Source organism: Vibrio sp. 1562 (assembly GCF_033340155.1).
Taxonomy (GTDB): Bacteria; Pseudomonadota; Gammaproteobacteria; order Enterobacterales; family Vibrionaceae; genus Vibrio; species Vibrio alginolyticus.
In genome coordinates this window covers 1-217,551 of the sequence record NZ_JAWOVY010000009.1, presented here as the reverse complement: position 1 = coordinate 217,551, position 217,551 = coordinate 1, and the positions used below count along the sequence as shown (strand labels likewise).

Genomic DNA, 217,551 nt, shown 5'->3' with positions numbered 1-217,551 from the left:
ATGCGTAGCCATTCTTCTTTGGCTTTCGCTTTTTTTTCTTTGCGTATTTGTACATCCCAGAAGTCTTCAAACTGTATCTGGTCAACAGTTTTAACTGTTGGTTTATTGCTTCTCTCAGAGTCATCCGACCGTTGAGAGTCCCTTACCGGGTTGCCATCAGGCATAAACAATGATGAAAATTCTTCTGGAAGCCGAGCTTGAAAAGCGGCAAGAGATTTCAAAAGCGATGCCATACCAACGAAGTCGGCAGGTACATCTTTAAGCAACCGAAAGGCTGCCTTACCTTGGTTTGGGTTTTCGATTGGGTTGTGCTTCAGAAAGCTTCGAATCAAAGTCCAACCAGATCCCTCGCAACGAATCAGGAACTGATCTTGTTCTAACTCACTTAACGCCTTGGCAACCTGTTGCTCATCCCAGTTCAAGTCAGAAGCAACGTAACCAATCGGCAGTCGAAAGCAGCCAAGCAAATTACAATGTGGGCATGTAAGCAAATACAGTCCTAGCAACTTCGCAGAGTCACTCCAGGACAAAACGTTTTGCTTTAGCCAAAAGCGGGTATAGACCTTGCCATAATCACGCATGGAGGTACTCGCTTCTGTGTTTACGTAAAATGCTGACCATTACTTGCCCTTAATCCTACTGGTTACTGGCTTTCAGCTCGCTTGGGCATTCGGGATAGATGTCCGGTCTTAACTGAGATCGGGTTACCTGTCCTTGCGTAGCTTGTTCGATGGGTAAAACGAATTCAGCGGGAACACGCCCTGATTTATTCAACCAAAACCAGACGTTTTGCTGTTTTGAGTTGATGGCTCTTGCTAATGCTGATTGCCCGCCGACCAAGTCAATGGCACGGCGGAGATGTTTTTGTGTCGTTTTGAACACTTCCATACCGTCTCCTATTACAATAATAACTGTTACAAGATTGAATGTTACAGTTTAAACTGTAGATAAGTCAACAGTTAAAATTGTTGAAAGACTACAGTTTTATTTGTAGAATGCGGGCTTATGAAAACTTTATCCGAACGACTAAACCATGCCTTGCAGCTTACTGGGGTAACTCAGTCTGAGTTGGCTCGTCGCATTGGTATCAAACAGCAGTCGATCAGCCAGATTTGCTCTGGTAAATCGGCTAGGTCTCGTTACACCATGCAGATCGCGGAGGCGCTTCGCGTGAATGCTCATTGGCTCGCCACAGGTGATGGCGAGATTGGTTTGGGGGTCGGTAATGTAGAAGTCGGGCCTGATATTAAGGGAAGAATTCCTCTCATTAACTGGGTTCAGGCCGGTGATTGGACTGAAATAGCGGAGGGATTTGCCCATGAAGATGCTGAGGAGTGGCGTGAAGTCACTGGGAAAGCACATGAGGGTTGTTTCGCACTTCGCGTAAAAGGCGACAGTATGGAAAATCCAAGCGGAAAAAAATCCATACCTGAGGGGGCAGTGATCGTTGTTGATCCTGAGTTACCTTACTCTTCAGGTTCATTGGTTGTTGCGCGTTTGGATGATTCGAAAGAAGCAACCTTTAAGCAGTTGGTTATTGATGGTGAACAGAAGTATCTAAAACCTTTGAACCCGCAATACCCTGCAATACCGATCAACGGCAACTGCACCATCATCGGTGTAGTACGACAAGCTATCATCGATTTCTGGTAGCGAAGGAATTTGTGGTTTAGCCACAGTTGTTCATGAGCTGAAGAAGCAACGATTGCAAACAGCTACAACTGAGCATTGGCGCGCGCTGAGAATAAATGGTAACCGATTAGATAACCATTGATTGTTTATAAAGTCAAGATCAGCGAAAATAGCGGCCAATTACGATTAACACGACGGATTTGACAAGCGAAGAACTGAAAAGAGAGTACTTCCAAAAGTGTGTACAAATCCGTGTACAAACTAAAAGAATTTATACATGGCAAACCAAGATTTTCTCAATGAAATCAATAAGCGAAGGACCTTTGCTATCATCTCTCACCCGGATGCGGGTAAAACCACCATTACTGAAAAAGTCCTTTTATTCGGAAACGCGATCCAAAAAGCAGGTACGGTTAAAGGTCGTGGTAACGCACAGCACGCAAAATCAGACTGGATGGAAATGGAAAAAGAACGTGGTATCTCGGTAACCACTTCTGTAATGCAGTTCCCTTACAATGACTGTCTGGTAAACCTACTTGATACGCCTGGACACGAAGACTTCTCGGAAGATACATACCGTACGTTAACGGCAGTAGACTCGTGTTTGATGGTTATCGATGCGGCGAAAGGTGTCGAGGATCGTACACGTAAGCTGATGGAAGTAACGCGTCTGCGTGACACGCCAATCGTAACCTTCATGAACAAACTTGACCGTGACGTTCGTGATCCAATGGAAGTATTGGACGAGGTAGAAAACGAGTTGGGCATGATGTGTGCGCCAATTACATGGCCAATCGGCTGTGGTAAAGAATTTAAAGGTGTGTACCACATTCACCGTGATGAAACGATTTTATACGAATCAGGTCACGGTCATGAGATTCAAGAAGTTCGAATCATCAAAGGTCTCGATAACCCAGAGCTTGATGAAAAAGTTGGTGCAGGCCTTGCGGAAAGTGTTCGAGAAGAGCTTGAGCTTGTCATGGGTGCTTGCCCTGAGTTTGATTTGGAAATGTTCCTAACAGGTGAGCTTACGCCAGTTTACTTCGGTACTGCATTAGGTAACTTTGGTGTGGATCATATGCTAGACGGTCTAACTGAATGGGCTCCAGCGCCGAAAACTCGTCAAGCGGTTGAACGTGAAGTTGAAGCGACTGAAGAGAAGTTCTCTGGTTTCGTATTTAAGATCCAAGCGAACATGGACCCAAAACACCGCGACCGTATCGCATTCATGCGTATTGTATCGGGCACTTACACGCAAGGTATGAAGATGAACCACGTTCGTCTTGGCAAGCAAGTGAGTATCTCTGATGCAGTAACCTTTATGGCTGGTGACCGTGCACGTGCAGAACACGCTTACGCCGGTGACATCATTGGTCTACACAACCACGGTACTATTCAGATTGGTGATACCTTTACGCAAGGTGAATCATTGAAGTTCTCTGGTATTCCGAACTTCGCTCCGGAACTATTCCGTCGTATTCGCCTGAAAGATCCACTAAAGCAGAAGCAGCTTCTCAAAGGTTTGGTTCAGCTATCAGAAGAAGGTGCGGTACAGGTATTCCGTCCTCTACAGAACAACGATCTGATCGTTGGTGCCGTTGGTGTACTTCAGTTTGATGTTGTTGTGGCTCGTTTGAAGTCTGAGTATAACGTTGAAGCGATTTATGAAGGCATTAACGTTGCAACTGCGCGTTGGGTTGAGTGTGGTGATGCGAAGAAACTGGATGAGTTCCAACGCAAGAATCAAGCGAACTTAGCATTGGATGGTGGTGATAACCTAACGTATATCGCTCCAACAATCGTTAACTTAAACTTAGCGAAAGAGCGTTTCCCGGACGTTGATTTCCGTGCGACGCGTGAGCACTAATTTGCGCGGTTAGGGTAAGCCTTAACGCAAACTAGATTTTAAAACGCCCTTGGCTATAAACTTAGCCAAGGGCGTTTTTATATAAGGATAAGATATGAACTGGTTTAAACGTGGGCTAAAGCGTTACGACAATTGGTGTAAAGAAATGGGGTTAACCCCCGATCAGAAACGCAGTTGCGTCCCATATCGAAAAGACCCTGCCCACCAAGCTGAAGAGAAGAGTGAAGCCCAACGATCTTCTGATTTCCCGCCCGAAGATACAGATAAAAAACGTCAAGATGAAGCTCTTTGATACGCACTGCCACTTTGATTTTGATGTGTTTCAAGATGACTTTGCGCATCAACTTGAGCTTGCTCAAACGCAAGGCGTCGCAAGAATTTTGATTCCTTCCGTCGGTCCGCAAAACTGGGCTCGTATTCAAACTTTGGCAGAGCAACATGCCAATTTGTATTATGCGCTCGGCTTTCATCCGTATTTTCTTGAAGATAACGTTGAGCAGCACCTTACAGAGCTAGAAGGCTATCTAAATCAAAAAGGGCAGCAGTGCGTGGCAATAGGAGAGTGTGGTTTAGATTTTGCCATTGATGTTGATCCACAGTTGCAAGAAAAGATACTTGAAGTTCAATTTGAGCTGGCTAGACGCTTCGAGCTCCCAGTTATTTTACATAGCCGAAAAGCGCACAATCGCCTCATTCAAATGGTGAAAGCGGCGAATCTCCCTAGAGGTGGTGTACTACACGCTTTTTCTGGGAGTTATCAGCAAGCCATGGAGTGGGTCAAATTAGGTTTTTTTATCGGTGTAGGAGGAACGATTACCTACCCAAGAGCCAAGAAAACACGCGACGCAATTCAAAAATTACCACTCGAAAACCTAGTAATCGAAACAGACGCACCAGATATGCCTATACTTGGATATCAAGGGGAGTCAAATCACCCAGCCAAACTCATTCACGTCTTTAATGAGCTCGTAGAGTTGCATAACGGCCGAAAGCAATCGATTGCCTCTCAACTGTGGAAAAATAGCAATTTTGCTTTCTCGATATGTGAATAAAATCTAAAGATGTGGTTTGAAATCGAAAACGTTTTCCTGCTTATTGTGAATTAACTCACAAAGCTGGTTGAATCAATCATGAATCTTATAGGAAAGTGTGAGGCTGGCATTACTTTAATTGATTCTGCATGAGTATAATTGCCCCCGCTTTATAGCTCCATTTTGTAACACGCCAATAAATAACTTATAAGGAAGTCATAAACTATGAGCCTGTTTATGAGCCTAATCGGTATGGTAGTGCTTCTTGCGATTGCAGTGGCATTTTCTAACAACCGAAAAGCTATCAACTTTAGAACTGTGGGTGGCGCATTCGCTATCCAATTCGCATTAGGTGCATTTGTTCTGTATGTACCTTGGGGCCGTGATCTACTAAACGGTTTCTCTTCAGGTGTTTCTAACGTTATCAACTACGGTAACGATGGTTCATCATTCCTGTTCGGTGGTCTTGTTTCTGACAAGATGTTCGAAGTATTCGGCGGCGGCGGTTTCATCTTCGCATTCCGTGTTCTTCCTACACTGATCTTCTTCTCTGCACTGATTTCAGTTCTTTACTACATTGGCGTTATGCAATGGGTTATCAAGATTCTTGGTGGCGCACTACAAAAAGCGCTAGGCACTTCTCGTGCGGAATCAATGTCAGCGGCAGCTAACATTTTCGTAGGTCAAACTGAGGCACCTCTAGTTGTTCGCCCATTCGTTCCAAAAATGACTCAATCAGAGCTATTCGCGGTAATGTGTGGTGGTCTAGCTTCTGTTGCTGGTGGTGTACTAGCTGGTTACGCATCTATGGGTGTTCCACTAGAGTACCTAGTTGCGGCATCATTCATGGCAGCACCAGGTGGTCTACTGTTCGCTAAAATCCTTCACCCAGAGACTGACCAGCCTCACGAAAGTATCGAAGAAGCGATGGACGGCGGTGACGACAAACCAGTTAACGTAATCGACGCAGCTGCGGGCGGTGCGGCTTCTGGTCTACAACTTGCGCTTAACGTAGGTGCAATGCTAATCGCATTCGTTGGTCTAATCGCGCTAATCAACGGTATGCTAGGTGGCATCGGTGGTTGGTTCGGCATGCCAGAACTAACACTAGAGCTAATCCTAGGTTACGCGTTCTCTCCACTAGCATTCCTAATCGGTGTTCCATGGGCAGAAGCTGTAACAGCTGGTTCATTCATCGGTCAGAAAATCGTAGTGAACGAATTCGTTGCTTACTTGAACTTCACACCATATCTAGGTGAAAACGCTCAAGTAATCGCGGCAACTGGTGAAGTAATGTCTGAGAAGACAACAGCTATCATCTCATTCGCACTATGTGGTTTCGCGAACCTTTCTTCTATCGCGATTCTACTTGGTGGTCTAGGTAGCCTTGCACCAAACCGTCGTAGTGACATCGCTCGCATGGGTGTTAAAGCAGTTCTTGCAGGTACGTTGTCTAACCTTATGGCAGCGACAATTGCAGGCTTCTGCTTAAGCCTTGCAGCACTATAATTAGAATCGGTTCTTAATATATAGACGCCGTTTTACATCATGCCCTGTAGCAAGAGATTGCTGCGGGGCATTTTTCGTTTTTCGGGCTCCAAAATTTCATCGGGTGTTTGCCTTAGTCGAGGTATTACGCAGTCAATGGAATAGGGGCTAGGAAATTTTGAGATACAAACCGTTTGCGCTCTATTTGGTGCTACAGTTTTGCGGTGAAACTCTATAATGTATTAATCACAGGATAGTGGTTAAGCTTGATTCTTAATCACGTAATGAATATTACATAATCGATGGGCAAATGAATTGCCCTGCAATATCAGATCTAATAGGCGTTTTGCTTTGTGATGTGATATTAAAGACACCGCAATCATAGATTGTTGTGCCATAGGCCAAACTGGTACTGTGCGGTGACAAGGATAGCAATTGGCATATGATAAATTTTCGCTGTATATGCCGAGTCTTCAGGGAACCAAGTCCGTTCATTAATAGACTGTTTAGCCATTTACTCACATTGTCTCGACTTGTTGATTATAGTTAAAGACGTGATGTAAGGCTGAGTAGTGAATTTTTTGAATATTGATCGGAGATAGAAATGAGCGATTTAAAAGCAGCAGCGCTACGTGCACTTAAACTTATGGACCTAACTACGTTGAATGACGATGACACTGATGCAAAAGTGATCTCACTATGTCATGACGCGAAAACAGCAGTAGGCAACACAGCTGCAATTTGTATTTACCCTCGCTTTATTCCTATTGCTAAGAAGACACTTCGTGAGCAAGGTACGCCAGAGGTTCGTATTGCAACAGTAACGAACTTCCCACATGGTAACGACGACATTGAAATCGCAGTTGCTGAAACAAAAGCGGCGGTTGCTTACGGTGCAGACGAAGTTGACGTAGTTTTTCCTTACCGAGCGCTAATGGCGGGTGATGAGAAAGTAGGCTTCGAACTAGTTAAGCAATGTAAAGAAGCTTGTGGTGACATTCTTCTTAAAGTGATCATCGAAACAGGTGAACTAAAAGAAGAAGCACTAATCAAGAAAGCATCTCAAATCTGTATTGAAGCAGGTGCTGACTTCATTAAAACTTCAACTGGTAAAGTGCCAGTAAACGCAACACCAGAATACGCTCGCATGATGCTTGAAGTTATTCGCGACATGGGGGTTGCAGAAACTGTTGGTTTCAAACCAGCAGGTGGTGTGCGCACTGCTGAAGACGCAGCAGCATACCTAGCAATGGCTGACGAAATCCTAGGTGACAACTGGGTTGATGCTCGTCACTACCGTTTTGGTGCGTCTAGCCTGCTAACCAACCTACTAAATACATTAGAAGTATCGGACGACGTCGCTGATCCAACAGCGTACTAATTTCAATAATACGTCTGAACGGTAGCACCTAAACGGGTGCTACCACACCTCTTCTATCCTACTACAACCATGGCTCAAAAGAGCTTGGGAGGCACTAATGTATTTACCACAAGAAATCATTCGTAAAAAACGTGACGGCGAAGTCCTAACCGCCGACGAAATCAACTTCTTTATTCAAGGCGTAGCGAACAACACGGTATCTGAAGGTCAGATTGCGGCGTTTGCTATGACGATTTTCTTTAATGAAATGACCATGGATGAGCGCATCGCCTTAACGTGTGCGATGCGTGATTCGGGCATGGTTATCGACTGGAGCCACATGAACTTCGGTGGTCCAATTGTCGACAAACACTCAACCGGTGGTGTGGGTGACGTAACTTCTTTAATGCTTGGCCCAATGGTGGCAGCGTGTGGCGGTTTCGTACCTATGATCTCTGGCCGCGGTCTTGGTCATACAGGCGGTACGCTGGATAAACTTGAATCTATCCCTGGTTACAACATTACGCCGAGCAACGATGTTTTTGGTCAAGTAACCAAAGACGCTGGTGTGGCGATCATCGGTCAAACTGGTGACCTTGCTCCTGCGGATAAGCGTGTTTACGCGACTCGTGATATTACCGCAACGGTAGACAATATCTCCCTGATTACGGCGTCGATCCTTTCTAAGAAACTGGCGGCGGGTCTGGAATCGCTAGTGATGGACGTAAAAGTGGGTTCAGGTGCATTTATGCCAACTTACGAAGCGTCTGAAGAGCTAGCAAAATCAATCGTTGCGGTAGCAAACGGTGCTGGCACTAAGACTACGGCAATTCTTACGGACATGAACCAAGTATTGGCGTCTTCAGCGGGTAACGCAGTAGAAGTTCGTGAAGCGGTTCGTTTCTTAAAGGGTGAATACCGTAATCCTCGTCTACTTGAAGTGACCATGGCTTCATGTGCTGAAATGTTAGTACTTGGCAAGCTTGCTGAGAACACAGAAGACGCACGCGTAAAACTGATGGAAGTGCTGGATAACGGCAAAGCGGCTGAGTGCTTCGGCAAGATGGTTGCCGGTTTAGGCGGCCCTGCGGACTTCGTAGAAAACTACGACAACTACTTAGAAAAAGCAGCAATCATTAAGCCAGTTTACGCAACAGAAACGGGCATTGTCTCTGCAATGGATACACGTGCTATCGGCATGGCTGTGGTTGCTATGGGTGGTGGTCGTCGTGTTGCTACTGATGAAATCGACTACGCAGTTGGTTTCGACGAGTTCATCCGCCTAGGTGAGGTCGCAGACAGTGATAAACCTCTTGCGGTCATCCACGCTCGCACTGAAGAGCAATGGGAAGAAGCGGCAAAAGCACTGCGCAGTGCAATCAAAGTAGGTGGTGAATACACACCAACTCCAGAGGTTTACCGCCAAATTCGTGCAGAAGATATCTAATAGAACAAGTAATTACACAAGGCCTACTCAACCATAATAAAAAGCCGAGTGGGCCTAAGGAACGAGCAATGAAAAGAGCATTTATTTTAGTACTAGACTCATTCGGTATCGGTGCAACTGCCGATGCTAAAGAATTTGGTGATGTAGGTTCAGACACACTAGGTCACATCGCTGACCAATGTGACAAAGGCTTAGCAGATAACGACAATCGCCAAGGTGCACTTCGCCTTCCAAATCTATCGAAACTTGGTTTGGCAATGGCGCATAAAGAATCGACAGGTCGCTTCGCACCTGGACTAGACGCAGACGCTGAAATCATTGGTGCATACGGTCATGCAGCAGAGCTTTCTTCAGGTAAAGACACGCCGTCTGGTCACTGGGAAATCGCAGGTGTGCCTGTTCTGTTTGACTGGGGTTACTTCACTGACAAAGCAAACAGCTTCCCGAAAGAATTGACTGACCGCATTCTTGAGCGTGCAGGTCTTGACGGTTTCCTAGGTAACTGTCACGCGTCTGGTACTCAAGTTCTTGACGATCTTGGTGAAGAGCACATGAAGACTGGCAAACCAATCTTCTACACGTCTGCTGACTCTGTATTCCAAATCGCATGTCACGAAGAGACTTTCGGTCTAGACCGTCTACTAGAGCTTTGCCAAATCGCACGTGAAGAGCTAGAAGATTACAACATTGGTCGTGTTATCGCGCGCCCATTCGTTGGTGCTGGTAAAGGTCAATTTGAGCGTACAGGTAACCGTCGTGATCTTTCTGTAGAGCCACCATCAGCAACGGTTCTTCAGAAGCTCGTTGATGAGAAGCAAGGCAACGTGGTTTCTATTGGTAAGATTGCTGATATCTACGCAAACTGCGGCATCACTAAGAAAGTGAAAGCGACAGGTATCCCTGCATTGTTCGAAGCAACGCTAGAGCAAATCAAAGAAGCGGGCGACAACACGATCGTATTCACTAACTTTGTAGACTTCGACTCAGCTTACGGTCACCGTCGTGACGTAGCGGGTTACGCAGCGGCACTTGAGTACTTCGATGATCGTATCAACGAAGTGCTAGAGATTATGGAAGAAGACGATGTGCTTATCCTAACGGCAGACCACGGCTGTGACCCAACATGGCCAGGTACTGACCATACTCGTGAGCACATCCCAGTATTGGTTTATGGTCAAAAAGTACCAGCTGGTTCTCTTGGCCGCCGCGAAACATTCGCAGATATCGGTCAAACATTGGCAAGTTACTTCGGTACTTCTCCAATGGATCACGGTAAGAACTTCCTATAATTAGTTAGGTTTTTGAAAACTAGGAGCTTGATAGCTCCTAGTTTTATGTTTGCAGTATGTAAATGCTGCTTGTCGGAAATGAGAATACTCTGGCATATATCGCCTTAAGCGCGGAGCGCTAGAGAAAGGTTAAGGAAAAGAAAATGGCAACTCCACATATCAATGCTGAAATGGGTGCATTTGCAGACGTCGTACTGATGCCTGGTGATCCACTACGTGCAAAATACATCGCAGAGACTTTCCTTGAAGATGTCGTTCAAGTGTGTGACGTTCGTAATATGTTTGGTTACACAGGTACATACAAAGGCCGTAAGATATCGGTAATGGGCCACGGTATGGGTATCCCATCATGCTCGATTTACGCGACTGAACTAATCAAAGACTTCGGCGTGAAGAAAATCATCCGTGTTGGCAGCTGTGGCGCAGTGAATGAAGACATCAAAGTGCGTGATGTTGTGATCGGCATGGGTGCATGTACTGACTCTAAAGTGAACCGTATCCGCTTTAAAGGTCATGACTTCGCGGCAATCGCAGACTACAACATGGTTCGTGCGGCAGAAGACGCTGCAAAAGCTCGCGGTATTGACGTTAAAGTTGGTAACCTATTCTCAGCAGAGCTTTTCTACACGCCAGATCCAGAAATGTTCGATGTAATGGACAAGTACGGCATTGTTGGTGTTGAAATGGAAGCGGCTGGTATTTACGGTGTTGCGGCAGAATACGGTGCAAAAGCTCTGACAATCTGTACGGTTTCTGATCATATCAAGACTGGCGAACAGACTACATCTGACGAGCGTCAAACGACATTCAACGACATGATGCTAATCGCACTAGATTCAGTATTGCTTGGTGACGAAGAGTAAGCGACGAAGAGTCATTCTATTTTTCGCTCTCAAGAGCTAAAAAAACAGCCCACACATTGCGGGCTGTTTTTATATGAGTTGTTAGCGCTACCTAGTTACTTGGTTAGCAGCAGGTTTGGCGCTTTTTTACGACGTATCGGTTGTCGACGTAAAATCAAGATGAACAACATACCACAGACAAAGCTCATTAAGACCATCATGTACATATAACGATCGCTCTTGCGATAGTGGTGGTCAGAAATAGCCGTCACCCGGCCCGTCTCAAAGGTCACGCGAACAAAACCGATAAGCGCACCATCTGCAAAAACTGGTTCAACCAACTGCTGGCGACCAATGGAAGCTGTTGCCAAAGGCGTATCCAGGCCAAGAACTTCGCGTACCGATAATGCCTCTTCACTAGACGCTAAACGTACACCCTGTGCATCGTAGATTGTTGCATCAAACACTAAACGGTCTTGTGCTAGCTGGTTTGTTAGCTGAAGTAATCGTTCTTGATCTTTAGTTAAAATCATCTCACTGGCAGAAAGAGACGCCTGTGAAATCAAAACTTTGGTGAGCGTTTCAAGCTGTTGTGCTTGAATTTTCTCATTACCCTTACTGATCACAACACTGTTTTTTATTGTGATAAACAACATCACACACAGTAGGATTAGTGCCAGAATTCTTAGGGCATTCCTTACTGAGAACAAAGATTCACTCATGCTCTTTACTCATCCATTTAAAATAAAACAAAGACTTGCCTTTTTAGTTTGTTGAGGTAACGTTTTAGCAAAGTCATAAGGGATTATATACATGGACGCGTCAAAAAGCTTGCCTATCAGAAAACATACGACACTTTTAAAACGATTACCCGAGACTCGATTTGCCTCCCAATTAGATAAAGCAAAAGCAAACTGGATCGTATTTGCTGAGTACCTTTCGCCAAGTCACTTCGAAGACATTGATTTCTTCACCGGCTTTTACAACCCAATACTAGAAACGTGGAAAGTTGGCCAATATGAAGTAGCCCTGATGGCCGGAGAGTTGACTCCTCAACATGAAACGATCTTACAAAGTCTCAACCTAGATTACGCCTCGCTTAATGAAGTGCCCGATCTATCAACCCAAGGGTTGATTGTATTTGATATGGATTCAACGGCGATCCAGATAGAGTGTATTGATGAAATCGCGAAACTGGCAGGAGTAGGGGATGAGGTCGCTGAAGTCACTGAACGTGCCATGCAAGGTGAGCTGGATTTTGAGCAAAGTTTACGTCAGCGAGTTGGTAAGCTCAAAGGTGCCGATGAATCAATTCTTGAACAAGTTCGTTCCCAGTTACCATTCATGCCGGACTTTGAAGCGCTAATTGCGACGTTGAAAGCCTTGGGCTGGAAAACAGCGATTGCCTCCGGTGGTTTTACTTACTTCTCTGATTACATCAAAGATAAAGTCGACTTAGACTTTGCTCGCTCCAATCAATTAGAAATTATTGACGGCAAACTCACGGGTAAAGTACTTGGCGATGTGGTAACGGCGCAGATGAAGTCTGACATTCTAGTGGAACTGGCGGATGAATATGAAATTGAGCAGCACAACACGGTTGCTGTCGGTGATGGCGCTAATGATCTTGTGATGATGTCGGTGGCAGGATTAGGGATTGCGTATCACGCAAAACCAAAAGTGGAAGCTCAAGCGCAATCAGCGATTCGCTTTGCAGGGTTGGGCGGTGTGCTCTGTATTTTATCTGGCGCATTGGTGAAGCAGCAAAAGGTCAGCTGGAAAGCTAAACCTTAACCATCCATTCAAAAACACCGCCAGAAAGGCGGTGTTTTTTTTCAATTTGGTATGACTTTGAATTTACTCGGTTAACTCCAATCTAATTACAACCTCTTCAGTAATGTCTTCAAATTCACTGTAACCAACGAGCGCTGTTAACTCTTTTTCTAACTTGCTCGCTTGATGTACGCCAAATTGGGTTAAGTCACTTAAATCTTGTTGCAGTAATGATGTCATCGGATCGAAAATTGGCGCAGTAGAAAGGCGAATCACGTAAAAGTCACCCATCATTCGCGCTTTCTTTATAAATTGAATCCGCTCTTTTACGCTGTTGAACTCTTGATGAAGCTTTGACTCAATGCTTGTAATTTTATTGCCTACTTTTGCGGCGCTTATGTAGATATCCTGATGTCTGGCTTGAGCACCTTCTACACGTTTTATTGGCTCTGCGATTAATGTGCTTGTCCGGCCTTTAAAGATAGGTTCAAGTGACAACAGTTGGTCATGCCCAAGACGGGCAAAAAGCTCAATGTGTTTAGGTAGCGGCAAGTTCACCCCGATAACGGGGGTTTTGATTGAAGGTGACGTACTCTTACTGATAAAAATGGGCGTGCTCAGCGTACGCGAGAGCAACATGCAGTGCAGCCTTTCAAGTAGAGCATTACTTGGTAGCGTCTCTTTTTGCGGGATTAGCTTGTCTTGATTGTGCTCGATAATGCTGTTGAAAAAAGCGATTACCTTCATGGTTTGGCTGCTTTCATCAATAACTAGCTGCACGCTACAACCGTCTGGGCTTACACGAATTACTCGGTATGGCACCGACATTAACGGCAATTTTTTATCGTAGAGTTGTAATTCTCGAAAGTTGATTCTTACCTCTTGCCCAGAACGTAACATCGTAGGCTCACTTAGCCTAATTCCGAGTCCTCGTTTGGAAAGGTCAACAGTACAGCCGCCTGTTTTAGTTTGTCCTGAGTACAACTCTAAAGGTGTTTTAAAACGATAACGAGGCTCTTTTCGACGAGACTTTGCATCAAAATAAATGCCCTTTGGATTGCCGATAACTCTTCTCGGATGACGAAACGCGTTTAACGTATTAGCGGGTAAGCGCGGCTTTTCAGTTAGCAGGTAATCCTGCCCTGATTTTTCGTCAGCAATTTCTTGCAAAATACCAATATGAGTCAGTGATTGAGACGTTTCTGCTAACTCTGGAGAGAAAGCTGCTAGGTCTTCCTGTTCTTGCTCAGATAGTTCAAAGATTGAAATTCTAAAGGCGCGCCAACTCTCTCGTTTGCCACCTAAATGCCAAAATAGCTGGCGCTGTTCGCGAGTTGCTTCAGGGCGAAACATCGAATAGAAATAGGTTCGATTCTCGTGCTCGTGAGTAAATGAATAAAGGACATTGGTTGTTCCTTTCACACCAGGCTTAATGAGTGACGCGATGCGTTGCTCGTTGAATAAGGAACCAAACATTTGCTGGTTTCTCTCATCGTGCCAGTATTGCCAAAGCTTTTGATTGTTTGGCGTTAACATTGCTAATTTTAGGTCACTACCATCAAAGAATAGAGGCAAGCTGCTGGTGTGCTTTAGTGCGATGTGCTCATAACCGCGAGTTCGAGCTCGAATAATCTTGTCTTGATTGTCGTGACGAGCCCTTTTAGCAGCACTGTTGAGCGCTTCATCTATCACTCTGGTGACGACATTGGTGTCAGTTAAGCGTATGGTTCTGAGGTATCGAACTGAGTCATTTTCGTAACAGTCATCAACCGCGAGTATGCGGTATGCAAGCGGTTTCTCTATACCTGCAACGTTAGATTTGCTGGCAAATTCAGTAAACGTGACCTGAATAATTTCCCCAAGGTTATATTTAAATGCACTAGGGACTTTGAACTTTGCGCCAGAGCTAGATAAATCAATGCTTAATCCATGAAGAAGCTGTCCTTTAGAACGGCAAATTTCAACTTGAGATTGGACTTTCAAGCGTTTTTCTTGGCGCTTTAAATCGTAGCCTAGGTGAACGGGTTCTGCTAAGAACGGGCTTTTAGGATCCGTTAACGATTGCGTTTTTTGCTGAGTAAGGCGCTTGCTCATTACGCGAAAGTTATTTCGCGTGTTGACCAATGCTTCCCACATTCCTTCCGTGTAGCAGCCAAACTTTTTGATGTTTTTATGGTAAGCGTTGAAAGCAACATCATCCAACCAATGTGGAATGCCATCCAAAATATACTCGCGACATTCGCCTTGAACGCGACCTCGCAAATCAATGCTTTTTTTGCATGGAGCCATTAAGCGGTTAAGTTCCATTTTAACCAAAATTTTGGCCGAAGGCGGCTCTTCCTCGGTCAGTTGGCCAAGGACAAAGTCAAAGTCATTCGTACCGTAAACGGGAATGAGTCGTTCTGCGAGCGAGAGAATTTCAGATTGCTGCATTATTTCTGTTAGAGTATGTCGTTACTTTAAATTGTATCGGCTAAGCGAAGTAATACTTAAGTATATCAATAGTTCATTTCAGTTCAGGTCTGACTTGGCTGTGCTTAGTCACATTTGTAGAAAAATTGAGGCATCATGGCGAAAGCAAAACGAGCGTATGTTTGTAATGATTGTGGCGCGGACTTTCCCCGTTGGCAGGGGCAGTGTAACGCATGTGGTGCATGGAATACGATAACAGAAGTACGTATCGCTGCATCGCCAACCGTTGCTCGCAATGAACGCTTAAGCGGCTACGCTGGTTCCGCAACAGAAGCAACGGTTCAAACGCTATCCGAAATTGATCTGCAAGAAGTACCTCGCTTCACCAGTGGGTTTAAAGAGCTTGACCGCGTCTTGGGTGGTGGTGTTGTGCCAGGTGCCGCAATTTTGATTGGTGGTAACCCTGGTGCAGGTAAATCAACCCTTCTGTTGCAAACCATGTGTAGTTTATCTGCGCAAATGCCAACGCTTTACGTAACCGGTGAAGAGTCGTTACAGCAGGTGGCAATGCGTGCTTCCCGATTGGGCTTGCCGAAAGATCATTTAAAAATGCTATCGGAAACGAACGTCGACAAAATTTGCCAAATCGCCGAAAAAGAGCAGCCTCGTATAATGGTAATAGACTCGATTCAGGTGATGCACGTTTCTGATGTTCAATCGTCGCCTGGCAGTGTTGCTCAGGTACGTGAATCTGCGACGGCTCTGACACGATACGCAAAACAGAATAATGTTGCGGTATTTATTGTTGGTCACGTAACAAAAGATGGTACCCTTGCGGGCCCCAAAGTTCTTGAACACATTATCGACTGTTCGGTACTACTCGATGGTGGAACGGATAGCCGATTCCGCACTTTGCGTAGTCATAAAAACCGTTTTGGCGCTGTGAATGAGCTTGGTGTCTTTGCAATGACAGGCCAAGGATTGAAAGAAGTGAGTAACCCATCAGCGATCTTCCTTTCTCGTGGTGAAGAAGAAACATCAGGCTCTTCCGTCATGGTGGTTTGGGAAGGCACGCGCCCTCTGCTAGTAGAGATTCAAGCGCTGGTGGATTACTCGCAGTTAGCCAACCCTCGTCGTGTTGCGGTCGGCTTGGAGCAGAACCGCCTATCACTTTTGCTCGCGGTGTTGCATAAGCATGGTGGCTTACAAATGGCAGACCAAGATGTCTTTGTTAATGTGGTTGGCGGTGTTAAGGTGACGGAGACGAGCGCTGATCTTGCTTTAGTTATGGCGCTTTTATCGAGTTTTCGTGACCGTCCACTCCCTAAAGATGTGGTGATTTTTGGTGAGGTAGGGCTTGCGGGCGAAATCCGTCCAGTGCCAAGTGGGCAAGAGCGTTTGAATGAAGCGTTCAAACATGGTTTCAAGAAAGCCATCGTGCCAGCAGCCAACATGCCGAAAGGTGGCATCCCTGGCATGCAAATTCACGGCGTTAAGAAATTGTCGGAAGCTATAGAGGCTTTTGACGAGCTGTAATGCTCATAAGAATGGTATTTGTGCAATCACAAACTGTTCTATCCGTCCTCAATAAAATGCGAATAAAGTACATAAATTGCTGTGTTTGACTATGCTTTGGGGACGGAAATTTCACGTTAAAATTTTTTTTCTTCCATCCGCACGCAAGGGTATCAGTATTGACAGAATGTGATATACTCTGCGCGCACTTTATACCTTATTAACAGAGTAAGACAATGACTGATTTATCAAAATACAGAAACATTGGTATTTTTGCTCACGTAGACGCGGGTAAAACTACCTCTACAGAGCGTATCCTAAAGCTAACTGGTAAGATCCATAAGATCGGTGACACTCACGACGGTTCAACTACTACTGACTTCATGGAGCAGGAAGCTGAGCGTGGTATCACAATCCAGTCTGCAGCAACAACTTGTTTCTGGAACGATCACCGTCTAAACATCATCGATACTCCTGGACACGTTGACTTCACTATCGAAGTTTACCGTTCTCTAAAAGTACTTGACGGTGGTATCGGTGTATTCTGTGGTTCTGGTGGTGTTGAGCCTCAGTCAGAAACTAACTGGCGTTACGCTGACGAATCACACGTATCACGTCTGATCTTCGTTAACAAACTAGACCGTATGGGCGCAGATTTCTACAAAGTTGTAGATCAAGTACAGAACGTACTAGGTGCTACACCTCTAGTTATGACTCTACCTATCGGTATCGAAGAAGATTTCGTAGGTGTTGTAGACGTACTAAGCCAACAAGCTTACGTATGGGATGAGTCTGGCCAACCAGAGAACTACGAAGTTCAAGATATTCCAGCAGACATGGTAGAAAAAGCTGCTGAATACCGTGAAATGCTAATCGAAACTGCTCTAGAGCAAGACGAAGATCTAATGATGGCTTACCTAGAAGAAGGCGAAGAGCCATCTCTAGAAGACATCAAACGTTGTATCCGTAAAGGTACTCGTGATCTAGCATTCTTCCCAACTTACTGTGGTTCAGCGTACAAGAACAAAGGTATCCAACTTATTCTTGACGCGGTAATTGATTACCTACCATCTCCAACAGAAGTTGATCCACAGCCTCTAACTGATTCAGAGACTGGTGAGCCAACTGGTGAAGTTGCGACTGTATCTGCAGACGAGCCACTACGTGCTCTTGCATTTAAGATCATGGATGACCGCTTCGGTGCTCTAACCTTTATCCGCATCTACTCTGGTAAGATGAAGAAAGGTGACACAATCCTTAACTCTGCAACTGGTAAAACAGAGCGTATCGGCCGTATGGTTGAGATGCACGCGGACGAGCGTAACGAGATCGATTCAGCACAAGCTGGTGACATCATCGCTGTAGTTGGTATGAAGAACGTTCAAACTGGTCACACTCTATGTGATCCTAAGCACGAATGTACTCTTGAGCCAATGATCTTCCCAGATCCAGTAATCTCTATCGCAGTTAAGCCTAAAGATAAAGGCGGTTCTGAGAAGATGGGTATTGCGATCGGTAAAATGGTTGCAGAAGATCCATCATTCCAAGTTGAGACTGATGAAGATTCAGGCGAAACTATCCTGAAAGGTATGGGTGAACTTCACCTAGACATCAAGGTAGATATCCTTAAGCGTACTTACGGCGTTGAGCTAGAAGTTGGTGCTCCACAGGTTGCTTACCGTGAAACTATCACTCAAGCAATCGAAGATAGCTACACGCACAAGAAACAGTCTGGTGGTTCTGGTCAGTTCGGTAAGATCGATTACCGCATCAAACCAGGTGAGCCAAACTCTGGCTTCACGTTCAAATCAACAGTTGTTGGTGGTAACGTACCTAAAGAATTCTGGCCTGCAGTTGAGAAAGGCTTTGCGTCAATGATGGAGCACGGTGTTCTAGCTGGCTTCCCTACTCTAGACGTTGAAGTTGAACTATTCGACGGTGGTTTCCACGCAGTTGACTCTTCAGCTATCGCTTACGAAATCGCAGCGAAAGGTGCATTCCGTCAGTCTATGCCTAAAGCTGGCGCGCAACTTCTTGAGCCAATCATGAAAGTTGACGTGTTCACTCCAGAAGATCACGTTGGTGACGTAATCGGTGACCTTAACCGTCGTCGTGGTATGATCAAAGACCAACAAGCAGCGTCTACTGGCGTACGTATCAAGGGTGATGTACCTCTATCAGAAATGTTTGGTTACATCGGTACTCTACGTACTATGACTTCTGGTCGTGGTCAGTTCTCTATGGAGTTCTCACACTACGCACCATGTCCAACAAACGTTGCAGAGCAAGTAATTGCTGACGTTAAAGAGCGTAACGCTAAGAAGTAATTCTTAAGTTAACTCTATAACTTGAAAGCCCCGCTTAGTGCGGGGCTTTTTGTATCTAGCAGTCTTATACGCAGAGCGTTTTTGTTTTATTCCTATTTAGCGTTTGTTTTGACGATTGTTATGATGTCGTTCTAGTGCTGTTGCCTTTTAGGTCAATGGTCTTAAAGTCTGGTACCACTGACTTTTCAAATATTTCTATTTCTTCCTTCAACCATTGCGCAAACAATTGAGCTTTAGGTCTTTTTAAGTAGCCTTTTGGCGCACACAAGTAATACGCAAAGTTGGGCTTGATAGCGATATCTCCAATTCGGACCAATTTGCCAGAACGAAAATATTGATGAGCTAAACTGTGTTTTACTAATGCCACGCCTTGAAGTGATAGTGCAGCCTCAAGCACGAGATGTGATCCACTGTATTTTAAGGTAGGCTTTGCTGCGCAGTGACCCAAGGTTGCTAACCACATATTCCAATCAAGATCAGGCCAAACATCTTCAATCAGCTCAGCTTTGCTTAAATCCTCGATGTTATAGATCCCGTGCTCTTTCTGGTACACCGGATGACAAGCTGGATAAAAAGCTTCGTCCATTAGCCATTGTGATTCTAAATTGGGGTACTTTCCTAAACCGTAACGAACACATAAATCTATCTGGCTATCTTGAAAAGACACCAAATCATTGGTTGGTTCTAATAGCAAGGCGATATCAGGGTGACGCTGACGAAAAGCCGTAATTTTCGGGACTAACCAATGATGAGCGAAAGAGGGGAGTGTTGATATCGAAAGGTGGTTCGGGTTTGGATCTTGATTGACTAATCTAACCCCTTGCTGCAAATGAGCAAACCCTCTTTCTGCCTGACTAAACAGTAGCTCTCCCTCAGGTGTGAGCACGATTTTTCTGTGCTGACGAACAAATAGGTCCGTGCCTAAGAACTCTTCTAAATGACGAATTTGCTGACTAATGGCCGCTGGCGTAACAAACAGTTCTTTTGCTGCCGTTTTAAAGCTTCCTTCCTTTGCTGCAACGAAAAAGTAATACAAGCCCTGTAAGGGAGGCATTCGATCTTTCACATTAGTTTTCCTTAACTCTATGGCAGATTCTATCGTTTGAGGATATCAGCGTAGTCGCTGATTATTAAGTGGTCAACATTGTATAGGGATCTTTGAAATGGAAAACATGACACACACTTGTGAGCGTACTATACCTACTGCCCATCAGAGCGGGTTACAGTTAATTTATTCTAAACTGGCGGCTTGGAGAAGGAACTATAAGACACGTCGTCACTTGAGAGAGTTACCAAAGCACCTTTGGGACGATATTGGGTTAGGTGAAAGGGAGATTAGTTGTGAAGTGAGTAAGCCATTCTGGAGAGAGTAGTTTATGAGTTTGATTCAAGCTCAAAGTTAAGTTGCACTCCCCAATGGTGTTGAGGAGTGCAAGCAAAATTACAAGTCTTCTTCCCACACGACCAATTCATCTTTTGGCCAATTGTGGCCTATCTCATGATACTTTTGTTCGAGCACATGACGTTTAATTTTAAGCGTTGGCGTCAGTACGCCATTTTCTATACTCCAAGGTTCTTTAATCATTAACACACCTTTGATTTGCTCATGAGAGGCGAGTTCTTGATTCATCCTGGCAATAACTTTACGTGTGGTACGTGCGTATCGCTCTCGATCAAAGTTAGGGAAGTCATGTGGCACAACCAAAAGAATCGGAGCGGGTAGCCCTAAACCGATGAGACACATCATCTCTACGCGACTGTACTCGAAAAGCTTTTTCTCGATAGGTACCGGAGAGACAAATTTACCTTTGGCGGTTTTGAAGTTATCTTTTTTACGGCCTTGAATCGTTAGATAACCATCTGAATCGATAGCGCCGATATCGCCTGTGTGTAGCCAGCCCTCTGAATCAAAAGACTCTTGGGTGGCAATATCATTTTTGTAGTAGCCAGAAAATAGCCCTTTGCCACGCACCATGATTTCATCATCGGCTGCGATTTTTAACTCAATGCCTGGCCCTGCATTACCGACACTACCAATTTTGTCAGCTCTAAATGGGTAGTTGAGCGTGCTGTAGGCAAATGATTCCGTCATCCCCCAAGCCTCTGTGATATCAAGGCCCACTGAGTGGTACCATTCCAACAGCGCTGGCGAGACAGGTGCAGAGCCACAGCCTAATACTCGAGCCTGATCTAAACCTAGACCATCTGCTAGCTTTTTCTTGATCAAAGAATTGACGAATGGGATTTTCAACAGAATATTGAGCTTCTTCTGTGGAAGTTTGTCTTGAATACGTTGCTGGAATAGCGTCCATAATCGTGGGACGGAGATAAACAGAGTTGGTCGGTGCATCTTCACATCTTCGATAAAAGTGTCCAGTGACTCTGGAAATGCTGTTGGCACGCCACCCATAATCGATGAACCGAAGATATAAACACGCTCTGTAATATGAGCGAGCGGTAAATAAGAGAACAATCGGTCGTTTTCTTGGATACCAATATGATTGATCAGTTGCTGAACAGACCAACTGAATGCGCCGTAAGTTAGCATCGCGCCTTTCGGTAACCCTGATGTGCCTGAGGTATACACCAACGACATTAGCTTGTCATCGTAATGCTGCGGACGCTCTTCACTTGGCACTGCATCAGCAATGAGCGCTTGGTATTCGTGCTTACACTTAGGTGCCGTGTCATAAGGTAGAGCGATGCTAATGAGTTCAGGCATAGCATCAATGACTTGCTGAGTTGCTTTGGGATCATCGAGTTTTCCGCCAATGATCGCTTTACTTTCACTATGAGTCACACAGTATTCGATGGTGTCTGCACCGGCGGTAGGAAAGATTGGCACACTGACATAGTCACCAAGCATCATAGCAAGATCGCAAATAAACCATTCTGCACAGTTTTTAGATACTAACGCAACTTTGTCGCCAGGCTTTACACCAAGCGAGCGTAGTGCGCTGACAAGTTTTAAGGCTTGATCTGCAACATCAGAGAATGTGTACTCAACAAACTGTCGGTTAATAATTTGTTTTAGGTAGACCTCATTTGGACGCTCTTGAGCCCATTTGAGGATCATTTCATTTGGTGGTGGGAGAGCGCAACCAGCAGCGCTATTTAGATTCGGCTGATTCATTTTAAGTGACTCCATGTCTTCTCATTGTATTTATAATTGTTAACGCATTGTTAACTTTAGCATGTTAAATCGCGACACGGGAATGCATTTTGATGAAATATGTGGGGAAGATAGCGTTAGTTATGGTTGAAGTCGGAGCGACTCGATCTAAAAAGCAATGTGATTGATGCTACGCAAAAGAGAACAGGCTTTTCAGCTGTTATGTCATACCGACTTCATACTAAGAGCACAGGTAAGCAATTTATTTTATTAATAATATTGCGAAAACATAGAATCTATCCTAATTATTTATTAACTAGTGGCTTAGTGTTGAAGATAAGTATAAATGTCTCCTAATTTCTTCAAAGCGCCAAACTTAAAGGTATGTCGTGGTTTTGAAGTAGCTATACTAATCTTACTTTGGAAAGTTAGGAGCTTCACCTCAAGCTATTGCCTGAGATTACTTGGGTACGATCATCAGCAAAAGGAAAGATGTGATGTTACGGAAGACTTTACTGGGTACCTATCTTTGTAGTTTATTCATTGCGGGGAATGCATATGGTGCTGAAGGAGATGATATTCCTCAGCGTGCCCAAACGGTTGGTGATGTTATTGAGCGCCCAGGCGTTCTCACACCTAAAGGTAAATGGTCATTTGATTCGTCTTTAAGCTATACACAAAACTCTTCAAACAAAGTATCTGTTGTTGGGTATACAGTCTTACCAACTCTGATTGTTGGGCGAATTGAAGTGAGTGATTCGGATAGGACTACAGTAACCGTTGGATTAACTGCTCGGTACGGTTTAACAAACGCCACAGAGTTAGAAGTTAGAGTGCCGTATGTGTATCGTAATGACCAAGTTTCTACGCGCCCCATTCAAGATGGTTCAAACAGTGAAGTAGTAAACACAACGGTGGATGGCGGAGGGCTTGGTGATGTAGAGTTCGCATTGAGGCACCAGTTTAACTTTGAGTCTGCGCCATACTGGGTAGGTGGCCTTAGAGTAAAGTCGGATACAGGACGATCGCCTTATGATGTTTCTATTGAAGATGGAAGCAACTCATTTAGTGATGTCCCTACAGGTTCGGGTTTTTGGAGTTTTGAGCCTAATTTATCTCTTATTCACCCTGTTGATCCTGCGGTCTTGTTCGCTAGTCTAAGTTATATTTATAACTTAGAGGATACTGTTACAGTTGGCGACACAAAAGCTGATGTTGAACTTGGAGACACTATTTCTCTTTCAGGAGGAATGGGGTTTGCGGTGAATCCTGATCTTTCATTCTCTTTAGGACTTAGCCATAAAACTATTTTAAAAAGCAAAGTAAATGGCAGATCGGCAGATGATGCTAAGTTGCTTCAATTAGATGCATTAACTTTTGGTATAAACTATGCCTTTAGTGAACGCTCATCTATCAATGTTAGTGCTCAAGCTGGTCTTACAGAAGATACTCCCGACTTTCAATTAACAGTACGAGTACCTTTTAATTTGTAAAATGGATATTAGGCCCTTGAGTCTTGGGCCTAATTTATCGTTAGCGCCTAGTGTTCGCATTATAAATTGATTGGATTATATTGGATAAAGTAGGTATATATTCTTAAAATGATGGTGGCCTATTGATATATCTACCTTTCTTTTGGTATGTAATCATAGATATCAGTCGTTTCTAATATCAAAGAAGCTTAACGTGACAATTTTTCAGATAAAAATGGAAATGCTCATTGAAGGTGGTTCAATAAGGCGTCTTCTAATTGTTGGTTTGCTTTGATTTCCCGTATTACCCCATTTACTTGAGCATCAATGTCTACGAGCGTGCTAAGTCCAATAATACTGTTATCTTTCGTGTTTTGAATAATATTGATAATACTTGAATTTATAAAGTCTGAACTTATTATATTAGGATTTTGAGACGAAGGCATTTTGGGTGAATCTATAGAATCATCTCCAATAATATTTCCTTCACCAAATTGTATGATGTTAACAATACCCTGGTTGAAAATATCTCCACTTTGATTTTCACTATTTGCGCTAATGTTTTTTAAATTACCATTTTCAATTACTAAGTTGGCAATGTTTGTGTTCAAAATATCATCGCCATTTATAGTCGTAGTAATGCTTAATCCAATATTAATAATATACTCGTCCGTAATTTGGAAGCCACCTCGATATTCTTCTAAAGATAAATTTGAAAGAGGAGTAAGTTCTTGCAGGCCAACATCTTTAGCATTCACATTAAAATGAGGTATTAGCATACAAAGCACTAACAAAAATTTATTGTAGTTCATAATGTAGGCCTTTCAGGTTGTTAAGTTCTTAAAGTTATTTAAAACAATGTTATATTAATTTTCACCGGAAACTGGGAGAGTAATGCTAAATACCCCTAAGGAATCTCTAGACACTCCTGTTTTTAATGGTGATCTTTGATATACGGTGAAATTATCATTGGTTATAAAGCTAGACCGTCCCATTTCCGCTTCGTTACGGACCAGTAACACAATTCCTTGGTAATATTTTTCAAACTCATCCAGTTTCATTATCATGGTTCCTCTAGAAGGGTCTCCTAGAATAACTGAGTGATTGTTTATACCTCTGATGACAACAAAATGCATATACCCGTCGAAATTAACGAGAGTAATCCCAGGGACGCCGACTTCTTTAATTTTCTCCAGTCCTACTTGAAAGCCGTCAGAACGTAACCCTATGGAATCCAAGTAAAACTTCATATCCAACAAAGAAAAACCTTTCTCTTTGATTTTTTCTTTATCACCTTTTTCAAACATGCTTTTGAAGATATCTTGTTCAGATGACTCTGTTGCATAATGAAAAGTGAGAAGAGAAGCCAGGGCGGCAGAGCCACAGCTGAAGTCATACTGTTGGCGAAAAACATCACCGAACACTATTTCTTTGTAGCTTTTAACAGGAACAGAGTAATGTGCTCGGTAAGGTAGCAGTTCTAATGAAATGGCTGATGCTGAATAAACGAGCATCAGCCAAATTAAGTTATTTAATACTTTCATATTGTTTACTTGAGTGTCAGGTTAACGACGGTAGAGTTCTGGATTAAAACGTTGTTTCCGCTGTTCTGAATTACGTTGGATATACCCGAACTGTCTGCGAACGCTCCACTTGATAGTATATTGTTACCACTCACGGTGTTTGACGCGACATTATCTGACGAAATACCATTGATATCTGATTCTGCATAAACCAAGTCGAGTTCAACATTTTGTCCACCTCTTGATTCATTCATGATATCCAAGCTAACTTCTCCGCCAGATAATGCAATGTCATCAGCGAGTGCAGTGCAGGCAACTATCATACTCAAAGTACAGATTGCCAAACGCATCGCTTTCTCCTACTAGTCGGTTACTCACCCCCAGTAAACACACTTGCATTAGTTGTAACAGATTGTTGTACAAGTGAATTTGAACCAGCATTCTGACCAACGGTAGTAATACCAGCTGCACCACCAAGACCACCAAGGGTGTTCATGTTTTCAACTCGAACTCGAGTATCATCCGCGTTAGTTGCATAAATAACTGATGCACCTGTAACACCACCCATTAGGCTTGAGCTCGCAACAACCATATCTGTATCCATATGGACTTGATTGAAGCTATCAACATTTGTTGAGCTCGAGTCACTTTGATAGTTACTATTGTCGTTAAAGCTGTTCGAGTTTGTTGTGCTTGAATCAGCGTAGCTACGGTTATCACTCTGGTTACGGTTGTCGCTTTGATTACGATTATCGCTGTTATCGTTAAAGCTACTGTTGATACTAGAGTCACTGTTGTCGTTGTTGCTACGTCTTACAGTAGAACTAGAGTCACTGTTGTCGTTGTGGCTTCTATTTGTGTTAGTACTTGAATCACTACTATCACTATTTAGGCTCACATCAAGATCAGCACTGGTACTGTTGTCGTTAGCGTTAGACGTACTATTGTCGTTGTGGCTTTGAGCTGTGTTAGTGCTCGAGTTTGAGTTGTCGCTGTTGTTATTAAAGCTGTCATCAACACCAAGAGTTGCACTGTTGTCAGTGTCGCTGTTGTCGTTGAAGCTATGACCAATACCTAGTGACGCACTATTATCGCTGTTGTCGTTGAAGCTATCACCAACACCGAGAGATGCGCTATTGTCACTGTTATCATTGAAGCTGCCAGATAAACCGATATCGGTATTAGCGCTGTCAGTCCATTGCATGTTGTCGTCTCCATCATCGATCTCATTCGCGATTAGAGAGCCACTAAATAAAATTGCTGACATTGCTAAAGCAAGCCCTGTTTTGTTTAGAGTCATAACGATTACTCCATTTCCTGTTATTCCTGATTAAAAATGACTGCACTTAACTTCTTGCTGCTTCCTTCAAATGTTGTGGGAAGCGATGAAATTATAAGAAAGGATCAGTGAAAGCTGTTCTCATTATTGAGAATAATTCAGGCTGGAAGGGAGTATTTAGGTGCGTCTCTTTAAGGTGTTAAAGAAAAAAATAACATAATCATAATGTTATTTTTTGTATTTACTTTAAGTACTCATCAAGTATGAAATGAAGCCAATATAAAGAAGTAATTCGTTCTATTGCACTGAGCGGAGCAGTCATCCATTTTTTATAAATGGTATTTTATCCAATTATTATCTTTATTATTTAATATTATAAATCATATCCTTATGCTAACACAGGTTGAAAAGTATGGATAAAAATATAACAGGTTCATACTTTTTAAGTCTTTTTCGGTGCTGAAAAGCAATGCGATATCATTCTGAAGTGCTATATTTTCTACTTAAAATGAAGATAAATTCTCTTTGCTATCCCCAATTAATTTTCTAACGGGGGTTGGTGAAACAGGTAAGTTAATGTGGTGGGACTATGGAAAAGAAGCACTTGATACTGCTAGCTGAGAGTAATTTACAAAGTAACTTAATAAAAAAACAGCTGTCTTCCATTCATGATGTCGATGTAAAGATAATGCAACCAGATGAAGTGGTGTTCAGAAGTCACTCACTCAGTATCGATTTGATGTTTATTGATTACGATTTTATGCGTCAGCTTGAAGTACAAGGAAAGTTACCAGATTTTGATCTATTTGGGTGGTCCTTTATGCTTCACAACGTCCCTTGTGAAAAAGTACAAACGGACTTACTGCATTGGAAGTTGTTGAAAGGAATTTTGCTCCGAAGTGCATCAGTGACACATATATGTGATGGCGCGGAATACGTACTGAAAGGTGGGTTGTGGCTACCAAGAATGTACCTAGAGAAGTTAGTCCTCAATTATCGGCATGCAAATTTGTCCGAAGAACAGCAGCATGATGAGTTAACATGCAGAGAAAAACAGATTCTAGAGCTACTTGTGTACGGCATTTCAAATCAACAAATTGCTTCAAGACTTTTTTTATCTGAAAGTACAGTGAAAAGCCATATATACAAGTTGTACAAAAAACTCGATGTCCATTCTCGTCATGATGCAGTTAAGTTGGTAAGAATGAACAATGGCTTAACCGAGAGAAGTTAAGTCATAATTTGTGATGCTCTTTTTATCGGGGTCTGTTCCGTTTTCACTATCTAATCTAAGCAAGGGCACTCGTATTTGAGTGCCCGTGGTTTATCTAGATTCAATAGTTGGCGTATCAGCAGGCTACATCATGCCCGTGACAAGGCCTGCTGCCACAAAAAACACGATCATCCATAGTACCGAAAGGTTGAGCTTTTTGTGTAGATAGAAACCCGCAATCACTAACGCCATGTCGATGGGAGCAACAACTGCGCTGCTAAATACTGGCTGGTAAAGTGCCGCGAGTAGTAACCCTACTACCGAGGCATTTACACCGTTGATGGCGCCGGAGACCAGCGGTTTGCCTGCCAGTGCTTGCCAGTTTTTAAGAACGCCAAGCAGTAGAAGAAACCCTGGGAGGAATACGCCAAGCGTTGCGATCAGCGCGCCTAAAATTGGCGTATCCGAAAGCTCATAACCGATAAAAGTCGCAAAGGTGAACATTGGCCCCGGTACAGCTTGTGCAGCGGCGTAGCCTGTTAAAAATGCATCTTGGCTGAGCTGGTCGCCAACAATGTTTTGCAGAAGCGGCAGAACCACATGACCGCCACCAAACACTAAGCTACCAGCTTGGAAAAAATCACTAAACAGCCCAAGCAAAGGTAAAGTATGAGCCACTAACGGTAAGCCGAGTAAAAGCACCGCAAATAGAGCCAATGGCGCGATAGACGGTTTAAACGGCTCGGCTGATGGCGCGGAGTCTTTCTTCAGATATCGCATTCCGACAAAACTTGCTGCTATCAACACGAACATTTGCGTCATGATGCTTGGTGCTACCAGCAACGCAATCGCAGTCGCGACGCACAAACCCGCGGTCAGTTTACTTTGGCAGAAATTTTTGTACATGCCCCAGGTTGCATCCGCCACGACGACGACTGCGAGCAGTTTTAGGCCGTGAACGATGTTTTGGAACACTGCGGTGTCGGTGATTTGGCTGCTCACCATCGCTAGCGCCAACATGATGATCACTGAAGGAAGAGTGAATCCGACAAATGCTGCGCATGCGCCACCTAAACCGCCGCGTTTATAGCCTAAAGCAAAGCCGACTTGGCTTGAGCCCGGTCCCGGCAAAAACTGACTGAGTGCGACGATTTGCGCGTACTCGCTGTCATCAAGCCATTTCAGTTTCTCAACAAAGGTTTGGCGAAAATAACCAATATGAGCCGCAGGGCCGCCGAAGCTGAACCAACCCAGCCAGAAAAAAGTTTTGAAGATGGTGAACATGTCGAGCCTGTTTATCTAAAAAGCATTGTTGCTAATTTATCGAATGCTATAAAATGACTCAAATTGATAATTTTAATTTCATCTATGAATGAAATGGGATAAGGATATTGGAGTGAAAGAGGACATTCAGTGGCGCAACATTGACTTGAACTTATTGGTGACGTTTTCCTACTTGTATCGCTATCGAAGCGTTAGCGTCGCGGCAGAGAAAAGTTACGTTAGCCAGTCGGCGATGAGTCATAGTTTGTCTCGTTTAAGGTTGTTGTTTGACGACCCGCTTTTTGAGCGAAAAGGGCACAAGATGGAGCCCACCGAGCACGCTCACCACATCGCGCCAACTGTGCATCACTTGTTGGATTCTATCGCCAAAGACTTGCTCACTAAGTCTGCCTTCCAACCTGAAAATTACGCGGGTGTATGTCGCATCGGGTTAACGGATTATGCCGAGTTTATTTTTGCTCCTCGGCTTTATGACGAAATACGCCAGCGCGCCCCAGAGGCGCAGATCAGTTTTATTAACGTCAATCGTAGCAACTACGTGGCACTAACTGAGCATGAAAAGCTCGATGTCATTATTGGCAGCATGCCGGTGTTGGATGACAACTTTGAGAGCTTGTACTTGTACACCGAAAAACACGTGTGCATGTGTGATAAACAGGTATTGCAAGGGGAAACACAGCTGTCTCTGGAAGCGTTCGCGAACATCGAGCAAGCTCTGGTAAGTCCCGATGGGAGCTTAAAGACACAAGTAGACCAAAAGCTCGCAGAACATGGCTTGAGCCGCAAAGTCACCGTGGCGTCGCGCAACTTTCTCACTATTCGGCATCTATTGAAAAAGCGCGATCTCATTGCCATCGTGCCAGAAAAAATGGCGTTGGCGGAGGGCTTTTCGGACGATCTCATTACTGTTAAGCCGCCGATCGCCGTTGCGGATTTTGACATTGCCATGCTGTGGCATTCCAGCCGAAACAATGAAGACAAAGGCATTTGGCTACGCGAGTTGGTTTCTTCGACCATCACCTCTAAATGATAAACATTTGGGGCACTCATGGTGCTTAGAGTGATTTGTTGTTGAACTTCTTACTACCCGCTGAGTTATCGGCGTTACACCGAAACAGTACTGATTGTGCAAAATGAATGTCTTGGGTTAGGGGGGGGATGTTCCAGGTTTAATTCATAAAAGAGATTAATGGAAAAGGTATCATTGAGTTGTACCACGTAGTTTAAGCTCTGTTTGCACGTATACATGAAGAGGGAATAAGCGTCCATCTCGGTATTTTTCCACCAGTAAGTTCACTCCCTGAGTTCCCATCAACTCAGAGTGAATACGAATTGTAGACAACGGCGGAAAGGTAAAGCGAGCAGTAGGAATATCATTCATACTAATCAACGTAATATCCTCTGGTATCTTTAAGCCAAATTCATGGATTGCACGTACTATGCCAATCGCGATGGAGTCTGAATCAATGAATACTGCTTTCGGGAAGTCACCTTTGGCTAGCATCTCTTTCGCTAAGTTATAACCGGACAAACTAGAGCAGGCACAATAGTGTATATCATGTTCTGCGACCACGCCTTTTAGATAGCCATAGTCCAAAAACACATTTTCACGAGTGTCAGCTGCGTCGTGCTTGTCTTGACCGCCAATATAACCGATGCGGCGGTGGCCTCGTTGTACAAAGAAATCAACTACTTGCCTACTGATTCGAATAAGGTCGACATCAACGCAATCATAAGGGCAGGTTGGATCTGAAAAGTTTATGTAGCAAATGCTATCGGCTAGACGTTTAGGTAATTTATCTACTACCTTTTGGTCGACATTTCCGACTAAAAGGACACCTGTTATCTTTTTCGTTTCAACATCAATTTCACTGTTATAGCAATTGGTTAGCGTAATACCTAATTTGTCGCATTGCGTTTCAATCCCATGACGAATTGATAAGTAGTAAGGGTCATTCACCTCTGTTTCTTGTTTGTAGTTATATAAGGCTAAAAAGTGATGTTTTTGCTTAGCTTCTTTGATGCCTTTCTTCGAGCTACTGGTGCGGTACTCCAGTTTTTCTGCAATTTCCAAAATGCGGTATTTGGTTTCTTCTTTAACGCTCAACGTTGGGTCGTTGTTCAAAACCCGCGATACTGTTGCAAGTGAGACGCCTGCTTCAATGGCGATATCTTTTAGCTTTGCCATGTAAATTTCCCGTTGGCACTGCCCAAGTGTGAGCTCAATAATCTGACTATTTTAAACAGCTACTTAGATATGCACAAACCTTTAGTAAGACAGTCCTAAACACTTTAAATCATCATATCAAGCCAAATTGTTTTCATGAAATAGACTCTATTGAGTAATAAATAAAGCCGTAAACGTAAGGATTATATTGCTGTAAAAATACTGAAAAACGCGACTGGTTTGGAAACTTGCTACTTGTGGTAACTCTAGTACTTAATAGGACTCGAGCTGTTTAGAGTTTAATCAAGCAAACGTTTTATTGTTCATGTTTATGTTTTGTGTCTCATTTTATAAACAAATCAATAGGAAAGTATTCAACTCTATTTATAATCTCCGCGCTTTTAAAAGCTGTCTAACAGTATGAAAAATTAGGAAATTATAATGAAAAAAGTATTGCCATTATTGGCTTTAGGTGCAGTGGTTGCTTCAGCATCAGTTCAAGCAAAAGGTAACTGGTATGTTGGTGCTGATTTGGTAAATTCAGATCTTAAAGTTAAAAGCTTGTCAAAAGATCTTTCTGCGACAGGTCTTAGCCTTGCTGTAGGTAAAGAGCTTCAATATTCAGAAAACTTCAAACTAGCTTTTGAAGGTGAGTACATATACTTTGGCGACTTTGAAGAAACATTTTCTTACATGGGGTGGCCGGTTAAATTTAGTGTTGATGCTTCTGCGTTCAATTTCAATGCGAAGCCTAAATACCAATTTGCAGGTACAGGCTTCTATGTTGGTGCGATAGCTGGCCTTGGTGTAATGAGTGTTTCTTATGAAGTGAAATCATCTAGCACTGTTACCGATGATGGTCGTGATGTAGGCTTTAACTACGGTGTTGAGGCTGGTTATGAGTTCGCTTCAGGTTTGGTTGTATCTGGTGGCTACCGTGCTTCTTCGGTAAGTATTGATGCCGAAAACGGTGGCAGCGAAGATTTTGATTTTGACAGCCTGTACGTTGGTGTTGATTACAAGTTTTAAGCTCGCGTAAGCAAACATAGATACTAAAAAGGAGCCGTTAGGCTCCTTTTTTTATTAGATTATCAATCAACTCATAATGGTGATCTTGTACGCCTGCAAGGTTGCCATATTTGGGTTGGTGGCGGTCATTTTCTTTCGCGTGTTGCCAGCCAATGGTGTGACGCACAAAATGCTCTGCAAACGCGTGGGAAACTTCCAAGCAACCTGCCAGTACGGTATCAACATAACTTTGCATGATTGGGCTCTTTTCGCATGGTGGTAGTGGCTCGTCTTTTACGTAAACCCAAATGTCATGTTCTTGGTTAAAACTCGCATCTGTTTCGATTTGATCTGGCTGAAGTTGAATACGATGATAACCTCGCTCACGGCGGTCGAATTCTGCGAGCGCTTCTTCATTTACTTCGAGTAAAACGCCATTAACCTGTCCATCGCCTTGGTTCACCACTAATGGAGAGAGGCTGTAGCTGTCGTCAATCTTCCCCCAGTAGCGAACCAACCCATGTGCTATGACGGGAATGGCTTCTCCCGTTTGTCCGGTTAACTTACGCGACGCAGAATTAATCAAACTGCCATAGCCAAATATGTACATTGTCGTTGCATCCCTTAACTGATAGTTGTGCCTCTCATGTTTATACCTAACCCGCATCTGAAGCACAACTTTACCTCTTAAGTATAATCTTAATTATAAACATGTATTTTTTATACATGTTTATGGTAGCATCAATATGTAGTTGAGTTAACCAGCATCGAGAGACGCTTGAGGGCAAGATAATGCTGAATATCACCGATAAAAAAGTAGAAGAAAAAATCCCCGCATGGCTGCGATTAGGCTTTCGGCCGTTTTTTCTGTTTGGGTCGATTTACGCCATTGTTGCGATTGCGTTGTGGGTGTGGATGTTCCAAGGCGGACAGCCAAACGCATTAGCCGTGCCTGCATTGTGGTGGCACGTACATGAAATGTTGTTCGGTTTTTCGATGGCCATTGTAGTTGGCTTTGTACTGACCGCGGTACAAAACTGGACTGGCATTAATGGTACCAAGCATTACATGCTTCTGGCTTTATTTGGCTTGTGGTTAGTGCCCCGCATATTGCTTTGGACACCAGCACCGTTATGGTTAACCAGCAGTATCGAAGCGGTATTTTTACTGTTTGTCGCCTATGAGGTGGGCATTCGTGTGTATCGAGCCAAAGGTTGGCGTAATTTGTTTTTCGTTCCACTGTTTCTTTTAGCCATCTTTGCGAACTTTGCAAGCTACGCAACGATAAAAGGTATGCCGCCCTTTAGCTCTTCAGCGGTGTGGCAAGCAATGCTGTGGTGGTTTACCTTGCTGTTGTCAGTGATGGGCGGACGTGTGATTCCATTTTTTACTGCGCGTCGATTTAATTTCGAAAAAGCGCAACCATTGGCTTGGTTAGAGTGGTTCGCGAACTTGCCATTGGTAATGCTATTTGTGCTGAGCTTTTTCCCTGTGACGTTTGCAGAACTAGGTAGTCCTTTGATGCTATTTGCAGGTGTTGCTCAGTTGGTGCGTTTTGTTCGCTGGAAACCTTGGTTAACCCTGAGCGAGCCTTTAGTGTGGTCGCTGCATGCTGCGTATTTGTGTTTACCACTAAGCTTAATTTTGCGAGGCGTCTGGGGAGATGCATTTGCCAGCCATAACCTCATTCACCTGTTTGCGATAGGTGCGTTAGGCGGTTTGATTTTAGCGATGATTACACGGGTGACGATGGGACATACTGGTCGCATGATCTACAAAGGGCCAAACATGAGCCTTGCGTTTGCAGCAATTACCGCGGCAGCTTTGGTTCGCAGTTTCGCCGTGATCTTTGATCCAGCGAACATGATACTGTGGATTGATATCAGCGGCGGATTATGGATTGTTGCGTTTGGGCTATTTGTGTGGCGCTTTGGTGTGATGCTTGTGACCCCTCGTGTGGATGGTCACCCCGGATAAGATTCTAATGTGAGTAGAGAAAAGAGGAGCCGCGTGCTCCTCTTTTGGTTTTTGTTCTTTATAGGTTTAGTGTTTATTCGTCTTCGTCGTCCGCTTTATTCGTGAGCCCCAAGCGTTTAAATAGCCACCACTCTAGACCAAAAATGACAATTAAGGCGATGCAGAACCAGGTGAATGCCATGGTGGATTCCACGCCTGGCATTCCACCAACATTGATACCGAGTAAACCTGTTAAGAAGCTGGTTGGTAGAAAAATCGTTGCTACCAAAGTAAACAGGTAACTGTTTTTATTGGTTTTCTCATCACGATGATGTTTGAGCTCTTCTTGGAAAAGCGCCACTTCTCCAAGATAAAACTCAAGTGTTTCATTTATGCGCGTAATATTATTGTGTGCGAAGCGATATTGATGAGGTCTCAAAGCAATCAATTCTGATTCTGACTCCACAAGATCACGGATAGCGTACTGCTGAGGGCGAATAAAACGCTTGATAGAAATCAGTGCTTTTTGAGTCGCCATATGTTTGTACGTCGACTCATCATTCACGTCGAACTGGTTTAGTGTTTCTTCAATCGTATCAAGGTAAATGTCTATTTTACTGTTTAATCCTTCAATGATCTGATGAAGTAAACTGGCAAGACTTTTTGGGCCTTTGTGTTCCGCTAATGCTTGGCGAATCTCCATGATCGCGCGTGATGGAATTTTACGAGTTGAAATGAGTGCGCCTTGAAAGTAGAGAATTCGAATACTAAGCATATCTTCTGGTGATGCATTGCCGTTCATATTGACGCCTCGTAAAATCAACATGAAGTTCTCGTCATCCAAAGGATGGAAAGATGGTCGACTTTCGTCGGCTAATAGATGATCAACCGTAGCTCGAGGTACTTGGTTTTGCTCCAGCCAACCACGAATATCAGGATGCAGCCGTTCGCAATGGTACCAATGCTTAGCTTGAATTTGCTCTGCCGTGGTGGATTGTTGAGTTGCTTCTGGGGTTGAGAAGTCCCAATGTTCAATCATAAAACCCATTTTCTTTTCCTTGTTTGAGCCGATACCAAAATAACCTCAAGATACTTCTTTCGCGAGAATTGCATTGCCATACAGAGGCAATGCTCTGAGTACGGTACTCTGAAGTCATTGATGCATTATTTTTCAAATGAGTATGATTGTATTTAATGCCAAATGTCTATGAATAGTTGTTCTTATTTGCAATCGAGTGGAGCGCACCAAGGTGTTGTGCTTAAACAACAAAACAAAAAGCCTGCAACTAAGCAGGCTTTATTGTGGGGGGAGGGAGGGGAGCTGTTAGCCAACTTGAGAAAGATTAACCACTTTCTGTTGTAGCTTTTTCTTTAAATAGTCCGTTAAGGCCTGTTTTTCTTCCTCGTTCATGTAAAGACCAAGCTTAGTACGGCGCCATAAAATGTCTTCATCGGTCATTGCCATTTCATGGTTCATTAAGTAATCGATCTCACGTTGGTAAACACCACCGGCTTGTGTCGAGAACGTTTGTCCTAAGTCAGCTTCACTTGTTGTACCTTCCATTAAGTTCCACGTTTGGGTACCAAACTGAGTGACATAACGAAGAATCAATGCTTCTGGCGCCCAAGTGTATTTAGCGTGAATTTGTTTAGCTAATTGTTCACGACTACAGCTGAAGTTACCACCAGGAAGGGTTTGGTTGGCCGTCCAGTCGCTTCCCATCTCTGGTAGGAAAGGAGCCAGCTTTTTCATTGCCGCTTCACCCAGCTTACGGTAGGTCGTCAGCTTACCACCAAAGACAGAAAGCAGAGGTGCATGGTCGTATTCCGCATCGAGCTCTAGCGTGTAGTCTCGTGTGATTGCTTGCGGAGAGTCAGATTCATCGTCACATAAAGGACGAACACCGCTGTATGTCCAAACTACATCTTCGCGAGTCAACTGGTGGACAAAGTGTTGGTTTACGATATCAATGAGGTAATCGACTTCGTCATCTGAGATCGACACTTCACGTGGGTCACCTTTGTATTCCACATCTGTTGTACCAATGATTGAGAACTTATCTAAGTAAGGAATCATAAATACGATGCGATTGTCTTTGTTTTGAAGAATGTAGGCTTGCGGTTCGTTGTGGATACGAGGAACAACGATGTGCGAGCCTTTGATTAAGCGAATGTTACGAGGAGAGGCTTGCTCTAATCCATCATCAAAGAACTGTTTTACCCAAGGCCCCGCAGCATTGACTAACGCTTTCGCTTTACGTTCGAAACGTTGGTCTGTCATCACATCGTGAATAGTAACATGCCAGATACCACCTTCACGGTGTGCTTTTTCCACGCGGCAGTAGTTACGCACTTCAGCATGGTTTTCGCGAGCCGCAAGAACGTTCAGTAATACTAAACGTGCATCATCAACCCAACAGTCAGAGTATTCGAAACCCGTTTTCATCTCTGGTTTTAGCAAGCCAGATTTCGCAAGGTTGACGGTTTTACTGCCTTGCAGCGTCGTACGTTTACCCAAGTTATCGTAAAGGAAAAGGCCACAACGAATCATCCAAGCTGGGCGTAGGAATGGGCGATGCGGTAAACGGAAACGCATTGGTAATGCGACGTGTGGTGCTTTACGAAGAATAACCTCACGCTCTGCGAGCGCTTCCGAAACTAAACGAAACTCGTAGTGTTCAAGGTAGCGTAAACCGCCGTGTATCAGTTTAGAACTTGCTGAAGAAGTCGCAGATGCGAAGTCATGTGCTTCATATAAGCCAACACTCAAACCTCGGCCAGCTGCGTCTGCTGCAATACCAGCTCCATTAATGCCGCCACCGATTACGATCAAGTCTAAGGTAGTGGATGAGCTAGTAGTGGAAGCATTATTTTGTATACTCATAAATTTGACCTCTTGGTGAGCGAACGAGCATTTTAGAACATAATGTAATCCTAGCTCAGGTTTCGTTTGTGATCATCTATTATTTTCGTTTGTGAGCGTTTTGTGTGATTTAGACACAAAAAAAACCTCTGTCTAATTAAGACAGAGGTCATTTGAGGGGGAGTTATACGATTGACGTTACTCGTTTTCGGAGTTTGATTCGTTAGCTTCAACCACTTCAAGTGGGATAGAAGCTTCCTTCAAAATTGACAGGATTTCTTCTGGTGGCTGCTTATTGGTAAAGATCATGTTGAGCTGTGCAATATTGCCTAGTTTCACCATAGCATTGCGCCCGAACTTGGTGTGGTCTACGGCAAGAAATACACTACGGCTATTGTCAATGATCGCTTGTTTGACCCGGACTTCGTGGTAATCAAAGTCTAATAGCGAGCCATCGAAGTCGATACCGCTAATGCCGAGAATACCAAAGTCGAGACGGAACTGTTTAACGAAATCGAGGGTAGCCTCGCCAACAATACCGCCGTCTCTGCTGCGGACTTCTCCACCCGCTAAGATGACTTTGATTTCAGGGTTAGGGAAAAGAATGGTCGCAACATTGATGTTGTTGGTGACAACACGCAACTGTTTATGGTTTTTATTGAGCGCTCGCGCAACTGCTTCTGGTGTGGTGCCGATATCGATGAATAGTGTGGCACCATCTGGAATGTGTTTGACTACCACGTCTGCAATGACATCTTTTTCATTGAAGTTGAGCGCTTTACGCGTGTTGTAAGATGTGTTTTCAGAACTGAGAGGAATAGTGGCTCCACCGTGATAACGACGAATTTTGTTGTCATCGGCGAGTTCATTGAGATCGCGTCGGATGGTTTGTGGGCTGACATTGAATCTTTCTACTAACTCATCCGTGCTGACATAGCCTTGTTTTTTCACCAGCTCAACAATCTGCTGGTGTCGAGGTATTTGCTTCACTTACCACTCCCTTGTGCATTGGTAACGGCCAATGCTTCAAATTCGAAGCTCTATTGTGCTCGAATTTGCTCGTTGTGAGAAGTAAGCGAGTTCAGGAATCGGGGATAAAGCGCAAAAAGAGCGCACAAATGGCGCTCTTTTTTTCTTATGGAGATGAGATTAATCTTCTTCGTCGTGAAGTTCAGACCAGGTTTGTGCACATTTCACTGCACGTTTCCAGCCCTTGTAACGACGATTGCGTTTTTCTTCATCATCGTGTGGCTCAAAGGTGCGATCAAGTACCGCTTTATTCTGCAACTCATCAATGCTATCCCAGTAACCAACTGCAAGGCCGGCAAGGTAGGCTGCACCAAGAGCGGTAACCTCAGTTACTTGAGGGCGGTGTACTTCTGTGTTCAATACATCGGATTGGAATTGCATTAGGAAGTTGTTCGCTACTGCACCACCATCGACGCGAAGGTTCGCAAGCTTAATGCCTGAGTCAGCTTGCATCGCATCCAGTACGTCACGAGTTTGATAAGCGATGCCTTCCAATGTTGCACGGATGATATGGTTTGAATTCACACCGCGAGTAAGGCCGACAATCGTGCCACGTGCGTAGGCATCCCAGTATGGAGCGCCTAAACCAGTAAATGCAGGCACGACATAAACGCCGTTTGATGTATCCACTTTTGTCGCGAAGTATTCAGAGTCTTCTGCACCGTTTAGGATTTTCAATTCATCGCGTAGCCATTGGATAGAAGCTCCACCCATGAATACGGCGCCTTCAAGTGCATAAGCTGGTTCGCCTGCAGGACCACAAGCCAAAGTAGTTAGAAGGCCATGTGTCGAAGTGACTTTTTCTTGGCCCGTATTCATTAGCAAGAAACAACCCGTACCGTAAGTGTTTTTCGCTTGACCCGCTTCAACACACATTTGGCCGTAAAGCGCCGCTTGTTGGTCACCTGCGATTCCAGAAATAGGAATACGAGTACCGCCTTTACCACCGATGTTGGTTTTACCGTAAATTTCCGATGAGCGCTTCACTTCTGGCATCATAGATGCTGGAATGCCAAGCTCATCTAACATTTTTTGATCCCAACATAGATCGTTGATGTTAAACAGCATGGTACGCGATGCATTAGTGTAGTCGGTTACGTGAACGCGACCTTGAGTCATCTTCCAAACTAACCAAGTATCGACAGTACCAAACAACAGCTTGCCTGCTTCTGCGTCTTCTCGTGCGCCTTCAACATTGTCCAGAATCCATTTAACTTTGGTACCTGAGAAGTAAGGGTCAAGCACCAAACCAGTGTTGTCACGTACATAGTTTTCGAGACCGCGTGCTTTTAAATCTTCACAGATATCAGCAGTACGGCGACATTGCCATACGATCGCATTGTAAACGGGTTTACCTGTTTCTTTGTTCCAGACGATGGTCGTTTCACGCTGGTTAGTAATACCGATAGCCGCTAATTGGTCGCTACGGATGCCAGACTTAGCTAGAGCTTCTACTAAAGTAGAGCTTTGTGTTGCCCAGATCTCCATTGGATCATGTTCAACCCAACCAGCTTCTGGATAAATCTGAGTAAATTCGCGTTGCGCGACGCTTACGATGTTCGCATCGTGATCAAGAATCACTGCGCGAGAGCTTGTTGTACCTTGGTCCAGGGCAACAATGTATTTTTGCTCAGTCATGGTAAGAATCCTTTTGTTTCGTTATTTATATTTTAGTAAATGTTCGAGTTACGTCAGTTTTAAGCTCTAGCTTCTTCTGTTTCTTCTTCCGTCTCACATTGGTTTGGAATCGTACAACCGTGGCCTTGTTGTGGAAGGTAAGCGGCAATCGCTTTTGGATACAACCAACCACCAAAACACGCACCTGCAATCGGAGCAAGTAAAGGCACGATAAAGTAAGGAATGTCTTTAGCACCTGTCAGAGCGTAATCCCAACCTGCGAAGTAAGCGAACAGCTTCGGTCCAAAGTCACGAGCAGGGTTCATCGCAAAGCCTGTTAGTGGGCCAAGTGAACCACCGATGACGGCAATCAAAATACCGATCAATAGAGGGTTCATTGCGCCACGTGCTGCGCCGTTATTTTCATCGCCCAGAGCCAGAATCGCAAACATCAGCACAGCAGTGATAACGAATTCCACAGCAAAAGCACCAAAGAAAGAGAGGGAGGCATGCGGATAGGTTGAGAAGATACCAGCAGTTGCTAGTGCATCTTGGCTGCTGCGAACGAAGTTATGAGCGATTTCGTAGTCGGTGAAAAGGTTGCTGTATAAGCTGTATACCAATGCAGCAGAACAGAATGCCCCAAGCATTTGAGCGATAATGTATGGCACCACTTTCGCCTTATCAAAACCATGGAACATAGCAAGTGCGATGGTAACGGCAGGGTTGATGTGTGCACCAGAGACGCCAGCCGTACAGTAAATAGCGATGGCGACACCGAAGCCCCATACAATACTGATTTCCCATTGTCCAAATGATGCGCCTGTTAGAACTAAGGCTGCAACACAGCCTACGCCGAAGAAAATAAGTAGTCCTGTACCGATAAACTCGGCCAAACATTCTCCGAGCAGAGAGGGGTGTTTGTTCGTTGTCATGTTAAAAGTCCTTTGATCATTTTTGCCTGTCTAGCACGATACTATTGTGCATACATAAACGTTTGCGAAAACAAACGAGCGTTAAAAATGAGCGTTTGAGCATAAATTTGTTAATCAAAGTCTTCGTTTTTGTTAAATGGCGCATCTTTTAACCGGAAAAGAACACAACGAAAATAATTTATTTGTCACGAGGCCAGTGTTGAGAGCGCTCAAATTACCGATGTGAAAAAGAATGCACAACTGGTAAGAGGAGTTTTGTGAAGCTGCTACGTGCTTGGAGATTTATTACACAGAACTTGTGTAGCAGTTAACCCTAAAGGAGTAGGAGGATGTCAAATGTATCAAGGGCTAGCAGTGATATAAAAATACGCAGTCATGTTTGGACTTTTAGAAAAAATCGTCATCCCATTGATACCAATAGGATGAGTTGAGAAGAGAATAAACGCTGTTAATGTCTTGTGTTTGTGAATCATTGCTTCGGCTTGTATTCAAATAAAAAATTGTTTTTTTTATTTCGTTTGATGCTAAACGTGATCGTTTTTCAGATTTTTAGTTATTAGTTGGTTCGGAGCGAGTAGGGCAGGCGTAAATCGCCCTTTTTACGGTTAGTTTATGTTCTAATTCGAGCCTTTGTTTCAAAGGTTTCGAATTGGAATGCTAAAGTGAGGGGTTTGAACATCAGTTTAATATTAACGAATCTTGAGTAAAGTTGAACGATGATCTAATTAATGCTCATATAATTTACTGTATTTACTTATATTTAATTCATGTGCAACATTTGTCACAGAAATAAAATCCTAACTCCATACAATTCATGAACTTTCGAACGAAGATTTATTTTGTTTCGTTCGCTCCTTTTGTGTTTTTACCATCGCATACAAAATAATGAGGTTCCTATGTTTGGAATATTCAAACCTAAGGCGCACATTGATCGTCTGTCCCCTGGCAGCATCGATAGCACCTACTCTCGCCTCCGTTGGCAACTCTTTATCGGTATCTTTGTTGGCTACGCCGGTTACTATCTAGTTCGTAAAAACTTCAGTTTGGCGATGCCTTATCTTATCGAGCAAGGCTTTAGCCGCGGAGACTTAGGTGTCGCCTTGGCAGCTGTTTCCATTGCATATGGTCTCTCTAAGTTTCTAATGGGCAGCGTTTCAGACCGCTCCAACCCTCGCTATTTCCTTAGTGGCGGCCTATTGATGTCTGCATTAGTGATGTTTTGCTTTGGCTTTATGCCATGGGCGACTGGTAGCGTCACTGCGATGTTCATTTTGCTTTTCTTGAACGGTTGGTTCCAAGGGATGGGGTGGCCTGCTTGTGGCCGAACCATGGTGCACTGGTGGTCACGTAAAGAGCGTGGTGAGATCGTTTCGGTTTGGAACGTGGCGCACAACGTGGGTGGCGGCTTGATTGGTCCACTATTTATTCTTGGCCTGTGGGCATTTAACGATGATTGGCGCACTGCATTTTATGTTCCTGCATTTTTCGCCACGTTGGTTGCTGTGTTTGTTTGGATGACGGTTCGCGATACCCCTCAGTCTTGTGGTCTGCCTCCTATTGAAGAATACAAAGACGATTACCCAGATGACTATGACAAGTCCCATGAACAAGAAATGACAGCGAAGGAAATCTTCTTCAAATACGTCTTCAATAACAAACTTCTTTGGTCGATTGCAATTGCAAACGCATTTGTTTACCTAATTCGTTACGGCGTACTGGACTGGGCACCTGTTTACCTAAAAGAAGCGAAGGATTTCTCGGTAGATAAATCGTCATGGGCTTATTTCTTATACGAATGGGCTGGCATTCCAGGAACACTATTGTGTGGTTGGATCTCTGACAAATTGTTCAAAGGTCGTCGTGCACCTGCTGGTATCTTATTTATGGTGTTAGTGACAGTTGCAGTGATGGTTTATTGGTTTAACCCTGCGGGCAACCCAACAGTAGATATGATGGCGCTTATTGCAATTGGCTTCCTAATCTATGGTCCGGTTATGCTGATCGGTTTGTACGCACTTGAACTCGCTCCGAAGAAAGCGGCAGGTACTGCCGCTGGTCTTACTGGTTTGTTTGGATACCTAGGTGGGGCAGTTGCCGCAAACGCGATTTTGGGCTACACCGTAGACCACTTTGGCTGGGATGGTGGCTTTATCATCTTAGTGGGTTCTTGTATTACTTCTATCGTGTGTTTGATGTACGCCTTCTTAGGTGAACGTGCGCACCACGAGCAAAAAGAGCGCGAGAAGGAAGCGCTAGCGTAATATTTATTTAAAGAGGCAGTGGAATACTGCCTCTTCGCTTTATCAAGGAAATAACAATGAAAACAAAGTCAGTATGTCTTACTTTTTTAGCACTTAGCCTCTCTGCTGGTGCGATTGCGAAGCCGCTTGTCATTGCGCATCGTGGTGCATCGGGCTACTTGCCTGAGCACACGCTAGAAGCCAAAGCACTTGCTTACGCAATGAAACCTGACTACATAGAGCAAGATGTGGTAATGACGAAAGATGACCAGTTGGTCGTGTTGCATGACCATTATCTCGATCGCGTAACGGATGTTGCGGAGCGTTTTCCTGATCGTGCACGTAAAGATGGTCGTTATTACGCGATTGATTTCACTCTGGCGGAAATCAAATCCTTGCGAGTAACTGAAGGCTTTAATATCGATGAGAAAGGCAACAAAGTAGCGGGCTATCCAACCCGATTCCCTATGTGGAAATCTGATTTCACCGTGCCGACATTTGCTGAAGAGATTGAGCTGATCCAAGGCTTAAACAAAACGCTGGGTTATGACATAGGTATTTACCCAGAAATTAAAGCGCCTTGGTTCCATCGTCATGAAGGTAAGGACATTTCTAAAGCAGTACTTAAAGTCTTGAAGCAGTACGGTTATGGCTCTCAAGACGACAAAGTCTACCTTCAGTGTTTTGATGCGAATGAACTTCAACGCATCAACAGTGAACTCATGCCTGCAATGGACATGGACTTAAAGCTCGTTCAGCTTATGGCTTACACGGACTGGAACGAAACTATGGTGTACAAAGGCGACAAGGCAACACCATACAGTTATGACTGGATGTTCGAAGCCGACGGAATGAAGAAAGTAGCGAGTTACGCGGAAGGAATTGGACCTTGGAAGCCGATGCTGGTGGATGATAAGTCAACCAAAGATAATATCATCATCAAGCCGTTGATGAAGGCTGCAAAAGACGCTGGCTTGCAAGTGCATCCATACACGTTCCGCGCCGATCCAGGACGCATTCCAGCGTACACTGACAGCTTTGAAGGCATGATGGATGTGTACTACAACCAAGTAAAAGTGGATGGTTTGTTTACTGATTTCCCAGATAAAGCGGTCAGCTTTTTAAATCAGTAATCACGCATTTTGCTGTAAGCTAAAAAATCCCCCAACAGTTTCCTGCTGGGGGATTTTTCGTAGGGCTAATTCACGAATGAATTAGTTGTTTTTATGCAGTTCGCTGTTCAGTTCAACCGCGCTCTTGTTAGCAAGACACTCGATTTGACCTGTTACAGAGTTACGACGGAACAGTAGGTCAGAAACACCTGCAAGATCGCGTGCTTTCACTACTTCTACTTCTTGGCCTGCAGAATCTAGCATGCGCACTTTAGAGCCAGCGGTTACGTATAGACCTGATTCGATAGTACAACGGTCACCCATTGGGAAACCAAGACCTGCGTTTGCGCCTAGTAGCGAGTTTTCACCGATAGAAACTACAACTTTACCGCCGCCAGATAGTGTGCCCATGATAGATGCGCCGCCGCCGATGTCAGAGCCGTTACCAACCACTACGCCAGCAGAGATACGACCTTCAACCATGCTCACGCCTGTTGTACCCGCGTTGAAGTTGATGAAGCCTTCGTGCATTACTGTTGTGCCTTCGCCAACGTGTGCGCCAAGACGTACGCGAGAAGTATCAGCGATACGAACGCCAGTTGGTACCACGTAGTCCACCATTTTAGGGAACTTGTCTACGCAATCTACGCTTAGTGCACGACCCGCTAGGCGAGCTTCGATTTGACGCTCTGCTAGTTCAGGTAGATCGATTGGACCTTCGTTAGTCCATGCGATGTTGTGCAGTAGACCGAAGATCCCGTCTAGTACTGTGCCGTGTGGCTTAACTAGACGGTTAGAGATAAGTTGAAGTTTTAGGAAGCCTTCAGCAACACTTTGTGGCTGCTCGTCAGTGGCAAGGATAACCAGTACAAGTGGTTGTGCTGATTCTGCTGCTTTTGCTGCGAAAGATGCGTTTGCTGCATCGCCGTTTGCTTCAAATGCTGCTGCTAGTTCTGCGCTTTGTGCTGCAGAGATCTCGATAGCTTGGTTGCCTTGCTCGTAACCTGCTACTGCTGCTAGTGCGTTAACAAGCGCTTCGCTTGGGTTAAGAACTGGGTTTGGGAAAAACGCTTCGATGATTTTGCCGTCGCGGTTTTTAGTTGCCGTACCAAAGGCTAGAGAGAAGAAAGCCATAGTTGATCTCCATGTGTTGAGTCTTGTGTCTCGTCTGTTCACTGACAAGAAATAATTAAGTTGTCAGTCATCATAATGAGAGTGCTAGGGAGTTTAAAGAGGGGAAATAGATAAAGTCTGTAGATGGATACCTTTTGTCTTTTTAGAGATATGTTTGTCTGATGAGAAATGTGTCGCAAATCATTGATTAACTATCAAGGCAACAAAAATAAGGGGAGGACCGAAGTCACTCCCCCTACACTGGGTTTGTTGGATTTACTGGCTTTAGATAGTAAAGCGATAAATCGATTTAGAGACTTAGCTCACCGACCTCTACTGCAAGTGCAACCGTTGCACCTACCATTGGGTTATTACCCATGCCGATGAAGCCCATCATCGCTACGTGTGCAGGTACTGAAGAGCTACCCGCGAATTGTGCATCGGCGTGCATGCGACCCATGGTATCGGTCATACCGTAAGAGGCAGGACCTGCCGCCACGTTATCTGGGTGTAGAGTACGACCAGTACCACCACCTGATGCCACAGAGAAGTAAGGCATGCCTTCACGGTTACGTTCCGCTTTGTAGATACCTGCTACAGGGTGTTGGAAGCGAGTCGGGTTGGTTGAGTTACCTGTGATGCTCACATCCACTTGTTCTTTATGCATGATAGCCACGCCTTCACGCACATCGTCTGCACCGTAACAAAGGATCTCACCACGTGGACCTTGCGAGAATCGACGACGTTCTACTTCCACTAACTCACCAGTTTGGTAGTTGTATTGAGTGCGTACGTAAGTGAAACCATTGATGCGTGAGATGAGGTAAGCGGTGTCTTTACCCAAACCATTTAGGATAACTTTCAACGGATTTTTACGTGATTTGTTCACGTTAAGTGCGATTTTGATTGCGCCTTCTGCCGCTGCGAATGACTCATGACCGGCAAGGAAAGCAAAACAGCCACTTTCTTCATTCAATAGACGAGCCGCCAATGCACCGTGACCGATACCCACTTGGCGCTGCTGCGCTACGCTGCCCGGTTTTGTGCAGGCTTGAAGACCTTCACCGATGATGTTTGCCGCTTCTTCTGCTGTTTTTGCACCGCGGAAAATCGCCAAAGCAGTGCCCAGTGTGTAGGCATCGGCAGCGCTTTCAAACGCGATAGGTTGAGTGTCCATCACCAATGCTTTTGGGTCGATACCACGATCCATACAGTATTGGTAAGCCTCTTCCAGAGAAGATAGTTGCATTTCGTCTAATGTGCGACGTACAGATTCAGTAATCGGAGTGTTCATAATCTCTTCCCTCTTGGTGGCAATTATTGTTGGCGTGGGTTGATGGTCGTTACGGCTTCGTCAAAACGACCGTAAGTCCCCGTTGCTTTGTCTGCGGCTTCTGCAGCAGATACGCCTTCGTTGATGGCTTTCATCATCTTGCCGAGGTTGAGATATTGGTAACCAATCACTTCTTTGTTTTCGTCTAGCGCGAGTTTTGTTACGTAGCCTTCAGCTAACTCCATGTAACGCACGCCTTTTGCTTTAGTTGAGTAGCTAGTACCCACTTGGCTGCGTTGAGTTTGACCAAGGTCTTCCAGTGCCGCACCAATTTCCAAGCCGCCTTCAGAGAAAGCAGATTGAGTACGACCGTAAACAAATTGAAGGAAGATTTCGCGCATCGCGACGTTGATAGCATCACATACCAAGTCGGTATTCAGTGCTTCCAGAATAGTTTTGCCTGTTAGGATTTCTGCGGCCATCGCGGCTGATTGAGTCATGCCTGAACAGCCGATCGTTTCGATCAAAGCTTCTTCGATGATGCCGTTTTTGACGTTAAGAGTCAGTTTTGCTGCACCTTGTTGAGGAGCACAAGCACCAACGCCGTGGCTAAGACCAGAAATCGCGATAACGTCTTTTGGATTGATCATTGCGCCTTCGACAGGGATCGGTGCAGATGCATGAAGATCGCCGCGTTGAATCGGGCACATTGATTGGATTTCGTGTGAGTATTGCATAGTGTTTTCCCAGTGTACGATATCCAGCCTATTTGTCAGACTCAACGGCGTTGACTGCTCTTATTCGCTCCATCAAATAGAAAACTATGTTCAGGAGGTTCATGCGTTTGTTGCCTTGTTGAGTTAACAACTATTTTGGATATCTTTTTAATTTTTGAGAAAACAGGAGCGGGGTTGGAGAAGAGTTGAATTGCTCACTACAGAACTCTCGCTTTCACAACATAAGCGAAAGCACTTCCAACAGGGCTGACCTGTTTTCGTTTCTGTAGGAGTCATTAGCTTTAACAGCGGTTCGAATCTTTCGATTCCGGTGGTACCCCATCACCGAACCCATTTAGACTAGATCTAAGTCACACTAATCTGCAACATGAAATTTAGAGCAATTTGGGATATTAAATCGGTTCTTTATATTCTCAGAGATATATGGAGATAAACGGAAGGAATAAAAAAACGCCGCATAATGCGACGTTTTTTCTAAACAAATGAGAGGCTTATGCAGCGTCTTCTTGCTCGCTATCTTCTTCAACAGCTTCAAGCTTCTTTGCTTTTTTTGGTGCAGGTTTACGTTTTGCACCAAGAGCGTAAAGCACTTCTTCTTTGTTTTGCGCAAGGAACATTGCAAGATCTTCTTGCTTACCTTCGTCTTCTAGAAGTTCACTTTTACCCAGCAGTGAGAATAACTCGTCTGCCATATCCAGCATTTTGTCGTATGCGTCAGCTTCCGCTTTAGAGGTAAAAGTCATTTTCTCTTCTCCATTGCGTTCTACCACGTACTTGACGATTACAGCCATGGTTGGTCCCCTAATTTGGTGTATTGATACTGGCTTTTTATACAGTTTTTGACCAATCAAGTCTAGCGACAAGCCTCAGAATGAGAGACACGTACAACTAACTGACTAGCATTTAAACTATCTTGGTTTCACTTTGCGGATTTGTCCGCCAAAGGAAGGTTTGTTGGTCGCTCCCAATCTTGGCAAAATTCGATAAACGTTCTGAGCAATGGGCTTTGATATTTCTCTTTATGAACCAGTAACCAGAAGCGACGTTTCATATCTAAAGGCATGTCGAGCAGTTTTACGCGGCCGTCACGAATAGCAGGTTCTGCAGACAAACGTGACAAGCAACCTAAGCCTAACCCTGCCGATACTGAGTTGATCAACGCTTCGGTGGTATTGAGCTGAAAAGCTTCATGCCAATGTTCCAAGCGCGGTGCGACAACGCGCATAAAAAATTCGCGTGAACCAGATCCTGCCTCTCGCAATATCCATTCACTGTTTTCTAGCTCGGTTAAGTTTACTGGCCCTTCGTGCGCGGCTGGGTAATCGGGCGCGCAAATCACGCACATTTCATCTTCGCTAAACTGGGTAGACTGCAATTCAGGGTGAAGTGTTTTGCCCTCAATGAGGGCTATGTCTAACTCGTAATCGGTCAGCATGTCGCAGATTTGTGCGGAGTTAGAAATGAACAGGCTTTGAGAACGATGGTTCGTTTGCTGACGAAATTCGCTAAGCAAATAGGGCGCGACTTGGTTGCCAATGGTGTCGCTGGCACCAATGCGAAGTTGGCCCGATAGCGCTTGGTCACCATCGAAAATGCTCTCGATGTCTTTGGCTCGGTTGAGTAACTCATCCGCCAGTGGTAGCAGTTTTTGACCTTCTTGGTTCAAAATCAGTCGGTTATTAACACGATCAAACAAGTGATGGCCGATCTGTTTTTCTAATTCTGAGAGTGCCATGCTCACTGCGGCTTTCGATAAAAAGAGACTATCAGAAGCCGCTGTGAGCGTTTTGTGCTGCGTGATCGTCGTAAACACTTTCAGTTGTTTAAGAGAAATGTGACTTGCCATACCCCACCGTTAAGTAATTCTGAACGTTTGTTTTAAATAATTAGATATATCGGAACGAAGTGCAAGCGTATTATACGTCCCATCAAGAGTGAGTCTGGTTGAGGTCATCATGATTCAAAGAACAAAAGCAAAAGTAATGGGAGCGCCAACTCCAATGGCGGGTTTGGCTCTTGGTATTGCAAGCTTGGGCTGGAGTTGGGAAAACTTCGCCGAATTACATGGCTACGGACAGTGGATTAGTGCGGGTATCGCAAGCATATTGTTGGCTATATTGGCAACCAAGTTTTTGCTACATAATCATCTGTTGAGACAAGATCTTGCTCATCCGGTTGTGGGCAGCGTGGTTCCGACATTTGCGATGGGCACTATGGTGGTATCGAACTCTCTCGGCCATTTTTACCCATTAGCTGGCGATGCGCTTTGGCTGATTGCGGTGGTTTTGCACATCGTGTTCTTGGTGAGCTTTGTTTACCATCGCGCCAAAGATTTTGAATTGCACCACATGGTTCCTAGTTGGTTTGTACCGCCAGTGGGTATCATCGTTGCGGATGTGTCTTTCTCTGGCAACCCTATGTTAGCACCAGTGGCACAAGGTGCATTGATGTTTGGTATGGTGGCGTACGCGATCATGTTGCCGATGATGATTTACCGTTTCATGTTTACCCATGAAATTCCGGATGCAGCAAAACCAACCATGGCAATTATGGCGGCGCCAGCAAGTCTATCATTGGCAGGGTACTTAACGGTCACTGCGACACCATCACCAGTGATCATCGCTATGCTATTTGGTATCGCGGTATTGATGACAGCCATCATTTACCTCGCATTCTTTAAATTGCTTAGACTGCCATTTAGCCCAGGCTATGCGGCGTTCACTTTCCCGATGGTGATCGGTGCGACGGCGCTGTTTAAAATGGCGAATTGGATGGAGTTGCAAGGATTGGCTGCGCACTATGTTCAACAAGTGCGAGGCTTAGCTAGTCTTGAGTTGATTGTGGCAACATTTGTTGTCTCTTATGTGGCCTTACAATACATCAACAACTTGTTGATTCAGCCACGCTTGATGCACGCTCATCACGCTTAAATAGCAGATAGGAAAAAGCCTCTTGGTCTTACAACCAAGAGGCTTTTTTATTTCAATCGGCGTCGATGTTGGACGCTAGCCTTTTTTGTAAAATCGCGACATCTCATCCAGAGAATGACGAATGATATCGACAGGAACTTTCTGTTCTTTCTCGACTTTTAACTGGCGATTCAGTTGCTGAGAGTGCCCGCCAGGGTTGACCACAAGCATCAGCTCTTTGCCGACCAATGCATAGTTGTAGTAGCTGCCTGCAATATACCAATCGCGAGAGGCTGAGCTATCAAACAAGTTATGACCAACGCTGTATGAACTCGTTGTGCCTTGAACGTCAAACAGCGTATTCATCATGGTTGGCACGACGTCAAAATGGGTCGTGCGGTAATCAACTTGCTCTGGCTGACGATTTGGCATGTACACGTAAAGAGGCACATGTACTTGAACGTCACTGTAGTTACCCGTGTGGCCCCAATAGTTCATCTTATGGTCATTAAACTCTTCACCATGATCTGATGAAATCACCACAATGGTATTGTCTAAGTCGACGTTTTTCAGCACATCACCAATCAAGCTATCGATGTAGTACAACGAGTTCTTGTATCGATTATGGTAAAGCGAAGCGTCAAAATCGTTGTTGAGCAAAATGTGGTCAACGCGTTCCCAGTATGGTTTGAATTTCGCAAATTCAGGTTCGGGAAATACTGTGCCATGGGCGGCATCGTAGAACAGAAAACCAAAGTACGGCTTGTCGCTATCCTGCTTTTGGAACTCGATGAACTTGTCTGTTATCTGCTGATCGCGCTCGACAGCTGTTTCCCCAGTTTGTTTCAGGGTCAAGTCCGACACTTTTTTGAATACCGTGCGAGAAAGTGGCGGGCTGGTGAGCGGTGCCGAGCCAAAAATGCCCATGCGGTAGCCTTCTGCTTGCAGCGTATCCATAAAAACAGGAGAGCGTTGACTTGCGTAAAAGCTTTCCCAGTAGGTCGCTGGCAAGCTGTAAAACAGGCTGAAAATACCCGCTTGAGTTGAGTTGCCGCCGCTCATATGTTGTGTGAAATTCACTGTTTTTTCGGCGAACTTGCTGACATTTGGCATGACTTCCGGCGTCGCATCACTGTAGCGCCACGCATCAACCAAGATAAACAAGACATTGGGCTGTTTCTCTTTGCTTTGCACTTGAATCGGCGCAAGCGGATAGTTGAGTGAGCTACGTTCAATGTTGGTTAACTCTACGCGGTTCTTCGATGCAATGTTCTCATCCACTAGGTCGTGTTTGTAAATAAATTTACGAGCCGTCAGCGGGTAGTAAAGTGGCCAGTTATTCGAAAACTGACTGACTTCATCGTCGTAAAGTGCGTTTTTGTACGCATGAATCATCTGCGTGCTAAGCAATACAGCAAACCAGACGCTGATCAAAACGAACTTAGCTCGGCTTTGTGCCAGTTGATTACTTACCCAAACGGTACAAGCGAGCCCGATCACCAGAACGGAAATTTCACTGATGAAGATTAGCCAACTCATCCACGAAATATCGAAGACATCACCGCCACCTTCGAAAAACATACGGATTAATAGGGCGTTGATGTGAAGTTTGTATTGCTGAAAAACGAGGATATCGACTTTAAACATGATCAATAGACAGATCGCGATAGCGATCACGATACCTTTGAATGCTCGAGTCGGTAGAAAAGAGAGCAATAAACTCAACAACATAAATGGAAGAGCGATCAAGCCCAGCCAGCCATATTGAGTCGAAACCAAATAGTAACCTTGCAACAAGGTTAGCGGTTCATTCTGATTGTTAGACAACACAAAAGGATAACAAGCGATCGACAGGTACACTGCAAAGCAAGCAAAAAAAGCAATCAGCCAAGCGCTGTTGGAAGACAGTTTGCGAAACATACTTTTTGTTTGTTTATAAATTATGGGTAGAGGGAGTATAAAACAGTGTTTTTTATTATGGAATAGTTGCGACGAATGTCACATTTTGTATGGAAGTGTCAGACTTGATTGACATGTGAAAATTCAGAAGATTCATACTCTATTTGAGTGATATATAACCTTTTGTTTTTTCCGAACGCGAGATCACTGCGGGTTTAAATGGGGCTGTGCTAAGCTAGCTAACAGTTTCAATCGGCGCTCGGTATTCCCAATTTGTTTACTGTTTATCACTCCAACCAAGTTGACGTTCTTAAATCACTCCTTGTCGAACTGATTCGAATCAGTCCGCTGGAAAACCCGTTCGAAAAAGAACAAATTCTGGTTCAAAGTCCGGGCATGTCCCAGTGGCTAAAAATGGAATTGGCCAAAGAGTTTGGTGTTGCCGCGAACATTGATTTTCCGCTCCCTGCTACTTTCATTTGGGAAATGTTTACGCAGGTGTTGCCAGACGTGCCAAAACGCAGTGCGTTTAACAAAGAAGCGATGACGTGGAAGTTGATGCATCTGCTGCCGGGGCTTCTCAACCAAGAGGTGTTTTCGCCGTTAGCGCAGTACCTCAAAGATGACATTGACCACTCTAAGCTGTATCAGCTGGCTGAGAAAATTGCCGATATTTTCGATGGTTACTTGGTGTATCGTCCGGAATGGATCGCAAGTTGGGAAGCTGGGCAGAGTGTGCCAGAGCTGGAAGATGAGCATCCGTGGCAGCCGATCTTATGGCAAGCGTTGTATGATCACACTGTGTCATTAGGGCAGTCTCCTTATCACCGTGCCAACCTTTATGAGCACTTTATCGACACGTTAGAGAGTTTTAACTGCAATTTTGACCATTTACCCAAGCGTTTGTTTGTTTTTGGCATTTCTTCGTTGCCGCCTCGCTATATGGATGCGCTAAAAGCAATTGGTGAACACATCGACGTGCATCTGATGTTCACTAACCCTTGTCGTTATTATTGGGGTGAAGTTCGAGATCGCAAATATCTGGCTCGTTTGGCGGCGAAACATCGTCAGCACGTTGTGTGGCAGGACGATCACTCGGAAGTGCAAGGTGAAACTGAGCAACTGAAAGGTTCATTGGAAGATAATGTGATCGATGAGCTGCACACCGATGTGGTCGGAAACAGTCTGTTGGCGTCCATGGGTAAACTCGGGCGCGACAATATGTATCTGTTGTCTCAGCTGGAATCTCATGAAATCGAAGCCTTTGTTGATGTTGAGCGCGACAGTCTGCTCCATCAATTGCAAGCGGATATTCTCAATCTTGAAGAACATCAAGATGACCAACAGATTGAAAACAGTCATCACAAACAAGTGGTTAGCTTGGGTGATAAATCACTGAGCCTACACGCTTGTCACAGCCCGATGCGCGAAGTGGAAGTGCTGCATGATCAACTATTGGCGATGTTCGATGCTGACCCAACGTTAAAACCGCGCGATATTATCGTGATGGTCGCGGACATCAACGCTTACAGCCCTGCGATTCAGGCGGTCTTTGGTAACGCGCCGGGTGAGCGTTTTATTCCATATTCGATTTCTGACCGAACCGCCGATCAAGAGAGCCCAATTCTGGCCGCATTTATGCAGTTGGTGAACTTACCCAATACGCGCTGTTTGGCATCAGAACTACTCGAACTTCTGGAAACTCCGGCGATATTAAAGCGTTTTGAACTCAGCGAAGGTGATTTCTTACAAGCTAAACAATGGGTTGAGGAATCGGGAATTCGCTGGGGGTTGGACGCCAATACCGGACGCGAATTTGAACTGCCGGAAACCCGTCAAAACACATGGCAATTTGGTATTCAACGCATGTTGCTTGGCTACGCGATGCCAGAATCCGCAGGCTTGTTTGAAACCGAGCAAGGCAGTTTGTCTCCGTACAACGAAGTGCAAGGCATGGGCGCAGAGCTGGCGGGCAAGTTGGCACACTTTATCCAACAAATTAGCACTTATCGAAGCAAACTTTCTCATGTTCAAACTATCGATGGTTGGCGAGAGACTTTGGTTTCACTGCTGGATGACTTCTTCTCGGTTGAGTTAGAAGGCGAAATGGCACTCAAATCCATTCGCGATACGCTCAGCCAACTCAAAGAGCAATTAGCTGATGCCGCATTTGATGATGCGTTATCGCCGTCGATCATCAGCCAATACCTTCAAAACAAATTATCTGGCACACGAGTCAGCCAGCGCTTCCTTGCTGGTCAAGTGAACTTTTGTACCCTGATGCCTATGCGATCTATTCCGTTTAGAACCGTATGTCTACTGGGGATGAATGACGGCGTGTACCCGCGTTCCATGCCGCCAGAAGGCTTTGACTTGATGACGGGAAGAACCAAACCGGGCGACCGTTCGCGCCGAGATGATGACCGTTACCTATTCCTCGAAGCAATGCTATCGGCACAGCAAACGCTCTACATCAGTTATGTTGGCCGTTCAATCCAAGACAATACCGAGCGAGTGCCTTCGGTTCTGGTTTCTGAGCTGATGGAATACTGCCACCAAAACTATTGTTTAAGTGGTGATGAAGCGTTGCCCGTTGATGAGTCTGGCGACAACTTATTAAATGCGTTGGTGAATACCCACGCCATGGTGCCGTTTAGCCCAAGTGCGTTCCAAGGCATGCACGCCAGCTACGCGAAAGAGTGGATTCCAGCGGCATTGACTCAAAGCAGTCAATCGCAAGGCTATGTTCGTCCTGATTTTAATCGGGCATTAGACGACTATCTGTTAGGAGCGACGTTCCCACTTGAGCTCTACTTAGTCGAGTTGCAACGTTTCTGGCGCTTACCTGTGCAGTATTTTTTCAATCGTCGTTTAAAAGTAATCTTTGAACCGCCACTGCCGGTGATGGAAGACGACGAACCCTTTGTTTTAGGTGGTTTGGAAAGCTATCAAATGCGTGATGAGCTGTTAGAAACCTTGCTTGAAACGACATTGATGCAGCCAGAGAAAAAAACAGAGGTGCTTAAACACTTTATGAGTCAACAGCGCGCGCAAGGCAAACTGCCGGTGGGGGCGTTTGGTGATATCGAGTTTGAAACCAACCGAGTTCAGGCGGAAGAGCTGGTGGACAAACTGGCGTTTTTATCTGGTGCGCCTCAAGACGATTTGGAAATCGACCTGACGTTTGACTCTTTGTTTGAGCGAAATGAAGGCGAAGAGAAAAACGTTCGCCTGACTGGTTGGCTGACTCAATGCTACCAATCCGGTTTGATTCGCTACCGAAGCGGTAAGATTCGAGCGCAAGATTACCTTGCAGCGTGGATCGATCACCTTGCCATGTCGGCGTCGGGTTATGCCAAGAAAACTCATCTGATTGGCTACGATCGTAAAGAAGGCGCGCTGCATTTGATCTACCCAGAAATTGCCGATGCTCAGTATGCCAAACAGCTACTGACTGAATTAGTTCGCTTATTCTTCGAAGGCATGACTAAGCCTTTGCCTTATTTCCCGAAAACGGCGTTGGCTTGTGTTGAAGCGGGCTTTAGCCGCGGTCAGTGGGTAGATGACGAAGAGAAATCTTTGAAGAAAATGGCTGACGCATTCAATGATGGCTTCATGAGCCCGGGCGAAGGCAGTAATGCGTACATCTCTCGAATTTGGCCTGCTTGGAATGATGAGTTGGCCTCAGAAGTTCGTTTGCTGACAGCATTAGTTTTGCAAGGTGCGCGCTTAGCGGTTCAAGACACTGATGACGTAAAAGCGTAAAAAAGACAGTTGGATAAAGAGAAGGAAGAGTAGGGTGGCCGCCAGAAAATCATTATTTTTTGTAGGGCGTTCGCTGTACGGCCACAAGGTCAGAGGGACCATGATACTTTTGTTTAATTCATTTGAGTTGTGCCGCCAAAAGGTTTGGCTTATCTCGTGGGGCGCATACTAACGGTACGTCTTATGGATAACCGTGAGAAAGATCTCACAAAGCTCTAAATTATCCAACTTGTTAAACATATTAATAGAATTTTTAACTATAGATCACATTTATTAGGTGATACGTCCTAGTAAATAATCCGGAGAGATTCAGCGTTATGGATCAAATGTCAGGTGCAGAGTGTCCTCTACATACGTTAGACCGCACAGAGCAACCTCAACCAACGCCACTAGAACCGATGACGTTTCCTCTGCATGGTGCGAGGTTAATCGAGGCATCAGCAGGTACAGGTAAAACCTTCACTATTGCAGGTTTATATCTGCGCCTTTTGCTTGGTCACGGCAGCGCGGAAACTCGGCATCGCGTACCGCTTACGGTCGACCAAATTCTGGTCGTAACCTTTACCGAAGCGGCAACTGCGGAATTACGCGATCGTATCAGGGCAAGAATCCATGATGCGCGAATCGCGTTTGCGCGTGGACAGAGTTCCGATCCGGTGATCCAACCTTTGCTTAATGAGTTTGACGATCACAAGCAAGCCGCAGAAATTTTATTGCAGGCAGAGCGTCAGATGGACGAGGCGGCGGTCTACACCATTCACGGTTTTTGCCAACGTATGCTAACGCAAAATGCGTTTGAATCTGGCAGCCGATTTAATAACGAGTTTGTGACCGATGAAAGTCACCTAAAAGCGCAAGTTGTAGCCGATTACTGGCGCCGCAATTTCTACCCATTGCCATTTACTTTGGCGGGAGAAATCCGCCAGCTATGGGGCTCTCCATCTGCGTTGTTGTCTGACATCAGCAATTACTTAACCGGTGCGCCGTTAAGCCTTTCTGTTCCAGCAATGAAAGGCAGTTTGGCTGATCTTCATACTGAAAATCTGAAAAAAATTGATGGATTAAAAGCACAGTGGCGAGAAAGCCAAGATGACTTCTTAACGCTAATCTCAGATTCAGATATTAACAAACGTAGCTATACCAAAAAGTCTCTGCCGACGTGGTTGGAGGCGGTAAACGCTTGGGCGGCAACGGAAACTACAGGTTACGATTATCCAGACAAGCTGGAGAAATTCGCGCAAAACGTCTTGTTGGAAAAAACACCGAAAGGCAGTGCGCCGCAGCATGCAGTATTTGAAGTCATTGAAACATTTCTTGCCAACCCAATCAGCTTAAAAGCGCCACTGCTTGCTCATGCAATTGAACATTGTCGAGTGATGCTGGCTAACGCGAAAAATCAAAAACAGTGGCTCTCTTTCGATGATTTGCTAACGCAACTTTCTGCTTCTATCGATACGGACGAAAGCGAGCTTTTAGCGGCGCGTATTCGTACTTTGTATCCTGTCGCAATGATTGACGAGTTCCAAGATACCGACCCGCTTCAATACAGTATTTTCAGCCGTATTTATCTGAACAACCCGGAATGTGGTTTGTTTATGATCGGGGACCCCAAGCAGGCGATTTATGGCTTTCGTGGCGCAGACATTTTCACTTATATCAAAGCGCGTAACCAAGTAAGTGCCCACTACACGTTAGGAACCAACTGGCGTTCTAGCGCAGATATGGTGCAGGCGGTAAACCAAGTATTTGCTTTACCAGACAGTCCATTTATCTATGATTCGGATATTCCGTTCTTACCCGTTAAGTACAGTCCCAATGCCGAAAAACGCATTTGGACTATGGGTGGCCAAAAGCAACCCGCGCTGACCTATTGGTTGCAAGAAGCGGACGATAAACCGCTACCAAAAGGCGAGTATTTGACTCGAATGGCAGAGGCGACTGCAAGCCAAATCCAAACTATTTTGACGCAGGCTCAACAGGGGCAAGCGTGTCTGGTGAATGGCGAAAAACAGAAAGCGGTTCAAGCGGGCGATATCGCAGTGTTGGTTCGAACAGGTAGCGAAGGTCGGATGATCAAACAAGCGCTAGCAGACCAAGGTATTGCCAGCGTGTACCTGTCTAACCGAGACAGTGTGTTTACCAGTTCAGTGGCGCAGGATTTACAGCGTTTGCTGCAAGCGGTGCTGACTCCAGAAAATGACCGTGCGCTGCGTGCAAGTCTTGCCTCTGAGCTGTTTGCCCTCGACGCAGCAAGTTTGGATGCACTTAATAACGATGAAGTGGTGTGGGAAAACGCCGTAAACGAATTCAAAGAATATCGCAAACTTTGGGTTCAGCGTGGTGTGCTGCCGATGTTGCGCGCGGTGATCAGCAAACGCCATATTGCCGAGCGATTACTAGAAGAAGGTGCGAGTTCACAGGGTGAAAATGGTGAGCGAGTACTTACCGATTTAATGCACATTGGTGAACTGCTTCAACACGCCAGTAATGAACTGGATAGCGATCACGGTCTGCTGCGTTGGCTCGCTCAGTCTATCAGTGATGCGGAAAACGGTTTGGGTGGCAGTGATGACCAAATCCAACGTTTAGAATCGGAACGTAACTTAGTGCAGATCGTAACTATTCACAAATCAAAAGGCTTGGAGTATGACCTCGTATTTCTGCCGTTTGTGTTCAGCTATCGAGAAGCCAGTGAAGCCAAATATTACGATGCAGCTAATGACCGCACGGTACTGGATATCACTGGCAACGATGCGTCCATGAAGCAAGCGGACAAAGAGCGTTTGGCGGAAGACTTACGCTTGATATACGTGGCACTAACGCGTGCTGTTTATGCGTGTTTTATTGGAGCCTCGCCTTTGCGCAATGGTCGTTCGACCAAAGAGCCAACTGGCGTACACCGCAGTGCGATTGGCTATTTGATTCAAAATGGTCAAGAAGGTGGCATTAACGATTTGTACCAAGGTTTAACAAAGCAACAAAACGAGCTTGATTGTGTCGTTGTGGCCGATCTGCCGCAGCAACTCGAAGACAAGTACGTAGCGCCACAAGAAGAAATATACGATCTTAGCGCGAAAGAGCTGCAAAACCCTATCGACAGAAACTGGCGCATCACCAGTTATTCTGGCTTGGTCAAGCAAGGCTCTCATCACGCCGAGCATGATGCCACGATTGAGATTACGGGTTTTGATATCGACTCATCTGAAGAACAAGACGAAACGGATTTGGTGGAGCCAGAGCGTTCTATTTTTACCTTCCCTCGTGGTGCGCGTCCGGGTACGTTCCTGCATAGCCTGTTTGAGGAAATTGAATTTACTCAGCCAGCCACGACGGAAGAGAATACACAAATCATCCTTGGTTTGATGGAAAGCGAACAGCTCGATGAAGAGTGGTTGCCCATTTTACAGCAATTGATTGCTACCGTACTCGCAACGCCGTTGGATGGTAAGTCTTTGCTGCTGAATCAAAAAGCACCGTCGCAACGTTTGGTGGAGATGGAATTTTTGCTGCCGATTGAAGTTTTGTCTGCGCCGGCGTTAAATCGAGTCATTCAACGTCACGATCCGTTGTCGGCGAAAGCGGGGGATTTAGGTTTCCAAACCGTGCAAGGCATGCTCAAAGGTTTTATCGACTTGGTGTTTGAACATCAAGGTAAATACTACGTGCTTGACTGGAAATCGAATCATCTTGGCGACGATGTGACGCACTACCATGGTGAGGCTCTGAAATCGGCGATGGCAGATCACCGCTACGATTTGCAGTATCAGATTTATGCGTTAGCACTGCATCGTTTCCTACGTAGCCGATTGGCCAATTATGATTATGAACAGCACTTCGGTGGCGTGTATTACTTGTTCTTGCGCGGCATGGACGGGCAGAGTGACCACGGCATTTTTGCCGCGAAACCAACCTTAGACTTCTTACAAGAGATGGATCGTTTGATTGATGGTCAAGCACTTGAAACGCGCTCAACTCAAGCCGGGCAGATGGAGCTACTTTAATGACGACAAATTACAATCTTCATTCTGACCAAGATAGTCTTTTGGTAGTGCTGGAACGCTTGGCGCACAAAGGTGCTATTCGTCAGCTCGACTACCAATTCGCCTGCTTTATTGATTCTCAAACGCATGATGAACAGTCGGACAGTCAAGCATTGGCGTTTATCGCGGGTGTTGTCAGTAGTGAGCTTGGTAAAGGACATATCTGTCTGTCTCTGTTCGATGCACAAGGGCAATCTACGGATTTAGCCAGTAAGTTAGGGCTGTTTGGTGAGTCAGCATTGGCGCTCAACACACAGTTGCAAGGCATAGACTGGATTCAAGTATTACAAAATTCCAGCGTGGTCGGCGCGCAAGGAGAAGCCTTGCCTTTGATGTTCGATGGTGAGCGTCTGTATCTGCATCGCTATTGGCATTATGAAGTGACACTGGCGGAAAAGCTCAATCAGCTGGGCGCCGCAGTTAACTTGCAACCACAAGAGTTTGCGCGATTATCCGAGTTGCTCAACCATTTATTTGCACGCCAATACCATTTTCTGTTTAACGCGTTAGGCAAAGCAGTAGAAGCGGGAAGCAGCAACCAAGTGTTGCGTCAACAATTGGTGTGTGACCACCTTGATGTGGTCGCAAGCGAATCGTTGGATTGGCACGCCATTGATTCCGTGCTTAGCAATGCGCGCAAGGTTCAAGATTTGCAAATACTGGATGAACTCGTACCACTCTCGGCTTGCGTGAACTGGCAAAAAGTCGCGGCGGCAGTTGCGTTAACCCGTCGATTTGCTGTGATTTCTGGTGGTCCAGGCACTGGTAAATCGACGACAGTAACCAAATTGCTTGCCGCTTTGATTGAACAGGCGACGCACGAGAAAAATCTAACCATCAAGCTGGTGGCCCCGACGGGGAAAGCGGCGGCGCGATTAACCGAGTCCATTGGTAAAGCGGTACAAGAGCTGCCAGTTTCTCCGGAGCTAAAAGCCAAAATTCCGACTGAATCAAGCACCTTACATCGGTTGCTGGGTGCGATTCCTAATAGTGCAGAATTTCGTCACAACAAGCAAAATCCACTGCATTTGGATATTTTAGTTATCGACGAAGCGTCGATGGTCGATTTACCAATGATGTACAAAGTGGTCGATGCCTTACCGAAACATGCGCGGCTGATTTTGCTAGGTGATAAAGATCAACTTGCCTCAGTTGAAGCAGGGGCAGTGTTGGGTGATATCTGTTCGTTCCATGCGTTGGGTTATGGCAAAGAGCAGGCGTCAGCCATCGCAAAACTGACGGGCTTCGATACTTTAGCCCATACGGGTAACAGTGCATCTAGCATTGCTGATAGTTTATGTATGCTGCAAAAGAGCTACCGATTTGATGCTCGCTCAGGCATTGGTCAGTTGGCAAAAGCGGTTAACTCCGGTTCTGCTGCGAGCGTAGATAACGTCTGGGCGCGTGACTTTTCTGACATCGAACATTTCGCGCTAAGTAGTCAACATTACAACCAAATGATGCAGACGTTGGTGCAGGAATACGGTCGTTACCTCAAACGCATTGGACAACAGGAAACAGATCCTAAAACCGGAGAGCTAGAGTCGCTAACGCACAAAGCCAAAGCGGTGTTAGATACCTTCAACCAATGCCGACTGCTGTGCGCGATCCGTGAAGGTGATTTTGGTGTGGCTGGGCTAAACCAACGCATCGAGAAATCGCTCGCGGCGCGCAAGTTCATTCAAGTTCAGGATGAAATTTGGTATCACGGCAGACCCGTCATGGTTACGCGTAATGATCACGGTTTAGGTTTGTATAACGGTGATATTGGTATTTGCATGCGAGATGACACTGAAGAAGAACCGCGTTTGAAAGTCTTTTTTGAGTTACCTGACGGCAGTGTGAAATCGGTCTTACCGAGCCGAGTACCTGAACATGAAACGGCTTACGCCATGACCATCCATAAATCGCAAGGCAGTGAATTTGATTACACCCTGATGATTTTGCCACCAGACTTTAGCCCGATATTAACCCGTGAGTTGATTTACACAGGCATTACCCGCGCGAAAAAGCGTTTAGCTCTTTACGCCGAACTCAATGTTCTGAAGCGAGGCATTAAGGTGAAAACCACTCGCGCGAGTGGGTTAGTAAAGCGGCTTACCAACTAAAACAAGAAGACCGAGCTTATGGCTCGGTCTTCTTTTATGCATGTTTTGCAAACGCATTGGTAAAAGACACGCTGCGTATTTTGTATTGCTGTTGATAAGCAAGAATAAAATCTCGGATAGCGTCATTTACGGGGAAAACACAGTGGACGTCTAGGCCTTCTAAAAACTGATTGTCAGCCATATCCCAGAAGCTTTGAAGCGAATTACAAATGATTGTTCTCATAACAGTGCTCGTCTCGGCTTATTTAAAGTCAGATTAACAACTGTCCTTGGTGTGCAATACGGAGCTAACTAGTTTTTCAATTGCCCAGTATTTTAGGGTGAAGGCTACATTACATCACCTAGATCCATTCGTATTGGTTAAAAACCAATCACTAGCGAGCAGAGTATAGCCAACCAAATGTATATTTAAAAGATAAAATTGGAACGAAAATCAAGCAATGGTTTGCGTATTTCTAAGTTGGTGTTTATATGATGACTCGCTAGTCCGGAGTAGGGTTTATGTGTGGCCTTACTCCTAAACAAACTCGTTCCTAAACAAGCTCGATGTGCAGGATTGAGCGTTAATGAGCTGAATCCCGCACCTTGAGGTTTTGGTATAGCGGAGCGTTAAATTTTGCTTCGTGATTTAAGGTTAAGCTACAAATCTAGCGCTAAGATTTTTGACTTACGCTGGAAGTTATATAGCCCTTGTTTGGCTCCGGGCAAATAGTCGACACTGACTTCGTAAAAACCTTGCTCTCTGAACCAATGCAGACTGTGTGTCGTGAGGACAAAAATCTGATCAATGGTTTCGGATTTAGAACGATGTTTCATGTAGTTGAGCAGTAACAAACCTCGGTTCCCATCACGATAGTCAGGGTGAATCGCTACGCAAGCCATCTCAGCTTTGCGCTCTTCTGGGTATGGATAAAGGGCAGCACAGCCAATAATCAAGCCGTCTTTTTCGATGATGGTAAATTTTCCAATCTCTTGCTCTAGCTGTTCTCGAGAGCGCCTAACCAGTACACCTTGTTCTTCTAACGGGCGAATGAGGTCTAAGATACCGCCAATATCGTCAATATTAGCTTGCCTCACTTGTTCAGCGCTCGCCATAACGACTTGGGTTCCGATACCGTCGAAAGAGAACAACTCCTGAATTAGGGCTCCATCCACTTTATAGCTGATCAAGTGGCTACGAGGCACTCCGGCACGACAAGCGGCAATAGATCCTTTAAGAAAGCGCAGTGTTCCAGTGTTGTAATCTAGGTCAGGAGACGTATTTTCAGAGAGCGTTTTGATGACATGCTCCGCTTCAATTGGCAGTAACTCGGCGACAGCATTGCCGTTGTCATCAATGACACCTTGTTCGGAGCAAAAACCAATCAGCTTATCCGCACCCAGCTTTATCGCTAGTTGGGTGGCGACTTCTTCCGATAATAAATTGAAGCACTCGCCAGTCACAGAGCTCGCAATGGGGCCAAGTAGCACAATAGAGCCTTGGTCGAGCGTGCGATTAATCGCGTCGGTGTCAATGCGGCGAATACGTCCACTATGGCAATAGTCCACACCATCATCAACGCCGAGTGGTTGGGCAATGATGTAGTTTCCGCTAACGACATTGAGCTGGGTACCTGCCATCGGAGTATTGTTGAGGCTCATTGATAGGCGCGCAGTAATCGCAAGCTGAAGTTGTCCGGCAGCTTGCATAACAACAGATAAAGCCGATTCATCCGTAATGCGGATATTTTTGTGGTAAGGCGTAGTGAGGTCTTGTTTTTCTAGCAGCTGATTAATTTGAGGACGTGCACCATACACCACCACGACTTTGATTCCGAGGCTGTGCATGAGGGCGATATCATTAATAATGTTGCCAAAATTTTTGTGTGCGACGGCTTCTCCGCCCAGCATGATCACCATGGTTTTTCCGCGGTGAGCATTGACATAAGGTGTTGATTGACGGAATCCTTTTACGAGAGCAGTACTACGAATTTTCACTACAGCCATTCCTTTGTTTAATTATGCTAAAATGATGCCTTTTTATTCATTGAGTGGCAAGGTGAAATTTTGGAATAAAGCACAAACATATTGAGGTAGGTTCTTGGTCCCGTTAAAAGGGAAGGTTACAATGGTGGCGTCTTTCCTCAATACGTGAACCTCATGTCTTCTGCTGTTAATAAGAATGCTGCGATCACTGCTTCAAATCTGTCAAAAACGTCATCTAAATCAATGCTTCGTAAGTGGCTAGAGCGTTCTCTCATGCTTATAGCGATAGTTGGAACCGTTGTCGTGTGCATGCTGTATAGTGATTTGATTACTCGAACCATTAATCCGCCCATTCCCAAATCGACAATTTATGGTCGCTGGGTTGAGCAAGATGTTGCGCCTTATGCTCGTGAAGAATTTGTGTTGAGTGAGCGCGGTGTTACCGTAAATGGTTCTACAGTGGCGACCAGTTTTGAATTCGATGGGGATTCGTTTTCGTATCGAGTGGGTTCAAATGAGCGGCACTTCAATTTTGTGGGTAAGCAGCATGCAGAAATGAAGCTGGATGCTAATGCACATTATCTACCTGTATTCCGTTTAGAGGGACGTGCAAGGATAGCGGTAAGATAGTCGTTTTTATTATTGTCTTTTAAGCAGAGCTCTCTTGCGTCTGTGAGCCATATGGATGATCACAATTTCATCTCTCAATCAGTAAATTTTACTTCCAAACATAATCCGGACAATTCCGTAATTCTTCCGCTGTTATCATGTTGCATTAACTGAATGAATTTACAACGAGTAAACGGATTGGCTTAGCGTTGAAACATTTTGTCGTTGCTTTTCAATTGCACCGTAAGCATTTGTTTGCCATCCTTTTGCTATTCTCTTTTACGGAAAAGACACGTGTTAAAAAAACTCCTTCCTATTATCTCTTTGAGCCTACTCTTTGGCTGTGCTCAACAAAATGATCGTGCTCAGCAATATCTTGATGGTGAGTTTCCTCAGATCCTCAATCAAGTGGATGTGGTTGAGTCTAACAAACCACGCGATTTTACTGAATTTAACAAGCAAGCTGAGCAAGTGGTGATAAAGTCACCATCCATGGCGAAGATGTACCAACCGCTATATCAACGATTAAGTGAGTGGGCGCAACAGAGCGGAGATACCAGTGCGTTGAGTGCGTTTGGCATTCAAGCCGCGCAATTGGGTGGTGGTGATCAAAAAGGTAATGTGCTGTTTACCGGATACTTTTCTCCCGTGATGGAACTGCGTCATACACCAAACGACATTTTTAAGTACCCAGTTTATGGCAAGCCAAACTGCTCATCAGATTGTCCGACTCGCGCGGAGATCTACAATGGAGCACTAGATGGACAAGGTTTGGTGCTAGGTTACGCGCCTAATCGTATCGACCCGTTTATGATGGAAGTGCAGGGCAGTGGCTATGTGCATTTTGAAGATGATGATACGTTGGAGTACTTCGCGTACGCAGGGAAAAATAATAAAGCTTACGTTAGTATTGGCCGCATTTTGATTGAACGTGGTGAAGTGCCGCGTGAAAAAATGTCCCTCAAAGCAATCAAAGAGTGGGTGATGGACAACGACGATGCGACAGTGCGCGAGTTGTTGGAGCAAAACCCTTCTTACGTCTTCTTTGCGCCAAAAGCGGAAGCGCCAGTAACGGGGTCGGCTGGTATTCCTTTGTTGCCAATGGCGGCGGTCGCGGGTGACCGTTCTATCTTACCAATGGGTACGCCAATCTTGGCGGAAGTGCCACTGTTGAATGCTGATGGTACGTGGAGTGGTGCGCATCAACTGCGAATGCTGATCGTTTTAGACACTGGTGGTGCGGTAAAACAGAACCATTTGGATCTGTATCATGGCATTGGTGCGAGAGCAGGAACGGAAGCAGGTCACTACAAGCATTTTGGTCGAGTGTGGAAACTTGGGCTGGAAAACTCACCAACTCAAGCGCCTTGGGCTTTGCCGCCAGAAAAGCTACAATAGCGACCCAAGAAAGAGGAACCGCCTCTTATCTAGACATTTCATCAAAGAGTGCGTATAAATCGCACTCTTTGTTTTTCTATCGATCATCTGGACTTCAATATGCGTGAACTCGATACCCCAGCATCTGACAGCTACAATCAACGCTTTGGCGGCACTCGTCGTCTTTATGGCAACAGTGAAGTGGACATTCTTCGCGCTGCACACGTTTGTGTTATTGGTATTGGTGGCGTGGGTTCATGGGCGGTCGAAGCGCTGGCCCGTACTGGGATCGGTGAGTTGACTCTGATTGATATGGACGATGTTTGTGTCACGAATATTAATCGCCAAATTCATGCGATGACGGGCACCGTTGGCCAAAGCAAAATTGAAGTGATGGCCGAGCGTGTCAAATTGATCAACCCAGAGTGTAAAGTCAATCTGATTGATGATTTCATCACGCCAGACAATCAACATGAGTACTTAAGCAAAGAGTTTGATTACGTGCTAGATGCGATTGACAGCGTAAAAGCGAAGGCGTCTTTGTTGGCGTATTGCCGCAGCAATAAGATCAAAGTGATCACTACGGGGGGCGCTGGTGGTCAGGTTGACCCAACGCAGATCATGGTCGCTGATTTAACGAAAACGATCCAAGATCCTCTAGCGAAGAAAATCAAAGACACCTTGCGTCGTCATCATAACTTCCCTAAGAATCCGGCTCGTAAGTTTGGTATTGATTGCGTGTTTTCAACCGAGCAGCTGAAGTACCCTCAAGCAGACGGTTCAGTGTGTGGTGTGAAGTCGACAGCGGAAGGCCCAAAACGTATGGATTGTGCTAGCGGTTTTGGTGCGGCGACTGTTGTAACTGCAACGTTTGGCTTTGTCGCGGTATCGCGAATCGTTGAGAAGTTGATTTCAAAATATAAGAAGTAAACTAGAAGAAGAGCGCATCATGACAGATTTTCCCGTTTCTCCATTTGGTACAGATATCACCAGCGAAGACATTGTAGCGACTATGCAGCAATTTAAAGGCTGGGAAGATCGTTACCGTCAGGTTATTCAGTGGGGTAAAAAGCTGCCACAAATGCCAGAAGAGCTGAAATCAGAACAAGTTACCGTTTCGGGTTGTGAAAGCTTGGTGTGGTTAGTGAGCCAAGAGCAAGATGGCGTTTGGCATTTTTGTGCGGACTCCGATGCGCGTATCGTCCGTGGATTGATTGCCTTGGTGATGGCGGCTTATGACGGAAAAACGGCCGATCAAATTCAAGCATTTGATATTGATGCTTATTTTGAACAACTGGGGCTTGTCTCCCATTTAAGCCCGTCACGTGGTAATGGCTTGAAAGCTATTGTAGAGCAGATTAAGCAAACCGCCGTGTAACGAGTCATTTTCCCAATTCTTAAAAAACGCCGAATAGCCTAGCTGTTTGGCGTTTTTTGTATCTGAGTTGAGATATTTTTTGCAAATGGATAAAAAATATGCAAATGGTCGACTATTTTAGCGTTAATTAACCATTCTATTGATCCTGGTTCATTATATTGCCCACTTGGTTTTTATAAACTCAATTGTATTTAAAATTTGTCTATATTAGATAATAGACATATGCCCCACTCGCTCCTATTCCCCAATGTGGAAACACACTTGGAAGCGATTGGGTTACTTAGATACAAATGCTAGGAACCTCCCTATATGCAATTCACCTTGGAACATGCGCAAGACGTGTTATCCGGAATGCCAGACCCCACTTTTATTCTGAGTGAAGATGGTATCTATATTGATGTTTTTGGAGGAACAGATAAAAAAGCCTATCACGATGGAAGCAATTTGATAGGTAAGACACTTCACGGCGTACTTGAAAAAGATAAAGCCGACTGGTTTATCGAACAGATAAATCGGTCACTGAAACAAGACAGTATTGTGACGATCGAGTACAAGATGTGCGCCGACAGCATTCAGGGAATAGATGCTAACAGTGGGCCAAGAGGCGACCTATACTACGAAGGCAAGATCTGCCCACTCGCTATAAAATACCGAGGTCGTCGCGTTGTCCTTATTCTCACACGCAACATCTCCAATCGCCACCGAGTTGAAACCCTTCTTCGCCATCAAAGCCAAATTGATGCTCTTACCAACATCTACAATCGACGTGTCTTTTTCGAAAAGCTCACAGAAGAGGTCATTAAAGCTCAAGAGCCGAACTATCACTCCGCGTTGTTATTGTTTGATTTGGACTTTTTTAAAGTCATCAATGATAAACGTGGTCATGATGCGGGGGATTATGTCTTAGAGACCTTAGCTGATTTGGTTTCTCACTTACTCGTCAAAGACGAAATTTTTGCAAGAGTCGGAGGGGAGGAGTTTGCGATTATTTTGCCAGAAACTTCTCTGTCGGCGGCGAAAGAGGTAGGAGAGGAAGTACGTTCCCACATTCAAAATTGTCAGTTCGAATTTGAAAAGATTGAAATTCCGGTCACGGTGAGTGTAGGCGTGGTGGAAATAGGCAGAAATGAAACCACCAAACGTTTGTATGCGCATGCAGATAAAGCGCTTTATGCTGCGAAAAGAAATGGCAGAAATTGCGTGGCGACTCTGGATAGGCAGATGGAGTAACCTTGTTGGTTACTCCAAATCAAACCGTTGGCGTTATAGCATGTCGACGGCTTTTTCTACGGCGGCGATGAGTCTATCCACATCTTCAGCCGTGTTATAAATACCAAAAGAAACGCGTACCGTGCCTTTCACATTTAGTGCATCCATCAATGGGTGAGCGCAGTGGTGTCCTGCTCGTACCGCAATGCCTTGTTGATCGAGCAGCGTCGCAATATCTTGGTGATGAACGCCGTCCATGACGAACGTCAGTACAGAGGCATTCGGTTGATAGCCTAGAATATGAATGTCATCCAAAGCGCTTAGTGCTTGGTAGGCCTTATCCTGAAGCGCATGGAGATGAGTCTCTACTTCGTGATGGTCAAAACCTTGGTACCACTCAATGGCTTTCGCTAGAGCAATCGCGCCCGCAACGTTTGGTGTGCCCGCTTCAAACTTTCCAGGAAGTGCAGAAAACGTCGTTTTTTCGAAAGAAACGCGTTCAACCATTTTACCGCCGCCGTGCCATGGTGGCATGGCTTCCAAAAGTTCAAGCTTGCCGTATAAAACCCCAATGCCTGCTGGTGCATAAAGTTTGTGACCTGAGAAAACGTAGAAATCGATATCTGATGTCGATAAATCAAGTTGCTCATGTACGATGCCTTGCGCGCCATCAACTACAACAACCGCGCCAACGTTGTGCGCCAGTTCAGTGATTTTTTCGATAGGTTGGCGTGTGCCTGTTACGTTGGTTATTTGTGCGCAAGCAACAATTTTACAGCGGTCAGACAGAAGCGCCTCAAATGCACTGATGTCGAACTGACAATCTGATGTCATCGGAACTTTAATGACTTTAGCACCCGTTTGCTCTGCCACGATTTGCCAGGGCACGATGTTGGCGTGGTGCTCCATCTCGCTAATTAATATCTCATCACCTGGTTGTAACGTGCTACGGGCGTAGGTTTGAGAAATTAAGTTCAGTGCTTCGGTTGCGCCCCGTGTCCAAATGATTTCCTTAGAGCTGTTTGCACCAATAAAGCTTGCCACTCGTTCTCGTGCCGCTTCAAATTGGCTGGTGGCATTAGCCGTTAAACTATGGCTGCCACGGTGAACATTGGCATTTTGCGCACTGTAGTAATGACTGATGACATCAATCACACATTGCGGTTTTTGCGTTGTCGCTGCGCTATCTAAATACACTAAGGGCGTATCGTTGACGGATTGGTTTAGAGCAGGAAATTGCTCGCGTACAGCATTTACGTCAAACATTATTCTTCACCAAGCTTGTGGTAGTGCAGAGTAGGCAGAGGGATCATTGGTTCAGCAACTGACCATGCGTGTTTTTTACCTGAGAGTTGAATGATTACTTCCATCGCGAACTCTAAAGCTGTACCCGGACCTTGACTAGTGATCAGGTTGTGGTTGATATCAAAGGTCACGCGTTTGCTGCGCCACTTCTCTTCCGGGATATGTGACTGAAAGCTCGGGTGACAGGTCATCAGTGATTGTGGGAAAAGATCATGGTGTTGCAATACCAACGCCGGTGCTGCGCAGATAGCTGCGACCAATTTTCCCTCATAGATGTGCTGCTTAAGGATTTCTATCATCACCGTACTATCACGAAAAATTTCTGCACCACCAACACCACCAGAAAGCGCTATGGCGTCAAACTCATCATCAGCGATATCGACCAGTTTACAATCGGCTGTTAGTGTGACTCCGCGAGAAGCTTTCATCGTCAATGAGCCATCAAAAGCAGCACTCGCTACCGTAACGTCATAACCCGCGCGAACCATCATGTCGATAACGGTGACGGCTTCCATTTCTTCGGTGCCTGGAGCGATTGGCACTAAGATTTTCTTACTCATTGTTCTGTCCAGCTTTGTTCTATTTGTTTGATGCGTTGGTAAAGTTTTAAATTCTCAGGCGTATTGATGCGATGTTTCTCGGCAGCCTTTAACAAGTATCCGGTTATAAAATCAATTTCCGTTCGACGCTGATGGAATACGTCTTGTCTCATTGAAGAATAGTTCTCAGCTGTGGCGTTCACCACTTGCATTACCGTATCGAAAAGAGAGCGAAACTCGATAGCAATACCTTCTTTACTCATTACTTCAACCAGTTCTTGAGTGATGCTTTCGAGTTGTATCTTAAACTCGGGCTGCGCAAGCTCACCATTCTTACACTGCTGAATCGCAGTCAGCGGGTTAATCGCGCAGTTAATTGCTAACTTAGTCCATAACGCAGATTGGATGTGTGGATTCCAAATGGCCTCTGGAAGAGCATGATGCATAACATCTTGCAGAAAAGCGCACTGCATTCCTTTGTCATTATAACCACCCACTTGCGTTGTTCCGTGACCGGTATGCAGTACGTGTTGGTTATCTGGTTTGTATGCGCCGTGCGTCGTTGTGGCGAGCACGATAGGATTGTTTGGCAGAGCCTTCTCCACGCCAGAGGCGGTACCCATACCATTGTGCATCAGCATGATAATCGTGTCTGCGTTGATATGAGGCAGTAAAGGCTGAATGGCGTCTTCCATTTGCCAAGCTTTTACCGTGATCAAAATGAGATCTGCTTTATTTACGGAGGAAATATCTTGATTACTGAATACGATTGCGGGTGTGTCATCCAACTGAAGTGATTGTTGGCTTTCAGAACTTCTTCCCCACAATGAAACATTGTGCCCGGCAAGCTTAAATTTTGTTGCCCAGAGTGAGCCCACCGCACCTGGACCGAGGATAAGGATATTCACCAAACGCTCTCATTAAAAAGGTTTGCTGCAAGGATAATGAGGGAAAAAAGGAAAGCAAATAAAAATGGCGCCGAAAGGCGCCATTTTTGAGCAAACTTAGTGGTTCAATTAGAACTTGTAAGTTACAGCTAGGTAGTGGCTTACACCAGTCGATTCTAGCTCAACACCTGGAGCGACTTGTAGACCGTCTTTTACGCCATATACTTCTTTGTATGCTTTCAGGCCGTAACCAACCGCGAAGCGATCTGAGTGCCAGTAAATGCCGTTGAACATTGCACCACCGTTTGACGCGGTAGTACCAAATTTGTTACCAGCATCATCATCCATACCGAATTGGTAATCAATGTAACCTTGGTAAGAAATGAATGAACCATTGTCGAAGAAGTAGAATGGTTTGAACCAGTTAGTCGAGATTTGGAAACCGTTCCAACCTTTGTTGTTGCCATCGTAAGTGCTGTACAGGTTTAGGCCGATTTTACCTAACCAAGGAACCATTACATCAGAACCTAAACCGATTTTCTGGTTGTTTACACCACCGTTGTTACCGCCCCATTCCATTAGAGATGCAATGTATAGCTCTTGAACTGGACCGAAAGATAGGTCTTTACCAGTTACGGCATCTAGAGACATACGTGGTGCAAATTTCATGAACATCTTGTCAGGAGCGCCATTCTCAATTGACTTATCTTGGTTATCTTTAGTCGCTAGGTTAAATACGTCTACGTAACCGTATAGGTCGAAAATACCAGAGCGACCGCCAAATTCCATTTCTAGGTAATCGTGAGCGTTGTCGTCAGCGCCTTTAACTCGTGGCATTTCATCAATTGAGTACATGTAGTTGAACTGCATCCACTTGTAATCGTTTTTGTGGATATCGCCGTCAGAGTAATCTGCCGCCATAACTGGAGCTGAAGTAGCCGCTAGAAGGCTAAGAGCTAAAAGTGATTTACGCATAAGGGGACTCTCTATGTTTGTAATGATTCAGAACACGCAATCTATGCTGCGCTTTCCAATTGGCGGGAATAATAGCGATAAAAATCCCAAATGAAAGTGATAAAGGGTGCAAAATTGAACGTTTTTGGTGAGTTGTGTCACGAAATTATCTTTATTTACGGAACTTTTTGTTTGTTGCATTTGATTGCAATAAATATGTGATTTGGATCGTTTGCGTAAGCGATTTTATGACTTTTTAAGCCAGTCGATTAACCAACATAAATCGTTAGTGATCGGAGTGATAAGGGATTCGTATGTATCCGTGAATCAAAGAGGACGTTTGAATGAAAGAAGTCATGTTATTCCCACTCACTTCAGTTGTACTCCCTGAAGGTAAAATGAATCTGCGCATTTTTGAGCCACGATATAAGCGAATGGTAAAGGAATGCAGCCTACAAAATGTGGGCTTTGGAGTTTGCCTAGTAGGAAGTGAAGGTGACCCTAAAGACGTGGGTAACGTTTCATCTATCGGAACTTTGGTCAGGATCGTTGATTTTGAAACACTCAGTGATGGCCTTCTTGGTATTACAGTTGCTGGTGAGCAACGCTTTGTTGTCAAACGCGTCCGTGCAGATGCGGATGGCTTACGTCATGCAGAGGTTGAATGGTTAGACAATTGGCAACATCTAGACAACTCACCAGATTTCTTCTTTTTAAGCCAGCAGTTATCCCATGTTTATGAAGAGTTTCCTCAACTTGGAAGCCTCTACCAGCATCGTTTTTACGATGACTCTGCTTGGGTTACTCAGCGTTGGCTTGAGTTACTACCCCTAGACTGCAATCTGTTCGAACAGCTAGTCGGCGCAGAGGACTGTATTCCTGCGTTGCAATTTCTGACAGAAGCCATAGAAGCCCCGACTAACAAAGAGGCAAGGATATGAAAGGATTTAATAAAGCTGCGCTAACTATTGTTGCGACATTAGGACTGGCGGCGTGTGGCTCCGACAGTGACACTATCGAGTATTCCAATTTACAAGCAGTGCACGCTTCTTCTGATGCGCCGCTTGCAAATGTGTGGATCAACGATAAACCATCATTAACGAATGTTGATTATGGTGTGGGATCTGGCTACGTTAAATTGCGAGAGGGGATGAATTCGATTCAGGTCGATGTACAGCTCCCAGGTAATGAAACCGCGACCGTAGTACCTAAAACAGAACTAGATCTTGATTCCGACCTCAATTATAACGTGTTCGTTGTTGGCGATGCCGATGGTTCGCCAAACCCAGTTGAGCCTTTAGTTGTGACTCGCAGCGCCGATTCAATGGCTGATGCCAATAGTCTAGATGTTCAAGTTGTTCATGCAGCTTCAGGCGTTCCTGCTGTTGATCTTTATGTCACTGAGCCAGGTGTTGCTCTTGCTAGCGCGACTCCAATAACTAACCTTGCTTACAAAGCTTCTACCGACGTATTGAACATCCCAGCTGGTGAGTATCAAGTTCGACTTGCCGTAGGAGACAGCGTTGCTTTTGACTCGGGCAAAGTATCTCTTGCGGCTAACTCCAACTTGACGATTGCCGCTATCGGCACAGGAGATTCGAATAGCACGTCACCTGTCAAACTCTTGGTGTTGGACGGTTCGGGCTCTTCTATAATTGAAGATATGGGCAGCCAAGCTGAAGTAAGAGTCGGACACCTTGTCGATGGAGCGCCAGTCGTCGATGTCAACGTTAACGGGGCGGCCTTCGCTCCTCTTGCCGACTTAGCGTTCAAAGAGATTCGTGGTTATTTGGATCTTGCTGCTGGCGATTACGATATTGACGTTTACGTGGATGGCACAACAACCAATCCGATAATAGATGTTGACGGGTTAATGGTTGCAGGTGGAATGGATTACAGTGTTTATGCAGTCGGTGTTGTCAGCCCAGCGATTGATATCGAAGCTCTGGTTGTTGAAGATATGAGACGCGCTGTGGCGACTAGCGCGACATTGAATGTGACACACGCGGCGGCTAATCCTATAGCGGAAATGGTGGATATCTACCTCACTACGAGTGCAGGAATAGATGGAAGTGATCCAACTATTGCTAATTTTGCGTATAAAAATAGCGTACAAGGATTATATGTCGCTGAAGGTACATATTATGTAACGGTAACAGTGGCTGGTAACCCAAGTATTGTTGCGGTTGACTCAGCACCAGTCAATGTAATGAACGGTGTTGTGTACCAAGTCGTTGCCATTGATGATGGGAACAACGGTGGTTTCAACTTGTTGGTCGATGACGTGACCGATTAGGACGAATGGGAGGAGGAGACTCCTCCCACAAATTAAGGCCGATTATGATGAGTGATAGCCCGAAAAAACTGGGGCGCAGTGATTGGAACGATTACATGGATAAAGTGAAGGATCGAGACAAAGATGCGTTCGCTTTTGTATTCCGTTTTTACGCACCCAAGCTGAAGCAATTCGCTTACAAACATGTTGGTAATGAGCAAGTTGCTATGGAGATGGTGCAAGAGACCATGGCGACAGTTTGGCAGAAAGCGCACCTCTATGATGGTGAAAAGAGCGCGTTATCGACTTGGATATATACCATAATCCGAAACCTTTGTTTTGATCTGCTGAGAAAACAGAAAGGTAAGGAATTACACATTCATTCTGATGACATTTGGCCGTCAGAGTATTATCCACCTGATCTTGTTGATCACTATTCACCAGAACAAGATATGTTGAAAGAACAGGTGGTTAAGTTTTTAGATATATTACCGAAAAACCAGAGAGATGTTTTACAAGCGGTATATCTTGAAGAGTTACCTCATCAACAGGTCGCGGAATTATTTGATATACCCCTCGGTACCGTAAAATCCAGGCTGAGGCTTGCAGTAGAAAAGCTAAGGCATTCAATGCATACGGAGCAACTATGAACAAACACCCAGATAACAGCTTGTTAGAAGCATACGCTTCGGGAAGCATTGATGCAGTTTCTGGTCTTGTGGTCGCAACCCATTTAGAAACATGCACCAAGTGCCGAGCTTATGTGAACCAAGTCGAAGCAAGTCAAGCGAACATCGTAAGTGACATACCTTCTGAGTATGTTTCTGAATTTGACGACATGTTTAATGACATCATCAATGCGGAGCCAGCGACTGATAACATCGTGATCCGTGACTCTGCTGCTGTTAATGTGGCAGGAAAAAGTTTCGCTCTTCCTAAAACTCTAGCGCGTTTCTCTGACCTTGTAGGGTCATGGAGAAGTTACGGAGGCAAGGTTTTCAGTGCTCAGATTGACCTAGGGGAAGACGCTCGTGTCAGCTTAATGTACATCGGGGAAGATGTGCAAATTCCTCAACATACGCACAAAGGCCTGGAGTCTACATTGATCCTACATGGTGGATTTAGTGACGAGGATGGCCAATATGAAGAAGGCGATTTGATGATTAGAGACGCATCAGTGAAGCACAGCCCTTACACTAAGACCGGAGAAGACTGCTTGTGTTTAACCGTATTGACTGAGCCGATGATCTTTACTCAAGGCGTGGCACGTATATTTAATATGTTTGGTAAAGGGTTATACCCATAGACCTCTTATCTTATATCTCGCAAAACAAAAACCACCGAATTCGGTGGTTTTTTATATGTTTCGTTAATGTTTGTGACGTGCTTTTTCCAATAGAGCATCAAAGTAATGTCGTAGCGAGTACAACATAATCAAGCTTGGCACGACCATGACAGCGGTAAGCACGAAGAATGTGCTCCAATCATTAAGATAATCCACTAGCTCGCCACTGAAAGAAGCAAGAGTCGTCCGTCCGAAGTTTCCTAGAGAGGCAAGCAACGCATACTGAGTTGCCGAAAATGCTTGCCCGGTTAGAATCGTCAAAAATGAAACAAAAGCGACAGTTGAGAAAGCAGTCGTAAAGTTATCGACAATAATCGTGGCTAAGTACAAGTGCTCGTTTGGGCCTACCGAAGCAATCCAAGCAAACATCAAGTTACTGGCAGACATAGCAATACCGCCGATCATTAATCCACGTACAATACCAAACCTAACGTTGAACATGCTTCCGACAAAAGTAAAGAAGATGGTGGCTCCCCAACCGATTAGTTTGGAGTAATAGCCAATCTGTTCATTGCTAAAACCAATATCTTTATAGAACGCGATCGACATCCTGCCCAAAAACGCTTCGCCAATTTTAAATAGGAAAACGAACAGCAACAGAGTAATCGCGACACGGACGCCATTGCGATTAAAGAAATCAAGGAAAGGTTCTACAACAGTCACGGTAAACCAAGCTACGACTTTTGAACCAACCACTTCTTTGTGGCGTTGTTCAGCGGCAGACTGAAGTTGTTCGCGTTGAGTCTTCGGTTCTCCGACTAAAATCGTAAAGACCATTAGAATGCCGACTATCACCGCCATCCCGTAATACACGCCATTCCAACCGACGCTATCAGCATTAACAAACGCTAAATAACCCGGTAGTGAATAACCTGTCCACCAGCCAATGACCGCCATTGCAGAAGCTTGTGGCAGCTTAGATTCTTCTGATTTTGGGAAAGTATCAATACGAAAAGCATCAATTGCGATGTCTTGTGTCGCTGAAGCCGTTGCAATACACAAGGCGAGTAGTGACGCAAACACCAAGTTTTCCGCTGGATTTACGCCGGCAATAAATAGGGTAGCGACGAGTACGATACTTTGACAAAAGAAAATCCAGCTACGTCTTTGCCCCAGTAGTCTAAAGAGGACTGGCAGCTTCACGCGGTCAACCAGAGGTGCCCACAGAAAGTTGATCGCATAGACCGCAAAAACGCTACCAAAATAGCCAATTGCGGAGAGGGTCAAGCCGGCATCTTTTAGCCAACCTGACATGTTTGAGCCGATAAGAACCCACGGAAAGCCGCTAGAGCAGCCCAGCATGAAAACCCACATGAGTCGTTTATCGAGGTAACTTTTTACCGTTTCCAACCAAGTGATGGAAGGTAATGAAGACATAAATCAATCCAATAAAATGAAGCCGTTGAAAGAGAAAGCCCTTCGATTATTCAAAGGGCTTATCGTTTTGGCTATTTAAGTAGTGTAGCTTTGGTGATGACGATTTGCGTCTCTGGTACATCACGCATTCGGCCTACCGTCGTGGTCGGCTGCTGAGCCATTTTCTGGATAACGTCGAACCCCTCAGTAACCTCACCAAATACAGCATAACCTGGTGGTCGAGCGCCATAGTTGAGAAAGTCATTGTCGACTAAGTTGACGAAAAACTGACGAGTTGCAGAGTTTGGTGCATTGGTTCGTGCCATGGCGATGGTAGCACGGTTATTGTTTAGACCATTATTTCCTTCGTTTTTGATTGGCGCGTATGTTTTCACCATCTGCATATCTTGGTTAAAGCCGCCACCTTGTGCCATGAAGCCTGGGATAATACGATGAAAAATAGTACCTTCGTAGCTCCCATCTTCTACATATTTCAGAAAATTAGCGACAGTGATAGGTGCTTTCTCTTCGTTTAACTCAACCGTAAATGAGCCAAGTGTCGTTTCAAACGCTACTTTTGGTCCAGCCCAAACGCTGCAGCTGAGTAATGCTAAAGACAGAATCGCTTTGCGTAACATTAGAAACGCTCCTGCATGTATTGACGAAGCTCAGGGTCATTGGCAATCTCTTTAAGCGTCAATGTCACCACATCATTCAATGTCTCTTCAATATCGGCATCAGAAGCACTCAATGTGCCAGATCGCTTTGCTGTACCTGTATAAGTTTTGACTAGCTTGCCCTCAGGTGTCTCTGCTGTGATTTCCAGCACAACTTTAGCATCCATCTCATTTTCCATCACCGAATGCTTCACGTTGACCAACGCTTCTTGAACGCTCAATTCAATCGCGTTGTTGCTGTTTAGATCCGCATGGAAACCTTGAGATGAGAATTGCTTCTCTAATGCTTCTTCTAACGCAATACGTAAATTCTGTTTAGCATGAAGAGGAAGAATGTTCGAACGGCCGTTATCCACCAACGCCACGTACTGCGCTGCACGTACATCTTTGCTGGTCAAACTGTAAGTCTTGCCTTGAACAATTGGATTGGTGCTCAATGTGCTTTCTGGCATCAGGTTCAGCTGAGGTTGTTGAGGGGCTGAACACGCAGCAAGCAACGCAACCGAAGCCGCAAGTACCAATTTTCTCATTTTATTATTCCTTTTAACTATTTTGCTAAAGCTTATTTTGCGCTTAATTTAGCAGGATTTTTTGTAGCCTGTAAAATCACAAACTTATTGTTGGAAGCGATAAGTTTCACATTTTTATCGCCAAACAGACGTTTGAGTTTTGCGTCGTACCCGAGGTGACGATTTCCGATAACCAGTAAACGGCCATTTTCACTTAATACTTGTTTAGCATCGCAGAACATTTGCCAAGCAATATGATCGGTGATTGCCTGTTGTTGATGAAACGGTGGATTACACATAACCATAGAGCTGCTGCTGTGTTTAAAACCGTCCAAGCAATTGTTCGCTATGCACTGTATGTCTCTATTTTCACCAAGGTTGTCGCGTAGGTTCTGTTTTGCTGATTCAAGCGCCATAAAACTTTCATCAACACATGTTAGCCGAGCATTTGGATTCAACTGACCAAATTTAACAGACAGAACACCATTGCCGCAGCCAAGATCGATGACATTGTCTATCGAAGGGTCTTGAGGCAGGTGCTGCAGCATAAAGCGTGCACCTAAATCTAAACTTTCTCCTGAATAGACATTTGGCATGTTCTTGAGTTCGATATCTTCGCCATCAACGCGCCAAGTCGTGAAAGGCATTACTTCAATCGGAGGCTCAACTGTTGCTTGAGAAAACACCAATCTGTGCTTTTTCCAGGCCAAAGATGTTTTTGTTTCGCCTAAGTATTTTTCAAACAGTTTTAGCGTCGAAGTATGAATGTCTTTCGCTTTATTGACTGCAATGACGGGGCAGGAAGCCGGTAGCGCCTTTCTTAATTGGCTTAGTATCCACACTAGATGGCGGTTACTTTTGGGCAGTTGCAGCAAGACGAGATCAATATTGGCAGGAACGAGGTCCATCGTGGTGGCAAACGCTACTTTATTGCACTGGTTTTGCTCGAGATTTTGCTGTGCACCTTTATGTGAGATGAATGAATCACTCATTAGCGTTACATGGTGCTTTTCCGAAAACCAGCAGGAGAGGGCACCAAAGCTGTCATTAATCACGAGGATGTTTTGATTGTCTGGCAAAGCAAGCTCTTCAACATGATTAATAAGATACTCATCACCGGCATCCCACGCTTGTAGCGTTTCGTTACTACGTTTTGGGAAACGATGAAGTGTTAAGCTTCGCTCGTGAAGGTTCAGTTCGGTTTTCATAGCTAAATGTAAGTTGATTTAGAAATTAAGTGTTATTGTCGCAAATGATGACGTGTCGAGATACAAAAAGCTGTCAAATTTTACGAGTTCAGTGATGGCTGCTCTCTAGGCATGTTCATGGAGTCGAGCGCCTTGAGACAATATGTCTACAAAGTGCGTCAATAATGAGAGTGACGTTTGAGTGATGCATGTCTGCTTTACTTAGGTATATACTTATGGAATTCGCATCAATGAGGAACGAATATGATCCAAGAAATCATAGAGAAGAAACTACACAGTGAGCTGCAACCCAGCTATCTCAAAGTCATTAATGAGAGCTACATGCATAATGTGCCACCAGGCTCAGAGAGTCATTTCAAAGTGATTGTTGTGAGTGATTCGTTCGCGGGACAGCGTTTGATTGGGCGCCATCGTCAAGTTCATCAAATTTTGGCAGATGAACTGGATAACCACATTCATGCATTAGCTATTCATACATACACTGATGAAGAGTGGAAGCGTGAACAAGATGGCGCCCCTGATAGCCCGATGTGTATGGGTGGCGGTCACTAAAAACGCAAGATATAAAGGTGCAGAGAAAGGTGGCTTAAGGCCATCTTTTTTCGTTTTACATTCTTTAGGGACGTTAACGTGGCACAAATTCTGGTTAAAAAATGTGTTAACAGTGTTTCAACAAATGAATGGAAATTGCAGAATATTTCAGGCGATGAATATCACTTTTCCATAAGATATGTATGGAATATGGCATTTGTGCGATGGGTCAAAGTTATGACTATTCTTTGACCTTTTAGACCTGATTCTACCGAAATAACCCCTCTATTCTAATGATTGATCATGGCATCAAGTTCCTAAAAAATGCTAGACTACGGCACCTGATAAATCTCGCGTATTCCTTGTGACGAGATTTTTAATAGGATGTTGCGATTTTGATGTTTAAAACAACATCAAAACCGGACACTGATGTCGTGTCTAAAAGTTACGCAATCAAAAGAATCTTTTTCCCGATAAAAGTAGTGCAAGTGCGTATGATTACAATAAAGAAGGGCTTGGATCTTCCTATCGCAGGAACTCCATCCCAGGTGATTAATGATGGTAAGACCATCAAAAAAGTCGCCTTGCTTGGCGAAGAGTACGTTGGCATGCGACCTACCATGCATGTCCGCGTTGGTGATGAAGTGAAAAAAGCGCAAGTTCTTTTTGAAGATAAAAAGAACCCAGGCGTGAAATTTACTGCACCAGCAGCCGGTAAAGTGATCGAAGTTAACCGTGGCGCTAAACGTGTCCTTCAATCTGTAGTGATTGAAGTGGCAGGTGAAGAGCAGGTGACATTTGATAAGTTCGAAGCCGCTCAACTTTCAGGTCTAGATCGTGAAGTGATCAAGACTCAGTTGGTTGACTCTGGCTTATGGACCGCTTTACGTACTCGTCCGTTTAGCAAGGTTCCTGCAATCGAGTCTTCTACTAAGGCTATTTTCGTAACTGCAATGGATACTAATCCACTAGCAGCTAAGCCTGAGTTGATCATTAATGAGCAACAAGAAGCATTCATTGCTGGTCTAGACATTCTTTCAGCCCTGACAGAAGGCAAGGTTTACGTATGTAAATCTGGCACTAGCTTGCCACGCTCTTCACAGTCTAACGTAGAAGAACACGTCTTCGATGGCCCTCACCCAGCAGGTCTTGCTGGCACCCACATGCATTTCCTATACCCAGTAAATGCAGAGAATGTGGCATGGAGCATCAACTACCAAGACGTTATCGCGTTCGGTCAGCTGTTCCTAACTGGTGAGCTATGCACAGATCGTGTTGTGTCTCTAGCTGGCCCAGTTGTGAATAACCCTCGTCTAGTTCGTACCGTAATGGGTGCAAGCTTAGATGACCTAACAGATAACGAGCTGATGCCTGGCGAAGTTCGTGTGATCTCTGGTTCAGTACTAACAGGTACACATGCAACTGGTCCACACGCATACCTTGGCCGTTACCATCAACAGGTTTCTGTATTACGTGAAGGCCGTGAAAAAGAACTATTTGGCTGGGCAATGCCTGGTAAGAATAAGTTCTCGGTAACTCGCTCTTTCCTTGGTCACGTATTCAAAGGTCAGTTGTTCAATATGACAACGACGACCAATGGTAGTGATCGTTCAATGGTTCCAATTGGCAACTACGAACGCGTAATGCCTCTAGATATGGAGCCTACTTTGCTGCTTCGTGATCTATGTGCCGGCGACACAGACAGTGCTCAAGCACTGGGTGCGCTTGAACTGGATGAAGAAGATCTAGCATTGTGTACCTTTGTATGTCCAGGTAAGTACGAGTACGGTACGTTACTTCGTGAATGCCTAGATACTATCGAGAAGGAAGGGTAATTTTCATGGCTCTTAAAAAGTTTCTTGAAGACATCGAGCATCATTTTGAGCCTGGTGGCAAACACGAAAAATGGTTTGCCCTGTACGAAGCTGTAGCAACAGTTTTTTACACCCCAGGTATCGTAACAAATAAAAGCTCGCACGTTCGTGATAGCGTTGACCTAAAACGTATCATGATCATGGTTTGGTTTGCGGTATTCCCAGCAATGTTCTGGGGTATGTACAACGCAGGTGGCCAAGCTATTGCAGCACTTAACCACATGTACGCTGGTGACCAACTAGCGACAGTTATCGCAGGTAACTGGCACTACTGGCTAACAGAAATGCTTGGCGGCACTATCGGTGCGGAAGCGGGTGTTGGCAGTAAGATGCTACTAGGTGCGACTTACTTCCTGCCAATCTACGCAACAGTATTTATTGTTGGTGGCTTCTGGGAAGTGTTGTTCTGTATGGTGCGTAAACACGAAGTTAACGAAGGTTTCTTTGTAACTTCTATCTTATTCGCACTTATCGTTCCACCAACGCTACCTCTATGGCAAGCGGCACTAGGTATCACATTTGGTGTTGTTGTAGCAAAAGAGATCTTCGGTGGTACAGGTCGTAACTTCCTTAACCCTGCACTTGCAGGTCGTGCATTTCTATTCTTCGCTTACCCAGCACAAATTTCGGGTGACGTAGTATGGACTGCAGCTGACGGCTTCTCTGGTGCAACTGCTCTTAGCCAATGGGCTCAAGGTGGTAACGGTGCTCTAGTTAACACAGTAACTGGCGCTCCTATCACTTGGATGGACGCGTTCATCGGTAACATCCCTGGCTCTATTGGTGAAGTATCGACTCTAGCTCTAATGATCGGTGCAGCGATGATCGTTTACATGCGAATCGCTTCATGGCGCATCATTGCGGGTGTGATGATCGGTATGATCGCAGTATCGACTCTGTTTAACGTGATCGGTTCTGACACTAATCCAATGTTTAATATGCCATGGCACTGGCACCTAGTTCTAGGTGGTTTTGCATTCGGTATGTTCTTCATGGCAACGGACCCAGTATCAGCGTCATTTACTAGCAAAGGTAAATGGTGGTACGGCATCCTGATTGGTGCAATGTGTGTGATGATCCGTGTAGTTAACCCAGCGTACCCAGAAGGTATGATGCTGGCGATTCTATTCGCGAACCTATTCGCACCTCTGTTCGACCATGTAGTGATTGAGAAGAACATCAAGCGGAGACTAGCACGCTATGGCAAGTAATAACGACAGCATTAAAAAGACGCTGGGTGTTGTTATCGGGTTGAGCCTTGTTTGTTCAATCATCGTATCAACAGCAGCAGTAGGTCTGCGTGATAAGCAAAAAGCTAACGCTGTCCTAGATAAGCAATCAAAGATCGTTGAAGTTGCAGGCATTGACGCAAACGGTAAGAAAGTACCAGAGCTATTTGCTGAGTACATCGAACCTCGTCTAGTAGACCTTGAAACAGGTAACTTTACTGAGGGTAATGCATCTACGTACGATCAACGTGAAGCATCAAAAGATGCAGAACGTTCAATCGCATTGACACCAGAAGAAGACGTAGCTGATATCCGTCGTCGCGCGAATACAGCAGTGGTGTACCTTGTAAAAGATCAAGATGAAGTCCAAAAAGTTATCCTGCCTATGCACGGTAAAGGACTATGGTCGATGATGTATGCCTTTGTAGCCGTTGAAACTGATGGTAACACTGTGTCTGCTATTACTTACTACGAGCAAGGTGAAACTCCTGGACTTGGTGGTGAAGTAGAGAACCCTTCATGGCGCGATCAATTCATTGGCAAGAAATTGTACAATGAAGATCACCAGCCAGCGATTAAGGTCGTGAAAGGCGGCGCACCGCAAGGTTCTGAGCACGGTGTTGATGGCCTATCAGGAGCGACGCTCACTAGTAATGGTGTTCAACACACATTTGACTTCTGGTTAGGTGATATGGGCTTTGGTCCTTTCCTAGCAAAAGTTCGTGACGGAGAACTTAACTAATGTCTAGTGCACAAAACGTTAAAAAGAGCATCCTAGCGCCAGTGTTGGATAACAACCCAATCGCGCTACAAGTTCTTGGTGTATGTTCTGCTCTTGCAGTAACAACTAAACTAGAAACAGCTTTTGTAATGACACTAGCGGTAACATTTGTAACTGCGTTGTCTAACTTCTCTGTTTCATTGATCCGTAACCACATTCCTAACAGTGTGCGTATCATCGTTCAGATGGCAATCATCGCATCGTTAGTAATCGTGGTAGACCAAGTGCTAAAAGCTTACCTATACGATATCTCTAAACAGCTATCTGTATTCGTTGGTCTGATTATCACTAACTGTATCGTAATGGGTCGTGCTGAAGCATTCGCAATGAAGTCTGCGCCAGTACCATCTCTTATTGACGGTATTGGTAACGGTCTAGGTTACGGCTTCGTTCTTATCACTGTAGGTTTCTTCCGTGAGCTATTTGGCTCAGGCAAACTATTTGGTCTAGAAGTTCTACCTCTAGTGAGCAACGGTGGTTGGTACCAGCCTAACGGCCTAATGCTACTAGCACCATCAGCATTCTTCCTAATCGGCTTCCTTATCTGGGTAATCCGTATTCTGAAACCAGAACAAGTAGAAGCGAAGGAGTAAGGACGTCATGGAACATTACATTAGTCTGTTAGTTAAATCGATTTTCATCGAAAACATGGCTCTGTCTTTCTTCCTAGGTATGTGTACTTTCCTTGCCGTATCTAAGAAGGTTAAGACCTCTTTCGGCCTAGGTGTTGCAGTTGTGGTAGTTCTGACTATCGCTGTTCCTGTGAACAACCTGGTATACAACCTAGTTCTGAGAGAGAACGCGTTAGTTGAGGGCGTGGACCTTAGCTTCCTAAACTTCATCACCTTTATCGGTGTAATTGCAGCACTTGTACAGATTCTAGAGATGGTCCTAGACCGTTTCTTCCCACCTTTGTACAACGCGCTAGGCATCTTCCTACCGCTGATCACAGTAAACTGTGCAATCTTCGGGGGTGTATCTTTCATGGTACAACGTGACTACAACTTTGCTGAATCGATCGTTTACGGTTTCGGCTCTGGTGTGGGCTGGATGCTAGCAATCGTTGCTCTTGCAGGTATCCGTGAGAAGATGAAGTACTCTGACGTACCTCCAGGTCTACGTGGTCTTGGTATCACATTTATCACTGTAGGTCTTATGGCGTTAGGCTTTATGTCTTTCTCTGGTGTTCAACTGTAAGTCGGGTAAACCGCAACAATTAAGGAATAGTCAATGGACATTATTCTTGGTGTAGTGATGTTTACTCTGATCGTACTAGCACTAGTACTAGTGATTCTTTTCGCTAAGTCTAAGCTTGTACCAACAGGTGACATTACAATTTCTGTGAACGATGACCCTTCTCTGGCGATCGTTACACAACCAGGTGGTAAGCTACTGAGTGCTCTAGCAGGTGCTGGCGTATTCGTATCTTCTGCTTGTGGTGGCGGTGGCTCATGTGGTCAGTGTCGCGTAAAAGTTAAATCAGGTGGTGGCGACATCCTACCAACCGAGCTTGACCATATTACTAAAGGTGAAGCGCGTGAAGGTGAGCGTCTAGCGTGTCAGGTTGCAATGAAAACTGACATGGATATCGAGCTTCCTGAAGAAATCTTCGGCGTTAAGAAGTGGGAATGTACTGTTATCTCTAACGATAACAAAGCGACATTCATCAAAGAGCTTAAGCTACAAATTCCAGATGGCGAATCAGTACCTTTCCGTGCTGGTGGTTACATCCAGATTGAAGCTCCTGCTCACCACGTGAAATACGCAGACTACGATATTCCTGAGGAATACCGTGAAGACTGGGAGAAGTTCAACCTTTTCCGTTACGAGTCTAAAGTTAATGAAGAGACCATTCGTGCATACTCTATGGCTAACTACCCAGAAGAGCACGGTATCATCATGCTTAACGTTCGTATCGCAACTCCGCCGCCCAACAACCCAGACGTACCACCAGGCATCATGTCTTCGTACATCTGGTCTCTAAAAGAAGGCGACAAGTGTACTATTTCTGGTCCATTTGGTGAGTTCTTTGCGAAAGATACAGATGCAGAAATGGTATTCGTTGGTGGTGGTGCTGGTATGGCTCCAATGCGCTCACACATCTTCGACCAACTTAAGCGTCTGCACTCTAAGCGTAAGATGTCTTTCTGGTACGGCGCACGTTCTAAGCGTGAAATGTTCTACGTAGAAGACTTCGATATGCTACAAGCTGAGAATGACAACTTCGTATGGCACTGTGCACTGTCTGATCCACTTCCAGAAGATAACTGGGATGGTTACACTGGCTTTATTCACAACGTTCTTTACGAGAACTACCTACGTGATCACGAAGCGCCAGAAGACTGTGAATACTACATGTGTGGTCCACCTATGATGAACGCTGCTGTAATCGGCATGCTAAAAGATCTAGGTGTAGAGGATGAAAACATCCTACTAGATGACTTCGGTGGTTAATTCCTCCAAGTGATTGAATCTATGGCTAGCTCTCCAAGAGAGCTAGCCATTATTTTTTATAGACATAAAACTGATACTCAACAGTTGATATAGGTAATCGGATTGAAAGGATTGATCCTATTTCCCATATCAATTCAACAACATTGGGAGTTAACAAGTGAAAAAGTGGCTTGTTGCATTTGCTTCTCTATTGATTTTGGCTGGCTGTGAGCAGCCTGCCGATCAAATTCATTTAAGTGGCCCTACCATGGGGACTTCTTACAACATCAAGTATATCGAGCAAGATGGTATTCCAACGCCAAAAGCGATGCAGACAGAAATTGATCGCTTATTGGAAGAGGTTAATGACCAAATGTCGACCTATCGTGACGACTCAGAGTTAAGTCGTTTTAATCAGCATCAAACGAGCGAGCCATTTACAGTTTCGACACAAACTGCAACGGTAGTGAAAGAAGCAATTCGCCTTAACGGTCTTACTTTAGGTGCATTGGATGTGACGGTCGGCCCTCTAGTTAACCTGTGGGGGTTTGGTCCAGAAGCTCGTCCAGATGTAGTTCCAACCGATGAAGAACTCGCTGCTCGCAAAGCAAATACCGGTATTCACCACCTATCTGTTGATGGTAATACACTGTCCAAAGACCTTCCTAACTTGTACGTCGACCTATCGACGATTGCGAAAGGTTGGGGGGTTGACGTGGTTGCTGACTACCTTCAATCTGAAGGGGTACAGAACTTTATGGTCGAAGTTGGCGGTGAAATGCGTCTCAAAGGTGTCAATCGTGAAGGTGTGCCTTGGCGTATCGCAATTGAAAAACCGACCGTTGATGAACGTTCAATTCAAGAAATTATTGAACCAGGCGACATGGCAATTGCAACAAGTGGTGACTATCGTAATTACTTTGAGAGTAATGGTGTGAGATACTCTCATATTATTAATCCACGAACAGGCAAACCAATTCATCATAAAGTGGTGTCTGTAACGGTATTAGATAAATCGTCGATGACTGCTGATGGTCTTGCAACTGGTCTTATGGTGCTAGGTGAAGACAAAGGCATGGCAATTGCGAACGAAAATAATATTCCTGTTTTCATGATTGTGAAAACGGAAGATGGTTTTAAAGAGTTGGCTTCGGAAGCATACAAGCCATTCATGAAGAAATAACAACAGAAGTGAGCATGTTTTTATGAATACATTTCTAATTACCTTTGCTGTGTTTGTCGTGGTAATCACTGCAATGGCTGTCGGATACATTTTCCAAAAGAAAGTCGTGAAAGGTAGCTGTGGTGGCTTAGGGGCAGTTGGCATCGAAAAAGTGTGTAATTGTCCAGAACCCTGCGATGCGCGTAAAAAACGTGAAGCGCGCGAGGCTGCGCGTGCTGAGAAATTGGCGGCGTGGGAAAAAAATAGAATTGCTTAGTATTGGTTAATCGTACTAAGAAAGTGATAAAGCTCAGCGTTCTGCTGAGCTTTATTTTTAGGCAGCTAACCAAAGCTCAGATGTCCGAGAAAGAGCCCAATACCGTGTTTTGTTGTTTCTTTCTCTCATGTTACAGAGCAAGACCACACTGATAGTCATTAGGACGAAGAAATGATTTGGTTACGTCCGTTCTCTTTGGCCATGTAAAGTCGCTCATCCGCCACTTTTATTTGTTGTTCCAGCTCCCCCTCGATGTTGCTTACACCAATACTCGCGGTCACAAGAATGTTTTTGTCCAAATAAGTTATTGGCGTTTTTTCTATGCGCTGTCTCATTTGTTCTAAGCGTGTTAGAAAGCCGTCATAGTCGCCACTGGCTTGAATACAAAACTCCTCGCCACCAAGCCTAGCGACAATATCATTTGGAAAATAGATTTTTAGAATATTCGCTATCATGACTAACACTGCATCGCCGCCCTCATGTCCGTGTGTATCATTTACTTGCTTAAAGAAATCGATATCAAGCATCGCGATGTTTCTTTGAGCGTTTTCTACATGGGGTTGCTCAAACAGAAAGCGGCGGTTCCATAAGCCCGTTAGCGCATCTTGATTTGCCATTTTAAACAGTTCAGATGTTGCGTCTTTGATATCTAACAGTTGGTGAATACGGCAAAAAAATTCTTCTTGATTAAATGGCTTGTATAAAAAGTCATTGGCCCCTGCTTTTAGAAACCTAGCCGTCATGGTCTTAGAGTTACTACCCGACAAGCCGAGAATGGCTAATTGATTTTTATCCCACTTCCGACGTAATTCACGCACCATAGTAATGCCATCTTTAACGGGCATATCATGGTCGGTTAAAACGAGAGTGATATCTGGATTTTGCTCGACAAGCTCTAGGGCTTTTTGCCCATTGTCAGCTTCCAACGTCTGAATATATTGATGCTCCAAAAGTTGGGCAATGTGTCTTCTTACGGTGTGTGAATCATCAACGACTAAACATTTGTGTTGTTGATTGTTGGTTAGTCGCTTGAGGAGTGGTAATAGATAGGAAACGGACGCCATGCTGTCTTTCAAAATATAGTCGAGGACACCTTTTGCGAGCATCTTTTCGCGAGTGTCTTCTTGAAATCGAGCCGTTAAAACAATGACACGATGACCATGTTCCAAAACGAGGTCAATAATCTCGCCATCTTGAGCATCCGGTAAACAATAGTCTAAAACCGCACAGAAGAGGTCCTGTGCTGAAGATAACAAGTTCTTTGCCTCCGCGTAGCTTTCTGCTGCGATGACCTCATAACCAGCTTGGCTTATTGTTTGGCAAAGAAAGTTTTTAAACGCACGACTATCTTCAACAACCAGAATCTTATTACTCAAGCGCAGTCCCCAAAATTAATTGTTTAAAATCAATGATAACTAAAATTAAACTTATCGCCATAAAAAAACACATGTCAACCAAAAGTAGAACAACTACTCAAATGTTTGACACGCATCCGTTAACATCACATCATTATTCCTGTCTTAGTTATATAATTATCTTTAGCTAACGTAGGGAGAAAGTAGTATGGAAATGCATCAACATGGTATGGCTGAGCTATTTCAACAACTGGGCCTCGGTAGCTCTCCTCAAGAAATGAAAGATTTTATTAATCAACATCGACACAAAAGAGATTCTGCGCCTTTACATGAAGCTAGCTTTTGGACGATGTCACAGGCGAACTTTCTAAAACAAGCCATCGAAGAAGATGCAGATTGGGCCGAATTGGTCGATCAATTGGACGTAATGCTTCGAGATTGACGTTCGCTTAAACACGCCCATTCCTCTTCAGGTAGATTTGATTTATACTGTTTTTTTGAACAGTACTTTGATGGCTATGTCAGATCGAATTAGAAAAATTATTCATGTCGATATGGATTGTTTTTATGCTGCCGTAGAGATGAGAGATAACCCCAGTTACCGTGGCATTGCACTCGCTGTTGGCGGACATGAAAAGCAGCGTGGAGTGATTAGCACCTGTAATTATGATGCGCGTAAATATGGTGTTCGCAGTGCAATGTCAACGGCGCGCGCGCTGCAACTCTGCCCTCATTTGTTGGTTGTGCCCGGTAGAATGCATGTATACAAGCAAGTCTCTCAGCAAATTCGTGCTATTTTTGAGCGTTATACGCCTATCATTGAACCTCTCTCATTGGATGAAGCATACCTCGATGTAACTGACTCGACAGCTTGCCGTGGCTCCGCAACGTTGATCGCAGAGTCAATTCGCCGTGATATCTGGAGTGAACTTGGGTTGACGGCATCGGCGGGCATTGCTCCGATTAAGTTTCTTGCTAAGGTCGCGTCAGACATGAACAAGCCCAACGGTCAGTTTGTGATTCCGCCAGAGAAAGTCCAAGAGGTTATCGATAGTCTTCCGTTAGAGAATATTCCTGGCGTGGGAAAAGTGAGTCTTGAGAAGCTCCACCAAGCCGGTTTTTATCGATGTGAGGACATTAAAAACAGTGACTATCGAGAGTTGTTGAGGCAGTTTGGTCGTCAGGGTGCCTCCTTATGGCAGCGAAGCCATGGAATTGATAATCGAGAAGTCGTTGTTGAGCGCGAGAGAAAGTCCGTCGGTGTGGAAAGGACATTCAGCCAGAACATCGCAACCTATGGTGAATGTTGGCAAGTGATTGAGGAGAAACTTTATCCTGAACTCGAGAAACGTTTAGAGCGTGCAAGCCCAGATAAGTCGATTATTAAACAAGGTATTAAAGTCAAATTTGCCGATTTTCAACTGACAACAATTGAGCACATCCATCCGCAATTAGAGCTTGAGGACTTCAAGATCTTGCTAAGAGATATTCTTAAACGCCAAAATGGACGGGAAATTCGCCTTTTAGGCTTGAACGTGATGCTCAAGCCCGAAGACCAAGCGCGTCAATTGAGCTTTTTTTAGGCCCTTACCGTTTCTACCTGCGTTAATACCTGCTCAAAACTTACGTTTGCCATTGCACCATAACCTGCTAGCTTTGAGGCTTTTAGCTGGCTAATCAAAGGAGTGCTGATTCCGCACAAGAAGCGAGCAACGGCATCATTACTGATGGCCGATGGGGAAAGCTGAATAAACTCCTGCGCCCATATCGATACTTGAGATTGTTCAATATCTTCAGGTTCTGGTGCTGTGAATGTGGCGACGTGACCACGACACACGGAGCAGTGACCACATTGCTTTGGTGCATCGTGATCCGCAAAGTAGTTCGCCAATTGTGAGCTCAAACAGTGCTCGGACTGGAACAAGTGCAGCATGGTGTGGATTCTTTCGATATCTTTGCTTTCTTTGGATTGGAACAGTTCAGACAGTTGTTGGATTAAAACATCCGAGCTCTGTTTGGTTGGCATAACTGAGTACACGTCCGTCAGTTGTTTGCTCTCTAGTTCTATCCAGCCGTTCTGGTGAAAATAGTCGAGCGCTGCGACAACTCGGCTGCGTTCCGATTGATAGTTCATCCATAGCGCTTCTAGATCAACTTGGCACCACACTTTGGCTTTTTGTGAGCAGGAAAAAATAGCCTCCACAAATTGACGTCGCTCGCCTTGAAATTGATTCACAATAAATTGCTGATCGTGCAAAAACTTAAACCGATATTCCGCAAAGTAACTGTACTTTGCTTCAATGACGTTATGTAGCTCCAAATAAACCAACAAGGTTTTGAGTGGCAATTGGCGGATATTACTTTCACGCGACAAACGCAGTGGCACTACCTCCCATTGTGGAGCATGTTCTTTCGCTTGCTCGACCACATAGTTAATTGACGTAAATTCTGGTGTGTCACCATAGACAAAATTCTCCAACACCGTTAAGCCGGACGTATTGCCTAGCAGAATGCACTCAGAGCGTTGCCCGTCCCTGCCTGCACGTCCAATCTCTTGTGCGTAGTTCTCGATTGATTTGGGTAAGTCGAAGTGAATGACGCGTCGAATATCAGATTTATCGACCCCCATACCAAATGCAATCGTTGCAACAATACAGTCAATTTGGCCATCCATGAACTGCTGTTGGATTTGTTCACGAACGTCGCTTTTCATGCCAGCGTGGTATGCGTGAGCGTTAATGCCAATATGGATTAATGACTTTGCTACTCGTTCTGCTGTTTGCTGCTGCGTCACGTATACGATGGTCGGAAGCTTAGGTGAAGAGGCGATGATCTCACTGAGCTGTTCTTGTTTCTTTGTTTCCTCACACGGGATCACCGAGATATCCAGATTAGAGCGGTAGAAGCCTGTAACGGTAATATGTTCACTGGCAATATCGAACTTTTTTTGCATGTCTTCAATAACTGCAGGCGTTGCCGTTGCGGTGAGAAGTAAAGACTGTGGGATGTTCAGTTCACGTTGATATTGCGGTAGTTTGAGATAATCTGGACGAAAGTTATGCCCCCATTCGGAAATACAGTGCGCTTCATCAATGACCATCAAAGAAATCGGTACTTGGCGAATGAATTCACGAAAACGCTCATTTTTTAGTCGCTCAACAGAAATCATCAAGATTTTGATTTGTCCATTCTTCACGCCAGCCATGACCTGTTGTGCTTCTTCTCTACTTTGACTGCTATCGATAGAAGCGGCCGCGATTCCTTTACTTTGTAAAAAGCTCAGTTGATCCTTCATTAACGCCAACAACGGAGAGATCACCAACGTAAGGTTGGGTAATATGGTTGCAGGTAGTTGATAACAGAGTGACTTCCCCGAGCCTGTAGGAAAGATTGCCGCAGCAGAGTAACCATTCATAACGGCTTCAATAACGGGTTGCTGACCTTGGCGTAATGAGTCAAAACCAAATACAGATTGAAGTGTTTGATGCAGCGAGTCACTTTGCATAATAGGGAAACCTTTCTTTGATGGTAAACTTGGCTACATTAACACACCCCGAATACTAAACGCGCGTCCTAAAAGTATGAACAAAGCTGACTTAGTCCAAATTATCATCCAACATCTGGAAGAAAAACTTCAAGTTGCCCATTCATCGGCTCAGCGAGCTATCGATGCCGCCACAGATGAAGAAACTGTTCCCGAGCACAAGTACGATACATTGGCACTTGAAGCCGCGTATCTTGCTCATGGACAAGCTATGCGAATTCAAGATAGTGAAGAGGAGTTGCGTCAATATCGTTCTTTAGTGACTCGTAACTTTAAGAATGCGCCTGTTGGTGTTGGTGCTTACGTTGTTCTCGCAGATGAGAATTTGATCGAAAAGCACTTCTTTGTAGGCCCTTGCTCTGGTGGTTTGACTGTTCAATATCAGACTCTGGAAGTCTTTGTCTTAACAGCCAAATCTCCTCTGGGTCGAGCGTTGTTCGGGAAAGAAGAGGGTGATGAGGTTGACGTGAAAATAGGAGATAAAACAACTTGTTACGAAGTCGTGACGATTTGCTGACATCTCATGTATCACTCAGTGTTATGTTTAACACGAGTAATGTTAAATAAAAGAGAATGACATGAAAAAGCTTTTTACACTCTCATTGCTGATGGTCAGTGCTACTGGTTATGCAGCGCAGTGTCGTGTGGACATCAATAATGAAGTCCGTATGGATGGGCAAAGCTTGGAAATTCGCCAAACGACAGGTGATAAAGCTGTCGTGGATGAGGATAACAACCTCTTCATCAAAGGTGAGCTAATTGAACTCAATGCCGACCAAAAAGCGGCAATTGAAGACTATCGCGAAAAAATGAACGCGTATATTCCACAAGCAAAGCAATTGGCGAGTGATGGTTTAGCGCTTGCGAATGATATTATTGATGATGTTGCGGAAAGCCTCGATGCACCTGGTGCGTTTGATAATGTAAAAGTCGCAGTAAAGGACTTTTTCGCTGATGTTGAATCACGTTACTACAAAGATGGTGATTTCATCCTGCCTGCGGAGAGTTTTGAGTCTATGACACAAGGGTGGACTGAAGACTTTGCAAAAGCACAAGAGATCTTCAATAAAGAGTTTTTAGCCAGTTCGTTGGATGCTTTATCGAAAAAAATGAAGGAAGAGGGAGGGATAAACCTCACTGCATTATCAGAGAGTATGGCTGAACTCAGCGCGAAAGTAGAAGAGCGTTTAGCCGAGCATTCGAAAGAGGTAGAACAACAAGCAGAAGACTTGTGCGATTCGCTGGATGACATGGCAGGGCAAGAAAACGATCTGTTGAAGAAAATCCCTGAGCTAAAAGATTACCGAGTATTTACGATTTAATTACTCATTAAAAAGCAAAAACTCGATGAGATAAAGAAAGAGAGCACTATTGTGCTCTCTTTGCGTTTTACTCGCTTATTCTTTGATAGCTTATTGCGCATTCATCTCGGTGAGTTTATCGCCGACAGGTTTTGAGAAGTTAAAGCCATCATGCTGATCCCAGTTGATAGACCATGTCATTACTCCTGCATAATTCGGGTAATGGTACGCTGGTTTAACGGTGCCACATGAAGTGCCTTTGGTTAAACAATCTAGTGCGTTGATAATATTCTGTGTTGGAGCCTGCCCTGAATTTGCCGAGCTAGGACCTGAAGGTAAACCGATTGCGACTTGATCATCGCGCAATGGTGCAAATTGAGTGCCGTCGGCCAACTCAAAACCTTCGATAAGCATTTTAGATTGCGCTACCATCATATCCACAGAGCCTTCTGGTGCACTGCCTGGCAGGTATGGGTTTGGCAAACCGCCGTTGTTATATAACTGGACGTGAAGCAAGTCGAGCGTGCTGCGTGTCTCGTTTATCACAGGAATGTAAGCTCCCCAAATACCGCTGTAAGCTACATAGCCGCCTTGAACATAAGGGTGCTCAGGCGCCATGGTTAGGTACATATCGCCACCCATGTTTTGCTCTATTTGAAGCAAAGCACGACCAAGGCGAGCTTGAATTTGCGAGCCATGAACTAAGTTAGAACCACTCTCTAAATCCACATCTAGACCATCAAAGCCCCAATCAGCGATAAGACCTGTTAGGCTAGAGACAAAGTTTGCTTCATCTTGGTCGGTATTCAGCGTAATCGTGCCTTCTGCGCCGCCAAGAGAGAGAACAAACTTCTTACCTTTAGCTTGAAGCGCTGCCATGTCCTGCTTGAATTGTGTTGGATCGAGTGCTGGACAATCGCTGTAAATATCGCCTGAATATAGATTAAAGTGCACAGTGCCATCACTGTTGCGATCATTTTCAGCAAAGGCAATATCAATCACATCCCAAGCATCTGCCATATCTGCTAGACGAATTGGACAGCCCGCACCATTTACAAAATTGTGCCAGTAACCGATGAGTTTATGGCGTTTCTCTACTTGCTCAACCACCGTTATTGCTGCGGCGTCAGACAATGCATTGCTTCCTGACAAATCCACAGCTTGGGCGCTAACTGTAAAGTTACCAAGTGCAGTTGGTGTCCAGTTGGCTGTGTAAGGTGCCGTGGTATCGGTTGCAACAATAGAGCCGTTGATCATGAAATCAACGTGTTTAATGCCTGAAGTTAAAGACGTTGCATCGGCGCTTAATGCGAGGCTTTTGCCTAATCCGGTGGTCTGACCGCTGCTTGGTGAAGTCAGAGAGACGACCAAATCTTTATCGCTGACTTCCACACCAACCAGGGACTCTGACGTGTTGTTATCATTATCGGTTGCGACGGCTTTAAGCTGGTTAGCGCCAATAAGTGTGGCGTTCCAAGTAACGGAATATGGCGCTTGAGTGGTGACCCCTAAGCTGGTGTTGTTCGCAAAAAACTCAACTTGCGTGACTGTGCCATCAGCATCGCTTGCGTTTGCCGTGATTTCGTTATTGCTGCCAGCGAGCACGACTTGTCCATCCGTTGGTGCCGCAATGGTAACTTGCGGTGGTGTCGAACAAGCACCTAGGCCACTCCAAGCATCTTGCCAGTATAGCCCTTCACCAGGCTCGTAAGCCCATGTCGCATCCGAGGAGCACCAACCAGCAACATCACAACGATATTTTTGGTTGAAGTGAGAAACCAGGTCGCCAGCTTGATAACTTGTGCCTGCCACATAAGGTACTGCATCTGGACATCCGCCCGTTCCGGTTTCTGAATTACTAATAACCAGCGCTACTTCTTGGCTCATCGTTGCGAGGTTTGTATCATCAGTCGCTTGTGCTTTGAACGAGTATGTACCTGGACTAGCGGTCCATTGATATTCGTAAGGTGCGCTAGTATCAATGGCGACAGATTGATTGTTTACGAAGAACTCAACTTGTGTGACCACACCATCAATATCGTCAGCTTGAGCGGCTACGGTTAGGTTATCGCCTACATTAAGCACTTCTGTGCCTACTGGGCTTGTCAATGAAATGCTTGGTGGCGGTAATTCGACTTGTGGTTGAACTTGGATAGAAATCGTCGTGGTGCTAACAGCTCCCTCATTATCTGTCGCAATTGCGGTCAATTGCGAGATCCCTTCAATAGCTGTCCAAGAAGCTTCGAATGGTGCTTGAGTTACCACAGCAACGGTTTGGTTGCCTGCAACAAACTCAATTTGTGTGATTTGGCCATCTTCGTCAGCTGCGTTGGCTAACAAAGTGATCGCACTGCCTTCGGGAATTTGTGCGTTGTTTATTGGAGAGGAGAACGACACCGTTGGTGATAAATTGTTGCTTCCACCATCACATTGCCCTAACGCTTTCCATGCTTCCCAAGATCCTGAGTTGGTCACGGGATCATTGCCTTGCGTCCAATATGCAGCCTCATAAGCGGCTCCTTGCGTTTTTACTAAAGCGCCCGATGTATAAGTCGCAGTGCTGTCCCAGTCGGGTAGACTTTGACAGTTATAGGCTTGAGCTTGGTAGCTGGCGCTGAGTGCTACAACCATCGCTCCGTGAAGTAGGGTGACCTTCATTTTCCTCTCCTTGAATCATGGGTATAAATGAGAACAGAGTAATAACTAGCTGATAAATAGACATTAGGGGGAAAAAGCGAAGCACAATATTCTGCTTTTCGACACAGTATCACGAGGAACAGTTCGTCCCTTACACCAGAGCTCATTATTTTTCGGCTCACTTCACGGCAGAAGGATTGGTAAAATTCAGCCACGTAAAACGAACAACAGTCGCGAGGCTTTTGAGCGATGAATATGAGATGTACGTTAAAATTTACAAGCTGAATGACTACAAATTGTTTCAACTGTCGAGGATTTAACCGAGGTGCTCTTGTTGAATAGTGAATATTGCTATAGTGTACTAGTTAGCTAGTTCAATGATATTTTTGTGTGAGTAGTATGACACAGCAAACCTCTTCTCAGCCTCGCGAGCATTTTGGCTCTCGTCTCGGGTTCATCTTAGCTGCCGCAGGTGCCGCAGTTGGCCTTGGCAATATTTGGGGCTTCCCAACTCAAGCAGCCAGTAATGGTGGCGGTGCTTTCCTATTAGTTTATTTGGTGATGATTCTTATCGTCGCATTTCCGATGCTGGTGGTTGAAATGGCGATTGGTCGCCATGGTCAAGCCAACCCTGTAGACAGTATGCGTGCAATCACAGATAACCCTACCAGTAAAAAGCTCGGCGGCATTGTGGGTTGGATTGGTTTAAGCGTACCAAGCGCTGTCTTAGCGTTTTATTCAATTGTTGGTGGTTGGTTGATCTGCTTTTTACTGGGTGCAATCACAGATCTAATGGGGTTAGAAGCTGCAACTCATTGGCTAAAGGGCTTTAGTGTTGAACGTAACTTGTTCGGAACCATTACTTTTTATGTACTGACGATTCTCATCGTACAAGGTGGCGTAAAACAAGGTATTGAGAAGTGGTCCACACGTTTGATGCCAGCATTGTTTGTTCTGTTTGCTCTGCTATTTGCTTACATCATGACGCAAAACGGTGCGATGGAAGGTCTGAAACATTACCTAGTGCCGGATTTTGAAAAGGTATGGGACCGCAAGTTGATTCTTGCTGCAATGGGACAGGGCTTCTTCTCGCTTACGATCGGTGGCTGTTCAATGCTGATTTACGGATCTTACTTGAGTAAGAAAGAAAACCTACCAAAGATGGCGATGAACGTGACCATGGTAGATACTGCCGTTGCTTTCATTGCAGGGTTAGTGGTGATGCCAGCGATGTTTGTAGCAATGCAAAAGGGCGTTCAAATCTATGCAGAAGATGGCTCTCTCTTAAGCTCAGATACGTTAGTGTTTACGGTATTGCCACTAATGTTTGATAGTTTAGGTTTGCTTGGTCAATTATTCTCTATTGTGTTCTTCTTATTGTTGACGATTGCGGCGCTAACGTCTTCCATTTCAATGTTAGAGTGTCCAGTGGCTTTAGTGAGTGAGCGCTTCAATACTAAGCGCAGCGCAACGAGCTGGGTTTTAGGTGGTCTCATTGCTTTGTTCAGTGTGGTGATTGTTTATAATTTTGGTGCTCTATTTGGTATGGTCGCGACGGTTGCTACTCAGTATCTACAACCAACCGCTGCGCTCTTATTCTGCTTATTTGGTGGTTGGGTATGGAATCGCAACTCAAAAATCAAAGAGCTTGAGCAAGGTTGCCCGGAGTTTACGCAAGGTTGGTTTGGTAAGTTATGGCCTGCGTATGTGAAGTTTGTATGTCCAATTCTTGTGGCGACAGTCATCTGGGCTTCATTTGGCTAACCGAGACGTCTATCGAATAAAAGAAAAGGGCTTGATGGTAACTCATCAAGCCCTTTTTCATATTGGTTATTCTCGTTTCGGTTATCCGCCAAGCATGGTGTGGATTAACGGAATTGTCCTGCTTCTGGAAGAAAGTCAAAACCAGCAGAAGCCAGTTTTGTCTCCAGTGCTGTGCGCTCGATATCGAAGAAAGCCACCAGTTTGTCCAGATCACCTCCGAAGTCATCGCGTAGCTTCATATTCACAATGCTCATCAGCATGACAGGGTCCATGGATTCAAAGTTCGCTAGATTCATTACTTATCCTCAAAATCTGAAATCAGTAGGTTTGCCGCAGCAAATGCCGCTTTTTCACGCACTTCTTTAGGCAGGGACTCATCCGCTGCAACATCGTTCAGTGCTTTAACTGCACATGAAATTGCTTGGGGAATATAAGCTTGATCGCCACTACCAATCTGAGCATAAAGCTCACGAACCAGTTCACAACAGCCGTATACTTGCATGTTTTCTTTCCACTAAATGATAACTTATCTCAATATACACACAGCGGATTTGAAACTCAAAGTACAGAGTTGTTTTGGCTCAAGTTGAAGGTTTGCTTGAGCGAGATTTAATCACTGCATTTGTGCTTCTAACTGCTGAGTGACTTCTGGTGAAAGTTGAAGTTGTTTTGCTAGTTCTTGCAGATACGCTTTTTCCATAAAGTTTTGTTCATCAGCGACGATCAAAGACGCCAGGTAAATTTCTGACGCTTGTTGAGGAGAGGTCGCCTGATTAGCAATTTCAGCAGGATCAAGCGGTTTGTTTAACTCTTGCTGAACGAGGTGACGAACGTGCTCATCTGCGCCCATATCCGCGAGAGCTTGTTCAATGCGAGCCATTTCCTCTTCATCAACGTGACCATCAGCTTTTGCAGCTCCAATCATTGCTTTTAAAATTAAGACACTGTGTTTACTGTCATCGGGGTCAAAGGTTTCTTGAACACCTTGACCGGATTGCTTGGCTTGCCAGTCGTTATACACTTTGTAGGCCAAGGCTCCAAGCGCAGCTGCGCCACCGACTTTTAATGCGCTTGACCCTATTTTTTTAGTCATTTTTTTACTTTTCTTTGAGCCCATCAGCATACCGATGAGGCCTCCGCCTACAGCACCTGCTCCTAGCGTTTTTAGGCTACTTGAATTTGATGAGGATTTGATGTTGTTGGTTTGTTTGCCCAATGCATCTGCACCTTGCTTAAGTAAGTCTGATTTGAGTGCTTGGTTTAGAAGACTTTTTAAATCCATAACTGACCTCCTTTAGATGATGAAATCAGTTTAATAGCAAGAAGCTGAACCAAAGATTAACAAAGTGAATAGTTCGAAAAAGGTGGAGGGAGGATGTTGAACTGTAATAAAAAGGGCTGACCGAAGCCAACCCTTTTTAACTATTTGAAACTACTTCAAATGCGAACTCGTCTAGTGCTTACTTTAGTTGAGCTTTTACGTGCTCAACAATGTCAGTCATTGCGACTGCTGTTTTCTCACCAGTAGCACGGTTCTTGTATTCGAAGTTGCCTTCTTTCATTGAGCGGTCACCGATAATAATGGTATGCGGTACACCAATAAGCTCCATGTCAGAGAACATTACGCCTGGGCGTTCTTTACGGTCGTCAAATAGCACTTCGATGCCCATTGCTGTTAGCTCAGCGTACAATTTCTCAGCGGCTTCTTTCACTTCTTCTGACTTGTGCATGTTCATTGGAACGATCGCTACCTGGAATGGTGCGATTGCATCTGGCCAGATGATGCCGTATTTGTCGTGGTTTTGTTCAATAGCAGCCGCTACTACGCGAGTGATACCGATACCGTAACAACCCATTTCTAGGATGACGTTCTTACCATCAGGACCCAGTACACCACAGTTCATCGCTGCGGAGTAAGCGCTACCTAGTTGGAAGATATGGCCAACTTCGATACCACGCTTAAGCTGGATAATGCCCTTGCCACATGGGCTTGGGTCACCTTCCACAACGTTACGTAGGTCTTCAACTTGACCAAGCTCTACATCACGACCCCAGTTAATACCGAAGTAGTGTTTGCCATCGATGTTCGCGCCCGCACCGAAGTCGCTCATTACCGCAACGCTGCGGTCAACAATGAACGGCAGTTTAAGGCCAACAGGGCCTAGTGAACCAGGGCCTGCACCGATAAGCGCACGAATTTCTTCTTCAGATGCCATTTCCAGCGGAGCTGCAACCTGAGGAAGGTTTTCTGCTTTCACTTCGTTCAGTTCATGATCACCACGAATAATAAGCGCGATGATTGGCGCATCAACTTCGTCAGATGCTTTCACAAACAGTGTTTTCACTGTTTTTTCAATTGGTAGTTCGAACTGCTCAACCAATTCAGCGATTGTTTTCGCGTTTGGCGTATCAACCAACGTCATTTCTTGTGTTGGTGCCGCAGCCTCAGAGGCTGGAGCTAGTGCTTCTGCTTTTTCAATGTTTGCCGCGTAATCTGACTCGCTAGAAAATGCGATGATATCTTCGCCGCTTTCAGCCAGTACGTGGAACTCTTGAGAGCCGCTACCACCGATAGCACCGCTATCTGCAAGTACAGGACGGTAATCCAGACCCATGCGATCGAATGCTTTACAGTAAGCATCATGCATTGCGTCGTATGACTTTTGTAGTCCGTCTTTATCAATGTCAAAGCTGTACGCATCCATCATTGAGAATTCACGTGAACGCATTACGCCAAAACGTGGGCGTCGTTCGTCACGGAATTTAGTTTGGATTTGGTACAGGTTTAGCGGAAGCTGTTTGTAAGAGCTCACTTCATTGCGAACAAGGCTAGTGATCACTTCTTCAGCGGTTGGGCTAAGTACAAACGGACGAACATGACGGTCAGTAAAGCGAAGTAGCTCAGGACCCATCTTTTCGCTGCGGCCTGTCTCTTCCCATAGTTCAAACGGCTGAACAACGGGCATCAAAGTTTCGACTGCGCCTGCATTGTCGATTTCTTGACGAACGATGTTTTCGACTTTACGCAGTACACGTAGACCAGTAGGTAGCCAGGTGTATAAACCTGAAGCCAGCTTACGGATCATACCTGCACGTAGCATGAGCTGGTGGCTCACTACTTCTGCGTCGTTTGGAGTCTCCTTCAGAGTAGAAAGAAGATAATTACTGGTACGCATTAAATTTATCCGTTTATTTAAGTTAGATACTCAAGCTTGAATAAGCAGGAGTATGGGAGTTCCCTAAAGGGAAATTTGTTAGCCGTCTATAATATCAGCCAATTGCGTTTGTCAAAAGCTTTCAATAGCGGTAACCGTTATTAAGTTGCTTGTTGCTGTGAACTTTACGTTCAAGTCGAACAAATTTACCGCATATTCTTTGTCGTCCGGCTTGTTTTTCTTATATGCAGGGCGAGGATCTTGTGCCAGAACTTGTTCAATGACTGATCTTACATAGTCAGTATCGGATCGATTTTCTATCGTTGCTAATGCTTGAGCAGAAAAGGTGACTTGTGACTTTTCTGGTTCTTGGTCTGCGTATCCGCCTTGTGCTTCCGAAATAGAATCCGAATAGGGAATATAAGGCTTAATATCCACAATCGGTGTCCCATCCACGAGATCTACACTGCCTAAATCAAGATAGATTTGATCGCCTTGCTTAGTGACTCCTTTCACTTCAACGGCTGACATTCCGATTCCGTTTGGACGGAAAGTCGAGCGCGAGGCAAAGACACCAATTCGTTCATTGCCGCCTAATCGTGGCGGACGTACAGTTGGTTTCCAACCAGCTTCCAGATTCTGATCAAATAGAAACAACAACCAAACGTGAGAGAACTGTTCTAGCCCACGCACTGCTTCAGGGCTATTTGCTGCACCTAACAGTTTTACGCGTGCTTTAGCCTCTGGTACTAAGCGTGGTTGGCGCGGAACTGCAAACTTTTCTTTGTACGGTGTCTCAATGACGCCGATGGGTTCGATGGAATACATGATGGACATCTTTAAGAATTCATTGAGATGAAAAGTATCACAAATTTCTCTTGCTTTTCTTGTTGATAATGATCATTAATTAAAATGTTATAACATAACAATTTAATTGAAAGGAAAAGTATTATGAAACCAGGAATCCACCCTGAATATCGTCCTGTGGTGTTCCACGACACCAGTGTAGATAAGTACTTTGTCGTTGGTTCTACGTTGAAAACGGAGAGAACCATCGAATGGAAAGATGGCAAAACTTACCCTTACTTTACGTTAGATGTGTCGTCAGCTTCTCACCCGTACTACACCGGTAAACAGCGCGTTGTACAAACCGAAGGTCGCATTGCGAACTTCAACCGTCGTTTTGGTCAATTTAAGAGCGAAAAGGAATAAATCATGAAGGTAGTAAAATCATTAAAAAGTGCAAAAAGTCGTCATCCGGATTGTCAGATTGTAAAACGGAGAGGGCGTCTTTATGTCATTTGTAAAACGAACCCGAGATTCAAAGCTGTGCAAAAGTAATCAACCTGCATATATCTAACTTATGGTTTTGTTTGATTGATAATGTTGAGTTAATTATTTTACATGGATGAAATATCTACATTTTTATTCAATGTTGGTTATAAATGCCTCTGTTCGTCACAGTTTGTAACATTTAGGGCTTTTATTTGACCTTCTACTCAAGTACCCTTCGCACGCTTTTTGACATTTTTGTCACATTTGCATAGGAATAAAAACAAGGAGGGAACAGATGAGTTCATCTGATTCAATTAAACAAAACTCGCCTAAGAAGCCGCTGTTTACGCGCTTTTTGGATACTGTCGAATATTTGGGGAACTTATTACCCCACCCGATCACACTATTTGCCATTTTCTGTTTAGCCATTCTGGTGATGTCGGGTATTGCAGGATACTTCGAAGTTTCCGTAGTTGATCCTCGTCCTGAGGGTGCAAAAGGTCGTGCCGCGGATGGCATGATTCATGTCGTTAGCTTGCTTAACGCTGATGGCCTTGAACTAATCGTTACCAATCTAGTGAAAAACTTTGTCGGCTTTGCACCTTTGGGTACGGTATTGGTTGCGATGTTGGGTGTTGCTATTGCTGAATACTCAGGCTTGCTATCTGCAGCAATGCGTGGCTTAGTAATGGGTGCATCTCAACGCATGGTAACAGTGACGGTCGTTTTCGCGGGTATCATTTCAAATACGGCATCAGAGCTTGGCTATGTGGTACTTATTCCACTGGCTGCAATGCTGTTCCATTCTTTAGGTCGTCATCCACTTGCCGGTCTTGCTGCGGCGTTCGCTGGTGTATCTGGTGGTTACTCAGCAAACCTACTTATTGGTACGGTTGACCCGCTGTTGTCAGGCATTACTGAAACGGCGGCGCAAATGATTGACCCAACTTACACTGTTGGTCCAGAAGTTAACTGGTACTTCATGTTTGTGTCGACATTCTTCATTGCAATCACAGGTGCGTTTGTTACTGAAAAAATTGTTGAGCCAAAGCTTGGCAAATACAGTGAAGAAGAAGCCTCAGAAGATTTGTCGAACGACAAAATGGGTGGCTTAACAGACATTGAGAAGAAAGGCCTAAAACTAGCAGGTGTTGCTGTACTGGTTGTTTCAGCGCTGCTTGCTTGGACGGTTGTTCCAGAAGACGGCATTCTACGTTCTGATGCAGGTACAATTGCAGGTTCACCATTCCTGAAAAGTATCGTGGCATTCATCTTTGTGTTCTTTGCTATTCCAGGCTTTGTGTTTGGTAAAGTTGTTGGCACGATGAAGACGGATCGCGATGTAATTGATGCAATGGCGAAATCTATGTCTTCTATGGGCATGTACATTGTATTAGTTTTCTTTGCGGCTCAGTTCGTTGCTTTCTTTAAATGGACTAACTTCGGTCAGGTATTCGCGGTTGCTGGCGCTAGCTTCCTGCAAGAAATTGGCTTAACTGGTCCAATGTTGTTCTTTGCCTTCATCCTGATGTGTGGCTTTATCAACCTAATGATTGGTTCGGCATCGGCACAGTGGGCAGTAACGGCTCCGATTTTTGTTCCTATGTTGATGCTTGTTGGTTATGCACCGGAAACGATTCAGGCTGCTTACCGAATTGGTGACTCGACGACAAACATCATTACTCCAATGATGAGCTACTTTGGTTTGATTCTTGCCGTAGCGACTCGTTACATGAAGAACTTAGGTATCGGTACGCTGATCGCGACCATGCTACCTTACTCAATCTGCTTCATTGTAGGTTGGAGTGTGCTGTTCTACCTATGGGTATTCGTATTTGGTTTACCAGTAGGCCCTGGCGCAGCAACATACTACACACCGTAGAAAACGGTTACCTCACACAGCTCCATTATAAAAAGCCTGCGAACGTCGCAGGCTTTTTTATCGATTGAGACTGTGTACGCAGGCTTACCTGATTATAGATGTCGGTTTATAGCTGAAAACGCATCAACAAAGGGCGATAAAAGTGCTGAGTGAGCCAGCACAAGCTTTTCCAAATTATGCGTTTGTACCAAGGTAAGTGCGCAATATAAACATAGCTAAATTCAATTTCTGGCCGGGCTTTTCTGTTGCGTTTAAAAGCCGGAGCGCCTGAGCTCATATTAAAGCGACGCTGGTATATCATTGCATGGCGGATGGTATAGGCCGATATTCGACGATACAATGCGAGGCGTTGTGGCTTATTGGTATCGTAGCCAAAAATTGGGCAAGTCATATCATTATCAATTTCTACAATGCCTAACGTAGCCAGCATCTCTTCTTGATAAAACAGTCCCACTAAATGTACTAATTTGTTCTGGCTCGCCTGTTTTAAATATTGGCTTGAAAACTGGATGTTATTGAGACTGTATTTATCAAGGTAAAGCATGTCATATAACTCTTTGGCACGCTGAAACTCTTCATCAGTGGTCAGTGGCCTAAACTGCCAATCTTTATCATTAAGCAGTTTGAAGTCTTTCGTTAAATCTCGGTTGAAGCTGAACGCTTGCCAATCATCAAGTAAATACACTTGTCGTGTTACCAAGCTTTGCCATTTTGGCTGCTTCAATCGCTGAATTAAGTGTGAATGCTGACGCTGGTTGAGGGATCGAAGCACCAAGGGAAAGGTGGGGTATTGATCGAGTGCGACGCGACGCAGTTCATCGAGATTTAAGGCTGCCCATTGTTCGCTATACATATTGGTGGACAAGCACTGATTGTTGAGCGTTTGGACTTGATCCAATCCAGCCAATGATAAGATTGGTTTAGTCATATTAATAAGTAACTTACATACCCATCGAACAGCCACATTTTTGACTTTGTGAAGCTCTTCTTCGGCGTAGCCACTAAGTAGTGTCATAGGGGAGACTGCATAACAGTTGTTTGGTATTTTTGGTGTTACGGAGTAGGGAATGGCAACATCATCGATATAGTAGCAACCAAAGCTTGCTGTGCATTCATCAATGGGATTCGACTGCATAAGAGTGATAAAGGTTTGATGCCATTCTTGAGAGGAAAGTGTCATGAGTTCAATGCCTCTCCATTCCACTCAATATCAACGGTAGAAGCGTCGCTCCACTTCGTCTTGTTCTGCCTAGCTAACCGGAGTAATTCAAACATACTCCGGATTTGGCTCCCGACCGGTAAGTTATGCTGTTGCATCACATTCACTCCAGACCACCAATCTTGCCAAGTTCGAGCCTTGAACAGGGATAACCCACCTTCAGCGATGAGTGTTATTGGCCCTAAATGATGCAGTCGCAGTTTGGAAGGGGCAGTAAATGCCATATTAGGGAGCAGTTGACTGCATCTAGACGAGAGTAGGTGCAAACCACTGGTGGCTCTTGGGTTACATTCAATCACGTAGAGTTCATCTTGTGATTTGATGAAGTCAAACGACACTTGCCCATGATAAGTATGACGTTTACCAAAAGCGGCGATAAATGTATCTAGTCGTTCGCACGAGATCGGCTGAAAAGCACTGGCGGCCGAGCCGTTTACACAGTATTTCGGCACATAAGCTTGGTGTGCTTTAAGGTCACCATGTTCAAAAATGGCATAGTTACACACCGGAGTCCCATGGATTTTTTGTTGCTGAACCCAAGGGTAAAGGGGCGATATCGTGGCGGCAGAAATAGACTGAGTTGTCACATCTCTTATTACTTGCCCGCCAAACCGAGAGTAAACGGGCTTTAGAACGGTTCTCTTATTAATTTCAATCTCACTTTTATCAGCGACCAAACGAGTTTTTGGAAGTGTGATTTCTGGCAAACTTTGAAGCTGTTCAAAGACGGTCAACTTGTTGTGCAGGGCATTGAGTAGTCCCACATTGGGCAGAAAAAAATCTACTTCTGGGCATTGTTTGGCAACATGAGCCAAGTAATACACTTCTTCACAAGTGGGTATCACCATATCAATACGCATCTGAGAAATGATTTTTAGGATCTGCTGTTGATAGGTGGGAAACGCAAATCGAGGCGAAGCGGTGGGGATATAAGACTCGATGCCTCGCAAAAACGATCCTAGAGGTTTTTTTAGCGAATCGGTGAGAGTTACGTCATGTCCATGATGCATACACATGGTTGCCCACTCTAGTGCAACTGGTGATCGGGCTCCGGTGATTAAGACCCGCATATGTTCACCACACGTCGTTGTTTATTCATTGGCGTCCAAATAGGCGCAGGGCGGTAACTAAATCTGACAGGATCAAGCCGCAATTGGTCAAACAACTTTATCAAGGCTTGATGTATAACCCGATGGTGGTGAACATCCGCTTCAATTTGAATGGCTTGTGACCCTGTTTGGGTGATTCGGTAATCCACGCGACCTTTGGCAAATAGTGTTATAGCGCGGTAGATGAGATCTGGTAACACCGTCACTGGGACGTGGTTTGCGTTTAGCGTGAGGCGATCACCACATCGTCCGGCAATCGCGCCAAGAGGTTCAAATACGCCATTATCCTGTTTATTCTCAATAATATCGTCGAGCTGATAACGAATAATGGGCTGAGTTTTACGACGAAAATCGGTGATAATTGGGCTGTAATGAGTACGTTCGGTATTCAGCCAATGTTTTTCGATGTAAACAACATCTTGATTCCAGCGCATTTGTCCATGCTGATCAGTACATGCAAGAAAACCTTCGGTACATTGATAGACTTCATGGAGTTCGCTGTCGAACCGTTGAGAAATAAAGTGACGGTCACTCTCAGTTAGGACTTCTGCACCAGAAATGATCCGCTGTGGTTGAATTGCGGGTTGACCAAATTGACCGCTGAACTGGGCGCAGAGCTGAAGAGCTTGCGCACTACCAACCAAAAGCGTGGGTTGGAACTCATCCAACTCTTTTATCCATTCTTGGTAAGGTTTAGTTAAATCCGCATAAAAGAATGTGACAGGGCCTTTCGCGACGGATTTATACAGTGGGCTGTTGGCGCGCAAGGCTAGCGCAATTCGGTGCTTTTGCCATAGGTTGGGCAACAGGCGAGCCAATATATTGCCAGCCCATAGTTGCGTTTCCTGTTTGTCAGCAAGAAACAACCCGCGCATGCCTGATGTGCCCGAAGAAAGCCCAACAGTAACATCGCCAACTTTCGAAGCGGCGAAGTTGCGTGACTGTTCTGCTTCGACTGCTTGTTGCATTAGCTGTTCAGCATCTAAGCCTTTCGTATTCAACTCCGAGAGGTTCTCCATCATGGTTTGCTTATTCATGATAGGGAAATCACTAAGTGCTGCACCTTGAAGTGAGCGGTAATACGGTGAATGACAGCATACCCAATCTAGGTGTTGCGTTAAATGTTGTTGCTGCCACGCTTCGACTTGTTCCCTTGAACCGAAAGGGCGGTAGCGGGTTCGCCAGAATTCTGAGATAAGCGTTATCACTTCATCCACCTTTCTTTGATTAGCTGCTGGATAGTTTCCTGACAATGTGAAGGCACGAAGCGAACAAAGTGGTGGGTTTGTTGGTAGCAACTTCTCAACTCGGAGAGGGTGTTTTTATAGGCCTTTGTGTCATCGCAAAGCATGTTAGCCAGCCAATGCTGATCGATATTTTCACTCAAGCTCTCAATTAACCAACATGCATCGGCGAGTAAGAACATCCAATCTCGTTCTCTTTTAACTAATAGGCCCACTTGACCCGCAGCATGGCCTGGCAAGCTAACCATATAAATGAATCCGTCGTCGAACATGTCTTTACAGAGCAAATTAACACCTTGGCACTGAGGAAGAATTTGGCTGATTGGTACAGAAAAGTCATCATGAATGAATAAGTTAGATTCAAGTTGTGGAGGAAGTAGAGCTTTTAGGTATCCTTTTCTTACGCCTCCAATTCGACCACTTTTAGTAATTGCATTCACCCCTTTTTGTTGGCAATGCAATTGAGAGTGGGGAAACTCAGACACGGCAGCAATGTGATCAGCATGGAAGTGGGAGAGCACCAAGTGTTCAATATCATGAGGTTTGAGACTTTCTTTTGCTAACTGCGCAACAATTCCGTGTTCTTTTTTATAGCGACAAGGTGTTGTCCAAGCATAAAAACGTTCAGGGAAGGGACGAGTCGCGCTAAAAAAGTGCTCGTGATATCCCGTGTCAAACAGGATGTTGCCTTGTGTTGGGTGCTGAATTAACGCAACGGCTGCCGGAAATGCTCTAGGCTTGATACCAGAACCTGGTTTGACAACAAAGCCTGGGTGTACGCAGTGTCCAGCCTCAAAGATTTTTATTTTTAGACCAGTTTGCATACTGCTGTATTCCTTCTTGAATTGAAAAAAGCGGTTGGTAATTCAGTGCTTGTTTCGCCTTGTTGATATCCAGAGTTTGATGGTAGTTAAACAATCCTGCGCTGTATGAGGTGAGCCTTGGTTCTGGCTGATGTGGTAAGTGCCTTCGTATTTGCTCACTGAGCTTTAATAATGGTGATACAACGCCGTATGGTAATGATTGTAACGTTACTTTTAGGTTTAACCCCTCACATAAAGCTTGCAGAACAGTCTCAATTGGCATTGGTTCGTTGTTGGAAATGTTGAACACATCACCATGCTGAAGTCGGTCTGCCTGAGTGCAAGCGAGCATCGCTGCATGGGCAACGTTGTCGACATAGGTCAGATCAACCACAGGATTTCTACCCGATGGCAGAAGCAGAGTGTTGTTTTTTATCGCCTTAAGCACTCTTGGGATAATCGCGCGATCATTGGGTCCAAAAATGCCACGCGGTCTTAAAATGATCGCTTTGCTTTGGCCTTTTACGGCTTCAATTTCCGATAGGTATTTTGTGTGTGCGTAATCATTACACCAGTATGAAGCTATGGCGTCGGTTTCTCGAATATTCCAACGGTCTTGATGGTCAAAGTAGACGCTGGTGGAGGAAATATGGATAAAACGCGAGATTTGATAGGTATTAGCCGCATTGACGAGGTTTTTGGTGGCATCTACATTGGCTTGATAAAACGCCTGCCACTTTCCCCATGGGCTTGAGAGAGCGGCACAATGGATGATTGCATCCATACCTTGGCATACCGCATGAACTGCTGAGTGGTCTCTTAAATCGACTATATGTGGGATAACATCGAATTGCTCGGCGAGTTGTTTAGCGATGACTGTGTTTCGTGCTGTAAAGTGCAGTTCATGCTGCTGGTGAAACATTCTCAGAATTGCGCTACCCAACATCCCGCTGCCACCAGTGACCAATATCTTCATAGTTTTAGCACTCCCATCCCTAGTGACAACCCTGCGGCGGTGCCAGCTAATAACACATGTTTTCCTGCGGCTTCTGGCTGATTACGCAGCCAGTGTAAGTTAATTGGGAGTGAGGCGGCAACTTGGTTTCCCAAAGTCGAAAAGTGATTAACGGTTTTCTCTGTTGGTAGCCCGGTGAGTGAAGGCAGTTTTTTTAATCCATGCGCGCTGGCTTGATGAGGAAGAAAATAATCAATATCGCTGAATGTTACCGGAGAGGCGTCAAACCCTTTTTTTAGAAACGCTGGTAAGGCTTTACGCACATGTTTAAAGAGTGCTTTGCCCTCCATCTCAAACTGGCAACTTTTTAAATAGGCTTGATGCTCAGAGGTATGCGGATTGATATGACTACCTCCGCCCTTAATTTGACAAAATGAATACCCGGTATGATGCGTTTCAAAGTGACTGGTGAGCAATCCATCATCGTTGCGTTCTTCGAGCAAAAATGCGGCGGCACCGTCTGCGAATAGCGTTGCAACTTCTGGTTTGAGCGTAAAATTTCGATTCAGTGTGATGCCAGTGGCGAGTTCGCTGGTGACAATAAGAATCCGACGGTATCGTTTTGCTAAGAATAGACTCTGGGCAAGATCAAGCGCAGAGAGAAAGGATAAACAGGTGCTGTTCAAATCAAAGCTTTCTAGCCATGTTGGAGCGTCTAACGCGGCGAGAACTGCTGAGGCGTCGTAGGGTAGAGACTGGTGGTGTGTGCCGCTAGCGTAGATAAGAAGATCAACGGAGCTTAAGGTATGTGTGTTTCCTAAACACTGCTCTATTGCCTGCACCGCCATGTAAATAGCGGTCTCTTTTGTATTGGCTACATGACGATATTCAACGTCGAATTTATTTCGGCAGGTCCCTGGCGCTAATTTTAGGAAGCGATCCATCTCTCGATCAGACCATTGATTCGTTGGCAGGTAGCTTCCACTGGAAACGATGTTAAAGCCCATTATTCTCTATACACTTATTAAAAACGTCGTTCAAAATAAACCACGTTGCATATTGAAGCTATGGCGAGCGAGATGAAAAATAAACAGAACAAAACAAATGTGAGTAAGAGCACGCTTTGGGTGCAATGCTGAGAATGAATTTTCAGGAATGAGCCAGGCTTTGATTTGCTGGCTCAATATGAATAGAGTGAGGGTTACTTCTTGAATTTCGCCAAAATACGATCCAAATGGTTTGCAAATTCGCGTCGATCGGTTTGAGAAAGCGCGGCGGGCCCACCTGTCTGAATTCCGCTTGAACGCATGGTTTCCATAAAGTCGCGGATATTTAGGCGAGCTTTGATGGTGTCTTTTGTATAGAGCTCGCCACGAGAACTGAGGGCTTGAGCGCCTTTAGAGATGACCTCATCTGCAAGCGGAATATCTGACGTGATCACCAAATCGTTGGCTTCTACACGCTTGACGATTTCGTTGTCTGCGATGTCAAATCCCGCAGGGACTTGCAGCGAGTGGATGTTGTCTCTTTTCGGCACAGGGACAACGTGGTTAGCGACAAACGTACATTCAATCCCCGTACGCTCGGCGGCACGCACAATGGTTTCGCGAATAACTTTCGGACACGCGTCTGCATCTACCCATAACTTCATGATGATTTCTCACTGAGTTTCGCTTCTAACTCTTCAATACGAATGGCTAGCATTTTTACGGTGCGCTCTAGGGCTTCAAGACGATCATTATCGGTGTGGTGTTGTGCTGCGATTTCAACCTTGGGTACGCGTTGAGCACTCTTCCAACTTTTTATTGCGGTGATTAATGCTGGCATTGGAACTGGCGTTTTCAAGCGTGCTTTCACTAACGCTACGGTTGGCTCTTTTCCTTGTTGTTGCAACTGTTCCATTGCCGCTTCTAATTCTTTAGTAACGTCTTGAGTTAACATTTTTAATCCTTAACAACGATATATCTATCATCATACGTTGAGTGCGCTAATTTGGCGAATGGCATTTTGGAGAGTGTAGTGTGAGAGATCTCTTACATAGGTTGTGAGAGAAAACGATTTCGTAAGCGGAAAAAGAGAAGATAAAGAGCTTAAGTTTATGATAAATAACAATTTAACAACTTGTTAACCAATGTGAGAGCCAAATATTTATCTTAGATAGATTGTCTATTTTTGGAAAAGGCGTAAATTGAGAGTTGTCAGCAGGAAGCAGACATGGAACAGGAAAGCACCAAGGATTTGGTTATCGTCAGGAAGACGATTTGGTTGGTCAGGATGATTAATCAAGCATGGAGCGTAGGACATTGTAAGGATACGATCATCAATAGGATGTTGATGACTAAGGATAGACAATGGACCCCTCTAGGATTGAGGCTATGGACAGCATCAGGAAGATGCAAGGGACACCGCTCAAGGAACAAGTGACGTGTGCTAACGAGGAATGTTAGCAGTCAGGATGATAAGGACACCGCTAGGACGGCGACGTAAGGAATAAGCTGACGGAATCAGCCACTATTATGGATGATGCATGGAGCACTTTTAGTAGCCGGACTGCTGCGAGTAAGACCATGACCCCGATACTTATGTGTCGGGGTCTTTCTTATATAAAAACGATATCCAGTGTTCTCATTGAATTAAGCATCTCGATGTTACTTGGGGATATCAATATCACAAAATATATAAATTCCTAATAACACTTAATAAAAAACAACTCAGATCAATATCCTTTCCAACCAGTTGGTTTAACTTTCGGCTTCTCTACAAGGTGTTATGCCCGCAATCATTGAGCATGTTCAGCTCATCGAGTTTGTGATATGCGGATAGATTAAGTTTGTTGTAATCAAGGAACAGATGTGGCCATAGTAACCAGAAGAATGCTTCTTCTACCCTACAATGAGTCGTTGCAACTAGAATTCGTCATGCTGAATTGCTGTGCGAAAAACCGTGCTGAATTGAATGGTCCGTATACAGTTGCGTCTGCCAAACAGATGTTTGAGAAAATACTGGATGATGAGAACATTTATAGTATGGCAGTGCTAGAGAGCACCAGTCGTGACTATATGGGGCACGTGTTTATTGCTAATCTCGATTCCGAACCTGAATTAGGGTTTATTTTTGATAAATCATATTGGGGTAAAGGGTTAGCAACAGAAGCACTAAAAGCATTTTTCCCCAAAGCGTGCCGTGAGTTGGGCTTGAATAAGGTGAAAGCTAACGTGAATAGCAATCATCAGGCTTCTATGGCGGTACTGAAAAAGCTGGGATTTGTTAAAACAAAAGAAAGTAAGGATGTATATGGTCCTTACTTTGAAATGGAATTTACAAGCGATGCGGTGGTAGGTGAAAGTTCTGCGGCCTGAAACCGACCATGGTTAACTCTCCTTGGTAGCAATCGTCACCAAGAGATGAAAACTCAAATTGATACACCGTATGCCAACGCCAGACTCCGTCTGGCGTTTTTAGTTTATGGGCACCAAAGGCGATGCTGATTAATTGGAGATCCAATTGCTCACATTTACGCGTGATGGCCGCTTTTGCGAGTTCGGCTTGGCGACGCTGTTGCCAAAACAGGTAACAGAAAAAGCAGAGCCCTAAAATTGCTAAAAGATCACCAATCATTCCTGAACCTTTCTTAGCTTTTTGTTGCTTGTTGTAAGCTTACTAGCGCATTTGCTAGTTCCTCTGATGGGTTTGAATGCAGCAAAGGCAATAACACCATTCTTAACTCTGGCAGCATCACTAAATCGGCAAATAACTGATTAAATAGGGCTTGATTACCGGTTTGAGCTAAACGCAGCAAAAACTGTTCTGCTACCTTTTCATTGGCGAGTAAGTGCCAAGCGCGACCCGCCACACCAATCAATACCTCCTGATGGCTTAAACGAGGGCTATGCAATATCGCATCTAATACTGGAGAGGCGACTTCTGTTGGTGCACCAGCAAGGGCTCGGATAAGTGCTGAAAGTAGGAAGAGATCAGGTTCGCTACTTGCGATTTCTTGCTGTGCCTTTTCCGCGATACGTTCTGCTAAACGCTCTTGAAGCTCTACATGCTCAAGCGCACCTAATAGGGCATAAAGTGGCTCATTTGGTAGGTGGTTCAACGCTTTGCGTATCATTACCCCGTTTTGCTCTTTGTCCAAACGAGCGGCCATGTCGGTGATCCCTTGCAGACCTACGGTTTGCCAATTATCCCAGCCTAAACCACCTGAAAAGTAATGCTGAGTGTGCTCATAATATTGGCTGGTAGGAAGATCGAGGTTCGCGCGGACCTGGCTATGAAACACGGCCATTTTGTCTTCGGAAGGTTTGAACGTATATGGGTTATTAGACAGCTTTTGCTGTTGCTCTTCAGAGATATCACCATTGAGGCGTGTTCCCATGGCTTCCACTACGTATTTAATGAAATTGCCGATATCTGATTGCTTTAACAAACCGCGCTCGTCCAATTCAAACTTTAGAAACCAAATCCAAGGTTGCTTTTGTTCATTCCAATAAGCGATGGCAAGGTGTGCTTTACGCTGCATTGGGAATGGGTACGGTGCTTGACCTTTTTCTACATCGGCAAACTCTTTCTTAGCGATGGTTTTGATACGACGACCAAGATCGAAGATTTGATAATCACAGCGGCTGTTGTTCAACAGTTGAGTGAGGGTTTGAATGTTTTCCATTAAATACGACGTCCTAACGTTCTTTTCACAAGAAATGGTATCATTCTCGGCTAATTCAAGGTTCGAGATAGAATTAATGGTAACAAATACTCAATTGGTCGACTTACTTCACCAACTTGAAACGCAGCTTAAAGAACATAAGTTGTGGCAACACACTAGGCCTTCAGAGCAAGCCTTACAAAGCGTGGAGCCATTTGCGATTGATACATTGCATCCTCATGAGTGGTTGCAGTGGATCTTTATAGACAGAATGCACGTGCTAGTGGAAAACAACCAACCATTGCCAAGAGGGTTTTCTCTCGAGCCCTATTTTTCAGAAGCGTGGAAGCAGGAACCGCAGTTCGTAGAGCTGCTTGTTACAATCCGAACCATTGACGAACTGTGTAAGTAAACGAATGCTAGAACAAGAAATAGCGCGATCTTCAGAACCAGTTGAGCTGGAGATCGTTTATCAGGATGAATATTTTGTAGCGGTCAACAAGCCTGCAGGCATGTTAGTGCATCGCAGTTGGTTAGATAAACACGAAACTCAGTTTGTCATGCAAACTTTGCGCGACCAAATTGGTCAGCATGTGTTCCCATTGCATCGTCTGGATCGTCCAACATCTGGTGTGCTCGTGTTTGCGTTGTCGAGTGAAGTCGCATCACAAGTCATGCCGATGTTTGCTGAACATAAAATGGAAAAGACATACCACGCAGTAGTACGCGGTTGGATTGAGGAAGAGGGCATCTTGGATTACGCACTCAAAGTGGAGTTAGACAAGATTGCGGATAAGTTCGCTTCACAAGAAAAAGAAGCGCAAGAAGCGGTGACGGAATATAAGCCGTTGGCTAAAGTGGAGGTTCCCTATTCGACGGGTAAATTTCCTACAACGCGTTATTGCTTAGTTGAGATGAAACCTAAAACGGGGCGTAAGCACCAACTTCGTCGTCATATGGCACATCTACGCCATCCGATCGTGGGTGATACAACGCACGGGGATGGAAAGCACAACAAGCTGTATCGCACAGAGTTTGATTCTCATCGTTTGCTACTGCATGCTTCAGAGTTACGGTTTGTCCATCCATTTACCGATCAAGAGATTGTCATGACGGCCAATCTTGATGAAACTTGGCAGCAATTGTTTACTCGATTTGAGTGGGATGAATCGATGATTAACCGATAATCGGTGCAGTTAGATCTCGATAATGATTGGGTATGACCCGTCCTGATATGGGTTGACACTTTTTAACTAAAACGCTCGATGTACTTCATCGGGCGTTTTGTATTTTAAAGCCGTATGAGGCCTCATTTGATTATAGATATCTACGGACTCTGCTACCATCGTCCTTGCTTCTTTCAGATCTTTCGGTTTCTTCAGCAAGAGCTCCATTTTGAGTATCCCATTTACACGCTCAGCTAAAGCATTCTGATAACAGTCATACCCGTCAGTCATTGAGCAAGTCACTCTATGTTTCTTATGGATATCTTGATATTCCTTCGAACAGTATTGTGAGCCTCTATCTGAGTGGTGTATTAGCTTTTCTTCACTCTGCGGTTGCCTGAGAGCTGAGATAAATGCCCGCTTAACTGATTGAGTTTTCATGTTGTCATCCACATAAAAACCAACAATCTTCCTTGAATAAGCGTCTGTAACCAAGCTGAGATAACTCTCTCCATTTTGAGTTGGCAAGTAAGTAATATCAGCAACCCACAGTTGTTCTGGCTTCGTTGGTGTCAGCCCATCTTTCACTTTGTTTGGGTGACAGAAAAATCGATGACGGCTGTCAGTCGTTCGGTGATAGGCTCGTCTTGCTCTCACTAACAGCCGATGCTTTCTGAGAAGTTCAAAGAGCTTATCGCGACCTATTTGAATGCCCTTTGTTGCTGCTAGGAACTTCAGTTTACGCGTGCCAATGCGTGGCTGCTTCAGCCTGACTTCACGGACAAAGCCAATGACAGCATGCTCATGATGTTCACAACGAGATTGAGTTTGGCATTGCTTATAATAAGCTTGGCGAGAGATTTGTACTCACTGACAAAACTTCGTAACGCTCAAACCTACTATGGTTTTCTCTTGGACAACGCTTCTTTGTGCTTTTTTGTCACTCTAACACCATAGTCACGTTCCATAACGTTCACGACAGCTTCAAAGAAGTCGGCTTTGAGTTGAGCATCTTCGAGCTGCTTCTCAAGCTCTTTAATACGTTGCTCTGGTGTAGGAGGTGAATTGAACTCGGTCATAGAGTCTCCTTTGGACATAAAGTTAGGTGTCCCTTTAGACCAATCTAGTCGACCATGCTTACGAAGCCAAACCAAAACCGTAGAGCAACCTTGGATGCCATACTTCTCTTGGGCTTGTTTGTAAGTGAGGCTTCCTTTTTCAACCTCATCAACTACAGTGAGTTTAAAAGCGAGGGAGTAATCGCGCTGAGTTCTTTTAGTTGTTGATTTCATAACACTCTCCAATTTTGGGGGTGGAAAGTGTCAACCTTATTTAGGACGGCACAGTACAAATAAAAAGGGTTAGCATCAATGCTAACCCTTTTTTAATATTTAAGACTTAACGTTTTACTTTAGTTTTTCGAGATCCGCTTCGATCTCTGCGATCTTGCTCGAAACGACTTTTTCTAAATGACGAAGGTCTGAAAGAATTTTCTCTTTTACATCAACCTCAGGTTGTTTCGTTGGCTTAGTAATTTTATTCAGTTCATCAATGACTAATGTGAGGTTACGGTTGATTTCCGTTACTTCTTTATATTTGTGACTGCCACTATCAACAAGAACATTTTTGATTTGGCGTGGGTATTTGAATTTAACGCTTTTAGCGAATAGTTCGCCTTTTTGCTTGTGGAAATAGATCTTGAGTACGTCTTTGTGTGCTTCTTGGCGTAGGGAATAACGTTCAATCTGCTTAGGGTCGTGAATACCCAAACCAGTGAGGTGGGGATACATAGGCTACCTCTATTACATCGAATTGATATTGATATAACTGTAGCAGCCTATGTATGAGCTAGATAGCTGATATTTAGCCAAAATGCTTAACTTGTGGGCAAGATCGCTCTCGCCCTGAACCGAAAAGATTGGCAGGTTTTATCTAAGCTGCGACCTCATCAGATAACTTTTCGATCAATCTCTCTCTTAGCTCATCTTGCTGTTCTTCACTTAATCTTCCTCCTGCATCACTGGTTAAAATAAACAAGTCTTCTGCTCGCTCACCAATGGTGGTGATTTTGGCACCGTGAAGGTTGATATTTAAATCAGCAAACGTACGGCCTACTTTGGCCAACAGCCCTGGTGTGTCTAGCGCGACAAACTCCATTAAAGTGTGTTTTTTACCTTTGGTTGGTAAGAAGTCGACTTTGGTTTTCACATTAAAGTGCTGAAGTTTGTTCGGAGTACGGCGCGTTTTAATCTTGGTTGGTCGGCCCGCCTCCAGTACATGGGTGAGGTGTTTAATCACCGCCGCGTGACGAGACTCATCGATCGCTTCGCCATGTTGATCGAGTACCATAAAGGTATCAATCACGTGCCCATCTTTGCTGGTCATGATTTGCGCGTCGTGTACATTAAAATTACGCCTATCTAACTCTGCCACGACCGTCGCAAATAAAGCAGGCTGGTCTTTCGTATATACAAACACCTCAGTGCCGCCACGAGTGGCTTTTTTACTGATCAATACCAAAGGCTTAGTCGGATCTTCCATGCGAAGTAAGTGTTCGCAGTGCCACGCGATTTGCGTATGGGTATGACGAAGGAAGTAGTCAGCTTTGAAGCGTTGCCACAATACTTCAATTTCGCGCGCGGCAAACCCCTCTTTGCGCAGCATTGCGGAGGCCATTTGTTGATTGTGGCGAATTCGCTCACGCACATCGACAGGGTTCTCTAGGCCTCTACGTAAAGCACGTTGTGTGGAGTAATACAGCTCCGCAAGTAAAGTTCGTTTCCAAGCATTCCAAAGTTCTGGGTTGGTTGCACAAATATCTGCAACTGTCAGGCATACAAGATAATCGAGAGATTCTTCGTCTCTGACTTTTTTGGCAAATTCGGTAATGACATCAGGATCATAAATGTCTCGGCGCTGTGCGGTGACAGACATTAATAGATGATGTCTTACCAACCAAGCGACAAGTTTGGCTTCGGGCTTCGATAAGCCATGCTCAATGCAGAAGTCGTATGCTTCTCCTTCACCGATAATTGAGTGATCGCCGCCACGACCTTTCCCGATATCGTGGAAAATAGCGGCAATAATCAGCAGCTCTTTCTTTTGCATTCGAGGGTAGACGTCACAGCAAATTGGGTGCTTCGCATGATTTTCTGGGTCACTAAAAGTGTTGATGTGTTTAAGTAAGCGAATACTGTGTTCATCAACTGTGTAGGCATGGAATAAGTCAAACTGCATTTGACCAACAATCTGACTCCATTGCGGTAAATAGGCCGCCATAACCCCTAATCGGTGCATGAGACTGAATGCTTTGTGCAGAGCATTAGGGTGACGACATAACGCCATGAACTTTTCACGCGCAGCAGGAATGGTGTGCAAAAACTTGTTGAGCCGACGGCGAGCGGTGCGCAGTTGACGCAGCGTTGGTGGGCTCACCCCTTCAATAGTTGAGTCGTTAGCAATATGTAAGAACATATCCAGAATAGTTTCTGGGCGAGCTTGGAACAATGCGGGTTTCCGCGCTTCAATTAAAGAACCGCGACGTTGAAAGTCCGTATCGAGAATCTCGGCACTTTCTGTCGCCCCACCATTAATGATCGCTTGGTCAAAGAGTTTGAGTAGCATTTTATTGAGCTCTGCCACACGACGAAGCGTGCGGTAGAACTCTTTCATCATCATTTCTACGCCTCGATTGCCTTCTCCGACGTAGCCTAGATTTTCCGCAACTTGTGCTTGATGGGCAAAGGTCAAGCGGTTGTCATAGCGGCGAAGCTCCATGTGCAGAGCGAAACGTACTCGCCAAAGGAAGTCCTGACATTCAACCAATTCTCGGTATTCTGCGTCAGTTAAAAATCCGTATCGGCTCATTTCTAACAATGAAGTCGCACCAAAGTGACGTCGAGCGACCCAGCTTAATGTATGAATATCGCGCAGCCCGCCAGGGGTTGATTTAATGTCCGGTTCTAAGTTGTAGGTCGTGTCGTGGTAACGTGCATGGCGTTCGCGCTGCTCTTGAATTTTAGCGCGGTAAAACGTCTCACTTGGCCAGAAGGAGTCTGATAACACGACTTTCTTCAGTGCCTGAAAGGTGTCCTCGCTTCCACACAGCAATCGCGCTTCTTGCAGGTTTGTCGCGACCGTTAGATCGGCTTTACCAATTTCAGCACATTCAGTAACGGTGCGAACAGCGTGTCCGACCTCGAGTTTTAAATCCCACAACAGCGTAATGAATTCGCTGATTTTTGCTTCTAACGCGGTTGGCAGTTTATTGTTCGACAGAATCAAAATATCGATATCGGAGAGCGGATGCAGCTCGCCTCGTCCGTAGCCACCAACGGCAACTAGGGAAATGTTGTAAATATCCTTGAAACCAAAATGTTGCCACAAACGATTGAGAAGCAGATCCATATATTCAGCTCTGGCTAAAACCAAGCTTGTTACCGGATGATGATTGAGAAACTCTTGGTTTTGATTAGAGCTAAACTTCTCTAATTCTTGTTTGAGTTCACCGATATTGATTTGTTCATCGGAAAAGGTAAGAGGGGACTGAAGTGTCATATTTGCCATCCGTGCAAGCTAATCTAATAACAATCTAACAAATTTGCGGCAGATAAAAAATATCCCCGCCGAAGCAGGGATATAGTAAACAACGAGTGGTTGTCAGCTTTACGCGTTTTTCATTAGGCGAGGAATCGTATCGTCGCTACGAAGCGTCAGTACTTCACAACCTTCTTTTGTTACTACAATGGTATGTTCCCATTGCGCAGAGTTCTTGCCGTCGCCCGTGTAAACAGTCCAGTCATCTTGTGCATCAACAGAGCAACCAAATTTACCTGCGTTAATCATCGGCTCAATAGTAAAGCACATGCCTTCTTTTAATACGCGGCGGTCTTTGTTCTTGTAATGAACCACTTGTGGTTCTTCATGGAACTCATCGCCGATACCGTGACCACAGAAGTCTTTCACAATAGAAAACTTGTTGCGAGGATTGTTCTTGTTGTTCTCTTTGATGTACTTCTCGATAGCTGTACCGATGTCGCCAACTGTTGAACCTGGCTTAACGGTACGCATACCAACGTACAGTGCTTCTTGAGCTACCATGCACAGACGTTTGTTTGCAGGCGAAACATCACCGACTAGGAACATCTTAGAAGTGTCACCATGGTAACCCTGAGGACGCACGCTCAGATCGGCATTCTCATCATTTGGAACGATTACGGTAATATCAACGTTTAAGATGTCACCATCTTTTAGTACCGCCGGCTTCATTTGGCCGTTGCTACCGATTTCGTCTTTTTCCGCTGGAATACCGTGGCATACGATATGGTTGATTGAAGTACAGATCGACTTAGGGAAACCATGGTAATCAAGCGGAGCAGAGTATGCACCTTTTTCTAGAGCGTACTCATGACAGATTTTGTTTAACTCTTCTGTCGTCACACCAACTTTGATGTGTGGTTCGATCATTTCTAGAATCTCTGCGGCTAGCTTGCCCGCAATGCGCATGCGTTCTATTTCTTCAGCAGTTTTAATCTTGATTGACATTGGCTTTCTCTACTTATTCCTAAGCACGTAAACGTGCGAATGGCCGCATTCTATCAGACATCGGGGCGTTAACCCAAGTTAGATAGGAATATGCATCATTCTTAATTCGATCATATGTTTAAAGTTTTGCTTATAAATAGGAGAAAGTGGCTCGGTGAAGAAATAATTTTTACTAGCCACAGTGAGCTAAAATATGGTATAAAGCGCGCCGGAATAGAGGACTGTTCTCTTCGTTTAGCAAAGTTAAGCGGCGAAGCAAGCTTCATCCGAATAACCTTTTATCTTTAAATCACACACATTCCGTCACATATTCCGGGGTGCTGAGCAGAAGCTTGGTCGGAGTTATGGGGAATGTGGAGGCCTAACCCCATAGAGGATTTTAAAATGGCAACTGTATCAATGCGCGATATGCTAAAAGCTGGTGTTCACTTCGGTCACCAGACTCGTTACTGGAACCCAAAAATGAAGCCATTCATCTTTGGCGCTCGTAACAAAGTTCATATCATCAACCTAGAAAAAACTGTACCAATGTTCAACGACGCTCTAGCTGAACTAGCTAAAGTTGGCGAGAAGAAAGGTAAGGTTCTATTCGTAGGTACTAAGCGCGCTGCATCTGAAGCTGTTAAAGAAGCTGCAATCGCAAGCAACCAGTTTTACGTAAACAACCGCTGGTTAGGCGGTATGCTTACAAACTACAAAACAGTTCGTCAGTCTATCAAGCGTCTAAAAGAACTAGAGACTCAATCTCAAGACGGTACTTTTGACAAACTAACTAAGAAAGAAGCTCTAATGCGTACTCGCGAAATGGAGAAGCTAGAGAAATCTCTTGGTGGTATCAAAGACATGGGCGGCCTACCAGACGCTCTATTCGTAATCGACGCTGATCACGAACACATTGCAATTAAAGAAGCTAACAACCTAGGTATTCCAGTATACGCTGTGGTAGATACTAACTCTAACCCAGACGGCGTTGACTACGTAATCCCAGGTAACGACGACGCGATCCGCGCTGTACAGCTATACCTGAACGCTGCTGCTTCAGCAGTATCTGAAGGTCGTAACAAAGACGTAGCTGCAGTTGCTGAAAAAGACGGTTTCGTAGAAGCTGAATAATAGCGGCTCTGTGTCACACTTGGTCTATGTGAAACCTTTGTGTAGCATAAACTAAGTTATAGTTAGCAATGGGGGCCGACAATGTTAGGCCCCTGTTTTTTACCTTATTTCGAATCAAACGAGGAAGACAGAATGGCAACTGTAACTGCTGCTCTAGTTAAAGAACTTCGCGAGCGTACTGGCGCTGGCATGATGGAATGTAAGAAAGCGCTTGTAGAAGCAAACGCTGACATCGAACTAGCAATTGAAAACATGCGTAAATCTGGCGCAGCGAAAGCAGCTAAGAAAGCTGGTAACGTTGCAGCTGAAGGCGCAATCATCATCAAAGAAGAAAACGGCGTTGCTGTTCTTCTTGAAGTTAACTGCCAAACTGACTTCGTTGCTAAAGACGGTAACTTCACTGCATTCGCAGAAGAAGTTGCAGCTGCAGCTCTAGCTTCAAAAGCTTCTGTTGAAGAACTACAAGCACAATTCGAAGACGCACGTGTAGCTCTAGTAGCTAAAATCGGTGAAAACATCACTATCCGTCGCGTAGAATACGTTCAAGGCACTGCAATCGCTTCTTACCGTCACGGTGAGAAAATCGGTGTTGTTGTTGCTGGTGAAGGCGACGCAGAAACTCTTAAGCACGTTGCAATGCACGTTGCTGCTTCTAAGCCAGAGTTCGTTAACCCAGAAGACGTACCAGCTGACGTAGTAGAAAAAGAGAAAGCGGTTCAAGTTGAAATCGCAATGAACGAAGGCAAGCCTGCTGAAATCGCTGAGAAGATGGTTGTTGGCCGCATGAAGAAATTCACTGGCGAGATCTCTCTAACAGGTCAAGCTTTCATCATGGAGCCTAAGAAAACTGTAGGCGAAATGCTGAAAGAAAAAGGCGCTTCAGTTTCTACGTTCGTTCGCCTAGAAGTAGGTGAAGGTATCGAGAAGAAAGAAGAAATGAGCTTCGCTGAAGAAGTTGCAGCAGCTCAAAAAGGTTAATCCTTAGAGACTGTATAAAGATTAGACCGTAGCCAAGGCTGCGGTCTTTTTATGAGCAGTGAACGATTAGCCGTGATGAATAGCCATAACTGAAGTTGTGTCTATTCATGACTGTTAATCAACAACTCTCTTTGGAAGGTAAACTCCATGACTACGAACCCTAAACCAGCGTATCAACGTATTCTATTAAAACTGAGTGGTGAAGCTCTTCAAGGTGAAGACGGTTTTGGTATTGATCCTGCGGTCCTTGATCGTATGGCACAAGAAGTTAAAGAACTGGTTGAACTGGGTGTTCAGGTTGGTGTAGTTATCGGTGGCGGTAACTTGTTCCGTGGTGCAGGCCTAGCTGAAGCTGGTATGAACCGCGTAGTTGGTGACCACATGGGTATGCTTGCTACAGTAATGAATGGCCTAGCGATGCGTGATGCTCTTCACCGTGCATACGTAAATGCGCGCGTTATGTCTGCAATCCCTCTAAAAGGCGTATGTGACGACTATAATTGGGCTGATGCGATCCGTGAGCTTCGCCAAGGCCGAGTTGTCATCTTCTCTGCTGGTACTGGTAACCCGTTCTTTACAACGGATTCTGCTGCTTGTTTACGTGGTATCGAAATTGAAGCGGATGTCGTACTAAAAGCGACGAAAGTTGATGGTGTATTTACTGCTGACCCTGTAGCAAACCCAGACGCAGAGCTGTATGATAAGCTATCTTATGCAGAAGTTCTGGATAAAGAGCTGAAAGTTATGGACTTGGCGGCGTTTACGCTAGCTCGTGACCACAAAATGCCAATCCGCGTATTTAATATGAACAAGCCAGGCGCACTACGTCGCGTGGTAATGGGCGAAGCAGAAGGCACGCTCATCAACGAATAAGCTTGGCTTAAGGTGCCACTCCAACGCGTTAGGGTGGTGCTTGCTTTGCTCAACCGTTTTAGGCTTTCTTCAGGAAAGATGACATTTTTAAGGTGAAACTGTGATTAACGAAATCAAAAAAGACGCGCAAGAGCGCATGGATAAAAGCGTTGAAGCGCTTAAGAACAACCTTTCTAAAATTCGTACAGGTCGTGCACACCCAAGCCTACTATCTGGTATTTCTGTAGAATACTACGGTGCAGCAACACCTCTAAACCAAGTAGCAAACGTTATTGCTGAAGATGCACGTACACTTGCAATCACGGTTTTTGATAAAGAGCTGACGCCGAAAGTAGAAAAAGCGATCATGACGTCTGACCTTGGTCTAAACCCTATGTCAGCTGGCACTATCATCCGCGTTCCACTTCCACCGCTAACGGAAGAGCGTCGTAAAGACCTAGTTAAGATCGTTCGTGGTGAAGCTGAAGGTGGTCGTGTTGCTGTTCGTAACATCCGTCGTGACGCAAACAACGATCTTAAAGCGCTTCTAAAAGATAAAGAAATCTCTGAAGATGAAGACCGTAAAGCACAAGACGAAATTCAAAAGCTAACTGACGTTGCAGTTAAGAAGATCGATGAAGTTCTTGCTGCAAAAGAAAAAGAGTTGATGGAAGTTTAATACTCCCACACACATCACTGTTGGAAAACGCTGTGCTCACAGCTCAGCGTTTTTTTATGTTAGTCTATCCAACTGATGGAACTCAATTAACTCCCTATGCAAAATTCTCAAGCCTTCTCTGATTCCCTTCCTAAGCATATTGCCATCATTATGGACGGTAATGGCCGTTGGGCTAAGTCCAAAGGAAAACCTCGCGTATTTGGTCATAAAAAAGGCGTTAGTGCCGTTCGTAAGACCGTGGCTGCTGCTTCAAAACTAGGCATTAGAGCCATGACGCTGTTTGCTTTTAGTAGTGAAAACTGGCGTCGTCCGGAGGAAGAAGTGGGTCTTTTGATGGAACTGTTTATCACGGTCCTGTCTAGTGAAGTAAAAAAACTACACAAAAATAATTTACGGTTGCGCGTGATCGGTGATACCAGTCGATTTAGTGAGCGTCTACAAAAGAAAATTGTAGAAGCAGAAAACCTAACGGCAGATAACACGGGTATGGTGATCAACATTGCAGCCAACTATGGCGGTAAATGGGACATCACAGAAGCTGCTAAAACGTTAGCGCTAAAAGCACGTAACGGTGAAATTCGTGTAGAGGATATCAATGAGCAGCTAATCACTGAGCATTTGACCATGGCAGACCTACCGGAAGTGGATCTTTTAATTCGCACCAGTGGAGAGTGCCGCATCAGCAACTTTATGTTGTGGCAAATGGCTTATGCAGAAATGTACTTTACACCAGAGTACTGGCCAGAATTCGATGAAGACAGTTTGGTAGAAGCTGTGACTTGGTTTATCAACCGAGAACGTCGTTTTGGCTGTACAGGTGAACAAATAAAGGCATTGATGGCAGCTCAATAAGGACTAGTTAGTTTGAAACAGAGAATAATAACAGCACTAATTTTAGCTCCCCTGGTTATTTTAGGCATTTTTAAATTACCGCTAATGGGCTTTATTGCCGCTTTAACTGCAATAACGCTATTAGGTTTTTGGGAGTGGACTCAGTTTACAGGAAGCAACTCTCGCATTGCTGCCCTTGTGCCGGCAATCATTATTACCGGACTTAGTTTTCTATACATCTCGCCTGATGCATATAGCCTCAATCACTTAACGACACCTCATTATGTCGTCTTGGGTATTGGTTTTGTTTGGTGGATTATTGCTAGCTTAATGGCGATTACTTACCCCAAAACGACGAAATCTTGGCAAAGTAATTTTGTTTTACGTCATGTATTTGGTTTTCTGACATTAATCCCATTCCTTTGGAGTGTGATTATTCTCAGAGCGTATGACATCACTGTAGATCCATACCACGGCGCAAAGCTTGTGTTGTACGTTTGTTTCTTGGTATGGGCTGCAGATAGCGGCGCCTACTTTGCAGGCAAAAGCTTAGGCAAACGTAAGATGGCTCCTCATGTAAGCCCCAATAAAACCATTGAAGGGCTAATTGGTGGCATTATCACGGCATTAATCGTAGCGTGGGCATTTGCTGATTGGTTCGATATCCAGTTCACTAGCCCTGTCCATATGGTGCTGATTACGCTGGTTACTGTCGTTATTTCAGTGCTTGGTGATCTGGTTGAAAGTATGTTCAAACGTGTCTCAGGCATTAAAGACAGCAGTAACATTATCCCAGGGCACGGTGGTGTGCTAGATCGTATCGACAGCCTAACCGCAGCATTCCCAGTTTTTGCTCTTCTTTACTACGTATTCTAATTTATCAGGAGCGGCGTCGTCGCTCCTGAGCTTTCTAACGGTCTTACAACATGCAAAAGTTAACGATTCTTGGTGCTACTGGATCAATTGGTGCAAGCACGCTTAAAGTGGTCGAACAAAACCCAGATCTGTTTTCTGTCGTTGCCTTAGCGGCAAGCACTAACGTTGAAAAGATGATCGGTCTATGTCGTCAGTGGCAACCTAAATATGCGGTCATGGCAGATAAAGCTGCGGCGTCTCAACTTCAAGCTGAGCTACACTCGGTTTCGCCAGGTACCGAAGTGCTAGGTGGTGTTGATGCGCTATGCCATATTGCTTCGCTGGACGAGGTCGACAGTGTAATGGCTGCTATTGTAGGAGCAGCCGGCTTATTGCCTACCATGGCTGCCGTGAAAGCAGGTAAGCGAGTCTTGTTGGCAAATAAAGAAGCACTTGTAATGTCAGGCCAGCTATTTATTGATGCCGTTGAAGAATTTGGCGCAGAGCTACTTCCCGTCGACAGTGAACACAACGCCATTTTCCAATGTTTACCACAGCAAGTACAAACCAATCTAGGTCGTTGCAATTTACAAGAACATGGCATTTCTCATATTTTGTTGACTGGATCTGGTGGTCCTTTCCGTTACACTGACATCGCAGAACTGGAGCAGGTGACACCCGCGCAGGCGATTGCTCATCCAAACTGGTCGATGGGGCCAAAAATTTCTGTTGATTCTGCCACGATGATGAACAAAGGCCTTGAGTATATCGAAGCTAAGTGGCTATTTAATGCTGCTCGCGAACAACTGAAGGTGGTTATTCATCCTCAATCGGTAATTCATTCTATGGTTCAGTATCGTGATGGTTCGGTCTTGGCACAAATGGGAGAAGCGGATATGGCGACGCCAATTGCGCTCACCATGTCATACCCGTCAAGAGTGGAAGCTGGGGTTAAGCCGCTAGACTTCACGAAAGTTGGTGAGCTGACGTTTTTGCAGCCTGATTTTGCTCGTTACCCATGTTTAAAACTCGCAATTGATGCCTGTTATGAAGGTCAACACGCAACAACAGCATTGAATGCAGCTAATGAAGTCGCTGTTGATGCATTTTTAAATAACAGACTAGGTTTTACCGATATTGCTCGCATCAATGAGTCTGTGTTGAATAAAATCAACGCAAGCTGCAAAGCTGAGAATGCGAATAGCTTGGAAAGCTTGCTCGAGCTAGATAGAATGGCACGAACTATTGCCCTAGAAACCATACGCGAGCGTAGCTGATGACTGGTATATTGTGGAATCTCATTTCTTTTATCGTCGCACTGGGCATTCTTGTTGCCGTGCACGAATTTGGGCATTTTTGGGTTGCTCGCCGTTGCGGCGTTAAAGTTGAAAAGTTTTCAATCGGTTTCGGCAAGTCTATTTGGAGTAAAGTAGGCAAAGACGGAACGGAGTACAGCATCTCAATGATCCCTCTCGGCGGCTATGTGAAAATGGTTGATAGCCGTGTCGATGAGGTGCCAGAACATGAGAAGCACCTAGCGTTTGATAAGAAGCCGTTATGGAAGCGAACCTCTATTGTTGCGGCTGGCCCCATCTTTAATTTTCTTTTCGCAATTTTTGCCTATTGGCTGGTATTTCTAATTGGTATCCCGGCTGTTAAGCCTGTAATTGGTGAAGTTACGCCCAATTCGATTGTTGCGGAAGCTGGAATTGAATCTGGAATGGAACTTAAATCGATATCTGGTATCAAAACTCCGGATTGGGAATCAGTAAATATGGGATTGATTTCTCATATTGGCGATGATTTGATGACGGTAACACTAACGTCAGCGAATGAAGTTGGTTCAGAAGTAACGAAAACGCTCGATTTACGTGAGTGGAAGTTCGACCCAGAAACTCAGGCAGCGATGCAGTCGTTAGGTTTTACTCCGTATACACCGGAGGTGTATCGAGTTATTGAGCAGGTCTCGCAAGGTGGAGCGGCGGAAAAAGCTGGTGTGCTTCCAGGTGATGAGGTTGTCGCAATTGGTCAACAACGCGTAACCGAATGGAAGCAAGTGGTTGAAGCGGTTCGTTCTAATCCTGATACACCGCTTGAATTGACGGTGTTACGTCAGGGTTATGAGCAAACATTGACGCTGACGCCCGGTAGCCGTGAGCTAGCTAACAAAGAAGTCGTTGGTTTTGCAGGTATTGCACCTAAAGTCGCAGAATGGCCAGAAAGTTATCGCTTCGATCTTCAGTTTGGTGTATTCGAGTCAATAGGTAAAGCAGTAGACAAAACTGGCCAAGTCATTGGTTTGACAATCAGCATGCTTAAGAAGCTTATTGTTGGAGACGTTGGTCTGAATAATCTGAGTGGACCAATATCAATAGCCAAAGGCGCAGGCGCGACAGCAGATTATGGTTTGGTCTACTTTTTAGGTTTTCTCGCTCTAATTAGTGTTAATCTAGGTATTATTAATCTCGTTCCTTTACCAATGTTGGATGGCGGTCATTTGTTGTTTTTTGCAATTGAAGCAGTCATTCGACGTCCTGTTCCTGAGAAAGTGCAGGAAATGGGCTTTAGAATTGGTGGTGCGATCATCTTCTCGCTCATGGCGTTAGCGCTATTTAATGATTTTACTCGTCTGTGATAGTTCAGAGACAAAAGCAGTAGCAAGGAATAATTAGAACAAGTATGGCGATTAAGCGAATTCTATTTGCAAGTTTACTGGCGACCAGTGTATCTGCAAATGGAGCAGAGAACTTCGTAGTTCAAGATATTGAAATCGATGGATTGCAGCGTGTAGCACTGGGTGCTGCATTGTTGAAAATGCCTGTACGTGTCGGTGATACCATTGGCCAAGGCGATGTTGCAGAAATTATCCGCGCCCTGTATGCATCTGGTAACTTTGAAGATGTGAAAGTGTTGCGTGACGGTGGTGTTCTGATGGTTCAAGTCAAAGAACGTCCTACCATTGCAAGCATCTCTTTTTCAGGTAACAAAGCAATCAAGGACGAGCAGCTACAAGAAAACCTGAACGCGTCTGGCGTTCGTGAAGGTGAAGCGCTTGACCGCACCACGCTAAGCAACATTGAAAAAGGCTTAGAAGACTTTTACTACAGCGTAGGTAAATACAACGCAACAGTAAAAGCGGTGGTGACTCCACTACCACGTAATCGTTCTGATCTTAAGTTTGTCTTTACTGAAGGTGTGTCGGCAAAAATTCAGCAAATCAACTTTATCGGTAATGAAGTGTTCAGTGATGAAGAACTGCTTTCGCGCTTTAACTTAAATGTTGATGTGCCGTGGTGGAATTTCCTTTCTGATGAAAAGTATCAAAAGCAAGTTCTTGCAGGTGATATTGAAGCACTCAAATCATTCTACCTGGATCGTGGTTACTTAAAATTTAACGTTGATTCGACACAAGTTGCAATCTCTCCTGACAAGAAAGGGGTATACATTACTCTTGGTCTAGAAGAGGGCGAGGTTTACACCGTTAAGGACGTGAAGTTCCGTGGTGATTTGATTGGTGAGGAAGCGACGTTCGAAAGACTTGTGCCATTTGAAGACAATGAGACATACAACGGCTCGTTGGTGACTTCAATGGAAGAAGGGATTAAGCGTGTGCTTGGTGAGTCCGGTTATGCTTATCCTCAAGTGAATACCATTCCAGAGTTTGACGACGAGAATCAAGAAGTTTCTTTGGTCGTTAACGTAGACCCGGGTAACCGAATTTATGTTCGTGATATTCGCTTCACGGGTAATAACTCAACCAAAGATGAAGTCCTTCGTCGTGAAATGCGTCAGATGGAAGGCAGTTGGTTGAACTCGAAATCGATTGAAACGGGTAAAACTCGTCTAAATCGTTTGGGCTACTTTGAAAATGTTGAAGTACAGACGGTTCGAGTTCCTGGTAGTGATGATCAAGTTGACCTAGTTTACTCTGTCAAAGAAGCAAACTCTGGTAGTGTTAACTTCGGTGTTGGCTACGGTACAGAATCGGGTGTGAGCTTCCAGGTTGGCCTGCAACAAGATAACTTTATTGGTAGCGGTAACCGTGTTGGTATCAACGCGATGATGAATGACTACCAGAAAAACATCAGTCTAGATTACCGTGATCCGTACTGGAACTTAGACGGTGTAAGCTTAGGTGGTAAGGTTTTCTATAACGAATTTGAAGCTAAAGAAGCCAATATCGTTGACTATACCAACGAAAGCTATGGCGCGAGCTTAACGTGGGGCTTCCCATTCGATGAGTTGAACCGTTTTGAATTCGGTGTCGGTTATACGCACAACAAGATCGGTAACTTATCGCCTTACTTGCAGGTAGAGCAGTTCTTACGAGCACAAGCAGACAACATTGATTCTAGTGGAGCGTTGAACACAAACGACTTCGACTTCAATATCTCTTGGACACGTAATAACTTAAACCGTGGCTATTTCCCAACAGCAGGTAACCATCAACGTGCATTCTATAAAATGACCGTACCTGGCTCTGACGTTCAATATTTCAAAATGCAGTACGATGTTCGTCAGTATGTGCCATTGACTAAAAAGCACGAGTTTACCCTCTTGTTCCGTGGCCGCTTAGGTTACGGTAATGGTTACGGTCAAACGGATGGTAACGATAACTTGTTCCCATTCTACGAAAACTACTACGCAGGTGGCTTTACATCGCTTCGTGGCTTTGGCTCAAACTCTGTTGGTCCTAAAGCGGTTTACCGTGATACATCTGGTTCAAACAATGGCGCAGATACAGCAACAGATGACTCTGTTGGTGGTAACGCCGTAGCGCTAGCAAGTGTTGAGTTGATTGTCCCAACACCATTTGCATCAGAAGAAGTACAAAACCAAATTCGTACCAGTATCTTCTTTGATATGGCAAGTGTTTGGGATACGGAGTTTGACTACCGCGATTCAGGTGCGGAATATGGTGACCGTTACTACTACGATTACTCAGATCCAACCAACTACCGCTCTTCTTACGGTGCGGCGTTGCAGTGGATGTCTCCAATGGGGCCACTAGTATTCTCACTAGCGAAACCAATTAAGAAATTTGATGGCGATGATGAAGAGTTCTTCACATTCACTATCGGTAGAACTTTCTAAAGAGGAAAATATTTTGAATAAAATGATCAAAGCGGCTGGGATTGGCCTTCTTGCACTGAGCTCTTCAATGTTTGCAAATGCGGCAGAAGCTGCACAGAAAATTGCTTACGTAAATACAGCTCAAGTTTTTCAAGCTCTTCCTCAACGTGAAGTTGTACTACAAAAAATGCAGAAAGACTTCAAAAGCAAAGCTGATGAACTGAAGTCAATCCAAGCACAAGCTAAAACAAAGATTGAGAAGCTACAACGTGACGGCGAGCTTTTGGGTCAAGACGAAGTTGAAAAGCTACGTATCGATATCGCGAAGCTCGACAGCGAGTACAAAGTGAAAGCACAAGCACTTGAAAAAGCAAGTGCGCGTCGTGAAGCTGAAGAAAAAGCGAAGCTTTTCAAAACGATTCAAGATGCAGTTAAGAAAGTCGCAGACAAAAATGGTTACGATCTTGTGATTGATATCTCTGCTTTGCAGTACGGCAAGCCAGAATACAATATCTCTGAAGACGTAATTAAAGCTCTAAAATAAGAAGTTATGAAGACATTAACATTAGCCGAATTGGCGACAATTACCGGGGGTGAGCTGTTTGGTGACGAGTCTCTCGTTGTAAGCCGTGTTGCTCCAATGGATAAAGCACAAGAAGGTGACGTAACCTTCTTGTCTAACCCAAAATACGCAAAACACCTTTCTGAGTGCCAAGCTACCGTTGTTATGGTAAAGGCTGAGCATAAAGATCAATGCGTTGGAAATGCGCTAGTGGTTTCAGACCCTTATGTCGCATTTGCTCGTGTGGTCCAAGCGATGGATACCACACCAAAACCGGCAGACGATATTGCACCAAGTGCTGTGATTGCCGCTGACGTTAAGATGGGTGAGAACGTTACAATCGGCGCTAACGCTGTGATTGAAACGGGCGTGGAACTCGGCGACAACGTAAGTGTTGGTGCTGGTTGTTTTATCGGTAAGAACGCCAAGCTAGGGAATAACACCAAGCTTTGGGCTAATGTCACTATCTACCATGAAGTGTCATTGGGTGATGACTGTCTCGTTCAATCGGGTACCGTCATTGGCTCTGATGGCTTCGGTTACGCGAATGACAAAGGCGAGTGGATTAAAATTCCTCAGCTTGGTTCAGTGCGTATCGGTAACCGCGTTGAGATTGGTGCTTGTACTACGATTGACCGCGGTGCACTCGAAGATACTATCATTGAAGACAATGTCATTCTGGATAACCAACTTCAAATCGCGCACAACGTGCAGATCGGATATGGTACCGTGATGCCTGGTGGTACTATTGTCGCGGGCAGTACAAAAATTGGTAAGTACTGCCAGATTGGCGGCGCGTCTGTTCTGAATGGCCATATCACTATCGCAGATGGTGTGGCGATTACAGGTATGGGCATGGTAATGCGCAGTATCGAAGAAAAAGGCCTTTACTCATCAGGTATCCCACTACAAACGAACAGAGAGTGGCGTAAGACCGCAACTCGAGTTCACCGTATTGATGAGATGAATAAGCGCCTAAAAGCGGTTGAAAAACAGCTGGAACAGAAAGAAGAAATTTAGAACAAGTTATCTTTCGCTCTGTATTTAACACGAAGGCTAACAAGTTCTAGTTCCATATTCTGTAAGAAGACTCGCGAAATGCGGGTCTTTTTCTTCTATAATGACGCGCTCTAAGTAGATTTAACTCCAAGATGGTGCGTATTTTGCTAGTATATTGCAAAGCGATTCGGCTTTACGACCTGTTGCCACGTTTGCCATCTTGGCGGCAAAAAATTGATATAGGAAGACGACTTTGACTACTGAAAAGAAAACGATGAACATCTCTGAAATTCAAGAGCTACTACCTCATCGCTACCCATTCTTATTGATCGACCGAGTGATAGACTTCCAAGAAGAGAAGTACCTTCACGCGATTAAAAACGTGTCGGTTAACGAACCTCAGTTCACAGGTCACTTTCCTCAACTACCAGTATTCCCAGGTGTTTTGATTTTAGAAGCAATGGCTCAGGCAACAGGCTTACTTGCATTTAAATCATTTGGTGCACCAACAGAAAATGAACTGTACTACTTTGCAAGCGTAGACGGCGCGAAATTCCGTAAACCAGTGGTTCCGGGCGACCAATTGGTTATTGAGGTAGAATTTCTGAAAGAACGTCGCGGCATTGCTGCATTTAGCGGTGTAGCAAAAGTTGACGGCGAAGTGGTATGTTCTGCAGAACTGAAGTGTGCTCGTCGAGAGTTTTAATATGATTCATGAAACCGCTAAAATCCACCCGGCAGCGGTGGTAGAAGAGGGCGCCAAAATTGGTGCTAACGTAACAGTAGGTCCTTTTACGTACATCACCTCTACGGTTGAAATTGGTGAAGGCACAGAAGTGATGTCTCACGTTGTGATCAAAGGTCACACAACTATTGGCAAAGATAACCGTATTTTCCCACATGCTGTCATTGGTGAAGAAAACCAAGACAAAAAATACGGTGGTGAAGACACAACTGTGGTTATCGGTGACCGTAACGTCATTCGTGAAGCGGTCCAAGTTCACCGCGGCACAGTGCAAGACAAAGCAACCACGATCATTGGTGATGACAACTTATTGTGTGTTAATGCACACGTTGCGCATGATGTTGTTATTGGTAACCACACTCATATCGGTAATAACTCGATTCTTGGTGGTCACGTTACTGTTGATGACTATGCCGGTGTGATGGCACTGTCTGCGATTCATCCGTTTTGTACAGTAGGCGCTTACGCATACATTGGCGGCTGTTCAGCTGTGGTGCAAGATGTCCCAGCTTATGTACTCGCGCAAGGTAACCACGCTACTCCATTCGGCTTGAACCTTGTTGGCTTGAAGCGTAATGGCTTTGAGAAACCAGAGATTCGTGCGCTACAAAAAGCGTATAAAGAAATCTACCGTTCAGGTAAGACGCTAGAAGAAGTGAAGCCTATTCTGGCTGAAATGGCTCAAGAGTGGCCGGCTGTGAAGCGTTTCTCAGATATTCTGGAAACGACGGAACGTGGCATTATTCGTTAATTGGCGAATGAACCAATAAATAAAAAGATCGTGACCAAATTTGAGGTTACGATCTTTTTGTGTTTTATGGATAAGGCAAACCGTTATCCATAGCGCACAGGAAAAATAGCGAAGTAGATATGGAAAGACCATTACGTATTGGCATCATTGCCGGAGAATTGTCTGGCGATACGCTAGGTGAAGGCTTTATCAAAGCAGTAAAGCAACAATATCCAGACGCAGAGTTCGTAGGCATTGGTGGTCCGAAAATGATAGCCCAAGGTTGCGAGTCTCTGTTTGATATGGAAGAGCTTGCGGTGATGGGATTAGTCGAGGTTTTAGGCCGCTTACCGAGACTTCTTAAAGTGAAAGCTGAGCTCGTTCAGTATTTTACTCAGAATCCGCCTGATGTTTTCGTCGGGATCGATGCTCCTGACTTCAACTTACGCCTGGAGCTTGACCTCAAGCAAGCGGGCATTAAAACCGTTCATTACGTGAGTCCGTCTGTTTGGGCTTGGCGTCAGAAGCGCATCTTTAAAATAGAAGCGGCAACGAACTTGGTGCTAGCATTTCTTCCGTTTGAGAAAGCGTTCTACGACAAATTTAATGTACCTTGCGAGTTCATTGGTCATACCTTGGCTGATGCCATCCCACTAGAATCAGAACAAGCGCCTGCACGTGAGTTGCTTGGTTTAGAACAAGATAAAAAGTGGCTTGCTGTCCTGCCAGGCAGTCGTGGTAGCGAGTTAAAAATGCTCTCAGAGCCATTTATTGAAACCTGCAAGTTACTCCATAAAAAATTTCCAGAACTGGGGTTTGTTGTCGCGCTTGTTAATCAAAAACGCCGTGAGCAGTTTGAACAAGCATGGAAAGAGCTAGCGCCAGAGTTGGACTTCAAGTTAGTTGATGACACCGCACGCAACGTCATCACCGCATCCGATGCCGTGATGTTGGCCTCCGGTACCGTAGCGTTGGAGTGTATGCTTCTCAAGCGTCCAATGGTGGTGGGTTATCGTGTGAATGCATTTACTGCTTTCTTAGCTAAACGTCTATTGAAAACGAAGTATGTGTCATTGCCGAATATCTTGGCGGATGATGAGCTCGTCAAAGAATATCTACAAGATGAGTGCACACCAGACAATTTGTTTACTGAGGTTTCTCGCTTATTGGAAAGCGACAATAAACCGATGTTAGATAAGTTTACGGAAATGCATCATTGGATCCGTAAAGATGCGGATCAACAAGCCGCAAACGCGGTTCTAAAACTGATTGAAAAATAGAGATTTATCATGGCTGTTAAACCAAAAGCGACCAAAACCAAAGTTGAACTCCCTCCGTTTGAATATCCGCAAGGTTACCAGCTTGTGGCCGGAGTCGACGAGGTAGGACGTGGCCCTTTGGTGGGAGACGTCGTCACCGCTGCGGTTATCCTTGATCCTCACAATCCTATTGAAGGGTTGAACGATTCGAAAAAATTGACCGAAAAGAAACGCATGGCGTTGCTTCCTGAAATCAAAGAAAAAGCATTGGCGTGGGCGGTCGGGCGTTGTTCTCCTGAAGAAATCGATCAACTGAATATTTTGCAGGCGACTATGGTTGCGATGCAGCGTGCAGTGGCGGGGTTACAGGTTCAACCTGATTTGGTGTTGATTGATGGTAACCGTTGTCCGGAGCTGCCAATGGATGCTCAAGCTGTAGTAAAAGGCGATCTACGTGTTGCCGAAATCAGTGCGGCGTCAATTATTGCCAAAGTCGTGCGTGACCAAGAGATGGAAGAGTTGGATAAACTTCATCCACAATTTGGCTTCGCGAAGCACAAAGGTTACCCAACTAAAGCGCACTTTGAAGCGATTGAGCAACACGGAGTGATCAGTGAACACCGCAAGAGTTTCAAGCCAGTAAAAAAAGCGTTAGGCATAGAATAATCAAACGATCTAATTGGTGTTATAAACCCAACCTCTTTAGGTTAGAATCCCCAACAAAATAGAGTTACACGGTACCTGTTAATGTCAGATCCCAAATTCATCCACCTGCGTGTTCATAGTGACTTCTCGATGGTGGATGGCCTCAACAAAGTTCCGCCAATCGTAAAGAAAGTTGCTGAGCTCGGTATGCCCGCAATGGCGTTGACCGACTTTACCAACCTATGTGGTTTGGTGAAGTTTTACGGTACGGCGCATGGCAGTGGTGTTAAACCGATCATTGGTGCTGACTTTAAAATGCAGTCGGACGAGTTTGGTGAAGAGCTGACACAAGTGACTTTGCTTGCGGCGGATAATGTAGGTTATAAGAACCTGACGTTATTGATATCAAAAGCGTACTTACGTGGACATGTTCAACACCACCCTGTGATTGATAAAGCCTGGTTGGCTGAAATGTCTGAAGGCTTGATTGTATTATCCGGCGGTAAAAGCGGGGAAATTGGTCGCGGCCTTTTGAAAGGCAACCGTCAAATAGTGCAGGGGTGTGTTGATTTTTATAAACAGCATTTTCCAGATCGCTTTTATCTTGAGCTACTTCGTACCGGTCGTCCAGATGAAGAAACTTATCTTCACTTTGCGGTTGAATTGGCAGAGCAGCAAGACTTGCCAGTAGTGGCGACCAATGAAGTTGTATTCCTGAGTCCAGACCTATTTGATGCTCATGAAATACGCGTAGCGATTCACGATGGTTACACATTAGAAGATCCGCGTAGGCCAAAAAACTACAGTCCGCAGCAATATCTTCGTACAGAAGAAGAAATGTGTGAGCTGTTTGCTGATATTCCTGAAGCGTTAGAAAACAGTGTCGAGATAGCGAAGCGTTGTAACGTGACTGTGCGCTTAGGTGAGTACTTCCTACCAGCTTTCCCAACCGAAGGGATGAAAGAGACTGAGTTCCTAGTCATGAAATCCCGAGAGGGGTTGGAAGAGCGTTTAGAGTTCCTATTTCCAGATGAGGAAGAGAGAAAACGTCGCCGCCCTGAATATGATGAACGTCTTCAGATAGAGCTAGATGTTATCAACCAAATGGGATTTCCTGGTTACTTCTTGATCGTAATGGAGTTCATCCAGTGGTCAAAAGATAATGGAATTCCTGTCGGTCCTGGACGTGGTTCCGGTGCTGGTTCTTTGGTGGCTTACGCACTAAAAATCACCGATCTGGATCCACTAGAATACGACTTGCTGTTCGAACGTTTCTTGAACCCAGAACGTGTTTCGATGCCCGATTTCGACGTCGATTTCTGTATGGATAAACGTGACCAGGTTATTGACCACGTTGCGGAAATGTACGGTCGTGACGCGGTGTCTCAGATCATCACGTTTGGTACCATGGCGGCAAAAGCGGTAATCCGTGACGTTGGCCGCGTATTGGGCCACCCATTTGGTTTTGTTGATCGTATTTCAAAGCTGATCCCGCCCGATCCAGGTATGACGCTAGATAAAGCGTTTAAAGCTGAACCTGCACTACCTGAATTGTATGAGGCCGATGAGGAAGTTAAAGAACTCATCGACATGTGTCATATTTTGGAAGGCTGTACGCGAAACGCCGGTAAACACGCTGGTGGTGTTGTAATTTCACCTACAACAATTACCGATTTTGCGCCAATTTATGCAGACGCTGAAGGTCACTTTCCGGTTACTCAATTTGATAAAAACGATGTTGAGACCGCTGGCCTAGTTAAGTTTGACTTCTTAGGTTTACGTACCTTAACCATTATTGACTGGGCGTTAGGGCTGATTAACCCACGCCTAGAGCGAGAAGGTAAAGAACCGGTTCAAATTGAATCCATACCGTTAGAAGACCCCGCCTCTTTCCGTTTGTTGCAAAACTCTGAAACGACAGCAGTATTCCAGCTTGAATCTCGAGGCATGAAAGAGCTGATCAAACGACTTCAGCCAGACTGTTTCGAAGACATCATCGCATTGGTAGCACTCTTCCGTCCGGGTCCTTTGCAATCGGGCATGGTAGATAACTTTATCGACCGTAAACATGGTCGAGAAGCGATCTCTTATCCAGATGAAAAGTGGCAACACGAGTCGCTAAAAGAGACGCTAGATCCAACCTACGGCATCATCCTGTACCAAGAGCAGGTAATGCAGATTGCGCAGATCTTAGCAGGTTACACGCTAGGTGGTGCGGACATGCTTCGTCGTGCAATGGGTAAGAAAAAGCCAGAAGAGATGGCAAAACAACGTGCTATCTTTGAAGAAGGTGCGATAAAGAACGGTATCGATGGCGAGTTGGCGATGAAAATCTTCGACTTGGTAGAGAAGTTCGCCGGTTATGGTTTTAACAAATCGCACTCTGCTGCTTATGCATTGGTTTCTTATCAGACTCTTTGGCTGAAAACACATTACCCTGCCGAATTTATGGCTGCGGTAATGACAGCCGATATGGATAACACGGAAAAAGTCGTTGGCTTGGTCGATGAGTGTTTCCGTATGAAGCTCACCGTGCTGCCACCAGACATCAACTCTGGCTTATATCGCTTTAATGTTGATGAAAATGGCGCAATTGTTTACGGTATTGGTGCGATAAAAGGGGTAGGTGAGGGTCCTATCGATGCGATTCTTGAGGCGAGAAATAAAGGTGGTCACTTTAAAGACCTATTTGATTTCTGTGCTCGAGTTGATCTAAAACGCGTCAATAAACGAGTGATAGAGAAGCTGATTTACGCGGGCGCGTTGGATCGACTAGGCCCACACCGCGCGGCGATGATGGCGTCACTCAATGATGCGGTAAAAGCAGCAAGTCAACATCACCAAGCTGAAGCGTTTGGTCAAACGGATATGTTTGGTGTGCTAACGGATGCACCTGAAGAAGTAGAGCATAAGTATACGCAGGTTCCGCCTTGGCCAGAAAAAGTGTGGTTAGAGGGCGAGCGTGATACCCTAGGTCTATATTTGACAGGGCACCCAATTAACGCCTACGTAAAGGAACTAAACAAATACACCAGTTGTCGACTAAAAGACGCAACGCCCACTCGCCGCGACCAATCTGTCACGGTGGCAGGTCTGGTTATTGCCGCTCGTGTAATGACGACTAAGCGTGGTACACGAATTGGCATTATGACACTGGATGACCGAAGTGGTCGCATGGAAGTGATGTTGTTCTCAGATGCACTGGATCGATACGCTGAACTTCTCGAAAAAGACAGAATTTTGGTCGTTTCTGGACAGGTCAGCTTTGATGACTTCAACGGTGGCCTTAAAATGTCGGCGCGTGAAGTTATGGATCTCGGCAGTGCGCGCGAGAAATACGCTCGTGGTTTGTCGGTATCGATAGATGCAAATCAGATCAACGATCAGTTTTTTGAGCAGTTCAGCCGTATTTTAGAACCGCACAAAGCCGGAACCGTACCCGTCAATGTATACTACCAGCGTGCCGACGCCAGAGCGCGGTTAACATTGGGCACCGAGTGGCGAGTTACGCCAAGTGATACATTACTCGACGATTTAAAACAGTTGCTTGGCAAAAGCCAGGTAGAACTCGAATTTAACTAAAAATTCAGCGCAATATGTTAGACGCTGAGTAAACAAGGATTCATAGATGAGCCTAAACTTTCTTGAATTTGAAAAGCCAATTGCAGAACTAGAAGCGAAAATTGAAGCATTACGTGATGTCTCTCGTCACGGTGGTGATTCTGCGATTGACCTGGATAAAGAAATCGAACAGCTTGAGAAGAAAAGCTTAGAGCTGAAGAAAAAAACCTTCAGTGACCTAGGTGCATGGGAAACAGCTCAACTGGCTCGTCACCCACTACGTCCTTACACGCTGGATTACATCCAACACGCTTTTGAGGAGTTTGATGAATTAGCGGGTGACCGCGCGTTTGCAGACGACAAAGCGATTGTGGGTGGCATGGCTCGCCTTGAAGGCCGCCCTGTGATGATCATTGGTCACCAAAAAGGTCGTGAGACCAAAGAAAAGGTGAAACGTAACTTTGGTATGCCGAAACCAGAAGGCTACCGTAAGGCTCTACGCTTGATGGAAATGGCAGAGCGTTTCAACATGCCGATCATCACATTTATTGACACGGCTGGCGCATACCCAGGTGTGGGCGCAGAAGAACGTGGTCAATCTGAAGCTATCGCGAAAAACCTAAAAGTGATGTCTGGTCTTAAAGTACCAGTAATCTGTAACGTTGTCGGTGAAGGCGGTTCTGGTGGTGCATTAGCAATCGGTGTAGGCGACTACGTGAACATGCTTCAGTACTCTACGTACTCAGTAATTTCTCCTGAGGGTTGTGCTTCAATCTTATGGCGTGATTCAGACAAAGCGCCACAAGCGGCAGAGGCAATGGGCCTAACTGCTCCGCGTCTTAAAGAGCTTGAACTGATCGACGAAATCATTGAAGAGCCACTAGGCGGCGCTCATCGCGATCATGTTCAAATGGCAGCGAATATGAAAGCGACACTACTTCGTCAGCTAGAAGATCTAGAACAATTGGATGAAGAGACGCTACGTGAGCGTCGTTACCAGCGTCTAATGAGCTACGGTTACTGTTAATTTCGGTGATTGCTATTAAGCGTTAGCTGATATCTCAAGTGATAACAGTTAAAATAGAAAGGGTTGGATGAGAGTCCAGCCCTTTTTTTGTACCTATCGGATCGCTTATGGAATCGCTTTACCCGCATTTTGCTCAAGTTCTCGGCCGCTACTATCAATTAGGCACTAAGGTTGTCTTGGCGTTTAGCGGAGGAGTGGATTCACGTCTTTTACTCGAATTACTCAGTCGCTACCAACAAGCGCACTCTGTAGAGTGTCACGCTGTGTATGTGCACCATGGTTTAAGCTCGAATGCCGATAATTGGGCCGATAAATGCTTACTTTGGGCACAACAAGTGGGGATATCGTGCTCGATCGAGCGAGTGAGCTTAGACATCAGCAATGGTGAAAGTATTGAACTTCTTGCTCGTGAAGCTCGCTACCAAGCCTTAACTAAGTACATTCAAGAAGGTGATATACTGTTGACTGGTCAACATGCCGACGATCAAATAGAGACTTTTCTCCTTGCGCTTAAGCGCGGCAGCGGGCCTAAAGGGTTATCTTCGATGGCGGAGAGTATGCCGTTTTCTTGCGGATCTCTAGTTCGACCATTGCTTACTATCAAGCGGAAGACCATCGAAGAAGCCGCTACTAAATTAGGCTTGGAGTGGGTGGAAGACGAAAGCAATCAAGATACCCGTTATGATCGTAACTTTCTTCGTCATTGTGTTATTCCTGAATTGTCTGGTCGCTGGCCGAGTATCCATCAAGCGGTTCAGCGCAGTGCAAGTTTATGTGCTCAACAAGAAGCGCTATTGGATGAACTATTGAGCGCGGTGTTTGAACGCGCTTTACAAACGGATCTAAGTTTGAGTATTGAAGAACTGGCTAAGCACAGTGGATTAGCGCGTGCGCGCTTGATTCGTATGTGGCTGTCTAAGCTTAATACTAGTATGCCGACTCAGGTACAACTCAATCTCATCTGGAATGAAGTCGCATTAGCTCAGCAAGATGCCAACCCCAAACTACAACTTAAACAAGGTGAAGTGCGCCGTTTTCGAAATTGTCTCTATTGGGTAACGGAAACGGCTGACGTCACTGAGTGGCAAAGTACGATTCAAGTTGATGCGACTTTGTCGCTGCCAGAGCGGCTAGGGGAGCTGACCTTAACGACGAGTTCTAGCAACGCAACGATTGCGCTTCCGAGTCAGCCAGAATTGCTTCGCGTGACCTTTAATCCGGAAGGCTTATCAGCGCATCCAACCACGCGTAATCACAGTCGAAAACTGAAGAAGTTGTTCCAAGAATACAATGTGCCAAGCTGGCTGCGTCGTCAAATTCCGATTTTGATGTATCAAGACCGAGTCGTTGCTGTGGCAGATCTGTTCGTTGATCAGGCATTTAATGGTCAAGATTGTGAACTTATTTGGCGCAGGTAATGAAAATTCATGCCACAATGTCGATTATAAAATATAAAAATCCTTAAATAATAATTGATTAGGTGAAGCAATGAAGAAAACAATCATGGGTGCAATGGTGGCGTTAACCATGTTCAGTGGGCAAGCTCTAGCTGCGGGAGATGTCGCAGCAGGTCAAGCAAAGTCGGGAGTATGCGCGGCGTGTCATGGCGCTGATGGTATTGCTGTCATTCCGGGTTACCCAAATCTGAAAGGGCAAAATGAGCAATATATTATCAGTTCAATTAAAGCTTATAAAAATAAAGAGCGAACAGGTGGGCTTGCTGCTGTGATGCAAGCTCAAGCTTCATTGTTGTCTGATGAAGACATCGCTAACCTAGCGGCTTACTACGCAAGTTTGAAGTAAACGCGAGTCTGAAGTAAAGCTTGGACGATTGGGCATTGAGCAGTCCTCATTGGGTTTTATCAACTCACGATATTCGCTATGTTAATTTGCTCAGCCTGGATTTTCGCTGGTGGATCAGAGACAAACATTGAATGTTGCGAAACGCTAAACGATAATAAGCGCAATCGATTGAAGCTTAAGGGATGAACATGAAAAAAATTGAAGCGATTATCAAGCCATTTAAACTGGATGATGTTCGAGAAGCGCTAGCTGAAGTTGGCATTACAGGGATGACCGTCTCTGAAGTGAAAGGCTTTGGTCGCCAAAAAGGTCACACCGAGCTTTACCGTGGTGCAGAGTACATGGTGGACTTTCTACCTAAAGTGAAGCTCGAAATCGTTGTAACGGAAGATGTGGCTGATAAATGCGTAGAGACAATCATTGAAACCGCGCAAACTGGTAAGATTGGTGATGGTAAAATATTCGTCACTGATATTGAGCGTGTGGTTCGTATTCGTACTGGTGAAGAAGACGAAGACGCGATCTAAGGTTTCTTGTCACCTGTTTCGTATTTATTATGCTAAAAGGGAGCCAAGTGGCTCCTTTTTTGTTGTTTGCTTATTAGTGAAATCATTTAACCCGAGATTGGTTGTTCTAGATTTCGGGTGCCTACATTCAGGTTTGTCGTATGTTTAAGCGTTTTTTTCTGGCGTTAGCTTTTCTCGTAATAGCGGTATTGGTTGGCTTCCAGGTTATTTTCACCGTACCAGATCAGCCGCAAATTATTACTCAAACAGGTACCGAGCTGACACAAGATATCAGGTGCATCGAATTTAGCGATTCAAAAGCTCTCGATCATGACGGCAAAATCAATGTGCTTGTCTGGAATATCTACAAACAGAACCGGGCTAACTGGCAACGTGCACTCGATGAGTTTTCTGCTGATAAGCAGTTACTGTTATTGCAAGAAGCCAGCATGACACCATCATTTAAACAGTGGTTGGTGGATGGTCGCTGGGTTAGTAATCAAGTGAGTGCTTTTAAGGCGCTGGGTAGCGGTGCCGGTGTAATTAGTATTGCTCAAGGGCAACCAGAAAAAGCCTGCGCTTACACCTCTAAAGAGCCGTGGCTTCGCTTACCTAAGTCTGCATTATATAGCCAGTATCACTTGAGTAATGGCGAGAAACTCGCAGTGGTGAATGTACATGCGATTAACTTCACCGTAGGTACAAAAGAGTATGTATCGCAGTTAACGGCGCTTGAAATGCTTTTAAAGCATCATGTGGGGCCAATTCTATTTGCTGGAGACTTCAATAGCTGGAGTGAATCTCGCGTTAATGCGATGAGGCAGGCCTTAAAGGCTGCGGACTTACAAGAGGTGACGTTCTTGCCGGATCATCGAGTCCAATTTATAACAGGGTTACCACTGGACCATGTGTTTTACCGAGGTCTGACGCTTAAGTACGCAAAAGCGCCGCAGAGCGACGCTTCCGATCATAACCCATTGTTATTGTCATTTACGTTAAATAACTAGCTTAGGTTACCACAATATAAAGTGCCCAAATAACGTAGAAGAATACCCATGGCAGGCTTGCTATCACCAAAGCTTGGCCACGTTCAAACTCCGTCCACGTCAGTACAACGCCGTAGCCGAGCACAATGTACCAAGGCAGAAGCAAAGGTAACGAGCTAGCGAAATGAGACCATTCGTTAGTAAGAGGCAGCTTTAATAGACCATTGAGGCTATTTAAATCGGCAGCGTAAGTCATTACCTGACCATGCTTGAGTAGCAAGCTCGCGTAGCTTGCTACATCGCCCAATACTGCTGGGAATAAGATAGCACACGATGCGGCAAACCATTTCCAGTAACCGTATTGTTGTTTGCTTGCCTTTGTTGCAAGAAAGAACCAAAGCGCGAGCAATAGTAAGGTGGCAAAGCGGTTGAATACATCATTGATGATCGCGCTTGCCATTAGCGTGTTTGGTTCTAATAGCTCAATCTGCTTCGGGTCGATTTGCTGAAATTGCGCAGCAAGTTGGTCACTGAGCCACGTGAAATCGACATTCGAAAAGTAAGCACCCCAGAATAAAAACGGACTAAGCATCAGGAAGATGAACGGTTGCCATCCCCATCCACCGCGTTGATAAAGCGCAAGAAAACAAGATGTTGGAGAACGAAAAATGTCCAACAGCATCACAAGTGGATTGCTTGATGGGTTCATACACTTACCTTCGTTACGTCAACGTACAACTTAAGCTTTTGACCTGGTTGTAAGTATTTTTTCTTGTGTAGCGAGTTCCATTTCACGATGTCGTTCGTTTTTACTTTGAACTTGCTTGCAATGCCGCTAATGGTGTCGCCAGAGCGAACGTTGTAGAAAACGGTACGGATCACAGAACCTTTGTCTGAGTCTTTCCAAATCACTAGCTTTTGACCCACACGCAATGGATCTTTAGGGCCCATACCATTCCATTTAGCTAACGATTTATACGACACTTTATTGTTACGTGCGATTGACCACAAACTTTCTCCAGACTGAACGACATGGGTGAGCTTGAGTTGACCACGAGCACGAGATTGAGTCTTGTTTAATCGGTTTTGTGCCGTTAATGCATATTTTGCATCGTCTTTTGTTGATGTCGGAATCAACAGGTATTGACCAATACGAATATTGTTATTCGATAGGCCGTTGGCACGTCGAATGACTTTCGTGGTTGTGCCGTATTTATTAGCTAGCACGCTTAAAGAGTCACCAGATTTCACCTTGTAGCGAGCGACCTTCATCCCTTTACCGCGATTTTTCTCCACCTTGGTGAGAAAAGTCTCTTTTTTCTCTACGGGAATCAAAAGTTGGTGCGGCCCCTCAGGCGCTGTCGACCACTGGTTGTATGCTGGGTTGTAACTCTGCAACTCTTTTACGCTAATGCCGGCATAATCTGCGGCAATAGCCAGATCTAACTGCTCTTCTGGATCAACAAGCGTTAGAACAGGCTTGTTTGGAATTGCAGGAATATTAAGTCCGTACTTGTCTTGGTTTGCGATAACGTCAGCCAAGGCCAATAGCTTAGGAACGTAACTGCTGGTCTCTTTTGGTAAGTCTAATGAGAAGAAATCGATAGGTTTACCGAGCTTTTTATTCTTACGAATTGCGCTAGAAACTCGGCCTCCACCGCTGTTATAAGCGGCGATTGCATGTTCCCAGTTACCATCAAAACGCTCGTTTAGTTGTACTAGGTAGTCCAGCGCTGCATCCGTTGCTGCTGCCACATCTCTGCGACCGTCATACCAGTAGTTTTGCTCTAATCCCATCATTTTTCCGGTGCCTGGGACAAATTGCCACAACCCAGCCGCGCTACCATGTGAGTAGGCAAAGGCATCGAATGAACTTTCCACTACAGGAAGTAATGCAAGCTCCATTGGGAGTCCGCGCTCTTCGATACGTTTTGTGATCATGTATAGAAAAGGAGTCGCACGCTTAGATACCGTGTAAAGGTGATTTGGGTGCTTTAAATACCACGTACGGTAGTAGTCCACTTTCTTGTGGTTTGGGATATCCATGTCCAGCTGCATGGCGATACGTTGCCACACATCTTCTTGTTCTTGGGGGGAGAGAACTTTAGGCGCGTCGTTAGCGGATTTTTTTGCTAGTGACGATTTATTGCCCGGTTGAGCTTTTACTGCATTTTGCTTTGCAGTCTGCTCAGATTTATTGGTTTCTGGTGTAGAAGACGTTGAATCTGACTGAGTCAATTGACAGCCAGATAATAACAACGCCAACGCCCAAGTATACTTCAAACGCATGGATTCAGCCTATTTAGGGCCTGTTTATCTTCACCTGCCTGTCGCGCAACGTAATGTGCGTGGCAGTCGCAAGATAATAGACATCTTTTAAACACTAACTAATTTATAGAGGCAAAGAGCTTCTAATTATGCAATGGGGAGAAATTCAAATAGATTTATATCAACCCCAAACGTAAGAGAAGCGCCAGTGGCGCTTCTCGAAAAATCAGTCCCTGATAATACTGGGGTCTTGCAAACTTACAAGCAGAAAATGGTTAAAATTCGTTCTTCCACTCGCGTAAAGCAGTAAAAACCGAGCATGGATCGCTATTTTTAATGCGACTAGCAACAGATTGAACCACGTCAGGGTTAGAGGTTCGCAAGAACGGATTAATCCACTTTTCTTTGCGTATTGTTGTTGGAAGTGTCGGAATGTTGAGTGCTCGCAGTCGGTTTACATCGTCGCGATATTGGCGAAGTTGCTCATTGTCAGGTTCAACCGCTAGAGCAAACGCCACGTTACTCGCCGTGTATTCATGTGCGCAGAAGACTTGAGTTTCTTCTGGTAGAGACGTTAGTTTGCTCAGTGATTCAAACATTTGCTCAGGCGTACCTTCAAAAATACGACCGCAGCCAGCAGAAAAGAGCACATCACCGCAAAACAGTTTTCCGTCCCCAACGTAACCGATATGGCCCAAAGTATGGCCGGGTAACCCAAGTACTAAGAAAATCTCACCAAACAACTCCAGCTTGTCGCCTTCTTCCATTGGTGTCGTTAGGGTTGGAATTGGCTCTGATTTTGGGCCCACAACGGCGACGTCAGGAAATGCACGCACTAAGTCTGGAACGCCACCAATGTGATCGTTGTGGTGGTGCGTAATTAAAATCGCTTCTAAAGTTAATTCGTTAGCCTGCAGAAATTCTAATACTGGCTTCGCATCGCCCGGATCAACGACTGCGCAGCGCTTATCGCTATTTTGTATCAGCCAGATGTAATTATCATTAAATGCGGGTATGCTTTTGATCTCTAACACGATTCGTTCTCCGTCACCCATTTTAGTCAGGTGGTTAATGAAACCAGCACTCAGCAACAAAACTATACCACACCCGTCGACTTGGTCAGCAATGAACAACGGTCCGTGGGTGCTTGAGTCAATCCAGACCCGACTTGATGAATGGTGTCCGAAACTCTTCGGCTACCATATGCTCAAACTGGGCGGGTTGAGCTGTGAGCTAACCAGCTGTAATTGTAACATTCAACACCAAGTCAACGTAGATATCCAGAACCCGTTGCATAATGTGATTGCAGATGGTTACGAATTACCCTTTTTGGAAAAAAGCTTTGATGTTGTGATACTCGCTCATCAGCTCGACTATGCAAGCGATCCACACCGTTTGTTGCGTGAAGTCGATAGAGTGATGATGGATGATGGCTATGTAATTATTACTGGATTCAACCCATTAAGCTTGACTGGATTAGCGAGTTTACTTCCATGGCGTAAACATAATTTGCCTTGGAGTGGACGAATGTTTACGTCGAACCGCATCAAAGATTGGTTAGGGTTACTTAATTATCAAGTGATTCATTGTGATCGTTATGCGCTGTTTCCGATGAAACGTTACCGTACGATGTGGACATGGTTGGAAAATAGTCTTGGTGATTGGGCATCACCCGCTGGGAGTTTGTATTACATAGTCGCGCGGAAACGGACATACCCTCTCAAGCCTATCAAACCGCATTGGCGCTTGAAGAAAAAGCTCACACCACTTGGGGTGATGAATCGAGAGGGTAACACTATGAGGAAAGAATCTCGCTAAGAGGGTTGGTAACCTGTATCTTCCTCAGTTGGGTTTTCTGCAGCAGTCCGGGCTAGCTCATCACACATTTCGTTCTCACGATGGCCTGCGTGGCCTTTTACCCAATGCCATTCAACTTGATGGCGTGCGGTTTCTTTGTCTAGAGCTTGCCATAAATCGGCATTCTTCACGGGTTTTTTATCCGCTGTTTTCCAACCACGCTTCTTCCAGTTATGGATCCACTGAGTAATACCTTGGCGCACATATTGGCTGTCAGTCGTTAAAGTGACTTTACAAGGTTGTTTTAACGTCTGTAGCGCGACGACAGCCGCCAACATTTCCATGCGGTTGTTGGTAGTTAACGTATAGCCTTTGGAAAGTGTCTTTTCTACGTCTTTGTAACGCAATACTATGCCGTAACCACCTGGTCCTGGGTTACCTAAACAAGAACCGTCAGTGAAAATCTCAACGTGTTTGGTCATATTTTTTGGTACTATTAGCCGAAACATTTAATAAAGCATAGTCTGACATACATAACCTTATGAATACCAGCAGCAATTCTGAATATAACCGCATTGTCGTTCTCGATACCGAAACCACAGGTATGAACCGCGAGGGTGGTCCTCACTACATGGGACACCGCATTATTGAAATCGGTGCCGTGGAGATCATCAACCGTAAGCTGACTGGTCGTCACTTCCACGTTTATTTAAAACCCGATCGTGAAATCCAACCAGAAGCGGTTGAAGTTCACGGTATTACGGATGAATTCTTGGTTGATAAACCGGAATACGCGAGCGTGCACCAAGAGTTTCTTGAGTTTATTAAAGGCGCAGAACTTGTTGCCCACAACGCGCCCTTCGATACCGGCTTTATGGATTACGAGTTTGGCATGCTCGATCCTAACATCGGCAAAACTGACGACTACTGCAAGGTGACCGACACCCTTGCAATGGCGAAGAAAATCTTCCCTGGTAAGCGAAACAACCTTGATATCTTATGTGAACGTTACGGTATTGATAACTCGCACCGTACACTCCACGGAGCTTTGCTCGATGCGGAGATTCTAGCCGACGTTTACCTCTTTATGACGGGTGGTCAAACGAGTCTAGAATTTAACGCGAATAAACAAGAGGGTGGAGTAGAAACCATTCGTCGTATTGAAGGAAGAAAAGCGCTAAAGGTTTTGCGCGCAAGTGCCGATGAACTAGAAGCTCACCAAAAAAGATTAGAGTTGGTGAACGACTGTATTTGGCATCAATAGGAGAAGCTATGTTGAGGGCTTTGTTGGTCGCGTTTTTAGCGATATGGAGTAGTCTCTCGAGTGCTGCGAGTGAATCTACAATGTCTTTGTTAGACAATCGCTTTCGAGTTGATCCAACCATCGAGCAGATCACGTTTTTGGTTTATCGTGAGCAAAGTTCTCAGCCAGTCGTTTTAGTCCGTCCTGACGGTAAAAAATACTATGCTTGGGGCTCTTACGACAATGTACGTTGGTATCAAGAAGCCTCTCTCGATATTATTTCCGTTGATAACCCTATGCCAGGTCCATGGCAGGCTGTGGGGAAAGTTACACCTAAAAATAACATCCGCTTAATTTCTCACCTAAAGCTCAGTACGGATCGGTTCCCAAACCGATTATATAATGGGGAAGCGCTTAAGTTTACAGCTCGCCTGACCTCCGACGGCAAACCTCTTGTATTGCGCGACTTCCTTGATCGCGTGAATCTGCGCGTGACATTTACCAAGTTTGTCGAAAATGAAGATGAGCTGATCAAAGAAGCTCGTCCAGTGCCGATGGTTGTGGGTGAGTTTTCTGATGACGGCCGCGGCTTGGATGAAAAAGCAGGGGATGGTGTGTTTACGGTTCAGCTCCCGATAGACGTTGAGCCTGGTAAGTACCGCGCGCGCATCACGTCTGGCAATGGCGTATTCTTACGAGCGCAAGAACAAGTCATCTTGGTTTATCCGAACCCAATCTCTCGTACTTTTATTCAGGCTCGTAATTCCGATAAGCCACACCAATTAGTGGTGAGTGGCGAGCAAGGTATGATTGCACCAGGCTCTATAGCAGTCACAGTGAAAAAGGACGCTCCCGATGGTTTCATTAGTTACAGCCAAGGACAGGTCTCTAAAGATGGAATGAGAGTTACGTTGAACCTCAATAACGATGCTGAGCTTGGTAAGTACGCATGGCGCGGCGAGATCTTTGCCACTGATTTTGCAACCCAGCGTCCGTTGGTGTTTCCTATTCCAGAGCAAACCTTCAGTGTTGTTGATGAAGTTGATCTAGAAGCTGCTCGAATTGCAAAAGAAGCTGAATTAGCCGAGCAACGCCGTATTGAAATGGAAAAGCAAATTATCGCTGAGCGGGAGGCTGAGCGTAAGCGCAGCATGATTATTATCGCGGTAGGTAACTTGATAATGCTGCTGATTGTGATCATTGCATGGATAGTCTGGCGCAAAATTAAAGCGAAGCGCGATGCCATGCCAGAGATGCAATTAGAAGTACCAAAGAAATAGTAGTAACACACACATAAAGCGAGAAACGGAGCCAATCGGCTCCGTTTTTTTTTCAAGTTACCAAATTGGAAGAAGAAAAATGGATAAATTATGAATATTTAAGTTTACTGTACTCAAATATATGTTTGGGATTTTATATAAATAATATATCATTTTTACTTTCTAAATTGGTTGCATTTTTAATGTGACTAACTTTCAAAACAATCAATTAAAGATAAAAGAAATAATGAATAAAATTTTAGCTTTTTTTTGTGCAGTGATAATTGTAGGTTGTTCTTCTATTGATAATGGTGTTAATAATCCAGATTCGGGAAGTAATAATTTAAAATCACTTGATACCTTCACTTTCGATCCCTTAAGTAAAATCCAAAAAGTAGAAATACCAACTTATTATGATGGCTTGTTTGATACAGCAAGACCCTATTTAGATGAAAAGTACCCTTACACCTATGTCAGTAAACCTCAAGCATACATAATTGATGACGAGATTATTTCTTTTGCTCCTTGGTTTCCTGTCGAAGGAAGGTTTACGGTTTTTCCAACCGCTCACTATATAGTTATAACTCAAGAAACCGAGAGTGGCTTAGTCTCCGCACGATTTAATCATGAACAAGTAATTAAGCTGTTAAGTGAAGAGTATAAAATTACTGAGCATACAAGTCCGTTTTTTCATTATGTTCTAGAGGTTTCTCCAAGTGAACAAGCCAATTTTGTAGAAGATATCCATAAAAAATTGAGTAGACTTCCTTCAGAATAAGGATTGTTGGTTAAATTTTGGTCAATAAAGTCAGGGGTTCTGGCTTTATTGATTGCATGGAGTTCTATTTATATTGATTTGGGCTTTGTAATAGGTAGTACGCCATAATAACAAAAGCCGATCTTGTAGGGTTTCTGGATAAATATTCAGCTGTGCGTGATAAATAAGAATAAGTAAACGCGAGGTCTCTGATGAAATACAAAAAGCGTCAGAAGTATAAATACACTCTCCATTCTGAAGAAAAGATTGAGACTCACATTTCAGTGAGTAACGCGTATGACAGCCCTTTTCTTAGTTTGTCCAAACAAGGCGTGTTAACGATTAAAAAGGGCTATGCATGGGATGGAGCGAGTGGGCCAGCGTTAGACACAAAAAACATTATGAAAGCTTCTTTAGTGCATGATGCTCTTTACCAACTCATGAGGGAAGAGGTGTTGCCACAAAGTGCTCGAAAGCATGCGGATACGTTGTTGAGAGAAACATGTTTAGAAAAAGGAATGTCTAGCTTCAGAGCAACTTATATCTATTATGGCGTCAGAGTTGTCGGTGGCTTCTTTTCTAGACCTGATACTTTGTGTGCTTAATGGGAACATCTTTCCAACGTTTAACTGTTTATTTATACAGTTTAGTTATGTAAGCTCCAAGGTGATACAAAGGAGTAGTACATAATGACAATAAGATATGAAGAGCATGTGCCAAGCCCGAAAGAATACTGTGATATGCGTGTCAAAGCCGGGCTATCACCCAAATCGTTGAAAGCTGCTGAAATTGGTCTACCCAATTCGTTATATGGCGTATCTGTTCGGGATGAAGGAAAGCTCATTGCAATGGGTCGGGTTGTTGGTGACGGGGCGTGTAACTTCGAAATTGTCGACGTTGCCGTTGATTCTGATTATCAAGGCAACGGTTTAGGTAGAAAAGTCATGGAATACATCGACGGTTATCTTTCATCTGTTGCACTTGAAGGCTCTTACGTTTCTATGATTGCTGATGAACCGGTCTTTTACGAAAAGCTTGGTTATAGGCTGGTGGCTCCTAAAAGCCAAGGGATGACAAAAAAGTTTAAGCCAAAGGCGTAACACGTATTCAGCTGTGAAGATAAGCACTAGAAAACAGGAGTTTAATTTCCTGTTTTCTATATTAAATTTGTATTTAAGCCACTTCTGGAATTGGTTTGGGTGGCTGCTCTAAATCAGGCTCTTTTTGAACAGTAGGAATTTGTCCCTCACCCACAGCACTGATGTAACAGCCACTAAGTTTAATGGCAAGGTACATATCAGCTCGCAGTAAGATGCCTCCTTCACTGGTGCTGATACCAGTAAGCTCACACCATTGACGAAGACGTCGTTTCCTTCCAGCGAGGATTAAGCGTACGCCTCTCTTTTTCAAAGTATTGTGAATATCTGCCAGTGTTGCCATCACACTGAGATCCAAGTGAGTAAAGCTCGATACGGCGTCGATGACAACGCAACTTGCGTCTTTGTGATGCTCTGCCTGCTCTAACACTCTACGTTTAAAGTAAGGAGCATTGAAGTAAGTTAGCGGTGAGTTAAAGCGGTAAATCACCATTCCAGGAATAGGCGAAGCTTTTCCTGAGTCGTCGATGGTCCGAATGGTACCTTTTTCATCCAAGCCAAGTAGCTGATCACTCGGTCGCATGACAATCCGTAAAAATTGAAACAGCCCTAGCAATACCGCCAAAGTGATCCCCGGTATTACACCCACGATCAACACAGAAATAAAAGTAATGATGGCCAGATAAAATGCATCTTTGTCACGAGATTTTAATTTCCAAATTGCTTTAAGATCGAGCAGCGATAGGGACGCAATGATCAATACAACACCAAGTGAAGCGATAGGGATGAACTGCAAAGGCTCGTAAATAAATACCGCAATAATGGCAATGGTGATTGCGGCGACAATCGAAACTAATTGAGATTTACCGCCATTTGCATCATTGACGGCTGTGCGTGAGTCAGCGCCGCTTATCGCGAAACCTTGCGAAAACGCTGAGGCAATGTTGGCAAAACCCAACGCCTGAAACTCTTTATTAGCATCAATATCATAACCGTTTTTAGCAGCGAAACTGCGGGCGGTGAGCATCATGCTAACAAAACTGACAATCGCAAGGTTGAGCGCCGGGACCACTAGTTCACGGACTTCACCTAGCTCAAACTCCGGTGTTTGAAACTGAGGGAAGCCACCTTGAGTGAGTCCGACAACCGATACGCCCATCTCTTGTAAATGGAAAAACCAAACTGACGCAGTAGTTACGAGGATCGCCAGCATGGCAGCAGGCCAAGTTGGTCGGTAGCGTTTGGTGAGCAAATAAACGACAACTGTCACGATACTCAGAGTTACAGTAGGCCAATGAAGATCGGTTAATCGTTGTGGAGCTTCCCATAAACGTTCCAGTAAATAACGTTGCTCGTATTTCAAACCGACTACTTTCGCAAACTGACCAACGATAATTGTGAGAGCAACACCGTTGAGTAGACCCAAAAGAATCGGACGAGAAAGGAAATCTGCAAACACCCCTAGCTTGAAACGACTTGCCAGTACACACCAAATCCCCGTCATCGCTGTCATGGTCATAACCAACTGCCAATGTTTTGTGGGGTCACCTGCGGCAAGTGGTGTCACAACAGCAGCAATCACTGCACAGGTTGCTGCATCGGGTCCGACAATGAGTTGTCGAGATGTGCCCATCATGGCGTAAACCAACATTGGCAGTACACACGAATACAGACCGACAATTGCGGATACACCAGTTAACTGTGCATAAGCTATGGCAACTGGCAGTGCAACCGCGACAACAGACAAGGCGGCTCTGAAGTCGTTAACAAACCATTCTTTTTGATAATGCTTAAGCTGAACAAGCCCTGGGAACCACTGTGCGAGTAATATTTTAGCCAACGGATTTACCATATATGTGAGTGAGTTACTTAAAGTATACACCGCTTAGTTGGAACGTCTGTGAGTTAGTTATCACTGGAAATCGGGGGAAAGATTGGAGTGCGTGGCTTTTATTGAGATTGCGCAGGGGCTTCGTGGTGTGAGGTGTTATGAATGCGATTCTGGAAGCAATAAAAAACGGGAGCTGATACTCCCGTTTGTGGTCTCAGATTCTAGAGTTACGCGACACTATCCATCTGAGGGTATAGCGGCTTTGCGGCAAGCAGTTCCGGCTCAAAATCGTCAACGTTGATTGTATCTAGACGATGCTGTTCCGCTTCTCTGAGTAGATCGGCTTCTTCTTGCGTGATAAAGCCTTGCTCTAGCCCTTCCTGAGCAATCATATCCAAACGTAAGAATGGGCGACGCTTACCCTGCGCTTTACATACTTTGTCAAACACAGGCTCAGCTTGAAGAATGACTGATAGTGCAAGTTCAATCTTACCTGCTGCGTTGTGCTCGGTTGGTTCAAGGTATTGACCGCGACCAATGCGTGATCGCGTTGCACTTGGCGTTTGTAGAATGCGCGCCACTTTACTGTCTAGTTTATCGCTTGGTGCTTTGCGTACGCGACCAAATGGCATGATTAATACGCGTAGCGCACGGCCAATTACTTTGTTCGGGAAGTTTGCTAAGAATTCATCTACTGCCACTTCCGCTTGTTTCAAACTGTCTTGTAGACCCCAGTGTACTAATGGTAAATCTTCGACTGGACGGCCATCTTGCTCAAAACGTTTCAACGTCGCAGAGCTCAAATATAGCTGGCTTAGAATGTCACCAAGACGTGCTGATAGACGCTCTTTACGCTTCAAAGAGCCACCTAGCACTGCCATTGAGATATCCGATAGCAGAGCAAGGTTTGCACTGTAACGGTTCAATTGTTGGTAGTAACGCTTGGTTGCATCTTTGGTTGGTGATGAAGAGCCCAGACCGTCGCTCAAACCAAACCAGATACTGCGCACTAGGTTACTCATTGTAAAGCTCACGTGACCAGCAAGCGCTTTATCAAATTTCTCGACAGCATTACTTGCTTCAGAATACGCCGCGTTCATTTCTTCAAGAACGTACGGATGGCAACGGATTGCGCCTTGGCCAAAGATGATCATTGAGCGTGTTAGAATGTTAGCACCCTCAACCGTTACCGCGATTGGCGCACCTTGGTAACCACGAGCTAGGAAGTTAGAAGGTCCCATACAGATACCTTTACCGCCTACGATGTCCATTGCATCGATGATGCTTTGCTGGCCGCGGTGCGTACAGTGATACTTCACGATAGCTGAGATAACTGAAGGTTTTTCACCTAAGTCGATACCCGCAACGGTTAAGTTGCTTGCTGCATCCATCACGTAAGCATTACCACCCAAGCGTGCTAATGGTTCTTCAACTCCTTCCATATGGCCGATCGGCTGTTTGAATTGACGGCGAATACGTGAGTAAGCACCGGTTGCCATTGCCGCAGTTTTGATGCCACCTGTTGAGTTTGAAGGTAGCGTGATACCACGTCCAACCGACAGACACTCAACCAGCATACGCCAACCTTGGCCCGCCATTTTTTCGCCACCGATAATGAAATCGATAGGAACAAAGATGTCTTTACCGCGCGTTGGACCATTTTGGAATGGCACATTGAGTGGGAAGTGTCGGTTACCAATCTCAACACCTTTGACATCAGTTGGGATAAGCGCACAAGTGATGCCAAGATCTTCTTTGTCGCCTAGCAAACCTTCAGGATCGCGAAGTTTGAATGCTAAGCCTAGTACCGTTGCGACTGGCGCTAGGGTGATGTAGCGCTTGTTCCAAGTCAGGCGCATACCCAGTACTTCTTTTCCTTCCCATTCGCCTTTACAGACCACACCGTAATCTGGAATAGATCCAGCGTCAGAACCCGCTTCTGGACTTGTTAGGGCGAAACAAGGGATTTCCTTACCTTCAGCTAGACGCGGTAAGTAATGATTTTTCTGATCTTCAGTACCGTAGTGTTGCAGTAGCTCACCTGGGCCCAAAGAGTTAGGAACACCAACGGTAGACGATAGAACGCCAGAAACACCCGTTAATTTTTGTAGTACCAAAGATTGCGCGTATGCTGAGAATTCCAGACCACCGTACTTTTTCTTAATGATCATGGCGAAGAACTTATGATCTTTCAGGTATTGCCAAACTTCTGGCGGTAAGTCCGCGAGTTCATGGGTCACTTGGAAATCACTCACCATGGCGCACACTTCATTCACAGGGCCGTCTAAAAAGGCTTGTTCTTCCGCACTTAACTTAGGTGCTTGAATTGCGTGTAGCTTTTGCCACTCTGGTTTGCCTTTAAATAGTTCGGCTTCCCACCAGACGGTACCTGCGTCTAACGCTTCTTTTTCGGTTTGAGACATAGCTGGCAGCACTTTCTTGAAAAGCACTAACGCTTTGCGGCTAATTAAAGACTGACGTACGCCAGGAACCGCTAGCACAGCTGCGGCGAGAACGTAAATCGCCCAACCAATAACGCCGACAGTACCAGCTACTGTAAGAGCCAGCATGGCTGCGGTGAGTAAGCTAATAGATTTCACGAGAGACATGCGGTGGTAGAGCGTAATGCCTAGCACGATCGCCATCGTGATGATTGAGAGCAAGATGTCCATATGTATTTTCCTTTTCAGACTTTATAAGTTTTGTACGTCTGTATGTTAGGTAAGAGGTCTAACCAGTTGGTTTAAGTGTAATCAAAATATTAAGGAAATGTAAAACATAAGATTGGATAAAAAGTGATCTAAGTAGAGTTAAAATTCTAAAGTTGAGATTTGAGTGATGGTTTCATGAGCAAGTTGACAAGTTTATTACCATCACTAATCTAAATCTGTTGGTTCACTATCGACACTAATTCTCGTTTGTGGGTAAACTCAGAGTAATCAAACCCGAGTTCAGGTTTATGAAATGTCCGATACCAAATTGGTATCAGAACAATTTGCTCAGTGAGTCAAGAGCTGACTGAAGCCGAAATAATAAAGAGAACGTCTTATGTACCATGATCTGATTAGAAGTGAATTAAACGAAGCTGCTGAAGTGCTCAACAAATTTTTAAGCGATGACCATAACATTGCGCAAATCGAAGCAGCGGCGAAAATGATTGCTGACTCATTCAAGCAAGATGGTAAAGTATTGTCGTGTGGTAACGGTGGTTCTCACTGTGATTCAATGCACTTTGCCGAAGAGCTAACAGGCCGTTACCGAGAAAATCGTCCTGGCTATGCTGGTATTGCTATTTCAGATCCAAGCCACCTTTCTTGTGTGAGTAATGACTTTGGTTATGACTTCGTGTTTTCACGTTATGTAGAAGCGGTTGGTCGAAAAGGTGACGTACTGTTTGGTCTGTCGACGTCAGGTAACTCAGGTAACATCCTGAAAGCGATTGAAGCAGCACAAGCGAAAGGCATGAAGACGATTGCGCTAACAGGCAAAGATGGCGGCAAAATGGCAGGCCTTGCAGATATTGAAATTCGCGTGCCACACTTTGGTTATGCAGACCGCATTCAGGAAATTCATATTAAGATTATTCATATCATCATCCAGTTGATTGAAAAAGAGATGGAATAATCGTTTTACGGCCACCGTTTCGAGCTGTGTTGTTAGGGAGTTTTTTAAACCATGTGTGAATTGCTCGGTATGAGCGCCAATGTTCCAACAGATATTTGTTTCAGTTTTACTGGGCTCATGCAGCGTGGAGGTCGAACTGGCCCACACCGTGACGGATGGGGGATCACCTTCTACGAAGGGAAGGGCTTTCGAACCTTCAAAGATCCCAAGCCAAGTTGTGAGTCTAAAATAGCAGAGTTGGTACAAAATTATCCCATCAAAAGTCGTGCGGTCGTTAGTCATATCCGACAGGCGAATCGTGGTGGTGTTAATTTAGAAAATACTCATCCCTTTACACGTGAGCTGTGGGGTAGGTATTGGACGTTTGCGCATAACGGTCAGCTCTCTGGCTACCAAGACTTGCATACAGGTCGACATCGACCTGTCGGTGAGACAGATAGTGAACTGGCATTTTGCTGGTTGTTGAAGCAAATGGAAGATCGATATCCTGAGCCACCAAAGGATATGGAGTCGGTGTTCTTATATGTTGCTAAATGTTGTGATGAGCTAAGAGAGAAGGGTGTATTTAACATGCTTCTGAGTGATGGTGAGTATGTAATGACGTATTGCACCAATCATTTGTATTGGATCACAAGACGCGCACCGTTTGGAAAAGCTGCTTTGCTTGATGAAGATGTGGAAATTAACTTCCAAGAAGAAACCACGCCACATGACATCGTTTCTGTGATCGCAACTCAACCTTTGACGGGCAACGAAGCTTGGCAGCGTATGAAACCTGGCGAATACGGCTTGTTTCACCTAGGTGAACTAGTCAAAAATAATGCCTCTGAACTGGTAAATGTGCCGTTTGCGGCGGCTAAGCCGGGCAATCAAGCGCCAACCGAACCGTTAGAGTGATGGTCTCTTACTCTGAATATAAAAATAAAGCTCGCTTAATCGCGAGCTTTATTTTTATGCGTTTTAAACCGAGGGTGGATACGGATGAGCATTCTTACTTTCTAGAGTGCTGGTAGTAGAGTCCTAGTCTCGCTAAGGCTTGCTGTAAAGACGTAATTGATAGAGATTTCTCATAAAAGACGACGTTATTCTGAACGGTGAAGAACGAACCAGATTCAGAATCTACTTTCCGAGTGTTATGCTACTCGAGTGGTTATGGGATTTTTAGAATGTTGGGTTTTAGGTTTCTAGTCTCACCATGGTTTTCTTGAATCAAGTTTATAAGTATTGAAAACACAAAAGAGCAGCCCTCAGGCTGCTCTTTTGTGCTTGGAGTTTATTATTCAGGGCTACTCATCTGAGGCGTACCCATGTACGCCAAGCTCTGCGCCATCTAAATAGGCTTTACCATCCTTCATGATCAACCGCTCGTCTACCAGCCACTTAGCCACCATAGGGTAGATTCGGTGCTCCTGCGCCTGAACACGTGCCGCAAGTACACTAGCATCATCGTCTTCGAACACAGGAACTTTTGCTTGCAGTATGACAGGGCCACCATCAAGCTCTTCCGTTACAAAGTGCACACTCGTACCATGTTCTTTATCGCCAGCATCAATTGCTCTCTGGTGTGTGTGTAGCCCAGGATATTTTGGTAGAAGAGAAGGGTGGATATTGATCATCTTACCCATGTAATGAGAAACAAATGCGCTGCTCAGAATGCGCATGTAACCAGCAAGAATAATCACGTCTGGTTGGTATTCATCTATTTGACTCATTAGCTCTGCATCAAAGCTTTCACGCGAGCTGAATGCTTTAGGGTCGACAAAGTGACCGTCCACATCAAACTTTTTTGCACGTTCTAAACCAAAAGCATCTGCTTTGTTAGAGAACACGGCTGCCACTCGTGCGTTTGGCATGCTGTCTTCGCAAGATTCCAAGATAGCTTGCAGGTTACTTCCGTTACCCGAGATGAGGACCACAATGTTTTTTAGGGTATGGTTTTTCATGATGTCGAGAGCGCCTTGGTATTGTAGGTTGGAGTTATGTAGCTTCTAAACTACCTACTAATAGAATGGTTTTTAGTGTTCTAGATAGCAAAATGAGGACCTAGTCATCTAGTGTCCTCATTCTTCTTATCTTTTGAGCTCGATTTGCAAATTATTGGATTTCAACTTGCTCTTCGTTCGCGTCTGCTTGTGCGATTTGACCAATCACCCACGCGTTTTCGCCTTCTTCTTTAAGAAGAGCAACTGCTGCATCTGCCTGGTCTTTCGGTAGTGCAACGATTAGACCTACACCACAGTTGAATGTGCGGTACATTTCGTGTGTGTCGACGTTGCCTTTCTCTTGTAGCCACTTGAAGATAACTGGCCATTCCCAACTGTTACCATCGATAACTGCTTTCGTGCCTTCAGGCAGTACGCGTGGGATGTTTTCCCAGAAACCACCACCAGTGATATGAGAAATCGCATGGATGTCGTGTTTCTCAATCATCTTAAGTGCTGACTTGATGTAAATTTTTGTTGGTTCTAGTAGGTGCTCACCAATAGTGCGGCCTGCTAGCTCTTCGCTCTTATCTGCACCAGATACTTCTAGGATCTTACGGATAAGGGAGTAACCGTTTGAGTGTGGGCCGCTTGAACCAACAGCGATAAGTGCATCACCAGCAGCGACTTTCGTGCCGTCAATCACGTCTTCTTTTTCTACTACGCCAACACAGAAACCAGCTACGTCGTAGTCTTCGCCTTCATACATGCCAGGCATCTCCGCAGTTTCGCCACCAATTAGGGCACAACCTGCTTGAACACACCCTTCTGCGATACCTGAAACAACATCCGCTGCGGTATCAACGTCTAGTTTGCCTGTTGCGTAGTAATCTAGGAAAAACAGTGGCTCTGCGCCTTGCACGATAAGATCATTTACACACATTGCCACTAGGTCGATGCCAATCGTGTCGTGCTTGTTCATATCCAGTGCTAGGCGAAGTTTTGTGCCAACGCCATCAGTACCAGAAACCAGTACAGGTTGTTTGTATTTAGTTGGCAATTCGCATAGCGCGCCAAAACCACCGATACCACCCATAACTTCAGGGCGACGAGTACGTTTTACCGCACCCTTAATACGATCCACAAGCGCGTTGCCTGCATCAATATCTACACCAGCGTCTTTATAGCTAAGAGAAGAGTTGTTACCACTCACAGGGAAGTCCTCGGTATTAAGTTGGATATGAAAACGGCGCTATTCTAACAGTGCTTAAACATAGATAGCAAACGTTTGCGTCTGTTTTTTTCTTTAGTGATTTATCCTGATATCCCTGTGAAAATCATGTATAATCTGAAGGTTTGTTTAAATATTGCCAACTATAGCCGGAGATGGACATGAAAGTTGTTGAAGTAAAGCACCCTCTAGTAAAACATAAAATTGGTCTAATGAGAGAAGGTGACATCAGCACAAAACGTTTTCGTGAGTTAGCGACTGAGGTCGGTAGCCTACTTACTTACGAAGCAACGTCAGACTTTGAAACAGAAAAAGTGACCATTGATGGTTGGAACGGTCCGGTAGAAGTAGACCAGATTAAAGGTAAAAAAGTAACCGTAGTGCCAATCCTACGTGCAGGTCTAGGCATGATGGATGGAGTTCTTGAGCACATGCCAAGCGCACGTATCAGTGTTGTGGGTATTTACCGTGATGAAGAAACGCTTGAGCCAGTTCCTTACTTCAACAAGCTTGCTTCAAACATCGAGGAGCGTATTGCGCTTGTTGTTGACCCAATGCTTGCAACAGGTGGTTCTATGATTGCTACGATCGATCTCCTAAAAGAGAAAGGTTGTAACCAAATCAAAGTGCTGGTACTTGTTGCTGCACCAGAAGGTATTGAAGCGCTAGAAAAAGCACACCCAGATGTTGAGCTATACACTGCGGCAATCGATGAGAAGCTTAATGACAAAGGCTACATCGTTCCGGGTCTAGGCGATGCAGGTGATAAGATCTTCGGTACTAAGTAATTCTTTGATGTATTACTATGACTGAACAGAAAAAGGCTTGGTGAAAACCAAGCCTTTTTTGTATCTACAAGAGGAGAAGAGTAAGACACGCCAACTAATAAAGCGGCGCAAACGAACTATTTCGCGCTTTCTTCTTCCATTTGTGCGTTATCCACAACGTGGTTTTCACCTAAATCGTTTGGTAGCACAAGGTTAAGAATAATTGCCACGATACCGCATAGGCTCACACCTTGTAGACTGAACTCACCAATACCGAAAGCCATACCACCAATGCCAAACACAAGTGTTACGGCAACAATCACTAGGTTACGAGACTTATGTAAATCAACGTTATTCTTGATCAGTGTGTTGAGGCCTACCGTTGCGATGGAGCCGAACAGCAGAATCATGATGCCGCCCATAACAGGAACTGGAATCGTTTGAAGAACCGCACCTAGCTTACCTACCAATGCAAGTACGATTGCGGTGATTGCTGCCCAAGTCATGATCACAGGGTTAAATGCTTTGGTTAGCATTACCGCTCCTGTTACTTCACTGTAAGTGGTGTTTGGTGGAGCACCCACCATCGAAGCTGCGATAGTTGCCACCCCGTCACCTGCGATTGTGCGGTGAAGGCCTGGTTTTTTCAGGTAGTTTTTTCCTGTAACGTTTGAGATAGCAAGCATGTCACCTACGTGCTCAACCGCAGGTGCGATAGCGACAGGAATCATGAACAAAATTGCGTTGATATTGAACTCTGGCGCGGTGAAGTTTGGCATGGCTAGCCAAGCCGCTTGCTCTACGGGAGTGAAATCAACCACACCGTAGAATAGAGAAACAGAGTAACCAGCAAGAATACCACCAACAATAGGAACGAGCTTCAAAAAGCCTTTTGCAAAAACGCTGAGTACAATGGTTGTGAGCAGTGAGACCGCCGAGATAATGATCGCAGCATCACCATTAACTAGCTGTGCAGCTCCATCACCAGTTTTACCTACCGCCATGTTCACTGCCGTTGGGGCAAGGCCAAGGCCGATAACCATGATCACAGGGCCAACGACAACGGGCGGGAGAATTTTATGGATAAATCCAACACCACGCACTTTGATCATCGCCCCTAGAGCCACATAAACTAAGCCCGCTGCCATCAAGCCGCCCATCGTTGCACCGATACCCCAAGTTTGGATACCGAACATAATAGGAGCAATAAACGCAAAAGAAGAGGCAAGGAAGATGGGAACAGAACGTTTAGTCATTAACTGGAAGAGGAGAGTACCGACACCGGCACCAAAGAGGGCTACGTTTGGATCAAGGCCAGTTAGGAGCGGCACAAGCACCAAAGCACCAAAAGCGACAAAGAGCATTTGAGCGCCTTGTAACGCGTTTTTCATAATAATTCCCTATTTTCAAGATACGCAGACAAATCCGGCGAATACTATCATCCTGCAATCGTTTGCAATGTTGCATAGATCAAACTTTCGATTGAATTTTTCCCATAAATAGCACTTTTGAGAGTTGCTTGCTTGCAAATTGTCCTCTTTTACGTATCTTGCGTGAAGATGAAAAATGGACAGCCTAACTTGTTGAGATAGCTTAATAAGCAATGAGTTTATTATAAAAAATAGCACTGAAGCGCTGGTTGAGGCCCGAGTTAACAAAGCTGGTCATAATACAGACAATTTACTCAGTACTTACCTTGCTCAAGATTTGATAGTTGCTTATTATTCGGGTTCTTGTTCAGAGGATTATAAAAACTATGCGCTATTTAGCTCTCTTACTGATAGGTTGGTTGTCCCTACCAGTATATGCATTAACTCAGGTGGATATCTATCGTGCCGAAGTGGTTATCGACAGTGAGCAGAACGACGGTGAGTCTTTGGCTCGTCAACAAGGTATGCAGGATGTGATTGTTCGAGCGACCGGTTCTCAATCCTCTTTAAGCAATCCAGTGATTAAAAAGGCACTTAGCTCAAGTGCGCGTTACATTTCTCAACTGAGCTATGGGCAGGTTGATGGAAAAGCGAGCTTAAAAATGTTGTTTAACAACGACCAAATCAGCTCTCTTTTAACACAAGCACAATTGCCATCTTGGTCGCCAAATCGTGCCAATATTTTAGTTTGGATGGTTGAAGAACAGGGTTACGATCGTAACATTGCGTGGGAGCATTCTGAATCTTCAAATGTTGCAGCACTTCGTAGCGCAGCGAAACTAAGAGGCCTACCAATCACTATCCCGGTTGGGGATTTTGATGATGTAACCGGTGTTAATGTCTCTGATCTTTGGGGCGGCTTTATTGAGCCAATTGGTCAAGCTAGCCAGCGCTACCCAGCTGACGCCGTTTTGGTTGTACGAGCTCAAGGTGAACAAATTCGTTGGACACTCTACGACCAGTCGCCAACGAGAATTGTAGAGGCGCAACGTTCTCCGCGTAGCGGGTCTGCATCAGGTGCTAATGCTATTGCAGAAATGGTGGATGGCATCGCAGACTACTATGCAAGTAAGAGTGCAGTTGTGGTTTCAGGAAAGTCTTCAAAAGCGCTAGCAGTGAAAGTCCTTAATGTAACCTCTGCCACGGACTTCTTCCGTTTAGAGAATGCGCTAAAACAACTTAATTCGGTTGCGGGTACAGAGATTAAGCGTGTTCAAGGGGACGAGTTAACGCTCAACATCCACCTTTTGGCATCACAACAAGCTTTTGAGAAAGAAGCTTCTTCTATTTCTCAATTAATGGTTTTTGAAGATCCTTTAGGTGAAGTTGATGCCCCAGCTTCAACTCAAGAAGAAGAGCCATTGGTTCAGAGTAATGAAGCAAAAGACGCCGCGACGCCAAAAGAAGCGCAGCCTGAAGTACCAGTAAATGTTGTGGCAGAAGCAAGTGACGAAACACAACCAACTCAGCCGATGATTGTGGAGCCTGTCCGAGAACAGTATGACTTGATCTACGAGTGGCGCTCGGCATCGTAATCTCCTTGGTAGCGTTCCAGGCGTGAAACGCAAGGATCAAACACCAATGTGGTAAGCATAAAAAAGAGTCGCAATAGCGACTCTTTTTGTTTTCTAAATTCGTATTCGAACCAATGATCAGTGATTGACTGCGATTGGCGTTATTTATTGAATTTCGCTTTTTCTTCTTTTTCTACTTGAGAGAGGCGTTTCAACTTAAGGCCTAGCTCTTTGCCTCTCGCTCTAGCAAACAAAATATTGCCAGCGAAACCGAGTGAAGTCAGTATCAGTTCCACTGCCGCAAGCCAGCGTTCACCCCCATCCACATAGAGGATGGTCAGCGCATGCAAGAAATACAGCATAAGAACAAAGTTAGCCCAAGCATGAGTGTAAGGCTTACCAGCTAAAATACCAGGTAACGGAAGTAGTAGCGGAATACACCAAGCAATAGCAAGTGTTGTGCTGCTGAGGTGAGGGTGAGGGGATAACGCAAGCTGCCAAATAGCGACCCAGGCTAATAAGGCTAAGTTGCCAAATAAAGCCAGGTAACGATAGGTTTTAGCCTGTGTACCGAGTGGTGTTTGGTCTAAAGAGTCAGACATCGATTAACTATCCTTGATTTTACTAACAGACTTTTAGTTTTAACGCTGCAGTTGCCAGCCTTTTGCCTAATTGTTGTGCCAGGCGAATCTCTTCACTGCTTAGGGTTGCCTCATGGCCTACACTGCTGGCGCCATACGGAGTGCCTCCGGACTGCGTAGTGTGTAACTCTGGCTCGGAATAAGGAATGCCCAAAACCATCATCCCGTGATGCAATAAAGGGGTCATCATGCTTTGTAACGTTGTTTCTTGACCACCATGCATCGAGGACGAAGAGGTAAAGACACAAGCAGGCTTATCGATTAAGTCACCACTGACCCATAAAGATGTAGTCTGATCCCAGAAGTGCTTTAAAGGCGCAGCCATGTTGCCAAACCAGACGGGACTGCCAAACGCTAGACCGTCGCACGTTTTTAGTTCCTCTAGAGTAACAATTGGATCAGAAGGGGAGTGTGAGTGAGGTGACAATTCTTCAACTGTACGCAAAATTGCTTGGCATTGAGGAGTCGATTCGACTCCTCTTGCTATTTGTCTTGCCAGTTGTTTTGTCGAGCCATGACGGCTGAAATACAAAATAAGGATCTGGCAATCCATTTATAAAATATCCAACACTTGCTCTGGTGGGCGACCAATTTTTGCTTTGCCGTTAGCAACGACAACCGGACGCTCAAACAACTTTGGATTTTTCGCCATTGCTTCGAATAATTGCTCATCGCTGACGGAGTCTTCGCCTAAGCCAAGCTCTTTATATTCACTTTCTTTAGTGCGCATCATTTCACGTACAGATGAAAAGCCAAGCTGGGCGTACAGCGCTTTTAGTTCATCCACGTTAAGTGGTGTGTCTAGGTATTTGACGACTTCCGGTGTAACACCATTTTGCTCAAGCAGTTCAAGTGTTTGACGGCTCTTTGAGCAACGAGGGTTGTGATAAATCACGACTGACATGGTTTTCTCCATTTCGTTATTGTAATGCCATGAATCGATCTCTTTGGATCATGAGTTGGTCGATACGGGCATCGTATCGCGCTTGCTCTAAGCTGCCCAACTTGGCCATTTTACTTGCTTCACTATAATATTGAATCGCTTTATTCCAATTTGCTCGCAATGCCAAAATTTCTGCTCGAGCAGCCAACTCTTCATCGCTACGCCCCAGCGCGTGGTAGCTCTTCGATATTAGGTGCCAGCCATTTGTATCTTCAGGATAGTCATGAGTGTATCTTTGAAGAACTCGCGTGGCTTGATCGTTTTTATTGTCCTCAAGTAGCGCATTGGCGTAGTTAATGGTCAATACTTTATTTTGAGGGTTACGAGATAACGCTTTGCGGAGCATCTCGGTTGCTTTTTCTGGCTGCTTCTTCTCGATGTATAAATCCGTCATAGCGTCCAAGTAAAACGGGTTACTTGGGTCTTGTTCCAGTAACTTTTTCAAAATTGGTTCCGCTTGAGATAAGCGTTTATTGTCTAAATGCACGAGTGCTCGACCATAATCAAAAGCAGGTGTAATGTCCGCAGAGGCTTTCTTTTGGGTTCTCTCAAACCAGCTCAGGGCGGCTTGTCCATCAATGCCAGCGTAACGAGCCACAATGCGCGCGCGAGCTAGATGATAGTCTATTGAAGGCACAACACGCATTGGAGGATAGGTTCTTGCTCGCGCACGGCTATCGGTAATTCGATCTTCAGGCAAAGGGTGAGTCAGGAGCATTGGTGGCGGTTTACTCGCATAACGATACTCATCAGCAAGACGGCCAAAAAACCTTGGCATTGCTTGAACATCAAAGCCGGCTTTTGCTAATGTCGAAATACCAAAGCGATCCGCTTCTTTTTCGTTTGCACGAGTGTAGTTGATTTGACTTTGCATGTTGCCCGCGGTTGCTGCTGTAATTGCAGCCATCCCCGCTTCGGGTGAGGCAATTGAAAGTAGTAGTGCCCCCGCAAGTGCGGCTAATGTGGCCGGAGAGCGACGCGCTTGTTCTTCCATACTCCGAGCAAGGTGACGTTGTGTGACGTGCGCTATCTCGTGAGCGACAACAGAGGCCAGCTCACTTTCTGAACGAGCATGAAGAAACAACCCAGAATGCAGCGCTACATAGCCACCAAAAAACGCGAATGCGTTGATATTACGGTCGCGAATCATAAAGAAGTGGAACGGCGTTTTTACATCATTCGCATTGGCCACTAATTTGTGCCCAAGAGAGTCAATATATTCATTGATGACAGGGTCATTAACGATAGGTTTACTGGCTCTGAGCATACGCATATAGGCGTCGCCATAAATCAACTCTTGGTCTATTGAAAGCGTGCCACCAGCAGCTGTGCCAATGTCTGGCAAGTCAATGCTATTGGCATAAGTTGTCGGCGAACTGATGGCAGCAGCAAGACATAAGCAAACTAGCGAGCGAGTGCGTTTTAACATACGTTTAAAAGGTTCTCCAAAATACATAAGCATGTGGTTACAGGTCGAGAGCCTATTAACAGCGCCACATACGTTTTGGTTATCCGTGAGGATATAAGCTAACAGTAAGACCGGAAATAAATGAATTGGTTTCGTAAATTATTTTACATCCGAGCTATTTCAGCATGTGGTTAAATCATGTCAGAAGTGCTAGCACCAGCTCAAAAAGCCGTTACAATACAACCCTATCATAAGTGCAGAGCAATACAATGGAATCCATGTTACTTGATTTGCGTGAGCAACGTTGTCCTATGGCACTGTTACTTGCAAAGCGTCATGCTGCTGAGGTCTTTCAAGGAGAAGCAAAGCAGTATCATCAACTTGTCATTCAAGTGGTGGACAACAGCTCTAAACGAGACATTGTGAACTATCTTAGTGCCCAAGGGTACTCAGTTGATTGCCAATCTACATCAGAGCACTACACATTGACTGTCTTCAATAAGGAATCCGCATAAGATGTTTGAAATGGTTAGTCGTTGGTATAAACGACGTTTCTCTGACCCTCACGCAGTAAGTCTCGTCGCGATCTTGCTGTTTGGCTTTATCACCATTTACTTCTTTGGACACTTGATTGCGCCATTACTTGTCGCGATCGTTTTGGCTTATCTACTTGAATGGCCAGTTGTCAAAATGTGTCGTATGGGCGTGCCGCGCACTTTGTCGGTTATTATCGTGATCTTGGTCTTTGTCGGGTTAATGTTAATTGCGTTGTTTGGCTTGGTTCCGACGATTTGGACTCAGGTCGGTAATCTAATTAACGATATTCCGAACATGTACAACGGGCTACAAAAGTTTATTGTCACATTGCCAGAGCGCCATCCTGAACTAGCCAATTTAGAAATAGTAGAAACCGTGGTGACGAACGCCAAAAACCAAGCACTGGGGCTGGGTGAAAGTGTCGTCAAAGGGTCGCTTGCTTCATTAGTTAGCATTGCAACGCTAGCGGTATATTTGATCTTAGTGCCACTCCTTATCTTCTTTTTGCTTAAAGACAAAGAAGAAATGCTGCGAATCGCAAGCGGTATTCTGCCGAAAAACCGTAAATTGGCGAATAAAGTTTGGCATGAAATGAACGAGCAGATATCAAATTACATTCGCGGTAAAGTGTTAGAGATTTTAATCGTGGGCGGTGTGAGCTACGTGACTTTTGCCCTTTTAGATCTTCGTTACTCGGCGTTGCTTGCCGTAGCCGTTGGTCTGTCGGTTTTGATTCCTTATATCGGTGCGGCGGCTGTTACTGTACCTGTTGCTATCGTTGGTTTGTTCCAATGGGGTTTAACGCCTCCGTTTTATTGGTTGTTGCTTGCTTACGGTATTATCCAGGCGCTGGATGGTAATGTGTTGGTTCCTGTTCTGTTTTCCGAGGCAGTAAACTTACACCCAGTTGCTATCATTGTGGCTGTATTAGTCTTTGGTGGGCTGTGGGGTTTTTGGGGGGTGTTCTTCGCCATTCCTTTAGCGACATTAGTCAAAGCCGTATGGCATGCATTACCAAGCACGGAAGAAAACGAACCTGTCGAACAAGAGTAGTTGTTACCAAAGGTACGATGGTTAAAAGAAAGCCCAGCAGTTTGCTGGGCTTTTTGTTTGTAGAAAAACAATAGCGTTTAAGCGTTTTCGTTTAAGTAGTTTAATACGACTTCGTGGTGATCTTTGGTTTTGAACTTGTTGAACACATGTTCGATCACGCCTTCTTCATTGATCAGAAAGCTAATGCGGTGAAGACCGTCGTATACTTTGCCCATGAATTTCTTTTCGCCCCAAACGCCGAACTGGTCAGCAACGGCATGGTCTTCATCAGAAAGCAGAGTGAAGTTTAAATCATCGCGCTCGATGAACTTGCCTAGGCGCTTTACAGGGTCGATGCTTACGCCGAGTACCACCACGTTATGTGCATCGAGTTCAGCTTTGATGTCACGAAGGCCTTTTGCTTGTGTAGTACAACCCGGCGTCATCGCCTTAGGGTAAAAGTAGAAAAGTACTTTCTTGCCTTTAAAGTCTTCAAGAGAAACGGTATTTCCGTCTTGGTCGAGCAAAGAGAAGGCTGGCGCTGGCGAGCCTGCTGTCAGCGTATTCATTTTGATTTCCTTTACTTTATAGTGTGTTTTTAATGAAATTCAGAGAACCTTGTACGTTGAGCGACTTACAAAGTTCATCGAAGTCTTCTTGTAACTGCATCAAATTAAAATCCGCGCTTACAGATGCAGTAATCGCAATGTGAAACTGGTCAGAATCGAGTTGAATTTTCGACTTGCTGATGGTTTGCGCGCTAAGAGAGTCTAAACCAATCTGCTGATCAGCGAAGAACTTAGTAAATTTTTCAGTTAACCCAGGGCGGTCTTCAGACTCAATAAACACTTCCATGGTGTAGCTGTTATCGAGCAGTTCGTGCGCCGCTGTGCGTTTCATGATCGTAATAAGGTCATGTTCTTGGCCAAGCAGGGGCAATTGCGTTTCAACTCGAGTCACGCTGCTGGCGTTCCCAGTCAGGAGCATGATCAGCGTAAATTCGCTGCCAAAGATAGCGATACGGCTATCGACTATGTTACAACCAGCTTGAGTAACGAGCTGTACGACTTGGTTACAAATGCCTGGACGGTCCGTTCCAACTGCTGTAAGTACCAGATGTTGCTTCATAAATGAGCTTCTTGTCCTTTCTTCAATAGAGAGATGTTAGCACAGATATTGCGAAGAAATATCGAGCCAGTTCTTTTTAGTCTATAAAAAGCAGGAGGATGTTGAGGGGAGTGGTGGGAAATAAACAGTAAATGCAGGCTGTAGGATAAACAAAACGTTTGCATGATGTGCTTGCCTATTGTCTGGCCGTTTTATTCACTTAGATCTGACTTGGCTAACAAGACCAAAGAGTATATTTTCCTTGCTTGTGCTCTTCAGTATTTTCCAAATCACTGATAGATTCTAAAGTCACTCGAAAGCCCAACACGATTATCAATATTGCCGTTAATCAAACCAAATAGAGCAATTAAGTTGCTAGACCTCTAACAACTGGTAATTATTCATTCATTTGTACTTTGTAAGCGAGTTTACGCTCTTGTGTTTTTCAATCGCATTACAGTACCATGCAGAAAGAGTTAAATGAGGGAGATAAACATGTTTTCAGGAAGTATCGTAGCGCTGATTACGCCATTCAAAGCAGATGGCGAAGTAGACTTTGACGGTCTGCAAAAGCTAGTAGAGTACCACGTTGAAGCGGGTACAGACGGTATTGTGGCAGTAGGCACAACAGGTGAGTCAGCGACACTGACCATTGAAGAGCATGTAAAGGTCGTTAATAAAACTGTTGAGTTTGCCGACGGTCGCATCCCTGTGATTGCTGGCACGGGTGCAAATGCAACCCATGAGGCAGTAACATTTAGCAAATTACTGGCTGATTCTGGTATTGCTGGCTTCCTGAGTGTGACACCGTATTACAACAAACCAACTCAAGAGGGTTTGTTTCTACATTACAAGGCAATTGCCGAAGCGAGTGATGTGCCTCTAATTTTGTACAACGTACCAGGCCGTACTGCTGTTGATATGCAGCCAGAAACAGTGGCACGCTTGTCAAAGCTTGATAATATCGTAGCTCTAAAAGATGCAACGGGCGATTTGGAACGAATTGCAATTCATCGTGAACTTTGTGGCGAAGATTTTATCTTACTAAGTGGCGATGATGCGACAGGGCTGGATTTTGTGAAACTTGGCGGCAATGGTGTTATCTCGGTAACGAACAATATTGCAGCTAAAGACATGGCAGACATGTTCCATTTGGCAAGTGAAGGTAAGTACGAAGAAGCAGAAGCGATTAACCAACGCTTGATGACTCTACACAAAAACCTTTTCATCGAAGCAAGCCCTATCCCAGTAAAATGGGCAGCGCAAAAGCTTGGTTTGATTGAAGAAGGTGGTTTGCGTCTTCCTTTAACTACGCTTTCTGAAAAATCGCAGCCGATCGTCGAGCAGTCGCTAACAGACGCCCATATTTATTAAGATTGAGCTATTAAGATTGAGTTACTAGGATTGAAGTTCATACTGGGGGCCAAAGCGCCCTCGGTGTTTTAGGAGTATAGATGAAGCTTTCAAGCCAGTTAGTGTTAAGTTCATTAGCTGTATTCGTATTGACTGCCTGTTCAGGTGGTGCCAATCAACGTCGTCAAGCAAAAGATGACTTCGAGTATTTGAACTCCCCAAATTTGGGTGAGTGGAATGTCCCACAGGGTGCACAGCCTCAGTTTTACCCTAACTACGAGATCCCTCAGGGTAACTACGCTGGTGGTGTCGGTAAAGATGTCGACATTCGTCCACCTCAACAAGTCCTAGAGCTTATTCCCGGTGCACGTTTGGACCGCAGCAGTGATGGTGAAGTGACACTTTGGCTACTTCGTAAAGATGAACTAGATAAAGTTTGGCAAACGGTGCAAAACATGGTCGCGGCTAACGAGATTCCAGTTGAAAGCCAAACAGACTCTCGCATCGAGACAGGATGGGTGACTTGGGATTCGCCAGATGAAGAGCTAGAAATTGGCAGCCGATATGAAATCGTACGCGCTGAAGCAAATGGTCGACACGGCTTTAAGGTGAGCCTTATTGACTGGCGTGAAGGCAATCAAGTGAAAGAAGTAACGGCGACCAACCGTGAGCGCTACAATGTGTTCATGACGAACTTGGTCACCGCTCGCTACGATCAAGAAGTGCGTGAAGAAGCACAGCGTAAAGCGCAAGAGTTGGTTAAACAGATCCCAATCACAATGGGTAAAGACCGCAGCGGACTTCCTGTGATTATCGCGCGTGCGCAATACAACATGCTTTGGCAACGTCTGCCTAATATTCTACCTAAGATGGGCTTTAAGATTGAAGAGCGTAGCCAGTCTCAGGGCACAATCACTGCGAAATATGCATCTCCGGATGATGAATTCTGGAACGATATCGGCGTTAAACCAGTGGAGTTAGCCGCTGGTAAGTACACATTCTTACTTGGTGATTTAGGCAACCGTACGTCTATCAATATCACCGACTCCTCTGGCAAGCCAGTAGAAGAAGAGTTTTTGAAATCACTAGCGCCTGTATTGGCTGCAACAGTGAAGCAGTAAACAAAGCGAGCTTAACGCGGCGTGTTTACTTAATGATAGAAAAGGGACCTAGTGGTCCCTTTTTTGATGTTTAGATTAAATGTGTCGAGATGAAGCTGGTGAGTAACTAACGAGGCTCGTTTTTGTTTTTATCTTCTTCAGCGTAGCGCTGTTTATCCAATGTGTTCAGCTTATCTAAATCGTTCTTACGGCTTTTATCCATCTGACCAAACTTCATTTTTGCGGTATATTTGAGTGCGGCAATATTACCAATGACCACGCTCAACACTACAATAATAATGACCCAAGGATTGGTTAGTATTTCTATCATAGAGCCTCCGGCGGCGTGATATTGTGAATAAATTTGGCAACGACGTTATCCAAATTATTCAGTATGACGTCAATCCCTGCAATGTTGTCGGTCTGATTTTGTTTAATCAACTGGCTTCTGAGTACATCAAGCGTCAACTGCTCGAGGCATTGCTGCCCGACAGCGCGGTGACTAATGTGCCAAGGCTCAATCGAAACGCCACCTAAATCATGCTGATAAGGGAAGAAGAAACCGAACCGACCAAGGTTGGCTTTTAACCATTGGTAGAACGCTTGCTGGTGGCCTTCAAGATACTCCCAAGGTTCCAACTTGAGTTTGGTGTCAGCAGGCAATAAATTGCGCGCATAGACATCAAAATCACAACCCCAATGATGACGACTTCCTCCGGGCAATGCCGACCAGCGCAAAATGGCCATCAATTTCTCTTCGTCATTTAACTCTGCTTTATTCAAAGGGCGGGAGTTGATGTCGAGAATTGGCAACTCACCAGAAAACTTCCCGTTCCAGATGGCTTTTTGGCGATTAAAGTCACGAAAACCACTGGCGATTTCCATTTTGAAACCTGCTTCGGTTGCGGCATTAATCATCTTCAATAAGTCATTGACTACTTTAGGGTGAAGCATAAATGCCTTTTGCCCCACTAGTGTGGATTGAAGATGGGAATCAGTGATTCCGGTGAGTTGCTCTGGTGTCATTGTGTTCTCGCTGATTACTTCGCCAATAGGTGTTTCAACGTGTTTTCGTACATGTCCGTCAACTTTTCAAGATCGTCGACTTTCACACACTCGTTCACTTTATGAATCGTAGCGTTAACAGGGCCTAACTCTACGACTTGACCTCCCATTCGAGCAATAAAACGACCATCAGAAGTACCGCCAGTTGTAAGTAGCGCTGGCTTCGTATCATTGATTTCGGCCACAGCAGCTACAACCGCGTCTAGCAGTGCGCCCGTATCGGTCAGGAATGGGTCACCGTTGAATGTCCATTTTAGGTCGTAGTCCAGCTCATGCTTGTCCAATGTTTCGGTAACACGCTGAACAATTGCGTCATTGTTAAGCTCAGTACTAAAACGTAGGTTGAACTGAACATGGAACTCGCCAGGAATAACGTTAGACGCACCAGTGCCAGCCGATACATTCGGGATCTGGAAACTGGTCGGTGGGAAGTAATCATTCCCTTTGTCCCATTCTGTCGTCGCGAGTTCATGAATCGCGAGTAGAGACTCGTGCACTGGATTGCTGGCTAGGTGAGGGTAGGCCACGTGGCCTTGTGTTCCTTTTACCGTTAAATCACCAGTGATGGATCCACGGCGTCCATTTTTCACTACATCGCCAACCACTTCGGTGCTGGATGGTTCACCAACAATACACATATCGATGTTCTCACCACGTTCCATCAACGTTTCTACAACGCGAACGGTACCGTTGATAAATGGCCCTTCTTCATCCGACGTAATTAAGAAGCCAATTGAGCCTTTGTGATCTGGGTTTTCGGCGATAAAGCGTTCAACTGCAACAACCATAGCGGCGAGCGACCCTTTCATGTCAGCTGCGCCGCGGCCATGCAAGTAACCATCAATAATGGTCGGTTCAAACGGATGTGTATTCCAGTGTTCCAATTTGCCAGCTGGTACCACATCGGTGTGGCCAGCAAACGCAAATAGCGGCGCTTCTGAACCACGTCGAGCCCAGAAGTTCGTGGTGTCTTCAAATACCATCACTTCAATTTCAAACCCGAGTGCTTTTAAGCGCTCGATCATCAAATCCTGACAACCTGCGTCTTCCGGCGTTACGGACTGTCTACTGATCAGATCTTTAGCAAGTGCCAATACTGGACTGTCTGTCATCCTTGAGTATTCCTTTATTTAAGAGTTGAAAATGCTAGCGTATTGATCAGCTTTAAAACCGATATGAAGTTGATCATTCACTTTTAAAATTGGGCGTTTAATCATCGCAGGGTTTTCTACCAAAAGAGCGATGGCGTTTTCCTCGTTAAGTGTGCCTTTCTGCTCTTGCGCTAATTGGCGGTAGGTTGTGCCACGTTTATTGAGCACCTGTTCCCAACCTAAAGCGCGACAAAATTCACTTACCATTTCTGCATCAATGCCTTGCTTACGGTAGTCATGGAAGTCGTAAGCAATATCCTCGGCTTCTAACCATTTCTTGGCTTTTTTGATCGTATCGCAGTTGGGAATACCAAACATGGTAATCGACATAGTCTTTCCTTTTTCTTTGTTCTATTTTTCACTGGCGCGGTTAAGACGCACTTAAGTGATTTGGGCTGTTAAAGCATCCTATCAAGAAGCAATCAAACTGACAAAATGCGGTGGAAAATATTTTCAGATAGATTGAGATAACTAATGTCACATAACTTATTTACGATGAATGCGCTATAAATCGAATAAAAATTCGTCTAAATCAAATGGAAAAGTCGAGTTATTGATCAAACGCAACACCTCGCTGAGCAAAAACGAAATAATGAATCAGCACAATTTTAGGAGGTGTCAATGGAATTGAGTCCTGTTTTTGCAAGGCGGCTATATTTGGCCTTGTTGGTGGAAAACCTAGAAAGGCCGAATGTGCCAAAGTTGATCGAAAAAACGGGGTGGCCTCGTCGTACTATTCAAGATGTACTCAAGGCGTTACCTGGGATCGGCATTGAACTCATATTCGTTCAAGATGGCCGACGTCATAATGACGGCTATTATCAACTTTCAGATTGGGGGCCTTTTGATAGCCAATGGGTTCTAGAGCGGGAGAGAGATATCGCTAGCAGTCTTGGATTTCGTGCATAAGCCAGCAATTGCTGGCTTTTTTCATATTCAGGCCTCATCCATTGCAGCGGTAGGCGGAACCCAGCACGCTAAATGAAGTGATAAAATCTTGTGGGGAGACCATAAAAACGGTGTCTGCATCGATAGCCGCTGCATTGTTTTTTAAATCGTTCATCGCGCCTTGCATCATCGCGTCATTAGTCATGAAAATGTAGTTATACCAATGGCCTTCACTTCCGGTGACTTCGCCTTTGTATTCGCATCGCTCAGGGTCGAATTGCGCGTCAATGCGAATATGAACATCTTGACTTTGAGCATGAGTAAGGTGAGAAGGCATCGTGCAACCCGTTAGAAGCACGACAAAAAGTCCAAGTAACAGGCGTTTCATTAGCTATTTCCCCAATACTATGTAAGCAGCAAAGCCAATCCAGCTCAGAACAAGTAGTGTCCAAGGCAGTTTGCTTGATGAATGGTTTGGCGCATCGTCGGTGATATTGTCTTGTTCGATAATCTCTTCATGCTGACGTTGTTTTTCACGTTGCTGTTTTTTCTTCGCTTTATCGGCTTGGCGGTTGCGCTCTTTTTGTTGTTTCTTATATTGCGCGATGCCTTTTTCGATACCTTGAGCGATAAGCTTGGTTTGCTCTTTGGTTTGCCCCGGTTTCTGCGTGGATTTGGCAATTCTCATCGCTTCGGCTTGAGTTTCTTGAGAAGGCACAGGGGTGGCAGGAGTTCTTTTTTTCATGTTTCTCATCAACGTCGCTATAAATCTTTGTTTAGTTTACCTGTGTAAGGTGCTGAAATGAACTTCAGTTCTCATCTTTGTTGGCTTGCAACTCTGAAACGATAGGTTAAAGTGACGTTTTTATCACATAAAGAAGAAGATGTTGTGCGCTATTCGTTTGACCAATATGACGCTCATGGATTTTTAAAGGCGCCGATCATTTTATGGGTGGGATGGATGTTTCTTGTGCGTTCATGGGTGGTGTTTGCCATGGCTGGTGTAAGTCGTGATAGTGGCAGTAAGCTACTCGCTATTGTTTACCCAGATTCAAGTACGTTGTATTTAGGTTTGGCGATGGGCATTCCAAGTTTGCTTCTTATGTGGTTAATGGGGCTTCGTCATCCCGACAGAGGATGGGTAAACAGAATTACTCGCTATGGTCGCGAGATCACTTTGATCTTGTGCGGTATTCAACTTGCTCAGACCATGTATCATGTGTACCTAGAACATGGAGTGTTTAATTGGGCAAACGCCCTTACCATTACCTTATTAGCTTGGTTTATGATCTATCTTCTAAATGGAAGATGGGTAAAAGACTGTTTTCATGTGCCACAATTGGCGCACGATGAACAGCAGCATTCAAAGAATTAAAAACAATAACTTCCCACTCTGGGGCAAAGTAATAGAGGAAACCTCAATGTCACAAGCTCAAACGGCGATCGTGCCAGAAGCCGGGCCATTTGCACTGTACACTCAACTCAAAGTGAACCAAAACCGTGAAAACGTATTAGAAAAACTGAAAGCACTGCCAAAGTTGGTGGAAGAGTTAAACATTACCCAGCCGGGTGCAGCGCTGACGCTTTCTATCGCATTCACAAAATCGTTTTGGGAACACCTTAATGTAGACGCGCCAGAAGAGCTTATTGATTTTACTCAACTTGGCGAAGGTGACATCGTTGCTCCAGCAACAGACGTAGATGTACTGATTCACTGTCACTCGACTCGTCACGACTTGCATTTTTACGTGTTGCGTAAGTTCCTAGAAGAGACGGCACAAGATGTCACCATTGTGGACGAAACATATGGGTACCGTTACCTTGATGCTCGTGATATGACAGACTTTATTGATGGGACAGAAAACCCGAAAGGGGAGGCTCGCGCTGATGTGGCTCTAGTAAAAGAGGGCCCATTTGCTGGAGGCAGTTATGTCATGGCTCAACGCTTCGAACATAACCTTGCCGCTTGGAATCGCTTGAATGTCAAAGCGCAAGAAAAAGTGATTGGTCGTACCAAACCAGACTCTATAGAGCTAGAAGACGTTCCTGCTGCATCACACGTTGGTCGCGTTGATATTAAAGAAGAAGGAAAAGGTCTCAAGATTGTCCGTCATAGCTTGCCATACGGGACGGTAACAGGGCCTCATGGCCTGCTGTTTATTTCTTACTGCAATACACTTCATAACATTAAAGTGATGCTAGAAAGTATGTACGGCGTGACCGATGGTAAAACAGACCAAATGCTTCGTTTCACAAAAGCGGTAACTGGTGCGTACTTCTTCGCTCCTTCACAAGAAATGCTCGCAGAGCTAGCCATCAAGTAAGTTCTCAGACTTTATTTCTTAAGCCCTCCAATTGGAGGGCTTTTGTTTTCTATTTCTATTCCAATCTCTTTTCAAAAAACACTAAACTTTTCTGTTACTTGGTCGATAAGTACTCAAAGCCTTAATTTTAGGACTCTTTATTCGTGGCGATCACCGTTAATACCAATGTAGCAGCACTTGTCGCACAGCGTCATTTGACCAGTGCAACGGATATGCTGAACCAATCCATGGAGCGTTTGTCTTCAGGGAAGCGTATTAATAGCGCAAAGGATGACGCTGCGGGTCTGCAAATCTCCAACCGCTTGCAATCACAAATGCGTGGTTTGGATGTCGCGGTACGTAACGCGAATGACGGCATTTCCATCATGCAAACTGCGGAAGGCGCGATGAATGAGGTGACCAATATCATGCAACGTATGCGTGATTTGTCGCTACAGTCAGCCAATGGTTCAAACAGCAAAGCGGAGCGCACTGCACTGCAAGAAGAAGTTTCTGCTTTAAATGATGAGTTAAGTCGTATTGCAGAAACGACCTCCTTTGGCGGACGTAAATTGCTGAATGGCACATTCGGTACATCGTCTTTTCAAATCGGAGCAACGGCTGGTGAAGCGGTACAAATTGGCCTGCGGACCATGCAGCCGGAATCTTTAGGTAGCTTTTCAATGAGCTCATATCAAAGAGTCAGTTCAGATTGGACGGTTCAAAACGGAAATAATGAAATTGTTATCAGCTACCGTGATAACAATTTTGAAGAGCAGGAGATCCGTATTGAAGCTAAAGCTGGCGACGATATAGAAGAACTCGCGACTTACATTAATGGGCAAACCGATAAAGTGAAAGCGTCTGTTAATGAGGAGGGACAACTGCAGTTACTCATGTCCCACAAGGACGCCATAAAATACCCTGGACCAACCTTCAGTGGTGGCCTGGCTGATGAGTTAGAACTTGGCAAGTATGTCACCGTAAATAGAACGGTAGATAGTATTGATATTAGCACGGTCGGTGGCGCTCAGATGGCGGTCGGCATTTTAGATGATGCTTTGAAAACGGTAGATGGCAGTCGTGCGGAGTTAGGCGCGTATCAAAACCGCTTTAATCACGCGATCAATAATCTCGATAACATCCACGAAAACTTAGCTGCTTCCAACAGTCGTATCCAAGACACTGACTACGCGAAAGAAACCACGCAAATGGTGAAGCAGCAGATTTTGCAGCAGGTCAGTACTTCTATTCTTGCACAAGCAAAACAAGCGCCCAACCTAGCATTAACTTTACTTGGCTGATGAACGGCCTTGCCCGAATTTAACGTAAAACCTGCCTGTATCGACAATTCGAAAAGAAGCTTTAGCGAAAAATGAAAGTTTTTTTGCTTTTTTATCCGCTTTGTCACGATTACCCCTCCAAACGAATTATTTTCAAAAAAATCCAAAATTTTCTCTAAAGAAAACAGGGCATGCGCCGTTAATAAAAGTAACTTTGAGAGAACTACTTGGTTTTCCGAGACGTCGGAAACCGCTACACCGGAAAATCAATTGGAGAAATCACCATGGCAGTGAATGTAAACACTAACGTATCAGCGATGACCGCTCAGCGTTACCTAAACAACGCAAACTCAGCTCAACAAACTTCTATGGAGCGTTTGTCTTCAGGTTTTAAAATCAACAGCGCAAAAGATGACGCTGCGGGTCTACAAATCTCGAACCGTTTGAACGTACAAAGCCGTGGTTTGGATGTAGCGGTTCGCAACGCGAACGACGGTATCTCGATTGCACAAACTGCTGAAGGTGCAATGAACGAGACCACTAACATTCTTCAACGTATGCGTGACTTGTCTCTGCAATCAGCAAACGGTTCAAACTCGAAAGCAGAACGTGTTGCGATTCAAGAAGAAGTGACCGCTCTCAACGACGAACTAAACCGCATCGCAGAAACCACTTCTTTCGGTGGTAACAAGCTGCTAAACGGTACCCACGGCGCGAAATCGTTCCAAATCGGTGCGGATAACGGCGAAGCGGTAATGCTTGAGCTAAAAGACATGCGCTCAGACAACAAAATGATGGGCGGTGTAAGCTACCAAGCAGAAAGCGGTAAAGGTAAAGATTGGAACGTTGCCCAAGGCAAGAATGACCTAAAAATCAACCTAACGGACAGCTACGGCCAAGAGCAAGAAATCAACATCAGCGCAAAAGCGGGTGATGATATTGAAGAGCTTGCGACTTACATTAACGGCCAAACTGACCTAGTGAAAGCGTCAGTAGACCAAGACGGTAAACTGCAAATCTTCGCTGGCAACAACAAAGTTGAGGGCGAGGTCGAGTTTTCAGGTGGTCTATCTGGTGAACTAGGTTTGGGCGAAGGCAAAAAGGTAACGGTAGATACTATCGACGTAACCTCAGTTGGTGGCGCACAAGAATCTGTTGCTATCATCGATGCGGCACTGAAATACGTAGACAGCCACCGCGCAGAGCTGGGTGCATTCCAGAACCGTTTCAACCACGCAATCAGCAACTTGGACAACATTAACGAGAACGTGAATGCGTCGAAGAGCCGTATCAAAGATACAGATTTCGCGAAAGAAACGACGGCAATGACCAAATCACAAATTCTATCGCAAGCGTCAAGCTCAATCCTTGCGCAAGCGAAACAAGCGCCAAACTCAGCGCTAAGTCTGCTAGGTTAATTTCAAACCTAAGACGAGAACCTCATTGGCTCGTGGTGAGAGATGAGCGAGTAAACCCAGCTTCGGCTGGGTTTTTTTCTGTCTTTTGGGCCCCCAGGATTTCTGCGAATCACGACATTAGAGCTTCATCACATTTCAGTAAGCCAAAGAAAGTAATCGCAAAAAATTGAAAATTTCTTCTAAAGGATATTCATCGGTCGCCGTTAAAGGGACTGAGAGAAATGAGATGTACCTAAGTGAGGTGAGAGACACGACGGTACATTCACTAAAGCCTTAAGGAGATCAATTATGGCGATTAACGTTAATACTAACGTTTCTGCGATGACTGCACAGCGTTACCTAAACCAGGCAGCTGACGGTCAACAAAAATCAATGGAGCGTTTGTCTTCGGGTTATAAAATCAATAGCGCGAAAGACGATGCTGCAGGTCTACAGATTTCAAACCGCTTGAATGCACAAAGCCGTGGCCTAGACATGGCAGTGAAAAACGCAAATGACGGTATTTCTATTGCACAGGTTGCTGAAGGTGCAATGAATGAATCTACCAACATCCTACAACGTATGCGTGATCTTTCGCTTCAATCGGCGAACGGCTCTAACTCAAAAGCAGAACGTGTAGCGATCCAAGAAGAAGTAACAGCGCTAAACGACGAGCTAAACCGTATTGCTGAAACTACCTCTTTCGGTGGTAACAAGCTTCTAAACGGTACTTACGGTACTCAGTCTTTCCAAATCGGGGCGGACTCAGGTGAAGCAGTGATGCTTTCTATGGGTAACCTACGCTCAGACACTTCAGCAATGGGTGGTAAGAGCTACGCAGCAGAAGAGGGTAAAGACGCATCTTGGACTGTTGGTGAGAAAACAGAGTTCAAAATGAGCTACACCAACAAGCAGGGTGAAGAGAAAGAGCTATCAATCAGCGCTAAGCAAGGCGATGATATTGAACAGCTAGCGACATACATCAACGGTCAAAACGATGATGTAAAAGCCTCTGTTGGCGAAGATGGCAAACTACAAGTATTTGCTTCTTCTCAAAAAGTTGAAGGTGATGTTGAGTTTTCTGGCAACCTAGCAGACGAGATCGGCTTTGGTGGTCCGAAAGACGTAACAGTGAAAGACATCGACGTAACCACAGTAGCTGGCTCTCAAGAAGCAGTAGCGGTTATCGACGGCGCTCTTAAGTCCGTAGACAGCCAACGAGCTTCACTCGGTGCTTTCCAAAACCGCTTCAACCACGCAATCAGCAACCTAGACAACATTAACGAGAACGTTAACGCGTCTAAAAGCCGTATTAAAGATACTGATTACGCGAAGGAAACCACTGCGATGACTAAGTCGCAAATTCTTCAGCAAGCAAGTACTTCAATCCTAGCTCAAGCGAAGCAGTCTCCATCTGCAGCGCTAAGCTTGTTGGGCTAAGTGGTAAACCCAGCCTGAGGTCAACACCTTAGTGCTGGGGCACCAAAGCGATAGATTTTATCGTTAGCCCATAAGGTGGAAGGGAGATTGTAATGGATATATCCTCCTACGCATCGAACATCCAGCCTTACGGCACGCCAAATGGCACAAAGTTTGCAAATAAAAATGGCAATGATATAGGCACGTCTAGCCCAGCAAATTCAAATGGTGAGATTTCGCCGCAAAAAGCGAAAAACACCGAATACGACTTCTCTGTTCAAGCTGCGATCGAGATGGCTGAAAGCCGTCAAGAATTGAACAAAGAAGAACGTGAAAAATTGGTCGCACAAATGAATGAATTTGTAACGTCCATAAACAAAGGAGTCGCATTTCGAGTGGATGAAGAATCCGGACGAGATGTGGTGACGATTTATGAAGCCAATACCGGTGACGTGATTCGTCAAATTCCTGATGAAGAAATGCTAGTGGTATTGCGTCGCCTAGCTGAGCACACAGCCAACAGCGGGTTGTTGACTGAAAAAGTGTAAGTCGTTTTTAGAGGTGATTTGATGAGTTTAGGCCCTTTGGGGATGTCTGGCGGCATGGATATTAATTCCATGGTCAGCAAAATTGTGGATGCCGAACGCGTACCAAAGCAGCAACGCATCGACAACGAACGCACGACAATTAATGCCAGTATCAGTGCTTACGGGCGACTCAGAGAATCATTGGATACGATGAAAAATCTCATGGCGAACTTTCGTCAGGAGAAAGCATTTGCCGTTCGCACTGTCGAAACGACCAATGACAATATCGTATCTGCCACGGCAACCACAGATGCTATCGCTGGCAAATATGCTATCGATGTGTTGCAGCTTGCTCAGAGCCATAAAGTCGCTTCTGACGTATTGCCAGAAGACGCAAAATTTGGCCCTGGTAAGCTGCAGATTTCGCTTGGTGATGAGCGTTTTAATATCGATGTTCGTTCCCGATCTAAGCTCATCGATGTCGTACGTGGCATCAATGGCGCTAAAGATAACCCTGGCGTTCGTGCATCTCTTATTAACGACGTCGAAGGTCCACGCCTTATCCTTGCTTCTAGCCTCTCTGGTAAGGATCATCAAATCAGAGTCAGTGTGGAGGCAGAAAAAGGCAACCCTCTTAAATATTTCGAATACCAAACACTTGAAGACCGCGTCAACGCGCTTGAAGAAGCTCGTTCAGCGGCGGAAGATGTCTTAGGTCCTCTTAAATTTCCGGAACAACCAGCAGAAGAGCTGGATGCAAACGGCAATCCTCTACCTCCAGAAGAGCAAAAAGCGGCAGACGATGTACAAGATGATGCATCGCAAGCGCCAATCTCTGCGGCGGGTGCAGAAGCAGCCAAAGCTGGTCAAGAAGCCATTGATGAAGCCAACCGACGCGCGAGCTTACGCCCTGAAGACAGAATTCCAGGGTGGACAGAAACTGCGTCAGGTACTTTGTTGGACTCTTATGAAGAACCAGAGCTTGAACTCGACGAAAAGGCAATAGAGAAGGCACCAGATGTACCAGGCTGGAATAATGCCGCATCGGGCACCCTAACCGATTCTTACGTTACGACGAAAGAGGCTAAGCAGCTTCTTGAGCAAGAAAAAGCGGAAATCGAGCAAAAAATTGCGAGTGAAAAGCAAGCGTTAGACGAAAAAGTGGCACGTGGTGAACTTTCCGAAGCGCAAGCTAAGCAAATTCATCGCGCTAAACTTGATCCTCAAGAACGTGAGCGTCTGGAAAAAATTGATGAAGCAGAAGCGAAAATCGCAAAGGCACAATCTGCTTTTGAACAATACCTTGGGATGACAGAAGTACAAGCAGGGCAAGATTCAGAAGTTCTGCTTGATGGCGTGGCAAAGCTATCTAGCCACAACAATGTGATTGAAGATGCGATCGAAGGTGTTGATTTAACACTAAAAGGCAAATCAGAACCGAATAAACCGCCTGCTGAAATTGGTGTCGAGTACGACCGTCAAAGTGTACGCAACGATATCGAAAACTTTGTGGCAGCGTATAACTCGTTTTATCAAACCTCCCAAGCGTTGGCGAGTGTGGATCCGGTAACTGGCCAAAAAGGGCCGTTGTCAGGTGACAGCACCGTACGCAGTGCAGATTCACGATTAAAATCGGTCTTTTCTACTCGAATCGATAAAGCACCTGAAAACCTAAAGTCCTTAACAGAATTTGGCATTACGACCACACGTCAAGGCACCCTAGAAATCAACTATGACATGCTAGACCGCCAGTTGAACAATAACTTCAACGAGTTAGAAAAGTTCTTCGGTGGCAACACAGGTTTTGCTAAACGAGTAGAAGATGCGATTCACGGTATCACAGGTATTACAGGCAGTATTCGTACTCGAGAAAAAAGTCTCACAGAACAAAACTACCGTTTGAGTGACGATCAAGCGGCATTAGATCGCCGCATGGAAAGCCTAGAGAAGCGTACTCATGCGAAGTTTACCGCGATGCAAGATGCGACCGGTAAAATGCAAGGCCAGTTAGGCGCTTTGATGAGTGCGTTGGGTTAATAAATGCAAAAAGAACTCATGGAAATTAGTGATATAGATCAACTAATTACGCAAGAATTAGAAAAAATTGATTTTAATGCTGAAGAAATTCTTCGCTTGGTCGATATCAGGGAACGGTTATTGCAAAACCTGTTACCAATTATTCATCAAAATCCTTTGGTTAAGCAGGATGCAGAGTGGCAAGCATTGCTAACTCGTACCAAAAGAATTGTCGAGCTGATGCAATCGGAAACGTCAAAGGTCGGAAAAGAGCTCCATAAGTTTCGTTATGGCCAGCGTTCACTTCAGCAGTACAAAAAATTTATTTAAAAGAGGATTACTATGCGCGGTTCTTTGCAAGCATACAAAAAGGTATCAGTCGACAGCCAGCTTAGCGCGGCTTCTCCGCACAAAGTCATTCAAATGCTTATGGCTGGTGCGATTGAGCGCCTTATTCAAGGTAAAGCAGCCATGCAAGCAGGCAATATTCCAGCAAAAGGTGAGCGCTTAGGTAAAGCGTTAGACATCATTATCGCGCTACGCAGCTGTCTATCTATGGATGACGGTGGTGATATTGCTTCAAACTTAGATTCACTGTATGAGTTTATGATCACGCAAATTTCTGCTGCTAACCATCAAAATGAGCCTCAGCTGATCGACGACGTTATCGACATTATCCGTGAGATCAAGTCCGCTTGGGACCAAATCCCAACAGAGTTTCATAATCTTACCGCTGCTGAAGTTGGTATTTAATAGTCAAAACAATGCGTTAAGATACTAGACGAATATATTTGTCAATTGCGCAACGAGTTGTGTAGCAAAGTTTCTATCAAGCTCACACCTCTCCATTGCTTGGTTGCCTTATTTTTATATTCAAATAAAATAGAAGCCATTAGTAGCCCTAATGGCTTTTTTGTTGCTGATTTTCCTATTTTGTCTATCGTAAATTGAGTGTGGTGGTTCTGCCTTCTTTAGCACCCAATTGCGCAAATCAAGGTTTGGCCGCAACGCACCTAAAATAAAGGCAATCATTCTTACTTATGCATGGTTTGGCAAAGCTGCTTGTAATTGATGATGACGCATCAAGTCGTTTAAATTTAAGCAATATATTGGAATTTGTTGGAGAAAATTGCGAAGCGGTCAGTTCTGATCAGCTCAGCGATGTTGATTGGTCTAGCGTATGGTCGTGCTGTATTGTTGGTAATATTCCAGCAGGTCAAGCGGCGAGTACGGTTATCTCTCATTTAAACAGCGCTTACCACATCCCTCTTCTAGTCATGGGCCGTTTTCCTTTGCCTGTTGATGATCTTCCAAATTTTGTTGGTGAACTAGAGCTGCCGCTTAATTACCCACAGCTTAGTGAAGCGTTACGCCACTGCAAAGATTTTCTGGGGCGAAAAGGAGTGAATGTTGTTGCTAGTGCACGCAAAAACACGCTTTTTCGCAGCTTAGTTGGTCAAAGTAGAGGTATTCAAGAAGTTCGACACCTGATTGAGCAAGTATCAAACACAGAAGCAAACGTGTTGATCTTAGGTGAGTCCGGTACGGGTAAAGAAGTTGTTGCGCGTAACATCCACTATCATTCTTCATACCGCGATGGCGCATTTGTACCTATTAACTGTGGTGCAATACCGCCTGAGCTCCTAGAAAGCGAATTATTTGGTCACGAAAAAGGCGCGTTTACTGGTGCGTTAACTGCCCGTAAAGGTCGATTTGAGCTCGCAGACGGTGGCACGATCTTTCTTGATGAGATTGGCGATATGCCAATGTCGATGCAAGTAAAGTTGCTTCGTGTATTGCAAGAACGCTGCTTTGAACGTGTAGGTGGCAATAGTACCATCAAGGTAAATGTTCGAGTGGTGGCGGCGACACACCGTAATCTAGAAAATATGATTGAAGAAGGCACGTTCCGAGAAGACTTGTTCTATCGCCTGAACGTGTTTCCAATTGAGATGCCAGCGCTGAAAGAGCGCAAACAAGATATACCATTGCTGCTGCAAGAACTGATGACACGTTTAGAGGCGGAAGGCGGACAACCTATCTGCTTTACACCTCGTGCAATCAACTCACTTATGGAGCATCACTGGCCGGGCAACGTACGCGAGTTGGCTAATCTTGTTGAGCGAATGATTATTCTGTATCCAAATAGCTTGGTGGATGTAAACCATCTACCAACCAAATATCGCTACAGTGACATCCCAGAGTTCCAACCAGAGAGCAATCCATTTGTTTCGGTGGAAGAGCAAGAGCGTGACGTATTCCAAGATATCTTCTCTGAAGATTTTAGCTTTGAAGATCAAGACGACCTTGATCACAGCATGAACGCCCCGCAAGCGCTGCCACCGGAAGGGGTTAATTTGAAAGAGCTGCTGGCTGATTTAGAAGTTAATATGATCAGCCAAGCATTAGAAGCGCAGGGCGGCGTTGTAGCAAGAGCGGCCGACATGCTGGGTATGCGACGTACTACGCTGGTGGAAAAAATGCGTAAGTACAACTTACAGCGCTAGGTAAAGTGAAGTTTTAAGACGATATCTGAATAATCACTTGGGCTGGTTAACATCGCTTTTCTGGCATCCAAAACCGTTATCTCTGAGTGTCAACTTATTGTCGATGGCTTAACGTCCTGATAAATATAAAAAATAGCTTGGTACGCTAATTGCTTACCAAGCTATTTTAGTTTTAGCGGCGATATTTCGACAGGCAGTAATGGATAACAACACCAATCAATCCCATTTAGATTCCGTAGAGAATCAGGTTGAGCGCTACAAACAGGTGCTCGATGTGATGCCTGCTGGAGTGATTTTGCTCGATACGTACGGAGTAGTGCGTGAAGCAAATCCAGAAGCGCACCGAATTCTTGAGATTCCACTGGTTAACGAAAAATGGTTCAACGTTATCCAGGCGGTGTTTGACCCACGTGAAGATGATGGCCATGAAGTTTCCCTGCGGAATGGCCGTAAAGTTCGACTCGCCATCTCGGCGTCCACAACAGGTCAATTGATCCTGATTACCGATTTAACCGAAACCCGTTTACTTCAAGCTCGTGTCAGTGATTTACAGCGCTTATCGTCGTTAGGACGTATGGTTGCGTCGCTTGCTCACCAAGTAAGAACGCCGCTGTCGAGCGCTATGTTATATGCATCCAATTTGGGAGCGCCAAATCTTCCTCCAGCGACAAAAGATCGCTTCCAAACCAAATTAATGGATCGACTGCACGATTTGGAAAAGCAGGTTAATGATATGCTGCTTTTTGCTAAAGGTGGTGATAATAAAGTCATTAAGCCATTCACGATTGCCCAGTTGGTAGCGGAATATCAGCCGATGGTCGAAACCGCGCTAAAAAACAACAGTATTGATTACTGCCTAGAAGTGGAAGAAGAACAAACTGAGCTACTAGGTAATGCGAACGCCATTGCATCCGCATTAAGTAATCTGGTCATGAATGCGATTCAAATGTCTGGTAAAGAATCGCAAGTCGATATTTTTTTCCGCCCGGTAAATGGTGAGTTACGCATTTCTGTGCAAGACAGCGGACCGGGAGTGCCCGAAGAACTGCAAGCCAAAATCATGGAGCCATTTTTTACCACACGTTCTCAAGGAACTGGATTAGGGTTGGCAGTTGTTCAAATGGTTTGCCGTGCCCATGACGGTCGATTGGAACTTATTTCAGAGCAGGGTGATGGAGCCTGCTTCACCATGTGCATTCCGCTAGAGCGAGTGCAAACAGAAGCGCAATAAGCGGCTTTTGGTAATAACAATTTCTGGAGAATCATAATGGCGCAAAGCAAAGTGCTGATCGTAGAAGACGATGAAGGTCTTCGTGAAGCCCTAGTCGATACTCTGGCTCTGGCAGGGTATGAGTGGTTGGAAGCGGACTGTGCTGAAGATGCACTGTTGAAGCTGAAATCGAATACGGTTGATATCGTCGTTTCTGATGTGCAAATGGCGGGTATGGGTGGCTTAGCTCTACTCAAAAGCATCAAGCAGAATTGGCCTAACTTACCAGTATTGCTAATGACGGCGTACGCCAACATTGAAGATGCCGTGTCTGCAATGAAAGATGGCGCGATTGACTACATGGCGAAACCATTTGCACCAGAAGTGTTGCTAAATATGGTCAGTCGTTATGCACCGATAAAAAGTGATGACAACGGTGATGCTATCGTTGCTGATGAGAAAAGTCTGCGCTTACTCGCGTTGGCCGATAAAGTGGCACGTACAGATGCGAATGTTATGGTGCTAGGTCCGAGTGGCTCAGGTAAAGAAGTGATGTCGCGTTATATTCACAACGCGTCAAATCGTAAAAATGGTCCTTTTGTCGCAATTAACTGTGCCGCGATTCCTGACAATATGCTCGAAGCAACACTGTTTGGCTATGAAAAGGGCGCATTTACTGGTGCTGTTCAGGCATGCCCAGGAAAGTTTGAACAAGCGCAAGGTGGCACAATCTTGCTTGATGAAATCAGCGAAATGGACCTGAACCTGCAAGCGAAGTTGTTGCGTGTTTTGCAAGAGCGAGAAGTAGAGCGCCTAGGCAGTCGCAAAAGCATCAAGTTAGATGTTCGTGTGTTAGCGACGAGTAACCGTGATCTTAAGCAATACGTGTCAGAAGGAAACTTCAGAGAGGACTTATATTACCGCCTGAATGTATTCCCAATTGCGTGGCCTGCGCTTAAAGAACGTAAAGGCGATATTGCACCGCTTGCCAAGCATCTTGCTGAGCGTCATTGCAGCAAAATGGGCATGCCAGTGCCTCAATTCTCGACCGTTGCGTTAGAAAAACTATTGCAATACCCTTGGCCGGGTAATGTTCGTGAATTGGATAACGTGGTTCAACGAGCGCTGATATTAAGTGAAAATGGCGACATCGATGCAGAGCACATTTTGCTCGAGGGCGTAGATTGGCAAGATGCCAATAGCTTGCAACACGTGGTGCAAAATGCAGATATGGTCGTGCCCAATGTTAAGCCAGTTGCTCAAGCTGAGAGTGTCAGCCGCCCAGTAACTGGTGGAGAAGGCTTAGGCAGCGAGCTGCGCGATCAAGAATACGCCATTATTTTGGAGACTTTGGTTGAGTGTAATGGTCGACGCAAAGAAATGGCGGAGAAACTGGGTATAAGCCCTCGAACCTTGCGCTATAAGCTTGCCAAAATGCGTGATGCTGGTATAGATATCCCGAATTAACACAGACAACGGCCATAAGACAAAAAGTGTAAGTAAATTGATTGCTAATGTCTTATGGCACGTTAATTGCTGTGTCAATAATCAGTTTTGTTAATAGTCAATCTTTTGGCTTAGAGGTGCTAATGAAAATTGATGGTATTCAGGCAGAAATGCGCGCCATGATGGTAGAAGCAACCAATACGGCTCCTACTGCAAGTGGGGCGAAAGTTGGAGCGGATTTTAACGATCTCCTAACTAAAGCCATCAATAACGTGAACACACTTCAAAAAGCATCTGGTGATTTACAAACCCGTTTTGATCGTGGTGATGCCGATGTATCCCTTTCTGACGTTATGATCGCTCGTAACAAGTCTAGTGTCGCTTTTGATGCGACGGTTCAAATTCGCAATAAACTCGTTGAGGCATATAAAGACCTCATGAACATGCCAGTGTAATTTAGGTAATAAGTGTGGCAGACAAGTCTACAGATTTAACCGTCACTGAAGGCGGCTCAGATGGTGCACTGGTAGCAAGTTCCGATGTGGATGTGGAGAGTCAAAATCCAGATCTAGAGGAGCGCAGTGCGTCAAAATTCGATATGGCAGTGGGCGACCTCGATTTACTTCGTCAGGTTGTGCTTGTGCTGTCGATATCCATCTGTGTTGCATTGATCGTGATGCTGTTCTTTTGGGTCAAAGAACCGGAGATGCGCCCACTTGGTGCGTATGAGACCGAAGAATTGATCCCCGTTCTGGATTATCTGGACCAGCAGAAAATCAATTATAAGCTTGATGGCAATACTGTTTCTGTTGAATCGAGTGAGTACAACTCGATCAAACTTGGCATGGTTCGTTCCGGCGTTAACCAAGCTACAGAAGCAGGCGATGATATTTTGCTGCAAGACATGGGTTTTGGTGTTTCACAACGTCTCGAGCAAGAGCGTCTCAAACTCAGTCGAGAGCGCCAATTGGCTCAAGCAATTGAAGAAATGAAGCAAGTTCGCAAAGCACGAGTGTTATTGGCACTGCCAAAGCACAGCGTATTTGTGCGTCATAACCAGGAAGCGTCTGCGTCGGTATTTTTGACATTGTCGACAGGCACGAACCTTAAGCAGCAAGAAGTGGATTCTATTGTCGACATGGTAGCGAGTGCCGTGCCGGGAATGAAAACTTCTCGAATTACCGTCACAGATCAGCATGGCCGCTTACTCAGCTCAGGCTCCCAAGATCCTGCTTCTGCGGCGCGACGCAAAGAACAAGAATTAGAACGCAACCAAGAACAAGCGCTGCGCGAAAAAATTGATTCCGTACTATTACCGATTTTAGGTTATGGCAACTATACGGCGCAGGTTGACATCCAAATGGATTTCAGTGCGGTTGAACAAACTCGCAAACGCTTTGATCCGAACACCCCTGCGACCCGCAGTGAGTACGCACTCGAAGATTACAATAACGGTAACATGGTAGCGGGTATTCCGGGTGCGTTGAGTAATCAGCCTCCAGCGGATGCCTCAATTCCGCAAGATGTGGCTCAAATGAAAGATGGTTCTGTCATGGGGCAGGGGTCAGTTCGTAAAGAGTCCACGCGTAACTTTGAGCTAGATACCACCATCAGCCACGAGCGAAAGCAGACCGGGACGGTGGCTCGTCAGACCGTTTCTGTTGCGATTAAAGACCGTCGTCAAGTTAACCCTGATACGGGTGAAGTGACTTATACCCCAATGTCCGAATCTGAAATCAATGCCATTCGCCAAGTATTAATTGGTACTGTTGGCTTTGATCAAGGCCGTGGCGATTTGCTGAATGTATTGAGTGTAAAGTTTGCTGAGCCAGAGGCTGAGCAGCTAGAAGAACCACCAATTTGGGAGCACCCTAACTTCAGTGATTGGGTTCGTTGGTTCGCAAGTGCATTAGTGATTATTGTGGTTGTGTTGGTTCTGGTTCGCCCAGCAATGAAGAAATTGCTTAACCCTACCAGCGATGATGAAGACGAAATGTACGGACCAGACGGCTTGCCGATTGGTGCGGATGGTGAAACTAGCTTGATTGGCAGTGACATCGAAAGCAGCGAACTGTTCGAGTTTGGCTCAAGTATTGATTTGCCAAACCTTCATAAAGATGAAGATGTATTGAAAGCGGTTCGCGCTCTGGTTGCGAATGAACCTGAACTGGCTGCTCAAGTAGTGAAAAACTGGATGAATGACAATGGCTAACGATATCGTACCTCAAGATGACAACGCCGCGGGAATGCCAGTAGAGCTGGATGTTTCAACCATTACTGGCGAAGAAAAAGCGGCAATTTTGCTACTGAGCCTTAATGAACAAGATGCAGCTGGCATTATCCGTCACCTAGAACCAAAACAGGTTCAGCGTGTTGGTAGTGCGATGGCTCGCGCGAAGGATCTCAGCCAAGACAAGGTATCTGCTGTTCATCGTGCGTTTTTGGAGGATATCCAGAAATACACCAACATTGGTATGGGCAGCGAAGACTTTATGCGTAATGCACTGGTTGCCGCTCTTGGTGAAGACAAAGCCAACAACTTAGTTGACCAGATCCTACTTGGTACGGGCTCAAAAGGTTTGGATTCTTTGAAATGGATGGACCCACGCCAAGTGGCGAGCATTATTGTCAATGAACACCCACAGATTCAAACTATCGTACTGTCTTATTTAGAAGCAGACCAATCTGCAGAGATTTTGTCTCAGTTCCCTGAGCGCGTGCGTTTGGATCTGATGATGCGTATTGCCAACCTTGAAGAAGTTCAGCCATCAGCATTGGCAGAGCTGAACGAAATCATGGAGAAACAGTTCGCGGGTCAAGCGGGTGCACAAGCAGCCAAAATTGGCGGCCTGAAAGCAGCAGCGGAGATCATGAACTACCTAGACAACAACGTCGAAGGTTTGTTGATGGAACAAATTCGCGATCAGGACGAAGACATGGCGACGCAAATCCAAGACCTAATGTTTGTCTTCGAAAACTTAGTCGAAGTGGACGACCAAGGTATTCAGAAGTTGCTGCGTGACGTACCACAAGACGTGTTGCAAAAAGCACTCAAAGGTGCAGATGACTCGTTACGTGAGAAAGTCTTCAAGAACATGTCTAAACGTGCTGCTGATATGATGCGTGATGATATAGAAGCGATGCCGCCAGTACGAGTGGCAGATGTAGAAGCCGCTCAGAAAGAAATCTTAGCAATTGCCCGTCGAATGGCGGATGCTGGTGAGCTCATGTTGTCTGGCGGTGCTGACGAATTCTTATAATTTCTATTGCTTCGCAATTATCCTATTGCGGAGCACCCTCACTTCTTAATCGAACACACAATAGGTAACCCATGGCTGGCGATAGAAAACGTGGATTTATCCGTCCTGATGAAGATGATTCGATGATCGAACCTCAACGTTGGGGGCTGCCTGATTATGGCGAGCCTAAAGCCAAACAAGCAAAACAAACCGCGTTCAACTATGACCCGGGATGGGTGCCGAATTTTGATGAGCCTGAAGAAGAGCAGCCACTTGCGCTAACCGAAGAGCAAATTGAACTGATTAAGCAAGGCGCTTATCAAGAAGGCTTACATCAAGGTCAGGAAGCTGGCTTTAAGCAAGGTTACGACAAAGGTAAAGAAGAAGGGTTGCAAGCCGGCCATGCTGAAGGTCTCGAGCTCGGAAAAGCTGAAGGGGTAACTGCAGGGCAAGAATACATTCAGCAGCAAGTTGAAACCTTTATGAACTTGGCCAATCAGTTTGCTCAACCTTTGGAGTTGATGAATGCTCAGGTTGAAAAGCAGCTGGTGGATATGGTGCTCTGTTTAGTTAAAGAAGTGGTGCACGTTGAAGTACAAACCAACCCTCAAATTATTTTAGATACGGTGAAGCAGTCGGTCGAAGCGCTACCAATATCAGGCCACCCTATTACCTTGCACCTGAATCCAGAAGATGTCGCGATTATTCGTTCAGCTTATGGTGAAGAAGACCTTAATTGTCGCAACTGGACGTTAGTTGCTGAGCCATCGCTCAATCGAGGTGACGTCCAGATTGAAGCCGGTGAATCAAGCATTAATTATCGCATGGAAGAACGCGTCAAAAGCGTATTGCACAGCTTTTGTGGCGCAAACCGTCATCAAGAGGGTGAGTAATCCATGCAAGCACTCGCTGACCGCTTAAAAAGCTACAAAGTTGAAGGCCTTACGACGCGCCCTGTCGCCTCTGGCAAACTGGTGCGTGTGGTTGGGTTAACGTTGGAAGCAACCGGCTGTCGCGCACCAATTGGCAGTTTATGCTTAGTGGAAACCATGTCAGGTCAGATGGAAGCCGAGGTTGTCGGCTTTTCAAGTGACAACCTATTTTTAATGCCAAGCGAACAAATTACGGGCATTTTACCTGGCGCGAGAGTCACCCCTTTAACCAGTGACGCTGGTTTGCCTGTCGGCATGGAGTTACTTGGGCGCGTGATAGACGGGGTTGGGAATCCACTTGATGGACTTGGCCCTTTGTATACCGATCACCGTGCCTCTTTTAATGCCGAGCCGATCAACCCGTTGGCTCGAAAACCAATTTCTGAACCGCTCGATGTTGGCCTAAAAGCCATCAATGGTTTGTTGACGGTTGGTAAAGGTCAGCGTATCGGTCTGTTTGCAGGTTCTGGTGTGGGTAAATCGGTCACGCTTGGCATGATGACGCGAGGCACCACCGCACAGGTTGTGGTCGTCGGCCTGATAGGTGAGCGTGGACGTGAAGTTAAAGAGTTCATCGAAGAGATCTTGGGTGAGGACGGTCGTCGCCGCTCAGTGGTGGTCGCGGCGCCTGCCGATGCTTCACCTCTAATGCGCTTAAAGGGGTGCCAAACGGCATTAACGATTGCTGAATACTTCAGGGACCAAGGGTTAGATGTTCTGCTATTGATGGATTCGTTGACTCGTTTTGCACAAGCACAGCGTGAAATCGCACTTTCTGTTGGTGAGCCGCCAGCGACGAAAGGTTACCCGCCTTCTGTATTTGCCAAGCTGCCAGCGCTGGTTGAGCGAGCGGGTAATGGGTGTGCCGAGCAAGGCTCGATTACGGCGTTCTTTACCGTGTTGACCGAAGGGGATGATTTGCAAGATCCGATAGCGGACGCATCGCGAGCCATTCTTGATGGCCATATTGTACTTTCTCGTGAAATGGCGGATGCAGGCCATTATCCGGCGATTGATGTCGAGAAGTCGGTGAGCCGTGTTATGCCGCAAATCACGACCGAAGAGCACGTTCTGATGTCAAAAGCGGTGCGACAGGTCTTGTCTATTTGTCGCAAGAATCAAGATTTGGTCTCGATTGGAGCGTACAAACCGGGTACCGATCCTGCTATTGATGGCGCATTTACTTTGAAACCGAAGTTAGACGAATACTTGCAGCAGAGCATGAAAGAATCGGTGCCATACGATATGTGCGTCAATATGCTTAGAAACATTTTGGGTGGGTGATAGCGCATGAATAATGCGATGGAGTTTCTACTTGAGCAAACTAAGGATCGTGAAGACCAAGCTGTGCTTGCACTGAACAAAGCGCGTTCTGAACTCGAAGATTATTACCGTCAGGTTGAACAAATTGAAAAGTATCGGCTTGATTATTGCCAGCAACTCGTCGACCGTGGTCAGGCGGGCCTAACGGCAAGTCAATATGGACACTTAAATCGATTCCTTACCCAGCTAGATGAAACTTTATCTAAGCAAAAGCAAGCAGAAAGTCATTTCAAAGAGCAGGTTGAAAACTGTAAAGAATATTGGTTAACCGTGCGTAAAGAACGCAAATCCTATGAGTGGATGATAGACAAACGCGAAAAAGAGAAACAACTTGCTGAAGCTAAGCGCGAACAAAAGCAAATGGACGAGTTTTCCACCTTACTTTACAGTCGAAAACCACATCGTTTCTAAACGTTATCGGTTCGATATTGCATTACGGTGTTGCAGCTGACTACATCTCTACCGATTCAAGTAAGGTAACTTTGATTGAGTCTTGTTCAATTAACTCAAACACCTTCGGTCGAATCTCGCGAACCCACCACTCGTTGTATGTTTTTTCGTAGAGAGCCTGGCGTGCTTGTTCATTGTCGAACTCTCTAAGCCAAACAAAATAGTCATGTCCATCATCACCAGTGTGGACGTAAGTATTCAGTACACGCATGCCTTGTGAACGTTGATAGGGCAACAGTTCTTCCTTCATCCAACTTAGCCACTGTTCTGTTTTGCCTGCTCTGATTCTATATTGGCGTAATTCTGTGATCTTCAAAGTGATTCCTTAATTGTTAAGTCAAATGTCTGTTTACGCTTATCGTTTTTCAAAGTCAATCAAGTAGCTGTACATCATGTTAGGAACCAGGTTATCGGATAGTATTGTTGATGTTTGTTCCATAAACATGCCATCTATTAGCTTGCCGAGAATTGGCTCAATATTGTGGTGTGATTTTTGCATTTTAGCTGTCAGTGTCGGGTCTTTTTGACCTTAGTTTGCCGCCAGTATTGCTGCCTGCCAGCGATATACTCAGAGCCACGAGAACGAGAGTTTCTAAATGAGTGTGAATTTGTCCCATGTATCTGCGACTACCAAGACGCCAGTTTCTGATGTGTCCGCTAAAGCGTCCGCAGAGAGCACTGAGAGCAAGGGATTTTTAGAAACGTTAACCGATGCGTTTGCTGGTAAACAAAAGCCCGAAAAAGTAGCAACAGAATCGACAGTGGTTGAAGAAAAAGAAAGAGCGGATGTAGGCAGTACTTCTTCTGCTAACGTCTCGGACGAATTGTTGGCGCAAGAAAGCCAAGAATCCGTCAGTGACGAGCCCCATGGTTTTGATGAAATATCAGCAAACAAACCGAATGCAACCTTAAGTGAAGAAGCAAGTTTACAAAAGGCGAGTAACAGCACACCTTTGGAGAATGATGTTGAAGCTATTGAAAAAGTGAAATCAACATCAATCGATACGAGCAACCCATCAAATACAGTGGACGTAAAAAGCACGATGGGCGAAGGACAACAGCTTCTTGGTCGAATTGAACAAGCGAATCAAACCCTGAATGCGAGTAATGCATCCATCGATAGTGGCAAAGTTTTGCCTCAGAGCGCGAATTTAGTGCATTCGTTCCACGAGCAAGCAACCGTTTCGACACACCTTGATGAGCTGGCTTTGAATGAAACGCCATCAGTTCATTCGCTTGAACAAGCACAGATGATCCCAGGACAAGACTTAGAGCCAATTTTAGATAAGAATGGTCAACCTATCGATGTCGACAAACTTTCGCCTGAGTTTGCTGCTTGGCAAGAGCTAGCGAAACAAGCCAGCCATCCGACGGCTAAGAGCGCAGTCAGTGGTGAAGTAGCTAATGATCTGTCGCCGTTGTTAACAGACGTTGATGGTTCCAACATCGACGCGCTTCCACGAGTCTCCTTGGATGAACTTGAAGTTATAGATACTAAGTTGGCGCAAGGAAAACCACTGACTCGGCAAGAAGCTCAGATCATTGAAGGGTTGAAACAAGGAAGGATCACGGCGGATATTCCTGATCAAGACCTTGCCCAATTTGTTGCGCTCCCTAATGACATTAAACAGATTCTCGCAGAGCAACAAGTACAACATAATTTAACTCGCCAGGCTGGACCTATGGCAGTGTCTCAGCAAATCCAGCATACAGCGGCTCAAGTACCCCAGCCACAAACTGCTCATAGTGGAGAAAAAGTCGCATTATCTCCAACGCCTGATACGTTGATAGCCGCGCAAGTGCCGACGTCGCTTCAAGGTGTGAAAGACGGAGAGATTAGCCAGAAAGTGATGAACGCAGCATTGGAGACTGGTGCGCTAAAGTCGACTGCGGATAAACAAGATAAGCCGGACCTCCAACATGGCTTCGCTGGACAGCTTCAGGCTATGGCAGGTCAGCAAGGAATTAATGTACAGCAACAAGCGCGTATTGATGCTGCACAACAAGCTCAGCTTCCGTTGCAACTAACTAAAGAGCTAGCCAACGAGCAAGTTGCGGAAAAAGTGCAAATGATGATGTCGAAGAATCTGAAAAATCTCGATATTCGTCTTGATCCACCAGAGTTAGGTCGTATGCAAATTCGTATGACCATGAATAACGACGTTGCCAATGTACATTTTACAGTGAACAACCCGCAAGCTCGTGACATTATTGAACAGACGCTCCCTCGTTTGAGAGAAATGCTAGCGCAACAAGGTATGCAGCTGGCTGATTCTTCCGTCCAGCAACAAAACAGCGGGCAACAGCAAGGTAGGTATACTGCTGAACAACATGGTCAAAGCGCGCAAAGTGGCGGTTTTTCTGGACAGTCCGAAGAGGGTTTTGAATCTGATGTCAATCTGGATTTGAATGTCGCTTCAAAGCGTGATGGAATTAGTTTTTACGCATAAAAGGCCGTTTAACGGCAATGGCATACGGTTACCAAGCAACTCACTAAAACGTCTTGGTAACTCAAAAGAACAATAAGAGACAAGAATGGCAGAAGAACAGTTACAAGGGGCCGATGCGCCGAAAGGAAAAAGCAAGTTACTTATCATCATCATCGCTGTTGTAGTATTACTACTTGGTGGCGGGGCAGCGGCATTTTTTCTAATGGGCTCTGATGAACCTGCTCAGGCTGAATCGTCTCAACAGGCTCAAGTGAAGGCATCGAATGCTGCGCCCATCGCGTATGTGAATCTTCCTCAGGCATTTGTATTTAACGTTACTGGGGATAGCCGCGATAGGTTGGTTCAAATTAAAGCGCAGTTAATGGTTCGCGGTGCAGAAAATGAAGAGTTGGCGCGGTATCATTCGCCACTGATTGAAAGCTCTATGCTATCAACGTTTGCTTCCGCGACGGTTGATCAATTGCGCTCTCCTACAGGACGAGTGGAATTGCGCGATCGTGCTTCCGAAGATATCAAAGCAGCGCTGAATGCTGCGGTCGGTAAGCCAGTGATTGAAAAAGTACTGTTTACAGATTTTGTTATTCAATAGGTAAAACGTGACCGATCTATTAAGCCAAGACGAAATTGATGCGCTATTGCATGGGGTTGACGATGTTGATGACGTCGATGAACCGATAGAAAACGACACTGAGGGTGCCGTCAATTTTGATTTCTCGTCGCAAGACAGAATCGTACGTGGTCGAATGCCGACGCTCGAACTTATCAACGAGCGCTTCGCACGGCACATGCGTATTAGTCTGTTTAATATGCTGCGTAAAACGGCAGAGGTGTCGATCAATGGCGTGCAGATGATGAAGTTTGGTGAATACCAGAACACATTGTACGTGCCAACCAGTTTGAACATGGTGCGTTTTCGTCCGTTAAAAGGCACTGCGTTGATCACCATGGAGGCTCGTTTAGTCTTTATTCTGGTAGAAAACTTCTTTGGCGGTGATGGTCGATTCCACGCCAAAATCGAAGGCCGCGAATTTACCCCAACGGAACGCCGCATCATTCAGTTGTTACTGAAAATTGTATTTGAAGATTATAAAGAAGCGTGGTCGCCAGTGATGGGGGTAGAGTTCGAATATCTCGACTCTGAAGTAAACCCAAGCATGGCAAACATTGTCAGCCCGACAGAAGTGATTGTCGTGAGTTCATTCCATATAGAAGTTGACGGCGGTGGCGGCGATTTTCATGTCGTTATGCCTTACTCCATGGTTGAGCCTATCCGTGAACTATTGGATGCAGGTGTTCAGTCCGACAAGATGGAAACGGACGTTCGCTGGAGCTCAGCACTACGTGAAGAGATCATGGATTGTCCGGTTAACTTCCGCGTGAACTTGCTCGAAAAAGACATTTCTTTGCGTGATCTCATGGAGCTGCAACCGGGCGATATCATCCCGATTGAAATGCCAGAACATGCGACGATGTTTGTAGAAGACCTACCGACCTATCGCGTAAAAATGGGTCGTTCGGAAGACAAATTAGCGGTGCAAATTTCTGAGGAAATTGAGCGCCCACATGTCGTCAAAACAGATTTAGCTTTCTTAGGTAAAGACATCATGTCCGAGCTTGAGAGTGAAGACGATATAGACCATTAAGATACCTTATTAAATAGACATGCTATGGCATGAGTAAGGCGTAACACAGGATAGAAAAATGGAACCAAGTGACGATCAAAAGCTAGCAGACGAATGGGCAGCCGCTCTTGGCGAAGACCCGTCTGCCCCTTCTGTAGACGTAGATGAAGTATTGGCTGCGCCACTGGAAGAGCTAAAAGACACTTCAAGCCCAATTAGCGAAGATGAGCGTCGTAAACTCGACACTATTATGGATATCCCGGTGACGATTTCGATGGAAGTCGGTCGTTCTCAAATTAGCATTCGGAACCTGTTGCAGCTTAACCAAGGTTCGGTTGTTGAGTTGGATCGTCTAGCCGGTGAGTCGCTCGACGTATTGGTTAACGGTACTTTGATTGCTCACGGCGAAGTCGTGGTCGTCAACGATAAGTTTGGTATCCGTTTGACGGATGTGATCAGCCAAACTGAACGAATTAAGAAGCTGCGTTAAGATGAGTCGTTCAATCAAAATGCGACTGAAGCAAATCACTGGAGCACTGAGCTTAATGCTAAGTGCTCCTTATGCATTTGCTGCCGCACCAAATAATCTGGATCTTGCGACGACACTTGGCTCGCTTGTGCTTGTAATCGGCGTGATTCTTTTACTGGCTTGGTTGCTGAAACGTATGCAAGTGCCAGCGATGGGACAACAAAAGGGCTTGCGTATAGTGAGTCAGTTGCCAGTGGGTACAAAAGAAAGAATCGCAGTAGTTCAAGTGGGTGAAGAACAGTTTTTGGTTGGGATTACTAGCCAATCGATCCAAACTTTAGCCAAGTTAGATAAGCCACTGAAAGAGGAAGAGTTGGCGACCAATGCTTTTGCGACTCAATTTAGCCAGCTGATCAAAAAACATGACAAAGGGTAATCCAATTCGTTTGCTCCTGAGTACGTTGTTACTTTTTGTCGGCGTGCTGTTTTCTTCATTTACCTTTGCTGAAGCAGAGGAGTCAGCGCTGCCAGATAACTTAGCCGATGGAAGTAGTGTTACAGTTCAGGCTATGCAAAGTGATACTGGTGCTAGCCGTGCTATGTCCGTTTCTAGTGGCGGTGGTATTCCAGCATTCACCATGACCACGAACCCTGATGGCAGTGAAGACTACTCGGTTACACTACAAATTTTAGCGTTAATGACCATGCTTGGCTTCTTGCCTGCCATGGTGATTCTGATGACCTCGTTCACTCGAATTGTGGTGGTGATGTCGATATTGCGTCAGGCAATGGGTTTGCAACAAACGCCTTCTAATCAGGTTATTATTGGTATTGCGCTGTTTTTGACCTTTTTTGTTATGTCTCCTGTCCTGAACGAAATCAACGACAAAGCTGTTCAGCCTTATTTGAACGAGCAAGTCACGGCGCGAGAAGCGTTTGATGCTGCACAAGCGCCAATGAAAGCATTTATGCTTAAGCAGACCCGAATCAAAGACTTGGAGACGTTCGTAACCATGTCAGGAGAGCAAGTCGAGAATCCAGAAGATGTGTCGATGGCGGTATTGATTCCGGCTTTTATCACCTCAGAGCTAAAAACTGCATTCCAAATTGGCTTTATGCTCTTCTTGCCGTTTTTGATCATTGACCTTGTAGTCGCTTCGGTACTGATGGCAATGGGTATGATGATGTTGTCACCAATGATTGTTTCGTTGCCGTTCAAGTTGATGTTGTTCGTATTGGTCGATGGTTGGAACTTGATACTCTCGACACTTGCGGGCAGCTTTGCCCTTTAGATAAGCGCAGATAGAGGATAAGACATGACACCAGAAATGTTTGTCGAGCTTTTCCGTGAAGCACTTTGGATGGTGCTTATCATGGTCTGCGCTATTATCATCCCAAGCTTGCTTATCGGCCTTGTAGTCGCGATTTTTCAAGCTGCGACATCCATCAACGAACAAACATTGAGCTTCTTACCGCGTTTGATTGTCACGCTTTTGGCCCTGATGCTGTTTGGGCATTGGATGACGCAAATGTTGATGGAATATTTCTATGGCTTGATTGAACGCTTACCTCAGGTGCTTTATTAGAGGCGCCTATGGAGTACCCCACTAGCGTTGTCTTAGATTGGATCGCAAACTACTTCTGGCCCTATGTTCGTATCTCATCCATGTTGATGGTGATGACAGTAACCGGGGCCCGATTTGTTTCGCCAAGAATCCGCCTTTACCTCGGTTTAGCCATCACTTTCGCTGTCATGCCAGCCATCCCCGCCGTACCTCAGGACATTGAGCTACTCTCGTTTCGTGGCTTCATGACCATTGCCGAGCAAATGATCATCGGCATAGCGATGGGTATGGTTACTCAATTTATGATTCAAACCTTTGTCCTACTTGGTCAAATATTGGGTATGCAATCAAGTTTGGGCTTTGCTTCTATGGTTGATCCCGCAAATGGTCAGAACACGCCATTGCTTGGCCAGTTATTCATGTTCTTAACGACAATGTTTTTCCTTGCCACCGATGGACACTTAAAAATGCTGCAATTGGTGGTGTTCAGTTTTAAAACTTTGCCGATTGGCTCCGGCTCGTTCAACGCGGTTGATTTCCGTGAAATGGCAGGCTGGCTTGGTATTATGTTCCAAACGGCATTGAGTATGTCTCTATCCGGCATTATTGCACTACTGACCATTAACTTGTCGTTTGGTGTAATGACCCGTGCCGCACCACAGCTGAATATCTTCTCGCTTGGTTTTGCTTTTGCTTTGATGGTGGGTCTATTACTTTGTTGGTACATACTGGCTGGTCTATACAGTCATTATGAAATGTTCTGGACAGTGGGTGAGGCGCAGATTTGTCGGCTTATTCGCTTGGAGTGCTAAGATTTGGCAGAATCAGACGGTCAGGAACGCACCGAAGAAGCCACGCCCCGACGGTTACAACAAGCCAGAGAAAAGGGGCAGGTCGCTCGATCTAAAGAGCTCGCATCAGCATCTGTGCTGATCGTTGGCGCCATTTCATTGATGTGGTTTGGCGAGGCGTTAGCACGTTCATTGTTTTCCATCATGAGCCGTTTATTTGATCTTCAACGAGAAGAGATTTTCGATACTGCAAAACTGTTTGATATCGCTTTGGGCGCGATGAGTGATTTGTTGTTCCCACTATTTTTGGTGTTAGCGACATTGTTTACCGCCGCCATGATTGGAGCAGCAGGTGTGGGAGGAATCAGTTTTTCTGCCCAAGCAGCCATGCCCAAGCTGTCGAAAATGAATCCGCTTAGCGGCTTAAAGCGAATGGTTGGCATGCAAAGCTGGGTAGAGTTGATCAAATCAATCCTTAAAGTGGTTCTGGTCACTGGTGTCGCCATCTATTTGATCCAAGTATCGCAGGCCGATCTGATTCAATTGAGCATGGATGTGTATCCGCAAAACATCTTCCATGCTTTAGATATTTTGCTGAACTTTATTTTGCTGATCAGTTGCTCGCTATTGATTGTGGTTGCCATCGATATTCCATTTCAAATTTGGCAGCACGCTGATCAGTTAAAAATGACCAAGCAAGAAGTCAAAGACGAATACAAAGAGACTGAAGGTAAGCCGGAAGTGAAAGGCCGTATTCGTATGTTGCAAAGGGAAGCTGCTCAACGTCGAATGATGGCGGATGTTCCTCAAGCTGATGTTATTGTTACTAACCCAGAGCACTTCTCGGTAGCGCTTCGTTATAAACAGAAGACAGACCGTGCGCCAGTCGTGATCGCTAAAGGTACTGACCACATGGCGATGAAGATTCGAGAAGTCGCCCGCGAACATGACATTACGATTGTGCCAGCACCACCTTTGGCTCGTGCGTTGTACCACACGACAGAGCTCGAGCAAGAGATCCCCGATGGGTTATTTACTGCCGTCGCTCAGGTTTTGGCATTTGTATTCCAATTGAAGCAATACCGAAAACGAGGTGGACAGCGCCCGAAAATTCAAGATTATGATTTGCCAATCCCGCCCGAGCACCGTCATTGATACGAAAAGCGGTAAAGCCTTAAAAAAGCTCGTTTGATCAAAAGCTAAGCTCTATTTGAGTGTTTAGTCATTATTTTGGCGCTAATTATGGTACATAGATTGCTTAAAACGCTTTAATTATCAACCCTACCTAAACTTTTAGGCTAAAGCGGTCGCGTATTAATAGTAAGAGCTTACGCGACGCTTCAATCGATTGAGATCTCTCGTAGTATGAAGTTAAGCCTGCCGTTTGCAGATAAATTGCCACGAATCCCTCAACGTGAAATGCCAGCTATTGGTGCTCCGGTGATGGTTTTGGCCACCCTAGCGATGGTGGTACTGCCGATTCCAGCATTTTTGCTGGATATGTTCTTCACCTTTAACATCGCGCTGTCGATGGTGGTGTTGTTAGTGACCGTTTACACACGTCGCCCTTTGGACTTCGCTGCTTTTCCAACGGTATTGCTGATCGCCACGTTGCTCCGCTTGGCTTTGAACGTTGCCTCGACTCGTGTCGTCTTACTGCATGGTCATGAAGGCGGTAATGCGGCAGGTAACGTAATTGAGGCGTTCGGTAACGTCGTTATTGGTGGTAACTACGCGGTCGGCCTAGTGGTTTTCCTCATCTTAATGATCATCAACTTTATGGTGGTGACCAAAGGTGCGGGTCGTATCTCTGAGGTAAGTGCTCGCTTTACGCTTGATGCGTTGCCGGGTAAGCAAATGGCGATTGATGCGGACTTGAATGCCGGATTGATAGACCAAGAGCAGGCAAGAGTTCGTCGTTTTGAAGTGACCAAAGAAGCGGATTTCTATGGCTCGATGGATGGTGCCTCGAAGTTCGTAAAAGGGGACGCGATTGCCGGTATTTTGATTCTGTTTATCAACATCGTCGGCGGTCTGTCGATCGGTATGGCGCAGTATGGATTGGGTTTCGGTGAAGCGATTGAAATCTATACCTTACTGACAATCGGTGATGGTTTGGTCGCACAAATCCCATCGCTATTGCTGTCAATTGCAGCGGCAATGATGGTGACACGCCAAAACACCGATGAAGACATGGGGGAACAACTGGTCTTCCAGATGTTCGACAACCCAAAAGCGCTGATGATTACTGCGGCTATTCTTGGTGTGATGGGCATCGTACCGGGCATGCCACACTTTGCGTTTTTGAGCCTGGCAGTCGCGGCCGGTGCAGCGGCATATTTCATCGACAAACGGCAGAAGCAGAAAGCGAAAGAGCCCGCTTTACCAGCAACAGCAGACGAAGGTACAGAACCTTCCTCACAGCGCGAACTGTCTTGGGATGACGTCCAGCCAGTCGATATTATTGGCTTGGAAGTCGGTTATCGCTTAATCCCTTTGGTGGACAGAGACCAAGGTGGGGAACTGTTAGAGCGCGTAAAAGGCGTGCGTAAAAAGTTATCGCAAGATTTTGGGTTCCTAATTCCAGCGGTTCATATTCGTGACAATCTTGAGCTGACCCCAAACAGTTACCGAATTACATTGATGGGGGTTGCGGTGGGCGAAGCAGAGATTCGTCCGGATCAAGAGCTAGCGATTAACCCAGGTCAGGTGTATGGCATGATTGATGGTGAGCCAACCATTGACCCTGCTTTTGGACTGGAAGCCGTATGGATCCGAGAAGATCAGCGTGAGCACGCGCAGGCTCTGGGTTATACGGTTGTTGATTCATCAACGGTATTAGCGACGCACCTAAGCCAGCTATTGACCAACAACGCATCACAGCTAATTGGTCATGAAGAAGTAGAGAATTTATTAGAAATGTTGGGACGCAGCGCGCCTAAGTTGGTCGAGAACTTTGTTCCTGACCAATTACCATTAGGTGTGGTGGTGAAAGTCCTACAAAACTTGTTAAACGAGGCCATTCCAATCCGCGATATTCGCACGATTGTTCAAACTTTGGCTGAGTACTCAAGTAAGAGTCAAGAAGCTGACATATTGACGGCAGCAGTTCGAATTAGTCTTAAACGTCTAATTGTTCAAGAAATCAATGGTATAGAGCCTGAGTTACCAGTGATTACTTTGATACCCGAACTGGAACAAATATTGCATCAAACTATGCAAGCATCAGGAGGCGAATCTGCGGGGATTGAACCGGGACTCGCTGAGCGATTGCAGTCTTCACTAAGCCAAGCGACACAGGAACAAGAACTGAAAGGCGAACCTGCCGTTCTGCTTACTTCCGGCGTATTACGCTCGACGTTGGCGAAATTTGTGAAGAACACAATACCTAATCTCCGGGTACTGTCTTACCAAGAAATCCCGGATGAAAAACAGATCAGAATTGTGCAAGCCGTGGGTAACTGATCTCACGCATCATTAATGGATTCATAGTTTGAAAATAAAGCGATTTTTTGCCAAAGACATGAGAACGGCGCTGCTCCAAGTGAAAGAGGAGTTAGGCGCGGAAGCGGTGATCATGTCAAACAAGAAAGTGGCTGGTGGAGTAGCGATTGTTGCGGCGATAGATAGTGAATCTAATCCGTCTCAAGCAAGCGCAGCGTCACAGCAAAATCGCGGTGCTTCTCAATCGAATCGCTATAACGAACATCGTCAAATGTCATCGTCTTCTGCTGATCGTTACCAAGATCGTCATTTAGATGAAGATAAAATTAGCCTGAACAGTAATAACAGTAACAATGAAAAAACAGGCTCAATGACGCAGCGATTCGCTAATATGCTTAAGCAATATAGCGGTGGTGCAGCAGATGCTGACGACCACGTAGCGGAAAATGAAGATTCGCTCTCTGCTTTGCTGCAACGCCAAAATAAGCATCGCGACGGCTACAACCAAGAAAAGCCAGCGCCATATCAACCAGATTCACCTTTGGCGAAGCTAATCGCACAGGACAATCGATTTGAACGTCCGACGCCCAAGCTGGACCCGACGCGCTATGACCGACGTCGCCCAAGTGATGAGCGTGACGAATCGGCCGATGAGCTAGAAAGCATGCGCGAAGAGATGACGTCAATTCGTCGTCTGTTGGAGCACCAAGTTTCTGGTCTGATGTGGCAAGAAGTAGAACGTCGTGAGCCACTAAGAGCAATGCTGATTAAGCGCTTAGAGCGAATGGGCGTTTCTCCGGAGTTAGCAGACCAGATGGCCTGTTATATCCCGGAAGATACAAAGCCAGCGCGAGCGTGGAAAGCGTTATTGTCGCTGGTGGCGGATCAAATCAATATTCCTAAACAGGACATTTTAAAACGTGGTGGCGTAGTCGCATTGTTGGGTCCGACGGGGGTTGGGAAAACAACAACCGTAGCGAAACTCGCAGCACGCGCAGCCATGGAATACGGTGCCGACAATGTGGCCCTTGTGACAACAGATACATATCGCATAGGTGCACATGAGCAACTCTCAATTTATGGAAGAATTATGGGTTGTCCCGTAAGAGTTGCTAAAGATTCTAACGAGTTAGCCGATGTTATATATCAGCTAAGAAACAGAAGACTGATTTTGGTCGATACGGCAGGGATGGGGCAACGAGATGTGAGGCTTTCCGAGCAGCTCGACACTCTAATGCAAGAGAGCGGGGAAGTGATTCACAGCTACCTTGTTTTGCCGGCTACCGCACAACGTCGTGTTCTACAAGAAACGCTGGATCACTTCCGACGTATACCACTTTCGGGTTGTATTATGACGAAGCTTGATGAGTCATTAAGCCTAGGCGAATTCATCAGTGTAGTGATTCAAAACGCAATGCCAGTAGCTTACATCGCTAATGGTCAGCGCGTACCAGAAGACATTGTGATAGCGCAACCAAAATATATGCTTGCGAAAGCAAATGAACTGTTAGAGAAGTCGACAGAGAACGAACCTCACTTTTGGAACAGTGACAGTGAAGGACTCTAAGGCGGCGGACTACTATGACTGAGAATATGATACACGATCAAGCAAGCGGCCTCCGTCGCTTAACACAACCATCGTTGACCAAAGTGATTGCTGTTACTGGCGGCAAAGGTGGTGTGGGGAAATCAAACGTAACACTGGGTCTGGCGATTTGTATGGCTCGCCAAGGCAAGAAGGTGATGGTTCTCGACGCTGATTTAGGTCTGGCCAATGTGGACGTGATGCTCGGAATTCGTGCAAAACGTAATCTAGGACATGTCTTAGCGGGTGAATGTGAGCTAAAAGATGCGATTGTCGAAGGGCCTTATGGTATAAAGATAATTCCTGCAACTTCTGGCACACAGAGCATGACAGAGCTTTCTCACGCTCAGCATGCTGGACTCATTCGAGCATTTGGTAGTCTTGAAGACGAAATGGATGTCCTGCTGATTGATACCGCTGCTGGTATCTCTGACATGGTAATCAGTTTTTCGCGAGCAGCTCAAGATGTGGTTGTAGTTGTGTGTGATGAACCGACGTCAATCACAGATGCCTATGCATTAATCAAGCTGTTGAGTAAAGAACACCAAGTTCAACGCTTTAAAGTTGTAGCAAATATGGTCAGAAGCTACCGTGAAGGGCGAGAATTGTTTGCAAAGTTGACACTAGTCACAGAGCGATTCTTGAATGTTAGCCTTGAACTCGTAGCATGTATTCCATTAGATGATAAAGTACGACAGGCTGTAAAAAGACAAAAAATTGTCGTTGATGCGTTCCCACGCTCGCCTGCCGCTTTAGCTATCAGCTCACTAGCAAACAAAGCGTTGACGTGGCCACTACCGAAAACACCAAGTGGACACTTGGAATTTTTTGTGGAAAGGTTGCTAAATCGTACCGAATTCGCAGAGGACCCTTTTGGTGAATAAAGCGATAACCTATGACCAACATGGCAAATTTAATAGCCAGCAGGCGTTCATTGAACGTTATTCAGTGTTGGTTAAGCGCATTGCTCACCACCTACTAGGCCGTTTACCGCCGAGTGTTCAGGTAGAGGATTTAATTCAGGCCGGCATGATCGGTCTTATCGAAGCTCAGCAGAATTATGATGGTTCTAAAGGTGCGAGCTTTGAAACTTATGCAGGTATCCGTATTCGTGGCGCAATGTTAGATGACATGCGTAAAGGCGATTGGGTACCGCGTTCTGTTCATAAAAATAATCGAGAGATTAACCAAGCGATTGCGGAGCTGGAAGGCGAATTAAATCGAGATCCTACTGATTCTGAAGTAGCCACGCATCTCGGTATGACACTGGATCAATATCATAGTGCTCTTACCGATATCAACTGCTCAAAATTAGTCGGTATTGAAGATTTAGGCGTTTCTGATGATGTGATTTCACCGGCGGATGAAACCGATGACAGCAACCCATTCAAAGGGGTAGTTGATGAATCATTTCGAAAAGCACTGGTTGAATCAATAAAACAGCTTCCAGAGCGTGAAGCTTTGGTTCTTTCGCTTTATTATGATGAAGAACTCAATTTGAAAGAAATTGGCGATGTGTTAGGCGTAAGCGAATCTCGCGTAAGTCAAATACTGAGTCAAGCGATGCAACGTTTACGTACCAAGCTCAGTGCGTGGACACAAAATGACTAAAAACACTGATTTTACGATTCAGTGGAGGCAATTTTGAATAAAAACATGAAGATCCTTATTGTTGATGATTTCTCAACAATGCGCCGTATTGTTAAAAACCTGCTTCGTGACTTGGGTTTCAATAACACTCAAGAAGCGGACGATGGTTTAACCGCATTACCAATGCTGAAAAAAGGTGACTTCGATTTTGTTGTAACTGACTGGAACATGCCAGGTATGCAAGGCATCGATTTGCTTAAACACATCCGCGCGGATGCAGAACTTAAGCATCTGCCAGTTCTAATGATCACGGCTGAAGCGAAGCGTGAGCAGATCATTGAAGCTGCTCAAGCAGGTGTAAACGGCTACATTGTTAAGCCATTTACTGCTGCAACATTAAAAGAAAAATTAGATAAAATTTTCGAGCGTTTATAACTCTCTCTTTCTCTTTGTTATTCGAGTCATTCATACCAATTATTAAATACCTATTAAATGACTCGTTTAGCGTTTTCAAAGTGATAAGAAGAACTAAACGTAAAAGGGTCTATTCAGAATGATCTCACTAGAGCAGGCGAAGTCACTCGTTCAAATGCTAGAAAACGGGGAACAAGACCAAGCCAATATGCTTGTTGCCTCGATCTACGAAGGTGCCGATAACCCAATGCTGCAAGAAATTGGAGCGTTAACTCGAGACCTTCACGAATCACTCAAGCAGTTCAGTCTCGATCAGCGCATGACCGAAATTGCGAAAGACGAAATCCCTAACGCTAGGGATCGTCTCAATTATGTGATCGAGAAGACAGAGCTTGCAGCCAACAAAACAATGGATGCGGTCGACTGCTGCCTTCCTATCGCTGATAACCTGCATGATTGCCTTCTAAAAGTTCGTCCTCAATGGAATGAACTCATGCACGGGCGCATAGAATTAAGCGAATTTAAAGCACTGTGTCACCGAATCGACGGGCTATTAGTGCAAGTCGAAGGTGACAGCACTGAATTGCGCGGCCAATTGACCGAAATTCTCATGGCGCAAGACTTCCAAGACCTAACTGGCCAAATCATTCGCCGCGTAATTACGTTGGTTAATGAAGTTGAAGGCCGCTTAGTGGAAATCCTAACCGTATTCTCTGGAAATAAACTTGAAGAACATATTCAAGTTTTGTCAGAACCGGCAGATAAAAAGAATACACAAACAAGCGAAGCCGAAGGCCCGATTCTTCATCCAGAACTGAGAGAAGATGCGGTTTCATCGCAGGACGAAGTCGATGACTTGTTGTCCAGTCTTGGATTTTAAAGGTAACGTATGAGCTACGATTTAGACGAAGATATTCTTCAGGACTTTCTCATTGAGGCTGGGGAAATTCTCGAGCTGCTTTCTGAGCAGTTGGTTGAATTGGAAAATAACCCAGAAGACAAAGACTTACTTAATGCTATTTTCCGCGGGTTTCATACCGTAAAAGGCGGTGCCGGCTTCCTTTCATTGGCAGAGCTAGTCGATACTTGTCATGGTGCGGAGAACGTGTTCGACGTTTTACGAAACGGTCAACGCACGGTAACGCAAAACTTAATGGATACGATGCTAAAAGCCTTGGATACGGTTAATACCCAGTTCCAGGCTGTTCAAGATCGTGAGCCGTTAGAAGCTGCGGACCCTGAGCTTCTTGAAGAACTTCATCGTCTATGCAAACCTGAGTCAGAAGATGAAGTAGCGGCAACCGTAGTTGAAGAACCAGTGGCTACTCCAGAGCCTATTATTCCCGAGCCTATCATCGAAGAACCTGCTGCGCCGTCAGCACCATCAAGTGTCGGCTCTGTTGATGAAATTACCCAAGACGAATTCGAAAAGCTACTTGATGAGCTTCATGGTAAAGGTTCAGCGCCAGGCGCCTCAATGTCTGCGACATCTACAACGCCATCTGAACCGCCTCAATCGAGTGCGCCATCAGTTGAAAGTGGTGATATCACTGATGATGAGTTTGAACGTTTACTCGATGAACTGCACGGTGTAGGAAAAAGCCCTTCTACGGCAGAGGCTGCTGCATCTGCATCCGTACCAGTAGAGCCACCTAAAGCGGCAGAGCCTTCCGCTCCAGTGTCATCTTCATCAAATCAAGACAGTGACTTAATGACGGACGAAGAGTTCGAAAAGTTACTCGATGAGCTACATGGTTCAGGTAAAGGTCCAACGCTAGAAGAATTGGATATGGCAACGAAGCCTGCTTCAGCAAACGTAGAGCAAAGCCCTGCGAAACCTGAGCCTGTTGCTAAGCCAGCACCCGTTCAAACAGCGCCAGCACCAAAGCCAGAATCTAAACCAGTCGCCGTAAAAGAAGAAGCTAAAGCACCAGCGGTTAAAAAACCTCAGGCTGAAGCAACCGTTCGTGTTGATACCTCGACGCTTGATACCATCATGAACATGGTGGGTGAGCTCGTATTGGTTCGAAACCGCCTATTAAGCCTTGGTTTGAATAGCGACAACGAAGAGATGTCCAAAGCGGTCGCTAACCTTGATGTGGTAACTGCGGATCTACAAGGCGCGGTAATGAAAACGCGTATGCAGCCAATTAAGAAAGTGTTTGGCCGTTTCCCGCGCGTTGTCCGTGACTTGGCTCGTAACCTAAATAAAGACATCGTGCTAGAAATGCGCGGTGAAGAAACCGATCTCGATAAGAACCTTGTAGAAGCATTGGCCGATCCGTTGATTCACTTGGTACGTAACTCGGTTGATCACGGTATTGAAATGCCAGACGCACGCGCGAAGGCCGGCAAATCACGCACAGGTAAAGTGATTTTGTCAGCATCGCAAGAAGGGGACCATATTGAACTATCCATCGTAGATGATGGTGGCGGTATGGACCCGAACAAACTGCGTGGCATCGCGGTGAAGCGTGGCATGATGGATGAAGATGCGGCGGCACGTTTAACAGATAAAGAGTGCTTCAACCTTATCTTCGCACCTGGTTTCTCAAGTAAAGATAAAATTTCTGACATCTCTGGTCGTGGTGTGGGTATGGACGTGGTTAAGACGGCGATCAATACCTTAAACGGTTCAATCGATATCGATTCTGAGCTAGGCAAGGGCACTAAGATTACGATCAAAGTACCACTAACGTTAGCGATTTTACCGACTCTGATGGTTGGTGTTGGCGGTCATCCGTTTGCTCTACCACTGGCTTCGGTGAGTGAAATTTTCCACTTAGATCTTAGCCGTACAAACGTGGTAGATGGTCAGCTGACGATCATTGTACGTGAGAAATCTATCCCGCTATTTTACTTACAAAACTGGTTAGCATCCAAATCGCAAAACGTCCAAGAGCGTACTGGTCACGGTCACGTGGTGATTGTACAGATTGGTAACCAACGCGTTGGTTTTGTTGTGGATACGCTTATTGGTCAAGAAGAAGTGGTTATTAAGCCACTCGATAATCTATTACAGGGCACTCCAGGTATGGCTGGTGCGACAATTACTAGCGATGGCCACATTGCATTAATTCTAGATGTGCCTGATTTACTTAAGCGATACGCTGCGGCTTCACGCCTTTAAGCAAAGCTGACGTTATTAAAAGGAATAAGATGGCGATTAAAGTACTAGTCGTTGATGATTCGAGTTTTTTCCGACGTCGCGTGAGCGAAATCATCAACTCAGAATCGCGCCTAGAAGTGATTGACGTTGCGGTAAATGGTAGAGAGGCGGTTGAGAAAGCCAAATCTCTCAAACCTGACGTCATCACGATGGATATTGAAATGCCAGTGATGGATGGCATTACAGCTGTACGTGAAATAATGGCCGCTGCTCCAACGCCAATTCTAATGTTTTCGTCCCTGACCCACGACGGGGCGAAAGCTACGCTTGATGCGCTAGATGCGGGCGCATTGGACTTCTTACCGAAAAAGTTTGAGGACATTGCGCGTAACCGTGAAGAAGCGGTGTCATTACTTCAACAGCGTGTGATTCAGATTGCCTCGAAGCGCGCTTTCATGCGTCGACCTATCGCTCGCCCAACAGCGAGTACCAGCACGACTACTCGATCATTAGGTTCAAGAACGGCTTCAGCTGTGACTCCAACACCAACTCGACCTGCTGCGACAAAGTACCGTGCTTCTGGTAAGAAGTATCAACTGACGGCAATTGGCACATCAACAGGTGGCCCCGTTGCTCTACAAAAAATTCTGACGCGTTTGCCGATGAACTATCCGCATCCGATTGTATTGATTCAACACATGCCAGCAACGTTTACTGCTGCGTTTGCCAGTCGTTTGAACACCTTGTGTAAGATTCAAGTGAAAGAAGCACAAGATGGCGATGTGTTACAGCCCGGTGTGGCATACCTTGCACCAGGTGGGAAACAAATGATGGTGGATGGACGAGCGGGCGCTGCTCGTCTTCGCATTATTGATGGCGGCGACCGCATGAACTACAAACCATGTGTGGATGTGACTTTTGGTTCTGCCGCAAAAGTATATGGCGACAAAGTGCTCTCTTTAGTGTTGACAGGCATGGGTGCAGACGGTCGTGAGGGCGCTCGCATGTTGAAGTCTGCAGGCTCAACAATTTGGGCACAAGATGAAGAAAGTTGTGTTGTTTATGGCATGCCCCAAGCGGTTGCTAAAGCAGGCATTTCTTCAGAAGATTTACCGCTTGACCGCATTGCTGAACGCATGTTGGTGGAAGTTGGCCTAGCTTAGGATTCATCATGATTGTTTGGAGTGTAGCTAACCAGAAAGGAGGCGTGGGTAAAACCACCTCAACAGTGACATTGGCGGGCTTATTGAGCCAGAAAGGCCATCGAGTATTGATGGTTGATACTGATCCTCACGCCTCACTGACTACTTATCTCGGTTATGATCCTGATGCAGTAACTTCGAGCCTATTTGATTTATTCCAGTTGAAGACGTTTTCTCGTGAGACGGTTAAGCCGTTGATTTTAGAAACAGAGCTGGAAGGAATGGATATCATTCCCGCGCATATGTCCCTTGCCACGCTTGATCGCGTAATGGGTAATCGCAGTGGTATGGGATTAATCTTAAAACGGGCGCTGCAAACTGTCTCACAAGACTATGACTATGTGTTGATTGACTGTCCGCCAATCCTTGGCGTGATGATGGTGAACGCGTTGGCAGCCAGTGACCGAATTTTGATTCCTGTTCAAACAGAGTTTTTGGCGATGAAAGGTCTAGAGCGCATGATGCGTACGCTAACCATTATGCAAAAATCTCGCCCGGGCGGTTTCAAAGTGACTATCGTCCCAACCATGTACGATAAGCGCACGAAAGCGTCATTGCAGACATTGATGCAACTGAAAAAAGATTACCCAAATCAAGTGTGGACCTCAGCGGTGCCTATTGATACCAAGTTCCGCGATGCCAGTTTAAAGCACTTGCCAGCTTCGCATTTTGCATCTAGTAGCCGTGGTGTGTTTGCCTATAAACAGCTACTGATTTACCTGGAGAGGTTGGCGTTCGATGAGCAGTAATGATGTGCTGTCCAGTGAACAAGCACTTGATGACTACTTTAATGCATTACTGGATGATGAAACTGAAATAACGACTCTTGAGGAAGACCTTGACCTGTTGGCTCAAGAGGTATCATCTGCAGAGCCAGAGCCAGAGCCAGAGCCAGAGCCAGAGCCAGAGCCAGAGCCAGAGCCAGAGCCAGAGCCAGAGCCAGAGCCAGAATTACAGCTACAATACTCGGAGCCAGAAACGTACCAGTTTCAAGAAACATATCCGCCAGAGTTGGAAGCTCCAAACCTGGAAGATGTTCAAAGGCTATTAAGTCAGCTTGAAGCAAGCAACCCAGTGGCTGAGTTGGATATTGATAGTATTCTTGAACAAAATACGATTGATATTGCAGCAGAGATAAAAGCGGCTGAGCCTGAGGTACAAACCTTTAGTGAGGTGCCTGAGCTTCAGGGTGTTGAGGAAATACAGGACTGGGTGATTGATGAGCCAGTTTTTGAGGAAGCGCAACCAGAGGTGGATGAACCTCACGCAGTGATCGAACAAAGTATCAATATAGAAGCGAACGTCGATACTGAACTCGAAACACAAGCAGATTCCGATATACCAACGGTCTGGGAAAGCACGAAGCGAAGTGAGGACTTCCAAGTTCTTTACTTTGATGTGAATGGTGTCACGTTTGCTGTACCTCTTGATGAGTTAGGTGGTATTCATCGCATTAGCGAGCTTAACCATTTGATAGGAAAACCCGCCTGGTATTTGGGGCTACAAACGAATCGCGAGCAGCAGTTTGATGTCATCGATACCGCGAAATGGGTGATGGCAGATAAGCTTCGTGATGATAGCTATAAAGATAACTACCAATATGTCGTCATGCTTGGTGAGAGCATGTGGGGGTTGGCCAGTAACCAATTAATGGGGACTGAAACGCTTAATATCGACAAGGTTCGCTGGCGTGAGCAGGCGGGTAAACGCCCTTGGCTAGCGGGCATGGTAAAAGAAAAAATGTGTGCCTTAATTCATGTCCAGGCGCTCATTGACATGCTAAACGCCGGTTTAGATGTCAAATCACTGAATTAGATTTAAGTCGGGAACGACATTAACGAGGATTAACTATGTCTCAAGCTTTTGAAGTAGAAGTGAAGAAAGATGCATCGAATGACGAAGTTCTTCAGTGGGTGACGTTCCAGCTAGAAGAAGAAACGTACGGCATCAACGTAATGCAAGTTCGTGAAGTACTTCGTTATACTGAAATTGCCCCTGTTCCAGGTGCACCAGATTATGTACTTGGTATCATCAACCTACGCGGTAATGTAGTTACTGTTATCGATACACGTTCACGTTTTGGCCTGATGGAAGGCGAAGTCACCGACAACACTCGTATTATTGTGATCGAGTCTGAGCGTCAAGTGATTGGTATCTTAGTAGATAGCGTGGCAGAAGTCGTTTATCTGCGTTCTTCTGAAATTGATACGACGCCTTCAGTTGGTACCGACGAGAGTGCGAAGTTCATCCAGGGTGTGAGCAATCGTGACGGCAAGCTTCTTATCCTTGTGGATTTGAACAAGCTGCTAACAGATGACGAGTGGGACGAGATGGCTCACCTTTAATGGCTGAATGATGATGGCTGAAGAGACTCTTTTATCTGCTCCATTCCTTGCGGGTGGCGTCGCTTTTATCGTGTTAGTATTGGTTGTTTTGCAACTGCGGATTCGCTCGGGGTTACAAAAGCAGTTAGACCAACAACGAGCTCAATCTCGACACGCAGATAAAGAAGTGCAAAAGTTGAGTAAGCAGTTACTCGAAGTGCGCTCGGTTGTCGTTGGTCTTGGGCAAAAAGTGACGGAGCAACAAGACATTATTCAGCACTTAAACGAGAGAATTCGCGAACTCGAACACGCTGATACTGATGGTCGCTTGTACAGTCGCGCTTCTAAAATGGTACAGCTTGGCGCTGATATCAACGAGCTGATTGAAGAGTGCGAACTACCAAAAGCCGAAGCTGAGTTGATGCTTTCACTGCAGAAGAAACTGGCAGGGAAAGAGAAGATTCCACCATTAAGTGGTCAGCCATCAGATGACGCAGAATATCCAGCGCGTGGACGTCGTCGACGCTAAAGGTTATCAAGCGATAAAAAAGAGGCGTTATTACGCCTCTTTTTTTGTTTTCAGCCCTAAACCACCTACTTCAGTAGGTGGTTATCATCCGTTTCGGCTTTGCCTGTAAAACTACTCA

The 217,551-nt window shown here is 45.1% G+C and carries 206 protein-coding genes, 1 pseudogene and 1 riboswitch; of the genes and pseudogenes, 128 read left to right on the top strand and 79 right to left on the bottom strand.

All coding sequences use genetic code 11. The features are described 5' to 3' along the window. Together R7Z49_RS12275 and R7Z49_RS12270 are read right to left on the bottom strand one after the other, a co-directional pair. Window positions 1–581, bottom strand: a 581-nt coding sequence (locus R7Z49_RS12275; RefSeq protein WP_318111697.1) for a hypothetical protein, incomplete at its 3' end; no start/stop codon positions are given. A gap of 55 nt (window positions 582–636) precedes the next feature. After that, window positions 637–888 carry a helix-turn-helix domain-containing protein gene (locus R7Z49_RS12270; RefSeq protein WP_024015942.1) on the bottom strand — a complete coding sequence of 84 codons (252 nt, stop codon included), beginning with the start codon at window positions 886–888 and terminating at the stop codon, window positions 637–639. Between the two features lie 117 nt (window positions 889–1,005). On the opposite strand from R7Z49_RS12270, the gene R7Z49_RS12265 reads away from it, so the two are divergent. The 5 genes from R7Z49_RS12265 (at window position 1,006) to R7Z49_RS12245 (ending at window position 6,039) form a co-directional block, all read left to right on the top strand. Further along, on the top strand, window positions 1,006–1,653 hold the full coding sequence (locus R7Z49_RS12265) for a LexA family protein (protein ID WP_000854920.1): 648 nt from the start codon (window positions 1,006–1,008) through the stop codon (window positions 1,651–1,653). 256 nt (window positions 1,654–1,909) lie between these two features. After that, window positions 1,910–3,499: a peptide chain release factor 3 gene (gene prfC / locus R7Z49_RS12260; protein WP_318111696.1), complete on the top strand. Its 1,590-nt coding sequence runs from the start codon at window positions 1,910–1,912 to the stop codon at window positions 3,497–3,499. A gap of 94 nt (window positions 3,500–3,593) precedes the next feature. Beyond that, window positions 3,594–3,791, top strand: coding sequence for a DUF5363 domain-containing protein (locus tag R7Z49_RS12255; protein ID WP_258489268.1), 198 nt, complete (start codon window positions 3,594–3,596; stop codon window positions 3,789–3,791). Next, a complete protein-coding gene (locus R7Z49_RS12250) occupies window positions 3,778–4,551 on the top strand; it encodes a TatD family hydrolase (protein WP_005380129.1) in 774 nt (257 codons plus the stop codon). Before R7Z49_RS12255 ends, R7Z49_RS12250 begins: the two co-directional genes overlap by 14 nt. A 204-nt stretch (window positions 4,552–4,755) precedes the next feature. Beyond that, a complete protein-coding gene (locus R7Z49_RS12245) occupies window positions 4,756–6,039 on the top strand; it encodes a NupC/NupG family nucleoside CNT transporter (protein ID WP_005380131.1) in 1,284 nt (427 codons plus the stop codon). Window positions 6,040–6,397: 358 nt separating this feature from the next. Here R7Z49_RS12245 and R7Z49_RS12240 read toward each other — a convergent pair whose 3' ends face one another. Beyond that, window positions 6,398–6,532 carry a hypothetical protein gene (locus R7Z49_RS12240; protein ID WP_005391675.1) on the bottom strand — a complete coding sequence of 45 codons (135 nt, stop codon included), beginning with the start codon at window positions 6,530–6,532 and terminating at the stop codon, window positions 6,398–6,400. Between the two features lie 90 nt (window positions 6,533–6,622). On the opposite strand from R7Z49_RS12240, the gene deoC reads away from it, so the two are divergent. From deoC to deoD, 4 genes are all read left to right on the top strand, one after another. After that, window positions 6,623–7,399 carry a deoxyribose-phosphate aldolase gene (gene deoC, locus R7Z49_RS12235; protein ID WP_005380133.1) on the top strand — a complete coding sequence of 259 codons (777 nt, stop codon included), beginning with the start codon at window positions 6,623–6,625 and terminating at the stop codon, window positions 7,397–7,399. A gap of 97 nt (window positions 7,400–7,496) precedes the next feature. Then, a complete protein-coding gene (deoA, locus tag R7Z49_RS12230; RefSeq protein WP_318111694.1) occupies window positions 7,497–8,825 on the top strand; it encodes a thymidine phosphorylase in 1,329 nt (442 codons plus the stop codon). Window positions 8,826–8,893: 68 nt separating this feature from the next. Then, window positions 8,894–10,114: a phosphopentomutase gene (locus tag R7Z49_RS12225; RefSeq protein WP_318111693.1), complete on the top strand. Its 1,221-nt coding sequence runs from the start codon at window positions 8,894–8,896 to the stop codon at window positions 10,112–10,114. Window positions 10,115–10,257: 143 nt separating this feature from the next. After that, complete coding sequence (gene deoD, locus R7Z49_RS12220; protein WP_005380140.1) at window positions 10,258–10,977, top strand: purine-nucleoside phosphorylase; 720 nt, start codon at window positions 10,258–10,260, stop codon at window positions 10,975–10,977. Window positions 10,978–11,072: 95 nt separating this feature from the next. Here the strand turns inward: deoD and R7Z49_RS12215 are convergent, their stop codons facing one another. After that, window positions 11,073–11,678, bottom strand: coding sequence for a YtjB family periplasmic protein (locus R7Z49_RS12215; protein WP_005391677.1), 606 nt, complete (start codon window positions 11,676–11,678; stop codon window positions 11,073–11,075). A gap of 91 nt (window positions 11,679–11,769) precedes the next feature. Here R7Z49_RS12215 and serB point away from each other — a divergent pair, with 91 nt between their 5' ends. Then, complete coding sequence (gene serB, locus R7Z49_RS12210; protein ID WP_005380142.1) at window positions 11,770–12,750, top strand: phosphoserine phosphatase; 981 nt, start codon at window positions 11,770–11,772, stop codon at window positions 12,748–12,750. A 63-nt stretch (window positions 12,751–12,813) separates the two neighbouring features. Here the strand turns inward: serB and R7Z49_RS12205 are convergent, their stop codons facing one another. Continuing rightward, window positions 12,814–15,162, bottom strand: coding sequence for a PilZ domain-containing protein (locus tag R7Z49_RS12205; protein ID WP_054576311.1), 2,349 nt, complete (start codon window positions 15,160–15,162; stop codon window positions 12,814–12,816). A 135-nt stretch (window positions 15,163–15,297) separates the two neighbouring features. Between R7Z49_RS12205 and radA the strand changes: the two genes are divergently transcribed. Both radA and fusA read left to right on the top strand, forming a co-directional pair. Further along, on the top strand, window positions 15,298–16,677 hold the full coding sequence (gene radA / locus R7Z49_RS12200) for a DNA repair protein RadA (RefSeq protein WP_005386443.1): 1,380 nt from the start codon (window positions 15,298–15,300) through the stop codon (window positions 16,675–16,677). Window positions 16,678–16,892: 215 nt separating this feature from the next. Then, window positions 16,893–18,983: an elongation factor G gene (gene fusA, locus R7Z49_RS12195; protein WP_005386444.1), complete on the top strand. Its 2,091-nt coding sequence runs from the start codon at window positions 16,893–16,895 to the stop codon at window positions 18,981–18,983. 118 nt (window positions 18,984–19,101) lie between these two features. Here the strand turns inward: fusA and R7Z49_RS12190 are convergent, their stop codons facing one another. Further along, complete coding sequence (locus R7Z49_RS12190) at window positions 19,102–20,049, bottom strand: LysR substrate-binding domain-containing protein (protein ID WP_054579100.1); 948 nt, start codon at window positions 20,047–20,049, stop codon at window positions 19,102–19,104. A gap of 97 nt (window positions 20,050–20,146) precedes the next feature. On the opposite strand from R7Z49_RS12190, the gene R7Z49_RS12185 reads away from it, so the two are divergent. After that, window positions 20,147–20,356, top strand: coding sequence for a DUF1127 domain-containing protein (locus R7Z49_RS12185; RefSeq protein WP_005380156.1), 210 nt, complete (start codon window positions 20,147–20,149; stop codon window positions 20,354–20,356). Between the two features lie 68 nt (window positions 20,357–20,424). Here the strand turns inward: R7Z49_RS12185 and R7Z49_RS12180 are convergent, their stop codons facing one another. After that, complete coding sequence (locus R7Z49_RS12180) at window positions 20,425–22,116, bottom strand: AMP-binding protein (protein WP_031779037.1); 1,692 nt, start codon at window positions 22,114–22,116, stop codon at window positions 20,425–20,427. Window positions 22,117–22,592: 476 nt separating this feature from the next. Between R7Z49_RS12180 and R7Z49_RS12175 the strand changes: the two genes are divergently transcribed. Further along, window positions 22,593–23,588, top strand: a complete 996-nt coding sequence (locus R7Z49_RS12175; RefSeq protein ID WP_005380160.1) for a transporter — start codon at window positions 22,593–22,595, stop codon at window positions 23,586–23,588. 224 nt (window positions 23,589–23,812) lie between these two features. On the opposite strand, the gene R7Z49_RS12170 is transcribed toward R7Z49_RS12175, so the two are convergent. Genes R7Z49_RS12170 through R7Z49_RS12155 form a run of 4 tightly spaced genes read right to left on the bottom strand, consistent with a single transcriptional unit; the run spans window position 23,813 to window position 26,390 of the window. After that, window positions 23,813–24,379 carry a hypothetical protein gene (locus R7Z49_RS12170; protein ID WP_005380163.1) on the bottom strand — a complete coding sequence of 189 codons (567 nt, stop codon included), beginning with the start codon at window positions 24,377–24,379 and terminating at the stop codon, window positions 23,813–23,815. Between the two features lie 54 nt (window positions 24,380–24,433). After that, a complete protein-coding gene (locus R7Z49_RS12165) occupies window positions 24,434–25,111 on the bottom strand; it encodes a C39 family peptidase (protein ID WP_005380165.1) in 678 nt (225 codons plus the stop codon). Between the two features lie 5 nt (window positions 25,112–25,116). Further along, a complete protein-coding gene (locus R7Z49_RS12160) occupies window positions 25,117–25,440 on the bottom strand; it encodes a hypothetical protein (RefSeq protein WP_005380167.1) in 324 nt (107 codons plus the stop codon). A 20-nt stretch (window positions 25,441–25,460) separates the two neighbouring features. Then, window positions 25,461–26,390, bottom strand: coding sequence for a dentin sialophosphoprotein (locus tag R7Z49_RS12155; RefSeq protein ID WP_186584694.1), 930 nt, complete (start codon window positions 26,388–26,390; stop codon window positions 25,461–25,463). A 568-nt stretch (window positions 26,391–26,958) separates the two neighbouring features. Here R7Z49_RS12155 and R7Z49_RS12150 point away from each other — a divergent pair. Next, entirely contained in the window at window positions 26,959–27,603 is a 645-nt protein-coding gene (locus R7Z49_RS12150; protein WP_005380169.1) for a helix-turn-helix transcriptional regulator, read from the top strand. Window positions 27,604–27,726: 123 nt separating this feature from the next. Here R7Z49_RS12150 and chrA read toward each other — a convergent pair whose 3' ends face one another. Beyond that, complete coding sequence (chrA, locus tag R7Z49_RS12145) at window positions 27,727–28,866, bottom strand: chromate efflux transporter (RefSeq protein ID WP_186584695.1); 1,140 nt, start codon at window positions 28,864–28,866, stop codon at window positions 27,727–27,729. Between the two features lie 112 nt (window positions 28,867–28,978). Between chrA and R7Z49_RS12140 the strand changes: the two genes are divergently transcribed. Continuing rightward, on the top strand, window positions 28,979–29,896 hold the full coding sequence (locus R7Z49_RS12140) for a LysR family transcriptional regulator (RefSeq protein WP_053349839.1): 918 nt from the start codon (window positions 28,979–28,981) through the stop codon (window positions 29,894–29,896). 171 nt (window positions 29,897–30,067) lie between these two features. On the opposite strand, the gene ebgR is transcribed toward R7Z49_RS12140, so the two are convergent. Beyond that, the gene (gene ebgR, locus R7Z49_RS12135; RefSeq protein ID WP_186584698.1) at window positions 30,068–31,054 is read right to left on the bottom strand and encodes a transcriptional regulator EbgR; all 987 of its coding nucleotides are present in this window, start codon (window positions 31,052–31,054) and stop codon (window positions 30,068–30,070) included. Window positions 31,055–31,474: 420 nt separating this feature from the next. Between ebgR and R7Z49_RS12130 the strand changes: the two genes are divergently transcribed. Further along, window positions 31,475–32,062 carry an outer membrane beta-barrel protein gene (locus R7Z49_RS12130; RefSeq protein WP_017820436.1) on the top strand — a complete coding sequence of 196 codons (588 nt, stop codon included), beginning with the start codon at window positions 31,475–31,477 and terminating at the stop codon, window positions 32,060–32,062. A gap of 37 nt (window positions 32,063–32,099) precedes the next feature. Here R7Z49_RS12130 and R7Z49_RS12125 read toward each other — a convergent pair whose 3' ends face one another. Then, window positions 32,100–32,651, bottom strand: coding sequence for a gamma-glutamylcyclotransferase family protein (locus R7Z49_RS12125; RefSeq protein WP_025768214.1), 552 nt, complete (start codon window positions 32,649–32,651; stop codon window positions 32,100–32,102). 182 nt (window positions 32,652–32,833) lie between these two features. On the opposite strand from R7Z49_RS12125, the gene R7Z49_RS12120 reads away from it, so the two are divergent. After that, window positions 32,834–34,018: an NnrS family protein gene (locus R7Z49_RS12120; RefSeq protein WP_005391701.1), complete on the top strand. Its 1,185-nt coding sequence runs from the start codon at window positions 32,834–32,836 to the stop codon at window positions 34,016–34,018. Window positions 34,019–34,091: 73 nt separating this feature from the next. Here R7Z49_RS12120 and R7Z49_RS12115 read toward each other — a convergent pair whose 3' ends face one another. The 5 genes from R7Z49_RS12115 to R7Z49_RS12095 all read right to left on the bottom strand — a co-directional run bounded on the left by R7Z49_RS12115 (window position 34,092) and on the right by R7Z49_RS12095 (window position 40,441). Further along, window positions 34,092–35,045: a CorA family divalent cation transporter gene (locus tag R7Z49_RS12115; protein WP_318111692.1), complete on the bottom strand. Its 954-nt coding sequence runs from the start codon at window positions 35,043–35,045 to the stop codon at window positions 34,092–34,094. A gap of 276 nt (window positions 35,046–35,321) precedes the next feature. Further along, the gene (gene glpD, locus R7Z49_RS12110; RefSeq protein WP_054576307.1) at window positions 35,322–36,881 is read right to left on the bottom strand and encodes a glycerol-3-phosphate dehydrogenase; all 1,560 of its coding nucleotides are present in this window, start codon (window positions 36,879–36,881) and stop codon (window positions 35,322–35,324) included. A 177-nt stretch (window positions 36,882–37,058) separates the two neighbouring features. Next, window positions 37,059–37,850 (bottom strand): DeoR/GlpR family transcriptional regulator, encoded by a 792-nt coding sequence (locus R7Z49_RS12105; protein ID WP_186584703.1) that lies wholly within the window; start codon window positions 37,848–37,850, stop codon window positions 37,059–37,061. Between the two features lie 159 nt (window positions 37,851–38,009). Beyond that, entirely contained in the window at window positions 38,010–39,527 is a 1,518-nt protein-coding gene (gene glpK, locus R7Z49_RS12100; RefSeq protein ID WP_005380193.1) for a glycerol kinase GlpK, read from the bottom strand. A gap of 59 nt (window positions 39,528–39,586) precedes the next feature. Further along, entirely contained in the window at window positions 39,587–40,441 is an 855-nt protein-coding gene (locus R7Z49_RS12095) for an MIP/aquaporin family protein (protein ID WP_005380195.1), read from the bottom strand. 896 nt (window positions 40,442–41,337) lie between these two features. Here R7Z49_RS12095 and glpT point away from each other — a divergent pair. Together glpT and glpQ are read left to right on the top strand one after the other, a co-directional pair. Continuing rightward, on the top strand, window positions 41,338–42,702 hold the full coding sequence (gene glpT, locus R7Z49_RS12090; protein ID WP_005380199.1) for a glycerol-3-phosphate transporter: 1,365 nt from the start codon (window positions 41,338–41,340) through the stop codon (window positions 42,700–42,702). A gap of 56 nt (window positions 42,703–42,758) precedes the next feature. After that, window positions 42,759–43,814 (top strand): glycerophosphodiester phosphodiesterase, encoded by a 1,056-nt coding sequence (gene glpQ, locus R7Z49_RS12085; protein ID WP_005380201.1) that lies wholly within the window; start codon window positions 42,759–42,761, stop codon window positions 43,812–43,814. Window positions 43,815–43,895: 81 nt separating this feature from the next. Here the strand turns inward: glpQ and dapD are convergent, their stop codons facing one another. The 5 genes from dapD to R7Z49_RS12060 all read right to left on the bottom strand — a co-directional run bounded on the left by dapD (window position 43,896) and on the right by R7Z49_RS12060 (window position 48,762). Next, window positions 43,896–44,927 (bottom strand): 2,3,4,5-tetrahydropyridine-2,6-dicarboxylate N-succinyltransferase, encoded by a 1,032-nt coding sequence (gene dapD / locus R7Z49_RS12080; protein ID WP_042521367.1) that lies wholly within the window; start codon window positions 44,925–44,927, stop codon window positions 43,896–43,898. Window positions 44,928–45,216: 289 nt separating this feature from the next. After that, a complete protein-coding gene (locus R7Z49_RS12075) occupies window positions 45,217–46,200 on the bottom strand; it encodes a GGGtGRT protein (RefSeq protein ID WP_318111690.1) in 984 nt (327 codons plus the stop codon). A 23-nt stretch (window positions 46,201–46,223) separates the two neighbouring features. Next, on the bottom strand, window positions 46,224–46,916 hold the full coding sequence (locus R7Z49_RS12070; RefSeq protein ID WP_005386501.1) for an iron-sulfur cluster assembly scaffold protein: 693 nt from the start codon (window positions 46,914–46,916) through the stop codon (window positions 46,224–46,226). 259 nt (window positions 46,917–47,175) lie between these two features. Further along, a riboswitch (Fluoride riboswitch) is annotated at window positions 47,176–47,251 on the bottom strand. 156 nt (window positions 47,252–47,407) lie between these two features. Next, window positions 47,408–47,707: a YebG family protein gene (locus R7Z49_RS12065; protein ID WP_005380208.1), complete on the bottom strand. Its 300-nt coding sequence runs from the start codon at window positions 47,705–47,707 to the stop codon at window positions 47,408–47,410. 128 nt (window positions 47,708–47,835) lie between these two features. Then, complete coding sequence (locus R7Z49_RS12060) at window positions 47,836–48,762, bottom strand: LysR substrate-binding domain-containing protein (protein ID WP_054577570.1); 927 nt, start codon at window positions 48,760–48,762, stop codon at window positions 47,836–47,838. Between the two features lie 109 nt (window positions 48,763–48,871). Between R7Z49_RS12060 and R7Z49_RS12055 the strand changes: the two genes are divergently transcribed. After that, window positions 48,872–49,846: a TDT family transporter gene (locus R7Z49_RS12055; RefSeq protein WP_005391714.1), complete on the top strand. Its 975-nt coding sequence runs from the start codon at window positions 48,872–48,874 to the stop codon at window positions 49,844–49,846. Window positions 49,847–49,921: 75 nt separating this feature from the next. On the opposite strand, the gene R7Z49_RS12050 is transcribed toward R7Z49_RS12055, so the two are convergent. Continuing rightward, entirely contained in the window at window positions 49,922–51,745 is a 1,824-nt protein-coding gene (locus tag R7Z49_RS12050; RefSeq protein WP_042521370.1) for a DUF3413 domain-containing protein, read from the bottom strand. A 252-nt stretch (window positions 51,746–51,997) separates the two neighbouring features. On the opposite strand from R7Z49_RS12050, the gene recC reads away from it, so the two are divergent. From recC to recD, 3 genes are all read left to right on the top strand, one after another. Next, window positions 51,998–55,489, top strand: a complete 3,492-nt coding sequence (recC, locus tag R7Z49_RS12045) for an exodeoxyribonuclease V subunit gamma (RefSeq protein ID WP_318111689.1) — start codon at window positions 51,998–52,000, stop codon at window positions 55,487–55,489. Window positions 55,490–55,815: 326 nt separating this feature from the next. Then, window positions 55,816–59,490, top strand: a complete 3,675-nt coding sequence (gene recB / locus R7Z49_RS12040; protein ID WP_042521442.1) for an exodeoxyribonuclease V subunit beta — start codon at window positions 55,816–55,818, stop codon at window positions 59,488–59,490. After that, on the top strand, window positions 59,490–61,637 hold the full coding sequence (gene recD / locus R7Z49_RS12035) for an exodeoxyribonuclease V subunit alpha (RefSeq protein WP_186584705.1): 2,148 nt from the start codon (window positions 59,490–59,492) through the stop codon (window positions 61,635–61,637). Before recB ends, recD begins: the two co-directional genes overlap by 1 nt. A 34-nt stretch (window positions 61,638–61,671) precedes the next feature. Here recD and R7Z49_RS12030 read toward each other — a convergent pair whose 3' ends face one another. Next, on the bottom strand, window positions 61,672–61,860 hold the full coding sequence (locus tag R7Z49_RS12030; RefSeq protein WP_005380230.1) for a hypothetical protein: 189 nt from the start codon (window positions 61,858–61,860) through the stop codon (window positions 61,672–61,674). A 416-nt stretch (window positions 61,861–62,276) separates the two neighbouring features. After that, window positions 62,277–63,614 carry an amino-acid N-acetyltransferase gene (gene argA / locus R7Z49_RS12025; RefSeq protein WP_012841478.1) on the bottom strand — a complete coding sequence of 446 codons (1,338 nt, stop codon included), beginning with the start codon at window positions 63,612–63,614 and terminating at the stop codon, window positions 62,277–62,279. A gap of 162 nt (window positions 63,615–63,776) precedes the next feature. Here argA and R7Z49_RS12020 point away from each other — a divergent pair, with 162 nt between their 5' ends. From R7Z49_RS12020 to R7Z49_RS12000, 5 genes are all read left to right on the top strand, one after another. After that, window positions 63,777–64,232, top strand: a complete 456-nt coding sequence (locus R7Z49_RS12020; RefSeq protein ID WP_005380234.1) for a DUF2850 domain-containing protein — start codon at window positions 63,777–63,779, stop codon at window positions 64,230–64,232. Window positions 64,233–64,505: 273 nt separating this feature from the next. Beyond that, window positions 64,506–65,609, top strand: coding sequence for a murein transglycosylase A (gene mltA / locus R7Z49_RS12015; protein ID WP_085569837.1), 1,104 nt, complete (start codon window positions 64,506–64,508; stop codon window positions 65,607–65,609). Between the two features lie 99 nt (window positions 65,610–65,708). Beyond that, the gene (gene tcdA / locus R7Z49_RS12010) at window positions 65,709–66,518 is read left to right on the top strand and encodes a tRNA cyclic N6-threonylcarbamoyladenosine(37) synthase TcdA (protein ID WP_005380241.1); all 810 of its coding nucleotides are present in this window, start codon (window positions 65,709–65,711) and stop codon (window positions 66,516–66,518) included. A gap of 19 nt (window positions 66,519–66,537) precedes the next feature. Continuing rightward, window positions 66,538–66,966, top strand: coding sequence for a cysteine desulfurase sulfur acceptor subunit CsdE (csdE, locus tag R7Z49_RS12005; protein ID WP_109169576.1), 429 nt, complete (start codon window positions 66,538–66,540; stop codon window positions 66,964–66,966). 309 nt (window positions 66,967–67,275) lie between these two features. Further along, window positions 67,276–68,196, top strand: coding sequence for a GGDEF domain-containing protein (locus R7Z49_RS12000; RefSeq protein WP_042521375.1), 921 nt, complete (start codon window positions 67,276–67,278; stop codon window positions 68,194–68,196). A 33-nt stretch (window positions 68,197–68,229) separates the two neighbouring features. Here R7Z49_RS12000 and csdA read toward each other — a convergent pair whose 3' ends face one another. The 4 genes from csdA to R7Z49_RS11980 all read right to left on the bottom strand — a co-directional run bounded on the left by csdA (window position 68,230) and on the right by R7Z49_RS11980 (window position 71,881). Beyond that, window positions 68,230–69,441 carry a cysteine desulfurase CsdA gene (gene csdA, locus R7Z49_RS11995; RefSeq protein ID WP_138939025.1) on the bottom strand — a complete coding sequence of 404 codons (1,212 nt, stop codon included), beginning with the start codon at window positions 69,439–69,441 and terminating at the stop codon, window positions 68,230–68,232. Then, on the bottom strand, window positions 69,441–70,040 hold the full coding sequence (locus R7Z49_RS11990; RefSeq protein WP_006742560.1) for a DJ-1 family glyoxalase III: 600 nt from the start codon (window positions 70,038–70,040) through the stop codon (window positions 69,441–69,443). The genes csdA and R7Z49_RS11990 overlap by 1 nt, the downstream gene beginning before the upstream one ends. Next, the gene (panE, locus tag R7Z49_RS11985; RefSeq protein ID WP_085569840.1) at window positions 70,037–70,927 is read right to left on the bottom strand and encodes a 2-dehydropantoate 2-reductase; all 891 of its coding nucleotides are present in this window, start codon (window positions 70,925–70,927) and stop codon (window positions 70,037–70,039) included. Before panE ends, R7Z49_RS11990 begins: the two co-directional genes overlap by 4 nt. Window positions 70,928–71,035: 108 nt before the next feature. Next, the gene (locus R7Z49_RS11980; RefSeq protein ID WP_005391741.1) at window positions 71,036–71,881 is read right to left on the bottom strand and encodes an outer membrane protein OmpK; all 846 of its coding nucleotides are present in this window, start codon (window positions 71,879–71,881) and stop codon (window positions 71,036–71,038) included. 323 nt (window positions 71,882–72,204) lie between these two features. Between R7Z49_RS11980 and R7Z49_RS11975 the strand changes: the two genes are divergently transcribed. From R7Z49_RS11975 to R7Z49_RS11960, 4 genes are read left to right on the top strand one after another with little or no spacing between them, the layout of a single operon-like run. Continuing rightward, window positions 72,205–72,801, top strand: coding sequence for an LON peptidase substrate-binding domain-containing protein (locus R7Z49_RS11975; RefSeq protein WP_017636020.1), 597 nt, complete (start codon window positions 72,205–72,207; stop codon window positions 72,799–72,801). Continuing rightward, window positions 72,798–74,156, top strand: coding sequence for a DUF4397 domain-containing protein (locus tag R7Z49_RS11970; protein ID WP_085569841.1), 1,359 nt, complete (start codon window positions 72,798–72,800; stop codon window positions 74,154–74,156). Before R7Z49_RS11975 ends, R7Z49_RS11970 begins: the two co-directional genes overlap by 4 nt. Before the next feature lie 44 nt (window positions 74,157–74,200). Then, window positions 74,201–74,785, top strand: a complete 585-nt coding sequence (locus R7Z49_RS11965) for an RNA polymerase sigma factor (protein WP_017636022.1) — start codon at window positions 74,201–74,203, stop codon at window positions 74,783–74,785. Then, window positions 74,782–75,441 (top strand): ChrR family anti-sigma-E factor, encoded by a 660-nt coding sequence (locus R7Z49_RS11960; protein WP_053306733.1) that lies wholly within the window; start codon window positions 74,782–74,784, stop codon window positions 75,439–75,441. Before R7Z49_RS11965 ends, R7Z49_RS11960 begins: the two co-directional genes overlap by 4 nt. Before the next feature lie 63 nt (window positions 75,442–75,504). On the opposite strand, the gene R7Z49_RS11955 is transcribed toward R7Z49_RS11960, so the two are convergent. From R7Z49_RS11955 to R7Z49_RS11940, 4 genes are all read right to left on the bottom strand, one after another. Further along, window positions 75,505–76,857 (bottom strand): AmpG family muropeptide MFS transporter, encoded by a 1,353-nt coding sequence (locus R7Z49_RS11955; RefSeq protein WP_005380257.1) that lies wholly within the window; start codon window positions 76,855–76,857, stop codon window positions 75,505–75,507. Between the two features lie 71 nt (window positions 76,858–76,928). Beyond that, the gene (locus R7Z49_RS11950) at window positions 76,929–77,474 is read right to left on the bottom strand and encodes a peptidylprolyl isomerase (protein ID WP_186584710.1); all 546 of its coding nucleotides are present in this window, start codon (window positions 77,472–77,474) and stop codon (window positions 76,929–76,931) included. Further along, window positions 77,474–78,043 carry a YajG family lipoprotein gene (locus R7Z49_RS11945; RefSeq protein WP_005380259.1) on the bottom strand — a complete coding sequence of 190 codons (570 nt, stop codon included), beginning with the start codon at window positions 78,041–78,043 and terminating at the stop codon, window positions 77,474–77,476. The genes R7Z49_RS11950 and R7Z49_RS11945 overlap by 1 nt, the downstream gene beginning before the upstream one ends. Window positions 78,044–78,075: 32 nt before the next feature. Further along, window positions 78,076–79,230 (bottom strand): methyltransferase, encoded by a 1,155-nt coding sequence (locus R7Z49_RS11940; RefSeq protein WP_005385302.1) that lies wholly within the window; start codon window positions 79,228–79,230, stop codon window positions 78,076–78,078. A gap of 243 nt (window positions 79,231–79,473) precedes the next feature. On the opposite strand from R7Z49_RS11940, the gene bolA reads away from it, so the two are divergent. The 9 genes from bolA to nqrM all read left to right on the top strand — a co-directional run bounded on the left by bolA (window position 79,474) and on the right by nqrM (window position 87,517). Continuing rightward, window positions 79,474–79,782, top strand: a complete 309-nt coding sequence (gene bolA, locus R7Z49_RS11935; RefSeq protein WP_005380262.1) for a transcriptional regulator BolA — start codon at window positions 79,474–79,476, stop codon at window positions 79,780–79,782. A gap of 473 nt (window positions 79,783–80,255) precedes the next feature. Then, window positions 80,256–81,596 (top strand): Na(+)-translocating NADH-quinone reductase subunit A, encoded by a 1,341-nt coding sequence (locus R7Z49_RS11930; protein ID WP_318111682.1) that lies wholly within the window; start codon window positions 80,256–80,258, stop codon window positions 81,594–81,596. A 5-nt stretch (window positions 81,597–81,601) separates the two neighbouring features. After that, a complete protein-coding gene (locus R7Z49_RS11925; protein ID WP_005380265.1) occupies window positions 81,602–82,846 on the top strand; it encodes an NADH:ubiquinone reductase (Na(+)-transporting) subunit B in 1,245 nt (414 codons plus the stop codon). Beyond that, entirely contained in the window at window positions 82,836–83,606 is a 771-nt protein-coding gene (locus R7Z49_RS11920; protein ID WP_005380267.1) for a Na(+)-translocating NADH-quinone reductase subunit C, read from the top strand. Before R7Z49_RS11925 ends, R7Z49_RS11920 begins: the two co-directional genes overlap by 11 nt. Beyond that, window positions 83,606–84,238 (top strand): NADH:ubiquinone reductase (Na(+)-transporting) subunit D, encoded by a 633-nt coding sequence (locus R7Z49_RS11915; RefSeq protein WP_005380269.1) that lies wholly within the window; start codon window positions 83,606–83,608, stop codon window positions 84,236–84,238. Before R7Z49_RS11920 ends, R7Z49_RS11915 begins: the two co-directional genes overlap by 1 nt. Before the next feature lie 7 nt (window positions 84,239–84,245). Continuing rightward, on the top strand, window positions 84,246–84,842 hold the full coding sequence (nqrE, locus tag R7Z49_RS11910; protein WP_005380270.1) for an NADH:ubiquinone reductase (Na(+)-transporting) subunit E: 597 nt from the start codon (window positions 84,246–84,248) through the stop codon (window positions 84,840–84,842). A gap of 33 nt (window positions 84,843–84,875) precedes the next feature. Next, on the top strand, window positions 84,876–86,099 hold the full coding sequence (gene nqrF, locus R7Z49_RS11905; protein ID WP_005380271.1) for an NADH:ubiquinone reductase (Na(+)-transporting) subunit F: 1,224 nt from the start codon (window positions 84,876–84,878) through the stop codon (window positions 86,097–86,099). Window positions 86,100–86,256: 157 nt separating this feature from the next. After that, on the top strand, window positions 86,257–87,261 hold the full coding sequence (locus tag R7Z49_RS11900; RefSeq protein WP_005380272.1) for an FAD:protein FMN transferase: 1,005 nt from the start codon (window positions 86,257–86,259) through the stop codon (window positions 87,259–87,261). A 22-nt stretch (window positions 87,262–87,283) separates the two neighbouring features. After that, a complete protein-coding gene (gene nqrM / locus R7Z49_RS11895; protein WP_186584711.1) occupies window positions 87,284–87,517 on the top strand; it encodes a (Na+)-NQR maturation NqrM in 234 nt (77 codons plus the stop codon). A 158-nt stretch (window positions 87,518–87,675) separates the two neighbouring features. Here the strand turns inward: nqrM and R7Z49_RS11890 are convergent, their stop codons facing one another. Then, the gene (locus tag R7Z49_RS11890) at window positions 87,676–88,893 is read right to left on the bottom strand and encodes a response regulator (RefSeq protein WP_005380276.1); all 1,218 of its coding nucleotides are present in this window, start codon (window positions 88,891–88,893) and stop codon (window positions 87,676–87,678) included. 187 nt (window positions 88,894–89,080) lie between these two features. Here R7Z49_RS11890 and R7Z49_RS11885 point away from each other — a divergent pair, with 187 nt between their 5' ends. Continuing rightward, the gene (locus R7Z49_RS11885) at window positions 89,081–89,314 is read left to right on the top strand and encodes a DUF2789 domain-containing protein (protein WP_005380277.1); all 234 of its coding nucleotides are present in this window, start codon (window positions 89,081–89,083) and stop codon (window positions 89,312–89,314) included. Window positions 89,315–89,390: 76 nt separating this feature from the next. After that, window positions 89,391–90,455: a DNA polymerase IV gene (gene dinB / locus R7Z49_RS11880; protein WP_025998728.1), complete on the top strand. Its 1,065-nt coding sequence runs from the start codon at window positions 89,391–89,393 to the stop codon at window positions 90,453–90,455. Here dinB and R7Z49_RS11875 read toward each other — a convergent pair. After that, a complete protein-coding gene (locus tag R7Z49_RS11875; protein ID WP_182038629.1) occupies window positions 90,452–92,377 on the bottom strand; it encodes an ATP-dependent DNA helicase RecQ in 1,926 nt (641 codons plus the stop codon). The two genes, dinB and R7Z49_RS11875, sit on opposite strands and share 4 nt — an antisense overlap. A gap of 76 nt (window positions 92,378–92,453) precedes the next feature. Here R7Z49_RS11875 and R7Z49_RS11870 point away from each other — a divergent pair, with 76 nt between their 5' ends. Together R7Z49_RS11870 and R7Z49_RS11865 are read left to right on the top strand one after the other, a co-directional pair. Next, entirely contained in the window at window positions 92,454–92,933 is a 480-nt protein-coding gene (locus tag R7Z49_RS11870; RefSeq protein ID WP_005380280.1) for a GreA/GreB family elongation factor, read from the top strand. 61 nt (window positions 92,934–92,994) lie between these two features. After that, on the top strand, window positions 92,995–93,738 hold the full coding sequence (locus tag R7Z49_RS11865) for a YggN family protein (protein ID WP_005380283.1): 744 nt from the start codon (window positions 92,995–92,997) through the stop codon (window positions 93,736–93,738). A 90-nt stretch (window positions 93,739–93,828) separates the two neighbouring features. On the opposite strand, the gene R7Z49_RS11860 is transcribed toward R7Z49_RS11865, so the two are convergent. Next, entirely contained in the window at window positions 93,829–96,375 is a 2,547-nt protein-coding gene (locus R7Z49_RS11860) for an Ig-like domain-containing protein (RefSeq protein WP_186584712.1), read from the bottom strand. A 378-nt stretch (window positions 96,376–96,753) separates the two neighbouring features. On the opposite strand from R7Z49_RS11860, the gene R7Z49_RS11855 reads away from it, so the two are divergent. After that, on the top strand, window positions 96,754–98,118 hold the full coding sequence (locus R7Z49_RS11855; RefSeq protein ID WP_171346133.1) for a sodium-dependent transporter: 1,365 nt from the start codon (window positions 96,754–96,756) through the stop codon (window positions 98,116–98,118). Window positions 98,119–98,222: 104 nt separating this feature from the next. On the opposite strand, the gene R7Z49_RS11850 is transcribed toward R7Z49_RS11855, so the two are convergent. The 5 genes from R7Z49_RS11850 to tsaA form a co-directional block, all read right to left on the bottom strand. After that, complete coding sequence (locus R7Z49_RS11850) at window positions 98,223–98,414, bottom strand: DUF4250 domain-containing protein (protein ID WP_005380289.1); 192 nt, start codon at window positions 98,412–98,414, stop codon at window positions 98,223–98,225. Beyond that, a complete protein-coding gene (locus R7Z49_RS11845) occupies window positions 98,414–98,620 on the bottom strand; it encodes a YaeP family protein (protein ID WP_005391765.1) in 207 nt (68 codons plus the stop codon). The genes R7Z49_RS11850 and R7Z49_RS11845 overlap by 1 nt, the downstream gene beginning before the upstream one ends. A gap of 111 nt (window positions 98,621–98,731) precedes the next feature. Further along, complete coding sequence (locus R7Z49_RS11840) at window positions 98,732–99,400, bottom strand: tellurite resistance TerB family protein (protein WP_005380291.1); 669 nt, start codon at window positions 99,398–99,400, stop codon at window positions 98,732–98,734. A gap of 178 nt (window positions 99,401–99,578) precedes the next feature. Beyond that, complete coding sequence (locus R7Z49_RS11835; RefSeq protein WP_186584714.1) at window positions 99,579–101,294, bottom strand: proline--tRNA ligase; 1,716 nt, start codon at window positions 101,292–101,294, stop codon at window positions 99,579–99,581. A gap of 111 nt (window positions 101,295–101,405) precedes the next feature. After that, on the bottom strand, window positions 101,406–102,101 hold the full coding sequence (gene tsaA / locus R7Z49_RS11830; protein WP_005380294.1) for a tRNA (N6-threonylcarbamoyladenosine(37)-N6)-methyltransferase TrmO: 696 nt from the start codon (window positions 102,099–102,101) through the stop codon (window positions 101,406–101,408). A gap of 123 nt (window positions 102,102–102,224) precedes the next feature. Between tsaA and R7Z49_RS11825 the strand changes: the two genes are divergently transcribed. From R7Z49_RS11825 to R7Z49_RS11815, 3 genes are all read left to right on the top strand, one after another. Then, window positions 102,225–102,485 carry a type B 50S ribosomal protein L31 gene (locus R7Z49_RS11825; RefSeq protein WP_005380295.1) on the top strand — a complete coding sequence of 87 codons (261 nt, stop codon included), beginning with the start codon at window positions 102,225–102,227 and terminating at the stop codon, window positions 102,483–102,485. A gap of 3 nt (window positions 102,486–102,488) precedes the next feature. Next, window positions 102,489–102,614 (top strand): type B 50S ribosomal protein L36, encoded by a 126-nt coding sequence (gene ykgO, locus R7Z49_RS11820; protein ID WP_005380299.1) that lies wholly within the window; start codon window positions 102,489–102,491, stop codon window positions 102,612–102,614. Between the two features lie 229 nt (window positions 102,615–102,843). After that, on the top strand, window positions 102,844–104,430 hold the full coding sequence (locus R7Z49_RS11815) for an AbgT family transporter (RefSeq protein ID WP_005380301.1): 1,587 nt from the start codon (window positions 102,844–102,846) through the stop codon (window positions 104,428–104,430). Between the two features lie 106 nt (window positions 104,431–104,536). On the opposite strand, the gene R7Z49_RS11810 is transcribed toward R7Z49_RS11815, so the two are convergent. The 8 genes from R7Z49_RS11810 to R7Z49_RS11775 all read right to left on the bottom strand — a co-directional run bounded on the left by R7Z49_RS11810 (window position 104,537) and on the right by R7Z49_RS11775 (window position 111,701). Next, complete coding sequence (locus R7Z49_RS11810) at window positions 104,537–105,610, bottom strand: hypothetical protein (protein WP_005391766.1); 1,074 nt, start codon at window positions 105,608–105,610, stop codon at window positions 104,537–104,539. Next, complete coding sequence (locus tag R7Z49_RS11805) at window positions 105,607–106,719, bottom strand: ATP-grasp domain-containing protein (protein ID WP_318111679.1); 1,113 nt, start codon at window positions 106,717–106,719, stop codon at window positions 105,607–105,609. Before R7Z49_RS11805 ends, R7Z49_RS11810 begins: the two co-directional genes overlap by 4 nt. Continuing rightward, entirely contained in the window at window positions 106,707–107,975 is a 1,269-nt protein-coding gene (locus R7Z49_RS11800) for a F390 synthetase-related protein (protein ID WP_390904731.1), read from the bottom strand. The genes R7Z49_RS11805 and R7Z49_RS11800 overlap by 13 nt, the downstream gene beginning before the upstream one ends. Then, the gene (locus R7Z49_RS11795) at window positions 107,963–108,826 is read right to left on the bottom strand and encodes an MBL fold metallo-hydrolase (protein ID WP_186584721.1); all 864 of its coding nucleotides are present in this window, start codon (window positions 108,824–108,826) and stop codon (window positions 107,963–107,965) included. The genes R7Z49_RS11800 and R7Z49_RS11795 overlap by 13 nt, the downstream gene beginning before the upstream one ends. After that, window positions 108,795–109,781 (bottom strand): NAD-dependent epimerase/dehydratase family protein, encoded by a 987-nt coding sequence (locus R7Z49_RS11790; RefSeq protein ID WP_186584722.1) that lies wholly within the window; start codon window positions 109,779–109,781, stop codon window positions 108,795–108,797. Before R7Z49_RS11790 ends, R7Z49_RS11795 begins: the two co-directional genes overlap by 32 nt. Beyond that, window positions 109,778–110,767, bottom strand: a complete 990-nt coding sequence (locus tag R7Z49_RS11785; RefSeq protein WP_186584723.1) for a ketoacyl-ACP synthase III — start codon at window positions 110,765–110,767, stop codon at window positions 109,778–109,780. The genes R7Z49_RS11790 and R7Z49_RS11785 overlap by 4 nt, the downstream gene beginning before the upstream one ends. A 194-nt stretch (window positions 110,768–110,961) precedes the next feature. Beyond that, complete coding sequence (locus R7Z49_RS11780) at window positions 110,962–111,411, bottom strand: YaiI/YqxD family protein (protein WP_005380310.1); 450 nt, start codon at window positions 111,409–111,411, stop codon at window positions 110,962–110,964. After that, on the bottom strand, window positions 111,408–111,701 hold the full coding sequence (locus R7Z49_RS11775) for a hypothetical protein (protein ID WP_005391777.1): 294 nt from the start codon (window positions 111,699–111,701) through the stop codon (window positions 111,408–111,410). Before R7Z49_RS11775 ends, R7Z49_RS11780 begins: the two co-directional genes overlap by 4 nt. A 932-nt stretch (window positions 111,702–112,633) precedes the next feature. On the opposite strand from R7Z49_RS11775, the gene R7Z49_RS11770 reads away from it, so the two are divergent. Then, complete coding sequence (locus R7Z49_RS11770) at window positions 112,634–113,119, top strand: GNAT family N-acetyltransferase (RefSeq protein ID WP_025768243.1); 486 nt, start codon at window positions 112,634–112,636, stop codon at window positions 113,117–113,119. Here the strand turns inward: R7Z49_RS11770 and R7Z49_RS11765 are convergent. Further along, window positions 113,079–113,378 (bottom strand): DUF3301 domain-containing protein, encoded by a 300-nt coding sequence (locus R7Z49_RS11765; RefSeq protein ID WP_005380315.1) that lies wholly within the window; start codon window positions 113,376–113,378, stop codon window positions 113,079–113,081. The genes R7Z49_RS11770 and R7Z49_RS11765 overlap by 41 nt on opposite strands. A gap of 13 nt (window positions 113,379–113,391) precedes the next feature. After that, complete coding sequence (locus R7Z49_RS11760) at window positions 113,392–114,429, bottom strand: DUF3549 family protein (RefSeq protein WP_017636035.1); 1,038 nt, start codon at window positions 114,427–114,429, stop codon at window positions 113,392–113,394. A 76-nt stretch (window positions 114,430–114,505) separates the two neighbouring features. On the opposite strand from R7Z49_RS11760, the gene R7Z49_RS11755 reads away from it, so the two are divergent. Together R7Z49_RS11755 and truC are read left to right on the top strand one after the other, a co-directional pair. Then, window positions 114,506–114,820 (top strand): YqcC family protein, encoded by a 315-nt coding sequence (locus tag R7Z49_RS11755; RefSeq protein WP_186584724.1) that lies wholly within the window; start codon window positions 114,506–114,508, stop codon window positions 114,818–114,820. Window positions 114,821–114,824: 4 nt separating this feature from the next. Beyond that, window positions 114,825–115,595, top strand: a complete 771-nt coding sequence (gene truC / locus R7Z49_RS11750) for a tRNA pseudouridine(65) synthase TruC (RefSeq protein WP_186584725.1) — start codon at window positions 114,825–114,827, stop codon at window positions 115,593–115,595. A 66-nt stretch (window positions 115,596–115,661) separates the two neighbouring features. Here truC and R7Z49_RS11745 read toward each other — a convergent pair. The 4 genes and pseudogenes from R7Z49_RS11745 to map form a co-directional block, all read right to left on the bottom strand. After that, window positions 115,662–116,866 (bottom strand): annotated as a pseudogene (locus R7Z49_RS11745) (IS3 family transposase). A 114-nt stretch (window positions 116,867–116,980) separates the two neighbouring features. Further along, the gene (locus R7Z49_RS11740) at window positions 116,981–117,364 is read right to left on the bottom strand and encodes a DUF3461 family protein (RefSeq protein ID WP_005380322.1); all 384 of its coding nucleotides are present in this window, start codon (window positions 117,362–117,364) and stop codon (window positions 116,981–116,983) included. Between the two features lie 142 nt (window positions 117,365–117,506). Beyond that, a complete protein-coding gene (glnD, locus tag R7Z49_RS11735) occupies window positions 117,507–120,131 on the bottom strand; it encodes a bifunctional uridylyltransferase/uridylyl-removing protein GlnD (protein WP_017636037.1) in 2,625 nt (874 codons plus the stop codon). Window positions 120,132–120,239: 108 nt separating this feature from the next. Then, entirely contained in the window at window positions 120,240–121,118 is an 879-nt protein-coding gene (gene map, locus R7Z49_RS11730; protein ID WP_005380326.1) for a type I methionyl aminopeptidase, read from the bottom strand. A 384-nt stretch (window positions 121,119–121,502) separates the two neighbouring features. Here map and rpsB point away from each other — a divergent pair, with 384 nt between their 5' ends. The 21 genes from rpsB (at window position 121,503) to R7Z49_RS11625 (ending at window position 144,343) form a co-directional block, all read left to right on the top strand. Continuing rightward, window positions 121,503–122,231, top strand: coding sequence for a 30S ribosomal protein S2 (gene rpsB, locus R7Z49_RS11725; protein ID WP_005380327.1), 729 nt, complete (start codon window positions 121,503–121,505; stop codon window positions 122,229–122,231). A 132-nt stretch (window positions 122,232–122,363) separates the two neighbouring features. Next, a complete protein-coding gene (gene tsf, locus R7Z49_RS11720; protein ID WP_005380328.1) occupies window positions 122,364–123,209 on the top strand; it encodes a translation elongation factor Ts in 846 nt (281 codons plus the stop codon). 147 nt (window positions 123,210–123,356) lie between these two features. Further along, complete coding sequence (gene pyrH / locus R7Z49_RS11715) at window positions 123,357–124,082, top strand: UMP kinase (RefSeq protein ID WP_005380329.1); 726 nt, start codon at window positions 123,357–123,359, stop codon at window positions 124,080–124,082. Window positions 124,083–124,182: 100 nt separating this feature from the next. Then, complete coding sequence (frr, locus tag R7Z49_RS11710; RefSeq protein WP_005380330.1) at window positions 124,183–124,740, top strand: ribosome recycling factor; 558 nt, start codon at window positions 124,183–124,185, stop codon at window positions 124,738–124,740. A gap of 96 nt (window positions 124,741–124,836) precedes the next feature. Next, window positions 124,837–125,592 (top strand): isoprenyl transferase, encoded by a 756-nt coding sequence (locus R7Z49_RS11705; RefSeq protein ID WP_005380331.1) that lies wholly within the window; start codon window positions 124,837–124,839, stop codon window positions 125,590–125,592. Window positions 125,593–125,604: 12 nt separating this feature from the next. Beyond that, window positions 125,605–126,447 (top strand): phosphatidate cytidylyltransferase, encoded by an 843-nt coding sequence (locus R7Z49_RS11700; protein WP_005385351.1) that lies wholly within the window; start codon window positions 125,605–125,607, stop codon window positions 126,445–126,447. A gap of 50 nt (window positions 126,448–126,497) precedes the next feature. Continuing rightward, window positions 126,498–127,703 carry a 1-deoxy-D-xylulose-5-phosphate reductoisomerase gene (gene ispC / locus R7Z49_RS11695; protein WP_005385353.1) on the top strand — a complete coding sequence of 402 codons (1,206 nt, stop codon included), beginning with the start codon at window positions 126,498–126,500 and terminating at the stop codon, window positions 127,701–127,703. Beyond that, complete coding sequence (gene rseP, locus R7Z49_RS11690) at window positions 127,703–129,061, top strand: sigma E protease regulator RseP (RefSeq protein WP_318111677.1); 1,359 nt, start codon at window positions 127,703–127,705, stop codon at window positions 129,059–129,061. The genes ispC and rseP overlap by 1 nt, the downstream gene beginning before the upstream one ends. Window positions 129,062–129,105: 44 nt before the next feature. Beyond that, entirely contained in the window at window positions 129,106–131,520 is a 2,415-nt protein-coding gene (bamA, locus tag R7Z49_RS11685) for an outer membrane protein assembly factor BamA (protein ID WP_005391802.1), read from the top strand. Window positions 131,521–131,533: 13 nt separating this feature from the next. Further along, window positions 131,534–132,043, top strand: coding sequence for an OmpH family outer membrane protein (locus R7Z49_RS11680; RefSeq protein ID WP_165935368.1), 510 nt, complete (start codon window positions 131,534–131,536; stop codon window positions 132,041–132,043). Between the two features lie 6 nt (window positions 132,044–132,049). After that, window positions 132,050–133,081 (top strand): UDP-3-O-(3-hydroxymyristoyl)glucosamine N-acyltransferase, encoded by a 1,032-nt coding sequence (lpxD, locus tag R7Z49_RS11675; protein WP_005380347.1) that lies wholly within the window; start codon window positions 132,050–132,052, stop codon window positions 133,079–133,081. A gap of 232 nt (window positions 133,082–133,313) precedes the next feature. Then, on the top strand, window positions 133,314–133,766 hold the full coding sequence (gene fabZ / locus R7Z49_RS11670) for a 3-hydroxyacyl-ACP dehydratase FabZ (protein ID WP_005380349.1): 453 nt from the start codon (window positions 133,314–133,316) through the stop codon (window positions 133,764–133,766). 1 nt (window position 133,767) lies between these two features. Beyond that, on the top strand, window positions 133,768–134,556 hold the full coding sequence (lpxA, locus tag R7Z49_RS11665; protein ID WP_005380357.1) for an acyl-ACP--UDP-N-acetylglucosamine O-acyltransferase: 789 nt from the start codon (window positions 133,768–133,770) through the stop codon (window positions 134,554–134,556). A gap of 119 nt (window positions 134,557–134,675) precedes the next feature. Then, window positions 134,676–135,815, top strand: coding sequence for a lipid-A-disaccharide synthase (gene lpxB / locus R7Z49_RS11660; RefSeq protein WP_318111675.1), 1,140 nt, complete (start codon window positions 134,676–134,678; stop codon window positions 135,813–135,815). A gap of 9 nt (window positions 135,816–135,824) precedes the next feature. Beyond that, on the top strand, window positions 135,825–136,460 hold the full coding sequence (gene rnhB, locus R7Z49_RS11655; protein WP_085570097.1) for a ribonuclease HII: 636 nt from the start codon (window positions 135,825–135,827) through the stop codon (window positions 136,458–136,460). Between the two features lie 81 nt (window positions 136,461–136,541). After that, window positions 136,542–140,021: a DNA polymerase III subunit alpha gene (dnaE, locus tag R7Z49_RS11650; protein ID WP_005385364.1), complete on the top strand. Its 3,480-nt coding sequence runs from the start codon at window positions 136,542–136,544 to the stop codon at window positions 140,019–140,021. 46 nt (window positions 140,022–140,067) lie between these two features. Beyond that, window positions 140,068–141,027 (top strand): acetyl-CoA carboxylase carboxyl transferase subunit alpha, encoded by a 960-nt coding sequence (accA, locus tag R7Z49_RS11645; protein WP_005380365.1) that lies wholly within the window; start codon window positions 140,068–140,070, stop codon window positions 141,025–141,027. A gap of 107 nt (window positions 141,028–141,134) precedes the next feature. Then, the gene (gene tilS / locus R7Z49_RS11640; protein ID WP_053349817.1) at window positions 141,135–142,445 is read left to right on the top strand and encodes a tRNA lysidine(34) synthetase TilS; all 1,311 of its coding nucleotides are present in this window, start codon (window positions 141,135–141,137) and stop codon (window positions 142,443–142,445) included. A gap of 70 nt (window positions 142,446–142,515) precedes the next feature. After that, window positions 142,516–142,830, top strand: coding sequence for a c-type cytochrome (locus tag R7Z49_RS11635; RefSeq protein WP_033905507.1), 315 nt, complete (start codon window positions 142,516–142,518; stop codon window positions 142,828–142,830). 188 nt (window positions 142,831–143,018) lie between these two features. Then, window positions 143,019–143,357, top strand: a complete 339-nt coding sequence (gene glnB, locus R7Z49_RS11630) for a nitrogen regulatory protein P-II (RefSeq protein ID WP_005380372.1) — start codon at window positions 143,019–143,021, stop codon at window positions 143,355–143,357. A 140-nt stretch (window positions 143,358–143,497) separates the two neighbouring features. After that, window positions 143,498–144,343: an endonuclease/exonuclease/phosphatase family protein gene (locus tag R7Z49_RS11625; RefSeq protein ID WP_132936887.1), complete on the top strand. Its 846-nt coding sequence runs from the start codon at window positions 143,498–143,500 to the stop codon at window positions 144,341–144,343. A gap of 1 nt (window position 144,344) precedes the next feature. On the opposite strand, the gene R7Z49_RS11620 is transcribed toward R7Z49_RS11625, so the two are convergent. The 3 genes from R7Z49_RS11620 to gloB form a co-directional block, all read right to left on the bottom strand. Beyond that, window positions 144,345–145,031 carry a YIP1 family protein gene (locus tag R7Z49_RS11620; RefSeq protein WP_005380375.1) on the bottom strand — a complete coding sequence of 229 codons (687 nt, stop codon included), beginning with the start codon at window positions 145,029–145,031 and terminating at the stop codon, window positions 144,345–144,347. Then, on the bottom strand, window positions 145,028–146,611 hold the full coding sequence (locus tag R7Z49_RS11615; protein WP_017820746.1) for a LysM peptidoglycan-binding domain-containing protein: 1,584 nt from the start codon (window positions 146,609–146,611) through the stop codon (window positions 145,028–145,030). The genes R7Z49_RS11620 and R7Z49_RS11615 overlap by 4 nt, the downstream gene beginning before the upstream one ends. A 254-nt stretch (window positions 146,612–146,865) precedes the next feature. Next, window positions 146,866–147,624, bottom strand: a complete 759-nt coding sequence (gloB, locus tag R7Z49_RS11610; RefSeq protein WP_017636045.1) for a hydroxyacylglutathione hydrolase — start codon at window positions 147,622–147,624, stop codon at window positions 146,866–146,868. A gap of 37 nt (window positions 147,625–147,661) precedes the next feature. Between gloB and R7Z49_RS11605 the strand changes: the two genes are divergently transcribed. After that, a complete protein-coding gene (locus tag R7Z49_RS11605) occupies window positions 147,662–148,408 on the top strand; it encodes a class I SAM-dependent methyltransferase (protein ID WP_017636046.1) in 747 nt (248 codons plus the stop codon). On the opposite strand, the gene rnhA is transcribed toward R7Z49_RS11605, so the two are convergent. After that, window positions 148,405–148,869 (bottom strand): ribonuclease HI, encoded by a 465-nt coding sequence (rnhA, locus tag R7Z49_RS11600; RefSeq protein ID WP_005380384.1) that lies wholly within the window; start codon window positions 148,867–148,869, stop codon window positions 148,405–148,407. The two genes, R7Z49_RS11605 and rnhA, sit on opposite strands and share 4 nt — an antisense overlap. 59 nt (window positions 148,870–148,928) lie before the next feature. Between rnhA and dnaQ the strand changes: the two genes are divergently transcribed. The 5 genes from dnaQ to R7Z49_RS11575 all read left to right on the top strand — a co-directional run bounded on the left by dnaQ (window position 148,929) and on the right by R7Z49_RS11575 (window position 152,746). Beyond that, the gene (gene dnaQ / locus R7Z49_RS11595; protein WP_005380385.1) at window positions 148,929–149,651 is read left to right on the top strand and encodes a DNA polymerase III subunit epsilon; all 723 of its coding nucleotides are present in this window, start codon (window positions 148,929–148,931) and stop codon (window positions 149,649–149,651) included. Window positions 149,652–149,659: 8 nt separating this feature from the next. Then, window positions 149,660–150,910 carry a TIGR03503 family protein gene (locus R7Z49_RS11590; RefSeq protein WP_318111674.1) on the top strand — a complete coding sequence of 417 codons (1,251 nt, stop codon included), beginning with the start codon at window positions 149,660–149,662 and terminating at the stop codon, window positions 150,908–150,910. A gap of 184 nt (window positions 150,911–151,094) precedes the next feature. Beyond that, a complete protein-coding gene (locus R7Z49_RS11585; RefSeq protein ID WP_137282305.1) occupies window positions 151,095–151,667 on the top strand; it encodes a hypothetical protein in 573 nt (190 codons plus the stop codon). Between the two features lie 191 nt (window positions 151,668–151,858). Further along, complete coding sequence (locus R7Z49_RS11580; RefSeq protein WP_017633769.1) at window positions 151,859–152,251, top strand: DUF1353 domain-containing protein; 393 nt, start codon at window positions 151,859–151,861, stop codon at window positions 152,249–152,251. Window positions 152,252–152,335: 84 nt separating this feature from the next. After that, on the top strand, window positions 152,336–152,746 hold the full coding sequence (locus tag R7Z49_RS11575; RefSeq protein ID WP_017633770.1) for a GNAT family N-acetyltransferase: 411 nt from the start codon (window positions 152,336–152,338) through the stop codon (window positions 152,744–152,746). A 73-nt stretch (window positions 152,747–152,819) separates the two neighbouring features. On the opposite strand, the gene R7Z49_RS11570 is transcribed toward R7Z49_RS11575, so the two are convergent. After that, window positions 152,820–154,595 (bottom strand): SulP family inorganic anion transporter, encoded by a 1,776-nt coding sequence (locus R7Z49_RS11570; RefSeq protein ID WP_151515045.1) that lies wholly within the window; start codon window positions 154,593–154,595, stop codon window positions 152,820–152,822. Between the two features lie 206 nt (window positions 154,596–154,801). Continuing rightward, a complete protein-coding gene (gene fadE / locus R7Z49_RS11565; RefSeq protein ID WP_005385392.1) occupies window positions 154,802–157,246 on the bottom strand; it encodes an acyl-CoA dehydrogenase FadE in 2,445 nt (814 codons plus the stop codon). Window positions 157,247–157,622: 376 nt separating this feature from the next. Here fadE and lpcA point away from each other — a divergent pair, with 376 nt between their 5' ends. Both lpcA and R7Z49_RS11555 read left to right on the top strand, forming a co-directional pair. Then, window positions 157,623–158,198, top strand: coding sequence for a D-sedoheptulose 7-phosphate isomerase (gene lpcA, locus R7Z49_RS11560; protein WP_005380392.1), 576 nt, complete (start codon window positions 157,623–157,625; stop codon window positions 158,196–158,198). 51 nt (window positions 158,199–158,249) lie between these two features. Further along, entirely contained in the window at window positions 158,250–159,095 is an 846-nt protein-coding gene (locus R7Z49_RS11555) for a class II glutamine amidotransferase (RefSeq protein WP_005380394.1), read from the top strand. 389 nt (window positions 159,096–159,484) lie between these two features. Here the strand turns inward: R7Z49_RS11555 and purN are convergent, their stop codons facing one another. Next, window positions 159,485–160,141: a phosphoribosylglycinamide formyltransferase gene (gene purN / locus R7Z49_RS11550; RefSeq protein WP_064377459.1), complete on the bottom strand. Its 657-nt coding sequence runs from the start codon at window positions 160,139–160,141 to the stop codon at window positions 159,485–159,487. Between the two features lie 151 nt (window positions 160,142–160,292). Further along, the gene (gene purM, locus R7Z49_RS11545; RefSeq protein WP_005389861.1) at window positions 160,293–161,333 is read right to left on the bottom strand and encodes a phosphoribosylformylglycinamidine cyclo-ligase; all 1,041 of its coding nucleotides are present in this window, start codon (window positions 161,331–161,333) and stop codon (window positions 160,293–160,295) included. Between the two features lie 179 nt (window positions 161,334–161,512). Between purM and upp the strand changes: the two genes are divergently transcribed. Beyond that, complete coding sequence (gene upp, locus R7Z49_RS11540) at window positions 161,513–162,139, top strand: uracil phosphoribosyltransferase (RefSeq protein WP_005380401.1); 627 nt, start codon at window positions 161,513–161,515, stop codon at window positions 162,137–162,139. Between the two features lie 116 nt (window positions 162,140–162,255). Here the strand turns inward: upp and R7Z49_RS11535 are convergent, their stop codons facing one another. After that, the gene (locus R7Z49_RS11535; RefSeq protein WP_005389855.1) at window positions 162,256–163,509 is read right to left on the bottom strand and encodes a uracil-xanthine permease family protein; all 1,254 of its coding nucleotides are present in this window, start codon (window positions 163,507–163,509) and stop codon (window positions 162,256–162,258) included. A 365-nt stretch (window positions 163,510–163,874) separates the two neighbouring features. On the opposite strand from R7Z49_RS11535, the gene R7Z49_RS11530 reads away from it, so the two are divergent. Further along, window positions 163,875–165,083 (top strand): DUF2066 domain-containing protein, encoded by a 1,209-nt coding sequence (locus tag R7Z49_RS11530; protein ID WP_033907510.1) that lies wholly within the window; start codon window positions 163,875–163,877, stop codon window positions 165,081–165,083. Between the two features lie 140 nt (window positions 165,084–165,223). Here R7Z49_RS11530 and R7Z49_RS11525 read toward each other — a convergent pair whose 3' ends face one another. Genes R7Z49_RS11525 through R7Z49_RS11510 form a run of 4 tightly spaced genes read right to left on the bottom strand, consistent with a single transcriptional unit; the run spans window position 165,224 to window position 168,075 of the window. Beyond that, window positions 165,224–165,664: a DUF2069 domain-containing protein gene (locus R7Z49_RS11525; protein ID WP_005380407.1), complete on the bottom strand. Its 441-nt coding sequence runs from the start codon at window positions 165,662–165,664 to the stop codon at window positions 165,224–165,226. Window positions 165,665–165,686: 22 nt separating this feature from the next. Then, the gene (gene wrbA, locus R7Z49_RS11520; protein ID WP_005380409.1) at window positions 165,687–166,256 is read right to left on the bottom strand and encodes an NAD(P)H:quinone oxidoreductase; all 570 of its coding nucleotides are present in this window, start codon (window positions 166,254–166,256) and stop codon (window positions 165,687–165,689) included. After that, a complete protein-coding gene (gene arsC, locus R7Z49_RS11515; RefSeq protein WP_005380410.1) occupies window positions 166,257–166,607 on the bottom strand; it encodes an arsenate reductase (glutaredoxin) in 351 nt (116 codons plus the stop codon). It lies immediately after the preceding gene. 16 nt (window positions 166,608–166,623) lie between these two features. Next, window positions 166,624–168,075 carry a tetratricopeptide repeat protein gene (locus R7Z49_RS11510; RefSeq protein WP_005394337.1) on the bottom strand — a complete coding sequence of 484 codons (1,452 nt, stop codon included), beginning with the start codon at window positions 168,073–168,075 and terminating at the stop codon, window positions 166,624–166,626. A gap of 257 nt (window positions 168,076–168,332) precedes the next feature. Between R7Z49_RS11510 and R7Z49_RS11505 the strand changes: the two genes are divergently transcribed. Next, complete coding sequence (locus R7Z49_RS11505) at window positions 168,333–168,569, top strand: sulfurtransferase TusA family protein (protein WP_005380414.1); 237 nt, start codon at window positions 168,333–168,335, stop codon at window positions 168,567–168,569. A 1-nt stretch (window position 168,570) separates the two neighbouring features. Then, entirely contained in the window at window positions 168,571–169,644 is a 1,074-nt protein-coding gene (locus R7Z49_RS11500; RefSeq protein ID WP_005389843.1) for an AI-2E family transporter, read from the top strand. A 77-nt stretch (window positions 169,645–169,721) separates the two neighbouring features. Here R7Z49_RS11500 and bcp read toward each other — a convergent pair whose 3' ends face one another. Together bcp and R7Z49_RS11490 are read right to left on the bottom strand one after the other, a co-directional pair. After that, a complete protein-coding gene (gene bcp, locus R7Z49_RS11495) occupies window positions 169,722–170,192 on the bottom strand; it encodes a thioredoxin-dependent thiol peroxidase (protein ID WP_005380418.1) in 471 nt (156 codons plus the stop codon). Window positions 170,193–170,208: 16 nt separating this feature from the next. Then, the gene (locus R7Z49_RS11490; RefSeq protein WP_005380420.1) at window positions 170,209–170,751 is read right to left on the bottom strand and encodes a glycine cleavage system protein R; all 543 of its coding nucleotides are present in this window, start codon (window positions 170,749–170,751) and stop codon (window positions 170,209–170,211) included. Window positions 170,752–171,225: 474 nt separating this feature from the next. On the opposite strand from R7Z49_RS11490, the gene dapA reads away from it, so the two are divergent. Continuing rightward, the gene (gene dapA, locus R7Z49_RS11485) at window positions 171,226–172,104 is read left to right on the top strand and encodes a 4-hydroxy-tetrahydrodipicolinate synthase (protein WP_047102853.1); all 879 of its coding nucleotides are present in this window, start codon (window positions 171,226–171,228) and stop codon (window positions 172,102–172,104) included. 80 nt (window positions 172,105–172,184) lie between these two features. Next, the gene (gene bamC / locus R7Z49_RS11480; protein WP_005380424.1) at window positions 172,185–173,204 is read left to right on the top strand and encodes an outer membrane protein assembly factor BamC; all 1,020 of its coding nucleotides are present in this window, start codon (window positions 172,185–172,187) and stop codon (window positions 173,202–173,204) included. A 106-nt stretch (window positions 173,205–173,310) separates the two neighbouring features. Here bamC and R7Z49_RS11475 read toward each other — a convergent pair whose 3' ends face one another. The 4 genes from R7Z49_RS11475 to R7Z49_RS11460 are packed head-to-tail and all read right to left on the bottom strand — an operon-like array spanning window position 173,311 to window position 175,729. Beyond that, window positions 173,311–173,514 (bottom strand): DUF2897 family protein, encoded by a 204-nt coding sequence (locus R7Z49_RS11475; protein ID WP_005380425.1) that lies wholly within the window; start codon window positions 173,512–173,514, stop codon window positions 173,311–173,313. Continuing rightward, on the bottom strand, window positions 173,511–174,209 hold the full coding sequence (locus R7Z49_RS11470; RefSeq protein ID WP_025768261.1) for a M15 family metallopeptidase: 699 nt from the start codon (window positions 174,207–174,209) through the stop codon (window positions 173,511–173,513). The genes R7Z49_RS11475 and R7Z49_RS11470 overlap by 4 nt, the downstream gene beginning before the upstream one ends. 14 nt (window positions 174,210–174,223) lie before the next feature. Next, window positions 174,224–175,360, bottom strand: coding sequence for a succinyl-diaminopimelate desuccinylase (dapE, locus tag R7Z49_RS11465; protein ID WP_086046958.1), 1,137 nt, complete (start codon window positions 175,358–175,360; stop codon window positions 174,224–174,226). 18 nt (window positions 175,361–175,378) lie between these two features. Continuing rightward, window positions 175,379–175,729 (bottom strand): ArsC family reductase, encoded by a 351-nt coding sequence (locus R7Z49_RS11460; RefSeq protein ID WP_318111672.1) that lies wholly within the window; start codon window positions 175,727–175,729, stop codon window positions 175,379–175,381. Window positions 175,730–176,020: 291 nt separating this feature from the next. Between R7Z49_RS11460 and R7Z49_RS11455 the strand changes: the two genes are divergently transcribed. Continuing rightward, window positions 176,021–176,308, top strand: a complete 288-nt coding sequence (locus R7Z49_RS11455; RefSeq protein WP_005380433.1) for a helix-turn-helix domain-containing protein — start codon at window positions 176,021–176,023, stop codon at window positions 176,306–176,308. A 34-nt stretch (window positions 176,309–176,342) separates the two neighbouring features. On the opposite strand, the gene R7Z49_RS11450 is transcribed toward R7Z49_RS11455, so the two are convergent. Together R7Z49_RS11450 and R7Z49_RS11445 are read right to left on the bottom strand one after the other, a co-directional pair. Continuing rightward, window positions 176,343–176,675, bottom strand: coding sequence for a DUF4156 domain-containing protein (locus R7Z49_RS11450; RefSeq protein ID WP_005380435.1), 333 nt, complete (start codon window positions 176,673–176,675; stop codon window positions 176,343–176,345). Between the two features lie 3 nt (window positions 176,676–176,678). Further along, window positions 176,679–177,032, bottom strand: a complete 354-nt coding sequence (locus R7Z49_RS11445; RefSeq protein ID WP_005380437.1) for a DUF2956 domain-containing protein — start codon at window positions 177,030–177,032, stop codon at window positions 176,679–176,681. A 144-nt stretch (window positions 177,033–177,176) separates the two neighbouring features. On the opposite strand from R7Z49_RS11445, the gene R7Z49_RS11440 reads away from it, so the two are divergent. The 18 genes from R7Z49_RS11440 (at window position 177,177) to fliJ (ending at window position 196,300) form a co-directional block, all read left to right on the top strand. Beyond that, window positions 177,177–177,662: a DUF2919 domain-containing protein gene (locus R7Z49_RS11440; protein ID WP_025768263.1), complete on the top strand. Its 486-nt coding sequence runs from the start codon at window positions 177,177–177,179 to the stop codon at window positions 177,660–177,662. Between the two features lie 46 nt (window positions 177,663–177,708). Next, complete coding sequence (locus R7Z49_RS11435; RefSeq protein WP_033907102.1) at window positions 177,709–178,611, top strand: Dyp-type peroxidase; 903 nt, start codon at window positions 177,709–177,711, stop codon at window positions 178,609–178,611. Window positions 178,612–178,754: 143 nt separating this feature from the next. Next, entirely contained in the window at window positions 178,755–179,894 is a 1,140-nt protein-coding gene (locus R7Z49_RS11430; protein ID WP_005380443.1) for a flagellin, read from the top strand. Between the two features lie 263 nt (window positions 179,895–180,157). Continuing rightward, on the top strand, window positions 180,158–181,291 hold the full coding sequence (locus R7Z49_RS11425) for a flagellin (protein ID WP_005382039.1): 1,134 nt from the start codon (window positions 180,158–180,160) through the stop codon (window positions 181,289–181,291). A 288-nt stretch (window positions 181,292–181,579) separates the two neighbouring features. After that, window positions 181,580–182,710: a flagellin gene (locus R7Z49_RS11420; protein WP_005380449.1), complete on the top strand. Its 1,131-nt coding sequence runs from the start codon at window positions 181,580–181,582 to the stop codon at window positions 182,708–182,710. Between the two features lie 92 nt (window positions 182,711–182,802). Beyond that, window positions 182,803–183,237, top strand: a complete 435-nt coding sequence (gene flaG / locus R7Z49_RS11415; RefSeq protein ID WP_005384493.1) for a flagellar protein FlaG — start codon at window positions 182,803–182,805, stop codon at window positions 183,235–183,237. Window positions 183,238–183,258: 21 nt separating this feature from the next. Continuing rightward, window positions 183,259–185,253 (top strand): flagellar filament capping protein FliD, encoded by a 1,995-nt coding sequence (gene fliD / locus R7Z49_RS11410; protein WP_318111671.1) that lies wholly within the window; start codon window positions 183,259–183,261, stop codon window positions 185,251–185,253. Window positions 185,254–185,256: 3 nt separating this feature from the next. Then, window positions 185,257–185,562, top strand: coding sequence for a flagellar protein FliT (locus tag R7Z49_RS11405; RefSeq protein WP_005380456.1), 306 nt, complete (start codon window positions 185,257–185,259; stop codon window positions 185,560–185,562). Between the two features lie 12 nt (window positions 185,563–185,574). After that, on the top strand, window positions 185,575–185,985 hold the full coding sequence (gene fliS, locus R7Z49_RS11400; protein ID WP_005380457.1) for a flagellar export chaperone FliS: 411 nt from the start codon (window positions 185,575–185,577) through the stop codon (window positions 185,983–185,985). 287 nt (window positions 185,986–186,272) lie between these two features. Beyond that, the gene (locus R7Z49_RS11395) at window positions 186,273–187,739 is read left to right on the top strand and encodes a sigma-54 dependent transcriptional regulator (RefSeq protein WP_054575511.1); all 1,467 of its coding nucleotides are present in this window, start codon (window positions 186,273–186,275) and stop codon (window positions 187,737–187,739) included. Between the two features lie 199 nt (window positions 187,740–187,938). Beyond that, window positions 187,939–188,970: a sensor histidine kinase gene (locus R7Z49_RS11390; RefSeq protein ID WP_005380459.1), complete on the top strand. Its 1,032-nt coding sequence runs from the start codon at window positions 187,939–187,941 to the stop codon at window positions 188,968–188,970. A gap of 36 nt (window positions 188,971–189,006) precedes the next feature. Beyond that, window positions 189,007–190,416 (top strand): sigma-54-dependent transcriptional regulator, encoded by a 1,410-nt coding sequence (locus tag R7Z49_RS11385; RefSeq protein WP_005394318.1) that lies wholly within the window; start codon window positions 189,007–189,009, stop codon window positions 190,414–190,416. A 122-nt stretch (window positions 190,417–190,538) separates the two neighbouring features. Next, complete coding sequence (fliE, locus tag R7Z49_RS11380) at window positions 190,539–190,850, top strand: flagellar hook-basal body complex protein FliE (RefSeq protein ID WP_005384482.1); 312 nt, start codon at window positions 190,539–190,541, stop codon at window positions 190,848–190,850. A gap of 14 nt (window positions 190,851–190,864) precedes the next feature. Next, window positions 190,865–192,607 carry a flagellar basal-body MS-ring/collar protein FliF gene (gene fliF, locus R7Z49_RS11375; protein WP_053306693.1) on the top strand — a complete coding sequence of 581 codons (1,743 nt, stop codon included), beginning with the start codon at window positions 190,865–190,867 and terminating at the stop codon, window positions 192,605–192,607. Further along, a complete protein-coding gene (fliG, locus tag R7Z49_RS11370) occupies window positions 192,600–193,655 on the top strand; it encodes a flagellar motor switch protein FliG (protein ID WP_005380470.1) in 1,056 nt (351 codons plus the stop codon). Before fliF ends, fliG begins: the two co-directional genes overlap by 8 nt. Before the next feature lie 71 nt (window positions 193,656–193,726). Continuing rightward, window positions 193,727–194,527: a flagellar assembly protein FliH gene (gene fliH, locus R7Z49_RS11365; protein WP_005394317.1), complete on the top strand. Its 801-nt coding sequence runs from the start codon at window positions 193,727–193,729 to the stop codon at window positions 194,525–194,527. Window positions 194,528–194,530: 3 nt separating this feature from the next. Continuing rightward, the gene (gene fliI / locus R7Z49_RS11360) at window positions 194,531–195,850 is read left to right on the top strand and encodes a flagellar protein export ATPase FliI (RefSeq protein WP_318111670.1); all 1,320 of its coding nucleotides are present in this window, start codon (window positions 194,531–194,533) and stop codon (window positions 195,848–195,850) included. A gap of 6 nt (window positions 195,851–195,856) precedes the next feature. Next, window positions 195,857–196,300 carry a flagellar export protein FliJ gene (fliJ, locus tag R7Z49_RS11355; protein WP_005380474.1) on the top strand — a complete coding sequence of 148 codons (444 nt, stop codon included), beginning with the start codon at window positions 195,857–195,859 and terminating at the stop codon, window positions 196,298–196,300. Between the two features lie 40 nt (window positions 196,301–196,340). Here the strand turns inward: fliJ and R7Z49_RS11350 are convergent, their stop codons facing one another. Further along, complete coding sequence (locus R7Z49_RS11350) at window positions 196,341–196,655, bottom strand: NIPSNAP family protein (protein WP_005380475.1); 315 nt, start codon at window positions 196,653–196,655, stop codon at window positions 196,341–196,343. Between the two features lie 280 nt (window positions 196,656–196,935). Between R7Z49_RS11350 and R7Z49_RS11345 the strand changes: the two genes are divergently transcribed. The 21 genes from R7Z49_RS11345 (at window position 196,936) to R7Z49_RS11245 (ending at window position 217,433) form a co-directional block, all read left to right on the top strand. Next, window positions 196,936–198,789 carry a flagellar hook-length control protein FliK gene (locus tag R7Z49_RS11345; protein ID WP_258489239.1) on the top strand — a complete coding sequence of 618 codons (1,854 nt, stop codon included), beginning with the start codon at window positions 196,936–196,938 and terminating at the stop codon, window positions 198,787–198,789. Between the two features lie 85 nt (window positions 198,790–198,874). Then, window positions 198,875–199,378 (top strand): flagellar basal body-associated protein FliL, encoded by a 504-nt coding sequence (gene fliL / locus R7Z49_RS11340; RefSeq protein ID WP_104975528.1) that lies wholly within the window; start codon window positions 198,875–198,877, stop codon window positions 199,376–199,378. Window positions 199,379–199,385: 7 nt separating this feature from the next. Further along, window positions 199,386–200,432 carry a flagellar motor switch protein FliM gene (gene fliM, locus R7Z49_RS11335; RefSeq protein ID WP_005380478.1) on the top strand — a complete coding sequence of 349 codons (1,047 nt, stop codon included), beginning with the start codon at window positions 199,386–199,388 and terminating at the stop codon, window positions 200,430–200,432. A gap of 58 nt (window positions 200,433–200,490) precedes the next feature. Beyond that, complete coding sequence (gene fliN, locus R7Z49_RS11330; RefSeq protein WP_005380479.1) at window positions 200,491–200,901, top strand: flagellar motor switch protein FliN; 411 nt, start codon at window positions 200,491–200,493, stop codon at window positions 200,899–200,901. Window position 200,902: 1 nt separating this feature from the next. Then, complete coding sequence (fliO, locus tag R7Z49_RS11325; protein WP_005380480.1) at window positions 200,903–201,316, top strand: flagellar biosynthetic protein FliO; 414 nt, start codon at window positions 200,903–200,905, stop codon at window positions 201,314–201,316. Then, window positions 201,303–202,172 carry a flagellar type III secretion system pore protein FliP gene (gene fliP / locus R7Z49_RS11320; RefSeq protein WP_005380487.1) on the top strand — a complete coding sequence of 290 codons (870 nt, stop codon included), beginning with the start codon at window positions 201,303–201,305 and terminating at the stop codon, window positions 202,170–202,172. Before fliO ends, fliP begins: the two co-directional genes overlap by 14 nt. A gap of 24 nt (window positions 202,173–202,196) precedes the next feature. Next, complete coding sequence (fliQ, locus tag R7Z49_RS11315) at window positions 202,197–202,466, top strand: flagellar biosynthesis protein FliQ (RefSeq protein ID WP_005380488.1); 270 nt, start codon at window positions 202,197–202,199, stop codon at window positions 202,464–202,466. 8 nt (window positions 202,467–202,474) lie between these two features. Beyond that, window positions 202,475–203,257 (top strand): flagellar biosynthetic protein FliR, encoded by a 783-nt coding sequence (gene fliR, locus R7Z49_RS11310; protein ID WP_206949745.1) that lies wholly within the window; start codon window positions 202,475–202,477, stop codon window positions 203,255–203,257. 3 nt (window positions 203,258–203,260) lie between these two features. Then, window positions 203,261–204,391 (top strand): flagellar biosynthesis protein FlhB, encoded by a 1,131-nt coding sequence (gene flhB, locus R7Z49_RS11305; RefSeq protein WP_206949744.1) that lies wholly within the window; start codon window positions 203,261–203,263, stop codon window positions 204,389–204,391. Between the two features lie 210 nt (window positions 204,392–204,601). After that, on the top strand, window positions 204,602–206,701 hold the full coding sequence (gene flhA, locus R7Z49_RS11300) for a flagellar biosynthesis protein FlhA (protein ID WP_025998722.1): 2,100 nt from the start codon (window positions 204,602–204,604) through the stop codon (window positions 206,699–206,701). Window positions 206,702–206,729: 28 nt separating this feature from the next. Next, window positions 206,730–208,247: a flagellar biosynthesis protein FlhF gene (gene flhF / locus R7Z49_RS11295; RefSeq protein ID WP_033907111.1), complete on the top strand. Its 1,518-nt coding sequence runs from the start codon at window positions 206,730–206,732 to the stop codon at window positions 208,245–208,247. A gap of 14 nt (window positions 208,248–208,261) precedes the next feature. Next, on the top strand, window positions 208,262–209,149 hold the full coding sequence (locus R7Z49_RS11290) for a MinD/ParA family protein (protein ID WP_005380498.1): 888 nt from the start codon (window positions 208,262–208,264) through the stop codon (window positions 209,147–209,149). Next, window positions 209,142–209,876, top strand: a complete 735-nt coding sequence (locus R7Z49_RS11285; protein WP_005380499.1) for an RNA polymerase sigma factor FliA — start codon at window positions 209,142–209,144, stop codon at window positions 209,874–209,876. Before R7Z49_RS11290 ends, R7Z49_RS11285 begins: the two co-directional genes overlap by 8 nt. Window positions 209,877–209,921: 45 nt before the next feature. Beyond that, window positions 209,922–210,290: a chemotaxis response regulator CheY gene (gene cheY / locus R7Z49_RS11280; protein ID WP_017635949.1), complete on the top strand. Its 369-nt coding sequence runs from the start codon at window positions 209,922–209,924 to the stop codon at window positions 210,288–210,290. Window positions 210,291–210,408: 118 nt separating this feature from the next. After that, window positions 210,409–211,149, top strand: coding sequence for a protein phosphatase CheZ (locus tag R7Z49_RS11275; RefSeq protein WP_005380502.1), 741 nt, complete (start codon window positions 210,409–210,411; stop codon window positions 211,147–211,149). A gap of 9 nt (window positions 211,150–211,158) precedes the next feature. Then, window positions 211,159–213,399, top strand: a complete 2,241-nt coding sequence (locus R7Z49_RS11270) for a chemotaxis protein CheA (RefSeq protein ID WP_017635948.1) — start codon at window positions 211,159–211,161, stop codon at window positions 213,397–213,399. 29 nt (window positions 213,400–213,428) lie between these two features. Then, window positions 213,429–214,541, top strand: a complete 1,113-nt coding sequence (locus R7Z49_RS11265; RefSeq protein ID WP_318111669.1) for a chemotaxis response regulator protein-glutamate methylesterase — start codon at window positions 213,429–213,431, stop codon at window positions 214,539–214,541. 8 nt (window positions 214,542–214,549) lie between these two features. Then, window positions 214,550–215,329: a ParA family protein gene (locus tag R7Z49_RS11260; protein ID WP_176311123.1), complete on the top strand. Its 780-nt coding sequence runs from the start codon at window positions 214,550–214,552 to the stop codon at window positions 215,327–215,329. Continuing rightward, window positions 215,319–216,395: a chemotaxis protein CheW gene (locus tag R7Z49_RS11255; RefSeq protein ID WP_213908270.1), complete on the top strand. Its 1,077-nt coding sequence runs from the start codon at window positions 215,319–215,321 to the stop codon at window positions 216,393–216,395. The genes R7Z49_RS11260 and R7Z49_RS11255 overlap by 11 nt, the downstream gene beginning before the upstream one ends. Window positions 216,396–216,430: 35 nt before the next feature. Further along, window positions 216,431–216,925, top strand: coding sequence for a chemotaxis protein CheW (locus R7Z49_RS11250; RefSeq protein WP_005380507.1), 495 nt, complete (start codon window positions 216,431–216,433; stop codon window positions 216,923–216,925). Between the two features lie 13 nt (window positions 216,926–216,938). Next, window positions 216,939–217,433 (top strand): DUF2802 domain-containing protein, encoded by a 495-nt coding sequence (locus R7Z49_RS11245; RefSeq protein WP_025998721.1) that lies wholly within the window; start codon window positions 216,939–216,941, stop codon window positions 217,431–217,433. Window positions 217,434–217,551: the final 118 nt, after the last annotated feature.

Excerpts from the sequence above, each read along its gene's own strand:
- R7Z49_RS11405 (WP_005380456.1), top strand. The coding sequence starts at position 185,257 with ATGCAAAAAGAACTCATGGAAATTAGTGATATAGATCAACTAATTACG.
- R7Z49_RS12255 (WP_258489268.1), top strand. The coding sequence starts at position 3,594 with ATGAACTGGTTTAAACGTGGGCTAAAGCGTTACGACAATTGGTGTAAA.
- R7Z49_RS11460 (WP_318111672.1), bottom strand. The coding sequence starts at position 175,729 with ATGTCGATTACCATGTTTGGTATTCCCAACTGCGATACGATCAAAAAA.
- lpxD (WP_005380347.1), top strand. The coding sequence starts at position 132,050 with ATGAAGACATTAACATTAGCCGAATTGGCGACAATTACCGGGGGTGAG.
- R7Z49_RS11445 (WP_005380437.1), bottom strand. The coding sequence starts at position 177,032 with ATGAAAAAAAGAACTCCTGCCACCCCTGTGCCTTCTCAAGAAACTCAA.
- R7Z49_RS12020 (WP_005380234.1), top strand. The coding sequence starts at position 63,777 with ATGTCTTCTGCTGTTAATAAGAATGCTGCGATCACTGCTTCAAATCTG.
- R7Z49_RS11425 (WP_005382039.1), top strand. The coding sequence starts at position 180,158 with ATGGCAGTGAATGTAAACACTAACGTATCAGCGATGACCGCTCAGCGT.
- R7Z49_RS12155 (WP_186584694.1), bottom strand. The coding sequence starts at position 26,390 with ATGACTCTAAACAAAACAGGGCTTGCTTTAGCAATGTCAGCAATTTTA.
- R7Z49_RS11530 (WP_033907510.1), top strand. The coding sequence starts at position 163,875 with ATGCGCTATTTAGCTCTCTTACTGATAGGTTGGTTGTCCCTACCAGTA.
- rpsB (WP_005380327.1), top strand. The coding sequence starts at position 121,503 with ATGGCAACTGTATCAATGCGCGATATGCTAAAAGCTGGTGTTCACTTC.
- R7Z49_RS11705 (WP_005380331.1), top strand. The coding sequence starts at position 124,837 with ATGCAAAATTCTCAAGCCTTCTCTGATTCCCTTCCTAAGCATATTGCC.
- R7Z49_RS11510 (WP_005394337.1), bottom strand. The coding sequence starts at position 168,075 with ATGTTAAAACGCACTCGCTCGCTAGTTTGCTTATGTCTTGCTGCTGCC.
- csdA (WP_138939025.1), bottom strand. The coding sequence starts at position 69,441 with ATGTTTGACGTAAATGCTGTACGCGAGCAATTTCCTGCTCTAAACCAA.
- fliN (WP_005380479.1), top strand. The coding sequence starts at position 200,491 with ATGGAACCAAGTGACGATCAAAAGCTAGCAGACGAATGGGCAGCCGCT.
- R7Z49_RS12240 (WP_005391675.1), bottom strand. The coding sequence starts at position 6,532 with ATGGCTAAACAGTCTATTAATGAACGGACTTGGTTCCCTGAAGACTCG.
- csdE (WP_109169576.1), top strand. The coding sequence starts at position 66,538 with ATGACAGATTTTCCCGTTTCTCCATTTGGTACAGATATCACCAGCGAA.
- ykgO (WP_005380299.1), top strand. The coding sequence starts at position 102,489 with ATGAAGGTAGTAAAATCATTAAAAAGTGCAAAAAGTCGTCATCCGGAT.
- fliO (WP_005380480.1), top strand. The coding sequence starts at position 200,903 with ATGAGTCGTTCAATCAAAATGCGACTGAAGCAAATCACTGGAGCACTG.
- R7Z49_RS11780 (WP_005380310.1), bottom strand. The coding sequence starts at position 111,411 with ATGAAGTTATGGGTAGATGCAGACGCGTGTCCGAAAGTTATTCGCGAA.
- R7Z49_RS11455 (WP_005380433.1), top strand. The coding sequence starts at position 176,021 with ATGGAATTGAGTCCTGTTTTTGCAAGGCGGCTATATTTGGCCTTGTTG.
- glnB (WP_005380372.1), top strand. The coding sequence starts at position 143,019 with ATGAAAAAAATTGAAGCGATTATCAAGCCATTTAAACTGGATGATGTT.
- R7Z49_RS11870 (WP_005380280.1), top strand. The coding sequence starts at position 92,454 with ATGAACAAAGCTGACTTAGTCCAAATTATCATCCAACATCTGGAAGAA.
- R7Z49_RS11925 (WP_005380265.1), top strand. The coding sequence starts at position 81,602 with ATGGCTCTTAAAAAGTTTCTTGAAGACATCGAGCATCATTTTGAGCCT.
- pyrH (WP_005380329.1), top strand. The coding sequence starts at position 123,357 with ATGACTACGAACCCTAAACCAGCGTATCAACGTATTCTATTAAAACTG.
- R7Z49_RS11765 (WP_005380315.1), bottom strand. The coding sequence starts at position 113,378 with ATGATTGGTGATCTTTTAGCAATTTTAGGGCTCTGCTTTTTCTGTTAC.
- R7Z49_RS12065 (WP_005380208.1), bottom strand. The coding sequence starts at position 47,707 with ATGGCTGTAATCGTCAAGTACGTGGTAGAACGCAATGGAGAAGAGAAA.
- R7Z49_RS12165 (WP_005380165.1), bottom strand. The coding sequence starts at position 25,111 with ATGAAAGTATTAAATAACTTAATTTGGCTGATGCTCGTTTATTCAGCA.
- upp (WP_005380401.1), top strand. The coding sequence starts at position 161,513 with ATGAAAGTTGTTGAAGTAAAGCACCCTCTAGTAAAACATAAAATTGGT.
- glpQ (WP_005380201.1), top strand. The coding sequence starts at position 42,759 with ATGAAAACAAAGTCAGTATGTCTTACTTTTTTAGCACTTAGCCTCTCT.
- lpxA (WP_005380357.1), top strand. The coding sequence starts at position 133,768 with ATGATTCATGAAACCGCTAAAATCCACCCGGCAGCGGTGGTAGAAGAG.
- R7Z49_RS11570 (WP_151515045.1), bottom strand. The coding sequence starts at position 154,595 with ATGGTAAATCCGTTGGCTAAAATATTACTCGCACAGTGGTTCCCAGGG.
- bamA (WP_005391802.1), top strand. The coding sequence starts at position 129,106 with ATGGCGATTAAGCGAATTCTATTTGCAAGTTTACTGGCGACCAGTGTA.
- R7Z49_RS11945 (WP_005380259.1), bottom strand. The coding sequence starts at position 78,043 with ATGAGAAAATTGGTACTTGCGGCTTCGGTTGCGTTGCTTGCTGCGTGT.
- R7Z49_RS12180 (WP_031779037.1), bottom strand. The coding sequence starts at position 22,116 with ATGAATCAGCCGAATCTAAATAGCGCTGCTGGTTGCGCTCTCCCACCA.
- R7Z49_RS12215 (WP_005391677.1), bottom strand. The coding sequence starts at position 11,678 with ATGAGTGAATCTTTGTTCTCAGTAAGGAATGCCCTAAGAATTCTGGCA.
- fliG (WP_005380470.1), top strand. The coding sequence starts at position 192,600 with ATGGCTAACGATATCGTACCTCAAGATGACAACGCCGCGGGAATGCCA.
- prfC (WP_318111696.1), top strand. The coding sequence starts at position 1,910 with ATGGCAAACCAAGATTTTCTCAATGAAATCAATAAGCGAAGGACCTTT.
- R7Z49_RS12060 (WP_054577570.1), bottom strand. The coding sequence starts at position 48,762 with ATGGCAAGTCACATTTCTCTTAAACAACTGAAAGTGTTTACGACGATC.
- recD (WP_186584705.1), top strand. The coding sequence starts at position 59,490 with ATGACGACAAATTACAATCTTCATTCTGACCAAGATAGTCTTTTGGTA.
- R7Z49_RS11795 (WP_186584721.1), bottom strand. The coding sequence starts at position 108,826 with ATGCAAACTGGTCTAAAAATAAAAATCTTTGAGGCTGGACACTGCGTA.
- R7Z49_RS12270 (WP_024015942.1), bottom strand. The coding sequence starts at position 888 with ATGGAAGTGTTCAAAACGACACAAAAACATCTCCGCCGTGCCATTGAC.
- tilS (WP_053349817.1), top strand. The coding sequence starts at position 141,135 with ATGGAATCGCTTTACCCGCATTTTGCTCAAGTTCTCGGCCGCTACTAT.
- R7Z49_RS11845 (WP_005391765.1), bottom strand. The coding sequence starts at position 98,620 with ATGCAAGTATACGGCTGTTGTGAACTGGTTCGTGAGCTTTATGCTCAG.
- R7Z49_RS11855 (WP_171346133.1), top strand. The coding sequence starts at position 96,754 with ATGACACAGCAAACCTCTTCTCAGCCTCGCGAGCATTTTGGCTCTCGT.
- flhA (WP_025998722.1), top strand. The coding sequence starts at position 204,602 with ATGAAGTTAAGCCTGCCGTTTGCAGATAAATTGCCACGAATCCCTCAA.
- nqrF (WP_005380271.1), top strand. The coding sequence starts at position 84,876 with ATGGACATTATTCTTGGTGTAGTGATGTTTACTCTGATCGTACTAGCA.
- R7Z49_RS11950 (WP_186584710.1), bottom strand. The coding sequence starts at position 77,474 with ATGTTACGCAAAGCGATTCTGTCTTTAGCATTACTCAGCTGCAGCGTT.
- R7Z49_RS11615 (WP_017820746.1), bottom strand. The coding sequence starts at position 146,611 with ATGCGTTTGAAGTATACTTGGGCGTTGGCGTTGTTATTATCTGGCTGT.
- rnhA (WP_005380384.1), bottom strand. The coding sequence starts at position 148,869 with ATGACCAAACACGTTGAGATTTTCACTGACGGTTCTTGTTTAGGTAAC.
- R7Z49_RS11810 (WP_005391766.1), bottom strand. The coding sequence starts at position 105,610 with ATGACACTTTCCTCTCAAGAATGGCATCAAACCTTTATCACTCTTATG.
- R7Z49_RS11420 (WP_005380449.1), top strand. The coding sequence starts at position 181,580 with ATGGCGATTAACGTTAATACTAACGTTTCTGCGATGACTGCACAGCGT.
- R7Z49_RS11805 (WP_318111679.1), bottom strand. The coding sequence starts at position 106,719 with ATGCGGGTCTTAATCACCGGAGCCCGATCACCAGTTGCACTAGAGTGG.
- R7Z49_RS11915 (WP_005380269.1), top strand. The coding sequence starts at position 83,606 with ATGTCTAGTGCACAAAACGTTAAAAAGAGCATCCTAGCGCCAGTGTTG.
- R7Z49_RS11475 (WP_005380425.1), bottom strand. The coding sequence starts at position 173,514 with ATGATAGAAATACTAACCAATCCTTGGGTCATTATTATTGTAGTGTTG.
- recB (WP_042521442.1), top strand. The coding sequence starts at position 55,816 with ATGTCAGGTGCAGAGTGTCCTCTACATACGTTAGACCGCACAGAGCAA.
- glpD (WP_054576307.1), bottom strand. The coding sequence starts at position 36,881 with ATGAGTATACAAAATAATGCTTCCACTACTAGCTCATCCACTACCTTA.
- R7Z49_RS11775 (WP_005391777.1), bottom strand. The coding sequence starts at position 111,701 with ATGTTAACTCAAGACGTTACTAAAGAATTAGAAGCGGCAATGGAACAG.
- wrbA (WP_005380409.1), bottom strand. The coding sequence starts at position 166,256 with ATGGATTGCCAGATCCTTATTTTGTATTTCAGCCGTCATGGCTCGACA.
- map (WP_005380326.1), bottom strand. The coding sequence starts at position 121,118 with ATGTCAATCAAGATTAAAACTGCTGAAGAAATAGAACGCATGCGCATT.
- purN (WP_064377459.1), bottom strand. The coding sequence starts at position 160,141 with ATGAAAAACCATACCCTAAAAAACATTGTGGTCCTCATCTCGGGTAAC.
- R7Z49_RS11260 (WP_176311123.1), top strand. The coding sequence starts at position 214,550 with ATGATTGTTTGGAGTGTAGCTAACCAGAAAGGAGGCGTGGGTAAAACC.
- R7Z49_RS11850 (WP_005380289.1), bottom strand. The coding sequence starts at position 98,414 with ATGAATCTAGCGAACTTTGAATCCATGGACCCTGTCATGCTGATGAGC.
- ebgR (WP_186584698.1), bottom strand. The coding sequence starts at position 31,054 with ATGGCAAAGCTAAAAGATATCGCCATTGAAGCAGGCGTCTCACTTGCA.
- bolA (WP_005380262.1), top strand. The coding sequence starts at position 79,474 with ATGATCCAAGAAATCATAGAGAAGAAACTACACAGTGAGCTGCAACCC.
- R7Z49_RS11535 (WP_005389855.1), bottom strand. The coding sequence starts at position 163,509 with ATGAAAAACGCGTTACAAGGCGCTCAAATGCTCTTTGTCGCTTTTGGT.
- R7Z49_RS12265 (WP_000854920.1), top strand. The coding sequence starts at position 1,006 with ATGAAAACTTTATCCGAACGACTAAACCATGCCTTGCAGCTTACTGGG.
- fliH (WP_005394317.1), top strand. The coding sequence starts at position 193,727 with ATGGCTGGCGATAGAAAACGTGGATTTATCCGTCCTGATGAAGATGAT.
- R7Z49_RS12000 (WP_042521375.1), top strand. The coding sequence starts at position 67,276 with ATGCAATTCACCTTGGAACATGCGCAAGACGTGTTATCCGGAATGCCA.
- R7Z49_RS11885 (WP_005380277.1), top strand. The coding sequence starts at position 89,081 with ATGGAAATGCATCAACATGGTATGGCTGAGCTATTTCAACAACTGGGC.
- R7Z49_RS11840 (WP_005380291.1), bottom strand. The coding sequence starts at position 99,400 with ATGGATTTAAAAAGTCTTCTAAACCAAGCACTCAAATCAGACTTACTT.
- R7Z49_RS12205 (WP_054576311.1), bottom strand. The coding sequence starts at position 15,162 with ATGCAGCAATCTGAAATTCTCTCGCTCGCAGAACGACTCATTCCCGTT.
- R7Z49_RS11835 (WP_186584714.1), bottom strand. The coding sequence starts at position 101,294 with ATGCGTACCAGTAATTATCTTCTTTCTACTCTGAAGGAGACTCCAAAC.
- deoD (WP_005380140.1), top strand. The coding sequence starts at position 10,258 with ATGGCAACTCCACATATCAATGCTGAAATGGGTGCATTTGCAGACGTC.
- tsaA (WP_005380294.1), bottom strand. The coding sequence starts at position 102,101 with ATGTATTCCATCGAACCCATCGGCGTCATTGAGACACCGTACAAAGAA.
- R7Z49_RS11980 (WP_005391741.1), bottom strand. The coding sequence starts at position 71,881 with ATGCGTAAATCACTTTTAGCTCTTAGCCTTCTAGCGGCTACTTCAGCT.
- nqrE (WP_005380270.1), top strand. The coding sequence starts at position 84,246 with ATGGAACATTACATTAGTCTGTTAGTTAAATCGATTTTCATCGAAAAC.
- chrA (WP_186584695.1), bottom strand. The coding sequence starts at position 28,866 with ATGTTCACCATCTTCAAAACTTTTTTCTGGCTGGGTTGGTTCAGCTTC.
- R7Z49_RS11525 (WP_005380407.1), bottom strand. The coding sequence starts at position 165,664 with ATGTCTGACTCTTTAGACCAAACACCACTCGGTACACAGGCTAAAACC.
- R7Z49_RS12050 (WP_042521370.1), bottom strand. The coding sequence starts at position 51,745 with ATGTTTCGCAAACTGTCTTCCAACAGCGCTTGGCTGATTGCTTTTTTT.
- R7Z49_RS11450 (WP_005380435.1), bottom strand. The coding sequence starts at position 176,675 with ATGAAACGCCTGTTACTTGGACTTTTTGTCGTGCTTCTAACGGGTTGC.
- R7Z49_RS11275 (WP_005380502.1), top strand. The coding sequence starts at position 210,409 with ATGATCTCACTAGAGCAGGCGAAGTCACTCGTTCAAATGCTAGAAAAC.
- R7Z49_RS11255 (WP_213908270.1), top strand. The coding sequence starts at position 215,319 with ATGAGCAGTAATGATGTGCTGTCCAGTGAACAAGCACTTGATGACTAC.
- R7Z49_RS11435 (WP_033907102.1), top strand. The coding sequence starts at position 177,709 with ATGTCACAAGCTCAAACGGCGATCGTGCCAGAAGCCGGGCCATTTGCA.
- R7Z49_RS11620 (WP_005380375.1), bottom strand. The coding sequence starts at position 145,031 with ATGAACCCATCAAGCAATCCACTTGTGATGCTGTTGGACATTTTTCGT.
- R7Z49_RS11290 (WP_005380498.1), top strand. The coding sequence starts at position 208,262 with ATGACTGAGAATATGATACACGATCAAGCAAGCGGCCTCCGTCGCTTA.
- R7Z49_RS12160 (WP_005380167.1), bottom strand. The coding sequence starts at position 25,440 with ATGCGTTTGGCAATCTGTACTTTGAGTATGATAGTTGCCTGCACTGCA.
- R7Z49_RS11815 (WP_005380301.1), top strand. The coding sequence starts at position 102,844 with ATGAGTTCATCTGATTCAATTAAACAAAACTCGCCTAAGAAGCCGCTG.
- R7Z49_RS12150 (WP_005380169.1), top strand. The coding sequence starts at position 26,959 with ATGGAAAAGAAGCACTTGATACTGCTAGCTGAGAGTAATTTACAAAGT.
- R7Z49_RS11270 (WP_017635948.1), top strand. The coding sequence starts at position 211,159 with ATGAGCTACGATTTAGACGAAGATATTCTTCAGGACTTTCTCATTGAG.
- bamC (WP_005380424.1), top strand. The coding sequence starts at position 172,185 with ATGAAGCTTTCAAGCCAGTTAGTGTTAAGTTCATTAGCTGTATTCGTA.
- dnaQ (WP_005380385.1), top strand. The coding sequence starts at position 148,929 with ATGAATACCAGCAGCAATTCTGAATATAACCGCATTGTCGTTCTCGAT.
- R7Z49_RS11575 (WP_017633770.1), top strand. The coding sequence starts at position 152,336 with ATGACAATAAGATATGAAGAGCATGTGCCAAGCCCGAAAGAATACTGT.
- lpxB (WP_318111675.1), top strand. The coding sequence starts at position 134,676 with ATGGAAAGACCATTACGTATTGGCATCATTGCCGGAGAATTGTCTGGC.
- R7Z49_RS11770 (WP_025768243.1), top strand. The coding sequence starts at position 112,634 with ATGCTTCTTCTACCCTACAATGAGTCGTTGCAACTAGAATTCGTCATG.
- glpT (WP_005380199.1), top strand. The coding sequence starts at position 41,338 with ATGTTTGGAATATTCAAACCTAAGGCGCACATTGATCGTCTGTCCCCT.
- R7Z49_RS11755 (WP_186584724.1), top strand. The coding sequence starts at position 114,506 with ATGGTAACAAATACTCAATTGGTCGACTTACTTCACCAACTTGAAACG.
- rnhB (WP_085570097.1), top strand. The coding sequence starts at position 135,825 with ATGGCTGTTAAACCAAAAGCGACCAAAACCAAAGTTGAACTCCCTCCG.
- accA (WP_005380365.1), top strand. The coding sequence starts at position 140,068 with ATGAGCCTAAACTTTCTTGAATTTGAAAAGCCAATTGCAGAACTAGAA.
- R7Z49_RS11930 (WP_318111682.1), top strand. The coding sequence starts at position 80,256 with ATGATTACAATAAAGAAGGGCTTGGATCTTCCTATCGCAGGAACTCCA.
- R7Z49_RS11860 (WP_186584712.1), bottom strand. The coding sequence starts at position 96,375 with ATGAAGGTCACCCTACTTCACGGAGCGATGGTTGTAGCACTCAGCGCC.
- R7Z49_RS11760 (WP_017636035.1), bottom strand. The coding sequence starts at position 114,429 with ATGGAAAACATTCAAACCCTCACTCAACTGTTGAACAACAGCCGCTGT.
- R7Z49_RS11990 (WP_006742560.1), bottom strand. The coding sequence starts at position 70,040 with ATGAGTAAGAAAATCTTAGTGCCAATCGCTCCAGGCACCGAAGAAATG.
- rseP (WP_318111677.1), top strand. The coding sequence starts at position 127,703 with ATGACTGGTATATTGTGGAATCTCATTTCTTTTATCGTCGCACTGGGC.
- dapD (WP_042521367.1), bottom strand. The coding sequence starts at position 44,927 with ATGGCTTTCTTCTCTCTAGCCTTTGGTACGGCAACTAAAAACCGCGAC.
- fliE (WP_005384482.1), top strand. The coding sequence starts at position 190,539 with ATGAAAATTGATGGTATTCAGGCAGAAATGCGCGCCATGATGGTAGAA.
- R7Z49_RS11580 (WP_017633769.1), top strand. The coding sequence starts at position 151,859 with ATGAAATACAAAAAGCGTCAGAAGTATAAATACACTCTCCATTCTGAA.
- radA (WP_005386443.1), top strand. The coding sequence starts at position 15,298 with ATGGCGAAAGCAAAACGAGCGTATGTTTGTAATGATTGTGGCGCGGAC.
- R7Z49_RS12125 (WP_025768214.1), bottom strand. The coding sequence starts at position 32,651 with ATGTACATATTTGGCTATGGCAGTTTGATTAATTCTGCGTCGCGTAAG.
- R7Z49_RS11385 (WP_005394318.1), top strand. The coding sequence starts at position 189,007 with ATGGCGCAAAGCAAAGTGCTGATCGTAGAAGACGATGAAGGTCTTCGT.
- R7Z49_RS11265 (WP_318111669.1), top strand. The coding sequence starts at position 213,429 with ATGGCGATTAAAGTACTAGTCGTTGATGATTCGAGTTTTTTCCGACGT.
- R7Z49_RS11245 (WP_025998721.1), top strand. The coding sequence starts at position 216,939 with ATGGCTGAAGAGACTCTTTTATCTGCTCCATTCCTTGCGGGTGGCGTC.
- R7Z49_RS11250 (WP_005380507.1), top strand. The coding sequence starts at position 216,431 with ATGTCTCAAGCTTTTGAAGTAGAAGTGAAGAAAGATGCATCGAATGAC.
- nqrM (WP_186584711.1), top strand. The coding sequence starts at position 87,284 with ATGAATACATTTCTAATTACCTTTGCTGTGTTTGTCGTGGTAATCACT.
- R7Z49_RS12225 (WP_318111693.1), top strand. The coding sequence starts at position 8,894 with ATGAAAAGAGCATTTATTTTAGTACTAGACTCATTCGGTATCGGTGCA.
- fliL (WP_104975528.1), top strand. The coding sequence starts at position 198,875 with ATGGCAGAAGAACAGTTACAAGGGGCCGATGCGCCGAAAGGAAAAAGC.
- R7Z49_RS12175 (WP_005380160.1), top strand. The coding sequence starts at position 22,593 with ATGTTACGGAAGACTTTACTGGGTACCTATCTTTGTAGTTTATTCATT.
- tcdA (WP_005380241.1), top strand. The coding sequence starts at position 65,709 with ATGCGTGAACTCGATACCCCAGCATCTGACAGCTACAATCAACGCTTT.
- R7Z49_RS11505 (WP_005380414.1), top strand. The coding sequence starts at position 168,333 with ATGTTACTTGATTTGCGTGAGCAACGTTGTCCTATGGCACTGTTACTT.
- R7Z49_RS12095 (WP_005380195.1), bottom strand. The coding sequence starts at position 40,441 with ATGACAACGAACAAACACCCCTCTCTGCTCGGAGAATGTTTGGCCGAG.
- ispC (WP_005385353.1), top strand. The coding sequence starts at position 126,498 with ATGCAAAAGTTAACGATTCTTGGTGCTACTGGATCAATTGGTGCAAGC.
- bcp (WP_005380418.1), bottom strand. The coding sequence starts at position 170,192 with ATGAATACGCTGACAGCAGGCTCGCCAGCGCCAGCCTTCTCTTTGCTC.
- glpK (WP_005380193.1), bottom strand. The coding sequence starts at position 39,527 with ATGACTGAGCAAAAATACATTGTTGCCCTGGACCAAGGTACAACAAGC.
- R7Z49_RS11345 (WP_258489239.1), top strand. The coding sequence starts at position 196,936 with ATGAGTGTGAATTTGTCCCATGTATCTGCGACTACCAAGACGCCAGTT.
- R7Z49_RS11790 (WP_186584722.1), bottom strand. The coding sequence starts at position 109,781 with ATGAAGATATTGGTCACTGGTGGCAGCGGGATGTTGGGTAGCGCAATT.
- R7Z49_RS11920 (WP_005380267.1), top strand. The coding sequence starts at position 82,836 with ATGGCAAGTAATAACGACAGCATTAAAAAGACGCTGGGTGTTGTTATC.
- deoC (WP_005380133.1), top strand. The coding sequence starts at position 6,623 with ATGAGCGATTTAAAAGCAGCAGCGCTACGTGCACTTAAACTTATGGAC.
- R7Z49_RS12185 (WP_005380156.1), top strand. The coding sequence starts at position 20,147 with ATGGAAAACATGACACACACTTGTGAGCGTACTATACCTACTGCCCAT.
- fliJ (WP_005380474.1), top strand. The coding sequence starts at position 195,857 with ATGAATAATGCGATGGAGTTTCTACTTGAGCAAACTAAGGATCGTGAA.
- fliR (WP_206949745.1), top strand. The coding sequence starts at position 202,475 with ATGGAGTACCCCACTAGCGTTGTCTTAGATTGGATCGCAAACTACTTC.
- serB (WP_005380142.1), top strand. The coding sequence starts at position 11,770 with ATGGACGCGTCAAAAAGCTTGCCTATCAGAAAACATACGACACTTTTA.
- R7Z49_RS12245 (WP_005380131.1), top strand. The coding sequence starts at position 4,756 with ATGAGCCTGTTTATGAGCCTAATCGGTATGGTAGTGCTTCTTGCGATT.
- R7Z49_RS11825 (WP_005380295.1), top strand. The coding sequence starts at position 102,225 with ATGAAACCAGGAATCCACCCTGAATATCGTCCTGTGGTGTTCCACGAC.
- R7Z49_RS12170 (WP_005380163.1), bottom strand. The coding sequence starts at position 24,379 with ATGAACTACAATAAATTTTTGTTAGTGCTTTGTATGCTAATACCTCAT.
- R7Z49_RS11875 (WP_182038629.1), bottom strand. The coding sequence starts at position 92,377 with ATGCAAAGTGACTCGCTGCATCAAACACTTCAATCTGTATTTGGTTTT.
- R7Z49_RS11590 (WP_318111674.1), top strand. The coding sequence starts at position 149,660 with ATGTTGAGGGCTTTGTTGGTCGCGTTTTTAGCGATATGGAGTAGTCTC.
- fliD (WP_318111671.1), top strand. The coding sequence starts at position 183,259 with ATGAGTTTAGGCCCTTTGGGGATGTCTGGCGGCATGGATATTAATTCC.
- R7Z49_RS11865 (WP_005380283.1), top strand. The coding sequence starts at position 92,995 with ATGAAAAAGCTTTTTACACTCTCATTGCTGATGGTCAGTGCTACTGGT.
- R7Z49_RS11785 (WP_186584723.1), bottom strand. The coding sequence starts at position 110,767 with ATGGGCTTTAACATCGTTTCCAGTGGAAGCTACCTGCCAACGAATCAA.
- R7Z49_RS12115 (WP_318111692.1), bottom strand. The coding sequence starts at position 35,045 with ATGGGTTTTATGATTGAACATTGGGACTTCTCAACCCCAGAAGCAACT.
- R7Z49_RS11605 (WP_017636046.1), top strand. The coding sequence starts at position 147,662 with ATGAAACCAGCACTCAGCAACAAAACTATACCACACCCGTCGACTTGG.
- R7Z49_RS11490 (WP_005380420.1), bottom strand. The coding sequence starts at position 170,751 with ATGAAGCAACATCTGGTACTTACAGCAGTTGGAACGGACCGTCCAGGC.
- dnaE (WP_005385364.1), top strand. The coding sequence starts at position 136,542 with ATGTCAGATCCCAAATTCATCCACCTGCGTGTTCATAGTGACTTCTCG.
- fliI (WP_318111670.1), top strand. The coding sequence starts at position 194,531 with ATGCAAGCACTCGCTGACCGCTTAAAAAGCTACAAAGTTGAAGGCCTT.
- R7Z49_RS12075 (WP_318111690.1), bottom strand. The coding sequence starts at position 46,200 with ATGAACACTCCGATTACTGAATCTGTACGTCGCACATTAGACGAAATG.
- tsf (WP_005380328.1), top strand. The coding sequence starts at position 122,364 with ATGGCAACTGTAACTGCTGCTCTAGTTAAAGAACTTCGCGAGCGTACT.
- fliP (WP_005380487.1), top strand. The coding sequence starts at position 201,303 with ATGACAAAGGGTAATCCAATTCGTTTGCTCCTGAGTACGTTGTTACTT.
- flaG (WP_005384493.1), top strand. The coding sequence starts at position 182,803 with ATGGATATATCCTCCTACGCATCGAACATCCAGCCTTACGGCACGCCA.
- R7Z49_RS12070 (WP_005386501.1), bottom strand. The coding sequence starts at position 46,916 with ATGCAATACTCACACGAAATCCAATCAATGTGCCCGATTCAACGCGGC.
- fliS (WP_005380457.1), top strand. The coding sequence starts at position 185,575 with ATGCGCGGTTCTTTGCAAGCATACAAAAAGGTATCAGTCGACAGCCAG.
- fusA (WP_005386444.1), top strand. The coding sequence starts at position 16,893 with ATGACTGATTTATCAAAATACAGAAACATTGGTATTTTTGCTCACGTA.
- R7Z49_RS11740 (WP_005380322.1), bottom strand. The coding sequence starts at position 117,364 with ATGTATCCCCACCTCACTGGTTTGGGTATTCACGACCCTAAGCAGATT.
- R7Z49_RS11390 (WP_005380459.1), top strand. The coding sequence starts at position 187,939 with ATGGATAACAACACCAATCAATCCCATTTAGATTCCGTAGAGAATCAG.
- R7Z49_RS11940 (WP_005385302.1), bottom strand. The coding sequence starts at position 79,230 with ATGAAAACCGAACTGAACCTTCACGAGCGAAGCTTAACACTTCATCGT.
- truC (WP_186584725.1), top strand. The coding sequence starts at position 114,825 with ATGCTAGAACAAGAAATAGCGCGATCTTCAGAACCAGTTGAGCTGGAG.
- R7Z49_RS12250 (WP_005380129.1), top strand. The coding sequence starts at position 3,778 with ATGAAGCTCTTTGATACGCACTGCCACTTTGATTTTGATGTGTTTCAA.
- deoA (WP_318111694.1), top strand. The coding sequence starts at position 7,497 with ATGTATTTACCACAAGAAATCATTCGTAAAAAACGTGACGGCGAAGTC.
- dapE (WP_086046958.1), bottom strand. The coding sequence starts at position 175,360 with ATGACAGACAGTCCAGTATTGGCACTTGCTAAAGATCTGATCAGTAGA.
- fadE (WP_005385392.1), bottom strand. The coding sequence starts at position 157,246 with ATGGACATCTTGCTCTCAATCATCACGATGGCGATCGTGCTAGGCATT.
- fliQ (WP_005380488.1), top strand. The coding sequence starts at position 202,197 with ATGACACCAGAAATGTTTGTCGAGCTTTTCCGTGAAGCACTTTGGATG.
- R7Z49_RS11625 (WP_132936887.1), top strand. The coding sequence starts at position 143,498 with ATGTTTAAGCGTTTTTTTCTGGCGTTAGCTTTTCTCGTAATAGCGGTA.
- lpcA (WP_005380392.1), top strand. The coding sequence starts at position 157,623 with ATGTACCATGATCTGATTAGAAGTGAATTAAACGAAGCTGCTGAAGTG.
- R7Z49_RS11395 (WP_054575511.1), top strand. The coding sequence starts at position 186,273 with ATGCATGGTTTGGCAAAGCTGCTTGTAATTGATGATGACGCATCAAGT.
- R7Z49_RS11470 (WP_025768261.1), bottom strand. The coding sequence starts at position 174,209 with ATGACACCAGAGCAACTCACCGGAATCACTGATTCCCATCTTCAATCC.
- R7Z49_RS12030 (WP_005380230.1), bottom strand. The coding sequence starts at position 61,860 with ATGAGAACAATCATTTGTAATTCGCTTCAAAGCTTCTGGGATATGGCT.
- R7Z49_RS11500 (WP_005389843.1), top strand. The coding sequence starts at position 168,571 with ATGTTTGAAATGGTTAGTCGTTGGTATAAACGACGTTTCTCTGACCCT.
- dinB (WP_025998728.1), top strand. The coding sequence starts at position 89,391 with ATGTCAGATCGAATTAGAAAAATTATTCATGTCGATATGGATTGTTTT.
- dapA (WP_047102853.1), top strand. The coding sequence starts at position 171,226 with ATGTTTTCAGGAAGTATCGTAGCGCTGATTACGCCATTCAAAGCAGAT.
- R7Z49_RS12120 (WP_005391701.1), top strand. The coding sequence starts at position 32,834 with ATGCTGAATATCACCGATAAAAAAGTAGAAGAAAAAATCCCCGCATGG.
- glnD (WP_017636037.1), bottom strand. The coding sequence starts at position 120,131 with ATGACACTTCAGTCCCCTCTTACCTTTTCCGATGAACAAATCAATATC.
- R7Z49_RS11555 (WP_005380394.1), top strand. The coding sequence starts at position 158,250 with ATGTGTGAATTGCTCGGTATGAGCGCCAATGTTCCAACAGATATTTGT.
- R7Z49_RS11635 (WP_033905507.1), top strand. The coding sequence starts at position 142,516 with ATGAAGAAAACAATCATGGGTGCAATGGTGGCGTTAACCATGTTCAGT.
- arsC (WP_005380410.1), bottom strand. The coding sequence starts at position 166,607 with ATGTCAGTCGTGATTTATCACAACCCTCGTTGCTCAAAGAGCCGTCAA.
- R7Z49_RS11965 (WP_017636022.1), top strand. The coding sequence starts at position 74,201 with ATGATGAGTGATAGCCCGAAAAAACTGGGGCGCAGTGATTGGAACGAT.
- R7Z49_RS11955 (WP_005380257.1), bottom strand. The coding sequence starts at position 76,857 with ATGTCTTCATTACCTTCCATCACTTGGTTGGAAACGGTAAAAAGTTAC.
- R7Z49_RS12130 (WP_017820436.1), top strand. The coding sequence starts at position 31,475 with ATGAAAAAAGTATTGCCATTATTGGCTTTAGGTGCAGTGGTTGCTTCA.
- R7Z49_RS12055 (WP_005391714.1), top strand. The coding sequence starts at position 48,872 with ATGATTCAAAGAACAAAAGCAAAAGTAATGGGAGCGCCAACTCCAATG.
- R7Z49_RS11960 (WP_053306733.1), top strand. The coding sequence starts at position 74,782 with ATGAACAAACACCCAGATAACAGCTTGTTAGAAGCATACGCTTCGGGA.
- cheY (WP_017635949.1), top strand. The coding sequence starts at position 209,922 with ATGAAGATCCTTATTGTTGATGATTTCTCAACAATGCGCCGTATTGTT.
- R7Z49_RS11970 (WP_085569841.1), top strand. The coding sequence starts at position 72,798 with ATGAAAGGATTTAATAAAGCTGCGCTAACTATTGTTGCGACATTAGGA.
- R7Z49_RS11975 (WP_017636020.1), top strand. The coding sequence starts at position 72,205 with ATGAAAGAAGTCATGTTATTCCCACTCACTTCAGTTGTACTCCCTGAA.